At 36.6% G+C, this 163,760-nt stretch carries 143 protein-coding genes, 1 tRNA gene and 2 pseudogenes (1 of these 146 cut by a window edge); 59 read left to right on the top strand and 87 right to left on the bottom strand.

Annotation, left to right across the window (positions count from 1 at the left end):
* Nucleotides 1-619, bottom strand: a pseudogene (locus B176_RS21215) (hypothetical protein); the annotation flags it as partial.
* A gap of 218 nt (nucleotides 620-837) precedes the next feature.
* Between B176_RS21215 and B176_RS0113565 the strand changes: the two are divergent.
* Nucleotides 838-1,593 (top strand): lytic transglycosylase domain-containing protein, encoded by a 756-nt coding sequence (locus B176_RS0113565; protein WP_040540500.1) that lies wholly within the window; start codon nucleotides 838-840, stop codon nucleotides 1,591-1,593.
* Nucleotides 1,594-1,742: 149 nt separating this feature from the next.
* Here the strand turns inward: B176_RS0113565 and B176_RS0113560 are convergent, their stop codons facing one another.
* The 4 genes from B176_RS0113560 to lepA form a co-directional block, all read right to left on the bottom strand.
* Nucleotides 1,743-2,096 carry a VOC family protein gene (locus B176_RS0113560; protein WP_017259365.1) on the bottom strand — a complete coding sequence of 118 codons (354 nt, stop codon included), beginning with the start codon at nucleotides 2,094-2,096 and terminating at the stop codon, nucleotides 1,743-1,745.
* Nucleotides 2,097-2,116: 20 nt separating this feature from the next.
* Nucleotides 2,117-2,593: a YehS family protein gene (locus B176_RS0113555; protein ID WP_017259364.1), complete on the bottom strand. Its 477-nt coding sequence runs from the start codon at nucleotides 2,591-2,593 to the stop codon at nucleotides 2,117-2,119.
* Between the two features lie 73 nt (nucleotides 2,594-2,666).
* Nucleotides 2,667-3,548 (bottom strand): bifunctional 5,10-methylenetetrahydrofolate dehydrogenase/5,10-methenyltetrahydrofolate cyclohydrolase, encoded by an 882-nt coding sequence (locus B176_RS0113550; protein ID WP_017259363.1) that lies wholly within the window; start codon nucleotides 3,546-3,548, stop codon nucleotides 2,667-2,669.
* A gap of 195 nt (nucleotides 3,549-3,743) precedes the next feature.
* On the bottom strand, nucleotides 3,744-5,528 hold the full coding sequence (gene lepA, locus B176_RS0113545) for a translation elongation factor 4 (protein WP_017259362.1): 1,785 nt from the start codon (nucleotides 5,526-5,528) through the stop codon (nucleotides 3,744-3,746).
* A 400-nt stretch (nucleotides 5,529-5,928) separates the two neighbouring features.
* Between lepA and B176_RS0113540 the strand changes: the two genes are divergently transcribed.
* Genes B176_RS0113540 through fbp form a run of 3 tightly spaced genes read left to right on the top strand, consistent with a single transcriptional unit; the run spans nucleotide 5,929 to nucleotide 8,135 of the window.
* Nucleotides 5,929-6,591: a tRNA1(Val) (adenine(37)-N6)-methyltransferase gene (locus B176_RS0113540; protein ID WP_237739833.1), complete on the top strand. Its 663-nt coding sequence runs from the start codon at nucleotides 5,929-5,931 to the stop codon at nucleotides 6,589-6,591.
* Entirely contained in the window at nucleotides 6,591-7,085 is a 495-nt protein-coding gene (locus B176_RS0113535; RefSeq protein ID WP_017259360.1) for a metallophosphoesterase family protein, read from the top strand. The genes B176_RS0113540 and B176_RS0113535 overlap by 1 nt, the downstream gene beginning before the upstream one ends.
* A 21-nt stretch (nucleotides 7,086-7,106) precedes the next feature.
* On the top strand, nucleotides 7,107-8,135 hold the full coding sequence (gene fbp / locus B176_RS0113530) for a class 1 fructose-bisphosphatase (protein ID WP_017259359.1): 1,029 nt from the start codon (nucleotides 7,107-7,109) through the stop codon (nucleotides 8,133-8,135).
* A 131-nt stretch (nucleotides 8,136-8,266) separates the two neighbouring features.
* On the opposite strand, the gene rnhA is transcribed toward fbp, so the two are convergent.
* Nucleotides 8,267-8,737 carry a ribonuclease HI gene (rnhA, locus tag B176_RS0113525; protein ID WP_017259358.1) on the bottom strand — a complete coding sequence of 157 codons (471 nt, stop codon included), beginning with the start codon at nucleotides 8,735-8,737 and terminating at the stop codon, nucleotides 8,267-8,269.
* 149 nt (nucleotides 8,738-8,886) lie between these two features.
* Between rnhA and B176_RS0113520 the strand changes: the two genes are divergently transcribed.
* The 5 genes from B176_RS0113520 to B176_RS0113495 all read left to right on the top strand — a co-directional run bounded on the left by B176_RS0113520 (nucleotide 8,887) and on the right by B176_RS0113495 (nucleotide 14,444).
* Nucleotides 8,887-8,960: transfer RNA gene (locus B176_RS0113520), tRNA-His, on the top strand.
* A 290-nt stretch (nucleotides 8,961-9,250) separates the two neighbouring features.
* Nucleotides 9,251-10,750 (top strand): ankyrin repeat domain-containing protein, encoded by a 1,500-nt coding sequence (locus B176_RS0113510; protein WP_017259356.1) that lies wholly within the window; start codon nucleotides 9,251-9,253, stop codon nucleotides 10,748-10,750.
* A 4-nt stretch (nucleotides 10,751-10,754) separates the two neighbouring features.
* Nucleotides 10,755-11,237, top strand: a complete 483-nt coding sequence (locus B176_RS0113505) for a DUF2271 domain-containing protein (RefSeq protein ID WP_017259355.1) — start codon at nucleotides 10,755-10,757, stop codon at nucleotides 11,235-11,237.
* 10 nt (nucleotides 11,238-11,247) lie between these two features.
* Entirely contained in the window at nucleotides 11,248-13,443 is a 2,196-nt protein-coding gene (locus B176_RS0113500) for a PepSY domain-containing protein (RefSeq protein WP_017259354.1), read from the top strand.
* Nucleotides 13,443-14,444 carry an FAD:protein FMN transferase gene (locus B176_RS0113495; protein WP_017259353.1) on the top strand — a complete coding sequence of 334 codons (1,002 nt, stop codon included), beginning with the start codon at nucleotides 13,443-13,445 and terminating at the stop codon, nucleotides 14,442-14,444. Before B176_RS0113500 ends, B176_RS0113495 begins: the two co-directional genes overlap by 1 nt.
* 127 nt (nucleotides 14,445-14,571) lie before the next feature.
* Here the strand turns inward: B176_RS0113495 and B176_RS0113490 are convergent, their stop codons facing one another.
* On the bottom strand, nucleotides 14,572-15,312 hold the full coding sequence (locus tag B176_RS0113490; RefSeq protein ID WP_017259352.1) for a hypothetical protein: 741 nt from the start codon (nucleotides 15,310-15,312) through the stop codon (nucleotides 14,572-14,574).
* A 159-nt stretch (nucleotides 15,313-15,471) separates the two neighbouring features.
* Between B176_RS0113490 and B176_RS19610 the strand changes: the two genes are divergently transcribed.
* Complete coding sequence (locus tag B176_RS19610) at nucleotides 15,472-15,942, top strand: helix-turn-helix domain-containing protein (protein ID WP_154647985.1); 471 nt, start codon at nucleotides 15,472-15,474, stop codon at nucleotides 15,940-15,942.
* Nucleotides 15,943-15,969: 27 nt separating this feature from the next.
* Here the strand turns inward: B176_RS19610 and B176_RS20350 are convergent, their stop codons facing one another.
* From B176_RS20350 to tgt, 16 genes are all read right to left on the bottom strand, one after another.
* A complete protein-coding gene (locus B176_RS20350; RefSeq protein ID WP_017259350.1) occupies nucleotides 15,970-16,281 on the bottom strand; it encodes a LapA family protein in 312 nt (103 codons plus the stop codon).
* A 3-nt stretch (nucleotides 16,282-16,284) separates the two neighbouring features.
* Nucleotides 16,285-19,125, bottom strand: a complete 2,841-nt coding sequence (locus tag B176_RS0113475) for a TolB-like translocation protein (protein WP_017259349.1) — start codon at nucleotides 19,123-19,125, stop codon at nucleotides 16,285-16,287.
* Nucleotides 19,126-20,762: 1,637 nt separating this feature from the next.
* The gene (locus tag B176_RS0113470; protein ID WP_017259348.1) at nucleotides 20,763-21,827 is read right to left on the bottom strand and encodes an SGNH/GDSL hydrolase family protein; all 1,065 of its coding nucleotides are present in this window, start codon (nucleotides 21,825-21,827) and stop codon (nucleotides 20,763-20,765) included.
* 21 nt (nucleotides 21,828-21,848) lie between these two features.
* Nucleotides 21,849-22,721: an endonuclease/exonuclease/phosphatase family protein gene (locus B176_RS0113465; RefSeq protein WP_017259347.1), complete on the bottom strand. Its 873-nt coding sequence runs from the start codon at nucleotides 22,719-22,721 to the stop codon at nucleotides 21,849-21,851.
* Nucleotides 22,722-22,780: 59 nt separating this feature from the next.
* Nucleotides 22,781-24,775, bottom strand: coding sequence for a phosphodiester glycosidase family protein (locus tag B176_RS0113460; protein ID WP_040540497.1), 1,995 nt, complete (start codon nucleotides 24,773-24,775; stop codon nucleotides 22,781-22,783).
* Between the two features lie 141 nt (nucleotides 24,776-24,916).
* Entirely contained in the window at nucleotides 24,917-26,524 is a 1,608-nt protein-coding gene (locus tag B176_RS20345; RefSeq protein WP_017259344.1) for a hypothetical protein, read from the bottom strand.
* A 253-nt stretch (nucleotides 26,525-26,777) separates the two neighbouring features.
* Complete coding sequence (locus B176_RS20340; RefSeq protein ID WP_017259343.1) at nucleotides 26,778-27,668, bottom strand: phosphodiester glycosidase family protein; 891 nt, start codon at nucleotides 27,666-27,668, stop codon at nucleotides 26,778-26,780.
* A 5-nt stretch (nucleotides 27,669-27,673) separates the two neighbouring features.
* Nucleotides 27,674-28,831, bottom strand: a complete 1,158-nt coding sequence (locus B176_RS0113440) for a YdcF family protein (RefSeq protein WP_017259342.1) — start codon at nucleotides 28,829-28,831, stop codon at nucleotides 27,674-27,676.
* Between the two features lie 7 nt (nucleotides 28,832-28,838).
* Nucleotides 28,839-30,536 carry a right-handed parallel beta-helix repeat-containing protein gene (locus tag B176_RS0113435; RefSeq protein WP_083852720.1) on the bottom strand — a complete coding sequence of 566 codons (1,698 nt, stop codon included), beginning with the start codon at nucleotides 30,534-30,536 and terminating at the stop codon, nucleotides 28,839-28,841.
* A gap of 28 nt (nucleotides 30,537-30,564) precedes the next feature.
* On the bottom strand, nucleotides 30,565-32,331 hold the full coding sequence (locus B176_RS0113430; protein WP_017259340.1) for a RagB/SusD family nutrient uptake outer membrane protein: 1,767 nt from the start codon (nucleotides 32,329-32,331) through the stop codon (nucleotides 30,565-30,567).
* 18 nt (nucleotides 32,332-32,349) lie between these two features.
* Nucleotides 32,350-35,814: a TonB-dependent receptor gene (locus tag B176_RS0113425; protein ID WP_017259339.1), complete on the bottom strand. Its 3,465-nt coding sequence runs from the start codon at nucleotides 35,812-35,814 to the stop codon at nucleotides 32,350-32,352.
* Between the two features lie 194 nt (nucleotides 35,815-36,008).
* On the bottom strand, nucleotides 36,009-37,196 hold the full coding sequence (locus B176_RS0113420) for a FecR family protein (protein WP_017259338.1): 1,188 nt from the start codon (nucleotides 37,194-37,196) through the stop codon (nucleotides 36,009-36,011).
* 166 nt (nucleotides 37,197-37,362) lie between these two features.
* Complete coding sequence (locus tag B176_RS0113415) at nucleotides 37,363-37,923, bottom strand: RNA polymerase sigma factor (RefSeq protein ID WP_017259337.1); 561 nt, start codon at nucleotides 37,921-37,923, stop codon at nucleotides 37,363-37,365.
* Nucleotides 37,924-38,212: 289 nt separating this feature from the next.
* Complete coding sequence (locus tag B176_RS0113410; RefSeq protein WP_017259336.1) at nucleotides 38,213-39,118, bottom strand: DMT family transporter; 906 nt, start codon at nucleotides 39,116-39,118, stop codon at nucleotides 38,213-38,215.
* 1 nt (nucleotide 39,119) lies between these two features.
* Nucleotides 39,120-40,214: an LptF/LptG family permease gene (locus tag B176_RS0113405; protein WP_017259335.1), complete on the bottom strand. Its 1,095-nt coding sequence runs from the start codon at nucleotides 40,212-40,214 to the stop codon at nucleotides 39,120-39,122.
* Nucleotides 40,214-41,344, bottom strand: coding sequence for a tRNA guanosine(34) transglycosylase Tgt (gene tgt, locus B176_RS0113400; protein ID WP_017259334.1), 1,131 nt, complete (start codon nucleotides 41,342-41,344; stop codon nucleotides 40,214-40,216). The genes B176_RS0113405 and tgt overlap by 1 nt, the downstream gene beginning before the upstream one ends.
* 324 nt (nucleotides 41,345-41,668) lie before the next feature.
* Between tgt and B176_RS0113395 the strand changes: the two genes are divergently transcribed.
* Complete coding sequence (locus B176_RS0113395; protein ID WP_026063341.1) at nucleotides 41,669-44,116, top strand: TonB-dependent receptor domain-containing protein; 2,448 nt, start codon at nucleotides 41,669-41,671, stop codon at nucleotides 44,114-44,116.
* A gap of 211 nt (nucleotides 44,117-44,327) precedes the next feature.
* Here B176_RS0113395 and B176_RS20655 read toward each other — a convergent pair whose 3' ends face one another.
* From B176_RS20655 to pfkA, 6 genes are all read right to left on the bottom strand, one after another.
* Nucleotides 44,328-44,576, bottom strand: a complete 249-nt coding sequence (locus tag B176_RS20655) for an outer membrane beta-barrel protein (RefSeq protein ID WP_237739845.1) — start codon at nucleotides 44,574-44,576, stop codon at nucleotides 44,328-44,330.
* Nucleotides 44,577-44,602: 26 nt separating this feature from the next.
* The gene (locus tag B176_RS0113385; RefSeq protein WP_017259331.1) at nucleotides 44,603-44,797 is read right to left on the bottom strand and encodes a hypothetical protein; all 195 of its coding nucleotides are present in this window, start codon (nucleotides 44,795-44,797) and stop codon (nucleotides 44,603-44,605) included.
* A 475-nt stretch (nucleotides 44,798-45,272) separates the two neighbouring features.
* Nucleotides 45,273-46,100, bottom strand: a complete 828-nt coding sequence (gene purU / locus B176_RS0113380; RefSeq protein ID WP_026063340.1) for a formyltetrahydrofolate deformylase — start codon at nucleotides 46,098-46,100, stop codon at nucleotides 45,273-45,275.
* 261 nt (nucleotides 46,101-46,361) lie between these two features.
* Nucleotides 46,362-47,360, bottom strand: coding sequence for a type I glyceraldehyde-3-phosphate dehydrogenase (gene gap / locus B176_RS0113375; protein WP_017259328.1), 999 nt, complete (start codon nucleotides 47,358-47,360; stop codon nucleotides 46,362-46,364).
* A gap of 4 nt (nucleotides 47,361-47,364) precedes the next feature.
* Nucleotides 47,365-48,213: a hypothetical protein gene (locus B176_RS0113370; RefSeq protein WP_017259327.1), complete on the bottom strand. Its 849-nt coding sequence runs from the start codon at nucleotides 48,211-48,213 to the stop codon at nucleotides 47,365-47,367.
* A 3-nt stretch (nucleotides 48,214-48,216) separates the two neighbouring features.
* Nucleotides 48,217-49,197, bottom strand: coding sequence for a 6-phosphofructokinase (gene pfkA, locus B176_RS0113365; protein WP_017259326.1), 981 nt, complete (start codon nucleotides 49,195-49,197; stop codon nucleotides 48,217-48,219).
* Between the two features lie 124 nt (nucleotides 49,198-49,321).
* Between pfkA and B176_RS19590 the strand changes: the two genes are divergently transcribed.
* Complete coding sequence (locus tag B176_RS19590) at nucleotides 49,322-50,017, top strand: NUDIX hydrolase (protein WP_017259325.1); 696 nt, start codon at nucleotides 49,322-49,324, stop codon at nucleotides 50,015-50,017.
* A 56-nt stretch (nucleotides 50,018-50,073) separates the two neighbouring features.
* Here B176_RS19590 and B176_RS0113350 read toward each other — a convergent pair whose 3' ends face one another.
* The 4 genes from B176_RS0113350 to B176_RS0113335 all read right to left on the bottom strand — a co-directional run bounded on the left by B176_RS0113350 (nucleotide 50,074) and on the right by B176_RS0113335 (nucleotide 54,540).
* Nucleotides 50,074-50,496 carry a cupin domain-containing protein gene (locus B176_RS0113350; protein WP_026063339.1) on the bottom strand — a complete coding sequence of 141 codons (423 nt, stop codon included), beginning with the start codon at nucleotides 50,494-50,496 and terminating at the stop codon, nucleotides 50,074-50,076.
* 110 nt (nucleotides 50,497-50,606) lie between these two features.
* Nucleotides 50,607-52,553, bottom strand: coding sequence for a 30S ribosomal protein S1 (gene rpsA / locus B176_RS0113345; RefSeq protein ID WP_017259323.1), 1,947 nt, complete (start codon nucleotides 52,551-52,553; stop codon nucleotides 50,607-50,609).
* 226 nt (nucleotides 52,554-52,779) lie between these two features.
* On the bottom strand, nucleotides 52,780-53,925 hold the full coding sequence (gene corA / locus B176_RS0113340; RefSeq protein WP_017259322.1) for a magnesium/cobalt transporter CorA: 1,146 nt from the start codon (nucleotides 53,923-53,925) through the stop codon (nucleotides 52,780-52,782).
* A gap of 3 nt (nucleotides 53,926-53,928) precedes the next feature.
* Nucleotides 53,929-54,540, bottom strand: coding sequence for a WbqC family protein (locus B176_RS0113335; RefSeq protein ID WP_017259321.1), 612 nt, complete (start codon nucleotides 54,538-54,540; stop codon nucleotides 53,929-53,931).
* A 42-nt stretch (nucleotides 54,541-54,582) separates the two neighbouring features.
* Between B176_RS0113335 and B176_RS0113330 the strand changes: the two genes are divergently transcribed.
* From B176_RS0113330 to B176_RS21440, 4 genes are read left to right on the top strand one after another with little or no spacing between them, the layout of a single operon-like run.
* Nucleotides 54,583-55,458: a lysophospholipid acyltransferase family protein gene (locus B176_RS0113330; protein ID WP_017259320.1), complete on the top strand. Its 876-nt coding sequence runs from the start codon at nucleotides 54,583-54,585 to the stop codon at nucleotides 55,456-55,458.
* On the top strand, nucleotides 55,458-56,477 hold the full coding sequence (locus B176_RS0113325; RefSeq protein WP_017259319.1) for a glycosyltransferase family 2 protein: 1,020 nt from the start codon (nucleotides 55,458-55,460) through the stop codon (nucleotides 56,475-56,477). The genes B176_RS0113330 and B176_RS0113325 overlap by 1 nt, the downstream gene beginning before the upstream one ends.
* A gap of 3 nt (nucleotides 56,478-56,480) precedes the next feature.
* Nucleotides 56,481-57,380 carry an MFS transporter gene (locus B176_RS19585; RefSeq protein WP_237739832.1) on the top strand — a complete coding sequence of 300 codons (900 nt, stop codon included), beginning with the start codon at nucleotides 56,481-56,483 and terminating at the stop codon, nucleotides 57,378-57,380.
* A 20-nt stretch (nucleotides 57,381-57,400) separates the two neighbouring features.
* The gene (locus B176_RS21440; RefSeq protein WP_237739831.1) at nucleotides 57,401-57,652 is read left to right on the top strand and encodes a hypothetical protein; all 252 of its coding nucleotides are present in this window, start codon (nucleotides 57,401-57,403) and stop codon (nucleotides 57,650-57,652) included.
* Here the strand turns inward: B176_RS21440 and aroQ are convergent.
* A complete protein-coding gene (gene aroQ / locus B176_RS0113315) occupies nucleotides 57,622-58,035 on the bottom strand; it encodes a type II 3-dehydroquinate dehydratase (protein WP_017259318.1) in 414 nt (137 codons plus the stop codon). The genes B176_RS21440 and aroQ overlap by 31 nt on opposite strands.
* A 36-nt stretch (nucleotides 58,036-58,071) precedes the next feature.
* Between aroQ and xerD the strand changes: the two genes are divergently transcribed.
* On the top strand, nucleotides 58,072-58,971 hold the full coding sequence (gene xerD, locus B176_RS0113310; RefSeq protein WP_026063338.1) for a site-specific tyrosine recombinase XerD: 900 nt from the start codon (nucleotides 58,072-58,074) through the stop codon (nucleotides 58,969-58,971).
* A 24-nt stretch (nucleotides 58,972-58,995) separates the two neighbouring features.
* Here xerD and B176_RS21185 read toward each other — a convergent pair whose 3' ends face one another.
* The 3 genes from B176_RS21185 to prmC form a co-directional block, all read right to left on the bottom strand.
* Nucleotides 58,996-59,157 carry a hypothetical protein gene (locus tag B176_RS21185; RefSeq protein WP_017259316.1) on the bottom strand — a complete coding sequence of 54 codons (162 nt, stop codon included), beginning with the start codon at nucleotides 59,155-59,157 and terminating at the stop codon, nucleotides 58,996-58,998.
* An 18-nt stretch (nucleotides 59,158-59,175) separates the two neighbouring features.
* On the bottom strand, nucleotides 59,176-59,619 hold the full coding sequence (locus tag B176_RS0113300; RefSeq protein ID WP_026063337.1) for a DUF6934 family protein: 444 nt from the start codon (nucleotides 59,617-59,619) through the stop codon (nucleotides 59,176-59,178).
* A 103-nt stretch (nucleotides 59,620-59,722) separates the two neighbouring features.
* Complete coding sequence (gene prmC / locus B176_RS0113295; protein WP_085997935.1) at nucleotides 59,723-60,613, bottom strand: peptide chain release factor N(5)-glutamine methyltransferase; 891 nt, start codon at nucleotides 60,611-60,613, stop codon at nucleotides 59,723-59,725.
* A gap of 48 nt (nucleotides 60,614-60,661) precedes the next feature.
* Between prmC and ribD the strand changes: the two genes are divergently transcribed.
* From ribD to B176_RS0113280, 3 genes are read left to right on the top strand one after another with little or no spacing between them, the layout of a single operon-like run.
* Entirely contained in the window at nucleotides 60,662-61,708 is a 1,047-nt protein-coding gene (ribD, locus tag B176_RS0113290) for a bifunctional diaminohydroxyphosphoribosylaminopyrimidine deaminase/5-amino-6-(5-phosphoribosylamino)uracil reductase RibD (RefSeq protein ID WP_017259313.1), read from the top strand.
* Entirely contained in the window at nucleotides 61,708-62,565 is an 858-nt protein-coding gene (locus B176_RS0113285) for a DMT family transporter (RefSeq protein ID WP_017259312.1), read from the top strand. Before ribD ends, B176_RS0113285 begins: the two co-directional genes overlap by 1 nt.
* Nucleotides 62,555-63,169: an IMPACT family protein gene (locus B176_RS0113280; protein ID WP_017259311.1), complete on the top strand. Its 615-nt coding sequence runs from the start codon at nucleotides 62,555-62,557 to the stop codon at nucleotides 63,167-63,169. Before B176_RS0113285 ends, B176_RS0113280 begins: the two co-directional genes overlap by 11 nt.
* Before the next feature lie 190 nt (nucleotides 63,170-63,359).
* On the opposite strand, the gene B176_RS0113275 is transcribed toward B176_RS0113280, so the two are convergent.
* The 8 genes from B176_RS0113275 to B176_RS0113240 all read right to left on the bottom strand — a co-directional run bounded on the left by B176_RS0113275 (nucleotide 63,360) and on the right by B176_RS0113240 (nucleotide 73,796).
* Nucleotides 63,360-64,307, bottom strand: coding sequence for a hypothetical protein (locus B176_RS0113275; protein WP_017259310.1), 948 nt, complete (start codon nucleotides 64,305-64,307; stop codon nucleotides 63,360-63,362).
* A 2-nt stretch (nucleotides 64,308-64,309) separates the two neighbouring features.
* A complete protein-coding gene (locus B176_RS0113270) occupies nucleotides 64,310-65,737 on the bottom strand; it encodes an MBOAT family O-acyltransferase (protein ID WP_017259309.1) in 1,428 nt (475 codons plus the stop codon).
* Between the two features lie 3 nt (nucleotides 65,738-65,740).
* Nucleotides 65,741-66,841, bottom strand: a complete 1,101-nt coding sequence (locus B176_RS0113265; RefSeq protein WP_017259308.1) for a glycosyltransferase family 4 protein — start codon at nucleotides 66,839-66,841, stop codon at nucleotides 65,741-65,743.
* Entirely contained in the window at nucleotides 66,842-68,053 is a 1,212-nt protein-coding gene (locus B176_RS0113260) for a glycosyltransferase (RefSeq protein WP_017259307.1), read from the bottom strand.
* A 68-nt stretch (nucleotides 68,054-68,121) separates the two neighbouring features.
* Complete coding sequence (locus B176_RS0113255) at nucleotides 68,122-69,606, bottom strand: O-antigen ligase family protein (RefSeq protein WP_017259306.1); 1,485 nt, start codon at nucleotides 69,604-69,606, stop codon at nucleotides 68,122-68,124.
* Nucleotides 69,607-69,726: 120 nt separating this feature from the next.
* A complete protein-coding gene (locus B176_RS0113250; protein WP_017259305.1) occupies nucleotides 69,727-70,899 on the bottom strand; it encodes a glycosyltransferase in 1,173 nt (390 codons plus the stop codon).
* A gap of 3 nt (nucleotides 70,900-70,902) precedes the next feature.
* On the bottom strand, nucleotides 70,903-73,104 hold the full coding sequence (locus B176_RS0113245) for an exopolysaccharide transport family protein (RefSeq protein ID WP_017259304.1): 2,202 nt from the start codon (nucleotides 73,102-73,104) through the stop codon (nucleotides 70,903-70,905).
* On the bottom strand, nucleotides 73,104-73,796 hold the full coding sequence (locus tag B176_RS0113240; protein WP_017259303.1) for a TolC family protein: 693 nt from the start codon (nucleotides 73,794-73,796) through the stop codon (nucleotides 73,104-73,106). Before B176_RS0113240 ends, B176_RS0113245 begins: the two co-directional genes overlap by 1 nt.
* A gap of 406 nt (nucleotides 73,797-74,202) precedes the next feature.
* Between B176_RS0113240 and B176_RS0113235 the strand changes: the two genes are divergently transcribed.
* Genes B176_RS0113235 through B176_RS0113225 form a run of 3 tightly spaced genes read left to right on the top strand, consistent with a single transcriptional unit; the run spans nucleotide 74,203 to nucleotide 79,810 of the window.
* Entirely contained in the window at nucleotides 74,203-76,758 is a 2,556-nt protein-coding gene (locus tag B176_RS0113235) for a T9SS type B sorting domain-containing protein (RefSeq protein WP_017259302.1), read from the top strand.
* A gap of 4 nt (nucleotides 76,759-76,762) precedes the next feature.
* Nucleotides 76,763-77,683 (top strand): PorP/SprF family type IX secretion system membrane protein, encoded by a 921-nt coding sequence (locus B176_RS0113230; protein ID WP_051130030.1) that lies wholly within the window; start codon nucleotides 76,763-76,765, stop codon nucleotides 77,681-77,683.
* A gap of 12 nt (nucleotides 77,684-77,695) precedes the next feature.
* Nucleotides 77,696-79,810 carry an OmpA family protein gene (locus B176_RS0113225; RefSeq protein WP_017259300.1) on the top strand — a complete coding sequence of 705 codons (2,115 nt, stop codon included), beginning with the start codon at nucleotides 77,696-77,698 and terminating at the stop codon, nucleotides 79,808-79,810.
* A gap of 248 nt (nucleotides 79,811-80,058) precedes the next feature.
* Here the strand turns inward: B176_RS0113225 and B176_RS0113220 are convergent, their stop codons facing one another.
* The 3 genes from B176_RS0113220 to B176_RS0113210 all read right to left on the bottom strand — a co-directional run bounded on the left by B176_RS0113220 (nucleotide 80,059) and on the right by B176_RS0113210 (nucleotide 85,249).
* Entirely contained in the window at nucleotides 80,059-81,963 is a 1,905-nt protein-coding gene (locus B176_RS0113220; RefSeq protein ID WP_017259299.1) for a DUF294 nucleotidyltransferase-like domain-containing protein, read from the bottom strand.
* A complete protein-coding gene (locus tag B176_RS0113215) occupies nucleotides 81,953-82,660 on the bottom strand; it encodes a 3'-5' exonuclease (RefSeq protein ID WP_017259298.1) in 708 nt (235 codons plus the stop codon). The genes B176_RS0113220 and B176_RS0113215 overlap by 11 nt, the downstream gene beginning before the upstream one ends.
* 87 nt (nucleotides 82,661-82,747) lie before the next feature.
* The gene (locus tag B176_RS0113210) at nucleotides 82,748-85,249 is read right to left on the bottom strand and encodes a cation-translocating P-type ATPase (RefSeq protein WP_017259297.1); all 2,502 of its coding nucleotides are present in this window, start codon (nucleotides 85,247-85,249) and stop codon (nucleotides 82,748-82,750) included.
* 194 nt (nucleotides 85,250-85,443) lie between these two features.
* On the opposite strand from B176_RS0113210, the gene B176_RS0113205 reads away from it, so the two are divergent.
* The 4 genes from B176_RS0113205 to B176_RS0113190 are packed head-to-tail and all read left to right on the top strand — an operon-like array spanning nucleotide 85,444 to nucleotide 89,368.
* Nucleotides 85,444-86,355 carry a metal ABC transporter solute-binding protein, Zn/Mn family gene (locus B176_RS0113205; RefSeq protein WP_017259296.1) on the top strand — a complete coding sequence of 304 codons (912 nt, stop codon included), beginning with the start codon at nucleotides 85,444-85,446 and terminating at the stop codon, nucleotides 86,353-86,355.
* Nucleotides 86,355-87,089 carry a metal ABC transporter ATP-binding protein gene (locus tag B176_RS0113200; RefSeq protein WP_017259295.1) on the top strand — a complete coding sequence of 245 codons (735 nt, stop codon included), beginning with the start codon at nucleotides 86,355-86,357 and terminating at the stop codon, nucleotides 87,087-87,089. The genes B176_RS0113205 and B176_RS0113200 overlap by 1 nt, the downstream gene beginning before the upstream one ends.
* A gap of 1 nt (nucleotide 87,090) precedes the next feature.
* Nucleotides 87,091-88,215, top strand: a complete 1,125-nt coding sequence (locus tag B176_RS0113195; protein WP_017259294.1) for a metal ABC transporter permease — start codon at nucleotides 87,091-87,093, stop codon at nucleotides 88,213-88,215.
* Nucleotides 88,208-89,368 (top strand): metal ABC transporter permease, encoded by a 1,161-nt coding sequence (locus B176_RS0113190; RefSeq protein ID WP_017259293.1) that lies wholly within the window; start codon nucleotides 88,208-88,210, stop codon nucleotides 89,366-89,368. The genes B176_RS0113195 and B176_RS0113190 overlap by 8 nt, the downstream gene beginning before the upstream one ends.
* A 110-nt stretch (nucleotides 89,369-89,478) precedes the next feature.
* Here B176_RS0113190 and B176_RS0113180 read toward each other — a convergent pair whose 3' ends face one another.
* From B176_RS0113180 to B176_RS19580, 5 genes and pseudogenes are all read right to left on the bottom strand, one after another.
* A complete protein-coding gene (locus B176_RS0113180; protein ID WP_026063330.1) occupies nucleotides 89,479-89,859 on the bottom strand; it encodes a hypothetical protein in 381 nt (126 codons plus the stop codon).
* 166 nt (nucleotides 89,860-90,025) lie between these two features.
* The gene (locus B176_RS0113175; RefSeq protein ID WP_017259290.1) at nucleotides 90,026-90,667 is read right to left on the bottom strand and encodes an MIP/aquaporin family protein; all 642 of its coding nucleotides are present in this window, start codon (nucleotides 90,665-90,667) and stop codon (nucleotides 90,026-90,028) included.
* Between the two features lie 65 nt (nucleotides 90,668-90,732).
* Entirely contained in the window at nucleotides 90,733-91,131 is a 399-nt protein-coding gene (locus B176_RS0113170) for a GlcG/HbpS family heme-binding protein (RefSeq protein WP_017259289.1), read from the bottom strand.
* A gap of 123 nt (nucleotides 91,132-91,254) precedes the next feature.
* Nucleotides 91,255-92,097, bottom strand: a complete 843-nt coding sequence (locus tag B176_RS0113165; protein WP_017259288.1) for a helix-turn-helix domain-containing protein — start codon at nucleotides 92,095-92,097, stop codon at nucleotides 91,255-91,257.
* 183 nt (nucleotides 92,098-92,280) lie between these two features.
* Nucleotides 92,281-92,439, bottom strand: a pseudogene (locus B176_RS19580) (helix-turn-helix domain-containing protein); the annotation flags it as partial.
* An 852-nt stretch (nucleotides 92,440-93,291) separates the two neighbouring features.
* Between B176_RS19580 and ltrA (B176_RS0113155) the strand changes: the two are divergent.
* Entirely contained in the window at nucleotides 93,292-94,545 is a 1,254-nt protein-coding gene (ltrA, locus tag B176_RS0113155; protein WP_017256976.1) for a group II intron reverse transcriptase/maturase, read from the top strand.
* Between the two features lie 119 nt (nucleotides 94,546-94,664).
* On the opposite strand, the gene B176_RS0113150 is transcribed toward ltrA (B176_RS0113155), so the two are convergent.
* Entirely contained in the window at nucleotides 94,665-94,979 is a 315-nt protein-coding gene (locus B176_RS0113150) for a helix-turn-helix domain-containing protein (protein WP_017259286.1), read from the bottom strand.
* Nucleotides 94,976-95,332, bottom strand: coding sequence for a type II toxin-antitoxin system RelE/ParE family toxin (locus B176_RS0113145; RefSeq protein WP_017259285.1), 357 nt, complete (start codon nucleotides 95,330-95,332; stop codon nucleotides 94,976-94,978). The genes B176_RS0113150 and B176_RS0113145 overlap by 4 nt, the downstream gene beginning before the upstream one ends.
* 69 nt (nucleotides 95,333-95,401) lie before the next feature.
* Between B176_RS0113145 and B176_RS20995 the strand changes: the two genes are divergently transcribed.
* Both B176_RS20995 and ltrA (B176_RS0113135) read left to right on the top strand, forming a co-directional pair.
* Nucleotides 95,402-95,545: a hypothetical protein gene (locus tag B176_RS20995; protein ID WP_154647984.1), complete on the top strand. Its 144-nt coding sequence runs from the start codon at nucleotides 95,402-95,404 to the stop codon at nucleotides 95,543-95,545.
* Nucleotides 95,546-96,688: 1,143 nt separating this feature from the next.
* Nucleotides 96,689-97,942 carry a group II intron reverse transcriptase/maturase gene (gene ltrA, locus B176_RS0113135; protein WP_017256976.1) on the top strand — a complete coding sequence of 418 codons (1,254 nt, stop codon included), beginning with the start codon at nucleotides 96,689-96,691 and terminating at the stop codon, nucleotides 97,940-97,942.
* Between the two features lie 126 nt (nucleotides 97,943-98,068).
* On the opposite strand, the gene B176_RS0113130 is transcribed toward ltrA (B176_RS0113135), so the two are convergent.
* Both B176_RS0113130 and B176_RS0113125 read right to left on the bottom strand, forming a co-directional pair.
* Nucleotides 98,069-99,019 carry a hypothetical protein gene (locus tag B176_RS0113130; RefSeq protein ID WP_017259283.1) on the bottom strand — a complete coding sequence of 317 codons (951 nt, stop codon included), beginning with the start codon at nucleotides 99,017-99,019 and terminating at the stop codon, nucleotides 98,069-98,071.
* 170 nt (nucleotides 99,020-99,189) lie between these two features.
* On the bottom strand, nucleotides 99,190-99,819 hold the full coding sequence (locus B176_RS0113125) for a hypothetical protein (RefSeq protein ID WP_017259282.1): 630 nt from the start codon (nucleotides 99,817-99,819) through the stop codon (nucleotides 99,190-99,192).
* Nucleotides 99,820-100,336: 517 nt separating this feature from the next.
* On the opposite strand from B176_RS0113125, the gene ltrA (B176_RS0113120) reads away from it, so the two are divergent.
* Nucleotides 100,337-101,794: a group II intron reverse transcriptase/maturase gene (gene ltrA / locus B176_RS0113120; RefSeq protein ID WP_017259281.1), complete on the top strand. Its 1,458-nt coding sequence runs from the start codon at nucleotides 100,337-100,339 to the stop codon at nucleotides 101,792-101,794.
* Between the two features lie 229 nt (nucleotides 101,795-102,023).
* Entirely contained in the window at nucleotides 102,024-102,179 is a 156-nt protein-coding gene (locus B176_RS21435; protein ID WP_017259280.1) for a hypothetical protein, read from the top strand.
* Nucleotides 102,180-102,205: 26 nt separating this feature from the next.
* On the opposite strand, the gene B176_RS0113110 is transcribed toward B176_RS21435, so the two are convergent.
* The 6 genes from B176_RS0113110 to B176_RS0113085 form a co-directional block, all read right to left on the bottom strand.
* Nucleotides 102,206-103,075 (bottom strand): DUF5677 domain-containing protein, encoded by an 870-nt coding sequence (locus B176_RS0113110; RefSeq protein WP_161603027.1) that lies wholly within the window; start codon nucleotides 103,073-103,075, stop codon nucleotides 102,206-102,208.
* A gap of 179 nt (nucleotides 103,076-103,254) precedes the next feature.
* Nucleotides 103,255-103,665, bottom strand: coding sequence for a VOC family protein (locus B176_RS0113105; protein WP_017259278.1), 411 nt, complete (start codon nucleotides 103,663-103,665; stop codon nucleotides 103,255-103,257).
* A gap of 18 nt (nucleotides 103,666-103,683) precedes the next feature.
* Nucleotides 103,684-104,439 carry a helix-turn-helix transcriptional regulator gene (locus B176_RS0113100; RefSeq protein ID WP_026063328.1) on the bottom strand — a complete coding sequence of 252 codons (756 nt, stop codon included), beginning with the start codon at nucleotides 104,437-104,439 and terminating at the stop codon, nucleotides 103,684-103,686.
* A gap of 66 nt (nucleotides 104,440-104,505) precedes the next feature.
* Entirely contained in the window at nucleotides 104,506-105,069 is a 564-nt protein-coding gene (locus B176_RS0113095; protein ID WP_154647983.1) for an SRPBCC family protein, read from the bottom strand.
* A gap of 77 nt (nucleotides 105,070-105,146) precedes the next feature.
* Nucleotides 105,147-105,716, bottom strand: a complete 570-nt coding sequence (locus B176_RS0113090) for a Crp/Fnr family transcriptional regulator (RefSeq protein WP_017259275.1) — start codon at nucleotides 105,714-105,716, stop codon at nucleotides 105,147-105,149.
* A gap of 203 nt (nucleotides 105,717-105,919) precedes the next feature.
* Nucleotides 105,920-106,966, bottom strand: coding sequence for a tyrosine-type recombinase/integrase (locus B176_RS0113085; protein WP_017259274.1), 1,047 nt, complete (start codon nucleotides 106,964-106,966; stop codon nucleotides 105,920-105,922).
* Between the two features lie 356 nt (nucleotides 106,967-107,322).
* Between B176_RS0113085 and B176_RS0113080 the strand changes: the two genes are divergently transcribed.
* The 3 genes from B176_RS0113080 (at nucleotide 107,323) to B176_RS0113070 (ending at nucleotide 109,188) form a co-directional block, all read left to right on the top strand.
* Nucleotides 107,323-108,234 carry a DnaJ C-terminal domain-containing protein gene (locus B176_RS0113080; protein WP_017259273.1) on the top strand — a complete coding sequence of 304 codons (912 nt, stop codon included), beginning with the start codon at nucleotides 107,323-107,325 and terminating at the stop codon, nucleotides 108,232-108,234.
* A complete protein-coding gene (locus B176_RS0113075) occupies nucleotides 108,224-108,520 on the top strand; it encodes a chaperone modulator CbpM (RefSeq protein ID WP_040540486.1) in 297 nt (98 codons plus the stop codon). The genes B176_RS0113080 and B176_RS0113075 overlap by 11 nt, the downstream gene beginning before the upstream one ends.
* A gap of 167 nt (nucleotides 108,521-108,687) precedes the next feature.
* Nucleotides 108,688-109,188 carry a c-type cytochrome gene (locus tag B176_RS0113070; protein WP_040540611.1) on the top strand — a complete coding sequence of 167 codons (501 nt, stop codon included), beginning with the start codon at nucleotides 108,688-108,690 and terminating at the stop codon, nucleotides 109,186-109,188.
* Nucleotides 109,189-109,436: 248 nt separating this feature from the next.
* Here B176_RS0113070 and lysS read toward each other — a convergent pair whose 3' ends face one another.
* The 10 genes from lysS to B176_RS0113020 form a co-directional block, all read right to left on the bottom strand.
* A complete protein-coding gene (gene lysS, locus B176_RS0113065; RefSeq protein WP_017259270.1) occupies nucleotides 109,437-111,155 on the bottom strand; it encodes a lysine--tRNA ligase in 1,719 nt (572 codons plus the stop codon).
* A gap of 374 nt (nucleotides 111,156-111,529) precedes the next feature.
* Nucleotides 111,530-112,240, bottom strand: a complete 711-nt coding sequence (locus tag B176_RS0113060; RefSeq protein WP_051130029.1) for a hypothetical protein — start codon at nucleotides 112,238-112,240, stop codon at nucleotides 111,530-111,532.
* Between the two features lie 235 nt (nucleotides 112,241-112,475).
* Nucleotides 112,476-112,736, bottom strand: coding sequence for a type II toxin-antitoxin system RelE/ParE family toxin (locus B176_RS19575; protein ID WP_017259268.1), 261 nt, complete (start codon nucleotides 112,734-112,736; stop codon nucleotides 112,476-112,478).
* Entirely contained in the window at nucleotides 112,727-112,966 is a 240-nt protein-coding gene (locus B176_RS0113050) for a hypothetical protein (protein ID WP_017259267.1), read from the bottom strand. The genes B176_RS19575 and B176_RS0113050 overlap by 10 nt, the downstream gene beginning before the upstream one ends.
* An 88-nt stretch (nucleotides 112,967-113,054) precedes the next feature.
* Nucleotides 113,055-113,711 (bottom strand): YceH family protein, encoded by a 657-nt coding sequence (locus tag B176_RS0113045; RefSeq protein WP_017259266.1) that lies wholly within the window; start codon nucleotides 113,709-113,711, stop codon nucleotides 113,055-113,057.
* 30 nt (nucleotides 113,712-113,741) lie between these two features.
* Nucleotides 113,742-114,893, bottom strand: coding sequence for an MFS transporter (locus tag B176_RS0113040; protein WP_026063325.1), 1,152 nt, complete (start codon nucleotides 114,891-114,893; stop codon nucleotides 113,742-113,744).
* A 57-nt stretch (nucleotides 114,894-114,950) separates the two neighbouring features.
* The gene (locus B176_RS0113035) at nucleotides 114,951-116,864 is read right to left on the bottom strand and encodes an AMP-dependent synthetase/ligase (RefSeq protein ID WP_017259263.1); all 1,914 of its coding nucleotides are present in this window, start codon (nucleotides 116,862-116,864) and stop codon (nucleotides 114,951-114,953) included.
* 108 nt (nucleotides 116,865-116,972) lie between these two features.
* A complete protein-coding gene (locus B176_RS0113030; protein WP_017259262.1) occupies nucleotides 116,973-117,299 on the bottom strand; it encodes a HesB/IscA family protein in 327 nt (108 codons plus the stop codon).
* A 94-nt stretch (nucleotides 117,300-117,393) separates the two neighbouring features.
* The gene (iscU, locus tag B176_RS0113025) at nucleotides 117,394-117,807 is read right to left on the bottom strand and encodes a Fe-S cluster assembly scaffold IscU (protein WP_017259261.1); all 414 of its coding nucleotides are present in this window, start codon (nucleotides 117,805-117,807) and stop codon (nucleotides 117,394-117,396) included.
* 77 nt (nucleotides 117,808-117,884) lie between these two features.
* The gene (locus tag B176_RS0113020; RefSeq protein ID WP_017259260.1) at nucleotides 117,885-119,099 is read right to left on the bottom strand and encodes an IscS subfamily cysteine desulfurase; all 1,215 of its coding nucleotides are present in this window, start codon (nucleotides 119,097-119,099) and stop codon (nucleotides 117,885-117,887) included.
* Nucleotides 119,100-119,443: 344 nt separating this feature from the next.
* On the opposite strand from B176_RS0113020, the gene B176_RS0113015 reads away from it, so the two are divergent.
* From B176_RS0113015 to tpiA, 3 genes are all read left to right on the top strand, one after another.
* Complete coding sequence (locus B176_RS0113015; RefSeq protein WP_017259259.1) at nucleotides 119,444-119,692, top strand: type B 50S ribosomal protein L31; 249 nt, start codon at nucleotides 119,444-119,446, stop codon at nucleotides 119,690-119,692.
* A 70-nt stretch (nucleotides 119,693-119,762) separates the two neighbouring features.
* The gene (locus B176_RS0113010; RefSeq protein WP_017259258.1) at nucleotides 119,763-120,938 is read left to right on the top strand and encodes a GlmU family protein; all 1,176 of its coding nucleotides are present in this window, start codon (nucleotides 119,763-119,765) and stop codon (nucleotides 120,936-120,938) included.
* A 3-nt stretch (nucleotides 120,939-120,941) separates the two neighbouring features.
* Nucleotides 120,942-121,709, top strand: coding sequence for a triose-phosphate isomerase (gene tpiA, locus B176_RS0113005; RefSeq protein ID WP_017259257.1), 768 nt, complete (start codon nucleotides 120,942-120,944; stop codon nucleotides 121,707-121,709).
* A gap of 99 nt (nucleotides 121,710-121,808) precedes the next feature.
* On the opposite strand, the gene B176_RS0113000 is transcribed toward tpiA, so the two are convergent.
* Nucleotides 121,809-123,389, bottom strand: coding sequence for a phosphodiester glycosidase family protein (locus tag B176_RS0113000; RefSeq protein WP_017259256.1), 1,581 nt, complete (start codon nucleotides 123,387-123,389; stop codon nucleotides 121,809-121,811).
* Nucleotides 123,390-123,482: 93 nt separating this feature from the next.
* Nucleotides 123,483-124,187 (bottom strand): T9SS type A sorting domain-containing protein, encoded by a 705-nt coding sequence (locus B176_RS0112995; RefSeq protein WP_017259255.1) that lies wholly within the window; start codon nucleotides 124,185-124,187, stop codon nucleotides 123,483-123,485.
* Between the two features lie 781 nt (nucleotides 124,188-124,968).
* Between B176_RS0112995 and prmA the strand changes: the two genes are divergently transcribed.
* The 9 genes from prmA (at nucleotide 124,969) to B176_RS0112950 (ending at nucleotide 136,006) form a co-directional block, all read left to right on the top strand.
* Complete coding sequence (gene prmA / locus B176_RS0112990) at nucleotides 124,969-125,808, top strand: 50S ribosomal protein L11 methyltransferase (RefSeq protein WP_026063324.1); 840 nt, start codon at nucleotides 124,969-124,971, stop codon at nucleotides 125,806-125,808.
* A gap of 3 nt (nucleotides 125,809-125,811) precedes the next feature.
* On the top strand, nucleotides 125,812-127,176 hold the full coding sequence (locus tag B176_RS0112985) for a UDP-N-acetylmuramate--L-alanine ligase (protein ID WP_017259253.1): 1,365 nt from the start codon (nucleotides 125,812-125,814) through the stop codon (nucleotides 127,174-127,176).
* 70 nt (nucleotides 127,177-127,246) lie between these two features.
* Nucleotides 127,247-127,588: a helix-turn-helix domain-containing protein gene (locus tag B176_RS0112980; protein ID WP_017259252.1), complete on the top strand. Its 342-nt coding sequence runs from the start codon at nucleotides 127,247-127,249 to the stop codon at nucleotides 127,586-127,588.
* A gap of 795 nt (nucleotides 127,589-128,383) precedes the next feature.
* Nucleotides 128,384-129,904, top strand: a complete 1,521-nt coding sequence (locus B176_RS0112975) for a PQQ-dependent sugar dehydrogenase (protein ID WP_017259251.1) — start codon at nucleotides 128,384-128,386, stop codon at nucleotides 129,902-129,904.
* Nucleotides 129,905-131,143 carry an NRAMP family divalent metal transporter gene (locus B176_RS0112970; protein WP_017259250.1) on the top strand — a complete coding sequence of 413 codons (1,239 nt, stop codon included), beginning with the start codon at nucleotides 129,905-129,907 and terminating at the stop codon, nucleotides 131,141-131,143. It abuts the gene before it with no gap.
* Nucleotides 131,144-131,168: 25 nt separating this feature from the next.
* Nucleotides 131,169-132,185: an NAD-dependent epimerase/dehydratase family protein gene (locus B176_RS0112965; RefSeq protein WP_017259249.1), complete on the top strand. Its 1,017-nt coding sequence runs from the start codon at nucleotides 131,169-131,171 to the stop codon at nucleotides 132,183-132,185.
* Nucleotides 132,185-133,249, top strand: coding sequence for a dihydrodipicolinate synthase family protein (locus B176_RS0112960; protein ID WP_017259248.1), 1,065 nt, complete (start codon nucleotides 132,185-132,187; stop codon nucleotides 133,247-133,249). The genes B176_RS0112965 and B176_RS0112960 overlap by 1 nt, the downstream gene beginning before the upstream one ends.
* Before the next feature lie 163 nt (nucleotides 133,250-133,412).
* Nucleotides 133,413-134,447, top strand: coding sequence for a Gfo/Idh/MocA family protein (locus B176_RS0112955; RefSeq protein ID WP_017259247.1), 1,035 nt, complete (start codon nucleotides 133,413-133,415; stop codon nucleotides 134,445-134,447).
* A 128-nt stretch (nucleotides 134,448-134,575) separates the two neighbouring features.
* Nucleotides 134,576-136,006: an L-serine ammonia-lyase gene (locus B176_RS0112950; RefSeq protein WP_017259246.1), complete on the top strand. Its 1,431-nt coding sequence runs from the start codon at nucleotides 134,576-134,578 to the stop codon at nucleotides 136,004-136,006.
* A 4-nt stretch (nucleotides 136,007-136,010) separates the two neighbouring features.
* On the opposite strand, the gene B176_RS0112945 is transcribed toward B176_RS0112950, so the two are convergent.
* Nucleotides 136,011-137,222, bottom strand: coding sequence for an ROK family transcriptional regulator (locus B176_RS0112945; protein WP_017259245.1), 1,212 nt, complete (start codon nucleotides 137,220-137,222; stop codon nucleotides 136,011-136,013).
* A 298-nt stretch (nucleotides 137,223-137,520) separates the two neighbouring features.
* Here B176_RS0112945 and B176_RS0112940 point away from each other — a divergent pair, with 298 nt between their 5' ends.
* A complete protein-coding gene (locus B176_RS0112940) occupies nucleotides 137,521-138,957 on the top strand; it encodes a carbon starvation CstA family protein (RefSeq protein ID WP_017259244.1) in 1,437 nt (478 codons plus the stop codon).
* 80 nt (nucleotides 138,958-139,037) lie between these two features.
* Here B176_RS0112940 and B176_RS0112935 read toward each other — a convergent pair whose 3' ends face one another.
* From B176_RS0112935 to B176_RS0112925, 3 genes are all read right to left on the bottom strand, one after another.
* Nucleotides 139,038-140,429 (bottom strand): arginine decarboxylase, encoded by a 1,392-nt coding sequence (locus B176_RS0112935; RefSeq protein WP_017259243.1) that lies wholly within the window; start codon nucleotides 140,427-140,429, stop codon nucleotides 139,038-139,040.
* A gap of 286 nt (nucleotides 140,430-140,715) precedes the next feature.
* On the bottom strand, nucleotides 140,716-141,627 hold the full coding sequence (gene ctlX / locus B176_RS0112930; protein WP_017259242.1) for a citrulline utilization hydrolase CtlX: 912 nt from the start codon (nucleotides 141,625-141,627) through the stop codon (nucleotides 140,716-140,718).
* 132 nt (nucleotides 141,628-141,759) lie between these two features.
* Nucleotides 141,760-143,211, bottom strand: a complete 1,452-nt coding sequence (locus B176_RS0112925; protein WP_017259241.1) for an arginine deiminase family protein — start codon at nucleotides 143,209-143,211, stop codon at nucleotides 141,760-141,762.
* Nucleotides 143,212-143,299: 88 nt separating this feature from the next.
* On the opposite strand from B176_RS0112925, the gene argS reads away from it, so the two are divergent.
* Complete coding sequence (argS, locus tag B176_RS0112920) at nucleotides 143,300-145,066, top strand: arginine--tRNA ligase (RefSeq protein ID WP_017259240.1); 1,767 nt, start codon at nucleotides 143,300-143,302, stop codon at nucleotides 145,064-145,066.
* A gap of 213 nt (nucleotides 145,067-145,279) precedes the next feature.
* Here the strand turns inward: argS and B176_RS0112915 are convergent, their stop codons facing one another.
* The 7 genes from B176_RS0112915 to B176_RS0112885 form a co-directional block, all read right to left on the bottom strand.
* Nucleotides 145,280-146,098, bottom strand: a complete 819-nt coding sequence (locus B176_RS0112915; protein WP_017259239.1) for an enoyl-ACP reductase FabI — start codon at nucleotides 146,096-146,098, stop codon at nucleotides 145,280-145,282.
* A gap of 80 nt (nucleotides 146,099-146,178) precedes the next feature.
* The gene (gene recN / locus B176_RS0112910; RefSeq protein ID WP_017259238.1) at nucleotides 146,179-147,840 is read right to left on the bottom strand and encodes a DNA repair protein RecN; all 1,662 of its coding nucleotides are present in this window, start codon (nucleotides 147,838-147,840) and stop codon (nucleotides 146,179-146,181) included.
* 49 nt (nucleotides 147,841-147,889) lie between these two features.
* Nucleotides 147,890-148,786 carry a type IX secretion system protein PorD gene (gene porD, locus B176_RS0112905; RefSeq protein WP_017259237.1) on the bottom strand — a complete coding sequence of 299 codons (897 nt, stop codon included), beginning with the start codon at nucleotides 148,784-148,786 and terminating at the stop codon, nucleotides 147,890-147,892.
* Nucleotides 148,783-149,973: a bifunctional phosphopantothenoylcysteine decarboxylase/phosphopantothenate--cysteine ligase CoaBC gene (gene coaBC / locus B176_RS0112900; RefSeq protein ID WP_017259236.1), complete on the bottom strand. Its 1,191-nt coding sequence runs from the start codon at nucleotides 149,971-149,973 to the stop codon at nucleotides 148,783-148,785. The genes porD and coaBC overlap by 4 nt, the downstream gene beginning before the upstream one ends.
* A 26-nt stretch (nucleotides 149,974-149,999) precedes the next feature.
* Nucleotides 150,000-150,335, bottom strand: coding sequence for a DNA-directed RNA polymerase subunit omega (locus tag B176_RS0112895; protein WP_017259235.1), 336 nt, complete (start codon nucleotides 150,333-150,335; stop codon nucleotides 150,000-150,002).
* A complete protein-coding gene (locus tag B176_RS0112890; protein ID WP_017259234.1) occupies nucleotides 150,325-151,185 on the bottom strand; it encodes an outer membrane protein assembly factor BamD in 861 nt (286 codons plus the stop codon). The genes B176_RS0112895 and B176_RS0112890 overlap by 11 nt, the downstream gene beginning before the upstream one ends.
* A gap of 170 nt (nucleotides 151,186-151,355) precedes the next feature.
* Nucleotides 151,356-151,811 carry a hypothetical protein gene (locus B176_RS0112885; protein ID WP_017259233.1) on the bottom strand — a complete coding sequence of 152 codons (456 nt, stop codon included), beginning with the start codon at nucleotides 151,809-151,811 and terminating at the stop codon, nucleotides 151,356-151,358.
* Between the two features lie 369 nt (nucleotides 151,812-152,180).
* On the opposite strand from B176_RS0112885, the gene B176_RS0112880 reads away from it, so the two are divergent.
* The 3 genes from B176_RS0112880 to B176_RS0112870 all read left to right on the top strand — a co-directional run bounded on the left by B176_RS0112880 (nucleotide 152,181) and on the right by B176_RS0112870 (nucleotide 154,766).
* On the top strand, nucleotides 152,181-153,161 hold the full coding sequence (locus tag B176_RS0112880) for an acyl-ACP desaturase (protein WP_017259232.1): 981 nt from the start codon (nucleotides 152,181-152,183) through the stop codon (nucleotides 153,159-153,161).
* A 304-nt stretch (nucleotides 153,162-153,465) separates the two neighbouring features.
* A complete protein-coding gene (locus B176_RS21285) occupies nucleotides 153,466-153,900 on the top strand; it encodes a transposase (protein ID WP_017256978.1) in 435 nt (144 codons plus the stop codon).
* Complete coding sequence (locus tag B176_RS0112870; protein ID WP_202803325.1) at nucleotides 153,897-154,766, top strand: IS3 family transposase; 870 nt, start codon at nucleotides 153,897-153,899, stop codon at nucleotides 154,764-154,766. Before B176_RS21285 ends, B176_RS0112870 begins: the two co-directional genes overlap by 4 nt.
* A gap of 53 nt (nucleotides 154,767-154,819) precedes the next feature.
* Here the strand turns inward: B176_RS0112870 and B176_RS0112865 are convergent, their stop codons facing one another.
* Nucleotides 154,820-156,994 carry a glutamine synthetase III family protein gene (locus tag B176_RS0112865; protein ID WP_017259231.1) on the bottom strand — a complete coding sequence of 725 codons (2,175 nt, stop codon included), beginning with the start codon at nucleotides 156,992-156,994 and terminating at the stop codon, nucleotides 154,820-154,822.
* Between the two features lie 497 nt (nucleotides 156,995-157,491).
* Between B176_RS0112865 and B176_RS0112860 the strand changes: the two genes are divergently transcribed.
* The 7 genes from B176_RS0112860 to B176_RS0112830 form a co-directional block, all read left to right on the top strand.
* Nucleotides 157,492-158,799 (top strand): ammonium transporter, encoded by a 1,308-nt coding sequence (locus B176_RS0112860; RefSeq protein ID WP_017259230.1) that lies wholly within the window; start codon nucleotides 157,492-157,494, stop codon nucleotides 158,797-158,799.
* 119 nt (nucleotides 158,800-158,918) lie between these two features.
* Nucleotides 158,919-159,965 (top strand): porin, encoded by a 1,047-nt coding sequence (locus B176_RS0112855; RefSeq protein WP_017259229.1) that lies wholly within the window; start codon nucleotides 158,919-158,921, stop codon nucleotides 159,963-159,965.
* Between the two features lie 145 nt (nucleotides 159,966-160,110).
* Nucleotides 160,111-160,392: a hypothetical protein gene (locus tag B176_RS0112850; protein ID WP_017259228.1), complete on the top strand. Its 282-nt coding sequence runs from the start codon at nucleotides 160,111-160,113 to the stop codon at nucleotides 160,390-160,392.
* A gap of 56 nt (nucleotides 160,393-160,448) precedes the next feature.
* Entirely contained in the window at nucleotides 160,449-160,958 is a 510-nt protein-coding gene (locus B176_RS20335; RefSeq protein WP_017259227.1) for an energy transducer TonB, read from the top strand.
* Nucleotides 160,959-161,062: 104 nt separating this feature from the next.
* Entirely contained in the window at nucleotides 161,063-162,070 is a 1,008-nt protein-coding gene (locus tag B176_RS0112840; RefSeq protein ID WP_017259226.1) for a polysaccharide deacetylase family protein, read from the top strand.
* Nucleotides 162,067-162,840 (top strand): class I SAM-dependent methyltransferase, encoded by a 774-nt coding sequence (locus B176_RS0112835; RefSeq protein WP_017259225.1) that lies wholly within the window; start codon nucleotides 162,067-162,069, stop codon nucleotides 162,838-162,840. The genes B176_RS0112840 and B176_RS0112835 overlap by 4 nt, the downstream gene beginning before the upstream one ends.
* Nucleotide 162,841: 1 nt before the next feature.
* A protein-coding gene (locus B176_RS0112830; protein ID WP_017259224.1) for a hypothetical protein crosses the window boundary here: on the top strand, nucleotides 162,842-163,760 show its 5' portion. It continues 29 nt past the right edge of the window; 919 of the gene's 948 nt are visible here — the first part of the coding sequence; the start codon lies at nucleotides 162,842-162,844; its stop codon lies off the right edge, out of view.

Raw genomic sequence — 163,760 nt, 5'->3', positions numbered from 1 at the left:
TATCTCCAGAGCCTTCTCGCTTATCGCCGTAAGGTTTTCTGTCGCCGTAAGAACTTCCGCTATCGCGAGTTCCGTAAGGCTTTTTATCTCCAGAGCCTTCTCGCTTATCGCCGTAAGGTTTTCTGTCGTCGTAAGAACTTCCGCTATCGCGAGTTCCGTAAGGCTTTTTATCTCCAGAGCCTTCTCGCTTATCGCCGTAAGGTTTTCTGTCGCCGTAAGAACTTCCGCTATCGCGAGTTCCGTAAGGCTTTTTATCTCCAGAGCCTTCTCGCTTATCGCCGTAAGGTTTTCTGTCACCGTAAGAACTTCCGCTATCGCGGGTTCCATAAGGTTTTCTATCTCCAGAACCTTCTCGCTTATCGCCGTAAGGTTTTCTGTCGCCGTAAGAACTTCCGCTATCGCGGGTTCCATAAGGTTTTCTATCCCCAGAACCTTCTCGCTTATCGCTATAAGGTTTTCTGTCCTGGCTGAAGCTAGAATCGTCTTTTCTGAATTTTGAAAAAGGTGGGTTGTTACTGTCTTCGCGATTGGATCTGCCGGTAGATTCAGATCTGTCAGACTTTTTGTGGTCTCTTCCGGAGTTGTCATCGCGACTGTTCCTGTCTTTATTAAATGGCATGGTCTTATAAAATTAATACCTGTTTTAAGGGGGACAAAGGTACTAAAATGTTTAAGATTACGATAGCTTTATTTAGGAGTTTTAACAGTTGTTTATTGACTTTGCGAAAGCTTGATTTAAAGCTTGTTACGCACCGTTTTTCGTAACTATTTGATAATCTGATAAATAAAGCTTACCTTTGCCGAGCTTTTTTATTAAGTGGAAATAAAGCAAGAATTATGAAGTTAAAATACATAGTTGCTTGTACCCTAATGTTAGTTTTTTGTGTACTCACAAAAATGTTTGGTTACAGCTATTCCAGTACAATTAGTAAGGCGATTGTTCCAAGTTTAAAATCGGTAAGAACTATTGCCGAAAATGATTTCTTAAACCATTTGGAATTTGCTAATGAACTGTTGCCTTCTGGCGATAAACGCATAAACAAGAAAATGAAAACAGCGCTTAGAGCGCACTCATACCGACAAATGCAAACGCTTAAATTACACCAAAGATCTGAGGTGTGGTTTCCTGTTATCGAACCTATTTTGAAGAAATACGGTGTTCCAGATGATTTTAAATACATGCCTTTGGTAGAAACCGGAATGAAGCGAGGTTTATACTCGCCAAAAGGTGCTGCGGGAGTTTGGCAGTTTATGCCTCAAACAGCTAGAGATTATGGTTTAACAGTCAATGATCAGATTGATGAGCGCATGGACGTTCGTTTAGCTACCGTTGCAGCTGCCAAATATCTTAGAGATCTGCATAAGCAGTTTAATAGCTGGACTTTAGCTGCTGCTGCATATAATGGTGGAGAAGGCCGAATGCGTAGGCAGATTAAGAAACAAAATCAAGACGATTATTTTCAGCTGGATTTAAACCACGAAACAGGTAAGTATGTTTACAGTTTGATTTCCATGAAACAGGTTATTGAACATCCTGAGGATTATGGTTATAAAATCAGTAATCCGAGGAAGTTGATGGCTTACCAGGATTAAGGTTTTATTAAATCGTACTGATAGAGAAAACGCAAGCTAAGCAAGAACCTCCTTCATATCGACGATAGGAGACATCTCATCCATAGGTTGCAGTTTAATAATAGCAGATTTACGTATAAGATTTTTCTTAAATGTGATGAATTGAGCGATTATAAGAACTCAATCAGCTCAAATCGGTTACCAAAAGGATCTTTAAAAAACAGGCGTTCCCTTCCTTCTATTTTTGTAGAGTAGGAGATTTCGATTCCTTTTGATTCTAAAAAAGTTTTTGTGGCTTGTAGATCCGTTACTTCGAACGCGGGATGCCTTTCAGATAACCCGAGTGGGGCTTCTTCCGTAATGTGTAGTTCTATCTCGGCTATTTTAAACCAGAGCGCTTTAAAAGGTCTGTCACCTAAAACTACAGGTAGTTCTAAGGTGTTTTGATAGAATTCTCCAGCTTCCTCCAGTTTACCGATGGGTACATTTATTAAAATGTGATCTATTTTTTTAAAAGGGATCATAATCAATATTTTAACGTGGCTTAATCCTCAGCGTCTTTCTCGCCTCTAAATTTAATCTGGATACCGTGGATAAAATTTCGGAGAATTTGGTCTTTACAAGGTCGGTATTGATTCTGTGTTGGGTTTCTGAAGAAAGCGCTGAGCTCATGCTTGCTGATTCTGAAGTTTACCAAATCTAAAGCCTCCACAATATCCTCATCCGTAAATCCCAAAGCAATTCTCAGTTTTCTGAAAACAATATTATTATTTAATTTTTTTTCGGGCTTTGGTTGTTCACCTTCTTTTTTACCTCTTTTTATATTGATAAAACCGTTTAAAAATACAGCTAAATCAATATCATAAATAGGTTTATAATCCGGCTGATCGTCTTTTTTTAACCATTCGCTAATTTCTGCCCGCGTAACTTCTTTATCAGCAGAAGCAAAAATCTGAATCATTTTGTCGTCATTCAGTTCAAAAGTGTAACGCAATCGGCGTAAAATATCGTTGTTGGTCAATTTTTAAAAGTAAAAAGTTGAAAGTAAAAAGTTGAAAATCCCTCAGGACCTAAGCCTTAAAGCACAAACCTTTCTAAGAATAAAATTCTTTCTTCGCTGCTGAAAGTGTGTTTCTTAATAAACTTACAATCGTCATTAAACCTACGCCACCTGGTACTGGAGTAATATAAGAACACTTTGGAGCTACGTTTTCAAAATCAACATCTCCAAAAAGTTTATAACCAGATTTTGTTTTGTCTGATGTTTCACGATTCATCCCAACATCAACCACTACAACACCGTCTTTTACCATATCGGCAGTCAAAAAGTTCTTTTTGCCAATGGCTACAATAATAATATCAGCTTTAAGTGTTAATTCTTTGATGTTTTTGGTTCTGCTATGCGTTAAAGTGACTGTTGCGTTTCCGGGGGTTGCATTGCGAGCCATCAAAATACTCATTGGACTACCTACAATATTACTTCTACCAATTACCACACAGTTTTTGCCAGCAGTTTCAATTCCGTAAAATTCAAGCATCAGCATAATCCCGAAAGGAGTTGCAGGTAAAAAGCAAGGTAAGTTTCTTTGCATCCGTCCTAAATTAATAGGGTGGAAGCCATCAACATCTTTTTTGTAATCTATGGCTTCGGTAACTTTTTCTGGATCGATGTGCTTTGGCAAAGGTAATTGAACAATAAAGCCATCGATGGAAGTGTCCTTGTTCAGTTCTTCAATTTTAGCCAAAAGTTCAGCTTCGGTCACTGTTTCATCATATCTAACCAAAGAAGATTTAAAACCCACTTTTTCGCAGTTGCGCATTTTGCTGGCTACGTAGGTTTCGCTACCACCATCATTGCCCACCAAAACTGCAGCCAAATGTGGTTTTCTGCCTGTTTTCTCAAGCATTTCTGCTGCTTCAACCGCAATTTTTTTCTTTAATTCTTCTGATACGTATTTTCCGTCGAGTAATTTCATTTGGTATCAATATTTTTGTATCAAGTATAAAGACCTTATAAAATATCTTTTCAAACTCTTTACATGTTTATAATAGTATCAAGATTTTAGTACCAAGTATTAAGACTTTATAAATGGTCTCTTTAAACTCTCAAAAGTACTCTTCAAATATCCGTTCAGCTCTTGATGCTTGCTACTTGAGTCTTGCGACTAAATTTAGTCTAATTTCAAAACCGCCATAAACGCCGATTGTGGAATCTCTACGTTTCCAACTTGGCGCATGCGTTTTTTTCCTTTTTTCTGCTTTTCTAATAATTTACGTTTACGCGAGATATCACCACCGTAACATTTTGCGGTTACATCTTTACGTAAAGCTTTTACGTTTTCACGAGCGATAATTTTAGCACCGATAGAAGCTTGGATGGCAATGTCAAACTGCTGTCTTGGAATTAACTCTCTTAACTTCTCGCAAATGCGTTTACCAAAATCGTAAGAATTACTTCTGTGGATTAAAGAGGAGAGCGCATCAACGTGTTCGCCGTTCAACATAATATCCATTTTTACCAAATCAGATTGTTTAAAACCAATTTGATGATAATCAAACGATGCATATCCTTTAGAAATTGTTTTCAGTTTATCGTAAAAGTCAAAAACAATTTCGCCCATTGGCATTTCAAAAATCAGCTCAACCCTGTCAGCAGTTAAATAATGCTGATTGGTGATCATCCCTCTTTTTTGGATACAAAGCGACATTACGGGTCCAACAAACTCGGCCTTTGTAATGATGTTTGCTTTTATATATGGTTCTTCTACAAACTCCAGTTTTGATGGGTCTGGCAGTTCCGAAGGATTATTTACTGTAAATGGGTCTCCTTTAGTAGTATGCGCAATATACGACACGTTAGGGACAGTGGTAATTACCGTCATGTCGAACTCACGTTCCAAACGTTCTTGGATAATTTCCATGTGCAACATTCCTAAGAATCCGCATCGGAAACCGAAACCTAAAGCTGCAGAAGATTCTGGTTCAAACACCAAAGAAGCATCATTCAGTTGCAGTTTATGCATCGCTTCACGTAGCTCTTCAAATTCATCGGTATCAACTGGGTAAATGCCAGCAAAAACCATTGGCTTCACCTCTTCAAAACCTTGAATTCCTGGAGCTGGCCTGTCTCTTAATATGATAGTGTCACCAACTTTAACCTCTCTGGCTTCCTTAATTCCAGAAATAATATAACCAACATCACCTGTTTTTACACTTCCTTTCGGAGTAGGATTTAACTTTAAAACCCCAACTTCATCGGCAATATATTCTTTACCTGTAGCAACAAACTTTACGCGGTCGTTCTTTTTAATCTCTCCGTTTAACACTTTAAAGTAAGCGATAATTCCACGGAACGAATTAAAAACGGAGTCGAAAATCAAAGCCTGCAATGGAGCATCTGGGTCACCAACTGGAGCAGGAACTCGCTCAATAACCGCAGTTAAAATATCTTGAATTCCTAAACCGGTTTTACCCGATGCTGGAATAATATCTGAACGTTCACCACCAATTAAATCAACAATCTGGTCTTTTACCTCTTCGGGCATCGCCCCAGGCAAATCCATTTTGTTTAAAATCGGTATAATAACCAAATCCTGTTCTAAAGCTAGATACAGATTGGATATGGTTTGCGCCTGTATACCCTGAGAAGCATCCACAATCAGTAGCGCACCTTCGCAGGCCGCAATAGAACGCGAAACTTCGTAAGAAAAATCTACGTGTCCAGGTGTATCAATAAGATTAAGAATATATTCCTGACCTTCGTGGGTATAATTCATTTGGATGGCATGACTTTTTATGGTGATGCCTCGTTCACGCTCTAAATCCATGTTGTCCAACAATTGAGCTTGCGACTCACGCTGGGTAACAGTGGCAGTGAACTCCAATAAACGATCAGCAAGAGTACTCTTCCCGTGATCTATATGTGCAATAATGCAGAAATTACGTATATGCTTCATTTGAAACGCAAAGATAGATTTTTAAGGAGAAATATACTTAACAATTTTGTGTTGTGTAAAAAGCGCCAATTTTGTTGTTTGCATCTTGATTCCTCGATATTAACTCTCTTCTTTTTTTGTTAATTAGGGCGCTTTAACACGCCTTTGCTAAATCTTTTTTGTGTCGCCCCGAGCGGAGTCGGAGGACAAAAAAGGATGTCACTTCAATCCTTAGCAAATAATCTACATCAAGCCAATTAATCTTTAGAGCAAGCTAATCCATATGTTTTGTTCAATCGCATTCATATTTATTCTTGATACTTGCATCTTAACTCTTACGTTATCCTTTTAATTCAATAATTTTGCACCTATGTCTTTGTTCCATTTTAAGCAGTTTGTAATAAATCAGGAAGGTTGCCCAATGAAAATAAACACTGATGGTGTTTTATTAGGGGCAATGTGCGATTTGCATGGTGCGAATAAAATATTGGACATAGGAACGGGAACAGGTGTAGTTGCTTTGATGTTGGCACAAAGAAAGCCCCAAGTTTATGTTGACGGTATTGATATCGATGAAACTGCGTTTGAAAAAGCGAACGCAAATTTTGAGAATTCAATTTTCAACAATCATTTAAAAGCATATCATCACAGTTTTAAGGCATTTTTTGAGTTGCATCCAGAAAATAGGTATGATCTAATTGTTTCCAATCCGCCTTTTCATTTAAACGCCTTGCAATCTCCAAAAGAAGCTCGGAATATTTCAAAACATACTGATGAAACTTTTTTTTTGGATTTATTGATGCTTGCCAAAAATCATTTAACAGCTGATGGGACGTTAACTCTGGTTTTACCGGTAGAAATTTCTTTAATGCTACAGACTACCGCCAAAGATTTTGGTTTGTATCCTAAGCATTGCATCAAAATAAAATCGTATCCAGACAAAGCACACATTAGGCACATCATTACTTTTACTCGGAATAGCAATAATGAACTGTTATTTGACGATTTCTGTATTTACGCTTCGCAAGGAGAACATTCATTACAATATAAAGCAACTTTAAAAGACTTCTTTACGATTTTTTAATGATAAAAATAGGATTGATTTCAGATACACACAGCTATTTAGATGATGCTGTTTTTAAATACTTTGATGATCGGGATGAAATTTGGCATGCTGGCGATTTTGGGACTTTAGCATTGGCAGAGCAATTGGCTGCATTTAAACCGCTGAAAGGAGTTTATGGTAATATCGACGGAAAAGATGTTAGGGAAGTGTATCCAGAACATCTAAGATTTAATGCAGAGGATGTGGATGTTTGGATGACGCATATTGGTGGATATCCGGGCAGATATTCCTCAAATGTAAAGCCAGATATTTACACTAAGCCACCGGATTTGTTTATTTCTGGGCACTCGCATATTCTTAAAGTTATTTACGATAAGAAAATACAATGCTTGCATATTAATCCCGGTGCGGCTGGAAAACAAGGTTGGCACAAGACCAGAACTTTAATTAGATTTAGTGTTTCTGAAAATAAAATTCATACATTAGACGCCATAGAATTAGCAAACAGATAGCGTAAAAATTACACTAAGTATATGGCAAGATTAATTACATTAGGTCAGTTTATTATTGAAAGGCAAGCAGATTTTCCTTACGCAAAAGGAGAGCTTTCCAGGTTATTGAGAGATATTGGTATTGCGGCAAAAATTGTAAATCGGGAAATTAACAAGGCTGGCCTTGCAGATATTTTGGGAGAAGTTGGTACAATAAACGTACAGGGCGAAACTCAAAAGATACTGGATGTTTATGCAAACGAACAATTTATTGCTGCTTTAAGTGCTGGTGGCGAATGTGCGCTGGTGGTCTCGGAAGAAAACGAAGAAGTTGTTATACTAAACGAACATGTGTCAAAAAATGCAAAATATGTGGTTGCGATTGATCCTTTAGATGGTTCTTCAAACATCGACGTAAACGTAGCAGTTGGCACAACTTTTTCTATTTTCAGACGAATTTCTAAAGAAGGAGAAGCGGATATCAATGACATCTTGCAAAAGGGAACAGAACAGGTAGCCGCTGGCTATATTGTTTATGGCTCTTCAACCATGTTGGTTTACACTACTGGTTGTGGGGTAAACGGTTTTACTTTAGATCCTTCTATCGGAGAGTTTTGTCTTTCGCATCCACAAATGAAGATTCCAGAAACCGGAACCATTTACAGTATGAATGAAGGTAATTATGTCCACTTTCCAGAAGGTGTGAAAAAATATATTAAATATTGCCAAGTAGAAGATTCCGCTACTTCTCGTCCTTATACTTCAAGGTATATAGGCTCAATGGTCGCAGATCTTCATCGTAACTTAATTAAAGGTGGCATTTATATTTATCCAACTACGGCAAGTGCGCCAAACGGAAAGTTAAGGCTAGTTTACGAATGTAACCCGCTGGCATTTATTATCGAGCAAGCGGGAGGTAGAGCAACAAATGGTTTCCAAAGAATTTTAGATATTGAGGTTACAGAAATTCACCAGCGAGAATCAATTTTTATAGGCTCTACAGAGATGGTTCTGTTAGCAGAAGATTTTATGGCTCAATATTCGCCTCAGGAGGTTTTGAAAGTGGTTTAGTTAGTTTTTAGTTGGTTAGTTATTGGTTTCTTAGTGGAAGAACTTCGTTAGTGGTTAGTGTATATTTAGGTTCAAAGCTAAAAAGCCGGTCTTTATTCTTTTGCTCTTTACTCCCGAATCGTTTTTTAAAATCACAATAATTTAGATTTTTGATTTTCGACTTCGAAAACACTGTCAATTTTTTGATCTTTTGATTTAGATGCGATGACCGCAAGTTCATCGCATCTTTCATTTTCTGGATGCCCTGCATGTCCTTTTACCCAAGTAAACTTTACTTGATGCAATTTATATGATTGTAAAAAGCGTAACCAAAGATCTTTGTTTTTTTTGCCAGCAAAAGCTTTTTTTACCCAGCCAAAAACCCATTTCTTTTCCACGGAATCAATTACGTACTTAGAATCAGAAAAAATCATGACTTCCTGGTTTAGCGTTTTTATGGCTTCTAGTCCAACACATACGGCCATCAATTCCATGCGGTTATTGGTTGTCATTCTAAATCCGTCAGAAAGTTCTTTATAATGCTTTCCCGACCTTAAGATCACACCATATCCACCTGGACCTGGATTGCCACTTGCTGCGCCATCTGTAAAAATTTGAATCATTTGCGAAGATAAAAAATAAGCAAAACAAAGCCGATTAAAAGATTATTTCGCAATGTATCAGCAGTATAGCGTTTAGTATGCTATAAATTTCTTTAAAAATTTGATTAGTTTGATTTTTAGGTTATTTTTGCACTCCACTAAAACAAATGGCGGTCGTAGCTCAGTTGGTTAGAGCACTGGTTTGTGGTGCCGGGGGTCGTGGGTTCGAGCCCCATCGTCCGCCCTTAATGTTAAAAGCCTTTCAAGAAATTGAAAGGCTTTTTTGTTTAGGAAGTTTCTGTAAGCTTATTAAAGCTATTTTAAACAAATTTTGGTTTGGTAACCAAAACCATAATTATTTGAAAAAGATTCAGCTATAGCTATTCCCATTTCTCTCTTTATTAGATATTTTCTAAAACACACACTAAAATGAGGTGGTTAGATGAAAAAATACTTTATAGAATATTATGTAGATTTAGTCTAAATAAGTATGTTCGCACCGAGATTTACAAACAGTTATTTTTTAATAAAGAAATGAAGAAAGTTATAGTAATTGCATCATTCGTTTTTACGCTATTCTCTGCCAAGGCACAAAACAACAACACCTTGTTACAAGCCGATTTTTGGAAACAGAATCCCAATGTAGAAGCAGTAAAAGCAGAAATAGCTAAAGGAAATAACCCTGCCGAACTTGATCAGCGTTCAATGGACCCTACAACACTAGCCATTAATAACAATGCACCGTTGGAAACCATTAAGTTTTTGTTGGCCCAGGAAGGCAACCCAGTAAACAAAACCACACATGATAGCCGTATTTATTTGCATTGGGCAGCAATGAGGGGTAATGCCGTGTTGGTGGAGTATTTAATTGCTAAAGGATCTGAGTTACGCCTACAAGATAGTCATGCTACAGAACCTTTGGTTTTTTCGCTTTCAGGGGGTAAAAAGAATATACCTGTTTATGAGGCTTTTTTTAAAGCTGGTATTGATGTTAAAACAAAATACAGAAACGGTGCTAATCTCCTTTTGTTAAGTATCGCAAATGATTCTGACCTTGCAGTAGCTGATTATTTGATTAAAAAGGGATTATCGTTTAAGGATGTTGATAGTGACGGCTATACTGTTTTTGATTATGCCGCTAGAAGTGGAAATATAGATTTATTAAAAAACTTACGGAGTAAAGGCGTAAAGCCAACAGACGGCGCTTTAATCTTCGCGGCGCAAGGTAGCCGTGGATCTTCAAGTTCGGTCGACGTTTATAAATATTTGGTTGAAGAGGTGAAATTAAACCCGAGTGTTGTAAGCAAATCAGGAAACAATGTGTTACACTTTATCGCTAACAAGCCGAATCAAGAAGAAATTATCAACTATTTATTGACTAAGGGAGTTGATGTAAATAAAGTAAACGAGGACGGTAATACGCCCTTTATGAATGCATCAGCTAGTAAAAATTTGGCGCTGCTAGAGGTTTTATCAGCAAAAGTTAAAGCTATTAATGCGGTAAATCAAAAAGGAGAATCTGCTTTAACAATGGCGGTGAGTGCTAGCTCTCCAGAAGTGGTTGCTTTTTTGATCAATAAAGGAGCAAATGTTAAAGTAGAAGATAATGTAGGAAACAATTTAGCTTACTATTTGGTGCAGAGCTACCGTCCGACAGGCAGAGCGAAAGAAGGGGCAAACAAAAAAGACGAATTTACAGCGAAAATGGACTTGTTGACAACTAATGGCTTAGCATTGAATGTTTTACAGAAAGACGGGAGCAGTTTGTACCATATAGCTGTTGCAAAATCTGATCTAGTTTTGTTGCAAAAATTGGCGGACTTGAAAATAGATTTGAACGCCAGAAATAAGGAAGGCCTAACAGCTTTACACAGAGCCGCATTGATTTCTAAGAATGATGAGGTGCTTAAATACCTGATTTCTATTGGAGCTGATAAAGGCATCAAAACAGAATTTGATGAAACTGCTTATGATTTAGCGACAGAGAATGAGTTTTTAGTAAAGAACAATGTATCAGTAAACTTTTTAAAATAATAGAATGAAAACGTTTTTTAAGATTTGTGTATTTGGGATTTTGTTAAGTTTTGCTACTGATGTAAGTGCACAAACTTCAAAGTATAAATGTATGTTGCAAATGAATGCATACACAGGCGAGGAGGCTTATATCGTTGTTTCTTTGATTAATCCAAAAGGAGGATACGAGAAAACTTTATACATGATGGGCGACGATAAACAATGGTATAACAGCTTTAAAGAGTGGTTTAAGTTTTTCTCCAAAACCCAGAAAGTAAATGCTAAAACCGGCGCATCTGTTGGTGGTGGCGATAGAAGTTTAGTGAGTTTAGCTATTGACGATGCCACCATTAATAAAGGTTATAAACTACGTTTTGAAAGTGCTGTAGAAGATCAAAAGTATTATTTAACAGATGTTGAGATTCCATTAACTACTGAAGCACTTGCCGGAAAAGCAGACGGTAAAGGGTATATTAAGTATATCAGATTTAGTAAAGTTCAACCGTAAAATAGCGTAAATGACCTTATCCATTTGGCGATACGCCCATTTGGCATTGGCTATAATTTCATCTGTTTTTCTAGTAATAGCATCGATAACCGGTGTAATACTTGCTATAGATGCAATTCAAGAGAAAATGCCACCTTATCGTGTTGCTAATTTCGAAGAGATTACCTTAGCGCAGAGTCTTCCCTTATTAAAGAAAAAATACGCAGAGATTAGTGAGATCAGTATTGATCATAATGGTTTTATACTGTTGAAGGCTTTTGATGAAGAAGGGAACGATGTTGAGGGCTACGTAAACGTTTCAACAGGTGAGATTTTAGGGAAGCCGGTTGAAAAAAGTGCGTTTATACAGTGGAATATTGCCTTGCATCGTTCGCTTTTTTTGAAAGAGACAGGGCGATTGATGATTGGCATAGCAAGTTTTCTTTTAGTGCTGATTGCGATGTCTGGCTTTGCGTTAATTGTCCAAAGGCAACGTAGTATTTCCAGGTTTTTCAAAAAAATAATTAGAGAATATTTTGCCCAATATTATCATGTAATTACAGGCAGGCTGATGTTAATTCCCGTTTTGGTGATTGCGCTAACGGGAGCGTACCTTTCTATGGCTAGGTTTCAGCTTTTTCCAGCAGATACCGCGAAACATAAAGAAATTGTAGTTTCAGAAACGATTCCAGAACAAAAGAGTATTGGCGAATTTGATGTTTTTAAAGCTACAAAACTCGAATCGGTTAAAAAAGTGGAATTTCCATTTGCAGATGATCCGGAAGAATTTTACACTTTAAAGCTCGCTGATAAAGAATTAATTGTTAATCAGTTTAACGGTAAAATAGAAAGCGAAGTAAAATACCCCAAAACGCTGTTATTGGAAAACCTGAGTTTAGATTTACATACAGGGCGTACCAACGTAATTTGGGCGATTATTTTAGCCATTGCTTGCCTTAATATTTTATTCTTTATTTATTCTGGCTTTACCATTACGCTAAAAAGAAGAGCAACTAAAGTTAAAAATAAACATAAAGCAAAAGATGCAACGTATGTTTTATTGGTAGGGTCGGAAAATGGGAGTACTTTTCGTTTTGCAAATGCTATTCATGAACAATTGAACGCACAAGGAAAGGTTTCATACCTCGCTCAGCTCAATCATTATCAAGTTTTCCCTAAAGCACAGCACTTGCTGGTGTTTGCTTCAACTTATGGTTTGGGCGATCCACCTTCGAACGGAAGTAAGCTGTTACAACTGATAGATAAATATCCACAAAGGCATAAAATGGGTTTTTCTGTAATTGGTTTCGGTTCGCATGCCTATCCAGATTTTTGTGAGTTTGCCAAACAGATTCAAGAGAAGTTGAGCGTACAAGAATGGGCAGTTGCTATAACTGAATTGTTTACGGTAGATGATAAATCGGCTTTGCAGTTTACAACTTGGGTAAAAGCATGGAGTCAAAAAACAGACATAATGCTGGCAACTACTCCGGCATTGTACGCAAAAAAACCTAAGGGATTGCAAAAAATGATGATTCTGGATCGGACAGAAATTTCTGAAAGCGAACAAACTTTTATGCTCACCATTAGGGTTCCTGCCCGAACCAAATTTACATCTGGCGATCTATTGGCGATTTATCCGGCAGATGATAACCGGGAACGTCTTTATTCGATGGCTAAATGCAATGGTAATGTGCAGTTGGTAGTTAAATTTCATCCATCGGGTTTAGGTTCAGAATATCTGAACAACCTAAAGGTAGGTTCGGTATTTAAAGCAAGATTGGTAACTAATGCTTCTTTCCATCAGCCAAAGTATAAAGCTGTTGCGATGATTGCCAATGGTACCGGAATTGCACCTTTTTTAGGGATGATTGTGCAAAGTAAAAAGACGCCAGTTGATAACCTGTACGTAGGTTTTAGAAATGAAAGCGAACTGATAAAAAAACATAAAATATTTTTAGACACACAGGTTCAGCAGCAAAAATTAAGCGCTTACCAAATTGCTTTTTCGAGAGCACAGGATCATTGTTATGTGATGGATTTAATCCGTAAAGACGCACAGTATTTAGCACAGCTGCTAAGTGAGGATGGTGTGATTATGATTTGTGGTTCTTTATTGATGCAACAGGATGTAGAAAAGCTTTTGGGTGATATTTGTGAGGAATTGAATGGCAAACCACTTATGTATTATAAAGATAAAAAACAGTTGCTAGCCGATTGTTATTAATGAAACCAATAGCGATAACTCTTTTATGCTGGTGTTTTGTTTTTGCGGACCAAGCAAATGCGCAAGTAGCTAAACACCGACCGGTGACTTTAATGGGTAGCCGTTTTGACATTACGATTGTAGCCGAAACTGATTTAAAAGCCGAAAGCTATATCGACAGCGTAGTGGCGGAAATGAGTAGGATAGAGGACCTGATTTCTGATTGGAAGCCTACTTCTCAAATAGCAGCAGTGAATAGAAATGCAGGAATTAAGGCTGTTAAAATTGATAGAGAGGTTTTTGAGTTGACTAAAAGATCGCTATATTTCTCTAAACTTACCGATGGTGCTTTTGATATCAGCTACGCTGCGATGGATAAGATTTGGAAATTTGACGGATCGATGAAGGTGATGCCTTCATCAGAAGAAATTAAAAACGCTATTGCAAAAGTGGGTTACCAAAATATTGAATTAGACAGCGCTGAATGTACTATATTTCTGAAATTGAAAGGCATGAAGATTGGTTTTGGCGCCATGGGGAAAGGTTACGCTGCAGATAAGGGGCGAGAGCTGATGGAAGAAAAAGGTGTTAAAGCGGGTATTGTAAATGCAGCTGGCGATATGACTACTTGGGGAACAAAACCCAATGGTAAAACTTGGAGCGTTGGTTTAACGAATCCGTTTAACGACGAGAAATTTATAACAATATTAAATTTAAAACGAGACGCCGTTACCACTTCTGGCAGTTATGAAAAGTATGTGGAATTTGATGGCAAGCGATATTCGCATATCATTAACCCAGTTACGGGTTATCCTGCTATCGGAACCATTAGTGTTACAGTAATAGGCCCAAGTGCCGAAATGGCAAACGGTTTTAGTACTTCCATTATGGTTTTGGGAGCTACAAAAGGTTTGGCGCTTATGCACAAGTTTCCAGAATATAGTTGTGTAATCGTGACAGATAAAGGCATGGTGATTAAATCTGGCAATTTTAAAGGCAGATTAAAGAAGATGTTGAATTAGTTTTTTTTTAGCTTAAAAACTGTGTTAATAATATTAGCCAAGTAAATTAATACGTTGCTTATCTAGCTAGGTTTTATCAATATCATACATTACAAATCCTTTATTGTTTCCAAGGTATCTCCATGCTTTAATACCTGCAATCCATTAATACTTTAGATAAATCAAATAAATAAGTGTTGTCATAATCGTCCGTATTTTTATCTACACGGAGAATGTGCTGATAACCTGTGGTATTAGAGCCGGTTGCTTGATACACATGCCCGTCATCACCAATATGTTGAATCATAGTGCTATAACCATGATTACCGTATTTACTTTGTGTTGACCAAATTAATTTCGGGTTTTTAAATGTTGGGTAATCAAGAACAATAGTAACCGTACCGTCAACATTACCTACAGCAAGATTAGGCCAAGATACGACACCGGTTGTAGCATTTTGGATAGCAGCAGCATTTAAGTTGGCTTTAGTGATATTACAGCCAATATATACTTTATTCTTCGCTTGGTTTATAATTGGCACATCAATACGCCTGATAGAATAACCTGTGGCTAATTGTTCAGGGGTAAAAGGAACTATAAATGAAGTCGTATTCATAATACTTGGATTGTCAAGGTTTAAGGATGCAACTGCCGCTGTAGATTTAATAGACCCAAAAGTTACAGCAGGAAATGTACCCGTAAATGCTGTCTCTGTAGTAATACTTACCCCTACACCAACTCCTTCTGCAGATTTAACCCAACGAGGGGATGTTCCCAAAATAATGGCAGTGTTAACTTCATTACCTTCTCTTGTATATTTACCTTCTCCGTTTACTTTAAATTTTTGGAAAACACCTCCATCAGCACCAGTATACTGAATGTCATACAAATACTTTCCGTCTGCTGATTGCAGAGACTCATCAACTCTTTTCAGAAAAAAAGCGCAAATCTCTTTTCAAATTTATTATCTAACAACATAGCAATCAACCATAAATTAAGAACTGTTTTAAATGAAATCAGCAATTGCGAGTTTGATGGGCATTTAAAAATGTTATACCTCAAGGCTAAAATCATCGAACTACTTACGCTCCAGTTTTTTCAGTACGAAGAAGAAAAAACCGTGGGCCTAAAACAAGAAGACATTGAGAAGATGACGATGGTGAAAGCGCTCATCGAAAGCAATATCAATGAAGTTTATAGCTTAGCTTACTTGGCTAGAGTAGCAGGTACTAACGAGCAATATCTAAAAAAACATTTTAAAATACTATTTGGCAGTACTGTTTTTGGTTACATGTTGGCTTGTAAAATGGAAAAAGCAAAAGAGTTGCTTTCAACCGGGAAGCACAAAATTACAGAAGTTTCAGAAACGGTAGGATATAAACATGCCACGCACTTTACAACGGCCTTCAAAAAGTTTTTTGGTTATTTGCCTAGCTTGGCGAAAAGAAATTTTATGTTCGGAGGTTGTTTTTGGTTTAACGTAAAAGCTGAGATTTTTGAAGTGCTGATTATGGTTTGATACTGATTTTAAAGTGATAGATTCCGATTAGCTGATGTAATCTTTATCTTCTTCGCTCAAACTGCTTTTAGCGCCCGTATCTAAATAACCAGCATTTTCGGGCTGGTTGATCTCGAAAGGAATACTGTTTACTGCACTTTCTGCCAATTTCTTTTTGCGAGGCCTTGCCACAATTAAACCTAATATAAAGCCGAATACAGTAACAACAAGCATCATTACCAGTTTTGCCACAGTAAACTCCATCCACAGAACTTTAAACTGAACGGGGTCTAAATTCTGCATAAAAATAATAGTGATGGCAACAGACAGAAATATAATAGAGTAGGTTTTAAAGCTCATGTGTTAATAATTAAAAGTAAAACTGAACTCTAATATCGGTTTTTTTGTGATGCTTTCATTAGGGATTATGATTTTGCTACCGATTTCGAATATCGGTAGGTAATACCTTAGTAGGTTCATATCTGCACTTAATCCAGCTCCGTAACCGCGTAAACCGTTTCCGGCATTGATGTTTTCAAAATCGGTGAAAACACCACCTTTAATTCTTTTAATGTACGCAATTGGACCCAATTCCCAGTCGGGGTATGCAATTGGAAAGCGGTAGCTCAACAGCAAGGTGTTTTTTAAATCTGCGATTCCAGCCATGTTTGCCCAACCGTTTGCCCTGGGGATGTCGTTGCTGTATTGGTAAATGCCGTCACTTTTTTGAAAGTTTATGCTCGTTTTAAAGCTATGGTTTGGTAAAAAACCAGGAAAATAAAATGCCGACTTGAAATTAAAGTTAATGCCGTTTAGGTTTTTATCTAAAGGTGTATGTTCAAAGTTGAATTCTATGTTTTGACCCCATTTTGGTGCTAAATCTCTGGCGGCTTTTCTGGTGTTTATTCCGGTGGTAAAAGTATAGCTCATCGGAAATTTTATATCACTATAGAAATTTGCAGGTTTTAGTGTTTCTTGGTAACGATTGGTGTAAGAAGTGGCAACTGTAAAATCTGTATAGAAGCTTTTGTTGAGCCAGTTTTTATAAGTCGGTACATTTATACTTAACGAGGTGCGGTTTTCTCTCCAGTAAAACGGAACGAGGGTAGGGTTTTGGGCATCGCCTGTTTTTGCATAAGCAAGTTGGGCTCTGTTTTTATAACCGAGCACTATTTTGGGATAAAATTTTTGATAGGTAAAGTTTGCGTTGAACTCGCTTGTGTTTAAAGCGTTGTTGTAAAGATAGCCGACTGATGCAAATGCGGTGTTTAATTTGTTGTTGGAAATTAAGCTGAGTCCAAAATCATACTCATTATTGTAATTGCTTTCTGTTACGGTTAGCCTTGCGCTGTGGAAATAAAATAAGTGATCCAACTCCCGATATTTTTGACTCACATATTTTATCGAATCGGTTTCTTCTAAAATATTTGGCTTGTTTTCCTGCGTTATAAGAGGCGAAAAGTAATTTACGAAGGTGTTTTCTTCTAATTTATCGGAAATCGATTCTGTACTACTTAAATCAGCTGAGGTAAGATTGTATCCTTGAGCGGTGTAAGTGCTAAAATATAATTTCTGGTTTGTAACGGTGGGGTAATTTGCTCCAAATTGGACATGGGTTAATTGGTTAATTACTTTGGTTTTGGGATTTAGCTGGTAAATATTCTCGATGCCATTATAATGCGCTTTGTAAATAATTTGATCACCGTAAAATGATGGGCGAGAGATGAGCTGTGGCTGAGGATCTAGTAATTCTTCGATATGATTGCCTGAATAGCGAAGCAGTGTTTTTCCGTTTTGTGAAACCCCAGTTACCACAATTTCGCTTCCATCTACGCTGTAGGTTGGTGTTTGCAAGGTGTAGTTTTTTGGATTAGGGAAATTGCGAACAGTTTTTCCGGTTTCGGCATCAAGTTCAACTAAAGAAAAAATGCTTGCGCTGGTCACATTTACCGCGATGATTTTTTTGCCATCAGGCGATAAACTGGGAGAGAATAATCTGCTTTTTTTGCTGAGCTGTTTGTATTGTTTAATTGCCAAATTATAGGTGCAAATTACGCTGTAATTTCTTTGTTCGTAACGGCTATCGCTTCGGTATTCATCCCATGTAATAACGCCGTTTGCATAACTCAGGTTAGGTTCCGTTTGTGCGCCTATTTTTAGGATTAATTTTTCGTTTTTTTGCTCATCAATACTGATGATTTTTGTAGGTTCGGAGAGCGATGTTTTTAGACAAATTATTTGGTTGTTTTTTGCAAGATACGGAAGTAGATATGAGCTCGGATTTTTGTTGCTGATTTTGTTCAGTGGTTCGTAATTCTCGATGCTTAATTTATTAGATTGATTTTTCCAGAGACTGTCCATTTCCGTCATCGTGTTTTTGTATAATTTTTGGGTGTGGATGCCTGAGAATTTTTTTAAGGAGGAACTAAAGTTGTAAGGGCGGATCGGGAAATTTTTGATACGCTCTAAAATTTGGTCGAAAATTAAAGCACCGTTATCTCTTCTGATTTTTGTTGTCATAAAATATCCGAGGGGATAATAACCCGGTGTTAAATTTCTGTAAGATCCTAAATGATTTTTGGAGTAGCTGTATTTTTTTTCCGAAAGTTCATTGGTTCGTAAAACCATTTCAAAAGCAGGCTGTCTTCCTCGGCCGGCAGGTGTCAAAGCAGTTTCAATTCCAACGGCGTCTCCCTCAAAAAACCAAGCTGGTAAATTGATTCCGAAAAGTGCCAATTTTAATTCTTCAAAAAGTGGTGCGCCAAGGTTTGGACCTATTTTGTCAAACTGTACCACATGCCTAAGTTCGTGAACAGCCAAACTGTTTAGCCAGTCTTGAGCGTCAAACTCCTGACCAGGCATAGTGTAGAATTCTGAGTGTCGTGGTGCCATAGTAACAAAGCCATTTGAGACCACCCCTTGGTTTTGGAAGATGATGGAAATTGGCTTAGGCTGATGGCCTAATGTTTTGCTCACCTGCTTAACTAGTATCTCTAAAGTATTTGCCATCCGTTGCGCTTCGCTTTCAAATAGGGTAGGGTAGATGATTTGGAAATTGGGTGTATTGATTTGCTTAAATTTTACACTAGGCGGGTTTTGTCCGCCATCAATAAACTGCGAAAAACCATTAAGTGAAGTTGTTGTTAAGAATATAGTCGTTAATACGCTGATTATTATTAGTTTGTTTGATATAATGTGAATCATATAATTTGATTGCTAATTTTTTTAGTGATTATCAACTGGTAATATTTAGTTATTATAAACTTATTATTTATATAGAATCCTTTTTATTTTGATTATCAATTAATTAAATGAAATGTAATTGTTTGTGATTTATGTTCTTTAGGCTAATAATTAGCTTTTTTATCTGTTATTTAGTGTGTTTTATGTAATGCTATTGCTGTTGTAAAGTAAACAATTTTATGGATAATTTATACACCAAGTAAGTTGTGAATTGACGTTTTTTTTGAAGTTATTTCCAGAAATAATTAAAGTTTGTTTACAGAATTGAGGCGTCAAATATTAATAAGCTGGCGTAGATCTAAAAAGTTTCCATATATTTTATAAATAAATCAGCTAAAAGTTCTTGGTTTTTGGTCGCTGTAACTATATTTATTTTGTACGTTAAGGACGCTTTTTTGTTTTAGATTGGTTGTATTATAGATATGGCTTAGTGTGTTTTATGTTTTTAAATAAATGCGTTATTTAATCTATTATTTACGATTTTTTTGTGTTTGCTCTTCAGAAAAGAAGAAGGTTTATTGTTTGGAATTGACTTTTTTCTGGAGATTTTATGTTTGACTTTAATCCCTATTTTGGATTTTGTAGTGTATGTTTTTATTTTTTAGGCAAAAGAAAAGTAAATTTATTAATCAAAAGCACTCCCTTTTGAAGGTTGATTTGTCAATACAATAAGCGGAATTTGTACAGTTATTTCTGTTTTTTTGATACTGTGTGTTTTAGAAATAGGCAATTTTAGAACATCTTACTGTTTGTTTTTGAGCTAATCTTCTTGGTTTTTTATTCTTTAGGTTCGTTAGAGACCTCACGACACTAAGATTTTTATTTAAATTTAATGGGGAATTCCCAGTAAAAACGAAATGCACTTAAAGTTTTTTAATCGTTTTTTTGATGCTGTTTTGGAGATGCAGTTGTTTTGATTACTGGTGAAAATATAGAAAGATACACCTGTTTCTCAATTTTATTATTCCCATGTTTAAAGGTTTTTTAACTCAATTCAATAAGTGGTTTAAATTTTAACCAAAGCAAAGGCCGATGATACCACTTCGGTTAATTGTTTTATAAGTTCTTGTAGACGTAATAAAAAGGGACAAGTACGATGTGTTTTATCGGTTCTTAAACCTCCGAAATAAGCAGTTTCTGCACTGGGATTTTGCGTGTTTTTTTTGCAGGCTTTAAGTGCAATGTAAATGCTTATTTTATGTTCGCTTTTAGCTTGTGTTTTTGAGAAAAATTTAAGCGCTAGACCTAGTGTTTTCTTGGTGTTTTTTATTCTTTTTTCGTTAGGGTTTTAGATAGAAATGATAGCGGATAGGGAAGGTGTTTTCTGCTAAATAGAAAGGCATTTTTCTTCAGCTCATGGTATTCGGTTTTTGCGCTGCTGATTGGGGAGAAATCAGACGAAATCCAACGATAATTACATTATAAAAACGAAGAGGAATGCAACCGTTTTGGTTTTATCTTACTTTTAGCGTAGTGCAAAATCGGTTGTTTTTTGGCGGTTGAATAAACGTTTGAGAATGGGTTTGTAACACTCTTTTACCGTGGAAAAACCATTAGCTAAACAGTGATGTTTCCACGGTTTTTGAGTGTAGTTCTAGCTATAAAGCTTTTTTTAGGTATTTCATTACAGTCTCCGAAATCCGCATAAAGCCTAAGTCTGTTAAATGAGTGCCGTCAACGGTAGCTTCGTGATCTGTGCCCATTAGTTTAGCAGATTTGATGTAATAGATGCCCTTAGGGTTTTCTGCATGGAGCTTGTCAAAAGTATTTCTAAACTCTTGGTTTTGCTGCTCAACCATACTTTTAGTTTTGCTGTTCCAATAAGCGGTTTCCCTATAAACACTTTCTATCATTATAATGGGAGTTTGAGGCTTTTGAATACGTAAGTATTTGATAAAAACATACGATCTTTCTTTAATTTGTTGTGGACTTGGATTTGGTACGCAATCTAAAACATAAACAGCTGCGGGTATTTTTGCCAGTGTTTTTGCCATGTCAAACTCCATTTTACCACTGCCACTAAAACCGAGGTTAATAACTTCAAGGCCCATTTTTCTGGAAATAATAGATGGATACGCCATCCCCGGACGCGAGGCAGAAGCACCTTGTGTGATGCTAGACCCATAAATAACCACCTTTCTTTTGTCTGTAAAAGATTGTGTCCATGCTTTAATAGTAGAAGAATCTGGGACACCTACTTCCAATTTGTTTAATTTGGAATACAAAGGAAGGTGTAGCCGATATTTACGCGATCTGCCATCTAATTGATCAACCATTAAAACACGATTTTTTTCGCCAGTAGGACGGGCAGATGCAACGTATTGCCATTTGTTGTTCTCAAACGCATACAAATCTAAACCGTTGATAGCTACAGGAGTCATATTCCATATCGTTAGGAGTTTTTCTAATTCCCATTTTACCCGGATAGACTTTGCATTGGTTTCGAAATTAATAGTTAAACCGGAAGAGTTTTGTGCTAATTCTTGCACCCTAGCCGGCAATGGTAACCTTTGCACCGAATCAAGTCTGTTGTAGTCATCCTCGGAAGCGAAAGAACTACCCCTTAAATTTAAAAGATGACCATCTGTGTATTTAAAACCATCTTGGGCAAAAATTTGGCTACTCGTTAATAAGACAAATAAAAGAATACAATACTTATTCATGATTAGTTTGGGTTTTATGGGCTATTTTTTCAGTTGTAACTCGATCATCATTGGGTAGTGGTCTGAATGGGAGTCGGTAAACTCGTCAACCAATACTTCAGCACTTTTTACGTTCTTTTTTAGTCCTTTACTTACAAAAACAAAGTCAATTCTTGTAGGTACATCTGGCAAACCAACGGGTGCAAAATGTTTTGGATGTACTGTTTTAACAAAATCTTTATGGAATAGCTTTAACGCATCATAAAAGTTTGATTGGTTCATCCTGTTGATCACGTAATAATCAATTTTATTATCTACCAGTTTTCTTATCGGGGCGTATTTCTGTTCGTATTTTTTGAGATTGGCGATTAACTCTCCATCAGTGTAAGCTAAGGAATCTATCGCGGCGAAAGAATTAAAATCGCCCATAACTACCCAGTTTTTTATCGATGGATTATTTTTAATCGTTGCTAACACTAAATCTACCTCATTTCTTCGGGTTTGATAATCGAACGGGCTTAAATGGAGCACTATAAATGTTTGACCGAGTATATTGGCCTGGATAAAGCCTCTATCCATGTTGTCGATTACCTTTTTTACGTTTGTAATGGGATATTTAGAGGTAAATGCAACAGGATATTTTTCTCCTTCTACCAGCAATACGGCATAGGGATGTCCGTAGCTTTGTGCGAATTTTTCAAGGCTGGTTTGCGTAAATCCAGTTACTTCTTGTAAAGCTACAATGTCTGGATTTTGTTGTTTAAACCATTCAGCAAACTCTTTTTTTCCTTCCGTTTTGTCAGACGACATACCTACGTATACGTTGTAACTGATGATTTTAAGTTTTTTGTTTTGAGCAATAGCAGAAAAGCCAATAAATATGAATAAAATAAGAGTATTGAATAGAATTTTCATTTTTTGATAATTTAAGTGAATGAACAAGAAGCTTTGATAAGCTTCTTGTTCTGGTGAGATTATTGAATTAATAATTTAAAAGTTTGAGTAGTATTTTTGGACTTAAGGTGTAAAACATATACTCCTTCGTTCAATTTATTGGTAGCTATTGTTGTTTTACTTCCTATATAGGTATCTTTTAAAACTGACTCTCCCATCATATTAAATATTTCGACCTCAAATTTCTTAATGTTGGAGTCATTTAGGGCTATTGTAATATTATCTTTTGCGGGGTTTGGGTAAATACTTATACTTGAAGGTAAGATAGCAGACTTTTCAAGTGTAAGAGGTTGGTTTTTTATAGTCTGAATTTGTGTGGATTGAACACTGTTTTTATCGACCATAATATCATCTAAAAAGATAAACCATGTGTTTGAAGTGTTATTCTGTGTAAATTCAATGGCATCTAGTCGGGCTCCCGTACTGTTGAGTATACCATTTCCTCCATCTGTTGAAGAACCATTAAAATTGGATAAACTCCAAGTATATTTATGCCAGTCGCCATCGTTAATGATATTTAAAATTGGGGAAACTTCTGTGCCATCGTTATCATCTAATCTTATTCTTACTTTAGGATTGGTGCCTGCAGTAGATGTTTTTAACCAGAAACTTATAGTTCCTTGTCCGCTGAAATATCTATTATATGCGGGATTTCCGCTTCCAGAAAGTAATCTTACATACCAAGATGCAGTTGTTGTGGGATCATCATATAATTTAACAATTAAGGAGTTGTTTCCACTATGAGCAGTGAGTGCTGGTACCGCAACTGAACTGGTTGAAACTCCAACGGTAGCGGGGTCATATGTAGGTGCTCTATTAAAGTGCCCAACACCGTCTTCAAAATCATCTAAAGTTAAAGTAGTTAAGTAGGCTAATATGGAGTTAGAAATGAGTCTTTCTGAACCATCAGAAGGATTATTTTTTACTTCTCCATTCGCTACCATTGAGGAAGATCCTCCACCATCTAAATTCAGAGATTGGTAACAACCCGCAAAAATCATAAAGTCTGCCAATTCACTTAAGGTTACTCCTTCACTTACTCCTGGCGCCCGCCCATCTATAACTGCCCAATAAATTTTGTTTTTAGCCTGATTGTAGCCAATTGCAGTACGTGGTGCTGCCACAGTGCCCGCAGGGCTGCCTTCATCAGCCATTCCGGCTGTTGCGTAATTAGTTCCATTGGAAACAATTTTAGGATAACCGCCTGTTAATTGTTTGATATCGCTGATACCTTTAGAAGCTGATAAAACGTTTAGATCTAAAGAAATTATATCATTAACATTTAAATTATCTAAGAAACTCTTTGCTACACCAAGGCCAGATAAAACAGCTTCTCCGTCTAGAAAACTCATGTTCCCCGCACTTGACTTTGCTAATACTTTACATGAGACTATAGCATTGGCTTTCCAACCTTCTTTACCTGCAACTGGAATAATTTTTATTTCTGTACCCCCAGCTGAGGTTTTAGTTGTGTTTCCATAAAACCGGTTATACATTACCATTTGGTTTAAACCTCGATTTCGATTGATCTGATTAAAAGGAAACGTGGACACTCCTGCTTTTACACTGTAGTTTTCGGTAAGTTTTTCAATGAATGGAATATTTCCTTCGGTTATACCAAACACAGATTGGTTTCTTACGGTATCCCATAATATTTCGCCATCGCCTATCAACATGTGTCTGGGATTTTGATAGGTAGAAGTACTGGTAAAAAAATCTCCGTTAATTCCGGCCACAACATCGTGGTATTTAATATTATCATGTGTTGAGTACATGGTTGAGACCGTTTGGGTATCGCCATTAATTACTCCAGCAGATTTAACAACCTGTAATTTTATGGTAGGTTCTGATAGTGAGATTTCCATCAGCGATATTTTTAGCGCTGGACTTGTTGATGTATATTGTTTGTAAACTGCTCCTGGCGATATCCGTTTAGTTGAAACTAAAGTGTATTGAGCATAGGAATATAAGCATATGAAACACATGGCTATACTTAATAAATATTTTTTTTTCATAACTAATTTAGAGTTTATACACCCTGATCCGATTGGTCGTTTCAGGGTGTTTTTGAAAAAATATATGAATTTTAAAGTATCGATAAATAACACAGATACATTTTGAGCTATTTTAAAAGCAATTATTTTTTTACGCCGTCATTAATTTTTAGCAACAAATTTCAACGACTGATTACCTGACGTAGAAAGCAGTGATAAAACATATAAGCCACTTTGCAAATTTACAGGTACAGCAAATTCATTGACGCCGTTTACTAGGTTCACGTCTTGTGAAGTTATAACTTGGCCGTTTAGGTTACGAACAACAATTTGCCCATTTCCGTTAGTAAACCCTTGAGCAGTTATTGCTAGTGCACCATTATTATAATAAGCGCTTAGTTTATTGACTTGGGATAAATTAAAGTTTACGTTGATGGGTGCCGTTAAACTGCTTTTCCCGTTAAAGTCTACTTGTTTAAGCAGGTAATAATTGTTTCCGTTAAAAGGAGAAACATCTGCGTAGCTATAAATAAGTAATTGATCACTGTTTCCTTTACCTGTGATGGTTTGAAGTAAAGACCAGTTAATACCGTCGTTAGATTTTTGCAATTCGAAATAAGCATTGTTTTGTTCTGAAGCGGTAGACCAAGATAGTGTGATGCCATTTGCTTTGTCTAATTTACCTTGAAATGAAACCAGCTTTACAGGTAACGGATTTATTGTGGATAGCTTTCTGATTTTGTTGTTGCTTACATCTGCAACGTAAATTGTACCGTCTTTAGCGATACATAATCCGGCTGGATTATAGAACTTGGCGTCGCTACCTTTACCATCTAAGAAACCTAAAGTACCTCCGATTCCTGCAATAACACTTACTTTTCCATCACTTGCTATTTTCCGGATGGTATGTGCTAATTCTACGACATACATATTTCCATCAGCATCTACATCTACATAATAGGGCTCAGATAGTTGTGCTAACAACGGTGAATTATTATCTACTGTTCCTTTTGTACCAGAACCTACGATGGTAGATACATTATTTGTTGAATTTATTTTTCTGATCCTATTGTTGATTCTGTCTGCTACAAGGATGTTTCCATCTTTATCAATACCCAAACCAGATGGTGAAGCGAATTGAGCAAGTAGAGGATTACTGTCATCTTTAAAACCTGTAACGCCAGTTCCTGCAAGTGTAGTTACCTTTCCGTCTGTTGCTATCTTGCGGATCTTGTGTCCAACTCCATCTGCAACAAGTAGGTTGCCGTTGTTGTCAAAAATTACATCTAAAGGTTGTTTAAAACTTGCCAATAGAGGGTTGTCGTTATCCACCCCTGTAACAGCCGCCGAACCAGCAAGTGTAGTTACGTCTCCATTTGGTGCTATTTTACGAATTCTGAAATTATCGCGGTCAGCAACATAAATGTTTCCAGTAGCATCCACAACAGCTCCCCAAGGATTAGAAAATTGAGCGCTGGTCCCATTGTCGTCTTTATATCCTGCTGTTCCGCTACCTGCTATGGTAGTTACTAAGCCCGCAGGGGTTATTTTCCGAATAACGTGGTTTCCCCGATCTACCACAATCATATTGCTGTCATTATCATAAGTTAGTCGCTCCGGACTTCTAAATTTCACACTAGCGATAACATCATCTGTTGGGTTTCCGGCGCTAGTTCCTCCGTAAGTTGAAACATAATAAATTTGAGCCTTTGTAATGTTGCTTGCGCATATCATAATGAGCACAAATAATACACTGTAAATTTTTTTCATAATTATAATCTTAAGTTTTAATTTGAAATGGTTAGAACTGGTTAAATCCTTTCTGTCATAATTAGAATTATGACCTTGTTTATTTGAATAATATTTGAAATTATCTCACGCAATTACCCGATGCTTAATCTAAAAGACAGCACATAGTGGCTTGATGCATAATGTTTCAATACATCAATCAGGTTTCGGTTGTTTACCAGATTACCAACATATCGGCATGTAGTAAACAACCTAAATCCTAAAGTTTTGAGTTTTATTGCTTGGTTACAGTAATTGCTGTACCTAAAGGTCTTTGTCCATCATGGTCAAATTTTCCGTTATCGGTGGGGTGGTTAACAACTCCATCATCTTTAGTCCAAGCTGTTGAGGAACCGCCCCCGTCCATGTTAACAGCATATATACAGCCTAATGCCATCATTAATTCTGTTAATTGAACAGTTGTTAACCCTTGTGATTGTGAGGATCTTCCATCTATTACTACCATTAGTAAATGATTATCGTCGGTTGTTCCCAATACAGTTCGTGGGTGGCGGGTTGTATTAAAAACAGCGTTTAATTGGCCAATGGGCTTCCCTTCATAAACTAATAGCGGACCACCAGCTAAAACGTAGGATGCATTTACTTGGTCCCAACCGCCCGAAGGTTTTTTTACAATGGAAGGTTTGCCTGAAGCACTTAGCGTGAAAGCCGCATTTTCTCTAAACGAATCAAAATTTGCTACAGTTTGCGTAATTACTGTTCCATCGTGTCTAAAATAAACTGTGGAACCACCATAGTTATTTCCGAAATAACTTCCATTTATTGCAATGTCAGCGTTGTTTCTTTCTCCAGCTTGACTAGCCGTAAAAAGATCTGCGGTACTTGTGTAGGGGATTTCAAATTTTAAATTTTTGCTTAAATCGATGTCGAAAACGTTGATGTATTGGCGAGAATCGAAAATGTTTGGAAATTGATAATATTTCCAAACGATACCGTCACTAATGTTTTTACTAACCCAAGGAGTGTTGTCGATTAAATCCTTTAAGTCTTTGTCTGCATCAACGGTTCCTACAACGTACGGAAGTTGGGTTCCGTCTTCATATTTTGCACATCCTGTTAAAATATGTAGTGTAGAAATAAATAATATAAAAAATATTTTTTTCATGTCTTTTAGTTTTTAAAATCCTGCCATTTAAGCACTAGCTTTTCTGGCTTGTTTTCTGATTTTTGTTGATTGTTGATCGTTAGGGATTCACGGTTTTTATACAGATAGATAGTTTTTGTTTGTTCATCATAATCTGCAGCTGTTAAATCTCCTTTACCCCATGAATATGGCCAGTTGCTTATCCAGTTCTTCACATCATCAATATTTACCACTTTAAAACCACTGCCTGATCTGGAAGCTATAATCAGTTTGTTTTTTGTAAATAGATACAGTCGATTTTCTTTGATAAATGCAGCATCTATCCATTTAACGTCTGCAGGTAAATTGCTCACCAGCTTATTTAAGGGTGTGTTTATCGACTTCTTTTTAAGATTATCAAACTGGGTCTGACAGTTGAGGTTATTGAAAATCAACAAACATCCGTTTTTCGAATCCCTGGCAATGGCATCGATACTTTGATCTCCGTTAACCGTTAATCTTGGAAAAAGCTTTGATAATGAATCTATCTTGGCCGACTCAGGCTTTCCAGTTGTTACCGTATAAACTCTGTTTGCGAAAATATAATTGGTGCTCCCTTTAATATTGTAAACCGCATCGGGTGTAGGCCAGGTACTTCTTAGGATAAACTCATTATTGTCACGCACTTTATTGTAAATACCTACATAATCCAATAAATCTGCGGGTTTTGGAGTTAAATCCCCTTCTATAAAAAACTTTGCTTTTACACCGTCGTATTGGTTAAACCTCGCAGCCACTGAAATGGCATGCCAATGGTCAGACACAACAATCAAGCTATCATTTTTCTGAATGATTTTCTCGCCAAACTCATCTTTTAAAACTCTGCTGTAAACATAGTTCTGCGCAGTGGTTTTCGAATTTTCTTCTTTATAGATGATTTTTTTTGGTACACCACCATCTGTTAATTGTTGTTGCATTTCGCTAGCCTCACAAATAGCAGACGCATGTGCGGCGCAACCTCCAGAAACAATAATTTTATCGATATGTTGTGCGTGGTAAAGCTTTAAAGCAACTTTTACACGGTTGGTTAGGATTGGTTTTTGATCTGAACCTAATATCAACATTACGTTTTTAGGTTTTAGCTGGCTATAGCCAGCTAATCCTAAAAACAAATGGATGCTAAGAGTTAAAACAAATTTGCTCATGTGTTCCTTAGTTTGCTAATGCGCCCATAATGGTTTTTCCTTCTCTTGATACGCCATTGATATCTTTAAGAATTTCCCCACTTAATACTGGGTTATAACTTTGAGAAATTAAGTCGAGCTGAGAAGCATTTAAACCAGATTGTAAGGCTGGATTGTTATTTCCGATAGGTCTGTAACTCGTATCAAACATGGTGCTTGGGTTAAAAGTAGTTGTAAGCTCTGAACCTGAACTATTATAAGCTTTACTTCCCAAAACAGAGCTTGTTGTCACTAATGGACCTGCAGCAACTACATAACTATCTACGTCTGTACTGCTACCGGCCTGAGAATTTCCTGAAACAATACTGTTGATTAATGTAAGTGAATTACTATTCTGTCTGCGGAATATACCACCGCCTGGGCCTGGAGTGATATTTTTGCTAATTGTACTGCTGATGATATTTGCCACACAATTATCATACAGCATTACTCCAGCGCCACCATTTGCAGACGTTGTAACGTTGTTTGTAATCAAACAATTTATTAGAAATATTTTAGAGTTTTCACGAGCATACACACCAGCTCCAAATGAGGTATTATTGTTGCCTTTAACCTCAGAGTTATACATGTAAACTTCTGCATTAGGGTAGGAGTGAACACCGCCAGCAGTACCTTTTGCGTAATTATTATTGACTTGTGAGTTGTAGATATATGCTTTAGATCCGTAAACCCATAAACCACCTCCATTGTTTGCCGTGTTGCTGTTGTTATTTACTTTACAGCTTTGCATTTCTAAATTTGCATTACCAAACACATATAAGCCTGCACAAAGCCCGGCAATGCCTGATTTTGCACTTGCAACGTTTTCTATAATATCTACATCTTTTAATAATACTGTTGATCCACCAATTAGCATTCCGCCGCCCATTCCTCGGCTAAATTGATTTCCATTAAGGGTGATGTTTATTCCTCTATCCGTAGCATTTCCTTCTTTTACGATAATGCCTTCAATACTTACTTTTTCGCCGGTTGCAATGGGTGCCGAAATAGTAACTACATGGAATGATTCTGATCCATCAGCCTGTTTTCCAGAGAAAATAGTTTTGTACAGTTGTGGGTTAGCAACAGTTCCGTCAGTTGCATTTGCAGGATAACCACCAATAAGACTAATGTTTTTGTTAATCTCAAATGTTTTGTCTCCCGCGTTTGCAGATTCTCCGTTGGTTATGGTTTTTGAAGGGATGTAAGTTCCTGCTGCAATATGAATGATACTACCGCTGGTTGAATTGGTTATTGCCGTAACTAAATCAGTTGCCTGATCCCAGGAACGTCCGTTACCTGTAGCGCCATTTTTAACATAAAAGATGTTGACTAATCCAGCTTCCTGAATCACTAAGATATCTTTGGTTAACTCGTCGCTAATTTTGACCGATATGGTACCGCTTCGCTCTTCATCTTCGTTCTTTTGTGCAGTAAAACGGATAGTATGTTTTCCTTTTGCTAAAGCAGCGGTGTCAAATACAATCCAGTCTACATCGGTTGCTAGGGAAATATCTTGGTTTGATAATATTTCAAACGAGTAAGAATTACTTTTGCTAGCTACTTCTATATAATCGGTATTTACCAATAATTTTTTTTCAAATTGCTCATCAGATTTCTTGCATCCAAAGAAAATGGTTGCTAATAGCATGAGTGTGAAAAACTTTAATACATTGCGACTTTCCATAATTTATAATTTATGTGTGAAAGATTAATTATTTATCCCATTTAGGGTTTTGTTCCAGCTTTGGATTTAGTTTTAAGTCTTCTAAAGGAAGAGGGGCTAAGTAGTCTTTCAACTCATCAAAGGCACCGCCTTGAGAAAACGGATCCAGGTTTCCGGCTGAACTGTTAGGCAAGCCGTTAAGTGGATTACGTAGCGTTCTTTGTTGAATATTGATGAATGAGGTTACAGACGCAGGTGCACCAGATGTACTACCTGTACTTACAAAAACGTCGGCGTTTCCATTTCCTGTAAAATCAAATGCTCCAACACCTGAGAAATAAATTCCTACCATAGGCTGCGTAACTTTTGCACCCGCTTTCCAACGCATCAAATCATCCCATCTAAGTCCTTCATTAAACATTTCTATTCTTCGCTCTCTTCTGATTTCTAATATCACACCTTTGTTTGTTCCCTGTTCTACATTTACATACATCGCTTCCTGATAAGCATCTGGATTTGCGTTGGCTGTTACCAGATTTAGCGCAGGCATTTCTACTCTTGCTCTTAAAAGATTGATCGATTTGTTCAAATCTGCTTGGGTAAGGGTATTTAGTTCTGCCTTTGCTTCTGCAAAAATCAGTAATGCTTCTGCGTATCTAAATAGGATAAGATCAAAATAACCAGCAGTTCCCCATTGGTCGCGGGTAGGTAATGCTTTGATTACTCTATAACCCGTTGTGGTTAAATTTAAGGTAACGGGCTCATTAGCTGTTGCTCCTTTAACTCTAAACGACGGACCAGCTGTTGTTTGTACTAGCCTAGGGTCACGGTTTTGAAACTCCTCATAATAGCCCTTAGTTTTAAAATTTGCTTGATTGGTGAAAGGCGTTCCGTCCGTCATTAAGTAGCTGTTGATTACATCTTTAGTAATGCCCCAGGCTCCTGCGGTAGGAGAGGTCATCAGGTAACCTAAATTGTGCTGTTGTATAGCGGGTTCAAAATCTGCTGATAGAATCGTCTCTACATCGTCTTGATTGTTACGGGCAAACAAATCCCTATAGGCATTATCTTTACCACCTGTTTTGAAAAGCGTATATGCCCCAGTGTTCATCAAAGTTTCCGAAGCTGCTGCTGCTTCCTCTAAAAAATGCTGATAGCCAGTTATGCCGTGGTATTTTCTAAAAGTGCCTTCAAAAAGAGCGATTCTTGCTTTTAATAGTAAAGCCGTGTACTTTGTGATTTTAGAGAGCTGCTTATCTGCAGGGATGTTTGCTATTGCGTAATCTATATCAGCCATAACGGAGTCCATAACTAAAATTCTGGAATCTCTTGCTTTGTACAAGTCGGGGTCATTGGCAGTTAAAACTTTGTTGTACCAAGGAACATCGCCAAAAGTTTTTACTTTGGTATAATAGAAATAAGCTCTAAAGAATTTAGCAATCCCACTATATTTAGCCCTTGCTTGTTCATCTTTTACTTTGGTATAATTAGCTAAAAAATAATTTATACTACGTAATCGAGCCCAAGACCATCCACCGCTCCCGCTAGCGGTCGGTACAATTCTGTTGCCTCTAACGCGGTCAGCAGCAATTAGTGGAACAATGTTGTCAGATGCAGCATCATCAGAATAAACTGTTGTTGTTGCAAGCATGGTATAAAAGTCATTTGTAGCTACTTCTAAATCCTTTGGTGTATTAAAGAAAAACTCAGCTTCTACCTGATCTTCAGCAGGTCGATCTAAAAAATCCTTATTACAAGAAGTAAGTATGGTGCTAATGCTTACTGCAACGGCAAGCAATAATTTATATCGTTTCATCTCGTATCTTTTAAGTGTTTATAAATTGATATTGAGTCCAAAAGAATAAGTTTTACCCATTGGATAATCGCGAAGATCCGCTCTGCCAACAGCATTTGCTGGGTTAGAGTAACTTACCGCAGAACCAGCCTGCTCTGGATCAATATACTTGGTTAGGCCACCAAAACTCCACGTAAGAATGTTTTCGCCACTAAAGAACAGCCTCATTTTTTCGATGTTAAATTTTTTGGTGAATTTTTGGGGAACGGTAATTCCAAGACTAAGATTTTTAACCCTTAAATAAGCCACACTTTCCATGTAATAATCATTCATTTCATACAAAGACCTACCGCCGTTTAAGGAAGCATACCCTCTGTAGATTTGTGGATAAGTGTTTTGGGTATTGTTTGGAGTCCAAGCATTATCAATTAAATCTTTTCTTATAAATGATAAATATGGTCTTTGGAACGGACCCCAATAAATGTCACCAGTGGGGTACCAATCTTGTTTACCAACGCCCGCAACTGCAACTGAGAAATCAAAAATTTTCCAGTTTGCATTTAAGTTTGCACCGAAAGGAAACTGAGGCATGGCATTTCCAATTGGCACTAAGTCGCCATGGTCTGCAAGTGTGTAATCTCCTTTGTCGATTCGTCCGTCACCATCTGTGTCAAGATATTTGATGTCGCCCGCTTTTAAATGATTCCATTCACTGTTTTGCACTACGTTTAAAATGTAATTGTATACATTTCCTAAAGAATTGGAAGGTTTAGTGAACGAGTTTTGATAAGCTAAAGCGTCGGCATCAGATTGGAACTGTCCGTCAACTTTATATCCCCACATTTGACCTAAACGCTGGCCTTCCCAATACGTACTCATTAAGCCGTTAGGATTGTCATATTTGGTGATTGTACCGATAAAGTTTGAAACGTTGGCCGAAACACTGAAATTTAGGGGCGAACCCGCTACGTTAAATTTATCGCTGTAACTAAGTCCAAGTTCAAAACCTTTGTTCTCTAAAGAAGCATAATTCTCCCTAGGCTCTGCAGCACCAAATACAGCTGGTAGGGGTTTTCCTGGCAAATACATGCCATCTGTAATCTTTTTATACAGATCAAAATTAACAAAGAGCTTATTAGCTAAGAAACCGATATCTACACCAAGATCTAAACTTTTTGTTGTTTCCCAGGTTACTACTTTTGGTAATGGATTGGGTGCGCCTGCATAAATAACGGGCATTCCATTATCAAGCCAAGTAGATTGGCCAACTTTCATCAGTTGTTTAAAAGTATTTACACCAACAGTTTGGTTACCTAACTGCCCGTAAGAGCCTCTGATTTTAAGGGCAGACACATACTTTTGCATCGGTGCCCAAAAATCTTCTCTGTCAACCTGCCAACCTGTTGAAACTGAAGGAAAAAATCCCCAGCGACTGTTTTCTGGAAATCTCGAAGACCCGTCATAGCGTGAATTGATTTCTAACAGATATTTATTTTTATAATCGTAGTTAAATCTGCCAAAAAAGCCTTGTACTGCCCAGTTAGTAGCAGATCCGTTGATGCTACTGTAGGATGTTCCTAATGCTAAGTTGGATAGGTCTCTGATTAATAAACCATTTGATTCCGCAAAAATCCGATCTCTATCAAATTCTTCCTGGTTATAACCTAAAAGCAATTTTACATGATGATCTTTATTTACGTTCACACTATAAGTTCCAAATATATTTAGTGCGTTGTACTTGTCTTTCCAGCGATATTCACCCAATTGGTTAACACCCGAAGTAATATAATCTAACTTACTATTGGATAAAAACTCAAATTCGTTGGTTCTGTAAGTTGTTGATGTGTTTTCAAAACGATTACTATAATCCAAGTTTAAAACAAGGTTTTTAATTGGGGTAACTTTTACTCTAAATGTATTGGTAAACTCCTCTGTTCCAAATAATCTCCAATTGTTTCCAGCCTCCATTGCAGCGCTTCCGCCTTGTCCGCCACTTCCTCCTACGCCTACGTCTGTTGGTATACCGTTTACGAAATTTGGGTAAAAAGGAAATAAATTATACCATGTTGTGGTACTCCATAAACCTCCGTAGCCACTTCTATAACCTCCGTATTCTTTGTCTTTCTCGTTAATAAACTGGATGTTGTTACTCAGTTCTAACCATGGATTTGGATTGAATACCAAGTTAGATTTAAGATTATACCTGTCCATATTAGAGTCTTTAGGTATATTATTAATCGTTTCACGGTCGTATACACGCCCTGATAAATAGCCTCTAAGTTTATCTGTTCCGCCAGAAATAGCAATGTTATGGAAGTTTGAGGCTTGGAACTTTTTAAACATGTAATCGTACCAATTGGTATTACCAAAAAACTTATACGTACCATTATTCTGTAGCTCATTAAAAGGAGGGATTTCCCCGTTTGCCACCATTTTTAAGGCTTCATAATCTAAATCATTATAGCCAGTATAATTTGTGCCATTATAGCCGTAAAGTGCGGCATCAACGGTTTTCGCAAAAACGTAAGGATCAGATAAGAAATCTGTTCTGGTGGTTGGTTGTGTCCAGGCGAAGTTATTTGTATAATCTACCGACATTTTACCAGCTTTACCTTGTTTAGTGGTTATCAAAATAACGCCAAAAGAACCTCTTGCTCCATAAATTGCTGAAGAAGCGGCATCTTTTAAAACCGTTACACTCTCAATATCATTCGGGTTAACTCTGGCAATATTGCCTTCTATCCCATCAATTAATACCAATGGACTTCCACCATTGATGGAGTTAAACCCTCTAACATTTAGTTCTGGTGTTGCTGTTGGATCTCCGTTGTTTACCTGAATATTTAATCCGGGTAACAAACCTTGCAGGGCAGTTGCAATGTTTGCATCTGGACGAAGCGCTATGTCGGCGGTGTTAATCTGCGCAACAGCACCAGTTAGGTTGGCCCGCTTCTGGCTTCCGTAACCTACTACAACAATCTCGTTTAATAATTTTTTTTCTTCTTTTAAAATTATCGACACACCTTCGCCTACTTTGTAGGGTACTTCCATAGTTTGGTAGCCCAACATAGATATAATCAGTACACCTTCATTGCTTGGACTTAGCAGTTTAAAGTTGCCGTTTATATCAGTAAGGGTTCCCACATTAGAGTTTGCGATTTTAACAACAGCGCCTGGGATAGGACTGTTTTGATCATCATTTACTACTCCAGAAATTGGTTGTACCTGCATTTTATTCGCATTTACTTCCGATTTTTTAGTGATTAAAACAGTGTTGTTATCAATAAAAAACACCAAACCTTTTGGAGACAGAATATCCTCAAGAACTTGATTTAACTCTTTGTTCTTCACGTGATAATCCACATTTAGATTGCGGATATAGGATGAATTATAAATAAAGTCGTAATCTGTTTGGAGTTGAATTTGATTGAGAACTTGCTTTAAGCTTGCACTTTTTGCCTCGAGTGTTATTTTTTGACCAAAACCTGTTGCGTGTACTTGCATTAAAATGCCAAATAGACAGCAGGTAATTAGTTTCATAATGAGCAGAGCTTTTCTGACGATTAGGGCGTAATTGCCTAATGGATAACTACATAAATTTTTATACATTTGAATAAATTTGGTTGATTGCTATAATTGGATTGCTTAATCAAATTTGTTTAGCGGGGGTGTTAGAGCACCTTCGCTTTTTGTTTTGGTTATTTTTCTTTTACAATTAGCCTCCCTTCTTTTATAGTAAATTGTAAATTCGAAATCTTCTCTATATTGCTCAATACATCACTGAGGTTGCGTGACCGTTTGATACTTGCTGTAAATCTTTCTTTATTATCTACCTCATATTTTACCTCTTTAATGTCGTACCATTTTATTAATTCTTTTATAATCTCATGAATAGGTTGATCAACAAATTTGAAATAACCGTTCTTCCATGCAATAAACTGATCGACATCTACTTTTTTCTTGGCTAGGTCGCCGCTACTTTTATTAGAAACAGACTGCTCTCCCGGGCTAAGTAAAATTTGTTTGTTTTCGGAGTTTACTTGTACAGATCCACGTACAAGTGTGACAAAGCTGGTTTTATCTTGCGAGTATGATTTAACGTTAAAAGCGGTTCCTAAAACTTTAACAATATCATTATCTGTGTGAATTAAAAATGGTTTTGAAGCATTATGGGCCACATCAAAAAAAGCTTCCCCTTCTAAATAAACCGTTCGGTTTTTGAGGTTAAAATCTTCAGGTATTTTTATTTTGGTGGTTGTATTAAGCCAAACTTTTGAACCGTCAGGTAATTGAAAAGTAAAACCTTCTCCTCTTGGTGTAGAGAGTTCATGAAAGCCCACGGGCTGGTTGCCAATGTGTTTCTGAGCAGTTAGCTGTAAAACAACTAAGCCATCTTTGTCTTTGTCGATAGTAATGCCCTCTTTTTTGATTCTTTTGTTAAAGTTTCCCTCATCTAACTGTAAATGCGTTCCATCCGCAAGTTTAATTTCTAAGGAACTATTTTCTGAAAGTGTAATGTTACTTTTAGTGATTAGGGTAGTTGAGTCTTTAAAATTCTGCGTTTGATCATTAGAGAAATACTGATAGGCTACTAAAGAAACTGCCCCAAATACAATAAATATAGCCGCGTACCTTAAAATTGTAGGAATGAGCGATCTGGTATTTTCTTTAGCTGCATTTGAAAATTCGGTATGGCTCAATATATTTTGGAAACCGGTTTCATCGTCAAAAATTCCACCTAATTTTGTCTCATCAATTTGATCAAAATTTTCATAAAACCACTCTTCATTGGTTGCTGTTTGCTCCAAAAAATAAGACAACTCGTCTTCAACCAACTCGTTGTTTAAATATTTTTCTAATAATTTTTTATAATCTTCTTTATCCACTTTTGTAACTATATACTCTAATTACACGCAAACCTGTAAATAGGACTAGAGAAAAGTGAGATTTTTTTTCAGAATCAAAGAAATGTGCGATTCCTTGTATTGGAGCGGAATTGTTACTGCTGGAAAAGAGGAGCTGTAGCTGTGTAATTAAAGTTATTTCCTTTTTTTATGCTTTGTTTTTTATGGTTATATATTCTGCTTTACAAAAATCGGCTCGTAATAATTTCAATGCCTGTACAAGATGATTCTTTACTGTATTTAACGAGATACCTAATTGCTCAGCTATTTGTTTGTGTGTAAAACCTTCTTCTCTACTTAATCTCCAAACCAGTTTTTGTTGAGTAGTAAGTTTTTCGACCGCAGATTTTAGTAATTTTTGAATTTCACTGGACTGAAACTGGTCTTCAAGTCTATATACTTCTATATGATAACTTAATTCTTCTATTGCTTTTTTATCAGTTTTTATACTTCGCAGTTTATTAAAGCATAACCGTTTAGCTATAACATATATATAAGCTAAAAGAGGCTGGTCAATATCGATGTTATCTTTAGCTAACCATAATTTCAAAAATGTCTCCTGTACAATTTCTTCTGCCCAGCTATCGTTTTTAAGAATATACTTGGCTGTTTTAAAAATGGGATTGGCATAGGATTTATAGACTTTTTTAAAGGCCTCTTGATTGCCTTTTTTTAATTCTATAATTATTTCACAAGAAATTTCCTCCATCTAAATCAAAACTAACAAATTAACTTATTAATATCAACCATCAAATAACGCATTGTTAGTGCATCAAGCTGAGCCTCAAATGTAGGATAAGTGTGTTAAGTTGCTATTGTGGGAATGTTAATACATTATTAATAGGTTGCTATAGAGAATTAAAATCTCACTAATAAAGTTGGGAATTGTGGATTTTTGATGTAAAATGTGTGCCGGTGACCCTCACTGTCTTATTATTATGGTTTTTAAAAGTAAAGCACTTTAGAGATACACCATTGAAAAAGAAACGGTGTTTTTATTAAATAATAGGTGGTATTTTTTTGAGTTTCCGATGCTCTACTTTAGTTTTAACTATAGGAAAAAGAAATATTGTACTTAAAATAATTAGCGCACCTATATAAAATCCAGAGGTCATTTGCTCACCTTTTCCAAAGATGATTAAAGCTAAAATAATTGCGTAAATGGGTTCTAAATTTGTGATGAGTGCAACTTTAAAGGCACTTAATTCTTTCATTACGGAAACGCCCGCAACATAAGCAATTGATGTGCAAACAGTACCAAGTAATAACAGATAACTAAGGTCGGTAATGTTTAGGTACATGGTGCTGTTAAAGCCTCCGGTAGCAGCTAAGTATAAGCTAATCCAAAAGAAAGCACCTGTCAACTCGTAAAAACTGATAATTGTTGCCGGTCTATTTTTTGCTTGTTTAGCATTTATAATAGAGAACAAGCTAGCGCAAAGGGCGCTCGCCAAGCCCATGATAATACCGGTTGTATAGTCGCTTTCGAACTTAAAAATTACATAGATACCAAAGATGATAAATGCACCGGCAAGGATTTCCATTTTCGAAATTCTGCTACGGTTAAGTATAGGCTCTAATATGGCTGTAAACAATGTAAGTGATGATAAACAGACCATTGCAACTGAAACCGTAGATGCTTTAATGGAGCCAAAGAACAAGAGCCAATGCAAGCCTACGATAGCTCCTGTAAAAAACAATCTAAAGAAAGTTTGCTTAGATACTTTGATAGATGTTTTCTTCCATTTAAAATATATGAACAGGGAAACCGCTGCAATTAAAACCCGATACCAAACCAATTGGGCTTCGCCGATACTGATTAAAGCGCCTAAAACGCCGGTGAAACCCCATACCAATACAGTAAGGTGGAGGATAAAGAGATTGCTTTTTAAATTTAGTTTCATGTTATTTAGGAGCCTTTATGGCTAACACTACGCCTATCGCTCCAAAAATCAGATTAGGAATAACCACAGCAATAATTGGAGGCAAACCTCCTTTTAGGGCAAATACGGTGGAGAACTGAATCAATAAGATATAGAGAAAACTCATAGCAATGCCCACACCCAAAGGCAAACCTACACCTCCACGTACTTTTCTAGACGATAAAGCTACGCCAATTAGCGTTAAAACGTAGGTAGAGAAAGGGTAGACCCAACGCTTGTAGCTTTCCAGTTCCAAATTCACCATAATTCCCGAACCACGGATTTTTTCTTTTTCTATCTTCTCATTAAGTTCTGCGTAGTTCATTGCCGAATAGATATTATCCCTGACGTCAAAATCGATGGGTTTCATATCTAAAGTCGTGTCTTTTTCTACACCGCTCTCCATCCTTTCTTTTAAGCCATCTACGTGGCGGATGGTGTAATTATAGATTTTCCATTTATTTGCAACAGAATCCCAGCCAATCCTATCTGCCATAAGTTTTGATTTAAGCTCATATTTATCAAATTTTTCGAGCGAAAAGCGGTAACCGTTATTCGTTTTGTTGTCAAAAGACTCCATGTAAACAAAGGTCGACTTGTCTAGCTGGATATGTACGTTGCTCCGGGTTGTAAATTTGTCTTTTAAATACGTGTTTTCAAAAGTTGTCATCAACCGGTTGGTTTCTGGGATAACCAATTGGTTAAATATCATACTGATGATAAATACCAGCGTTGAAGCGATAAAATACGGACGCAAGAAACGGTTAAAGCTTGCTTTTCCGCATAGAATTGGGACAATCTCAGTTTGGTCGGCCATTTTTGCAGTAAAAAATATTACTGCTATAAAGTTGATTAAGGGGAAAAGTAGGTTGAGGTAAAAAGGAACAAAGCCACCATAATATTCAAATATGATTTGGCCCATTGTTGCACTGCTCTTCAGAAAATCATCTAGTTTTTCTGAGATATCGAACACCACAAAAATAACCGTAAAAATTGCTAAAGTAAATGCAAAAGTTCCCAGGTACTTCTTAATGATGTACCAATCGATTATTTTAATGTAGCGGTCTAAAAATTTCATTAGAGCTTTTGTCCTAAAACTTTTACCATCTTATTTTTCCAATCATAAAATTCGCCCGAAATAATTTTCTCACGAGCCTCATTTACCAACCAAAGATAGAAATGTAGGTTGTGTAAAGTAGCAATCTGCGAACCTAAAATCTCTTTTGAATGTATTAAATGCCTTAAATAAGCTTTTGAATAGTTTAAATCAGAAAACAGATCGCTATCTGGGTCAACAGGCGAAAAATCATTTTTCCACTTTTCGTTTTTGATATTGATTACGCCATGTCTGGTGAACAACATTCCGTTTCTGGCGTTTCTGGTTGGCATCACGCAATCGAACATATCTATACCTAAGGCGATGTTTTCTAACAGATTTATCGGAGTACCTACGCCCATTAAATAACGCGGCTTTTCAACCGGTAATACGTTACAAACTACCTCTGTCATCGCGTACATTTCTTCTGCCGGTTCACCAACAGAAAGTCCGCCTATGGCATTTCCTTCTCTGTTTTGTGCCGCTATAAACTCTGCGGATTTAATACGTAAATCTTTATAAACAGAACCTTGTACAATAGGGAAGAATGTTTGATTATAACCATAATGTCCTTCAGTTTCGTCGAAACGCTTGATACAACGTTTTAACCAACGGTGCGTCATATCGATTGATCGTCTGGCGTAGTTGTAATCGCAAGGGTAAGGGGTACACTCGTCAAAAGCCATAATAATATCCGCACCAATAACTCTTTGCGTATCCATTACGTTTTCTGGTGTAAACAAATGCTTTGAGCCGTCAATATGCGACCGAAAGGTTACGCCTTCCTCTTTAATCTTACGAACTTCTGTTAAAGAATAAACTTGGTAACCGCCGCTATCTGTTAAAATGGGCTTATCCCAACCAATGAATTTATGCAATCCGCCGGCAAGTTTTATAGTTTCTAAGCCCGGTCTTAAATATAAATGATAAGTATTTCCAAGGATAATCTGCGCTTCAATATCTTTATCCAGTTCGCGTTGGTGTACAGCTTTTACCGTTCCTGCAGTACCCACGGGCATAAAAATAGGCGTTTTAATAACGCCATGGTCGGTAGTGATTTCTCCTGCTCTTGCTTTACAGTTTTTATCTTGTACTGCTAATTTAAATTTCATTTACAAATAAGGTATAAGCTCGCAAAAATAGTAAAATTTGAGGCAATGTTGGTTTCTTATTAACCTATGTTTTGTAATCGTAAAAGGTTGGCTAATTTGCTTGGAGGTTGAATTTAAAGACCTTGATTAATTTTAATTTATACCTATAAATACATTAAACCTTTTCTTAAAGCGATAGTCGAACCCGCTTCGGTATAACTGATGAATAGCAGTTATACTAAAATCAAATAAATAATCAACACATAAATGGCTTCCGATAGTTTTAAATCACTCAATTTAATTGTTGGTAACCGCCGTATATTAGCAACTCCAAATATTTTTTACATGAAGATTTTTTTTACCCTATTACTTAGTTTTTTATCGTTTAACCTTTTAGCACAAAGCGCATCTATTGAAGGTATTGCTTATGATAAATCAGTTTCAGCTCCGCTAGAGTTTGCCAGCATTTCGCTGTATCGGCAAGCTGACAAAAGCTTAGTTAATGGACAAATTGCAGATAAAGATGGCAAGTTTAGGTTTACTCAACTAAAAGCAGGTTCTTATTTCCTTAAAATGCAATTTGTAGGCTACGAAACCTTACAATCTGCTGAGATAAAACTGTTAGCCAATCAAAAATTAAACGTGGGTAAGCAAGAGCTTGTTTTAAACCAACGCTTTTTAAATGAAGTGAAAGTGAGCGGGCAAGCTCTTCAAAACGTAAATAAAATAGATAAGCAGATTTATAAAGCAGACCAATTTGTGGCTGCAAAAGGAGGGACGGCAGTAGATGTGATAAAAAACATGCCTTCGGTAGCCGTTGATGGACAAGGGGAGATATCTGTGAGGGGATCCAAGGGTTTTTTAGTGCTCATTAACGGAAAGCCAGTACAAACAGATGCAAATACAATTTTGAGTCAGCTACCTGCAAATATGGTGGAAAATATTGAGTTGATTACGGCGCCTTCTGCAAAGTACGATGCTGATGGAAAAGGTGGAATCATCAATATTACCACAAAAAAAGGAGTGGATGACGGTTTAGCTCTTGTTGTGAATTTACAAGGCGGATTTCCGTCCATAGAAGATTACGGGAATAAAGAAAAGCAACAACGTTACGGTGCTGATGTTACTTTAAATTATAAAAAAGACAAGTGGGATTTATCTGCAAGTGCAAATTATTTAAGAAACGATAATGCAGGTTATAGAGAAGGAGATGTGTTTACCATTATTGGAAACAGGAAAACTACTTTCCCGTCTGTTGGTGAAAGAAGTTTTGATAAAAACAACTATGGCGGGAGGTTTAACTTAGGTTTTACACCTTCAAAAAATGATCAGTTTTCTGTCGGTTTTTTTGCAGGTCATAAGTTTCAGGATAGGCTTGCCGATATCAATTACGATAATACCAACACGCAAATTAGTACAGGGAATGTTATTGGTAGGAAGAAATACTTTAACTCCAATCTTCAAAATAAACAAGGTGATTTTATACTTGGGAACTTTGATTATATCCACAGTTTTCAGGATAAATCATCATTAAGTTTTTCTGCGATTTATGAACATGCTAATCTTTATGGATCTACTAAAAATAGAAATATAGAGGCGCAAGACACCGTACAAAATACCTTGAGCACCTACAAAAATCCATTAGACGGTTTTAGAGGGAAAATAGATTATGCCATAAATATCGGGAAAGGCAAACTAGAGACGGGTTATCAGTACCGCTTAGACAAGCAAGATGGTTTGTTTATTTACAGCGTTAAAAATTTAGGTGAATCAGATTTTACAACTTTGCCAACTTTTAGTGGCGATGTAAAAGCTACAAATCAAATCCATTCTTTGTATAGTCAATATTCTGGCAAAGTCAATCGCTTAGAATATGTTGGTGGCTTACGTTATGAGTATGCTACAAGAGATTTAACAGTAAGCTCTGGCACAACTGATGATTACAAACTCGAATTAAACAATCTTTTCCCTTCGGCAAATGTGCTTTACAGTTTAACCAACGGTTGGAAATTAAAAGCTGGACTAAGTAGGAGGGTGCAACGGACGAATAATTTTGAGCTGAACCCAATTCCAGAACGTGAGCACTCAGAAACCCTAGAACAAGGTGACGCTAACCTTTTGCCAGAATTTATATATTTAGCTGAAGCTGGTCTTACCAAAACGTTTGGCAAAGGATCTTTTATTAGCACAATTTATTATCAGGATATAAAAAATCCGATACAACGCGTAAATAGTGTTTTTGCTGACACCGTTTTAAATCGTGTGTTTACCAACGCAAACAAAGGCAAGCGTTTAGGTTTAGAGATTGGTGCAAACTACAATCCTGTAAAGTGGAACCAGTCATACCTTGGTACAAACATTTTTAAAAGCACTTTAAATGGTGTGATATTGAACTACCCAAATAGCGTCGAAAATTCTGCATGGGTATATTCTATTAATGCAAATACCAATTTTCAGGTTACACCAACTTTTAGCATTCAAGGAAACGTAAATTATTTATCTAAGAGACCAACTGTACAAGGAACAGACGGAGCGTTCTTGTCTCCGAATACTTCGCTTAAAAAAACCTTTATGAACGGCCGACTGACTGCTTTGGTGCAGTGGCAGAATATGGATTTAGGCTTGCTAAAAACTAACGAGCAAAGAATCACTACTTCTGGCCCAGATTTTTACACAACTACCAACTATATTTATGAAGTGGATGTGTTTATGTTAAACCTGAGCTTTAGCCTTAATAAATTAACCAAGAAATTGAAACTGCCTAGCAGCGAGTTTGGGGAAAAGGAATTCTAAGTATTATGCTTGCTGTTGAACAGTGATAATTTTAAACAGTTGTTTTCTATTTGAAGGCAACTGTTTTTTTTGCTTAATGGTTGTTCGCTTGTGAAACTGCAAAATTATAGTTGAATCTCTATCCGTCAGCCTCGAAAGGACGAAGAAGAGAAAAGAATGCATTGGGCGGTGTGAGAGAGGTAGACTCTGCCAGATACGCTAGCAGAGTCGTCTACTCAATTGCCTTCAAGCGTTTGTGTCTGTTTTTTTTAAATTTATGACTATAACCAAGTCTTACTACTTGGGTTTCGTAATAATCGTTACTTGTATAATTAAAACCTTGTCCGTTAATTTCTTTTTTGATAATCATGGTGTTTAGCAAATCTGTAGCGTTACAAAATAGTTCGCCTTTTCCTTTTTGAATTGCTTTTTTAAGCCCAAGGTCTAATGAAAATCTTGATTTTATTTTCCCTTGCGGAATAATGTCTGGTGCTAAATAAATAGCCGTCAGCTGTGCGTCGAAACCGTTCCAGTTACAAAAGAGTTGTCTGTTTCTGTTTTCAAAACGACATTTACGTAGGGTAAAGCTGTTTTGGTGTTTTTATCTTTTATGAGTCCATAAATTGCTACACCAGTTTGTGCATTTGAGATAGAAAGTATTAAAAATTGCAAAATTGTGGTCAGTACTATTGTCGTTCGCATATTAAATTGTGTGTAAATCTTTGACACAACAAGATAGCTAAAAAGAAACTCATTTGGCCTGTTGATTGGCATTTCGGGCAGGATTCTGACTTTGCTGGTTTAGTGTTTTTTTTGCTATTGCCCTTGCCGTAAGCTTTTTTTGAGTTTGGAATTACGTAACCTTTTAAGGTTTATGCGTTTTGCGGGCGAGCATAGGTTTAATTGAGGATTACACTTGAATTTAGCGCTAAACCCATCTCTTTGTTAAACTGTTCTGAACTGTACTTTTGTCTTATCAACATTATATACCAGCAATATGTTTTTTCAAGTCTGCTTTTAATAGCAGACTCAAATTCTGTAGTTTTGCTTTTTTTAATTCCATTATCAGCAATCGTTTTGTGGACTTAGCATCGCCATAAAATTTGCTTCTCAATAATTAATTAAACTTTACATTTTGGGGCCTTCATCCTTTTTATTAAAGAATCAACTCGCTTTATCACTCAAAAACAACCGTTTTGTTGCTATAAACAAAAACCCGATCCTCAAAAACAAGTTGCATCGCTTTCGCTAAGGCAGATGTTTCGTTCTCTCGGCCTGCCTTAATTAAATCTTGCAAACTAAAACTATGGTTTACAGGAGTAATTTTTTGGGTGATGATTGGACCTTCGTCCAAATCATTGGTGACAAAATGAGCGGTTGCACCAATAATTTTAACGCCTCTTTTATAAGCCTGTTTATACGGACTAGCACCAATGAAAGCTGGTAAAAAAGAATGATGGATATTGATAATTTGTAAAGGAAAACTACGAATGAAAGTAGGAGAGAGGATGCGCATAAACTTGGCTAAAACCAGATAATCGGGGTTATAAGGTTTAATCAGGTCCTGCAATTCTGTTTCAAATTGTTCTTTGGTTTTGTTTTCGTGAGAAACCAGTTTGAAAGGAATTTGAAAACGTTGGGTAATATTTTCTAAATCGGGATGATTACCGATTACACAGCTTACATGAGCACCTAGAGTTTTAAAATGGTTACGCGTTAAAATATCTGTTAAGCAATGGTATTCTTTGGTTACCAATACCACAATGCTTTTTTCTGGCTGTGGATTAACTTTAACCAAAGCATTTTTTGGCAATACGGAAAGTAGTTGTTTTTCGATTTCAACAGGATTTAAAATACTGTTGACTACTAATCTGGCGAAAAATTTATTTTCATCAACGTCTACATGCTCTCGCATTGAAATGATGTTATATCCTGCATTTGCTAAAACAGATGAAATTGTGGCAACTAAACCTACCTCATCTGTACAATGTATTACAATTACCAAAGCTGTTGTTTTTAATATTTTTGCTAATATATTATTTATTTAAGACTTGGAGGTTTGTTATGCTAGGGCGTAGTCCATTCTTTAACCCTAATTTACCGCATTAACGATTGGAGTGACATCCTTTTTTTGTCCTTCGATTCCGGCTCAGGATGACAAAAAAAGATATAACGGAAAAGCGTGTTAAAATGCCCAAAAAACGCTCATAAAAAAAGTTGCCTCCATATTATGAAGACAACCTTTTTATAAATTAATTACAGTTTATTACTTTACTGTTGACATGTGTTGTAATAAATCGATGATTTTGTTTGAATAACCCCACTCGTTATCGTACCAAGCTACAACTTTAACAAAGTTATCATTCAATGCGATACCAGCACCAGCATCAAAGATAGAAGTACGTGGATCTCCTAAGAAATCGTTAGAAACAACTTGATCTTCAGTATAGCCTAAAATACCTTTTAACTCACCTTCAGAAGCATCTTTCATTGCTTTTTTGATTTGCTCGTAAGTAGCTGGTTTTTCTAAACGTACGGTTAAATCAACTACAGAAACATCTGGAGTTGGTACACGGAAGGCCATACCGGTTAATTTTCCTTTAATTGCTGGGATAACCAAGCCTACCGCTTTTGCAGCACCTGTAGAAGAAGGAATGATGTTCTGAGAAGCACCACGTCCACCTCTCCAGTCTTTTGCAGACGGACCATCAACTGTTTTTTGAGTTGCAGTTGTTGCGTGTACTGTAGTCATTAAGCCTTCGATAATACCAAAGTTATCCATTAATACTTTAGTGATAGGCGCTAAGCAATTTGTAGTACAAGATGCGTTAGAAACTATATTTTGATCTGCTTTTAATGTTTTGTGGTTTACGCCCATTACAAAAGTAGGGGTGTCATCTTTAGCAGGCGCACTCATTACTACTTTTTTAGCACCAGCATCGATGTGTTTTTGAGCAGTTTCTTGTGTTAAAAATAAACCTGTAGATTCGATGATGTATTCTGCACCAACTTCATCCCATTTAAGATTTGCTGGATCTCTTTCTGCAGTTACACGGATGGTTTTACCGTTTACTACTAAATGCCCGTCTTTAACTTCTACTGTTCCGTCAAAAATACCATGTGTAGAATCGTATTTTAACATGTACGCCATATAATCTGGCTCCACTAAATCATTTATTCCTACTACTTCTATATCACTTCTTTTTACTGCAGCTCTAAAAGCTAATCTTCCGATACGGCCAAAGCCGTTAATTCCAATTTTCATTTTGTTAATTTTTATTTGCGTAATAATTTAATAAATTATAGATAGGCTCTTTAATAACGGAGCGTATCTTTATTTGTTTTTCTTCGGCAACTTCTCTTAAAAAGTCTTGAAAAAATGCAGCTACTGTTCCAACGAAATATATGGGAAGGTTGCTGTCGTGTTTTTGACGGAGTGGGATTAGATAGGTGTCTATAAAAATCCTAAATCCATCTTTTATTACATTTTGTATGTATGGTGATGTTCTGTTTTCTATTAAAAAGCTGGTAAATGAATTCAAAAATAGGTTTGGATGCTGTAGTTTATAGATTTTGTCCATAATCAAGCGCCTGTCCAAGTCGTATTTTTTATCAAATGCTGCTCTTATTTCGATTGGCATGGTTTCGCTTAGGTAAGCTTTTAGGATGGTTTTTCCCATCCATGTAGCAGAACCTTCATCTGCAATGGCATAACCTAAGCCGTAATTGTTTTCGATTATTTTTTTACCATCGAACAATGCAATGTTAGATCCGCTCCCAATTACACAAACAATACCTGGTTTATCATCGCAACTTGCTTTTGCAGCGGCATCCAAATCATGCTCTACATAAACTTTGCTGAATTTAAAGAAATCGCTTAAGCCTTTTTTAATGATCTCTTTACGTTCTTTAGATGAAGCACCTGCACCAAAAAAATAAATTTTCTTTATTGCTTCTGCATTGTTAATGAGTTTTGTGTTTTTGTTTAATAGCTGATTGATGAATTTCTCATCGTTAAAAAAGGGATTGATGCCGTTTGTACGTACCTCTATCACTTCTTTTTTATCGACTAATCTCCAATTTGAATACCTGGAACCGCTATAAACAATTGCAATCATTAACTATGCTAATACTACTGACATTTCTAATAAATCTTCTTCTAACTTAAACTCATGTCCGCATAAAGCTTCTTTGATGTCTGTTAAAACGATTTGGTTTCCTCTTAACCCTACTGTTTTTCTGGATTCGCCCGCAACCAGCGCTTTTACCGCTGCAAAACCCATTCTGCTTCCTAAAACACGATCAAAGGCACTTGGACTGCCACCTCTTTGTAGGTGACCTAAGATAGTTACTTTTGTGTCGTAAAAATTGAAAACTTCTTTCACCTTTTTTGCTACGTTGAAAGCGCCTCCGCTTTTGTCTCCTTCTGATACAATAACAATTGCAGAAGATTTGTTTTTTGCAGCACCTGCCTTTAGTGTTTCAATTAATTCTTCAATACTGGTGTCTTTTTCTGGTAACATAATGGCTTCGGCTCCGGCTGCAATTCCTGCTCTTAATGCTAAGCATCCGGCGTCTCTTCCCATTACTTCAACAAAGAACAGGCGGGCATGAGATTCTGCTGTATCTCTGATTTTATCAATTGCCTCAATAACTGTGTTTGTGGCTGTATCAAAGCCTAAAGTATAATCAGAGCCGTACAAATCATTATCAATGGTGCCGGGTACGCCGATAACTTTAACATCATATTCTCTTGAAAAAAGCTCTATACCGTTAAAAGTTCCGTCTCCACCTATTGCAACCAATCCATCGATATTGTTTTTTTGTAGATTATCGTAAGCTAATTTTCTTCCTTCTGGGGTCTTAAAGTCTAAACAACGGGCGGTTTTTAATATTGTGCCTCCTAATTGAAGAATATTACTCACAGAATGGTGGTCCATGTCAACAATATTATTGTCGATCATTCCCTGGTACCCCTGGTTTATGCCCGCAACCTCAAGACCTAAATATTTGCTTGTTCTTACTACAGCTCTAATGCAAGGGTTCATTCCTGGTGCATCTCCTCCTGAGGTAAAAACAGCTATCTTTTTTATTTTTGACATATACTAAATGTGGCTCGAAATTTGGATTTACTAATATAAGGTGTATTTATTACACTAAGGAACTTTTTGTCAATTTTTTTTTTCAACTTTGCATTAAATTGCATTTAAATTATAGCTTTATAAAGTGGAAAACTTACCAGCACATTTTGATTCGCTTTTTACCGTAGATTGTATCATATTCGGCTTTGATGAGGGCGAACTCAAGATTCTATTGATAGAAAGAAACGAAGATCCTTTTAGGGGTTGGTTTGCATTGCCAGGCTATTTTGTTGAAAAAACAGAAGCTATTGAAAGTGCGGCTCAGCGTATTTTATATGAATCAACCGGGTTAAAGGGTATTTATATGGAGCAATTTTACACCTTTGGTGCTTTAGGAAGGCACCCACAAGGGCGTGTGATTACAGTTGCATATTACGCCATGATTAGATTGACCGGGCAAAAAGATGTGAAGCCAGTTAGTGACTTTGCCAGACAAGCGGTGTGGGTTAATGTAAAGGATATCCCTGAGTTGGCGTTTGACCACAGCCGTATTTTTAGAAAAGGTTTTGAGAAAATACGCAATAAGATAAGCTATCAGCCTATTGCTTTTGAGCTTTTGCCAGAAAAGTTTACCCTAACTCAATTGCAGAATTTATACGAGGTTATTTTAAATAAGAAGTTAGATAAACGAAACTTCCGTAAAAAAATGCTATCGTATGATATTTTAAAGGAGTTGGATGAAAAGCAGAAAGGCGTATCATATCGGGCGGCAAAGCTTTATAAGTTTGATAAACGTAAATTTGCCAAAAACTTTCATAAGGAGCTTTCTTTTACTAAATAGCATTTTTTGAACCGAACATAGGTAAGGTTAGGAGAATCCATCCCTTCAGTTGAACCTTATTTCTTAACGGTGATTGCTTTCCCTTCTGTTCCCGCATAAAAAACAATAATTTCTGCAGGTTCACTGCCTTTGTTTTCTCCGTAGTGATAGGTGTTTACCAGTTCAATGATGGTGTCGCCTGCTGTAAGTTCTAAAACGTTTCCCTTATCATCGCGTACGGTAAGAACGCCCTTTGTTAATATTCCGGCATTGATTGCCAAATGTTTATGCAGATCTAATTTTGCATGTACGGGGATTGTGATCTTTAGAATGGTTACCTTAGGTTGGCCGGTTGAGTAGGGCGGAAGCTGATCTCCGTTCCAGCTCCGGGTACTTTCTGCAAGTTTAGTTACTTGTATTTTGTCAGTGTGATTATCGTCCTGTGCAAACACAGTAAGTGTACACATAAACATGAGCACAGCTATAGAAATTATCTTCATTACATTTAAGTTTTGGTGTGGGAAATATCGGGTTATTTTTAAAATATTAAGCATAAAAAAAGAGCAGGTAAATAATTACCTGCTCTTTGTATTTCTAAAATAAGTTAAACTTATTTAGCGTCTTCTTTTTTCTTAGCGGCTTTTTTAGCATCACCTTCTAACTTATCTTTAAGTTGAGATAATACGTCTAAGTCTCCTAAAGTAGATTTCTCTACAGAATCCTTCACTTTTTTCACTGATGCACTTGCAGCACTAGCATCTTTTTTCTTAGATGCTCTTTCTTCAGCAACTTCTTCCGCTTTTGCTTCTTCCCAAATACGAGCATGAGAAACTACAATACGCTTAGAGTCTTTGTTGAATTCAATGATTTTAAAGTCAGCAGTTTCTTCTGCTTTTAATACAGTACCGTCTTGCTTAGCTAAGTGTTTTGTTGGAACAAATCCTTCAACACCGTAAGGTAAAGCAATAATTGCACCTTTATCGGTTACTTTAGTAACTGTACCTTCGTGGATAGAATCCAAAGTGAAGATTGTTTCAAAAGTTTCCCATGGGTTTTCTTCTAATTGCTTGTGACCTAAGCTTAGCTTGCGGTTTTCAACGTCTAATTCTAAAACTACAACGTCTAACTCTTCGCCAACTTTAGTAAACTCGTTAGGGTGGTTTACTTTTTTAGACCAAGAAAGATCAGAAATATGGATTAAACCATCAATTCCTTCTTCAATCTCAACAAACACACCAAAGTTAGTCATGTTCTTAACAGTAGCTTTGTGCTTGCTTCCGATAGGGTAGCTTGCAGCTGCCTTCTCCCAAGGATCTGGTGTTAATTGCTTAATACCTAAAGACATCTTACGGTCGTCTCTGTCTAAAGTTAAAACTACAGCGTTAACTTCGTCGCCAGTTTTCATAAACTCTTGTGGGTTACGCAAGTTTTGAGACCATGACATTTCAGATACGTGGATCAATCCTTCTACTCCAGGGATGATTTCTAAGAAAGCACCGTAATCTGCAACAGTAACGATTTTACCTTTTACGTTAGAACCAATCGCTAAATTAGTATCTAAAGATTCCCAAGGATGAGCAGAAAGTTGTTTTAGACCTAAAGCAATACGTTTTTTCTCGTCATCAAAGTCAAGAACAACAACGTTAACTTTCTCATCTAAAGATAATACTTCTCTTGGATGCTCAATACGTCCCCAAGAAATATCAGTGATGTGTAATAAACCATCAACTCCACCTAAATCGATAAATACACCGAAATCAGTAATGTTTTTAACAGTTCCTTCTAATACTTGTCCTTTTTCTAATTTAGAAACGATTTCAACCTTTTGGCTTTCTAAATCGTCCTCGATAAGAACTTTATGTGATACTACTACGTTTTTGAATTCGTGGTTGATTTTAACAACTTTGAATTCCATTGTTTTACCAACGTAAACATCGTAATCTCTAATTGGCTTAATGTCGATTTGAGATCCTGGAAGGAAAGCTTCAACACCAATAATATCTACAATTAATCCACCTTTAGTTCTGCTCTTTACAAAACCGTTAATGATTGTGTCATTTTCTAAGGCTTCATTAATCATTTCCCATGAACGCTGTGTTTTTGCTCTTTTACGAGATAAAACCAATTGTCCATTTTCATCTTCTCTTTGTTCAACGAAAACATCAACGCTGTCACCTTTTTTAAGGTCTGGCATATCACGGAATTCGTTTACAGCTACTAAACCATCAGATTTAAATCCGATGTTTAATACTACGTCTTTACTGTTGATAGTTACAACAACACCAGAAACGATTTCTCCTTTTGTAACAGAGTTGAAAGTACCTGAGTACATTTCTTCCATTTTTTCACGTTCAGCTTTACTGTAATTACCGAACATTTTTTCGTCTGCATCCCAATCAAAATCCTCAGGGTCAGCTACTTTCGACTTTGACTTAATGTCGTCGATAGATATAGAATCAGCTTCTGATTCAAATACCTCTTTTACTTTTTTCTCAGTGTCTTGAAGTTCTGCTTGTTTAGCTTCTAACTCCTTCTCTGCTACTTGTTTTTTTGCCATTAATTAATTTGTCTCCTTTTTCCCGCTTTTGCGGATTGCAAAGGTATAAATATATATTTTGAATAAAAAGCTTTTTGTTGTGTATTAATTGGAAATGAGGTTTTTAGTTGGCATTTTTTAGTTGGGTAGGCTTTAGATGGTTAGGTGGTTAGGGATTTGCGTGGTTATTCTCACTCTTTAAATATATCTAACCCAAGAGAGCGAAAAAATAAATCTATTTTCAAGCTTAATCCCTAAACCATCCCTTTTTAGCAAAATACCAGATCTGTCCAATGGCAATTAAACCCATTAAAATCAGAACATATACATAACCGTTATGTATGTAAAGTTCGGGCATGTTATGCTGTAATATTGCACCGGTTTTCGGGTCTTGGTAGGCGAAGTTCATCCCGTAAACACCAGCTATAAAGGTGATTGGGATAAAAACCGCCGAGATAATGGTTAAAGTTTTCATCACCTCATTCATTTTATTACTGATTAACGAGAGGTAGATATCTAGCAAACTGGTAGAAGTTTCTCGCATACTTTCAATTAAGTCGATAATCTGTATGCTGTGATCGTAGGCATCTCTAAGGTAAACACGTGTCTCTTCATTAACCAAAGGATTGGGCGAGCGAATCAGATCGTTCAGCTTATCGCGTTCGGGCCATGATGCTCTTCGCATCGCAATCATTAGCTTTTTTACGCCTTGTATCCTAAACATCAGCTGTTTTCTGGGTTTTTGATAAAGATGATCTTCTACCGTTTCAAGTTCATCGCCCAGTCGGTTTACTATGGTGAAATAATGATCAATTACGGTGTCCATAATAGCGTAAAGCATATAAGATGGACCCAATTTCCGGATGTTGCCCCCTGCATTTTTCCTGAGCCGATTTCTAACCGGGTCAAGTATATCGTCATAATCTTCCTGAAAACTGATAAGTAATTTCTCAAATAATAAAAAAGAAAGTTGCTCATTGTTAAGTTGCAAACCTTTGTCGAGCTCTAGCATCCGGCTTACCACAAAATTGTAATTGCCATAATCCTCGTTTTTTGGACGTTGGTGCGTATTTACCACATCCTCCATCACCAAAGTGTTTACATTATATTTTTTTTGGATAAAATCCAATACTTCTTGCGTTCCAAGTCCTTCAATATCAATCCAATGGAGATATTCTGGGCGTTTTTCGGTAAAAGCAACCGCTTCAGCGATGTTATTGGTCTCTAACTCTTCTAAGAGCTCTTCTTTGTAAGAAAACACATAAATCTTGCTAGGTAAAGCGGTTTCTTTAATCAAAAAACTTCCTGGAACTTGCCCCGGACTACCCGTTCTTTTGCGCCTAACCACATTAATTCGTGGTAAATGGATGTTTTTTAAAGGAAGTTTAATCATTCTTTAAAAGAATTTTGACGCTTGCGGGCCTTGGTTAAATAATAAATCTACAATACTTAAATTTTTTTGATAGCCGTATTTATCTTCAAAAACTTGAAAATACGGTTTGTTTTTATAATCTGAAGCTGTTTTCCAGTTTAAAGATCGTCGTAGATCAGTCAAGTTTTCGTGTTCTTTTTTATAAACCTCAGTAAACTGATATTTTATTGGGAGTTTAATAGCTTTTAAAATTACCTCCAGAAGCTCCACGTTATAATCAAATAAAAAATTGTACTTTTTATGATAGAAAGGATGGAAAACATCTTCATAGAACTCAAAATAAGATGAGCTTCTATAGCTTGTTTCTAAACTAAGCCAGTGAATACGTTGCCAATTATCTTCATTACTGATTTTAATATCTTTAAATGCTGTATGGTTATTGCTTCCTTTTTGAACAGGTACAGTAAGACTTAACTTGCCATTTGGGCCAGCAATAACGGTGCGGTTCCTGTTTGTTTGTTTAGGGTAGTTTTCGTGTTTTTCAATGATGATGGTGTTTTCTTTATGGTTTTGTAGATTTTTAAAAAATTCTACACTTGGAAGATAAAACAAAGGAAAGACTGCGCCTTTTTCCATTTCTAATTTTTTATGTTTGCAATTAAATATTGAACGAAATTAATGATAAATAAAGGGCTTTCTAAAGTAATCGTATTTTTTTTATACGCTTTATCGCTATTGCCTTTATCTATTTTGTATTTGTTTTCCGATGTGCTTTTTTACCTTTTATATTATGTAATTAAGTATCGTAAAGGGGTTGTTCGAGAAAATTTGCAGAATTCTTTTCCAGATAAAACCCTAGCTGAAATAAAGATAATAGAGAAAAAATACTTTAGTTATTTAACCGATTTGATATTTGAGATTATTAAAATGGTTTCGGCATCTCCACAATATTTGAGAAACAGGTATACTACCTCTAATATTGAATTAATAGAAAAATACGAGGCTAAAAACCAAAGCTATTTATTTGCAGTAGGGCATTACGGAAATTGGGAATGGAGTACCGTAGTAACGCCCTTATTGGTAAAAGCGAAAACTTTAATTATTTATAAACCCTTAAGTGATGAGTTTTTTAATAGTTTTTTTACCAGAATTAGAGAAAAAAGCGGTACTAAAATGATTAAAATGAGTTTGGCCATGCGGGAGATTATCAAACACAAAAACGAACTAACGGTTACTGTTTTTGCCGCCGACCAAACCCCTGCTAAAGTTGAGGTAAAGGAATATGTGAATTTTTTAAATCAACCAACGCCTATTTTTTTAGGTTTAGAGAAAATTGCGAAAAGCACAAATTATCCTGTTGTATTTTGTGATATTTCGAGGGTTAAAAGGGGATATTACCATTGTGATTTTAAGCTGGTTTGCGATAAACCATCGGAAACCAAAGAGTTAGAAATTACACATAAGCATGTGGAGATTTTAGAGGATAGGATAAATACAGAACCTACTTTTTGGCTTTGGTCGCACAAGCGTTGGAAGTATAAACCAGAATTTTAATGAAAGGACCAAGCGTAGCAGTCGTTATTTTAAATTGGAATGGTAAAATGTTCTTAGAGCAATTTTTACCGTCTGTTTTCAATTCATCCTACTATAATCTGCAGGTCGTGGTTGGCGATAACTACTCTACCGATGATTCTATTGCCTACCTTAAAGAAAACTTTCCTTTGGTAAAAGTTATCCAAAACGATGCTAATTATGGTTTTGCAGAAGGTTATAATAAAGTTCTAGAACAAGTAGAAGCAGATTATTTTGTGCTTTTAAATTCTGATGTAGAGGTACACTATAATTGGATAAAACCGGTAATAGATTTGATGGAAAGCGATGACAATATTGCTATCGCACAGCCTAAAATAAAATCAATAATCAATAGAAAAGAATTTGAATACGCTGGAGCCGCTGGTGGTTTTTTGGATGTGTTGATGTATCCTTTTTGTAGAGGAAGAATTTTTGGTGCTGTTGAAAAAGATAACAATCAGTATAATGATGATTGCGAGATTTTTTGGGCATCTGGATGTGCGCTGTTTATTAAATCGGCAATTTGGAAAAGAGTAAATGGCTTAGATGCAAACTTTTTTGCCCATATGGAAGAAATTGATTTGTGCTGGCGGGTTAAAAATTTGGGATACAAGGTGATGTATTGCGCCAAATCAACCGTTTGGCATGTTGGCGGTGGAACCTTAGCTGTGGAAAGCCCGCATAAAACTTATCTTAACTTTCGTAACAACTACTACCTCATTCGCAAAAACCTAAAGCCTAGCAAAGCTTTTTGGGTGATACCTTTTAGGTTTTGTTTAGATTTTCTGGCGCTGATCAAGTTTTTATTTGCTGGGAAGTTTAAGAACGCAATGGCGATATCAAAAGCACACAGGAATGTAATCCTAAGCTTTTTTTCTGATAAGATATCGTTTAATAAGGATATTTCTGAAAAGCCAAACACCACTGGTTTGTATAAAAATAGCATTGTTTGGGATTACTTTGTCCTTAACAATAAAACATTCAATAGATTAAGAAAATAAGCATTGACTTTAAATAAATCCGATACACTAATTATGGCCATTGCCACGGCTTTTATCGTGGCTAATATTTATTACTGCCAGCCATTAATTGTCTTAATAGCCAAAGAATTCAACATCAGCGCTGCACAAGCGGGGCATACATCTTACCTTACACAGGCAGGTTATGCCGTTGGCCTGTTGTTTCTGGTACCTTTGGGCGATATGTTCGAGCGTAAAAAGCAGATTGTATTTACCACTGTTCTGGCGGTGCTGGCACTCCTTATGGCAGCAACAGCCAAAAGTTTTATCATTTTAGAGGTAGCCTGCTTTTTGATTGGCTTTAGTTCTTGTGTACCCCAACTTATTTTACCGCTATCTGCTCACTTAGCTGCGCCAGCGCAACGGGGAAAAGTAGTGGGAATTATTATGAGCGGTTTGCTGGTAGGCATTTTAGCATCACGTACTTTAAGTGGTTTTATTGGTGAGATTTATGGTTGGCGAGTGATGTTTTACATTGCAGCAGTAATTTGTATTGCCATTATTCTTTTAATGCAATTACGCTTCCCCCAGAGCTTTCCGAATTTTAACGGCAATTATAAAAAGCTGATGGGCTCCATTACGTCCTTAGTTAAGCAAGAACCGGTTTTAAGAGAAGCTTCTGCCATTAACTTTTTTGTATTCATGATCTTTGGAAGCTTTTGGACCAATATGGTTTTGCTATTGGCCAATAATCCGTACGATTTTAAAAGCGATCAAATTGGTTTATTTGGATTGGTAGGGGTTGCTGGAGCCTTAACAGCACCTTTGGTAGGGAAACTGGGCGATAATGGTAATCCGAGAATTGCCGTGGGCTATGGCTTAGCCTTACTTTTTATCGCACAAGTGGTATTTTACTTTTTAGTACACAGCTCGGCTTTTTTATAGCGGGAATTATCTTGTTAGAAATGGGGCAACAAGCAGTGCATGTGAGTAATCAAACCAGGGTATACGCACTAGATGCTTCCGCCCGTAATAGGTTGAATACTGTTTTGATGACCATGAGTTTTATCGGAGCTGCTATGGGTTCGGCAATTGGTTTGGCATTATGGGACAATAAAGGTTGGGGCGCAATTTGCATTGCATCTGCAATAATGGCAGCTTCGGGTTTTGTTATTTATCTTTTTACTTATAAAAAAGAACGTATCGCTAGCTCGTAAGATTTTAGTCCGAAACCAGTTATAATTCCTTTACAGTTTTTGGCCATCATACTTTTGTGACGGAATTCTTCGCGATTATAAACGTTAGAAATATGCACTTCCACAACTGGAGTTTTGATACCTGCAATGGCATCGGCAATAGCTACAGAGGTATGTGTATAAGCACCTGCGTTCATTACCACGCCATCAAATAAAAATCCAACTTCATGAAGTTTATTGATGATTTCGCCCTCAACATTACTTTGAAAATAGCTAAGTTCAACCTCTGGAAACATTGTTTTTAAACTTTCGAAAAAGCTTTCAAAACCTTCATTGCCGTAAATTCCTGGTTCACGTTTCCCAAGTAAATTCAAATTCGGACCGTTGATAATTTGTATCTTCATGCGCTCAAACTTATCATTAAATTTTTAAAACAAAAAGTGGATTGGCAAATAGCAAAAAAAGGGTTTAAAAACTACCTAAAACTCGAGCGTTCTTTAGCTAAACATTCTGTTGATGCTTATCTGCATGATATTGATAAAGTATGTCAGTATTTAGAGGCTAATGATAAGCCATTGATGCCCTTACAGGTGCAAACCAAAGATTTAAAAGATATGTTGGTTTGGATAAATAATTTGGGAATGTTAGCAACCACCCAAGCCAGATTGATTAGCGGTGTTAAGGCTTTCTATAAATATTTAGTGATGGAGGATTTTTTGAAACAAAGTCCTGCCGAGCTGATTGAAGCCCCAAAAACCATCCGTAAACTTCCAGATGTATTAACAGTTTTAGAAATTGAAGAGCTGATTGGTGCTTTAGATTTAAGTAAGCCAGAAAACACCCGCAATAAAGCAATGCTGGAAACACTGTACAGCTGTGGACTTCGCGTAAGTGAGCTTATCGGTTTAAGATTATCTAACTTTTTCCCAGAAGATGAGTTTATCAAGATCACCGGAAAGGGAAACAAGGAACGATTGGTGCCCATAGGATCTACTGCAATTAAGAATATCGAAATTTATAGAGACACGGTTAGAAACAAACTGGATATTGTTAAAGGAAATGAAGATTTTATTTTTTTAAACCGGCGAGGAACCAAGCTTAGCCGAACAAGTGTTTTTACTTTGATTAAAGATTTAGCGCTAAAAATTGGTTTGCAAAAAGACATTAGTCCGCACACTTTTAGGCATTCTTTTGCTACACATTTGATAGAGGGTGGTGCAGACTTAAGAGCAGTTCAGGAAATGTTGGGACATGAAAGTATTACCACAACAGAAATTTACACCCATTTAGATCGGGATTTTTTAAAGCAGACCATTCAAGCTTTTCATCCGCGGAGTTGAGGTTTTCAGTAGAATTAGTTCTGCTTACTTAGTAGTCCACTGTTTTGGGAGTCCAATTTTCTTAAGCATCTGATTTGCCTTTTCAAGTTTCTCTGGAAACTGAATTTTTGAATCGAGCTTGTTTAAAGACTTGTCAACTTTTACTATAGGTGTTTTACGTTCTTTTAATTCTTCCGTTATTTTCATGAGTGAGGTATAAAAATATTAAATTTTCCTTCTGACCAAAAAGCCGTCATATTCCTTGCCAATCTCGAATTCTTTCCATTCACTTGCGGTTTCACCTAAAATCTCAAAATCAGATTGTATTTCCTTCAAGTATTTTGATATGCCCATTCTGTATAATCGAGTTCTCGCTTTTGTGCTTCCTGTAGCATATATCCACGATTTAGGATACTTGTCTGTGAATGCATATACAGTTGCAACAACCGTTGCTAAAACTTTTTCGCTGTCACCGTTATTGGATATTGCTTTATCGTCAATTTCTCCCGTTTGGAAATTCTTGTCGCCGAAAGCTAAATTATATAAACCTTTAAGATTTGTTTCTTGGTATCTTACTAACTTTGGGATCACGTTTTTATTGCTTTCACTAACAAATTCAAACGTCATCATTTTATCGCTTGATGCTAATGGATACTTGGGTAATTTAATCTAGAAGCCAAATAAGATTCGAGAACTAAAGTACGATTTTTTTATTTTACTAACTGTAATTTGTACGTAAATATGGTGGATTAAAACAGCCTATTCAAGCTTTTCATCCACGGAGTTGAGCTTTAATCATCCTGAAATTATCGTTCAAATCTTTAAACAGCGCTACTTCAAAGCCTTTTTGTTCAATTAACCCTTTGGTTTCATAAGCCAGGTTTTGGTTAATCTCGAAATATAAGGTTCCCCCGGTCTTTAAATTGCTCAACGCAAAATCACTGATTTTATCATAGAAAATCAGCGCTTCATGATCTGCTACAAAAAGCGCCAGATGAGGTTCGTTATTTAAAACCAAATCTTCCATATCCGCCTTTTCTTTCAGAGCGATATATGGCGGGTTGCTTACAATTACATCATAATTGGGATAACTGCTTTCAGCCAGATTCAAAGCATCATCGTTAAAGAAAGTAATGTTGGTTTTGTGCTTTTCTGCATTCTTTTTCGCAATAGCTAAGGCATCTAAACTCAAATCCAAAGCGCTTACATCCGCCTTTGGTAAATGGTGTTTTAAACTAATTGCGATGCAACCACTCCCTGTTCCTACGTCTAAAATATTAACAGTTTTATTTTTTTGTTCTGATAGGATGAGGTGAACAAGTTCTTCGGTTTCTGGCCGAGGAATGAGTACTTGCGGACTTACCCAAAACTGTAACCCGTAAAAATCTGTTTTGCCTAAAATATGTTGGATGGGTTTTAAGGCTTTCAGCTGATTGATGGCATTGTAAAAGAGAACTTCATCATCAGCACCTAAAGCAATACCATCTGTTAAAACTTGATTGAATTCTTGTTTTTTGAGATCAGCGATTAACAGTTTAAATAGGATGTCTAGCTCTCCATCTCTGTAAAGTGTGGCTAATTCAGTTTTGAATTTCTGTTTATATTCCATCGAAATCAAAGTTATTAAATCAATCTGTATCAACACGGGTAAAATTTCCATCATTTTAACGCAGAAGCAAAGCTACGTGAGGTAGATTGTTAACTTTGTGTTGTGCAACACGAGAAATATATTAAGCGAGCTTTAGAACTGGCAAAGTTAGGTTTGGGAAGCGTAAGTCCGAACCCAATGGTTGGGGCAGTAATTGTGCATGACGGATTGATCATTGGCGAAGGTTATCATCAAAAATATGGAGAAGCCCATGCAGAAGTAAATGCCGTAAACCAAGTGCTCGCCAACTTTAGTAATGCAGAAGAATTACTACAAAAAGCCACGATATACGTAACGCTTGAGCCTTGTGCGCATTTCGGGAAAACACCTCCATGTGCAGATTTAATAATCAAACACAAAATCCCGAACGTTGTAATTGGTTGTCTAGATCCTTTTGGAAGCGTGAACGGAAAAGGAGTGGAGCGTTTAAAACAAGCAGGGATAATTGTGACAGTGGGCGTTTTAGAACGGGAATGTTTGGAACTTAATCAACGATTTTTCACCAAAGTTCAAAAACAGCGGCCTTATATTATTTTAAAGTGGGCACAAACCCAAGATGGTTTCTTTTCGCCAACAGATGGAACACAACGTTGGATAAGCAACGATTTTGCCAAACAGTTGGTACATCAATGGCGGAGTGAGGAGGATTGTGTTTTGGTAGGTAAAAGGACTGCTTTAGCAGATAATCCACAATTAAATGTGAGGTTGGTTGATGGTAGAAATCCGTTACGAGCCGTGGTTGATAAAAACCTGGAACTGCCAGCAAGCCATCATTTGTTTGATAAAAGTATTAAAACGTTTGTTTTTAATCAAAAGAAAACAGCAATTGAGGGAAATACCTATTACGTAGAAATAGAGGATTTTGACCATTTCCTTCCTCAGTATATTCTGTATCAGCTTTATTTGCAAGACGTACAATCGTTGATCATAGAAGGAGGTGCAAAAACTTTACAGACTTTTATCGACGTTAATCTGTGGGATGAAGCCCGTGTATTTACCGCTTCAGAGTTTTGGGGTGAGGGAATTAAAGCACCGCTAATTAAGGGAAAAACCGTAGAAAGCACCACAATTGGATCAAATCAATTACACATTATTAAGCCTTTAAAATAATGATTTACATAGTTATCGCGGTTATTTGTAGCGTAATCGTGAGTATTAACTTTAAGCTGTTTAAGCGTTACGATACCAATGCTTATCAAGCTATTGTTTTTAATTATCCAACCGCAGCACTGTTGTGTTATTTTGGTTTTAAGCCAGATTTAAGCATAGCTCCGACTTTAAATGAATGGGCTTTGTTTGCCATTGTTGCCGGTTTACTGCTTTCCATTTTCTACTTTATCGGAAAAAGTATAGCTACCAGCGGAATTGTTTTAACGGCTATTGCGCAACGGCTTTCTTTGGTAATTCCGGTTCTTTCGGCATTCTTAATATTCTCCGAGACTACTACAACCCTCAAATTGCTCGGTTTGGTTATTGGTTTCTTGGCTTTATATGCATCTAAACCAAATGGAAAAACGGATTTGCAGCAGTCCACAACTTGGTACCCAATAATTGTTTTTTTAGGTACTGGCGTATTGGATATTTTATTCAATTTGCTAACCAAACTTCAGTTTATAAGTTTTACAGGTTCGTTGTTTTACATCTTTGTGATTGCCACGTTCTTTGGTTTTTCATCGTTACTGTATCAGTACCAGAAAGGTATGCTAAAGTTTCAAACTAAAGCTGCTTTAGCAGGAGTAGTGTTGGGCTTTTTTAACTTCGGTTCTATTTATTTTTACATCAAAGCCCTAAATCTAGAAAGTCACCGCCCGTCCGTTGTTTTTTCTTCGCTAGATATCGGTGTTATCTTTCTAGGTTCTTTGGTCGGGATTTTATTATTCAAAGAAAAATTGACTAAATTAAATATCATCGGTTTTATATTGGCACTCGTGGCAATTATTATTTTAAACTTGGCTGATGTTGTTTAACGATACTTACCAAACCATATTAAACAAATCTCAAGGCGTTTTTAGGGAAAAAGGGAGCAAGTTTTTAGCCTATGCCTATCCCTTTAAAAACGAAATAAAGCTTAAAGAAATACTTGAACTTTTAAGGAATGAACACCCCAAAGCTAGGCACTATTGTTTCGCTTACCGATTAACGCCAGACAGAACCATTTTTAGAATAAGCGATGACGGAGAACCTTCTGGAACAGCAGGTAGACCAATCTTAAATACACTTTTATCTAAAGATGTAACCAATGTTTTGGTGATTGTGGTTCGTTATTTTGGGGGCACTTTGTTGGGTGTTCCCGGATTGATTAACGCCTATAAAATGGCAACAGAAGATGCGCTTGCTCAAGCAGAAATTATCACAAAAACTGTTCAGGACATTTATCGTATTGAATTCCAATACTTACAGATGAACGATGTGATGAAGCTGATTAAGGAAGAGGATTTAGAGGTTTTTGATCAGAAATTCGACCTTAACTGTGAGCTCAAATTAGCAGTTAACCAATCTTCAGTTAATAAAGCCATCCCAAGGCTAGCAGAAATAGAAGATGCTAAAATTCAATATCTCTATACTTCTTAGCAGAAATTACAAGTATTTATGATTTAAACCACGTCATTTCGACGAGCGATGGGAACTTGTGCGTAAGGGCAAAGGAGAAATCCCTATGTTCCTTGCACAAGACTGAGTTTACCGTCTGTGCTTTAAGAAAAGTTCACCCTCCGTAACTTGTAGATTTCTCCTATCGTCGAAATGAGGTTGGTTATCACCATTACTTAATTAACTCGGCTAATTCCTTAGAAAATTTTTCTGCCCCTTTATCGTTCAAGTGAAATTCATCAGCAAATAGCTGGTAATGGTTGTTATAAGTACTGTCAGTAGCAAAATCCAAAAACTTAACGTTGCTGTATTTCTTCGCGATACTTTCTAAAAGAGACTTTTCTTCGGTATTTGGCTCTTTAAGTACAGTTGGCGAAATTACCACGTAGGTCTTTATGTTTAAATCCTTAGTTTTCTTCAAAAACTGATGGTAATAAGCCACGGCCTGTTGGTCTATTTCAATATCTTGGGTTGCTCGTTTTTCATCGTACGTTTTCTTTTCCGTTTGATATTTATTGAACATTTTTTCACTCACCTCGCCAACCAATGGAAAGTAGCCTCTATCATCTTCTGGTTCTGTATTGGTCAATAAATGATCGTAAACAGAAATAAGCAGTGTTGAATTATATGGGTAGGTTTTACTGATGAGTTTAAGGTTTTCGAATTTGCTGATTTTGGCGGTGTAATTCCTTAAAACAGGATGTTCTGCCACGTAGGGGAGTAGTTGCGCCAGTTTCATATACTTTTGTTCGTTTGGTCCCAACTCCCAAATATTAACATCTAAAATAATGATTTTAGGTGTTTTACGTTCTAAAATGACAGCTTGTACGGCGCAATAATAAGGTAAAAACTGCCCGTCACGCCCGGCATTGTAAATGCTATAACCTAAATTTTCACTTAGTATTTTAGAAGAATAGTGGTGTTGCGCTCTCGAACTTCCAAAAACTAAAATATCTGGAGAAGCCTCATCTAAGGCATAAGTATTTTGAGCAAATTGCCCTTTTTTTAGACTGAAATAGAGTTTTTCTAGTGCCAAACCTAAAACCCAATCCACTGCAAAAATTATCACTGCGAACAGAATTAATTTTTTAAAAAAAGAGATTACGTTTCTGTTCAACATGGTTAAAACTGGAAATAAATAAACTGGCCTCCGTTAAATACACCAAAAATCAGGATTATAAACAGTAAACCTACTATAGAAGCCCAGCGAACAAAACTGTTGGGGTTACTAAATAGTTTCACCTGAGGTTTAAACGCCATAAAATATTCAATAGTAAACAACATTGCAATTGCAATTAAACAATGTCCAAATTGGTTAATACCGTTTCCTAAAAATGGTCTTTCACCAAACGAGCGGAGATTTTTAATCATTAAAAAAGCATCATGTATGGTATTTGCCCTAAAGAAAATCCATGCAAAAGTAACTAAACAAAATACACCCAAGCCTTTGATAAAAAACCAAAAATTAAGAATTAGGCTATTTAAGTGCGACTCGAATCTAGAGAATAAGGGTTTTAATACCAAACCAACAACCTGATAGACACCGTGTAAAAAGCCCCAGATAATAAAGTTCCAACTTGCGCCATGCCACAAACCACTTATCATAAAAACAATAAAGAGGTTTAAATATGTTCTTTGAATTGATACTCTACTGCCCCCCAGGGGAATGTAAAGATAATCTCTGAACCAAGTGGAAAGAGAGATGTGCCATTTGCTCCAAAACTCCGATATGGTTGTTGAAAAATAAGGAATTCTAAAGTTGGTCATTAAATTAAACCCCATAGTCCTGGCGGCGCCAATAGCGATATCCGAATAACCCGAAAAATCGCAATAAATTTGAATGGCAAAAAAGACTGCGCTAATTACTACGGTGCTGCCATTATGTAGCTCTGGATTTGGGAACACGGTATCTACATAGATAGAAAGCCGATCTGCAACTACCAGTTTTTTGAAAAAGCCCCAAGCCATCTGCTTAAATCCTTCGACCATGTTAACATAGCTGAATTCATGTTTGGCATGCATTTGAGCCAAAATATTCTGTGGTCGTTCAATTGGTCCGGCAACCAATTGTGGGTAAAACATCACATATAAACTGTAAATTCCAAAATGTCGTTCTGCTTTTTGGTTTCCCCGATAAACCTCAATGGTATAGCTCATTGCTTGGAAAGTGTGAAAAGACAAACCAATAGGCAATAGCATCTTTAAATACGGAATGTTGTTGTGCAGATTTAGGCCTTCTGCCAAAAACGTGATGTTATCGTTGATGAAATTGTAATATTTAAAAACGGCTAACACCCCAATATTGGCGATTAAGCTAATAATCAGTAATAATTTTCGCTGTTTGCCTTGTGCTTTCTCAATATAGATGCCCGCTATATAGTCGATTACAATAGTGAAGGCAAGGATAAGAATGTAGATTGGCACAAAGGCCATGTAGAAATAGCAACTGGCAGCTAATAATAAAAACCATCTGTTTTTATGCGGAAAAATATAATAGAGTAAGGTAACTATTACATAGAAAAATGCAAATGAGATGGAATTAAATAACATGCTTTATTTTAATGATTTATAAAGTTCTAGCGTTTGTTTCATCGAATTTTCTATCGGGAAATCTTTCAAACGTTCCTTACCTTTTTCAACCAAATTTTTTCTTAAACTTTCATGGCTTATCAATTCATCAATCTGTAGCATTAAATCCTCTAACGAATACCTATTGAAGAAAGCTGCAGCATCTTGCGCAATTTCTAGAAAACAATCAGTATCGCTCAACAAAATTGGGCAATTCGCTCTAAATGCTTCTAAAATAGGTAAACCAAAGCCTTCATATAATGATGGATAGATGAATAGCAAGGCATTTTTATATAAATAATTTAGTTGCGCATCGTTAACCTGGTGGTGATGGACTTTTGTATTCAGCTTTAAGCGATTGATGATTTCCACATCAGCACCAACCAGTTTTCCACCACCTGATAAGACCAAATTGAGGTTTGGATGCTTTTTGGATAAGATGGCAAAGGCATCTAACATCAAATAAAAGTTTTTATAACCGCCTCTATCACCCACAAAAAACAGGTATTCGTTCGGTAGATTTTTCACTTCCTCTAAGGCCAGCGGACTATCAATATCGATTCCGTGGTAAATAACTTCCACTTTGCGTTCATCAACTTCTAAATAAGTCAATAAATCCCTTTTGGTAGTCTCGGATATTGCAATAATTTTATCGGCTCTTTGAGCGCTTATTCTTTTTTGGGAGGTTAGTGGGTCTTGAACCCAAAAATACTCTGGTAAACGCTCGTAAGTCATATCATGGATGGTGGTAACCATGGGTTTCTTAAGCTGTTTTATAAAGTATGGATCGTAATAAGTAGGATGAAAAACATCAAAGTTGTTCTGTTTTAACAGATACTTACAGTACAGTTCGTTGGTTTTAAAGGTTCTATAACCGTATTCGGATTTTAGAAGGTAGTTTGCAAGTGAGTTATTCAAAAACTGTTTTTCGTTTTTGATATAAAAATTTTGAGAGTTGGCAACGCCTAATAAGTAATCGAAATCCTTGTGTTTTTTAATTTCTTCGATGATGTTTGCAAAGTATCGGCTGATTCCGCCAAACTTTTGGGTGCTGAATTTTTGGTGATCGAAGAATATTTTTTGCATTTATTTTTGATTTTTTGCCTTTAAATTTTCTGCCAACAAATTAGAAAACTCGTCACCTCTTTTCTCCCAAGTGTTATTTTGAGCTACAATCAATCTTTTTGCTTTTTTCTCTTCGTTATCATTGTCCAGCGCATCGTTAATAGCATCCGAAAACTCATCGGCAGTAGCGCAAAACGGTACAGTGTCTTTAGTTTGATCGTTTAAATCTGTGTTAAAGTTTGTTGAAATAACGGGTTTTCCACTTCCTAAATATTCAAAAAGCTTTAAAGGGAAAATGGTTGAGCTAAACTCATCTTTTCTAAATGGTATAATTGCAATATCAAAACCTTTAAGCACTTCTGGCATCTGTGCATACTGCACTGCACCTATTAAATGGATATTGTTTTTATTACTTATTAGTTTTGCAGCATAAACGGCTGCTATTGGTCCCACAAAAACAAAACTTTTATCCGGATTTTTTTCCGCAACTGCGGTAATCAACTCAAAGTCTGTACGACCTTCAATATTACCTAAAAAGCCAATAATTGGTTTTTTTATTTTAGATAAACCTGGTAATATCGGTGTTTGAGCTAAAGTCGCTTTTTGGCTATGTTCAAAATCTGCGGCATTGGGTACAAAACGGGTGTTCGAATGCCGTTCAGAGTTAATATCATACAGTTTTTTGCTGGTGCAGATTACCAAGTCGCTGTTTGCTACGATTGTTTGTTCAGATAGTAAACCGTGTTTAGTATCATAACCAGAAACTAAAGGATCTACACAATGGTAAACGTTAAGCTTGGGCGATAGCAATTTGCCCACATTTGGGTAATGGATATTAAAAGAGTTGATGAAAATAAAGTCATCGATACCAAAAAGTTTGATGACGCTTTTTATTCTGCGTACAATTCTATGCTCGTTATAGTTTAGTAACGTTCGGTATAAAAAACCTTCGGGCAAAAAATTGATAGAGAGCAGTAAAGAAGTAATTACAATCTTTAAATTGGGATTTTCGGTGTCTAAAATTCCATTGGAGTCTTTGCTGTAAAGCGCTTTCTTTTTGGCAAATTCTGGCGATTTTTTAAGTTGATAATAATCTTTTAATGTGGCAGGGTATTCTACATAAAAAACCTGATTGTGCTTTGCTAAATGTTTTGCAATTGTATATCCTGTTGATTCGATAGGAGCATCATATTTTGCATTACTTAATATAAATACTACCGAATTTTTCAACATATTTTATAAAAGCTTTATTATCTGAATCTAAAGTAAACAAAATGTTTACTTATTTAATCAAAATAAGATTAAACTACCCTAGCGTCAATTTTTTTAGCCTTTTCTGGTTCTACAACGGCATCATGATCTATCTGATTATCTAAGATTTTTGTAACAGTGATGATCGCAAGTACCAAGAAAAAATAGATACTTAACGGATATTGTACAATTGCCTCTTGCGGATAATTTGCAATGGCTAAGGCAAAAACAATGAGCACCATTGCCAGGCAATAGGCCTTGAGTTCGGGGTCTCGAATGGTGAAATAATTTTTTATCCCGACGTACAAACTGGTAAACATTAGGCTACAGATGAGAAATAGGCCTACCCATCCTAATTCCATAGCTACCCTTACATAACCGCTATCTGGTGGGAACTGGGCTAAAAATGAATACGGTGCAAACCTTACGCCCCAAATCCCAGAACCACCTAAACCACCACCAAAAGGGTGACTTTGAATAAACGGCTGTACTTTCTTTTGGTTCATCTTCCGAACGTTAAAAGACGCATCTTCACTAGGCTTAAACGCCGATTGAAACCTCACCAAGGTTGTGTTGCTTGTAGGGACTCTGATTAAAACTAAGAATGCAAATAGAATTGGAATGGATAAAACCAGCGCCAAGCGATTAAATTTCAACACAAATAGAATCAATAGGCCAGAAGGTATCAATACATAAGCAGCTCTTGTTGCAGAATAAGTCATTACTACCGCAAACAGCGAAGCTAAAGCCAGGAGCAGTAGTTTATATTTTATTTTGTACGGACCGGTCATCAAGCCAATACACAGGAGTGCGCTGGCGGCCATATTAAAAGAGAAAGAAACCGGGTCGGAAAAAATCGAATTTTTTCTCCAGCTTCCATCGATAAATAACAACCCGATGGTGGAGGGGTCGTAGTGGTTACGTTCTTCAAAAGCAAAAAAACCAAAATATTCTTGCTTAATCGCGTATAAAGCGGCAAGAAACGATAAACCTAACCAAACGAACAAGATAGTACGTAAAAACTTTTTTGAATCTAAATAATAGGTAAATATGTAGTAAGAAAGCATTACCGCAGCAACACTCCTAATGGTATATAGCCATGCAAGCCTTGATGCCGCAGCAGGGTTGAAAAGCTGTAAAGCGTTATAAACCACCCAAATGGCGATTATGTACGAGATTGGATTTTTTAAAATCCAGTAATTTCTGTTGTACTTTTGTTGTAAAAAGAACCCAAAAATCATCACCAGTAGCATCCCATCCATCAACGTTCCTAAGGGGAAGGTTGTATTTATTGCGGCAATCAGAAACATGATAAAATAAGCCAAGAGCATGATAGATACCACGGCGAATTTTGGCTCTTTAACCACGATGTAAATGAAGATGAGGCTGAAAGTTGCCAATAAAGGAAATACACCAATACTGGACCCATAAAAAGTAAATATTGCTGCTGTTGCAATGGACATTACCAGCAATACAATTAAAATTATATAGTTCGGTTTCCCGGAGCTTCCAGATTGGATTTCTATGTTTTCCATTAAAAAAAGACTATTTTAAATAAGAAAAAATAAACCGTAACAAGGCAAATGATAATTGCTAACCACTTTTTAAAAGTTAAAAAGTAGGATTCTTTTTTCTTGATAGCTACTATATCTGGGTTATATCTCATTACTAGGTTTTTGATGTTTTGTTGCCACAGAAATTTTATTTGCGTTTCTCACTTTACTTAATGATAACAGTTGGAAAAACATAAATTTTGGTATGTTAACCAGTGAAGCGTAAATTCTTTGGTCTGTTTTGGACGATTTTAACGATATAAAAAAGCCGATGATAAAACTAGCGAAGCCGATAAGCCAGATTTGATAATTTAAACCCAAGCTAAGGTTGATTAAAGTAGCAAATACGCTTAAAATTAAAAAAATGAATAGGGGAGGTCTTAAAAGTACTATCCCAAAAACAAACTGATTAACCGACAAATTTTTAACCCCCTTTGCTATAACCCCAAAACCGTAATTGAAGTATTTAAACCAAGTATTTATCCAGCGTGACCGTTGTTTTACCAATTGGTCTGCATGCGTTGTTTTTTGATCCAAAAGTATAGCGTCCTTGTTGAATGCAATCCTTATATCTTGCTTAACAATGTAATGTTGTAAAACCTTGTCAAACCCAGCGCCGCTCACTTTACAATGGGTTAAAAACTCGCGATATAATTCTGTTTTAAATGCCATTGCCGAACCAGCTAATGTTGCTGATGAACCAGATTTAAATAATACCTCGCCATCATAAAAGTGGTAGTAAATATCTCTTGCTGCATCTAAACAAGCATAGTTTGTATCCAAATTTTTAGCTGCTCTTAAACCCTGTACTGCTGTAAAACCGTTGTCAAATGACTTTTTTATAGCTAATAAATAATTTGGGTCAATAATGTTATCGCTATCAATAATTGTCACTACATCATGTTGCTTTTTAAAATGCTCCATGGCATAAGCATGCGAACCTGTATTGCTGCCAATTACGGTAGGCGGTAAAAGTATATTTACTCGCTCATCGTTGAAAAACAGTGTACTTGTATCGCATTTATCAGCAACTAAATAAACCGTATAGTTTTGATAGGCTTGCTTTAATATTGCGTTAACAACGTCGGGCAAATTAATGGTTTCCTCATAAGCTGTGATGATAATTGCAAAATCAATATCCTGATTATCGTTCAACGTTGGTGCTTTTTTATTGGATTTTAGCTTGCTAAGCAATAATAACAGCAAAGGAAAAAATAAATGAAAGCCAATTACAATTTGCAATATAATCCAGGCAATATGTACGGCTTTCAGCATTTTTTACTCTAATAAGTTTGCGTTAAAGTTACTAGATAATTTGTTTCCTGTATCAACAGACACCTTATTTAAAACCCAACCGATAAACTGACCGTTTAATCCTTTAAGGTAATTAATGTGCTGTTTTTTATTTTGAGACAAGGTTTGGTTGGCTTCAAAAACACCCATTACTTTGTCAGAAACCAAGTTCCACTCTTTTGCTTTACCTAAAGTTTCTAAAGATGGTGTTTCTACTAAAATAATATCAAATTCATTTCTCAATTGATCAAAACGCTGTTTTACAGTTTCTTCGTCGGCAATTTCAAATAAAGATTTGTCTTCGCCACGGTTTCCCATTACCATAATTCCGGCACTAAACTCAGACGAACCTAAATTTCCGCTTTTTAAGTAATCTTCAATATAAAAAGTAGAGTTTGAGTTTTCTGTAATACTTGGATGGTCAAAGTTGCCATCAATTAATAAAACCTTTTTGCTAATTACTACATAAGAATACGCAATACAGGCTACCAAAAGCGTTTTACCTTCAGAATCGTTCATGCTGGTAATGTTCAGCACTTGACCTTTTTTGTTGCTTGGCTGGTGTAGCATTTCTCTACTGATCTCATATCTTGCAGAACGCAATTGCTTTTTCAACTCCTGCATTTCTGGGTTAGAGTTTAAATTACTCCATATTTCTTTAAGTGCTAGACTTGCAGAATTAACACGGTTAATTTTACCTAAAACTGGTATTTCCGTAATCTGCGCAAGTTCTCTTGGTGTGCCAATTTTATTATCGAAGTAAAAGATGATGAAGAAAATCAACAAACAGAACACAAAACTGATGATACCACTAAGGATTATCAGCAACATTTTTTTCGATGGTTGCTCTATACCAGGGTTGGCTATCTGTACCTGTCTTAATCTCGATGATAAACTGGCCTCTAAGCTAGCACTGTTGTATTTCTCCAACACATCTAGGTATTCTCTACTCGCAATATCAATTTTTCTTTCTAAAGATTGGATTACTGCTTCATGAGGAACAAGTTTGTCAAACCTCGAGTTCATATCAGATAATTCTCTTTTAAGGCTTGCTAAACTATATCTGGCGATATCGTACTCAATCTGTAGGTTTAGTTTCTGCGTAATCAGATTTTGCTTTTGCACCATCGGATTATCAATGTACTTACTAGATTGAACAAGAATCTGCTTATTGATAATTTCTTTCAAAGAATCTATCCTGCTACTGTACTCTTCGTCAAAACCACTTTGAATATACTTTTCTGTAACTAAATTCAGTTCTTTTTTAGATTGAACCAGGTTTTGATTGATTTTTTCGAGTGATGACTCAAAATATCTTCTCTGATTAGGGTCAAACTGCTTGTCAATGTTTGCGATAGCACCTTTTAAAGCAATGATACTTTTTTCTGCGTCTTGTTTACGTCGCTCGTATTCTGCAGAAAGTTCATACATTTTTCTGGATTGCTCCAAAAGATTGATGATCCTATTCTTTATTTTGTATTGCTTAAGTGCGGCTACATTTTTATTAAGCGTGTCGCTTTTTTCTTTCGCTCTTTCTGATAAAAACTTAACCGCTTTGGTTTGGTTCTCTTTTAAAATAGAGGTGTAGTAGCTAACAAATTCTTTAGATTCTACGTTTACTACAAATGCAGATAGTTCTGGGTTTTCAGATACAAACCTTACCGATATAAAATCACTATTCTCTAACCTTTCCGCGTTTAAGTGCTCCGTTAAAAAATCAGAGTTATAGTCCATAGACTTCAGAATCTCGAAAAGCTCTTTATCTTCTGGGTTAAAGCTGTTTAGCGTTTCTCTATTAACGTACTTTCTTTTAAAAGTATTTAAGATTTTTCGCCTGTCAACTTCAGCCAGATCTTTAATTTTTGGACTTAGTTCTCTAAAAGGCTTTTCGGCTGTTAAATCATGAATCATCAACTGGTACGAAACCAAATTCATGATCTTTTCCAGCTTCATAATCTCAATTAAATTACTAAACTCTCTTACAACACTAGATTCCTGCTTATCTGCGCTGTTATTTAAAATTTGTGTTTCATCAACAATGCCAGTTGCAATTTGACCTTCAGAAACATATTGATCAGCCAAGTTACGAACCAAGAAGTAAGCAATAATTATTGTGACCAAAGGCACAGCTATAACGATAAATCTAAATCGGTACAGCAGGTTGTAAAATTTCTTTAATTCTTCCATTACTTAATATCTTCTAGCTTGGTAACTGTTAATTCTTCTATTGAGGCTTTTGCGATCAGAAGACCTGCTTCTGCTTCTATTTTTGATTGACTGATGGTACTGAAACTGATTAATCCTTCACTATAGTTCTGGAAGGTAACTTCACCACGTTCATACTTTATTCTCATATCGTTTAATAAACCTTGTGCGTCTTGCAAAGATTTGGTGTAGAGTTTAACGTTGTTAAGCATCTGTATGTAAGTAAAGTAGCGTTTTTTTACTTCCATCTCCAGGTTGTTGTCAAACTGTGCAGTTAACTGTTTGCTAAACTCTAAATTTTTCTTGGTAGTTTTTACATTATTTGGCTTTTGCAAAATACCGCCAATGTTTACGTTTATACCAAATTGGTAACCGCTAAAATAGCTGGGGTCAATAAAGTTTACCGTATTGTTTGGTTGTGATACGTAGGATACGTTAAAAGGAGTAAGCCAGTCTAACTGTTGGTGTTTAACCTGCAGTTCAGCAATTTCTTCTTTGATTTTGTTTTGTCTGATGATTGGGTAATTCTCTTTCGCAGTAGCTATCAACTTTTCTAAAAACAGATACGAAATATCTGGAACCATAGATTCCTGAGCTTTCACCTGCTGGCCAACTGCGCTTAAGCAGACGATTGCGAGCAACAGGTACAAAAATTTGTTAAGAGGTTGTATCATAAATTTAGTTTAGTCATTTTCCAAATGCTAAGGGTTTTTCATAGCATGAAGTGGAAACGTATGTTGCAATATGATGCCAAAATTCCAATAGGCTTTATAAATATCTTTTTTTGCACCGTTAAGCCTAAGTAGGGCAACAATATTTGTTTTTGATGGTTTTAAGTGGATTTTTTGATTTTAAAATAGTGTGGAATTATTGTGGAATTTAATGCCGAAGTGTGGAAGTTAATTCGTGGTTGTATTTTTTGTGTTACCGATATTTTTATCGACATAAAAATAAATATACCCTTGAATATGCTTGTAACTATATATCCTTAGGGTGGCGATAAGCATTTGAGGTATGTGGAGTGATATTTGGATAATGGCTGGCATTAGTTTAAGATACTAAACTAAATAACGCTCAATTATGAAATTAAAACCTATCCCAAATCTCTGTTTGTTAGCATTGCTTTTGCTGTTTACAAGCTGGGCAAGTGCACAGACCAATTTGCCCTATTTTCAAAGTTTTAAAAACGCAACGGCACCAGACATTCAATTTGGCGGAATACCGACAGCTGCGCTAACAGCGTCTCCCGCTGTAAATATCGACCCTGATGGATCTGGTTATCTTCGTTTGACGAATAACTCGCAAGATCAAAGAGGCTATATATATAGTACAGAAACTTTTGATACTGATCAAGGTCTGAATATTTCTTTTGAATATTACACTTATGGTGGTTCTGGAGCAGATGGAATCTGTTTTTTCTTGTTCGATGCAACTGCTGCAGGTAGTTTCAATATTGGTGGTTTCGGTGGTTCGTTGGGTTATGCTCAATATCTCCCTTATGGTCCTGGTCAAAGCGTTTTACCCGGTGTGAGCAAAGGTTACCTAGGTGTTGCTTTAGATGAATATGGTAACTTTCCTTATGCTCGAGAAGGTAGACAGGGAGGGCTAACGAGTCCTAGTGACCCCTATAAGGTTACCAAGAAGTCGGTGGTATTGAGAGGAAAAGGAGATGGGAACGCTACCGACCCAAATAACTATAGGTTTTTGACATCTGTTGTAGCGAGTGATAAAGGTGTTGATTTGGTAAATGACGCAAACGAAAGATTTCCTGTAAGTTCGGAATTAGGATATAGAAAAGCATTTATTGATTTAAAACCGAATCCACTTGGAGGATATAATGTTTCGGTGAGGATTCAAGTAGGCGGAAGCCCAGCTAAAACAACAACTGTTATTGATAATTATTATTATCCAGATGCGCCTCCCACTAAAGTTAGTTATGGAATTTCTTCTTCAACAGGACTTTATACCAACTTTCACGAAATCAGAAATGTAGCCATTAATGTTTTTGAAAAGCCTTTAACCAATCCAATTGCGTTAGATGATGAGTTGACAGATTGTCTCGGAAAAAAGTTAACAATAAATGTGGTTGCTAATGATGCTTCAACAAACGCTGGTGGAGTGATAGATAACAGTTCTATAGATTTAGATCCGGTGCTTGCTGGCGTTCAAAAAATAGTTGCTGTTCCAAACAAGGGTACGTTTGAGGCACTTGCTAACGGAACTGTGACCTTTACACCAATTAATCCAAACGTTACGGGGCCCGTAACCATTAAATATACAGTAGCTGATAATTTAGGAACACAATCTCTTCCTGCAACAATTACGCTTTTAGATCCTGTTACAACGATTCCATCAAATGCCGGAACAAATCAATTAATCTCTATATCTACCTCAACGGGTTCTGCAACAATTGTTGGGAACTCTCCAGCTGGGTTTAGCGGACAATGGGTTCAAACATCGGGGCCAACCATAGCAAATATTGCAAGTACAACCAGCGCTTCTACCAATGTCACTAACTTGGGTTTAGGTACTTATGTATTTAATTGGAATTTAACATTACCCGGCCAATGTTTGTCAACTGATGCGGTAAGTATACTAATTAACGCAATTCCGGTCGCGGTAGATGATACTGCTGTGGGTAAAGTTAATACGCCATCACTGATTGATGTGCTAAATAACGACACTGATAGAGATGGAAATACCACTTTAGATAAAACTACCGTAGTTATTAAAACGCAACCAACACACGGTACAGCAACCGTTAATCCAACTACGGGTGTAGTAACATATGTTCCAACCACGGGTTATGCTGGTCCAGATAGCTTCACCTATACAGTGAAAGATAATAAAGGAGCTGAATCTAACGTAGCCGTAGTAAATATCGCGGTTCCCATCCCGCCAAAAGTAGGATTGGCGAAATCGCTGATAAGTTTAGATGAGCAAGTTGATGGCTCTTATAACGCTAAGTTTTTGTTTACAATTGTGAACTATGGAAATATCTTATTGCAGAATTTATCACTAAAAGATGATTTATTAGCAACTTTCAACACTACCGCTTATAATGTTATCAGTTTATCTTCACTAGATTTAACGGTTAATACCAGCTACAATGGTAACCCAGACACCGAGCTTTTAGCTGTAAATAGTCAGTTAACAGCTAACCAAAAAGCTAAAGTTGAATTGCTTGTTAACGTGAAAGCCGATAAAGGAATTTTTAGGTTCGAGAATACTGCTTTCGTTGAAGGTATTTCTTCTATAGACGGAACAGTAACCAGAGACCAATCAACTGATGGCTTAGTGCCAGATCCCAATAATCCTGGCGACGTAACACCAAATGTGCCTACTCCAATAGTAGTGATCACAGATAAAATATTTATTCCCGAAGGTTTCTCTCCGAATGGCGATGGTGACCATGATACGTTTGTAATTACAAATGCAGGTTTAACGCCATTGGTTTTAGAAGTTTTTAACCGTTGGGGAAATGTAGTGTATAAATCAAACAATTATTTAAACAACTGGGACGGAAGGTCGAACAAAGGCCTCACAATCGGTAATGATTTACCAGTAGGTACCTATTACTATGTTGTTAATTATAACAGCAAAAAGTATGTTGGATTTATCACATTAAACAGATAAGAACATGAAGAAATATATCTATATAACGCTCTCTTTTGCAATGTTGCTTGCTTTTACACAAAGCTCTAAAGCACAACAGGATGCAATGTACACACAATACATGTTCAATGCGCTGGCATTAAACCCTGCTTACGCGGGTAGCCGTAATGTGGTATCGGCAACAGCTTTGTACCGTAACCGATGGACAGGAATAAAAGGTTCTCCAAAAACAACCACTTTTACAATTGACGCACCCATCAACGACAAAAAAATAGGTTTAGGCTTACAGGTTTTTAATGACCAACTCGGTATCACCAACACCACCGGCATTGTTGCTATTGGCGCTTATCGAATTAGAATGGACGAGGGAACATTATCTTTTGGTCTACAGGGAGGTATTTCAAGTTTTAGAGCTAACTACCAAAATGTTGCACTAGATCAAACAGGTACCAATACAGATGTCGCGTTTCAGGATAACGTAAACAAGACAAATTTCAATGTTGGTACAGGCGTTTATTATAACTCAGATAAGTTTTATATCGGTTTATCTGCACCACAATTGGTTCCTAATAAGCTCTCAACAACGAAACTTTCAAAACAAGAGATCCATTTGTTTTTAACAGCTGGTGTGGTGTTCAACTTAGGTGATGATTTTAAACTGAAACCTTCCATTATGATTAAGGAGGTTAAAGGTGCGCCAATTCAAGGGGATTTAAATGCAATGTTTTGGATAAAAGATGTTATTGGAATAGGTGCGCAATATCGTTCTAATGCAGATGTATCTGGTTTGTTGGAAATACAAGCGAGCCCACAAATTAGGATTGGTTATGCATATGATCATAGTTTGACCACCCTCCAGAGCTTTAACAGTGGAAGCCACGAAATTATGTTGCGATATGAGTTTGGCTACGAGAAAAACAAATTCATTTCACCACGTTTCTTTTAAACCAATAACAACATGAAAAAGATTAACTTAAAAATATACCTTACTTCTTTATTATTGGTTTGTACAGTTTTTGCACAGGCTCAAAAGAAGAAAGCTGATTTAGTATCAGCAAAAAACGCTTATAAAAATTTAAGATACAACGATGCTATTGCACTGTTAAAGCCAGTTTTAGCAAGTGATAAGGATAATACAAGCGCATTGGAAATGATTGCTAACAGCTATCGGTTAACCAAGCAATATCCAGAAGCTTTGAGCTATTATGAAAAATTGACCACCAAAGAAGTAAGTAAACCCGAATGGGTTTTACGCTATGCAGAAGCATTGGCGAACAATAAAGAATACGAAAAATCTGAGCTGTGGTACCGCAAGTATTTGTTAATGGTACCTAGTGATAAAAGAGGTGAATATTTCTCTGAGGTAGATTTTGATAAATTGGGGAAAGGTTTTAGTTGGGATATCTCCTACCTCAATATCAACACGCCGGCATCAGAATATAGCCCAATGATTTATAAAAACGGATTGGTTTTTACCAGCAACCGTTACGAGGCAAAGCCAGTAAAGCATGTTTTTGCTTGGAATAATACACCGTTTTCTGAACTGTATTATTTAGAGGATATCAATTCACTTACCTCAACAAAGGTAAACACTACAGATTCATCTGCCAAAGCAAGCGCAAAAACTGCACTAGGTAAGGTAAATGATGATAATACAGCGCCAACCAGTAATGATAGCAAAATTGTAGGTGTTTTTGATCGCTCGGTTTATACTGCGGTTGAAGGCGAGGGCAATGGTGAAGTAGCTGTTAAACGATTTGAAGGTAATATCAATACAAAATTCCACGAGGGCGCATCGGCTTTGATGCCAGACGGTTCAATAATCTTTACCCGTAATAATTATGCCAATGGAAAAAAGGGAAAAAGCAAAGATGGTACGGTAAAACTGAAAATGTATACCGCTAAAGGTCCTGATCATCAAAAAATTGTTCCGTTCCCGTACAACAGTGATCAGTATTCTGTCGGTCATCCAACGGTGAGTAAAGATGGCAAACTGTTGATTTTTTCATCTGATATGCCCGGTGGTTCTGGCGGTACAGATTTATACTATTCTGTGCGTTTAAACGAAAAAACTGAGTGGGGCAAACCCGTAAACATGGGGCGGAAAATCAATACAGAAGGCGATGAAGAATTTCCATATTTAGATAGCGAGGGATTGTTGTACTATTCTTCAAATGGTTTAGCAGGTTTAGGAGGCTTTGATGTTTTTACAATAAAACTTAAAGATTTACGTCCGGTTGGTACCCCATTAAACTTAGGTGCACCGTTCAACTCTTCTTACGACGACTTTGGAGTTGCAAAAACCAGTGAGCTAACCGGTTTTTTAAGCTCGAACCGAGCAGGAAACGACAATATTTACTCCTTTGTTAAAAAAGAGTTCGGTATTATTTTAAAAGGTATAGTTACGGATGCCAATACCGGTTTGCCTATTAAAAATGCCATTGTAACCTTAAGAAATGGGGATAAAGAAGAAATTTTAGCGGTAAATGATAAAGGGGAGTTTAAAAAACTTTTGTTAAAAGATACCGGCTACGAGCTTACTGGTAAACTAAAAGATTTTTTACCAGATAGAAGATATGTTGGTACAGATGGAATTACCAAAGACTCCGTAATTTTTGTTCCTCTGAAATTAAAAGGTGTAAACGACGTTCAGAAATTTGTAGTCGACCATTGCGATTCGCTTAAAAAAGTTTTTGCGCTACAGAATATCTATTACGATTTAGATAAATATTACATCAGAGAAGATGCGGTTAACGATTTAAACCACGTTGTAGACTTAATGACTAAATATCCTGGCATTGATATCATTACCAGAAGCCATTGCGATAGCAGAGCATCTGAAAGTTATAACCGAGTTTTATCTTTACGTAGGGGAGAATCAGCGAAAGCGTACTTGGTGAAAAAAGGAATTGCTGCTGAAAGAATTAAAGTACAATACTACGGAAAAAGTCGCTTAACAAACGGCTGTACAGACGGTGTAGCATGTTCTGAAGCTGAACAGCAAATGAACAGAAGAACGGAGTTTGAAGTTGTTTACAACGGTATAAACTTAGCGTTGATTGACTGTAAATAATATATTTTTTGATAACGGAGCCCTCTTGTTTGTTGCGAGAGGGCTTTTTTATTTTTGCTGATTTGCGAATGGTGATGATTTAGCTGGATGGATACCGGAAATAAAACACATCGTCATGTTGAGCGGAGTGAAACATCTCACAAATAAGTAGTCGGGTAAAATGGCGGGTTTGAGTGTGATGTTTTCAACCACAGAGAACACAGAGGTCACAGAGCCAGGCGGAAAGCGGAAGTGGAAAGATTGGCAAACTACAAACTCCCCATAAATTTCAATTTAATTCCATCTTGAAAACTTTCAATGGTTTTAAATATCTCTTTTAAGGTTGCCTGTTCAATTTTTGATAGTGAATTGAGTTCTACGTAATTTGTGGGTTCTGCGTTGTTGTCTATAATGTTTTGCGCCTGGCGTTTTAAACGCAAACCCATTAAATAATAATAGGATTGCATCAGTTCTTGAAACTGCTTGTCGTTAAAAACACCAAGCTGTTTAAGTTCTTTTAACCGTTCACCGGTATTTTCTTTTTGGAAAATCTTATTTTGCAAAGCGTAAACACGTACCAGATCTACAATGGGCGTCATGGCCCGTTTAATATCAAAAACCTCTTTTTTTTCTACTTTCAATGTCCTAATATTTTTGAAAAAAGTTAAAGGAGGTTCATACTGTAAGGCGTTTTTAGCCATGTAGAGAAAAAACGTTACTAAGGGTTTGTTTAGCTCTTCATTAACAGATTCTCGGAGTTGGTCAATAATCGTTAAATCTCCATAAATAGCCCGGCAGTCAAAAAAGGTAGAAAATTTAATGGCAGTTTCGGGTAAAGCTTCCTCAATCCATTCCTTGTAATTGCGTTTCCAATGCGATAAAGAATGTGTCCATTTAGGGTTTTTTGCCATAAAATCGCCAGTGCAATATTCAAACCCAATTTCGTTCAATTTGTCAGAAACACGGGTGGCAAAATCCAAAAAATATTTGCGTACCAATTCCCGCTGTTCGTTCGCCTTGTCTTCGTAAATAATAGCATTGTCTTGGTCGGTTTTTAAGGTTTGCTCTTTTCTGCCCTCACTTCCTAAAACAATAAAAACAAATTTTGCAGGCGCAGGACCAATCTCTGTAAATACCTCTTCTATAACTTTATTTGAGATGGTATCTGCAATGGTGGTAATTACTTGATTTACAATTTCGGCGTGTACACCACGACCTAAAAGCTGTGAAACAATACTCGGAACTTTTTTCCATTTTGCCCTAAGCTCTTTGGTATTTAATGCAGATTTTACCGATTGTATAAACACCAGTGGTGATTGGGCCTGCTCGCTGAGTAAGCGATTTCTACTCAAAAAACCTTCGTATTCTCCGTTGTTTTCTATTAATAAATAACGGCTCTTGGTACGGAACATGAGCAGAATGGCCTCATATATATAAGCATCTTTTGAAATGGAAACAGTTTTTGGATCCATAACTTCTGCTATTGCATTATTTGCATCGAATCTTTGCGCAATAACCCGATCACGAAGGGTAATATCTGTAACAAAGCCTATAATCTTGTTTTCGTTATCACTGATAAATAAACAGCTGATTTTCTGTTGCGCCATTTTTATGGCACATTCAAAAATAGGAGTGTGGCTGTTGCATATGGTTAAGGGCTGGTAATTTATGCCTTCAATTTTACGCGAATACAGTTGCTCAGAGGCAATGTAACTTTCTTCAAATAACGCAGGTTTTTTATAAAAGTGGGCAAAGTCGTCGTTTAGCATGCGTTTGCCAAAATCATCAGTAAAATACTGGAAAAAGCTTTCGTATGCATTGCACAATTCTCTAAAATATTTTCGAGGTAAAATATAAACTTGCGTTCCTTTTTTTGCAATAACAGTTTTTAACGCTTTTTTTCTGTTAAGAAGCACAGAGATCCCACCGAATAACTTACCGCTGTGTAAATGTTCTAAATCTCTTTTATCGTTGTTGCCATCATAAAAGAAAGATTCATACTCGCCATTGATGATCATATCAACACCTTTCATTTTAGTGATTTCTTGTTGATAGATGAGCTTGTCTTTAGGGTAATGTACTTCTTCCAAAACCTCTGCTACGGTAGTCAATACATCTAATGGCAAAGTGCTAAATGGTGTGGTTTGCTGTAAAAAAGCTAGTTTATTTTCCATAGTAATAGATAGCTATAGCACTAATTAAAATAACAATCAAAAGAATAAACTGTATGTCTTTTAAATAATCTACTTCGGGTTTTGCTTGCTTAATTGCTTTTGAGTGCTGTTCAATTATTTGGGTTGTAGCCTCTCCATTTTTCAATAAATAGAAAAATATTTCGGCAGTTAGTTCGGCATCAACCAAAGCGTTGTGTAAGTTTTCTGGACGCTTTTTAAACAAGGTTTTATAAAAAACATTAAGTTTTAAAAATTTGAAAGTGGGATTTTTTACGTAAGTAGCACTCGCTTTAAGTGTGCAGAATAAAGAGCTGTCTTTTAATGGATGAGGTAGATTTAAACGGTAGTATTCAGCACCGATCATACAAAAATCTAACTCCGCAAAATGAGCAATTATTAAAGGTTTGTAAGCTGATAAATCCGTTTGTAACTTTTCGAAAACAGCAAGCCTTTCTTCTCCATTTTCTTGTAAAAAATCAGCGGTTAAACTATGGATCCTTATAGAAGCTTTGGTTATTTTAAAATCTCCTGGTTTTAAATAATGGTTTTCCCTTTTTACTTCTTCACCATGCTGATTGTAGACAATCCAAGCAATTTGCAAAATATGAGGCCAATTGTTTTTGGTGCTATAAGGAGCATCCCACTTTTTGGGTAAGTCAGATGTTTCTGTATCTATAACTAAAAAATAAGCTGTCAATATGGTGGCTATAAAAAAAATTAAAGTTTAATTTAATAAATAAATACGAAGTCGAGTTCTGTTTTTTAAAATTAACGAGGTTAAAATTTAAATGCTGGTTTTTTTTCTAGCTTTTATTTTTACAAACTCGTACCAGATTACCGCCACAAAACCAATAGCTATACAAATTAGTATTTGCGAAAGATTTAGTGCTTCAAACTCAAAAAAGCGGGCAAACGCTGGAACAAAAATTAGCATACCCGTAATACCAACTGTAATGGCAATAATTAGTAACATAAGGTTGTTTTTGTAGCGTAGCGTAGTAAATATCGAATAATAAAAAGAGCGGTTTACCAAGGTTAAAAATATGTTTGAAGCTATTAAAACCGTAAAAACCATGGTCCGCGTGTGCGCTTCATTATAAGCTTGATGTACAGCGTATTGATAAACCAATAAAGTACCCGCTGTAATTGCCAAACCTTGGATAATGCTTGTTGTTAATTCATCCCAGCTAAAAAAAGAAGCCGTAAACGGACGTGGTTTTTGTAGCATACTGTTTTTTTCCATCGGTTCGTTTTCAAAAATAATGGAGCAGGTTGGGCCCATAATTAACTCTAAAAAAATGATATGTACAGGTGATAGGATATTTGGATAAAGCCAGCCGAGGGCTAAAGGGAGAAATACCGTTAAAATAATGGGGATATGAATGGAAATAATGTACTGGATTGCCTTTTTTAAATTGGCGTAAATCCGCCTGCCCATAGCAACTGCATCAACCATTTTAGATAAGTCATCGTTTAATAAAACCAATGAAGCAGCCTGTTTTGCTATTTCTGTTCCTTTTTTGCCCATCGCAATACCGATATGTGCTGCTTTTAACGCTGGACCGTCGTTTACGCCATCGCCAGTCATTGCTACAATTTGCTTGTTAGCCTTTAACGCATTGATGATTCGTAGCTTCGCATCAGGATACATCCGTGTAAAAATATTTGTTTCTGCTACTTTTTCCTGTAATTCTAGATCAGACAACTTCATTAGCTCATCGCCACTTAAACTATGTTCGTAACCTCTAAAGCCAATCTGTTTAGCAATAGCTGTTGTAGTTTCGGCGTTATCGCCAGTTACAATTTTCACCAGGATACCTGCGTTGTAAAAATGATTAAAAACGCTTTCAATATTTTCTTTAGGAGGGTCGTAAAATGCAACAAGACCAAGGAAAGTAAATTTAAACTCCTGTTGTGTGTCTGGAAAATTATTGCTTGGGAAATCGCAGTTGCCAACACCTAAAACCCGATAACCTTCTGCAGTGATGGTTTTTATTGCTTCCTTGATTTCATCCTTTTCTTCAGGTGTTAATTGCGAAACATCCATCAAAGCTTCCGGGGCTCCTTTTGCTGCTATAATCCGCTGGCCCAAATTGTTTTCAAACAGGTGCGTCATCATAGGTGGATGCCCGCTCAACGGATATTCATGAATCATTTTAAAATTCAACCGTTCATCTTTTACAGATAAAAGATCATAAGCCTGATGTAAGGCAATTTCCATGGGATCAAATGGGATAGGTTCACTCGCCCACATGGCTGTTTTTAGTAATTCTTTTTCGTTTTCATCGGCTTTCGCTGGCTCGGTTATTCTTTGTGATGCCAGCGTAAATACTTTTGCCAAAGTCATTTTGTTCTCGGTAATTGTTCCGGTTTTATCCGTACAGATTACCGTAGCAGAACCCAATGTTTCCACTGTTTTTATTTGCTTAACCACAACGCCCAATTTCATCAGTCGCCAGGCACCAATTGCCATAAAAGTGGTAAATGCCATCGGAATTTCTTCGGGCAAAATACTCATGGCAAGCGTTAGGGCTTTAAGTAAACTGTCTAATACATTGTATGATATAAAGTAGTTGATTGCCCAAACAATTAAAAAGACGATGATTCCGATAACCACCATCTTTTTTACAAAGTTGCCAATTTGCTGTTCTAATGGCGTTTTTTCTTCTTTGATATTGTCTAGGCTTTCGCCTATTTTCCCGAGTTTGGTGAGGTTGCCAACCGCTGTAACGGTAGCTATTGCCAATCCACTAGCAACGGTAGTTCCATTAAAAATAAAATGATCTTCCTTGTCTTTATCTTTAAAAGCCGGAAAGGATTCGCCTGTAAGTATGGACTCGTTTACAGAGAAATCATTGGAGTGTACAATGTTTGCATCAGCGGTAATAAATATTCCTTCTTCAACTATCAAACTGTCGCCAACAACCAGATCTTCACTTTTTATTTCGGCTGTTTTCCCATTTCTAATCACTTTACAGTTTTTTTGCGTAAAGTCCTTCAGCTTTTGTAAAGCATTTCTACTTCTCGAATCCTGAAAAAGAGAAAGTAAGGAAACGATTATGATTGCAGATAGCAGGAAGATGCCGTCGCCTGTTTCGCCGCTTATAAAGTAAATAAGCGATGCAACAATTAACAAAATAATCATTGGCTCTTTTGATAGGCTTTTTAGGGCATCAATAAAACCATTCTCCTTCTTAAAGTTTAGGCTGTTTTTCCCAAATCTCTTTCTGGAAAGAAGTACCTGGTCGTTATTTAAACCTTTAATGTCGAAGTTATTGGCTGGCATTCGTCATGTTTTAATAAACAACTAAGATAAGTGAATTGGCAGCGCTAAAAATGATTTATCCCGCTATTTGGTTATTTGGAATGAGTTTTATTATAGTGAGTTGTTATTGTTCTATCTTTTTTAGAGGTTTTTTTTAAGAAAGTAATATTTTCAAACAATTTTTTTTTGATACCTTAGCAAAAAATGTTAGACTTATGAAACAATTTGTAATTACCACGCTTTTAAGCATTTTGCTATTAGGTTGTAGCGACACAAAAATAAAAGACGGGAAATTTAGAATTGTAACTACAACCTCCATGATTACAGACCTTGTTAAAAACATAGGTGGCGATAAGGTAGTTGTGCAGGGTTTAATGGGGGCTGGTGTAGATCCGCACCTTTATAAAGCCAGTGAAGGCGATGTTTCGAAGCTTGCCAATGCCGATATGATTTTTTACGGCGGTTTGCACCTAGAAGGTAAATTGGTTGAAGTCTTTGAAAAAATGCAACAGCAAAATATCAATACGGTAGCTGTTTCTGATGCTTTAGATAAAAAAGACCTGATTGGCTCTACGCTTTTTGCATCCAATTATGATCCCCATATCTGGTTTGATGTTGCCAACTGGGAAAAAATCACCGTGTTTGTAGCAGATCAGCTTTCCGCAGCTCGTCCAGCAGATAAAGCTGTATTTAAAGCGAATGCGGAGGCTTATTTATTACAATTGAAAACCTTAAAACAGGAAATAGAAGCCGAGATAGCTACACTTCCCGTAGAAAAGCGACGCTTGGTTACCGCACATGATGCTTTTAGTTATTTTGGAAGAGCTTATCAATTTGACGTTGTAGGGCTACAGGGCTTATCAACAGCAACAGAAGCTGGTGTGCAAGATGTTCAAAAAACAGCTGTCTATATCATCGAACATAAAGTGAAAGCGGTTTTTATCGAAAGTTCTGTTCCAAAACGTACCGTGGAAGCTTTGCAATCTGCAGTAAACGCTAAAAATCATAAAGTTGTAATTGGTGGTACTTTGTTTTCTGATGCGCTGGGTAACCCCGAAACTGTAGAAGGCACCTATATCGGAATGTTTAAATTTAATGTTCACACCATAGTTAGCGCATTAAAATAATGGAAAAAATAGCAGTTAAAGTAGATGACCTTACGGTAGCATACAACTATAAACCTGTTCTTTGGGATATTGATTTACAAATTCCAGAAGGGGTATTGATGGCTATTGTGGGGCCTAATGGAGCGGGTAAATCTACATTGATTAAAGCCATTTTAGGAATTTTGAAGCCGATAGCAGGCAGTGTAACGATATTTGGCAAACCTTATGCAACACAGCGGAAACACGTGGCTTACGTTCCCCAAAAAGGAAGCGTAGATTGGGATTTCCCAACAACCGCACTTGATGTGGTGATGATGGGAACTTACGGCAGTTTGGGTTGGATAAAACGCCCAGGTCCCAACGAAAAGAAAAGAGCTTTAGAGGCACTTGAAAAAGTGGGGATGCTTTCTTTTAAAAGTCGGCAGATTAGCCAGCTTTCTGGCGGACAGCAACAGCGTATATTTTTAGCTCGGGCCTTGGTGCAAGACGCGTCAATTTACTTTATGGACGAGCCTTTCCAAGGAGTGGATGCCACTACAGAAGTAGCAATTATAAATATTTTAAAAGAACTCAGAAAGGCTAATAAAACTGTTGTAGTGGTTCACCACGATTTGCAAACAGTGCCTGAGTATTTTGATTGGGTAACGTTTTTAAACGTAAAAAAGATAGCAACGGGTCCAGTAAAAGATACTTTTAACGATGATAACCTGACAAAAACTTACGGTATTAATTATAAGGTGAGTATTCAGAAATAGCATGGAAATACTGGAATATATCCGACTTGTTTTTAGTGATTACACGCTCCGCACCATCACTTTAGGAACCGCTGTTTTAGGCGGTGTCACCGGGATGTTGGGGAGTTTTGCCGTGTTGCGGAAACAAAGCCTATTGGGCGATGCGATTTCTCATGCTGCCCTGCCCGGAATTGCGCTGGCTTTTTTGATTACCGGTTCTAAAGATACCAATGTGCTGTTAATCGGTGCTTTAATCAGTGGGCTTATCGGTACTTTTTGGATTAGCGGCATTACCTCAAAAACACATCTAAAATCCGATACTGCTTTAGGACTTATCCTTTCTGTTTTTTTTGGATTTGGAATGCTGCTATTGACTTTTATTCAGAAACAGCCCAATGCAAACCAAGCGGGGCTAGATAAGTATCTTTTCGGCCAGGCTGCCACTTTGGTAGAAAGCGATGTGTGGCTGATGAGTATTGTTACTGGACTGTGTTTATTGGTGCTTTTACTTTTTTGGAAAGAATTTAAAATATTGCTTTTTGATCAAGATTATGCGCAAACGCTGGGCTTCAATACCAAATTTATAGATATTTTGATCACAAGTTTTATTGTACTTGCGATTGTTTTAGGTTTACAAACGGTAGGAGTGGTGTTGATGAGCGCTATGCTTTTAGCTCCCGCTGCTGCTGCCAGACAATGGACCAACAGTTTAAGTGTAATGGTGTTATTGGCTGCGGTTTTAGGTGCGAGTGCTGGGGTTTTCGGAACAGCAATCAGCTCCACACAAAACAACCTGTCTACAGGACCGGTGATTGTTTTGGTTGCCTCTGTTTTTGTGCTCTTCTCTTTTATATTTTCTCCCAAACGTGGACTTTTATTCCGCCAGATCAAGTTGATTAAAAATCGGAATGATTTAGAGTTTCAGAAAACATTGACCTTTATGTACCACATCGTAGAAAATCACGAAGATGTTTACCACCCACATGCCATTAAAATTTTGAATAATTTCCAAGGATACAGCCGAAAAGGCCTGCAAAAGTTGATCAGCAAAAACTATGTAAGGGTAAATGGTGAAATGTGGAGCCTAACACCCGAAGGTATAGCGGCAGTTGCTGATATGTATAACCAAAACCTAAAGAATGACTAGCGCCCAATTAGAAATACAGTTGATAGCCAGTTTGGTTGCCATAGCTTGCGCCATTCCTGGAACTTTTCTGGTGCTGCGTAAAATGGCAATGATCAGCGATGCCATCAGTCATTCTATTTTGCCCGGTATTGTTGTTGGCTTTTTTATCACACAAGATCTGAATTCGCCGTTGCTTATTCTTTTGGCCGCGTTAACGGGCGTACTTACGGTGGTATTGGTAGAAAAAATACAGCAAACAAAATTAGTTAAAGAAGATACTGCTATTGGGTTGGTTTTTCCTGCTTTGTTTAGTATTGGCGTTATTATGATTGCCAAATACGCCAACGATGTACATCTTGATATTGATGCGGTACTTTTGGGCGAACTGGCATTTACGCCCTTTGATCGTGTTTTTTACAACGGAATTGATTTTGGACCTAAATCCCTGTGGGTAATTGCTGTTATTCTGTTGGTTACACTTACTCTTTTGTTATTGTTTTACAAAGAACTTAAAATGAGTACGTTTGATGCCGGTCTGGCTACTTCTCTGGGCTTTTCGCCAGCAATAATCCACTATGGTTTAATGAGCGTGGCTTCCATTACAACTGTTGGTGCGTTTGATGCGGTTGGTGCTATCTTGGTTGTAGCTTTAATGATTGCACCTGCTGCAACGGCTTATTTGCTAACAACCAACTTAACAAAGATGATAATTTTAGCCTGTTTCTTTGGTGTTTTTAGTGCCATTGCAGGTTATTGGTGTGCGAATTATTTGGACGCTTCTATTGCCGGAAGTATTGCTACCGTATTGGGCTTGGTGTTTTTTGCAGTTTACTTATTTGCGCCACACAAGGGTTTAATAGCTGTGCTTTATCGCGAGAAACAGCAGCGTATTGAAGTTTCGTTGATTACTTTTATTCTTCATCTTAAAAACCACAAAGAAGTGGAAGAAAGACACGTGAACCACCTCAGCGAACATATCAACTGGCAAAAAGTACGTAGCAAAACCGTTTTAGATCTGGCGCTCAAAAACAACTTTGTCAGCATTGAAAACAGTATTATTTCGCTCACCGAAAAAGGAAATGAATTTACTACTAAAGCTATTGACTATATACTTACCAACGAGGACGTTCAGATAGAAGATATGAAAAAAGATTTCTTTTTATTTCGAGGGTAAATCTTTTCTATTTCTATCATATTTAAGTGCTACCGCAAATCTTTGAATGGCATTGGGAGCAATGAGCAACACAGTAGTGCTCTTTTTTAGTTTGAGATTCGCTAACATTTTTATCTTAATATTTTAAAAAACAGATAAGGAGCCGAAATAATCCAAATAGGGATTAAAATCCAAATATGTCCTTTCATAATATTATACTCATCTAACAATTGATTCCATGAACTTCCTCTTAAAAGACCAAAACCGAATTCAAAACCAAGCGTTAAAATCAGCCAGAATAAGCCTACGAATAAAGATTGATTTTCTGATTGTGGCGGATATTTTTTAATTACCAAAAAAATATAGATCGCTAAAAATACAATTAAGAAAAAGGTGGAAATCTGTCTAGCAGTTAACTCACTAAGGTGATTTTTATACCATAAATCTCGGGCAGTGCCGTTTATGATTGCAATAACAATCATCGGGAACCAAAGTAAAAAATATTTGAACATATTTTGTGAATCTATTTATTGCGTTTCCATACTCGTTAAGTACTGTTGCGAAGTTTGGTGGGTTTAAGAAAATTGCCAAGCTAACGTAGATATTCTACAAGCAGACACTAATTTAATGAAAAGTAAAGGATTGACGGCAATTTTATCTAGCTGTTAGTTTTTCGTTTTACTCTGTTTTGTTAAATAACCTCCAAACCAACATTGCTAAAATTGCACCTAGAGTTGGCGCAGTAATGTATATCCAAAGTGCTGTGATATTCCCCGAGATAATTGCTGGTGCAAAACTTCTTGCTGGATTAAATGAAGCTCCAGAAATAGGGCCTGCAAATATAATAATCCCAGTAACTACTAATCCGATGATGAGTCCCGCTATATTTGAAAATTCCTTTTTAGACGACACGCCTAAAATGGTAAGCATTAAAAAAAACGTTAAAACAGATTCTATAATAAATGATTGCAGTAATTCGCCGGAAGGGATTGTTGCCCCCAAGGTTAAGTTTTTGGGGAACATGAATTTCAGTAAACCACTTGCTAAAATAGCTCCGAGAACTTGAGCGCAGATATAAAATAAAGCTTCTCTTTTTGTTGTCAGTTTTCCTATGACTAAGGCTAATGTGACCGATGGATTGATGTGAGCCCCAGAAATATTTCCAAAAGTGTAAATCATAGCGCTAACTATGATCCCAAATGCTAAAGCGATTCCTACTAAACCTAAACTTCCATCGGATTGCTGGTTTACAATTATTGCCCCTGTACCACAAAAGACCAACGCAAACGTCCCAATAAATTCCGCAATATATTTTTTCATATTTATCTCATAGAAAAAGAGGATAACCGTCTCCAATTATCCTCTTCATAAAAAATCAGTCTTAATTAAATAGCTAAAGCACCAGCTTCTGCAACAGCATGGTCATTTTCAACAGAGCTTCCGCTTACGCCGATGGCTCCGATGATTTCACCTGATGCATTTTTAACAGGAATCCCACCAGGGAAAGTGATCAATCCATTGTTAGAATGTTCAATGTTAAATAGAGAGCCTCCTGGCTGAGATAATTCTCCAATTACACCAGTATTCATATCAAAAAAGCGAGCTGTTTTTGCTTTTTTAATAGAGATATCAAGTGAACCCAACCAAGCGCCATCCATACGACCGAAGGCTACTAAATTTGCGCCTGCGTCTACTATTGCGATATTCATCTTCGTATCGATTGATGTTGCTTTTGCTTTTGCCACAGCAATCATTTTTTCAGCTTGTGCTAATGTAATGTTCATAATGTTCTGTTTTAATGTTGTTTACGATCATTACAAAGATAGGGGAGTCACCTTCTCGTAATTTACCAAAACAGTTCAATAACTTATGAAAAAAGGTCAGTACTGAGCGTAAGTAAGCTCAGCTTATTCTGTGGGCGTTTCCTTGGGGCTGTATCCAAATTTCTTTTTAAAAGCGATACTGAAATTGGAAAGGTCGCTATAACCGAAGTCAAAATAAATGTCTGAAGGTTTTAAACCTCCTTGTGCTAAGGTTTCTTTTGCCTTTTGCAGTCGCTTTTCTTGTAACCATTTCCCTGGCGAAACCTTATATTCTTTTATAAACTGGCGCTTAAAAGTTGATAAACTCATATTGCATAAAAAAGCGATTTCTTCTAGTTTCAAATTAGCGTGTATTTTGCTCGCCACAATTTTTTTAAAGGCAGAAGTCTCTTTAACGATTAAAGAGTAGAGGTATAGCTCAAATTTTCTCCCGTATTTCTGTAGCAGGTAAAGCATCAGTTCCTCAAACTTGACGGCCAACAGATTATCCATAAAAGCTTTTGGTGCGTTACTAATTGTTGTGAGTGAATTTAAATACGAAGTGATGTAAGCATCGTTTCTAATGGTAAAATAAGGAGATTCATCTTTTGCTGTTTGGCCTCCAGCGGTATGTTTTTCTAAAAATGCGGTAAGTACTTTTTCAGAAAAAAAGAAGAGTTTGCAGTAATAAACTGCTTCGGTGTCTAAAAGTTCTGTCCATAGCCAATTCCCTTTTTTTAGCAATAAAGATTGATCTTTGTTTACCGCTACGGTGGTTCCCGCAAAATGGACTTGCTTTTTCCCGACTTGTAAAAAGCTGAACATATTCATTCCTAAATTGACCTTACTTTTTACCACATCATTGGTCATTTTAAAGTCGTAGACAAACAAATCTGGATTTTTGTTTTCGCCTTTCAGAAAGTTTTCTGGTATGTTTTCTATTGGCATTTTAAGGTCAACTTAGTTTTTTGATCTCGCTTTTTTTTTATTCTAAGAAAGACAGCAAAATTAGTTAAAAATAATAAATGAAACGGTTTGTGAGCCCGTACTAAATTAGTGAAAGATTGTAAAGGATTGAGAGCAATCGCCCGCATTTTTTTAAACCTGTGGTTAGCCAGTACGGGTTTTCTCTTAAATTTGAACAGTCAATTTTAAGTGTCCGCCTAAACCTTTCTGAATGATTTTCATTAACGTAGAAAGTCTGATGTCAGAAGCATCATTTTCAATTCTAGAAATATAAGATTTATTGGCCCCACACTTTTCAGCAAGCTGCTCGTGTGTCATTCCAAGTTTTGTTCGAGTTTCTTCGCGCTACTGCATCTGGATAGTTTCGATAGCTATCGAAAGGAAGAAGCCCGAACGTAAACGGAAAAACCTGATACGTTTGCGGGTAGATGCCGACCACGTCTACGCATGGAACAGGACAAGAAAAGGAGGCTGGCGCATAGCGCAAAGTCCAATATTGGGTACTACGATAACGGTTAAACGGCTTAAACAGGAAGGTTACCAGTCGATGCTTGAAATCTACAAGAAAATTAACCCATTAATTTCGAACCGCCGTATACGAGACCCGTACGTACGGTGGTGTGAGAGGCGCACTCTGTCAGGTCTCTGGCAGAGCCGTCTACTCGATGTGTGCTGTGTGAGCTATGATAAAGATGGAGGTAGGTCCTCCGATGAGGGTTTTTAGGGAAACTCATCAAACCACTTTTATGACTCATCTAAGGCGACAAAGGTGTGTGAAGCGATAAAAGAAAAGGCTATTTAAAATAGTCAGGTAAGGATAGAAGAGATGAGCGAAAGCGAACCTTTCGATGAAGTGACGAAATGACCAGTTGTTGTCAAAACCCGATTCATATCGAGGAGTCAGGGATAAGTATAGAAGGCGCCTAATTACTGTCTATACGGCAACCGTCATAAAGAGGGCATGACTTCTATCCAGGCTTTATTTTTTGGAACCACAGGAAGCCTATGTGCTATGCTAAAAGGAAAACACAAGCAGGAAATACCTGTGAGTCGATTACTAATGAGCATATAGGTTGCGGATGAAGTTGTAGTAGCGTTGAAATTTCTGTAATGGGAAGGGAGCGAAGGACTTCAGTTGTACAGTTTAATATTTAAGAACAACTTAAAATTGTAAGGATGATTTTTAAAGAACAAACAAAGTCGATCCCCATAACCAAGGAGATGGTGTGGGTGGCCTACAAGAAGGTGAAAAGTAACAGAGGAAGTGCTGGGATAGACCATCAAACCCTATCGGAATTCGATAGTGTACGTTCCAAGGAACTGTACAAAGTATGGAATAGACTGGCGTCAGGAAGTTATTTTGCACCTGCGGTAAAGCGGGTCAATATTCCCAAGGCTGGGGGCAAAACCCGACCATTGGGTATTCCCACTGTAAATGATAGAATCGCTCAACAAGTGGTAAAGCAGTACCTTGAACCTAGGTTGGAATCCATATTTTCTGAAAACTCTTATGGATACCGTCCCAACAGGAGTGCACATACAGCTATTGAGATTGTACGTCAAAACGTACTGCGATATAGTTGGGTGGTAGATTTGGACATACAAGAATTCTTTGAGAATGTTGACCATCGCCTTCTGTTGAAAGCTTTGGAGCGACATGTTTCGGAGAAGTGGGTGTTGCTCTACATCAAAAGGTGGCTGGAAGCTCCAGTAATACTAGAAGATGGAACAGTTAAGATATCCACGGGCAAGGGAACACCTCAAGGAGGGGTAATCAGCCCATTGCTGTCTAATCTATATTTGCATTACTGTGTGGATAAATGGATGGAGAAATACTGTCCGGAGGTAAAAATGGTGCGTTATGCAGATGACATGATCGTTCATTGCAGAAGCCATGAGGAAGCTGTCCGTACACTTGCAGTTCTAAAAGAACGTCTGAAAGAGTGCGGTCTGACCGCACATCCTGAAAAGACTAGAATAGTGTACTGCAAGAAGGATGGTAGAGCCCTCAAAGGGCATCCTGTGCAGTTCGATTTCTTGGGTTTCAGTTTTCAGCCAATAAGGTTCAAATTGAAAAACGGCGGAAGCTTTCTTCAGTTTGACTGTAAAATGAGCCGAAAGTCGAAAGTTCGAATCACGGGAGAACTGCGTACACTTGGATTCCATAATAAAACTCAGCGTGGGATACAGGATTTAGCAAATCTGTTGAATCCTAAGATTCGAGGTTGGATTCAATATTATGGAAAGATAAGCAGAAAGAGCTTGCATCCTGTGTTTTATTATCTACATCATCGTATGATTGGTTGGATATTGAACAAGTATAAACGCTTCAAAGGAAGCAAAGTCAAAGCCGTAAAATGGCTAAGGTATATTACAAAATCATATCCGACCCTGTTCTATCATTGGGAATTGGGATACAAACTGGTCTAAATACTATTTAGATTTTATCGACTGTATAACAAGAGCCGTATGAATTGAGAGGTTCACGTACGGTTCTGTGAGAGGTTTAGGGGTGAAATCCCCCTTTGCCTACTCGACTATAAGCCGTATTATTTGCCCACATTTATATTCAGATTTGCAAGTTCTACATGCAATTTCACCTTTGCTTTCAATGCAGAAAAAACCCTCATTAGAGTATCCATTGTCACGTTGCTTGCGTTATTTTCGAGTCTGGAAATTTGTGCTTTCTGAACCCCTATTAGCTTCCCAAGTTCTTCCTGTGTCAGGTTCCGTTCTTGTCTTGTCTGTTTAATGGCTTTACCTATTAAATTCATTTGAAGTTCATATTCAAAGAAATCACGGTCAGTAGTTCCGATTTCCCCGATAATTCTGTCCTGTACTTCGTCTAATGTGTATGTTTTCATTTCTTTTTATTCTTTAGTCCTTTTTCTATTAAATATTTTTCTCTAATCTGCATTGCTTTTTGAATCTCATTGTCTGGAACTTTACTTCGCTTTTTCACAAATCCATGTGTCGATACAACAAATGTTTGATTTTCAGACGTTTTATCCCAAAAAGCTAGCAGTCTATATTGAAGTCCTTGATACAAAGTTCGGAATTCCCAAATCTCATTATTTAATTTTTTGAAGAGTTCAGAGTCTAGTTCAACTTGAGATTTTCTGATATTATATAAGATTTTCTCAGAATGTTTTTTCTGTAAGCCCTTTAAAAATTCAAGTACTTCCTCTAAGATAATAATCTCAAAAAGTTTGTCCATTCAGTCAAATATTATTTCTGAACAAATATACATAAGTTTCGTTAAAAAGAAACTTATGTGTCTAAAGTAATGAAGTTTTGTCGAGGAAATATGGCTTATAACGTTTTGCGGGTTTTGAAAGTTGCGGTATTACTTGCAAGAAATTCGTCTGCCCGCACAAACTTAATAAAAACAGATGAAGGAAGTAAAACCACTTCGCCCGCAATTTTTTAAACCTGTTGTGTGCGCCTTGAATGGTAAATATAAATCTTTTCTTCAAGAAATTGAATAAAAGACCCAGAGGGTTTAAGTCCCTTATTCGCTGGGGTAACGCCTGGAAGAATTAGCAAGTCGCAAGGTGGTTTGGCGTGAGCTTTACACTGAAGTAAGCGAGACTGCAAACGTCTGCACTGATACTTCGACTTCGCTCAGTATAAACTGAACAGAAACTGGATAAGAGGCATTATTGAGTGGATGAGGTGGTACATCACACCGAAGTCTGAAGAACACCAAAAGCTCAACTATGTAGATTCAGCAGGAGTAGACAGAAGGGTATTTACCTTACCGAGGGAGGTCTCTTAGGTTACGAGTTAGCCACAAAGAGAAGTCAGCAGAGGTCATAGTACTTGGGGCAACGAGGTGCCATCAAACGGCACAGGTCTCACAAACAAGGAAGGACTGAACATTGAGTAGTCAAAAATTCAATAAGGAATACCTCGGTATAGCCTTATTTTAAACTACGACAAAGCTGTAAGTGGTGAAAAGAGCTCTTACAGTATGCTCGATGAACCGCCGTATACGAGACCCGTACGTACGGTGGTGTGAGAGGCGCACTCTGTCAGGTTTCTGGCAGAGCCGTCTACTCGATGTGTGCTGTGTGAGCTATGATAAAGATGGAGGTAGGTCCTCCGATGAGGGTTTTTAGGGAAACTCATCAAACCACTTTTATGACTCATCTAAGGCGACAAAGGTGTGTGAAGCGATAAAAGAAAAGGCTATTTAAAATAGTCAGGTAAGGATAGAAGAGATGAGCGAAAGCGAACCTTTCGATGAAGTGACGAAATGACCAGTTGTTGTCAAAACCCGATTCATATCGAGGAGTCAGGGATAAGTATAGAAGGCGCCTAATTACTGTCTATACGGCAACCGTCATAAAGAGGGCATGACTTCTATCCAGGCTTTATTTTTTGGAACCACAGGAAGCCTATGTGCTATGCTAAAAGGAAAACACAAGCAGGAAATACCTGTGAGTCGATTACTAATGAGCATATAGGTTGCGGATGAAGTTGTAGTAGCGTTGAAATTTCTGTAATGGGAAGGGAGCGAAGGACTTCAGTTGTACAGTTTAATATTTAAGAACAACTTAAAATTGTAAGGATGATTTTTAAAGAACAAACAAAGTCGATCCCCATAACCAAGGAGATGGTGTGGGTGGCCTACAAGAAGGTGAAAAGTAACAGAGGAAGTGCTGGGATAGACCATCAAACCCTATCGGAATTCGATAGTGTACGTTCCAAGGAACTGTACAAAGTATGGAATAGACTGGCGTCAGGAAGTTATTTTGCACCTGCGGTAAAGCGGGTCAATATTCCCAAGGCTGGGGGCAAAACCCGACCATTGGGTATTCCCACTGTAAATGATAGAATCGCTCAACAAGTGGTAAAGCAGTACCTTGAACCTAGGTTGGAATCCATATTTTCTGAAAACTCTTATGGATACCGTCCCAACAGGAGTGCACATACAGCTATTGAGATTGTACGTCAAAACGTACTGCGATATAGTTGGGTGGTAGATTTGGACATACAAGAATTCTTTGAGAATGTTGACCATCGCCTTCTGTTGAAAGCTTTGGAGCGACATGTTTCGGAGAAGTGGGTGTTGCTCTACATCAAAAGGTGGCTGGAAGCTCCAGTAATACTAGAAGATGGAACAGTTAAGATATCCACGGGCAAGGGAACACCTCAAGGAGGGGTAATCAGCCCATTGCTGTCTAATCTATATTTGCATTACTGTGTGGATAAATGGATGGAGAAATACTGTCCGGAGGTAAAAATGGTGCGTTATGCAGATGACATGATCGTTCATTGCAGAAGCCATGAGGAAGCTGTCCGTACACTTGCAGTTCTAAAAGAACGTCTGAAAGAGTGCGGTCTGACCGCACATCCTGAAAAGACTAGAATAGTGTACTGCAAGAAGGATGGTAGAGCCCTCAAAGGGCATCCTGTGCAGTTCGATTTCTTGGGTTTCAGTTTTCAGCCAATAAGGTTCAAATTGAAAAACGGCGGAAGCTTTCTTCAGTTTGACTGTAAAATGAGCCGAAAGTCGAAAGTTCGAATCACGGGAGAACTGCGTACACTTGGATTCCATAATAAAACTCAGCGTGGGATACAGGATTTAGCAAATCTGTTGAATCCTAAGATTCGAGGTTGGATTCAATATTATGGAAAGATAAGCAGAAAGAGCTTGCATCCTGTGTTTTATTATCTACATCATCGTATGATTGGTTGGATATTGAACAAGTATAAACGCTTCAAAGGAAGCAAAGTCAAAGCCGTAAAATGGCTAAGGTATATTACAAAATCATATCCGACCCTGTTCTATCATTGGGAATTGGGATACAAACTGGTCTAAATACTATTTAGATTTTATCGACTGTATAACAAGAGCCGTATGAATTGAGAGGTTCACGTACGGTTCTGTGAGAGGTTTAGGGGTGAAATCCCCCTTTGCCTACTCGACTAGCGGTTGCCTTTTTTCTCATTCAGACAAGTCAACATCAAATTTATTTTTCATTTCAATTATTTTTTCTTCAGATTGGTATATTTTGTCCTTGTCCCAAAGAATTTTACCAGATGTGAAATCAAAACTTTTACAGGTCGAAAAACCTTCAAAGAAAAAGCCACCTCTGCCATTTGTCGGATCCATTACGCAAACACTATCACTGACTTCCACTAACTCGTATTTATTGTCAAACACATTAGGTTTTATAGCTAGATTTTCAAAAGATAGCTTGTCTTTTACACTTGGATAAAATATGGCTTCAATTTCTTGATTTTCGAATTCATAGAGTATTTTATTCGAGAAATAGGCGCTGAATAAATAGTCTAAATGTCTATCAGGATGAATTCTTTTCGTAAATACATCTGCAATAAACTGTACAAGCAGGTCAATTTGTTCTCTTATATTTTCTGGATATTGTTTTAATTTTTCCTGATATATCTTATTGATTTCAAATGTTCTAGGATTAATTATATTCTTATCTAATGGTTGATTTTTAAAGATTGGACAATAAGTTAATGTTTGATTTCCTTTAACTTTCCAAACGCTTTTAGTTATTAAATCGCCAACACGAGGTTGCGATTCATTCATTGCAGTAAAATTTAAAAATGAAGAATAAAGAATTGATTGTTTCGGATTATTACAACGACCGTATTTTGAAACCATTTCTTTGGGAGGATATTTTAAAAAATTTATCTCTCTTATCCTTTTATTTTTCCCAATTACTCTTTTATTGATAGTAAGTCTGTGAATTTCGGGAAATACATCAGTCATAACCAAATGAGAAAAGAATGGAATAGATTGATCTAACATAATTAATAATGGTTTTTCAATTAATGATGTAATTCCATCTTCTGAGAGTCTTTTCAGATATTCTATTAGCTTTTTAAAGTTTTCAACTTCTTCCTTTGAGATTTCCTTTGGTGTCATTAACTGTTACGTTTTTCGTTTTAAGGTTACCACTAACGTTTTGCAAGTTTTTACAGAAATGGCGTTGAAGCAATACCAAAGTCAGCTTGCATAAACTTAATTAATTTGTAGAAAGTTACATAAAGCAGGTCAGCCATTTTTGTACTTGTTATTAGCGGTTGCCTACAGCTTTAAAAGTTAATATCACAAAAATTCATTAATCTGTCGTACCGATACATGAATTTTCTCCAGTCCGTTTTTAGAAGAATTTGTCCGTTGTTTTTGTAATAACAATTTGAATTAATTATAAAGTGCACAAAGTAATATTCTTCATTTTTTTCACTTGTTATTACTATTGGAGACAATTCCTTTGCTCCCTTTATATCATAATTTCGAGCACTTAAATCATAATAATAAATATTTTTTACAAAATAGTTTTTACGTGTGCGATAAGTTGTAAGTGCTTCGTGTTCGAACTTACCAAAATAAAGATCAAATATTTCTCCAATACAAACTTTCTTTAAATCTGAAATGAAAGACTTTATAGGGTTGTAAAATGGAAAATACCATTTTCTAGGTATACGACAAGTTATAGATATATTGTTAAATTCTTTATGGAAATTATCAAAGTTTAAAATTACCTGAAACTCATTGTAAAGCAGTCGATAGTTTCCACAATAGTCTATTAGCTCTTGAGGCGAATTAATGTCAACACTAAAAAGGTTTCGGTAAACGCTCAGTATCGATTCATTTGATTCAAGTCTTAAAATGGGTAAAAAAAGACTTTTAAATTCGTGTTCACTAAGTTTATTTTCTACCATAGATTTCGAATTAGGTTACCGCTAACGGTTGGCGAATTTGTGTTGTAATGGCATAGAAAGCAAAAACTTGTCTGCCCGTATAAATTTAGTTAGTTGTGATGAAATAACGTAAAGCAGTTCAGCCATTATAATACAAATTTGTGGTGTGCGCCTTGAATGGTAAATATAAATCTTTTCTTCAAGAAATTGAATAAAAGACCCAAAGGGTGCAAGTCCCTTATTCGCTGGGGTAACGCCTGGAAGAATTAGCAAGTCGCAAGGTGGTTTGGCGTGAGCTTTACACTGAAGTAAGCGAGACTGCAAACGTCTGCACTGACGAACAGAAACTGGATAAGAGGCATAATTGAGTGGATGAGGTGGCACAGCACACCGAAGTCCTAAGCGAACCAAAAGCTCAACTATGTAGATTCAGCAGGAGTAGACAGAAGGGTATTTACCTTACCGAGGGAGGTCTCTTAGGCTACGGGTTTAGCCACAAAGAGAAATCAGCAGAGGTCATAGTACTTGAGGAAACGAGGTGCCAACAAACGGCACATGGTCTCACAAACAAGGAAGGACTGAACGTAAACTGGTTCTTAATCCACGAAGGAATTGCGTAAGCGATAGCCTCGTAGAAGCGGAACAGGAAGAAAGAAATGTAGAACAAAAAGCAGAAGAATTGATTGCACAGGTACTACGTCCACAAAACCTGCAAAAGGCACTGCAACAAGTAGTGTCGAACAAAGGTAGCGCAGGCATTGATGGCTTAAAAACCACCGAGCTGGAAGACTATGTCCGAAAGCACAAGAGTGCATTACTGGGAACAGTAGGAGGGAACAGTTACCTGCCACAATCAATCTTAGGGGTAGAAATACCCAAAGGCGGAGGAAAAGTCCGTTTACTGGGTATTCCTACAGTTGTAGACCGCTTGTTGCAACAAGCCGTATCACAGGTTTTGATGCCAAAGTTCGAGTATGAGTTCCATGAGAACAGCTATGGCTTTAGACCCTACAAAAGCGCTAGAACAGCGGTAGGGAAAGCGCTGAGCCACATTCATGAAGGCTATAGCCACGTCGTGGCTATCGACCTTGAAACATTCTTTGACGAGGTAGACCATTGCCTGCTACTGAACCTGATCTACCGCAAGGTAAAATGCCCCGTTACGCTACGGTTAATCCGTAAATGGTTGCGGGCACCGATACAGATCAAAGGCAGACTGGTAAAACGAAGAAAAGGCGTACCGCAAGGCAGTCCATTAAGCCCATTGCTTTCTAATATCCTGCTCAATGAGCTGGATAAAGAACTGGAAAGGAGAAAGCTAAGATTCGTTCGCTATGCCGATGATTTCAGTATCTACTGCAGACTTCCTTCCGATGCGAAACTGGCAGGCAAAGCCATTACCAAATACCTGGTAAACAGGCTAAAGCTGAAAGTGAACAAGGCAAAGAGCGGGATAGTAAAACCAGTGAAGTTTACAATACTGGGCTTTACGTTCGCATCCACGTACCAAAAAGGAGTAAAGGGACAGTATCAGTTAACGGTAGGAGAAAAAGCATGGGCAAAGCTGAAAGAGAAGTTAAAAGCAGTGACGCGGAAAACATTGTCCAAAAGCCTGGAAGAACGCATCGTTAAGATCAACGAGATTATCCGAGGCTGGCTCACCTATTTCAAAGGGAGCAGTATCGCAGGTAAACTGCGGGATATAGACGGCTGGTTGCGCAACCGACTGCGCTATTGCATCTGGACTGATTGGAAAAAGCCTGAACGTAAACGGAAGAACCTGCTACGTTTAGGAGTAGATGCCGACCACGCCTATGCATGGAGCAGGACAAGAAAAGGGGGCTGGCGCATAGCGCAAAGCCCGATTCTTAATACCACGATAACTATCAAACGGCTAAAGCAGAAAGGCTACATCCCAATGCTGGAGATTTACACAAAACTCAACCCATCAGTTTACGAACCGCCGTATACGAGACCCGTACGTACGGTGGTGTGAGAGGCGCACTCTGTCAGGTTTCTGGCAGAGCCGTCTACTCGATTAGCAGAAGGTTTTTTTGATTCACTTGGTAATGAGTTAAAAGAAGGTGACGTATTTGAATATACTTCAAAGAAATGGAAGTCAAGAGAAAGGATATTAAGTAAGAATGGTATATTATGCACAATGGTAACAGAAAGAGATATGCCCGATAAATTTATACCACTTGAAAAATATCTAAAAAGGCATTATGTGGTTAAGGTCAGTTAAACTTTCTGCTAACGTTTTGGCGCTTGGCGAAGAATCGGATTTAGAAGCACAAAACTGTTTGCCAGTACTGAACTTAATACGAAGAACAAAGCTTCATTTAAGCACTGAACCCGCTTTTTTGCCAAACGCTTGTTAGCGGTTCGGGCTTCTTGTTTTTTTAGTCTATTTTCTATACTTGTCATAGTCTTTATCCTGAAATAAGTCGTTATGATATTTTTCCGTCAATACTTGAATGTCCTTTAAACTTTCCTGATTTTTGAAAAAATAGTCTTTTTCCAAACCAAGTAAATTCATTGTCTCAATACCTATAAATGTACAAAAAGTAAAAACGTCACTTAACAGTCTTAAATAGTGAGTGAAATAAGCTAATTCTCTATCTTCAAAAGGTCTACTATTTCTTTCTCTAATTATTAAAATTCCTGTCTCGTCTCCGTGTGTAACGTGGCTACTCATCCTGTATCCGTGAGTTATTGTAATAAATATTTCCATCGGTTTCCCACGATAATTCCTAGATAAAGAATTCACTATTTCTGTGAAAGACCATTTTTGTTCAAGCTTCTGTCTTTCTGCCTTTATCCATTTCGTTCGTAATTCCGCTTCTATCTCTTCTGGCAATACCATCGGTGAATATGCCAAATTATGTGTTTCAAGTCCGCCAAGATGCTTTAGGTTCTTTTTTGCTTGCTCAGATTGTTTCAAAGAATTCACTTCTGCCAATAAATTCCAAAATTCATCTAATCTTATTTTTCGTTCATCTTCGTCAGCCGTAGTAATAAAAACATACTTCACAAATGTTTCAATTGCTGACCTAAGTACTATTTCAGCATCCCAAATTCTGTTGTCAACCGTTAAAGTTGCAACTGTTTCTAGCCGTTCAATGATAAATTCAAGAATTGGGAGAACTCCATCTAACTCTTTTAAATGAATTTTAATAATTCTAAAAAGTTCAAGATTATTTTTGTTAATAGCCTCAAAATACGCTTCCGTAATTTTATGTTTATCTTCTGTCCAAGGTAAATTGCTATCGTTCATTATATGATTGTTCTTTTTGTAGAGGTCTGTCATAGCCTGACCGCTAACGGTTTTCAGCTTGGCGAAGTGGCGGAATTAGAAGTACAAATGTTCAATTTATCACAAATGTTCAATTGAAAAACTGAACTTGAATTACTACTGAACCCGCCATTTTGCCAAACTGATGTTAGCGGTAGTGCTTATTTTCCATCTTTAAACCTCGCCATTGCCTCTGGTGCAATTGGTGTGAATAAGTTTACGAGATTTCCATCAGGGTCACGAAATAATAGAGATTTATTTCCCCAAGGCATTATTGTAGGTTTTTGAACTATGCTATTTTGAAGATAGTCCGTTAACCTTTCATAGTCTTTATCTACGTCATCAACTTTGAATTCTATTATAACACTATGGTTTTGGGCTGGCTTTGCCACTTCGTCTCCACCAAAAAATTGTAGCGTTTTGGTGCTTCCAATTGCTAATGTTGCAGTCGGTGTTTTTAGTTCGGCAAAGTCTGGTGTATATTGTACCAAAGACATTCCTGTTACTTGCTCATAAAATTTTACTAATCCGTTGATGTTGGCCGTAATAATGCGTACTGATTGTAAATTCATTTCGTTATAATTTTAAGATTAAGTGGCAAAAGTAATTTGCTGTTTTGACAACAGTGTGTCAGGGGTTTTAAAATTCTTTTCTTTTTCGGTTAAATATTCTTGAAGTGTCAGTTTATGAGGAATGAAATTTAATTCACTTTCTTTAATTTTCAGAATCTTATCCAAACGAAACATTCTGTAATCCTTTCTTAATTGGCAATAAGCAATGAGTGTCCAACTTTCTTGTAGACTATAATACAACGCAAAAGGCTCTATTTTCCTTTCTGTCTTTTCATTTTTATGCGCTGAATGATAAGTCAAATTCAAAACTTTAAAGTCGGTCAACGCATTTTGAATTAATGCTAATGAATTACTTGTATTTATGTCTGAAATGGCTGGACTAATAGCAATTCTTTTTGATAACAATTCAAGCTTTTGCTTGGTTGAATACAATAAAACTGCTTTTACCTTATTTATTGCTTCAGTATATTCCTTAATAAGTGAACTGTCTGTGTTTTTTAGTACCAATTGTTCAACTGTAATTAAAGCATTTGCCTCGCTTTCAGAAAACATTATCGGTGGTATTTTATATCCTTCCATTAACGAATATCCTTTTCCGTCTGCAGTAATAACAGGAACTCCAGCCTTTTCTAATGCTTTGATGTCCCCGTAAATAGTCCGAGTACTTACTCCAAATTTTTCAGCAAGACTTCTTGAAGTAATAAGCCTTTTCGTTTGCAATTGCGTTAGGATTGCAGTAAGTCTTGAAAGTCGCGTTGTATCGTTATAGTTCATTTTTTCTCTGACTTTTTCTTTTTATCCTCCTGTTACCACGCGTTACCACCATTACGCGGATTTTTTTTATCTGCTACCCTTTATTCCGTCCGCTGTTTCCAAGTCGGTTTTTAGAATTATCAATGCGTTTGTCAATAAGGCTTTAACATTTTTGAGTAAAACTAAATTAATAAGTCCACGGGCAATAAAGTTTTTCGGAACTATTTTATAAGTCCACTCAATTTTGGTCTGTCCATTACCAAGGTCGGTAAATATCCAATTACCTTCGATTCTCTTTGCTAAAAAGCGAAGTTGAGAAGTAAAATCTTCAATTCTGTATGAAAATGAAGTATGAGGAACAACTGATAAAAGTGTTTCTTTTGAGGTTGAACCATCTTCAAAGTAAACCGTTCTTGTCAATCCTGCTTTAAACCACTTTTCTTTTTCATCTGTTTTTATAATTGCAGGCAGATTTTTGTGTTTTTTAAAAATGTGTGATAACTTAACAGGAACAATGTAATTAAAAGCACTGTCAATAGGTGCGTTAATTGTCATTACGATTTTTGCCTGTGGAATTTTTTTATTGCTTTGTGCAAAGGCTATACCCGTGATGCCGATTGTGATTGCGATTGTCATTAAGAATGTTATCATTGTATTTTCAGTTTAAATTATAATGCAAAATTCGCAACATAATTTTTGACAACATTTGCCAAATGACAAAAAGTGAATCACCTAATATTTTTTCTTATTCTGCTTAATGATGATTGTGTTATTCCTAAATATGAAGCCAATAATGATAGCGGTATTCTATTAGCAAGTTGAGGAAACTTTTCAAGGAAACTGATGTAACGAGATTTAGCATCTTCTGCAAGCATTGGACTAATCCTATTTACTTTTTCAATTAATGATTTTGCCGTTATTGCGTTAATTATGCTGTTCCAGGCAACGATTGTAACTGATAAGTCTTTTAAAGCGTCTGCCGAAAAAACTAAAAGTTTGCAATCTTTAACAGCCTGCACATATTCAGAAGATGGAATTTGGTAAGAAAAACTATTTAGGTCAACAGCAAAATTATTTTCGTCTATAAAATACCTTGTAATTTCTTCGCCTTTATTATTGTAATAGCAAACTCGTAAAATTCCATCGTCAACGAATGCAACTTGTCTGGCAATTTTTCCCGCTTCTGAAAAATAATCTTCTTTTTTAAGTTCAATTTCTTTCGCCTTGCTTTTAATTAGGTCAATTTGTTGTTGATTAAGTTGTCCAAATTGAAGTAAATAATTTATCAGATTTTCCATTGTCGCAAGTTACATAGTGTCTTTTTTATAGAATTTGTCAAATGGCAAATAAGTTAGTTTTTGTCAAATGTTTCATTATTGTGTTGGTCTTGATTGGGCATTACCGCTAACTTACATATATGTGCAGCTCAGTGAGACATATACATACAAATTGTGTTGTATATGTGCAGCTCTCTTGCATATATCTTCTAAAGATATCAATTTTACAGATCATCGAACGGACTTTTTACATTTTGTAAACTTTTTGTACTTACGTGAGTATAAATTTCTGTAGTGCGACTGCTCTTATGTCCTAAAATTTCTTGAATGTATCGTAAATCTGTCCCGCTTTCCAATAAGTGTGTCGCATAGCTGTGTCTTAGCCAATGTAAAGTAACTGGTTTTTTAATTCCTGTTTTTTGTAAAGCTTGTTTTAAAACATTTCCCAAACTGCGCTCATCGTAAACAGTATCTGGATATTGTCCTTCAAATAACCAGCTTAAAGGTTTGTGCACTTTGTAATACTCCCTAAGAATTCCCAATATCGCAGGTGATAATGGCGCAATTCTGTCTTTTCTGCCTTTCGCCTGCCGAATTATCACTAGATTCCTTTTTGAGTCTATGTCGTTGGGTTTTAACCTTAATAGTTCGCTACGCCGAAGTCCGCAACTATAAATCATACACAACATAGCTTTATGTTTGATATTGGTGTGAGCATTTAAGATCTTTTTGATTTCTTCTTTGCTTAACACATTCGGCAAAAGTTTATCTCTTTTAGGACGGTATATTTTGTCAACATTAATAGCCGTCTCTCGTATTGTTCTAAAATAAAGCTTAATTGCATTTACCACTTGGTTTTGGAAAGATGACGACAGATTTTTCTCTAAAATATAATCGTTGTAAAATGAAACAACATCCTGATTATCAATATCCCGAACGTCTTTAGCATTATAATAAAATAAAAAAGTCTGCAAGGCGTCGCTATAAGTTTTAACGGTGTTAGGGCTATATCTTTTGGTGGCTAAATGTTTTTTGAACTGTTCTATTTGTGATATTTTATCCATAAAAGGTACCCCTTTTCCTTTATCGCTTGGCAACTCAAAACGCTCTCTGTTTTCGCTTGTATCTGGCAAATGCCAAACTTTTAGTGTAGAACTCCATTTAGCATCCGTTAGTTTTCTGAAACGGGCAATCAAGGCTGGGATATTCGGGTACCAAACAGCTATTCTGTTTTTGTTATTGTGTCGAATTAATTTAGCCTCAAAATCCATAGTGTCCAATTTTAATAAAAATAATAATTTTTCTTGTTGATTAAAAGGTGCAGTGCCATAATTTATTTAAGACCCTACCGCATACTTGCTTTGTGTAGAAATGCAAGGGGATAAATCTTGTCAATATTTTAAATGGAATTTTTGACTAATCTATTTTTTTTTGCGTTAGGGGGCTGGCGTAAGTTTTTTTAGCTGGGCTTGAGCGTGTAAAAAACCAAAACGGCGTACAAAAGCTACCGACCTGTTTTGTTTACAGGGAACGCCTAAACTAATATTCGAACATTTATTCTGGTATAAATATTGGGCATCAAGCTATAATGCGTTTATTTGCTTAAACATTTTTAACCAATATTTAAATGGATTTTATTGACTATTACAGTGTGTTAGGTATTGATAAAAGTGCGTCGGAAGCTGATGTTAAAAAGGCTTACCGAAAAATGGCCCGCAAATATCATCCTGATATAAACCCAAATAACAAGGAAGCAGAGAAGAAATTCAAGGAAATTAATGAGGCCAATGAAGTACTGAGCAAGCCCGAAAATCGTAAGAAATATGATAAGTACGGTAAGGATTGGAAACATGCCGAACAGTTTGAACAGGCAGAAAGGCAACAACAAAGTCAAGGACGGGCCCGGTCGCAAAGCCAGAACACGTACCAGGGTGGCGATTTTGAGGGCGGTGATTTTTCTGATTTTTTTGGTTCTATGTTTGGTGGTGCAAGACCTGCAGGTGGCAGTAGGCAATCGAGATTTAGAGGGCAGGATTTTAACGCGGAGCTGGAACTGGATTTGAAAGATGTTTACGAAACCCACAAACGAACGCTTACCGTTAACGGCAAAAATATTAGGTTAACCATACCGGCTGGCGTTGCAGACGGGCAGGTGATTAAAATAGGAGGGTACGGCGGACAAGGTGCAAATGGTGGTACAAATGGCGATTTACATATCAAATTCTCCATTAAAAATACTACGCCTTTTAAAAGAGACGGTAATAATTTATTAGCTACCGCTGATTTGGATATTTATACAGCGATGCTTGGTGGAGATATTACGGTAGATACTTTTAACGGAAAGGTGAAACTAAAAGTTGCCCCAGAAACGGAAAACGGTACAAAGGTTAAATTGAAAGGAAAAGGTTTTCCGGTTTATAAAAAGGAAGGTGTATTTGGCGATCTGGTGATTACCTACCAACTTGTTTTGCCAAAGAACCTATCCGAGGCGGAAAAAGAACTGGTTCAACAACTTGCTAAACTTAGAAATGATGGATAAAGAAAACTATATATCGCTTTTAACAATTTGCACCTATTATAAGGTTGAAATGGACTTTATCCAAGAATTGAATGAAAATGATTTATTGGAGATTGCTTACCAGGAAAAGAAACCTTATATAGATTCATCGGTTTTGGTTCGGTTAGAGAAAATATTACGTTTACACCAAGACTTGCAGATTAATTTACCGGGAATTGGGGCAATTTTTAATTTGTTGGATCAAGTCGATGATTTGCAGTCGGAAAATCAAGCGTTAAAAAATAGGCTTAAGGTTTACGAGGATTAATGTGATTTTAAATAGACTCTAAGCCAAACCAGGCCAAAAGAAAATTCACACGATAATTGTTTTGCTTTTTAGCTAAAAGCTAAAAAGAAGGCATTATATTTGTGACATGAAGATGACAATATAGATTCTTGTCAGTTTATCTAAAAATTCAATTAAAACAAAACAATATGAGAAAGATTAAAATGTTAATTGCTGTATTTAGTTTTTGTGGAGCTGTTGCTTTTTTAAGTGCCTGTGGCGGTAGCGAAAATAGCACCGAAAATACAGATGCAACTACACAATCTGCTGATGAACCTGCAGAAGAGGCTGTTGACCCTAATGCTAAAAGTGATAGTAAAGGTGTTGGTAAATTTACAAGTGTAGATGTGCCTGCAACTATTGATGATGCAATGGCGGCTAAAGGGCAGGCAATTTTTGAAACTAAATGTACGCCTTGCCATAAATTAACTGGCGAAAAATTAGTTGGTCCAGGTTTAAAAAATATCACTAACCTACGTACGCCAGAGTGGATTATGAATATGATAACCAACCCAGAAGAAATGACCAAAAAAGATCCGATTGCGAAAGCTTTATTTGAAGAGCATTTGATTCAGATGGTTGGTCAAAACGTTTCTGATGACGAAACTCGTCAGATTTTGGAGTATTTAAGAAAGAACGATAAAGGATAGTTTTCGTAAGGAAATTAGTTAATCATAAAAAAACCTGATTCATTCAATCAGGTTTTTTTGTTTTGTATTCAACCGTTTTGATTTTTAATTAGTCGTATGTTCCAGCATGATTTGTTGAAAACAATCCTGCGTTTTAAAAGAGTCAGAGACTTTAATCCATTTATGAATCCTTAAAAAGGAGTCCACTAACGCCAAGGACAGGTATGTTTCAGTGCAAGTCAAACCTAACCACCTAACAAACGAACCACCTACCCAAACCAAGCCATCACTTCCTCTTTTTGAGGCATGCTGATTTCCAGTTTCATTTTTTTACGCATTCCACCTAGATCATTAAATACTTTATTAGGGTTTGCTGTTTTTAAATCTTCTGGCGTATTTATATTCATTTTACGCAGTACTTGTACCCACTCGACCGGGATGCCCAATGCAACAAAGTCATCATCGCTGTAAACCTTCGCTTTTTTCTCCGCTCTCATCTGAGGGAAAAACAATACTTCCTGAATGCTCTGTTGGTTAGTCATCATCATCACCAATCGGTCGATACCAATCCCTAAACCAGATGTTGGAGGCATTCCGTATTCTAAAGCTCTAATAAAATCATCATCCATCGCCATAGCTTCGTCATCGCCACGGGCCGCTAATTTTAGCTGATCTTCAAAACGTCCTTTTTGGTCAATCGCATCGTTCAGCTCAGAGTAAGCATTCGCAATTTCTTTGCCGTTCACAAAAAGCTCAAAACGTTCAACCAAACCTTCTTTGTTACGGTGTTTTTTAGCTAAGGGAGTCATCTCGATAGGGTAGTCGGTAATATATGTCGGCTGAATCAGTTCATGTTCTACTTTTTCGCCAAAAATCGCATCTACCAACTTTCCTTTCCCCATACTTGCGTCAACCTGTATTTTCATGCTGGTACAAGTAGCTCTTAAGCCCTCTTCGTCCATTTCCGAAACATCAACGCCAGTATATTTCAAAATAGAATCATACATGGATAGTTTCTCGTACGGACCAGCGAAATCTATGGTATGTTCGCCTACTTTTACCGCAGTATGTCCGGTTGCAGCAATGGCAACTTTCTCCAAACATTCTTCCACCATTGCCATCATCCATATATAATCTTTATAGGCAACGTAAATTTCCATAGCTGTAAACTCCGGGTTATGGGTACGGTCCATACCTTCGTTACGGAACATTTTACCAAACTCATAAACACCATCAAACCCTGCAACAATCAGTCTTTTTAAGTAAAGCTCGTTAGCAATACGCAAAAATAAGGGCATGTCTAACGTGTTATGATGCGTGTTGAAAGGCCTTGCAGCCGCACCACCGTGTACCGCTTGTAAAATTGGTGTTTCAACTTCCATCCAACCCTGGTTATCAAAATAATTACGCATGGTGCTAATTACCTTAGAGCGGGTTTTAAAAATCTCCTTATATTCCGGATTTACCGTTAAATCTACATAGCGCATTCTATAACGCATCTCTGGGTCGGTAAAACCATCAAAAATATTGCCTTCTTCATCACGTTTAACAATAGGCAAAGGCTTTAACGATTTAGAAAGCACCTTGATTTCTGTAGCGTGTAAAGATATTTCACCGGTTTGGGTCGTAAAAACATAACCCTTAACACCAATAAAATCGCCGATATCCAATAGCTTTTTAAATACCGTGTTGTATAAAGTTTTGTCCTCATCAGGGCAAATATCATCACGTCTGATATAAACCTGCAAACGGCCTGTAGCATCCTGTATCTCCACAAAAGATGCGTTCCCCATAATTCTACGGGTCATTATACGGCCGGCAATACTAATATTTTTATAAGCAGTTTTCTCTCTTTCGTAATTGGCTAAAATATCCTTGGCGTTGGCATTAATATCGTATGTCTCTGCTGGGTAAGGGTCAATTCCTAATCTTCTTAGTTCGTTTAAAGACTCGCGTCTTTGTATTTCCTGTTCTGAAAGTGCGCTCATAAAATTTTAAATTCTGCGCAAATTTAAGCTTTTATATCTTTATTTAAATTTTTTAAGCTTTTTGCTTTTTGTGATTTTGTAAAAAGGAGGGAGGGGGGGGTAGGAAAACATCATTTGGGCGTTTTAACACGCTAACCGCTCATACTGCACAGGCCTTAGCCACAAGCCGGTATCCGCTCATATCGTTAACGCAATTTTTTTCGTCAGGTATGAAATTCAGTAAGGAGAAGGATTATCTGCAATAGTGATAAAAAACTAATAAACCCAGCTCTGTGACCTTTATGCCCTCTGTGGTTAATCTTCAGCTCCGCTCAGATTGACAAAAAAGCCCTCTCAGCCTCCGTCCTCTCTGTGAAATGCGGTTAAATATACAACTAGAAGACCTTAGTTCCACCCAAATTAACAATCACGCCCAGCGTAAAAACAGAACTGCCTGCAGTCATAAAATCTCTGTTTTTCAAACCGAAATTACTCCCAGTAGTGTATTGCAACTGAAAGTTCTCGTTTAGTTTTAAACGAGTAAAAAACACCGGTTCTATAAAAATATTATCCTCTAAAGGTTGCGCTATATTGTTTCTATCAAACTTGCTCATGCTTACATGACTAATTCTAAAGATGGTTCCGTAATTAAGCGGAAACTTTTTAGAGAACAGCGTAACAGAATTTTTTTCTTTGGTGCTGTAACTTACCTGTACAAAGGCTTTGTTGAATTTTACCTTTTGTAAATCTGTAGTGATGCTTCCATCGTCTTCAAAAGTGCGGTAAATGCGTTGTGTTGAGCCTGTTCCTAACCCACCGTAAATTTCTAAAATCCGATTATTTTCTCGCCCAAATGTGGTGTAGTAGCCCGCACCCGCTTCAACTAAATCCTGACTAAAGTCTTTCCGTCGTTTAGATTGATCAATAAAAGATCCGTTGAACAAAACGCCCACATGGTCAGAAACTGCATAAGCAGTATTGAAACTTAAATTCCCTTTTAATGAAAGGTGCCCCGCTGCATGAATCTCGTTTTTCGCACTCAACATCGGACTATTAGGTACGTTGGGCATATAAACCGATGAGCAGGACGCTAAAAGGACAGACATGATCGCTAAAAAAGAAAGGAAATTTAATCTGGATCTGAAAAGCATATAGGCTTAAACGTATAATTGGTTGAATATTGTTTTTGCGTTCGGAACCAAATTGATGCCAATTTTATTGGGTTTCATTTGTGAATACGGATGGCACTCGTTAGGATTCTGCGAGATTTAGTAGTTAATCAACCTATTTGTTTCTGGTTATTTTCTCCGGATTTTGTCTGGTGTCAAATACATCTAAGACTTAAATTCTATTTTTATCATGATTAATCCAATAGATGATTTTATAGTTTGTGTTTATAACATACCTGAAGTTTTGAGGCCTGTCATTCAAAAGCTCTTCCATTGCCCCCATTTTAGGAAAACCACTTAAACTTTCTGCTTTTCCAATGATTTTTTTGGTGATTTGCTGAGCTATTTTTAGGTTTACTTTTTCGTGGTGATAATCAAATATGTTTTTCAGCGCATTTTTAGAAAAATCTGTCCAATATACTTTTAACCCCATTTTTCGATTTCCGAAATTAGATCACTTGATGTTGTTAGTCTATTGTTTTTGGAATCGTCCATTGATTTGTCAATTCTTTCATTGAATTCATCAATAGTCATTGGTCTTAAATCAGTATTTTTGGTTGATTTATTGGCATGTAAAAGCTTTTCCAAGCGAATTAATAACTCTTCGTTCTGGATTTTAAGAAACTCTTGGATGAATTCTATTTTTCTGGTTTGAATATCCATAACATTTTTATTTTCGTTATTCAAATTTATAAAAAACTTTCTTCGTTTTGGCTTAATGTTCTTAGTAAAAGCTTTTATATACCCATAATTACCCTATCCACTCCTTCATCAATTTATCAAAATCAGTTTTTAGCTGGGCGTAGTTTTCTTCAAGCGTAGCTATTCTGGCTTCAAGTTCACCAACCGATTTTCTAGCTGGTTCAGCTACAGCCTCGTCCTCGTAATTTAAATCTGGTTCGCCAGCAAATAAATGAACGTATCGAGCTTCTTTTTGTCCCGCTCTTTTTGGTATTTGTACAATAAAAGGTGTTTCATCGCTAGATAATTGTTCTAAAACTTCCTGTACATCGTCTAAACTATCAAATTCATATAACCTACCCGAGTTGCTGTTAATTTCACCTGGTGTTAATGCTCCACGTAAAAATAGTAAAGCCATTACCGCAACTTGCGAAGGTACAACAGGGTATACAATTGCAAAATTATGTTTGTATTTGGTGGCTCGGCTACTTCCGCCCGTTGCTGTAGAAGTCAAGCCTTTCTTTTTTAAGCTATCTAAAGCCAATACCACAGTCTCCTCATCATACTCCACTACCGGTTTTCTAGAACTTTTTTGGTTACACGCTGCCGTTAAACCGTTCAATGTCATTGGGTAATAATCTGGTGTGGTCTTGCTTTTTTCCATTAAAGCACCTAACACTCTTATTTCTGTGCTACTTAATATCGGTAAGGTTTTGTTTGGTTCCATCTCGTAATGCTGTTTTGCTGGTAAAAAGTACTAATTATTTTCTTGGTTGTCGATAAATTTTTTGAAGAGCAGATGCGAAATTGGGAGAATCATAAATCCGGCTACCGCAAAAAGAAGAAAAGAGATTCGTAAACTAAATGCATGCGAGATATAACCGATGATAGGTGGACCAATTAACATCCCAGAAATGGTATAGGTTGTAATAATTGATAATGCCATTCCAGTAGAATATTTATCGGATTTCCCTGCTAAAGCATAAGTCATGGGTATAATAGACGCAGTACCCATGCCAACAAGTGCAAAGCCGATTAAGCCACACCATATATTTGGGAATGCTGTTGCTAAAAGAATACCTGTAGATATGCTAAAGGCACTCATTACATAATTTCGTCGCATTCCAATTTTGGCTATAATTGGTCCGGATAGAAAACGGAACGCGGCCATAAAAGTCATAAAAGTGAGGTAACCATAAGTGAAAATCGGTGTTTTTATCACCTCCTTAAAATAAATGCCACTCCAATCAAACATGCCACCTTCGCACACTGCCGCACAAAAAGCAATTAAACCCAACATAAAAATAAAAGGATCAGGTTTTCCGATGATAATCTTATTGCCAGACTTGGGTTTGTCATTTTTAATCAAAAACGGATAAGCACTGCCACAGGCGAGAATAACTATTACTGCAACGATGATTAAATGAAATTGGATGCTAATCTGGTAATTTAATAGCAGGGTTGTTAAGGCTGCTCCTAAAATCCCCCCTGCGCTCCATAACCCGTGAAAAGTTCCTAAAATGTTTTTCGGGAATAGCTTCTGTAAATGTACGCCTTGTGTGTTTAAAGAAAGATTTAACGTTCTGGTAGTAAAAGAAAATAAAGAAATACCAATGGATAGCACCACGATAGAGCTTGAATTTCCGATGAGCATTAAAGAACAGGCATTTAAAAAAATCGAGATAATCAGCGGTTTACGGCTGTTGAATTTTGAAACCAACCATCCAGAGAAAGGCAAGCTAATTAATGAACTGATGGGCATCAGAATCAATAATGAGCCTAATTCGGCATCGTTCAATTGGAAATTTGCTTTAATATCTGGAATGCGAGATGCCCAGCTTGCAAAACTTACCCCAATTGAAAAGAAAATTAAACCTATAAAAGCTCTTTGTTTATTTGCAGGTAACATTTTGATTTTTTTGCAAATATCCTGTTTTGAAACAAAAGAACCAGTTTAAATCGGAATTTATTCTACACTAACTTCTGCATTATACATATGGTCAATATATTCGATGTATTTTTTCTCAATTACTTTACGCTTTGGTTTCATAGTAGGCGTAATATCACCTTCCTCAATACTAAACGGATTTCTTTTTACAATAAAGTTTTTGATACGTTCGAATTTCGCCAATTCCGGTGATAGTTTTTTTAAATCTTCGGCAAACCACTTTACAATATTGTCGTCATCTATAAACAAATCGGACTGGTCGAAGAACGAATCTTCTAATTTGAATGTTTCTTGTAAAGTTTCCCTGCTTGGCGTAATAATAGCCGTAACGTATTCTCTTTTGTCGCCAATTAAAAATACACTTTCAATTTTCGGGCTCTTTAAATAAGTGCTCTCTACCGGTGTGGGGTAAATGTTTTTTCCAAAAGCGTTCACCAACATGTTTTTGATCCTATCGGTAATCTGCAAATTTCCTTTAAAAAACCTTCCAACATCTCCGGTATGGAACCAGCCATCTTCATCAATTATTTCCGCGGTTTCTTCTGGCTTATTCCAATAGCCCTTCATTACGCAATGCCCTCTAACACAAATTTCTCCTTCCTCACAAACAAACTCTTCGTTGAAAGTTTCATGCGTTTGTATGTTGATGAATTTTTTAGTCTCCACGTCTTGTATTCCAACTTCAATCCCCGGAATTACGCGACCAACTGTTCCGTAAACCTGACGATGATATTCCGTAACCGACATTACCGGAGACGTTTCTGTTAAGCCAAAACCTTCTAATATTTTAATACCTAAATCGCCGAAAAACTCGCCGACATTTTTAGGAAGGGCGGCACCTCCAGAAATCATAAACTTTAATCTTCCACCTGTTTTTTCTTTTATTTTGCTAAAAACCAGCTTTTCTGCAATACCGTGTTGGATAGATGTCAAGATACCAGGCGTTTTACCAGCTTCTTTTATTTCGCGATATTTTTTTCCGCTTTCTAAGGCCCAAATAAAGATCTTGGCTTTTGTTCCTCCTGCCGCAGTACCGCTCTTGATTGCTTTGTCGTGGATTTTTTCCAATAAACGGGGAACGCATGACATTACCGTAGGCTTTACTTCGCCCATGTTTTTTGCCAATAGTTCTAAACTTTGTGCAAATGCAATTTTACAGCCCATTGCACAGCATACGTGGTAAGTTGCGGTGCGTTCAAAAACGTGGGAGAGGGGTAAAAAAGATAAAAACGTTTCATTATTATCGATAACCGGAATCTGTTGCAAACACACTTTTACGTTTTCTACAAAGTTAGAATGGGTAAGCATTACGCCTTTTGGAGTGCCCGTAGTACCAGAGGTGTATATTAAGCCTGATATATCAGACGGTTGAATTTGCGAGCGACGTTTGTCGATTTCTGTTACGTGTTTAGGTAAAGCACTTTTACCTTCGCTAATCACATTATCCAAACTAATAATGCCCGCATTCACGTTTATTTTTTCGGTAATTTTTGCATGGTCGTTAAAAATGGGGATTATCCTAACTAACTCTGGGCAATGATTAGCGATTTTTAAGATTTTTTTTAGTAAAAATGGACTACCTACTAAAATAGTTTTAGCTCCCGAATCCAATAAAATATATTCAATTTCGGTTTCGGAAAGGGTAGGGTATATGGATGTATTTATTGCGCCAATTTGTTGTAGTCCTTGGTCGTAAAATACATATTCGGGGCAGTTTTCTATAATGAAGCCAATTCTGTCGCCTTTGTTTATTCCCATTTCTAAAAAATAGGCACTAATTGCGTCAGCCTTTTCCAGTGTGGTTTTAAATGAGATTTCTTCCCAAGTCTCTTTTTCTTTACTGATTAAAAAAGTGTCTTCTTCCGAATGGATAGTTTGGACAACGTTTCTTAATAGTTGTGGAACTGTATTTAATGTAGAAATATTATTCATCTTAAAAGAGCTTTTGGCTTTATAACGAGCAATATTAGACTATTTATATAAAAATACAAAAGGGCATCTTAAAAAGACGCCCTTTTGTTAAAAATATTTAGAATGCTTTTATACAGAAAAACTTTCGCCACACCCACAAGTACGGGATGCGTTTGGATTTACAAAGTTAAATCCTTTTCCGTTTAATCCATCAGAAAAGTCAAGCTCGGTACCTGCTAGGTAAAGAAAAGATTTCATGTCTAAAACAATCTTCATTCCTTTATCCTCGAATTCTTGGTCTCCTTTTTGGCTTTCATTATCGAAATCCATGTTATAGGATAAACCAGAACATCCACCTCCTTTTACAGAAACACGCAGGAAATAAGATTCATCCAATCCCGTGTCTCTAATCAGCTCTTCTATCTTGATTTTTGCTTTATCTGTTATTGTTACCATGTTTTAAAGTATAAAGTAAAAAGTGTAAAGTAAAAAGACTGAAACACGACAGAAATCGTCTTAAGTCTTGCTACTTACTTCTTGCTACTCTAATTTAATGATGTGATTTCTCTAACTCAATTGCTTCCATTCCGTTTTTAACGCGGTAATCATTGATTGCTGATTTAATTGCGTCTTCTGCCAAAACAGAACAGTGAATTTTTACTGGTGGCAAAGCTAGTTCTTCAACGATATCCATATTGTCGATAGTTAAAGCTTCGTCAATACTTTTTCCTTTTAACCACTCTGTAGCTAAAGAAGAAGATGCAATTGCAGAACCACAACCAAAAGTTTTAAATTTCGCATCTGTGATCATGTGGTTTTCATCAACCTCAATTTGTAAACGCATTACGTCACCACATTCTGGTGCACCAACTAAACCAGTACCAACACTTGATTTAGATTTGTCAAGCGTACCCACGTTTCTTGGGTTGCTGTAATGATCAATTACTTTATCTGAATATGCCATGTCTTTATAATTTTAATTATTATATGCCTAAATATTATTTAATTTTTACTTTAGACTTTTAACTTTTTGCTTTGATTTTAATGTGCTGCCCACTCAATAGAGTCAAGATCTATGCCTTCTTTAAACATTTCCCATAATGGAGAAAGTTCTCGTAAGTGATTAACCGCCTTTAAAGTGTTTTCTATCGCGAAATCTACTTCTTCTTCGGTTGTAAATCGGCCTAAACCAAAACGAATTGATGAATGCGCCAAATCGTCAGATAAACCTAAACTTTTTAAAACGTAAGATGGTTCTAAAGAAGCCGAAGTACAAGCTGAACCAGAAGAAACAGCCATGTCTTTCATTGCCATCATCAAACCTTCACCTTCAACATATTTAAAAGAAATATTTGCAGTATGTGGCAACCTGTACTCAACGTTTCCGTTTACGTACGACTCTTCTAAAACAGTTAAGCCACTTTCTAGTTTATCGCGTAAAGCTGATAATCTTTTAGCTTCTTCTTCCATTTCGTTATACGCAAGTTCGCAAGCTTTACCCAAACCTACAATACCCGGAACGTTTAATGTGCCAGAACGCATTCCACGCTCATGACCACCGCCATCCATTTGTGATGTAACTTTAACTCTTGGATTTTTTCTTCTCACATATAAAGCGCCAACACCTTTTGGTCCGTACATTTTATGTGCAGAAAGTGCCAACAGATCTATACCGTCTTCAATTACGTTAACCGGAATTTTACCAACCGCTTGTACAGCATCTGTAAAATATAAAGCGCCGTGTTTATGTGCTAAAGCTGCAATTTGTTTAACTGGCTGTATTACACCAATTTCATTGTTTGCATACATCATTGCAACCAAAATAGTTTGGTCGGTAAATGCTGCCTCTAGTTTGTTTAAGTCAACTAAACCGTCAGATTCTACATCTAAATAAGTGATGTTTGCACCTAGTTTTTCTAAATGTTTACAGGCATCTAAAACGGCTTTATGCTCGGTAGTTAAGGTTATGATATGGTTACCTTTTTCTTTGTACATTTCATAAACACCTTTGATAGCCAAGTTGTCAGACTCGGTAGCACCAGATGTAAAGATGATTTCTTTTTCTGATGCGCCTATTAATTTCGCTACTTGTTCGCGAGCATAATCTACACCTTCTTCTGCAGCCCAGCCAAATGGATGGTTTCTACTTGCGGCGTTTCCAAATTTTTCTGTAAAGTAAGGCAACATTGCTTCCAGCACTCTTGGGTCTAACGGAGTAGTCGCATTGTTGTCTAAATATATAGGAGTTTTTAACATCTTATTTAGATTTGATTTTAATACAAGGCAAATGTAAGAAAAAGTTTTTCAGCACTATAGTATATGTTGCGTAGAGCTTTGGGAATTGGTCATTAAAATGCAATTTTGAGATGTTTAAGGTGATGTATTACGTTGTTAGGACAAACCCTTGGCTAAACATGATTTTTTTTGGAAAACAAAACTTGAAATTAATCTGTGTTATGCATTTTAATTGCGGGGATTGTTTTTGAGTAAAGCTGGTTTTTAAGATGATTTTAATAATTTTGATTTGTTGTTTGCTAAACTCAATAAAAAATCAATATATTTGCACCTCCTAAAAATTAGGTACAGAATTAAGAAATAGCATGAAAAAAGATTTGCATCCATCGAACTATAGATTAGTTGTTTTTAAAGATATGTCTAACGAGTATTCTTTTATCACTAAATCTTGTATCAACACAAACGAAACTGTTAAATGGGAAGACGGAAATGAGTATCCTTTAGTAAAACTAGAGATATCTCATACTTCACACCCTTTTTACACTGGTAAAATGAAATTGGTAGATACAGCAGGACGTATTGATAAATTCAAAACGCGTTACGCTAAGAAATAATCTTAAAAAAAGATTAACAATATATTAAGTCCCTTCTTGAAAGTTGGGACTTTTTTTGTTTTTTTGCACTATGACAATCATTTTTTTCGATGATCAATCTCGTGAATCTTTACTTCCACTGACTTATACCCGTCCGGTTGCCGATTTACGAATTGGAATAATGAAGATTTCCGAGAAATGGCTCTTCTATTTTAAAACAGCAGGTTTCTACCAAACCCAACCTTATCTACAAAAAAAATTCCCTTTTAAAGCTACAAACAACAACCTTTTTATAAATGGTTCGGTTTGCCCGGATGCTGAATTGCTAAAAGCAATTGATGCTTTGAAAGCCGAAGAATCATTAATTGCAGACGATGTTTGTATAGCGGTAAAAACAAAAAAATCAGGAATTGATTGGGCTAATTTAAGCGAATTTAAAAGTATAGCCTATGATGAGCTTTTTCTGAAAGTAACCTTTCCGGAAGATTTGTTTAAGTATAATGCTGATGCAATGCGAGCGGATTTTGATGTTTTAACGAAAGGAAGAGTGTCTCAAAAGCTCAGCGAAACAAATACAGTAATTGGCGACGATATTTTTGTGGAAGAAGGAGTGGTAGCCGAATGCAGTACTTTTAATACCAAAAGCGGACCTATTTATTTAGGTAAAAACAGCCAGGTTTGGGAGGGGTCTCATATTAGAGGAGGACTTGCTTTATGTAACGATTCTCAGATTAAAATGGGAACCAAAATATATGGTGCAACCACCATAGGCCCAAATTCGAGAGTTGGTGGCGAGATTAACAACGCCGTGATTTGGGGTAATTCTGCAAAAGGTCACGAAGGCTACTTGGGTAATTCGGTGTTAGGAGAGTGGTGTAATATTGGTGCAGATACCAACAATTCAAACCTTAAAAACAACTATGCAGAGGTGAAACTTTGGGATTATACCAAGCAACGTTTCCGTAAAACCGGTCTGCAGTTTTGTGGGTTAATTATGGCAGATCATGCAAAGTGCGGTATAAATACGATGTTTAATACGGGTACTGTGGTAGGTGTTGGCGCAAATGTTTTTGGTGCCGGTTTCCCAAGAAATTATGTTGCTGATTTTGCTTGGGGTGGCGCACATGGGTTTGAAGTTTACAGTATCAAAAAAATGTTTGAAACCGTAACCAAAGTATTTGAACGCCGAGGAATGATGTTTAGCGAAATAGAACGAAATATCTTAATTGACATATTTAATAATACAATACAACACAGGAGATTTTAAATTATGAGAAAGAAAATTGTTGCAGGAAACTGGAAAATGAATAAGAATTACACTGACGGATTATCTCTTTTTTCTGAGGTGGTAAACATGGTAAAAGACGAAGTGAGGGGAAACCAACAAGTTGTTGTTTGCGCACCATATATTCATTTACATAGTTTAGCTGCTTTGGCAAACGGTCACCAACAGGTTAGCGTGGGTGCGCAGAATGCACATCAAGAAGAGTCAGGTGCTTATACTGGCGAAATTTCTGCTTCGATGTTAAGCTCTGTTGGTGTGGAGTATGTTATTTTAGGCCATTCGGAACGCAGACAGTATTTTGGAGAAGACAATGCTTTGCTGGCAAAGAAAACGGATATTGCTTTAGCAAACGGTTTAAAGCCGATTTTCTGTATTGGAGAAACTTTGACTGAAAGAGAAGGCGGGACTTATTTTGATGTCGTAAAATCTCAGTTAGCCGAAGGAACGTTTCATTTAAGCGAGGCAGATTTTGGTAAATTGGTAATTGCTTATGAGCCGGTTTGGGCAATAGGTACTGGTGTTACAGCAAGCTCTGCACAAGCACAAGAAATCCATGCTTTTATCCGTAAAGAAATTGCTGGTAAATACGGAGAAACCGTAGCGCAAGACACTACAATTTTGTACGGCGGTAGCTGTAACCCAAAAAATGCTGACGAACTTTTCTCCCAAGCAGATATTGATGGTGGATTAATTGGTGGTGCATCTTTAAAATCAAGAGATTTTGTTGACATCGCTAAAGCTTTTAATAGCTAATTTTTTTAAACTCGCGATCAGTATCAAAGTAAATTACAAAGCCCGAATGATTTGGTTCATTCGGGCTTTTGTTCTTATTTTATATTCTTATTGAAGATCTTAGTCCGTTTTTCTCATCACAAATAAGGCATTTGATACCGCTCGTGGAGAGCCATCTTGCGGACTGTTTTTAACGTTATATTGCCCGTCCGATTCCCTAACTACCAATGTAGTTGATCCACCACCATCTAAATTAAGTGCATCCGTGGCTCCTAAGGCTTTCATAACCTGTGCCAATTGAGACAAGGCGTATCCAGCAGATTGAACAGTTTGATAAGTGTTTTTTTCTGCAACTAATATAATGACTTTTTTGTCGTTCACTAGTCCAATTGAGGTTCTAGACGTAATTCCTCCATCGGTTATGCCGGTAATAATATTGCCATTTTGAACCAGTAAGTATTTGCCACCAATTGTTTCTTGAAGTTTTAATTTTAGTCTATCGTATTCTACCTTCTCACCTATTTTATAAGTTTTATTGTCGAGTTGCGCAAAGTAGTAATACCCGGTGCCAAGAGCGCCTTTTATACTAATCCCATCTTTAATAATAGGTCCGGTTGGTTCTCCAGTTGCAAATGTGAAGTAGTCGCCATTAATTCCCGCAACTACCTGTTTTTCAAAAGAGTTGTTGTTTTTATAAGGAACCATAGCCTTAACAGTTTGTGTTCCAAATGCTAATGCATCATCCTTATTTCCTACTTCGATAGATAGTTTTGGGTCTGTTAAGTCTATTTCTAAGATATACAAGTTAATGTTTTCATCAGCAGGATTTAAGTAGCTGATATAAGCTTCTTTGACTCCAGGATAGTTGTATCGCATAGATTCACTACTTATCGACTTTACTAATGTAGTGCCATTTTTTATTTTCTGAGCTAACGATTCACTGTTATTAGCTGGAGCTACATATATCGGCGGAGCTTTATCCTTGCTTACGCCAGTAACTGTTGCAAAATCAGTAATATCTCCATTTTCAGATTTGGCATAAGCATATGCCCCTTTGACTGGTGTTGTCGCAGTGTGTAGTTTTGGCGAAGTTACGCCAGTATAATGTGTAGAAGCGGTGACATTTCCGTACGCAAAAGCATGTACTGCGTTTGCTGAACCAACTCCCTCGCCAAAACCATCGTCCCATCTTAATAGCACAAGCTCTGTTGCGTCACTAAGCATAAAAGTTCTGTCGATATAGCCCGGAGGATCTGCAGTAGTAGGTCCAGCTAAAGTTCTCAAATAAGTAGTATTTCTAATGTTTAAATCAATTTTAAAATCAGATGCATCCGTATCCTCGGTATAAGCAGGGTCTGGTGATGGGTTGTCGCCGTAATTAATGCCAGGTTGTCTAAGTGTAATTGTAGTTCCTGATCTTAGATCCTTCCATAATGCAACATCCTTGAATCGGAATTTGCCTCCAGAGTCTCCTGTTAGGCCACTTACCACTGCGCTAGAGTAATCTTTTATAATCCAGTTCCTTATATCCACGTGGTCCTCTATAACCAACAGTTCGATGACATCGTACTTTCCTCTTGGACCACTTCCTTCTCCTTCCGTTCCTTTAAATACCCTATTAATAACCACGCTTTGAGCCTGGACGGTGAGCACTGAGATTAAACCTATAATCGTAGGTATAAATAACTTTTTTATATTCATGTTAGGATATATTGGTAAATGAATCAATTTTATTAAAAGAGTTGTTCATGTATTGTACAAGTAGAATAAGCTATGCTATTAGGTGTGTCCAGCTTATTTAATAATTTTTTTAGTGATTACCTCATCTTTTAAGCTAAAGGAGATAGTGTACACTCCTTTGTTAAAGAAAATATCATTAAATTGATAGTGGCTATCTTCTGCAATGTTTATGTTTTTTGATGCCAACACTTGGCCATTCATATTAGAAACGGTTACCTTAACAGGGTTTGCCTGTTTGGGTGCATTGATAACCATATTTAATAAGCCTTGTTCAGAGAAATAGGTGTAAACATTTTGTTCTTTAAGATTGTAACTTGTAGTTATAATCTGTGATAAGATTTTTGTTCCGTCAGCATCAACCTGCTCCAACTGATAATAATTATAACCAGTCAATGGTGAGCGATCAATGTATTGATAATGAACTATCGAAGAAGATTCTCCGCTAGCTTGGATCCGAGCGATATCTGTAAAAATTTTATCATCTCCCGATCTTTTTAAAACAAAGTGAGAACTGTTCTTTTCGCTTGCTGTTTTCCATTCTAGCTTAATCGCATAATTTGAAGCTTTAAGATCAAAATTTATCAATGAAACTGGTAAAACTGCGTTTCTCAATTGCTGTATATAAGTAGCATTGTCTCCTGCATGTCCCTTGCCAAAGTTTCGATTTATTTCATTAGGTATAACTGAAGTTACTCCAACTTTATCTCCAACGCCTGCAGTTAAAAGTGATACGGACAATAAAAATGTTAAGACACTCATAAAAAATATTTTTTATTAAAAATTTGATTTGTTATACAGCGTTTTAAATAATTAATTACATATGAACTAAACCTGATTTTTTTTCATTATTAGGTTTTTAGCCTTTATAAACTCGGGATAATTTTATCAGAGAAATCTCCCCTTATGGATATTTCTAAAACATTTATTAATCCCCGTCACGGTATAATTATTTCAAAAAACTATTTAGTGTTCAATTGGTTATTTAATTCTGATTCTTAATAGCTTAGGGTCTTATTTTTTCTTAAAATGTTAACTAAAGGTCAAAAGGAATTCCGCTATTTAATACTAAAACAAATAACTTAGCCATAAGGGTTAGTGAGAAAATGATATTTTTTTATGGATTATAAAACCTTACAATTATTCTTGTAATTCGACCAAATTTGATGGTAGAATTATTAGTTTTAGCACATGAGTATTAAGAATTTCTTAAAAAAACAGCCCGACGAAGGGATAGTTTATGAAGATTAAATCCATGGTTTTTGTATTGATGCTCCGCATCTTTACGTCCTGCAAAAGGGGTACGGTGTAACCTTTCCTATTCCAGATGTGTTCCTGTTTATTAAATGTTCTTATTTCCAAATCTGTTCATAACTACCTTTAATAAATTGACTCAATAATTTCATCAATTTATTTGTCATCAGCTAATTTCAATATTCTATAGTAGCAGTAATTACTTAATTATTTGTTTTTGAAGCGTCAAATGCTTTTCAATTACCCAAATATTTGTGGTTATTTGCACTTCAAATTTTTTAAACATAAAATGAACTATAAAGAGCTGGTTTTTACAATAAATTCCTCGGAAGATTACCATTCAGATGTTTTGATTTCAATGTTGGGGGCAATCAATTATGATACTTTCGAAGAGACTGAAGATGGCTTTAAAGCTTATATAGCGGAGGTCGAGTTTGATGAAGGTCTTTTGAAAAATACTTTAGAAGCCTATAAAGACGATTGTGATTTTACGTATTCAGTTAATCATGTAGAGCAGCAAAATTGGAACAAGGTGTGGGAGAGCAATTTTGAACCGATTGAAATTAAGGACCAAGTTTATGTTAGAGCTACTTTTCATCAGCCAAAGCCAGCTTTTAAATACGAGATAGTGATTGATCCTAAAATGTCATTCGGTACCGGTCATCACCAAACTACGGCTATGATTATGGAGTATCTATTGGAAACGGATGTGATTGATAAAACTGTTCTAGATATGGGGTGTGGAACGGCTATTTTGGCTGTTTTGGCAAGCAAAATGGGTGCGAAAACTGTAATGGCTATCGATTATGATCCGGTTTGTTATGATAGTACTTTAGAAAATGCCTCACTAAACGGTATAGCTAATTTAAGTGCATTATGTGGTTCAAAAGAGGTGATTCCGGACGGACAGTACGAAATAATTTTGGCAAATATCAACCGCAATATATTGCTTGACCAGATCGAAAGGTATGCACAAGCTTTAGTTAGCGGCGGATCTATATTTTTTAGTGGTTTTTATGAAGAGCCAGACCTACAGATGATTGCCGACGAAGCAGGCAAATATGGTATCGAATACGTAAGTCACAAGAAAAAAGATTTGTGGGTTGCGGCAAAGTTTATTAAAAATTAAGAAATGAGAGTTCACTTTATTGCAGTGGGGGGTGCAGCTATGCACAATCTGGCTATAGCTTTACACCTAAAAGGATTTAATGTCACTGGGTCTGACGATGCTTTTTACGAGCCCTCAAAAAGTAGGTTAAAGGCGCATGGTTTATTGCCCGCAACTGACGGATGGAACGTTGAGCTAATTACCGAAGAGCTTGATGCGGTGATTTTGGGGATGCATGCCCGAATTGATAATCCGGAGCTATTAAAAGCGCAGGAATTAGGTTTGTCCATTTACTCTTACCCAGAGTATATTTATCAGCAATCTATTGATAAAAAAAGGATTGTAGTTGGAGGGAGTCATGGTAAAACCACCATAACTTCTATGATTTTACATGTATTAAACTACTATAATCAATCTTTTGATTACTTGGTAGGAGCACAGATAGCAGGTTTTGATAACATGGTGAAATTATCTGATGCACCGTTGATTGTTATAGAAGGAGATGAGTATTTGGCTTCGCCAATAGATAGGCGGCCTAAATTTCACCTTTATAAAGCTCATGTGGGCATTATAAGCGGGGTAGCTTGGGATCATATCAACGTTTTTCCAACCTTTGAAAGCTATAAAGAACAGTTTAGTGTTTTTATAGATACCATAGCAGATAACGGGACGCTCATCTACTGTGAAGAAGATGAGGTTTTAAAAACTTTGGTAGAGAACCATCAGTTTAAGCAGAAAATTAAAATTATTCCTTATAAAACGCCACTTTTTAAAATTGAAGAGGGGAAAACTTTTTTAACTCTAAAAGGAGCTGATGTTGAGCTGAATGTATTCGGTCGACATAATTTGATGAATTTAACCGCGGCGAAATTGGCCTGTATAGAAGGGGGAGTTTCTGAAGATGATTTTTATAAAGCGATAGCTTCTTTTAAAGGGGCGGCTAAAAGATTAGAACGTTTGGGTGAGACCGAGCATAGCATTGTTTTTAAAGATTTCGCACACTCTCCGTCTAAATTAAAAGCCACTGTTGATGCCGTTAAAGAACAGTTTCCAGACAGGTCGCTTATTGCGTGTATAGAATTGCACACATTTAGTAGTTTGAACGAAGGTTTTTTAAATGAATATAAGGATACGATTAATGGCGCAGATTTTGCTATTGTGTACATAGATAAGAACACGTTTGTTCAAAAGAATATGAAGCCTTTTAGTGGCGAAGATGTGATAAAAGCCTTTGGAGGTAAAAAATTATACTTTTATGACAATCCAGAGGATTTGAAAAAAAGCATTGAAACGCTTAGAACGGCAGATTGTAACTTGTTAATGATGAGTTCTGGGACGTTTGGAGGTATCGATTTAGTTACGTTGGCGAATTCCTTTCTTTTTAGATAATTAAAAGTTTAGTTTTGTTCGTTCTCAATTAACGTTCACATTATTTGGGTATAAATTTAGGTTAAAAAACATGAAATTATTAGGAAAAAAAATCAGATTACTTAGACACCAAAAGGGCTGGAGCCAAGAAGATGTTGCTAAACAACTTGATATTTCTATACCAGCCTTTTCTAAGATTGAAACAGGTATTACAGATGTTAATCTGTCTAGGTTAGAGCAAGTGTCGGCACTTTTTGATATGTCTGTAGTGCAATTGTTAACATATAACGATCCCGAGCAAGAAGTTAAAAATGCTTCGGATTTAGAAGTGGCTACAAATAAATTGCGTGAAAGAGAGAGTGAAGTGATAGATTTACAAAAGAAAGTAATTGAGCTTTACGAGGAAATTCGTAATTCAAAGAGTTTTGCATAGTTCTATTAGATCTTAGTTCAATTTGACTTTGGATATTGATTTTATCTAAAGTCAATAAATAACTAATTAAAAGTTTTAAGTAAGCCATCTCGCTTTATGAGGTGGCTTATTTTATTTAATGCAATTTTTAACTTTTACATCCTTTTGTAAATTAATTTCTTTACTAAGTAATCGGTTAAAAAATGCTTGGCTTCGGTCCTGAGTGATTTTCTAATAAAGCTATGCTTACCGTAGTTGATTTTTTTGAAGTTGAGCAGTTAATAATGCGTAAGAACTAAAATCTTAAAACCACATCATTTTTTTTAATGTATCCTTGGTGGTTAACCCAAATTATTTGATTATTAAAATACTTTGCTGGAACAATGATATAGGAAACAACCAAAGTTCTTAATAAAAGAACAACCTATTAATTCTAACTTCTACTCTATAATAAGCCGATTCTTAACCCTAAGCTTAGCTTTTCTGATTTTAATTTTTTATCAAACAGATACCATCCACCTAGCTTTATTGATTTTTACAATATTAATGGGAGAATTTACCCCTTTGTGGGTCTTTAAGTATTCGATAATAATTTTGTTAAATTAAATAACAGTCACTAACCCTTATGTGCAATAGAACTGTTATATAGTGAGAAGTTAATATCGGCTCATAATATCGATTTAATTTTGGGTAACCTGAAAATTCTGATATTATTCAGTTTTTTTAGTAAAAACCAGTAACCAATTAGTTAATTCATGCTTTTAGAGTCAATTTCCAGTTCTTTTAAAGAAAAATCGGAAATAAAGAAATAATCTTATGAAGATTAGAACCATAATTATAATACTAACACTTGGCATTTTTGCTGGATGCAAAAACGTAAATCAAAAGATAGAATATCCTGTAGTTGCAAATATTAAACTAACCAAAACGTTGCTTGCAGTAACTGTGGTTGCTGATAGTTTACGCGTTCCTTGGGATATTCAGTTTTTAGATGATCACCAAATTATATACACCGAAATTGCCGGGCAAATCAGTAAGCTCAACCTTCAAACAGGAGAAAGAAAACTGTTGTACAACGTTCCGGATGTTTATCAGAAGAGAACCTTGGGCTTACTAGGGATGTGTCTGTCTCCCAATATGAAGGAAAATCCCTATGTTTTTATAAGCTATACCACTAAAACAAGCGAAGATGTTTTTTCAAAATTGGTAAGGCTAACCTTAGAGAATGATACGCTGGTTAACCCCGAAGTTTTACACACGATTCCCGGTAGCACCGGACACAATGGTGCCAGGCTCACTTTTGCAAAAGATGGAAAACTGCTTTGGGCAACTGGTGACGCACATAGTAAAACCTTTGCACAAGATAGCACATCGTTAAACGGAAAAATTTTGAGGATGAATATTGATGGCTCGGTCCCAGCTGATAATCCCATTCCCGGTAGTTTGGTTTACGCTTGGGGTTTTAGGAATATGCAGGGTTTAACTGTATCTGATAAAGGGGTTATCTATACCTCAGAACATGGCGACGCGATTGAAGACGAAGTTAATTTAATTAAACCACAACAAAATTATGGCTGGCCACAAATAGAGGGTATGCATGATTTGCCTGAAGAAATTGCAATCGCAAAAAAACATCAGCGTACAGAACCTATTAGATCTTGGACACCAGTTATTGCTCCATCTGGTCTAAAGTATTATAATTCAGCAACCATCCCGGAATGGAAGAACTCTTTATTGCTTGTTACGCTAAAAAGTCAAAGCTTAAGACAGTTAAAACTAAGTGATGACGGACAAACTATTACAGATGAGCTGGTTTTTTTGGAAAAACAGTTCGGAAGAATAAGAGCTGTTACAGTTTCGCCATCTGGTGATGTTTATTTGGCGACCAGTAATCAGGATTGGAATCCGCAACCGGGGTTTCCAAAACCGAATGACGATCGTATCTTAAAATTAAGTCCGGTTAAAAAAGCGGTACACAAGCCTTTTATAGGCGTAAAGCCTACCACAGAAAAAGGAAATGTTGTGGATGGATTAACGCTATACAATTCCTATTGTGAGTCTTGCCATAAACCAGATGGTAAAGGAGTGGCGAATGTTTTCCCACCTTTAGCAGGAGCAGAACAAGTTATTGGCGAGCCGAAAAAACTTATTGATATCGTTTTGGGCGGATTGTCGGGAGAGATTACGGTAAAAGGTAATAAATATGACCAGCAAATGCCTACTTTTAATTTTTTGAAAGATGAAGAATTGGCAAAAATATTAACTTATGTAAGGAGTAATTTTGGCAATAGAAGTTCCGAGATAAGTGCAACTGAAATTAGTAAACAAAGAAAATAGATGTTAAAAAACAAAGAATTACCTCAAAAGCAGAATGCGTTCAAGCGCTGGTTGTTTTCATTAGGTCCTGGAATTATTACAGCTGCCTTGGTTTTTGGACCCAGTAAAATGACCATAACTTCTAAAATGGGCGCCGATTTTGGTTATTCCCTATTATGGGTAGTGGTGATAGCAATTTTTTTTATGATTATTTTCACAAGAATGAGTACACGAATTGGTTCTGTAAGCTCTGTTTCGTTATTGAGTTTAATCAGACAGAAATTCGGGAATAAGGTAGCGATAGCAATTGGTGTGGGAATCTTTTTAGTGACTGCTTCTTTTCAAGCAGGTAACTCTATCGGGGTAGGTATAGCAATCGCCGAAGCATCAGATACAAATCCTTTAATATGGGTTCTTGTTTTTAATGCCTTAGGGGTAATGTTGCTCTTCTTTCGCTCGTTCTATAAATTAATGGAAAAGTTGATGATTACTTTGGTTGCACTGATGCTCTTCGCCTTTTTAACGACTTTATTCATGGTAAATCCCGATGTTACAGAAACAGCGAGGGGATTTATTCCATCTATTCCACTTAATTCTATGGGTTTAGTTATCGCGTTTACCGCTTCCTGTTTTTCATTGGTAGGTGCTTTTTATCAATCGTACCTGGTACAAGAAAGAAAAAGATCTAGAGCGGCAGATGCACCTTTAGAGAATGCACAGTCAAGTAGTACTACAGGCATTATTATTTTGGGTATTATGGGGTCTGTAGTTTTAATATGTGCGGCGGCTGTTCTAAATCCCCAAGGAATAAAAGTAACCAGTGCAGCAGAAATGGCAAAGGCACTTGAACCACTTTTTGGTAGCTATGCAGCGATGCTGTTTTTTGTTGGTCTGTTTGGTGCTTCGTTTTCTTCTTTAGTCGGTAACGCAACCGTTGGAGGTACATTATTAGGCGACGCCTTAGGTTATGGAAGCAATTTGAATACTAAAATTGTTAAGGTTTTTATTGCGTTGGTAATGATTGTTGGTGCAGGTGTAGCCTTGAAATTCGGTAAGCTACCACTCGAGTTGATTGTACTGGCACAAAGCGTTACCATTTTTTTGGTTCCGTTTATCGGGATGGCGCTATACCTTATTGCAAACGATAAGGCTATCATGGGTGATAAAGTAAATAAAACAACTACAAAGATATTTGGAGCTTTAGGTTTATTGCTAATTATTGGGTTAGCAATTAGCAACGTTATAAATATGATTAATTAGCAAAGGGTAAGAAACAAAAGTTAAAATGAAGGATTTAGAATTACTAGAAAAGCAGTTGACAGCACCGTCGGATGCATTGATTGCTGACATTGCAAAAATTGAAGGTGACATTATTTTACTGGGAATTGGCGGTAAAATGGGTCCAGGGATTGGGAAACTTGCAGTTGAGGCTGTAAAAGCCGCTGGTTTAAGTAAAAGGATTATTGGTGTTTCACGTTTCTCTGATGAAAAATCTAGATTAGAAATGGAAGCAGCCGGTATAGAAACCATCGCTTGCGATTTATTGGATGATGCGCAATTACAAGCACTTCCTGATGCGAAAAATGTGATTTTTTTAGCAGGAAATAAGTTTGGAACTACCGGAAAAGAAGGTTTTACTTGGGCCATGAATGCTTATTTACCGGGCAGAGTAGCAGAAAAATACAAGAATGCTAATATTGTTGCTTTTTCATCTGGTAACGTATTGCCCTTTGTTAAAGTTACGTCTGGCGGAGTTTCAGAAGAAACTTCACCAGAACCAATAGGAGAGTACGCTCAATCTTGTTTAGGCAGAGAAAGAGTGTTTGAGTATTTCGCACAAAAAAACAATACCCCAACCTTAATTTATCGACTTAACTACGCTGTAGACTTTAGATACGGGGTGGTAATGGAAATCGCAAAATCAGTATTAGAAGGTAAAGAAATAGATTTACGTACAGAAAATGTAAACGTAATTTGGCAAGGTGATGCAAACGAAATTGCCATAAGGTCTTTGTTGCATTGCGAAGCTCCAGCAAAAATGTTGAATGTTACCGGGCCCGAAACTTTGTCAATTAAATGGATAGCGCAACAGTTTGGTAAAACATTTGGTATCGAACCTAAATTTATTCATGAAGCAGCAGGTTCTGCTTTATTGAACAACGCTTCAGAATGCCATCGTTTATTTGGTTATCCACGTGTAACCATCAGAGAAGTGATTGATATCACAGCAACCTGGTTACAGCAAGGTGGCGAACAGTTAGGAAAGGCTACACATTTTCAAGAAAGAGGAGGGAAGTTTTAATGAATCAGTTATCAGAAGAATTAAGAAAACATTTGCATGCAGGTACTGTTATTCCTGCACATCCATTGGCACTAAATGCTGAGAGGCAACTTGATGAAAGAATGCAAAGGCAGTTGAGCCGTTACTATATGGCTAGCGGGGCAGGTGGAATTGCGGTTGGTGTACATTCAACCCAGTTCGAAATTCGCGATCCCGAGGTGAATCTTTACGAAAAAGTATTAGCATTGGCTGCTGAAGAAATATCAAATGCAGATTTAGACAGACCATTTCTTAAAGTAGCAGGAATATGCGGACCAACAGCGCAAGCCGTAAACGAATCTAAAATAGCTCTAAAACACGGCTACGATATAGGTTTGTTGAGTATGGGCGGTTTACAAGACTGGTCAGAAGCACAAATATTAGGCAGGGTAAAAGCTGTTGCTGCTGTGATTCCGGTATTCGGTTTTTACCTACAACCTTCCGTTGGTGGACGTATTTTTAGTTACGACTTTTGGTTAGCTTTTGCCGAAATAGAAAACGTGGAAGCTATTAAATGCGCATCGTTTAATCGATACCAAACTTTGGATGTAATGCGAGCGGTTGCACACTCAAAGCGTTGCAATCAAATAGCCATGTATACCGGAAACGATGATAATATAGTTGCAGATTTATTAACCACTTATCGTTTTGATATTAACGGAAAAACAGTAGAAAAGCCTTTTATCGGTGGTCTTTTAGGGCATTGGGCAGTTTGGACTACCAAAGCCGTTGAGTTATTGAATGATATAAAAGCTTACAGGTTAAACCCAACTGCAACGCAAGCAAATGAGTTATTGACTAAAGGTGTAGAAGTTACCGATACCAATGCAGCAATGTTTGATCCTTCACATGGTTTTCATGGTTGTATCCCCGGGATTCACGAAGTATTGCGACGCCAAGGTTTGTTAGAAGGCAGGTGGTGTTTAAACCCTAAAGAAGAACTCTCTAACGGACAAATGGAAGAGATTGAAAGAGTTTACAAAGCATATCCTCATTTAAATGATGATGAATTTGTTAAAACATTTTTAAAGAATCAGGGAGCGTAAAAGATTTGGGCGAAGAAAGCAATGTTTACCTTTGCTTTCTTCGTTTGAAAACTTAAAAAAATGTCGCTGTTTTACTAAATTATGAAAGTGTTTGTTAAGACTGTTGATGGCTAAATTAGCTATACCTAGCCTAAACCTTCATGTTAGATCTAATACTATTTAAATGCGTTTTAAAAAATACATCAGCCGAAGAAATTTTTTAAAGAATACAACATTAACAGGTTTGGGTATAGGACTGATGCCTTCCTTTTTATATGCCGACCAAATGCCCGCAATAAAAGGTAAGCGGATTGGAATAATTGGCTTAGATACTTCGCATAGCTTAGCGTTTACAAAAGCCATCAATACTAACCCTAGCGATTTTGATAATTATCAGGTGGTTGCGGCTTATCCCTTCGGTAGTCAAACCATAAAAAGTGCATCTGAGCGAATACCAAAGTACACCGAAGACGTTCAGAAGTATGCTGTTAAAATTGTTGCATCAATTACCGAGTTGTTGCGTCAAGTAGATGTAGTGCTGTTAGAAACAAATGACGGTAGAATGCATTTGTCTCAAGCATTACAAGTCATTAATGCCGGTAAACCACTGTTTATAGATAAGCCAATAGCTGCATCACTGTTAGATGCTGCCAAGATATTTTCGACGGCTAAACAAAAAAACGTTCCGGTTTTTTCATCATCATCGCTTCGTTATATGCCAGGAGTGCAGCGTGTGCTTTCTGGAGCCTTCGGCGAGGTAAAAGGGGTAAGCACATACAGTCCGGCAACCCTTGAAGTAACTCATCCAGACTTATACTGGTATGGGATTCACGGCGTGGAGATGCTTTTTTCTGTAATGGGTCCAAATTGTAAATCAGTTTCGCAAGTTTCAACAGAATTTACAGATGTGGTTACGGGAATTTGGGATGATGGAAGAATAGGCACTTTTACTGGTTTAAGAACTGGTAAAGCAGATTTTGGCGGAACCTGTTTTTGTGAAAAAGAGCTTGTTCAACTAGGTCCTTTCACTGGGTATAATCCACTTCTAAAAGAAGTTATTAAATTCTTTAGTACAGGGATAGCACCTGTTTCTGCATTAGAAACGATGCAGATTTTGGCTTTTATGGATGCTGCCGAAGAAAGTAAGCAACAACAAGCACAACTAATAAGTCTCCAATCCATTTACAAAAAAAACGGATTAGATATTGATAAGTTATAGAATCTAAGCATCGGATTTTATAACAATATGCAAACTCAGATAACAAACTGTTAACTTAGTAAATAGTGTACCCGTTTAGGTGCGAAAAACTCCCTTTAAACATATAATAGCGTTAATTATAACCGACAATGATTCAGTCAAAAATTTCAGTGTTTGATATACTAAAAGTGGGGATCGGTCCTTCCAGTTCTCATACCTTAGGTCCTTGGAGAGCAGCACAGCGATTTGTTGCTTCGTTAAACAAAAGATGTAACAGTTTAACAGAGGTTTTGGTAGTCAATGTTATTTTATATGGCTCTCTATCTAAAACAGGTATTGGTCACGGTACGGATAAGGCTGTTGTTTTAGGTTTGGCAGGTTTTGATCCTGTAGAGATGCCTGTGGATACGTTAGAGTCGGTAATCGAGGAAATAAAAAATAATAAATCTCTACGATTAGGTGGCGAACATGAAATTATTTTCTCTATGCAGGATAATATCATATTCTTGATGAACGAATCCTTGAATTACCACCCCAATGCACTGGCTTTTCAAGCTTTTTTACGTTCAGGAGAAGAATTTAAAGAAACATTTTTCTCTGTTGGTGGCGGAATGATTCAAAAGCAAGACGAAAAAGAGATTGAAGAGAAGAGTTTCGTTTTTCCTTATCCTTCTGATAATGCTACCGAGTTACTTAAATGGTGCAACATTACAGGGTTTCCGATAAGCACTGTTGTACTTGGAAATGAAAAGGTTAAAATGGAGGAGAAGGCGATTAGAGCTAAGATGGCTAATATTTGGGAGGTGATGCTGGCGAGTATTTATAAGGGTTGTCATACAGCCGGTACATTGCCAGGCGGCTTAAATGTTAAGCGACGAGCTGCTGAACATAACACGAGACTATTGCTGAATCACCAATACCATGATGTAGAAACGTGGATGCAAGCAATACGTAAAAGTGGAGATGGTTTTCAGTATACGCTGGCTTGGGTGAGCTGTTTTGCATTGGCTGTTAACGAAGAAAACGCTGCATTTGGAAGAATCGTTACAGCACCTACAAACGGGTCTGCTGGAGTTTTGCCAGCAGTTTTGCTTTACTATGTTGTCTTTTGTAAGGGTTTTTCCGAAGAATCTATATTTAAGTTTTTACTTAACGCAGCTGAAATTGGCAGTATTTTTAAAAACGGTGCTACAATTTCTGCCGCAATGGGCGGTTGTCAGGCAGAAATCGGCGTAAGTTCTTCAATGGCAGCATCGGCATTAACCGAATTACTGGGTGGCCGGCCAGATCAGTGTTTAATGGCTGCAGAAATTGCCATGGAACATCATTTAGGTTTAACTTGCGATCCAATTGCTGGATTGGTGCAAGTACCTTGTATCGAGCGTAACACAATGGGGGCTATAAAAGCAATAACCGCGGCGCAACTTGCCATTAACGGAGAACCAGATCTTGCAAAAGTTACGTTAGACGGTGTGGTAAAAACAATGTGGCAAACTGCATTAGATATGAACTCAAAATACAAAGAGACCTCTGAAGGTGGCTTGGCTGTAAATATTCCGATTAGCCTTTGCGATTGTTAATGCGCTAGCTAAGGCTAAGTAATCTATTTCGAACCAATAAGCAAGCGCCTATAACTCCTGCTTTGTCGCCAAGTTTTGATGTTTTTAATTGTGTATCAGCATTTAATAAGCTTAACGAGTATTTGTTGATAGAACTTTTAATAGGTAAACGTAAATATTCGCCCGTGGTGGAAAGTAGCCCACCCATAACAATCAATTCGGGGTTGAAGATGTTGATTAACAACGCAATGCCTCTGCCTAGTTTTTCGCCAATTTCGGTGATTAATTCTATTGAAAGCATGTCGTCATTATTAGCAGCCTCAATAATCGTATCTAAAGTTACATCCTCTAATTTTGTTTTTATTGATGAAGAAAAGCCAGCTTCCACGCGTTCCTTAAACATTCTCACCAAAGCCCACCCGGAAGCCTCAGTTTCTAAACAGCCTTTTTTTCCACATTTGCATATTATTTGGTTATCAAAAATTGGGATATGACCAAATTCTCCCGAAAAACCAGATTTTCCGTAATACAGTTGACTGTTTATAATCACACCTAAGCCAATTCCGAAGTCTAGGTTTAAGAACAAGACATTTTTTTCGTCTTTTACAACCCCAGAAGTAAATTCACCAAAAGCCATCGCCTTAGAATCATTTTCCAGAAAAACTTTATAACCAATTTGACGTTCCATTACCTCACTTAAAGGTTCCACGCTAAAATGATAGAAGCTGTAGCTGTAACCTGTAGAATAGTTTATTACGCTGCCAAAATTTACTCCAATACCGAGGATGTTCTCTTTTGGTACGTCAACACTATCAATAAAGTTCTTAATCAGTTTACATAGATTTTCTAAAGATTTTTCATCATTGGTTAGCCGAAAAGCTTGATGTTCCACCAATTTTACCATGTTTTTCTTTAAATCCGAAATCCCCAGCACAATGTGGTCTTGCTTAATATCAACCCCCACAAAAAAAGCAGATTCGGGTACTAAACCATAAACATTGGGTCTTCTTCCGCCTGTTGAGTCCACTTTTCCGTAATCTTTTACCAACCCATCATTAATAAGCTCATTAAAAATATTGTTGATTTTTGGAGCGCTTAAAGAAAGCTCTTTGCATAGTTCTGCGATGGTAGAATCACCTGTGTTGGCAAAGTAAGAAATCACAGATTTCTTAATATTGATATTTTTATAAGCAACGCCAGTGATGTCTTTGCTGATTAGCTCGTTGAAGAAAGTCATAAATTATCCTAATTAAGGATTTAAATGTTTTACACGTTGAATCTACAGAATTGTTTTATAAATGTTGAATTATTCATCGAATAAATAAAGTTCTTCAATAGTATTTTAAGCGTTATTATCTATAAATTTTTCATGCATAAACAATGAATTCTAAAATAACATTTTTGACAATCTATTTGATATTGAGTGTTTTGAGAAATTTTATAAATTTAAATAAGAATGCCATCTTTTTTAAATTTTTAACTAACTTTAAAGTTTAGATCTTAACGCTCTATTAAACCAAACCTAACACTATTTAATGATTTCTTTAATTGCTTCAATAATAGCGCTAATTATAGGCTATTTTGTATTATCTAAAATATCCCAAAATATTTTCGGTATTGATCCCAATCGAAAAACACCTGCAGTTAGCATGGCTGATGGTGTTGATTTTGTTCCGCTACCGGTTTGGAAAATTTTTTTAATACAGTTTTTAAATATTGCCGGCTTGGGCCCGATTTTCGGAGCAGTAGCTGGGGCAATGTGGGGGCCGGTGGCGTTTTTGTGGATTGTTTTGGGAACTTTGTTTGCCGGCGGTGTGCATGATTATTTTTCTGGAATGCTATCTGTTAAACACAATGGCGAGAGCATCACAGAAATTTCTGGTTACTACCTGGGGAATAATGTGAAGCAATTTATGCGGATATTTTCCGTAGTGTTACTGATTATGGTGGGTACCGTTTTTATAATGGGGCCAGCTAAAATTCTTGTAGGGATTAGTGGCGGTTTCGGCGGAATCACTTTTTGGGTAGCAATTATTTTTGTGTACTATATTTTGTCTACTGTACTACCTATAGATAAACTCATCGGAAAAATTTATCCCTTATTTGGAATAGCCTTACTTTTTATGGTTGTAGGTATTTTTGTGATGATGTTTAAAGCCGATATTCATGTGCCAGAAGTTACTTTAGCAAATCTTAAAAACTTCCATTCAAATCCCGATACTTTTCCAATTTTTCCTTTCGTTTTTGTAACGATTGCCTGTGGTGCTATATCGGGTTTTCATGCTACACAATCGCCTTTAATGGCTCGTTGTATGACTAACGAAAAGCAAGGTAGGTCTATATTTTTTGGTACAATGGTTACCGAAGGTATAGTGGCTTTGGTTTGGGCTGCAATTGGAATGTCCTTTTTTGGAGGGATTAAAGAGCTGAACGAAGTTATGGAGGGGCAGGGCGGAAATGCAGCCTTTGTAGTTAACGAGATTTCTTACTCTTTACTTGGAAAAATAGGAGGTATTTTAGCATTATTGGGTGTTGTAGCTGCACCAATCACTTCTGGAGATACAGCTTTTAGAAGTGCCCGTTTGATTATTGCCGATATTTTTAAAAGTAAACAGGGTCCAATTCTAAATAGATTTTTAATTAGTCTTCCGCTTTTTGTAATTGCTTATCTGTTAACACAGCTAGATTTTGCAATTGTGTGGAGATATTTTGCTTGGGCTAACCAAACATTGGCAACTGTGGTTTTATGGACCATTACAATGTTTCTGGTAAAGTCGGGTAAGAATTACTGGATTTCGTTAGTTCCAGCGGTATTTATGACAGCAGTAGTAACATCTTATCTGTTTATTGCACCAGAAGGCTTAAATCTCACAGCCACGATATCGTATATAGCTGCACTAATTGTATCTTCTGCTTCTGTGTTATGGATTATCTTTAAAATTAGAAAAGAAAAACGCGAGATTAAGTTGTAGATTTTATCAGTGTACAAAAAAGGCTTCTTAATTTTTAAAATTAAGTAGCTTTTTTGTTTTAAGGTTTAGATTCTAAATCTTTATAGATAACCTAAAATCTTCATCACCTGCTTGCTGTTCTGTTCCTCCCCAAAAACTTCGTAATTAAAAGTTTCATCGCGATTTCTACGGATGATAACCTGCTTTGGCGATGGCAGTAAGCAATGATGAATTCCACCATAACCACTTAAAACTTCCTGGTAAGCACCTGTGTTAAAGAAACCTAAGAACTGCACTTTACGTGTTTTTGGCATAAATACGTTACCTACGTGGGCTTCCTGGTTGTAATAATCCTGTCCGTCGCAAGTAATTCCACCTAAGTTTACACGCTCATATTCGCTGTCCCAATTATTGATCGGAAGCAAAACATAACGTTGGTTCATCGCCCAAACATCTGGTAGGTTGGTTATAAAAGAACCATCCAACATCAACCATTTTTCACGGTCGTTCTGCTGTTTACGACCTAAAACTTTATATAAAATTCCAGAAGCCTCCGCCACAGTATATTTTCCAAACTCGGTAATAATATCGGGTTCAATTACTTCATGTTCTGCACAAATTTCTTTAATACGTTTCACAATTTCATTGATCATGTACTCATAATCGAAATCAAAAACCAAAGAATCTTTAAACGGCATACCGCCACCAATATCTAAAGTATCTAAATGCGGATTTATTTTCTTGAACTTGCAATAAAGCGTTACGTATTTCTCTAGTTCGTTCCAGTAATATGGCGTGTCAGATATTCCAGAATTAATAAAAAAGTGTAGTAGTTTAACTCTAAAGTTTGGGTTTTTAACAATTTTATTATTGTAAAAATCTAGCACATCCTCTAATCTTATTCCCAAACGTGAGGTGTAAAATTGCGAATCTGGTTGTTCTTCGGCTGCAATTCTTATCCCTAAATTACAAGGCGTGTCCATTTCAATTTCATCATCATATAAATTGAATTCCTCTTTGTTATCTAAAACCGGAATAATATTTTTAAAACCGTCATGCAACATATCAATCAGATATTGCTTGTATTGGAAAGTTTTAAAACCGTTGCAGATTACCGTAATATCTTTTGTTAAAGTGCCTTTTTTCTCCAACGCATCAATCATCGGCATGTCAAAAGCAGAAGATGTTTCTAAGTGGATGTCGTTTTTTAAAGCTTCTTCAACGATATGTTTAAAATGCGAACTTTTGGTGCAATAACAATACTTGTAAGTTCCGCGGTAATTATTTTTAATAATCGCAGTCTGAAAAAGAATTTTCGCCTGCTGAATTTTTTTACTGATGATAGGTAAGTAGGTGAATCTTAAGGGAGTGCCGTAAGTTTCTATCATTTCCATCAAATTCAAATCATGGAAATAAAGTTCGTCATCAATAATGTCAAAACCTTCCTGTGGAAAACCAACGCTTAGGTCCAAAAATTCTTCGTAGCTCTGCATTTATTAATTTTTTTTGCAAAAATGTGATTAAATAATGAAATAATGTAAGGTTTATAAAAGTTTTACAATATCCGTTCCGCAATTTTGTTGTTTAGTGAGTCAAATGTTTTGAGCGTATCCCTCCTTTGATCGGGTCGGGCTATCCACTTCAATCTTTTTGCAAATTCTTCGACTCCGCTCAGAATAGCAAAAAGGATTTTCGTTATTATCCCTTACGCAGAACCAATTTTTCCTTTCCTATTTTTCCTTATGGTTAGTATGATCACCAATCATAGATGAAATTTTTCTAATTCCGTTTATCCAAATGAATCTCCGCCATCATACATCTTGCGCTACCGCCACCAATTTTTTCAATAGTTGGTATGGGCGAATACAAAATCTCAGCGTATTTATTGATCGTCGCAATTTGATTTGCTACTAAACTATTTTTTGCGCTCTCGCTCATCACTAAAAACGTTTGGTTTAAAGTGTTTTTAACTTCTAACATGTTGCCAGCAAAACTGTTCATCTGCTCAAAACTGATTTCGATGATTTCTTTCTCCGTCTTTTTAAAAGAATTAACCAGCTTTTCTTTTTCCAATGGGTCAGAAATGCTTTCTAAACAGATTACCACAAATTTTTCCGCAACGCACATCATCACGTTGGTATGATAAATAGGGTTCTCATGTTCATCAAAACCATGGAAAGTAATTGGTTCATAGCCACTTTCGTTGCAAAAAACTTCTAATGCTTTCGGATTTGTGCGGATTGAAAGGCAAGCATAAGCGATTTTATAATCTCGGTCTAAAACCATACTACCCGTCCCTTCTAAATATTCTCCCCGATCCTCGGTAAAAGTTAAATCATTAATTTCTGTGATATCAAACTGAGTGCTCAAAACATCCAGAATATCGTCTCTACGCTCATTTCTGCGATTTTCTGCCTGCATCGGATAAACGTAAACACTTCCGTCGTTATGAAAAGAAACCCAGTTGTTCGGGAAAATAGAATCTGGAGTATGGGGCTTTAGAGTGTCTTCAATCACGATCACGTTGATATGATTTAACCTCAGTTTAGTCACAAACTGGTTAAACTCTGCCAATGCCCTTTCTTGAACTTTACCTGCTTCTGGCTGATGTTGGAAGGTATTTCCCTCCGTTTGAGGATTAAAGCCGAATGCTACCGGTCTGATCATTAATATATTTGCAGTGCTTTGCATGGTGCTTTTATAACGTATTATTAGTCGGATGTTTTTTGTCCGCAGTCCGTAGCTTAGTTGTCCATTTCCAACTTAGACTCTTTGTAGATAAGTTCTGACTTCGGACACCCGACCAGGGACTTTACTAACCAACTAACTACCTAACTCATCCCTCAAAATCGGCATACTCATACAATGAAATCCCCCTCTAGCTCGTGATAATTCTGCTGAAGGAATAGTAATAAAAGTATTTTCTAATGTTTCTGGATTTAGTTCGCCACTCTCAAATTTCTGTAGAAGCTCTTTCACAGCGATTACCAAAAATCCCTTTTCTCTAAAAGTATTTAAAGTAACATCGTTTCTATCGTAACCAATAACAACACCTTCTTTTATCGCTAACAAATTGCAGGAATCTGTCCATTGTTCGCGGGCGTCCGATGGAAATTGTTGATTACCCGAATATATAAATTCTACTTTTTTGCTAGATTTTAGATCAATTGTGCTCACATCGGCCAATAGCTCCTCTACCGATTCATATTTCTTTGGTCTGGTGATATTCCCCTTTGTAAATTGCGTAACCTCCACTTTATCCACTGGTTTGTTCTGGATTAAATGGTCAATCGGTTCAAAACCACTTCCGCGTTTATCTGCTTTAGCAATCGATTCTAGAATTACCCACATGTTCTTTTTAACCTGAGTAAAAACAGTATCCATATGCATATAGTCACGTTTATTGGGTATTTTAATTACAGTCACTTTTTCAACTACATCCTTTTCAAACAACAATTTAATAGTTTCGCTAATAGCTAATGCCGAAGTTCGTTCGCTACAGCCTATTAATAGGTGGTTTTTAGACACCATCATCACGTCGCCACCTTCTAGGGTGTTTCTGTAGTTGTCGTTCTCTTCGGCAAGAATAACGTGTTCGAGTGTGTCGGGCAATTCGATAATGTTGTTTTTGTAGTTGGCAAAAAACGAATGGTTATAGAAAACGTATTTAGCCAACAGAGATTCCCTCGCTCTCGCCTTTTTTGCAGGTTTGTTTAATAAAATATGTTGATTAATTACTGTTCCGACATCTCGGGTGAAAATAAAATTGGGAATGGGTGCAAATACCAGCTGGTTTTCACGAATTGCTCCAGAAATAAAGGTCTCAGCAAGTTCCGTAGCAGATAATTCTCGTAATTTTAACTTTAACTGATAAGTACAATGTTCAAAAGCACAAACCGCAGAGATTAACTCCATTTTAAGGTTTTCGTCGACCAGAACCTCTGCAAGCAATTGCTGAATTTCAATCACTTTTGTTGAGCCGTGAAAATCTTTATGCGCTGGTTTATAAAAGTTCCTTTCTTTTAAGCCGTCAATTTGGGCGAGCTTTCCCCTTATTTTTTGTGGATCTAAAAAGTAAAGCAACAGTTTCAGATAATAGTCATATTCGTTTTTTCTAACTGTTTCTAAATGTACAATATCTTCAAAAAGCCAATCTTGTGCTTTAGACGGTACAATGTTTCCTAATCCGCTATCCGGACTGTGAATTAACAGACAGCGTAATCTGCCTATTTCTGAACTTACATTTACCTTAAAATTTTGTAAAGTCTCTATCATATTTTGTACCTGTCAAACACAAAGCTATCAGAATTTAAATCAAAAATTAAATAGCCCATAATGATTTTAGTTTAATTATTTTTGCCCTATGAAATTTTTACAACAAGCCATTGTTAAGGCTTTCGCCGATACTTTTGAAACAGCGCTACAAGAAAATCAAATCAATTTAGAACAAACCAAAAAGGAATTTGAAGGCCATGCAACTTTTGTAGTTTTCCCTTTTGTTAAACATACCAAAAAATCTCCAGAGCAAACTGCCAATTTATTGGGCGAGTATTTACAAACAAACTGTGAAGAGATTGAAAGTTTCAACGTAATTAAAGGTTTTTTGAACTTGGTATTGAGTGATGCTTATTGGCTTTCAGTCTTTAAAACCGAAGTTTTAGCGGATAGCTTTGGCTCGTTACCTAAAAACGGAGAAAAGGTAATGGTGGAGTATTCATCGCCCAATACAAACAAACCTTTGCATTTGGGGCATGTGCGTAATAATTTATTAGGTTTTTCTGTCTCTAATTTATTGGATGTTGCCGGTTTTGAAGTGATAAAGGTCAATTTGGTGAACGATAGGGGAATACACATCTGTAAATCGATGTTGGCTTGGCAAAAATTTGGTAATAGCGAAACGCCAGAAAGTGCTGGTTTAAAAGGCGACCATTTAGTGGGTAAATACTATGTGATCTTTGACCAACAGTATAAACAACAGATTACCGATTTAGTAGCAAAAGGTAAAACCGAAGATGACGCTAAAAAGCAGGCTCCGTTGATTTTAGAAGCACAACAAATGCTTTTAAAATGGGAGCAAGGTGATGAAAAAGTCATCTCTCTTTGGAAGACAATGAACAGTTGGGTTTACGCCGGTTTTGATGAAACTTATAAAAAACTAGGCGTAAGCTTTGATAAATACTATTACGAATCTGACACCTATTTATTAGGAAAAGATATTGTTGAAGAAGGCTTACAAAAAGGAGTTTTCTTTAAAAAAGAAGATGGTTCTGTTTGGATAGATTTGACTGCTGACGGTTTAGACGAAAAACTGGTGCGTAGAGCAGATGGTACTTCAGTGTACATTACCCAAGATTTAGGAACTGCTCAGCTAAAGTATGATGACTTTAAAGTGGACAAGTCAATTTATGTGGTGGGTAATGAACAAGATTATCACTTCAAAGTGCTTTTCTTAATTTTAGAAAAACTAGGTAAAGATTGGGCGAAAGGTCTATATCATTTGTCGTACGGAATGGTGGATTTACCGTCGGGTAAAATGAAATCGCGTGAGGGAACTGTGGTTGATGCCGATGATTTGATTGACGAGATGAAGGCTACTGCCAAAGAAAAAACAGAAGCTTTAGGTAAGGTTGATAATTTTGAAGAAATAGAGAAAGATGCTTTATACCAGATGATTGGAATGGGTGCTTTAAAGTATTTTTTGTTAAAGGTAGAACCTAAAAAACGTTTGCTGTTTGATCCAAATGAGTCGATAGATTTCCAAGGAAATACTGGTCCGTTTATTCAGTATACGCATGCTAGGATCAAGTCTGTTTTAAAGAAAGCCGATTTTAACGACGGTAATATTCAGTATCCTACAAAATTAGGAGAAACGGAAGTTGAACTGTTGCAAGCTTTAAGTAAATACCCTGAAACTATTTTACAGGCCGCTAAAGATTATAACCCTGCTGCTATCGCAAACTTTGCTTATGATTTAGCTAAAACTTACAACAAGTTTTACCAAACAGAATCCATTTTAAAAGTAGAAGATGATTTGTTGAAAGCTTTTAGGCTGCAACTTTCATTACATACAGCAAGAACGTTGAATAAGGCAATGGCGATATTGGGTATTGAAATGCCGGAGAGGATGTAAAGCGTAATTTAAAAGTTAAAAGTAAAAAGTGGAAAGTGGAAAGTGGAAAGTAGAAGGCAGAAATCTAAATTTTATTTATAACAAAACGGGCTGTCTTTTCTTGAAAGACAGCCCGTTTTGTTTTGGGAGTGGTATCCTTTTTTGTGTGTCCTTGGACTTCGCTCAGGATACAAAAAAGATTTAACGGAAAGCCCGTAAAACGCCCAAAATAGTTTACTCGTCGCCAGCAAGTTTGTCCATAACTTCTAAACTTACTCCGGTTGAAGAGTAGCCACCGTCATGAAAAAGGTTTTGCATGGTAACCATACGCGTTAAATCAGAGAATAAACTGATGCAATAATCAGCACAAGATTCAGCGCTAGCGTTTCCAAGCGGCGCAATTTTATCTGCAAAATCGAAGAAATTATCGAATCCTTTAATTCCATTGCCAGCTGTTGTACGGGTTGGAGATTGAGAAACCGTGTTTATACGGACTTTTTTCTCTAAACCGTAATGGTAACCAAAACTACGAGCAATCGATTCTAACATCGCTTTAATGTCAGCCATGTCGGTATAAAAAGGATAAGTACGTTGTGCGGCCATATAGGTTAAGGCAACAACACTTCCCCACTCGTTAATGGCATCCATTTTTTTAGCAACAGCCAACATTTTGTGTAAAGACATTGCCGAAACATCAATTCCTTTCTGGAAATAATCGTAGTTAAGCTCTGAATAGGGAACTTTTTTACGGATGTTCACACTCATACCTATTGAATGTAGTACGAAATCAATTTTTCCTCCCAAAACTTCTTGAGATTTAGAAAACAGATTTTCTAAATCTTCAACACTTGTAGCGTCTGCAGGGATAATTTGAGATCCTGTTTTTTCTGCTAAGGCATTAATTTCGCCCATACGCATAGCGATTGGAGCATTTGTTAACACAAAGGTAGCACCTTCTTCGTGTGCTTTTTCTGCAACTTTCCAAGCAATCGAATTTTCATCTAATGCACCGCTAATGATGCCTCTTTTTCCTTTTAATAAGTTATAAGCCATATATTGTTATATCTGTGTTTTGTGTCTGATTGATAAGTTGTCACGTCTTTAATTTCGGTAAAGATAAAAATAACCCTTAATTAATTCTGCAATAATTCCCTCGCATTCTGTAAAGCAGATTCTTTTGGGTTTTCGCCACTGAGCATTTTTGCGATTTCTAACACGCGTTCGTCTTTATCCAAACGTTTGATTTGGGTATAAGTTAAATCGTTTTTGATAATTTTATGTACAAAGTAATGTGCTTGACCTTTACTTGCCATTTGTGGCAGGTGAGTGATCGCGATTACCTGCATTTCCTTTGATAGCTCCTGCATAATTAAACCTACACGATTAGCTACCTCGCCAGAAACTCCTGTGTCAATCTCATCAAAAATAATGGTTGGTAAAGCTGTTTTTTGTGCTATTAAAGACTTTATACTCAACATTAACCGCGATAATTCGCCACCAGAGGCAACTTTATTCAATTCGTTTAATTGATGACCTTTGTTGGCGTTGAATAAAAACTTTACTTGGTCAATTCCATTAAGGTCAAATTTTTGGTCGGGCAGGAGGGTTTGCTCTATTTTAATTTGAGCCGTCGGCATGCCCACCTCTGCAAGGGTTTTTACAATATGCTGTTCAATAGTAGGGATTACTTTTTTCCTGCTTTCGCTGATTTGACCCGCTTGTTTTAATAGTCCTTTTTCTACAGTTTCTAGTTCTTTTTCAAGCTTAACTAAATCTTCATCGATAAATAAAATGTCATTTAATTTGTTGGATAGATCGGTTTTTAGATCTAGTAATTCTCGAACATTATTTACCCGATGTTTTTTTTGTAAGGCAAATAGCTGACTTAATCGTTCATTTATTTCTTCTGCCCTGGACTCGTCAAAAACGGTATGTTGTTCTAAAGTTTCCAGTTCGTTGGCGATATCTTTGATCTCGATATTGCAACTTTTTAGACGCTCTAGCAGTGGACTTATCGCTGTTTCATAACTCTCTATGGTCTGTAACTGCATCATCGCGTCTTTTAACTGGGGTAATACGGATTGCTCGAATCCATTAATCAAATAGCCAGAACCATAAAGGTTTTTTTTGATTTCTTCTGCGTGGGTGAGGCTGTTGAGTTCTTTTTCTAAAGTCTCTTGCTCATTTTCTTCTAAGTTTGCTGTTTCCAGCTCATCAAACAAAAATTGAAAATAATCTTGATCTGCTTTTGCTTTATCGCTTTGCGCTAATAGATCTGCGTATTTTTTCTGTGTCTTTTTGTATCGCTGATAATCTGCTTTATAAGCAGAAATTAAATGATGTTGTTCTGCAACTACATCCAAAACCAATAATTGAAAAATGTTGTCGTTTATCTGTAGCGTGGCATGTTGCGAGTGTACATCAATTAATTGTTGCCCTAATGCCTTTAGCGTGTTTAAATTAACCGGGGTGTCGTTTATAAACGCTCTTGATTTTCCATCTAAAGCAATTTCTCGGCGTAAAACTGTTTCGTTTTCGTAATCTAAATCATTTTCTGAGAAAAAATCCTGAAAATGATAGTTCTTTATATTGAAAAATCCTTCGACAATACACTTTTTCTGCTGATTGAAAAAGTACTTACTTTCGGCTCTTTGACCTAAAATTAAGCCTAAAGCACCCAGTACGATAGATTTTCCAGCGCCAGTTTCTCCAGTAATGATGTTTAAGTCTTTATCAAAAGAAATGTCGAGATTATCTATTAAAGCATAGTTTTTGATCAGTAATCTGCTAAGCATATTGTAAATAAAAATTCAAAGGTAGAATGTAAAAATAGTAGAATGTGTGCTATTTGATTTTCTTTAATTCCTCGTATTTTGAGGTATTTGTTGGATCGGCATCAACCATTAAGTTGTATATTTTAGTCCGCTCCATTGGGTTCCCTTTACTAAAAATATCAACTATTTCATCTGCTTTAGCTAGAAAGAAAACCTGGTTTAGCATAGAACTTTGCTTTTGTTTGTCAAGCTCCGCAAGCTGTGGCAATGTTTCAGCAATCACTTTTCGTCCCTTGATGATATCTTCGCTCATGATATCTAACCCTAACCTATGGTAGCTGTACAAGATATTTCTGATGGGTAAAAAGCTTTTATTGTTGATGTTTTCGACCAGCCAATACCTATTTTTCAAATTCTCAAAAGCTTTCCACCCCGGAAAAGGAGCGTTTTGTGCATTATTAACTATTGTTTGGGCTTTTGTGTAATAAGTGGCTCCTCCTAATTTTGAAAACGAGTCCGAATCGAAACCAATAATTATATAGGCATAAAATGCCAGCATAGAACTTAAATTATTTTGATAGCTCTGCTCTGAATAATCTAAAGGTTGTCCTTCTGTATAGTTAAAATCAAAGTTTTTATCATTTAGATTTAATAGGGTAGTGTTGTACGAACTGCCAAAAACTGGTCTGCTGCTCAAAACTTGGGCTTCGCCCTGAAAATTACTACCACCATCCCAGTTTTTAAGGGTTATTACCAAATTACAGTCAATTCTTTCTTGAGATTTTAATTCGAAATCGGCCCACTTCCTGTTGTTCAAAAATTCACTAATTGTAATCTGTAAATCGTCTAAAGCCTTTTTGTTGGTGTTTTGGATTTGTGGTGATAAAATTTGTACCCTGCAGTTTAAATCCTGGGCAAACGTGTGCAACGACAAAAAACAGAGTATAAAAGCAATTAGTTTCTTCATATCAACGATGCTACTTTGTTGCAAATGTCTTTAGCAACTTCTTCTTTAGATTTTAAAATAAACTCTGTTTTAACTAAGTTCTTATCAATAATTGTGATTTTGTTGGTGTTGGTTTTAAAACCTGCGCCTGAATCATTTAATGAGTTGAGTACGATGAAGTCGAGGTTTTTACGTTGTAATTTCGTGATTGCGTTTTCTTCTTCGTTGTTTGTTTCTAAGGCAAAGCCGACTAAAATCTGGTTCTTTTTTGCTTCACCTAAGGTAAAAAGAATGTCAGTGGTTTTCTTTAAATTGATAGAAAATTCGTCGGTATTTTTTTTGATTTTTTGCGATGCAACTTCTTGTGGTGTATAATCGGCAACGGCCGCACTCATTACGCAAATATCGGTAGTATTAAACGCTTTTTGGCAAGCGTAAAGCATTTCGGATGCGGAAGTAATATTTACCACTTTAATTCCGTCTGGTGCGGTTAAACTGGTTGGACCACTTATTAAAGTTACTTCGGCGCCCTGTTTTTGTAATTCTTTAGCAATGGCGTAACCCATTTTTCCGGATGAATGGTTTCCAATAAACCTCACTGGGTCAATCGCTTCAAATGTAGGTCCGGCGGTAACTAAAGCTTTTTTATTTTTTAAGGGTTGGCTTGCACCTAAATCGTTAGCAATAAAATTAAAAATTTCTTGAGGTTCAGCTAATCGTCCTTCGCCGTGTAAACCACTTGCAAGCTCTCCGTTTGATGGTGCAATGATAATGTTAGCGTAGCTTTTGAGTTTTTCGATATTGTTTTGGGTGCTTTTATGCTTCCACATATCTAAATCCATTGCTGGAGCTACATATACATTGCATTTTGCCGACAGATAAACAGCGGTTAATAGATTATCACAGATCCCGTTGGCGAATTTGGCTAAAGAATTTGCAGTAGCGGGTGCTATTAATATAAAATCTGCCCATAACGCTAATTCTACATGATTATTCCAAGTACCTGTTTCGGTATTGGCATAAGTGCTGTAAACTTGATTTTTGGATAAAGTGGAAAGGGTAAGCGGGGTGATAAAAGAAGTTGCATCTTTTGTCATTACCACCTTTACGTTTGCACCAGCTTTTACAAATAACCTAACAATTTCTGCCGATTTATAACTTGCAATGCTGCCGCAAACGCCAAGGAGTATATTTTTGTCTTTAAGCATTGTGGACATGCTCAAATATAGAACAATTACTTTTGTTCTTTTGCTGGATTTCTGTGATAAACTTTACCGTGAAGAAATTCATCGATAGCAACTAGAGATGGTTTTGGCATTCTTTCGTAATGCTTAGAAATCTCAATTTGCTCTCTGTTTTCAAAAATCTCTTCTAAATTGTCATTTGAGCTTGCAAATTCGGCTAATTTACTATGTAATTCTTCTTTTACATTTGCTGCAATTTGGTTTGCTCTTTTGCTGATTACTACTAAAGATTCGTAAACGTTGTGCGTTTCAATATCAAATTCTCTTAAATCTCTGGTAACTGTTGTATTTGAAACAGTTGGCTTATTTACATCTTTATTGTTCATCTTCTTGCTTGGTTTTATAGCCGTAGGCTGCTAAAGTTTCTTTTGTTTTTTCTATCCCTTTTAAAGAAGCTGTTTTTAGGTCTTCTGCTTCTTTTGAAAAAGTACTTTTTGGGTATCTTTCTACAAATCTACCATATTCTTCGATAGCTTCGTTATACCTATCCTCTTGTTTGGTTTCTAAACTGTTTTTTGCGTATAAATATTGCGCTTGTATGGTCAGGTATTCCATTTCTTCCGCATATTTAGTGTCGGGAAAGTCTTTTGCTGAATTCCTGAAAGCAATTACAGCCGCTTGATAATCTCCAATATCTAAGAATAGTTTTGCATTCTCAAATGATTTTCGCTCCAATTTCTCTCTTAAATCAGCAATCAGTTTGCTAGCTTCTGCAACACGTTCGCTCTTTGGGTAAAGGTTGATAAACAGTTGTAAAGATTCTATTGCCTTATAGGTATTGTCTTGATCTAGCGAATAATTAGGTGAATCTAAATAAAAGCAATAAGCTGCTAAAAAACGACATTCCTCTGCTTTGGGACTACTTGGATAAGTATCTGCAAATGTTTTGAAATGATATCTTGCTGATAAATAGTCTTTTAATTTGTAATTTGTATAAGCATAATAGTAGTAAAGGTCTTCAGATTCTGACCTTCCTCTATATCGCTGTACTAAATCGTCAAATAAAACTAATGCTTTAGAATAATCTTTCTTGTTGTATAAACGGATAGCTTCCTGGTATTTTTTCGCAACATCAGTACTTGCTCTCAGCTTCTCAAATCTGCTTTTACAGCCTGTAAAAACGACAGTAAATAATATAAATAAGCTTAATACTGCTAAGCCCTTGTTTTTAAACATGCTGCAAAGATAGGTTAATAAATAATAATGTCAATTGTAAAATATATGAAATGCTAAACTAAAATAATTCTTTCAGCTTGAGAGATAATTAACAAAATTTAACGCGATGTATAGAATGATTGAATTCGTTTACTCCATTATTCTATACGTTGTTCATCAAACCTCTGTATTTATCTGTATTTTGAGATTACCGAATCGCTTTTAAAGATAATTGATTTGATAGCACTGTCTACAGCGTTTATTTTTAGCTTCTGGTCATTTAAATAGTCCATGACTTCTTCATGAGATTTACCCGTGTAATCGGGGTTGAAGTTGTGCATCCAAGTCATCATTGCATCATCTGCGGAAGCGAGTTCTTTGATAACCTGTGTTAAGTCTGTACGTACTTTAGCGGTATCTAGGCTTGTTTTTTTTGACTTTAGGCTATCAAGCTGAGTAAGCATTTTATTTGCTGCTATCTTTTTTTCCATCAAAGCACCCATATCCATCATTACACTATCATGTACGGCAATTACAGATTGCTGCAAGTCCTCTTGCTGTTTTTTATGGTTGTTACAAGCTGTGAAAGCAAAAGTTAGGCATAACAGACCTAAAATAGTTGGTTTTAATAAATTAGTGAATTGCATAATAAAGTTGATTAAAGGTGATAAGTTAATTAAAAATGAATGCCTGGCTACCTCTTGGTTGATCTGTTTTTAACGACCGCGTATTGTTTTGGATGTGATAAAGATATCTAATCCAATTCCACTCATCAAATTCTTTATGCACTTTCAGTCCTAAGGAATTTACAATTGTGCGGTAAGTTACTCCAGTATTTATGATTCATTATTGTGGCTTTGTGTGTGTTGGCTTCTTTTTTGCGTTTAATTATAGCATAACGGATTGTTAGCTTAATATATAGCAATCAAATTTATTAAAACATTATCTATTAAAATGCGGTATTGTAAATAGAATTGTAGCAAGAATACTTATATTTGAATTTTAATTGTTTTATGATGGAATTACCTGTTGGATCGAGAAGAGAAGTAATGAGTTATTTGGAGCCTTTTATGGTGAACGAAATGGCTGATTATTTAAAGCCGGTTGAAGATATGTGGCAACCTGCAGATTTTTTGCCAGATGCCAGCAAAGATACTTTTTTTGATGAAGTTAAAGATTTGCAAGGCAATGCAAATGAACTTTCTTATGATTTAATGGCAGTTTTGGTTGGTGATACCATTACAGAAGAAGCTTTGCCAACCTACGAATCATGGTTAACTATGGTTGATGATATTTCTAGAAGCGAACAAGGTGGTTGGATGAAATGGGTGAGGGCTTGGACTGCGGAGGAGAATCGCCATGGGGATTTGTTGAATAAATACCTTTACCTATCCGGAAGGATTAACATGAGAGCGATGGAAGCATCTACTCAATACTTGATTCAGGATGGTTTTGATATTGGTACAGGTTACGACCCGTATAGAAACTTTATTTATACCTCTTTTCAAGAAATTGCAACTAATATTTCTCACAGAAGGGTTGCTCAGTTGGCTAAAAATTCTGGCGATAAGCAACTTTCGAAAATGTGCGGTGTAATTGCTGCAGATGAAGCTCGTCATGCTAAAGCTTATAAAGCGTTTATCAGTAAAGCGTTTGAGGTTGATGCTAGTGAAGTGATGATTGCTTTTGAAGATATGATGCGAAAAAAAATTGTAATGCCAGCTCATTTTTTAAGAGAGCTAGGCACTAACATTGGCCATACTTTCGGTCACTTTACAGATGCAGCCCAACGTTTAGGTGTTTATACAGCAGTAGATTATGTTGATATTCTGAAAAATTTAATTGAAGATTGGAATGTGGAAAGCATGAAAGACTTGAACGAGGCCGGAGAAAAAGCCCGCGATTACGTGGTTGCTTTACCTAATCGTTTAACAAGAATTGCCGATCGTATAAAAGTTCCAAATTTAGAATATAAGTTTAGCTGGATTATCGCTTAGACTCATTTTTAACATATACAAAAAGCTCCTTGATTATTGATTAAGGAGCTTTTTTGTTGGGGGTTAGCTTTTGCTTTTTAGAGACCCGATTTTTAGGAAGTGAAATTTACGGTTAGGGATAGCAGCGGATACAGGCTTTGTGGCTAAGGCCTTGCGCAGTATGAGCGGATAGCCCGCCCGCTTTTTTAGCGGAAACGCCGCCCTAAATATATAAACAAAAAAAAGCCGTTCCTTTAAATAGAAACGGCTTTTGCTTTTCAGTTTATGTCCCGTCCTGAAATAGCGTTACACAAAAAGTAATGTTATGAAAGAAGAAGCAGAGAATGAACATGTTAGAAGAAGTTCGAAAGATTACAGTTTTTCTTTTAAGCTGAAGGTGATTGAGGAGATCGAACGTGGGCTTTTAGGGAAAAAGGAAGCTCAACGCAAATACGGTATTCAGGGAGATGCCACAATTAGTAATTGGCTGAGAAAACATGGTAACTTTGATTGGGAAAACAGGACCCCTCAGACTATGTCAAAAAGCCCCGAACAGAAACTCCTAGAACTGGAGCAGAAAGTAAAACTGCTAGAGAAGCAGAAAGCCGAACTGGAGAAAAAGCTTGATTTCACGGATAAGAAAGCCATCTTCTTTGATATGATGATAGATATTGCGGAAGAAGAATTCAATATCCCCATCAGAAAAAAGTACTTACCCAAACAGTCCAGCGGTTCAAGTCAGAACAAAAAGAATCGTTGAGCGGCGTCTGTAGATTGCTTGGGATGAACAGACAACTTTATTACCGGGCTATAAATTCACTGAATAACAAAAGAACTGTTGCCCAAAAAGTAACAGCACTGGTGCTGGAAGTGCGCATGCGTATGCCCAGGCTAGGCACCCGGAAACTCTACCATATGCTTTGTCCAGAGTTACAGAACCTAGGAATCGGAAGGGATAAACTTTTCAGGATAATGAAAGCCAACCATCTGGACATTGTTCCCAAAAGGCAATATCACATCACTACAGATTCCCATCACAGATTCCGTAAGCATAAAAATTTGGTTGAACATCTCAGGGTGGACAGACCCGAACAGGTCTGGGTATCAGACATTACCTACATCGGGACAAGAAAGAACCCGATGTACCTGTCCCTTGTAACAGATCTCTATTCCAAGAGGATTATGGGGCATGACGTTTCAGAAAGTCTTCATGCCACCGGAGCGGTCTGTGCAATTAAACACGCCCTGAAAAACCGCAGATTCAAAGATGAAGAGCTGATACATCACTCTGACAGGGGACTGCAATATTGCTGCGATGAGTATCAGGGACTATTGGCTGACAGCCGAATTCTGTGCAGCATGACGGAAAGATACGACCCCTATCAAAATGCAGCCGCTGAACGGATCAATGGGATACTGAAACAGGAATTTATTCGTGGAATTCAGATAACTGACATACAATTGATGAAAAAACTGATTGCCCAATCAATCGATATTTACAATGGGGAAAGACCACATTGGAGTTGTTTCATGAATACTCCAGATCAGATGCACAGACAAAGAACTGTTAGAATCAGAACGTATAAAACAAAAAATAGCATCGTGGAAAACCACAATGCTATTTAAAATTATTATTCTTGTAAAAACTGTAACGCTATTTCAGGACGAGACATTATACTTTATTTGATAAACAATAGTTCTCTAAACTTTGGTAAAGGCCAAAGGTTATCATCAACCATTAACTCTAATTTGTCAACATGGTAACGGATTGGTGCAAAGTATGATTTTACTTTCTCATCGTAAGCTATTGCTTTATCGCGAGAGCTTTCCATTTTGTTAGCTATTTTACGCTCCTCAATCATCGCATGTACGTTGTCTTTAATAAAGTTTACATGTTTTGATATTTCTTTGATGATCAAGATTTGTGCGCTGTAGTTTTCCTCCTCTAAACCGATGTCTTGCAGACCTTTAACGTTTTGGATAAGCGTGTTTTGGTAAATTATTGCAGACGGGATAATTACGTTTGTTACCATTTCGCCAATTACACGACCTTCAATCTGTAACTTTTTGTAATAGTCTTCTAATAAAATTTCATGACGGGCATGTGCTTCTCTTGATGTGAAAACTCCGGTCTCATGGAATAATTTTATAGATTTTTCTGAACTTAAAGCGTCTAAGGCTTTTGGTGTGGTTTTGATGTTTGATAAACCACGTTTTTTAGCTTCTTCTGCCCACTCATCACTGTAGCCATTGCCTTCAAAGCGGATACTTTTTGATTCTTTAATATACTTTCTAAGTACGTTAACGATAGCAAGATCTTTTTTCTCGCCTTTTTTAATCAGTTTGTCAACATCAATCTTAAATTTTACCAGCTGTTCTGCCATGATGGTATTCAAAATGGTCATCGGGCTAGATGAATTGGCTGATGAGCCAACCGCTCTTAACTCGAACTTGTTGCCTGTAAAAGCGAAAGGTGAAGTTCTGTTTCTATCCGTATTGTCAAACAAAATGTTAGGTATTTTTGGAATACCAACCCACATTAAGTTTTCGTCTTTAACTTTTTTAGCAATTTTTGGACTTTCGATTTCGTCAAGAATATCATTCAGCTGGCTTCCTAAGAATATAGAAATAATTGCCGGAGGTGCTTCGTTTGCTCCCAAACGATGATCGTTATGTACAGACGCGATAGATGCTCTTAATAAATCGGCATGCTCATGAACTGCTTTAATGGTATTAACAAAGAATGTTAAAAACATCAAATTGTTTTTTGGTGTTTTGCCAGGCGCTAAAAGGTTTTTACCAGTATCTGTAATTAAAGACCAGTTATTGTGCTTTCCAGAACCGTTTACACCCGCATAAGGTTTTTCATGCAATAAAACTTTAAAGTGGTGTCTTTTTGCAACTTTATCCATCAAATCCATCAACAATTGATTGTGGTCAATGGCTAAGTTTATTTCCTCATATAAAGGAGCGCACTCAAATTGGGAAGGAGCAACTTCGTTATGGCGAGTTTTTAATGGAATACCTAATTGTAAGGCTTCAATTTCGAAATCCTGCATGTAAGCAAGTACTCTTTCTGGTATTGAACCAAAATAATGATCTTCTAGTTGTTGGTTTTTTGCAGATGAATGACCGAAAAGTGTTCTTCCTGTTAATAGTAAATCTGGTCTTGCATTAAATAAGGCTAAATCAACTAAAAAGTATTCTTGTTCAATACCTAATGAAACATTAACCTTAGTTACACCTTTGTCAAAATAACTACAAACATCAACTGCGGCTTTATCCAATACAGATAATGCTTTTAATAAAGGAGCTTTATAATCTAACGCCTCGCCGGTGTATGATACAAATACTGTTGGGATACAAAGTGTGCCTCTAAATATAAAAGCCGGAGAACTTGGGTCCCAAGCGGTATAGCCACGAGCTTCAAAAGTACTTCTTATGCCTCCGTTAGGAAAACTTGAAGCGTCTGGCTCTTGTTGTACCAAAGCATCTGCAGAAAATTTTTCTAAAGGAGAACCGTCCGGCGCAGGTTCAAAAAATGAATCGTGTTTTTCTGCAGTTGTACCAGTTAAAGGCTGGAACCAGTGTGTGTAATGTGTTACTCCTTGGCTCATTGCCCAAGATTTCATTGCGGCAGCAATGTTTTCCGCAATGTCTCTTTCAATAGGTGTTCCGTTTTCGCCTGCGTTAACGATAGCCTCAAAAGCCTCTTTAGACATATAGGCTTTCATTTTTGGTTTATTGAAAACGTTTTTACCGTAGTAGTCAGAAATTTTTGTAGATGGTGCTTTAACTTCTGGTATTGTTCTGCCCAATACCGATTGAAGTGCTTGAAATCTAATTGTTGACATTTTGAGGTGTTTTTTATGAGTTAAAAACTATTTTTTTTAAAGAATGGGATAAAAGTAATGTGATTTTGTGAGTTTTTTATATTTTTTTTCAAAAAAAATCAACTATTTCTATTTTTTATTGAAAATATTACTGAATAACTGTTGTTTGTTTGATGGTTTTGGTTAATAAGTGAGTTTTTTCTGTTGTTTTTGATGCAAAAATGGATCGTTATCTATTATTTATGATTTTTTCCACGTTATTTCTTTTAAAGAAATGTTAAATTTTTACTTTTTGTATTGTAAATAATGTAAAATTGTGTTTATTTTTAATGTTATATTTTATTTTATTATAAAAATATTGATAATACTCATTTTTATTTTTGTGTTTTTATATAAATGTTGACTTTAGTAAAAAAAAAATACGTTATTTTTTGTTTAATCAATTAGATATATAATAAACATTGATAATAGTATTTTGGTTAATATTAATTTGAACTAAAATTTTAAAACAAATGAAGATGAAAAAAATTATTCCCTTTTTAGTATTGTCAATTATTGCTGTTCTCTGTTTTATTTTCCCTAATGGAAATATCTTAGATATTAAGGACACTAAGATTGATACGGGTGATACCGCCTGGCTACTGGTTTCGACTGCATTGGTTTTATTAATGACCCCAGGACTAGCATTTTTCTACGGCGGAATGGTTAGAAAGAAGAATGTTATTTCTACCATGTTGCAAAGTTTTGTTTCTATGGGAATTGTAACCATAATTTGGGTGGTTGTGGGTTTTAGTTTAGCCTTTGGAAATGATATTGGCGGTATTATAGGAGATCCGAGGACTTTCTTTATGATGAAAGACACTTTAGGCCTTGCTTCTTGGTCTTTGATGCCCACAGTACCGCTAATTTTATTTGCGATGTTTCAGTTAAAGTTTGCGGTTATTACGCCGGCTTTAATTACAGGTGCATTTGCGGAACGTATTAAGTTTAATGCTTACCTATTATTTATTACGCTGTTTGTAATCTTTATCTATGCGCCATTAGCACATTCTACATGGCATCCACAAGGTATTCTATTTAATTACGGTGTGCTGGATTTTGCTGGCGGAACGGTAGTTCACATGTCGGCTGGTTGGGCTGCGCTTGCTGCTGCATTATTTTTTAAGAAAAGAAATTCGGCAGACCATACACCTGCTAGAATCAGCTATGTAATATTAGGAACTGGTTTACTTTGGTTTGGCTGGTTTGGTTTTAATGCAGGTTCAGCAGGTGGCGCAAATGTTTTAGCAGCTACCGCTTTAGCTACAACCACCACTGCTTCTGCTGCTGCTGCGATAACGTGGATTTTCTTCGATATTTTAAGAGGTAAAAAACCGACAGCTGTTGGAGCCTGTATCGGTGCGGTTGTAGGTTTGGTAGCAATTACTCCTGCGGCGGGGTTTGTAACAATCACAAGTTCTTTAATCATCGGATTTGTAGCTGCAATAGTAAGTAACCTGGTGGTGATCTGGAGATCAAAAACAAATATCGATGATACTTTAGACGTTTTTCCTTGCCATGGGGTAGGAGGAATGGTAGGTATGCTTTTGACCGGTGTTTTCGCAAGTCAGAATGTTAATCCGGCCAATACAACTGGTAATGGATTGTTCTACGGAGAAACCAAATTGTTTGTTGTCCACTTAGTTGCGCTAGTTGGTGTTTCTCTTTTCGCTTTTGTAGGCTCGTTTCTCTTATTAAAGATAACCGACTTAATTATACCATTGAGGGTTTCTGCTGAGGATGAACTAGCTGGATTAGATGTTTCGCAACATGACGAAGAGTTATAATGTTTCAAATTAAAAAGTAAAAATTACATAGTAAAAATTACATAGTAAAAAGTAAAAAGTACACAGTAAAAGTACACAGTACTATATCCTTAACAACGAAAACCTTAAACAAATCAAAAATGAAAAAGCAACTATTAACTTTAATCTTAGTCCTTATAGTTTCATTTGGTGCAAACGCCCAAACAGATTCTACCAGCGCACCTTTAGAAATTTCGGGTTCTATAGACGCATATTATAAATATGATTTCTCAAAGAATGCGAATATCCCTACCAGTTTTGCTACTGATCAAAACTCGATTTCTTTGGGAATGATTGATATTGCCTTAAAAAAGAAAACGGGTAAATCCTCTTTTGTAGGTGAACTTTCTTTTGGTCCGCGAGGTCAGGGACAGTCGATTTTACCCGGCGACGGCGGAACAAGCTCTTTCCATATTCAAAATTTATATGCAAGCTATGCCTTTACAGATAAATTTAGCATGACTGCAGGGTTTATGGGGACTTTTATCGGTTATGAGGTGATATCGCCAGTCGGAAATTTCAACTATTCAACATCGTATCTGTTTACAAACGGACCTTTCCAAAATGCAGGTATCAAAGCTAATTATGCAATATCTGATAAAGTTGGCGTAATGGTTGGCTTGTTTAACGATTCATGGAATTCTTATACCGCTAATCCTTCCTTTGGTGTAAACGCAATTGGTGGTCAGTTGACAATATCACCAGTTGAAGGCTGGACAGCTTATCTAAATGTTTTAACAGGGTCTGAGTGTGGAACTATTTATGATTTAACAACCGCATACCAAATCACAAGCAAATTCAAATTAGGTTTAAACGGAGCCGACTTTTCAGGAATTGGTAACGATGAGGGATATACAGGAGTTGCGTTATATCCATCATTTAATGTAAGCGATGCTTTTGCATTAGGTTTACGTGGTGAATACTTTAAAGGAAAGAAAAATTCTGCTTATGATGCTGTTCCTTCTGGTCCTGCGGCTGATGAATCTGTAACTGCATTAACCTTAACCGCTAATTTAAAAAGCGGTGGTTTAACTTTTATTCCAGAATTTAGATTGGATAACGGAAGTGCAAATATGTTTTTGAAAGAAAATGGAATGCCTACAAAATCAGCATCTCAGCTTTCTTTAGCAGTAGTTTACGCATTTTAACGAACACAGTAAATTTTAAAAATGATTCCCTTAGCTATTTTAGCTGAGGGTTTTTTGTTTTCGGAAAGTATTGTAACAAAAATATTTCAACTTAAATAATACTGTAAAATATATATCGTTATATGATAAATAAATCCTTACCGCTATGATATTTTCTAAAATTGATGTGAACAAGGTTGAGTGGCTTAATCTTGTTTTTGAAAACAGAAACCAGTCTTATGGAGCTTATGTTCTTAGAAGAGACGCTGGAAGTTATTTATTCAAATCTTTATTGATAACCGGTTTTATTTTTGGGGGAGCTGTTTTATTCTCTTCCCTTAGCAATAAAACAGAATTGGATAACTCGATAGTTGGCGTCACTCCTTCAGTTGATCCCGATGTAGTTCATGTTATCCCATTGAGATTGTTGAACCCAAACCTCAGCTAGTTGTTAAAGAATCTTCTGCACCAGCAATTAATTTGGAGAAATCAGACTTACAATCCGTGAAGTTTTCAGGAAAACTAAATCCTGTTCGAGATGAGTTGGTTGTGGCAGAAGTACCAACAAGTAAGCAGATTGCAGAAAGTATAATCGGTTCGCAAACAAGTGTAGGTTTAACCGCAGGAGCCACTGATAATGGAAGTGGTATAGGAAATGCTAACGCAACAGGCGAAGGCTCGATAGGAGGAACAGAGATTTATGGCACCGAATTTTTAGAAGCTATGCCGGAATTCCCTGGAGGAATGAGCGCTTGGGCTAAGTTTTTAACAAAAAATTTAAAATATCCGGTGATGGCTACAGAAGGAGGAGTAAGTGGCAAAGTATTGGTGTCTTTTGTTGTAGAGAAGAATGGAGAGATTTCTAATTTGAAAGTTATTAAGGGAATTGGTGGTGGATGTGATGAAGAAGCGATGCGTGTGATCAAAAAATCTCCTTTTTGGAAACCCGGTATGCAGAATGGAAGAGCGGTTAGGGTAGCGTATATGATGCCGGTTGTTTTTAGGATGGAGTGACCAGCTAAGAGATATTTAAAAGCCACAATTTTCGATAGTTGTGGCTTTTGTTTTATATTTGAATTTATAGAAAACGGTCATAACTAATATAAAAAAATATTAAAGTGTTCAATACAGCAGTTAATCCGTTTTTAAATGTATTTAGATTAGACTCTTTAATAGAAAAAGCGAATACAAAGATTATCTTTCCACTCTATCACACTGTTAGTGATAAACGCTTACCCCATATTGATAACCTCTACAAATGTAGAACAGTAAATGAGTTTGAAACGGATCTTACATTTTTTACCAAGAATTTCAAATCTGAGAGTATTGAAAGTGTTTTTAAACTTATCAACAGCAAAGAAATAATTAGCGAACCTAGATTTCATTTAACTTTTGATGATGGACTGAAACAGGTTAGGGATATTATAGCGCCAATCTTGTTAAGAAAAGGAGTTCATGCTACGTTCTTTCTAAATTCAGGATTTATTGATAATAAGGCATTGTTTTATAGATTTAAAACATCTTTGATTATTGAGGCTTTGAAAGCGAAAAATTTTTCGAAAGCTACTGTTCAAATTGTCGAAACTAAGCTTGGAGATATTGTAGGAAAGACATCTCGTGAAAAACTGCTAAATATAAAGTATTCTAATGCGAATGTTTTAGATGATATAGCCGAGTTATTAGATTTGGATTTTGATTCTTTTTTAAAATCTGAACCGTACCTTACTTCAGAAGATGTACGGTGGTTAGTTGATAAAGGCTTTACTGTTGGCGCACATAGTATAGATCATCCGAGATTTAGTGAGATTACTATCGAGGATCAATTTATTCAAACCACTGAAAGTTTAGATTTTGTAAGAAGAAATTTCAATACAAGGTTAAACCTGTTTGCTTTTCCTTTTTCAGATATTGGTGTTTCTAACCGTTTTTTTGAGACAATCTATGAAAGGAATTTTGTCGATATGTCTTTTGGAACTTTCGGGCTTAGAAAAGATAAATTCTCAAACAACTTTCAGAGAATTGCTATCGAGGAAGATAATTCATCTGCGGAAGAGATTTTAAAAAGAAACTGTTTGAAACTTTTGATTTTAAATTTGTTCAATCAAAATATAATTAAAAGATCATGAGGGTTAAGGAAAGAATCAAAAGTTATCTGTCCTTTGAAAATAGAATGGAACTACGTCTTTTTAAAAATAACTTGAGGGCGCTGTTTTTTTTTGGCAGCAATTTTTACTGTGTTTGCTGTAATCGTTCTTTTAGAAAATTTTTGCCGTACGGAAACGTATCTAGAAAGAATGCAATGTGTCCTTATTGTGCTTCTTTAGAAAGAACAAGGCTTTTAAATTTATACTTGCTGAACGAAACAGACATATTTATTAAAAAAAAGAAGACGCTCCATTTTGCACCTGAGTACATGCTAAGTAAGAAATTAAGAAACTCACTTAAGAATGATTATGTTTCGTCAGATCTTGATCCATCTGTAGCAGATATTCAACAAGATATTCAGAGCTTGACTTTTAAAGATACAGTTTTTGATTATGTGATTTGTTGCTGTGTTTTAGGACATGTTGCTGATGAAATTAAGGCGATTGATGAGATTTATAGAGTTCTGAAAATTGGAGGAACGGCAATAATAAATACGGTTATTAATTTGAAAGAGTTTGAAACTTTAGAGCTGAGCGGTGTTTCTTCAGAAGATGAAAGATTGAAATTTTATGGTGAAAAAGACCTACTTCGTCTCCATGGTCTAGATTTTAGAGAAAGACTTGCGAGAAAAAATGTTAAAATTGAGATGGTAGATTACTCGTTAAAATATAGTAAAGAGGAGAATAAAAGACAGAGTCTAGGAAATAAAGAAAGAGAGTTGTTTTTCGTTATTGAAAAATTAGATAAGTAACATGTTCAAAAAGGTTGATTTTTTGACTTTCAATAATACAGGACTAAACAACTTGAGTCTTTCTTTAACTTTTGTAGAAATTACGGCGAAATTAATTAATTGCAAAGCAGTTTTTTTTCTTTATTTCTTAGATGATAAACCAGTTTTGAAACTTTCTTCTTTTGAAAGAGATGGAAAATTAATTTTGCCGAATATCTATCCGTTCTATAGTGGTTTTTGGTTGGATAACAGTTTATCTTATTTGAAGCAGAATGAGGTTTTGGATAATACCTTACTCGAATTAAAGAAAACCTATAAATCAATCAAACTAATGTTACCGGTAGAGGTAAAGGATATTAGGTGTTTTATATGGAATGATTTTGATGTTACTGTACGTTACACTTATTTGAAGAAGCTGGATGCATTGAAATTTAAGAAAGATATGGTAAGAAACCATAAGATTGCCTTAGATAGACTAAATTTTACGTTAAAAGAAATGCATGGTTTTGATTTGTATTGGGATTTTCATAAGTGCTTACTGTCGGATATTGGATTTTCAATCAAGATTATTGGAAATTTAAGAAGCTGGATTATTGAGCTTATGGAAAAAAGAATAATTAAATTTTTTTGTGTTTTTGATGAAGGCGATAATTATATGGGCTCTACCTTTTTGGTGTTAGATCAATTTAAAAAAACAGGGAATTCGCTGTTGGAACATACCGTTGATAATAATTTAAAATCTAAATCAAATGCTTTTTTAAAAATAAGTATGCATTATTGGCTAAAGGAAAATAAATATGAATATTTCGATTACCTAGGCGCAAACACCAGGAAAGTTGCTGAAAACAAGGTTAGGAGCGAACCGGAACTTCAAAATTATTATATTGTAGATTACAAGTATAACCAATTTACTATTATTAGAAACAGACTACATAAAATTA

The sequence above is a fragment of the Pedobacter arcticus A12 genome (genome assembly GCF_000302595.1).
GTDB classification, from domain to species: Bacteria; Bacteroidota; Bacteroidia; order Sphingobacteriales; family Sphingobacteriaceae; genus Pseudopedobacter; species Pseudopedobacter arcticus.
This window is presented reverse-complemented; position numbering and strand designations above follow the sequence as displayed.

Bases quoted from the DNA above. Each gene is read 5' to 3' on its own strand.
- ltrA (WP_017256976.1), top strand. From the start codon at position 96,689: ATGATTTTTAAAGAACAAACAAAGTCGATCCCCATAACCAAGGAGATG.
- B176_RS0113495 (WP_017259353.1), top strand. From the start codon at position 13,443: ATGAAACCAATAGCGATAACTCTTTTATGCTGGTGTTTTGTTTTTGCG.
- B176_RS0113500 (WP_017259354.1), top strand. From the start codon at position 11,248: ATGACCTTATCCATTTGGCGATACGCCCATTTGGCATTGGCTATAATT.
- rpsA (WP_017259323.1), bottom strand. From the start codon at position 52,553: ATGGCAAAAAAACAAGTAGCAGAGAAGGAGTTAGAAGCTAAACAAGCA.
- B176_RS21440 (WP_237739831.1), top strand. From the start codon at position 57,401: ATGGGGCAACAAGCAGTGCATGTGAGTAATCAAACCAGGGTATACGCA.
- B176_RS0113090 (WP_017259275.1), bottom strand. From the start codon at position 105,716: ATGGAAAATCTGATAAATTATTTACTTCAATTTGGACAACTTAATCAA.
- B176_RS0113240 (WP_017259303.1), bottom strand. From the start codon at position 73,796: ATGATACAACCTCTTAACAAATTTTTGTACCTGTTGCTCGCAATCGTC.
- B176_RS0112890 (WP_017259234.1), bottom strand. From the start codon at position 151,185: ATGTTTAAAAACAAGGGCTTAGCAGTATTAAGCTTATTTATATTATTT.
- B176_RS0113175 (WP_017259290.1), bottom strand. From the start codon at position 90,667: ATGAAAAAATATATTGCGGAATTTATTGGGACGTTTGCGTTGGTCTTT.
- gap (WP_017259328.1), bottom strand. From the start codon at position 47,360: ATGAAAATTGGAATTAACGGCTTTGGCCGTATCGGAAGATTAGCTTTT.
- B176_RS0113060 (WP_051130029.1), bottom strand. From the start codon at position 112,240: ATGTCTGTCCTTTTAGCGTCCTGCTCATCGGTTTATATGCCCAACGTA.
- B176_RS0112970 (WP_017259250.1), top strand. From the start codon at position 129,905: ATGTTAAAAAACAAAGAATTACCTCAAAAGCAGAATGCGTTCAAGCGC.
- B176_RS0112835 (WP_017259225.1), top strand. From the start codon at position 162,067: ATGAGGGTTAAGGAAAGAATCAAAAGTTATCTGTCCTTTGAAAATAGA.
- B176_RS0113475 (WP_017259349.1), bottom strand. From the start codon at position 19,125: ATGATTCACATTATATCAAACAAACTAATAATAATCAGCGTATTAACG.
- B176_RS0113435 (WP_083852720.1), bottom strand. From the start codon at position 30,536: ATGGAAAGTCGCAATGTATTAAAGTTTTTCACACTCATGCTATTAGCA.
- B176_RS0113190 (WP_017259293.1), top strand. From the start codon at position 88,208: ATGACTAGCGCCCAATTAGAAATACAGTTGATAGCCAGTTTGGTTGCC.
- B176_RS0112865 (WP_017259231.1), bottom strand. From the start codon at position 156,994: ATGTCAACAATTAGATTTCAAGCACTTCAATCGGTATTGGGCAGAACA.
- B176_RS0112950 (WP_017259246.1), top strand. From the start codon at position 134,576: ATGATTCAGTCAAAAATTTCAGTGTTTGATATACTAAAAGTGGGGATC.
- B176_RS0113030 (WP_017259262.1), bottom strand. From the start codon at position 117,299: ATGGTAACAATAACAGATAAAGCAAAAATCAAGATAGAAGAGCTGATT.
- B176_RS0113560 (WP_017259365.1), bottom strand. From the start codon at position 2,096: ATGATCCCTTTTAAAAAAATAGATCACATTTTAATAAATGTACCCATC.
- tpiA (WP_017259257.1), top strand. From the start codon at position 120,942: ATGAGAAAGAAAATTGTTGCAGGAAACTGGAAAATGAATAAGAATTAC.
- B176_RS0112985 (WP_017259253.1), top strand. From the start codon at position 125,812: ATGAGAGTTCACTTTATTGCAGTGGGGGGTGCAGCTATGCACAATCTG.
- corA (WP_017259322.1), bottom strand. From the start codon at position 53,925: ATGATTAAACTTCCTTTAAAAAACATCCATTTACCACGAATTAATGTG.
- B176_RS19610 (WP_154647985.1), top strand. From the start codon at position 15,472: ATGTTATACCTCAAGGCTAAAATCATCGAACTACTTACGCTCCAGTTT.
- B176_RS0112915 (WP_017259239.1), bottom strand. From the start codon at position 146,098: ATGGCTTATAACTTATTAAAAGGAAAAAGAGGCATCATTAGCGGTGCA.
- B176_RS20340 (WP_017259343.1), bottom strand. From the start codon at position 27,668: ATGAAAAAAATATTTTTTATATTATTTATTTCTACACTACATATTTTA.
- B176_RS0113385 (WP_017259331.1), bottom strand. From the start codon at position 44,797: ATGCGAACGACAATAGTACTGACCACAATTTTGCAATTTTTAATACTT.
- B176_RS0112975 (WP_017259251.1), top strand. From the start codon at position 128,384: ATGAAGATTAGAACCATAATTATAATACTAACACTTGGCATTTTTGCT.
- B176_RS0113165 (WP_017259288.1), bottom strand. From the start codon at position 92,097: ATGCCAATAGAAAACATACCAGAAAACTTTCTGAAAGGCGAAAACAAA.
- B176_RS0113205 (WP_017259296.1), top strand. From the start codon at position 85,444: ATGAAACAATTTGTAATTACCACGCTTTTAAGCATTTTGCTATTAGGT.
- pfkA (WP_017259326.1), bottom strand. From the start codon at position 49,197: ATGTCAAAAATAAAAAAGATAGCTGTTTTTACCTCAGGAGGAGATGCA.
- B176_RS0113085 (WP_017259274.1), bottom strand. From the start codon at position 106,966: ATGGATTTTGAGGCTAAATTAATTCGACACAATAACAAAAACAGAATA.
- B176_RS0113465 (WP_017259347.1), bottom strand. From the start codon at position 22,721: ATGAAAATTCTATTCAATACTCTTATTTTATTCATATTTATTGGCTTT.
- B176_RS0113270 (WP_017259309.1), bottom strand. From the start codon at position 65,737: ATGTTATTTAATTCCATCTCATTTGCATTTTTCTATGTAATAGTTACC.
- B176_RS0113130 (WP_017259283.1), bottom strand. From the start codon at position 99,019: ATGACACCAAAGGAAATCTCAAAGGAAGAAGTTGAAAACTTTAAAAAG.
- B176_RS0113425 (WP_017259339.1), bottom strand. From the start codon at position 35,814: ATGCAAGTACACGCAACAGGTTTTGGTCAAAAAATAACACTCGAGGCA.
- B176_RS0113230 (WP_051130030.1), top strand. From the start codon at position 76,763: ATGAAGAAATATATCTATATAACGCTCTCTTTTGCAATGTTGCTTGCT.
- B176_RS0113280 (WP_017259311.1), top strand. From the start codon at position 62,555: ATGTTGTTTAACGATACTTACCAAACCATATTAAACAAATCTCAAGGC.
- B176_RS0113070 (WP_040540611.1), top strand. From the start codon at position 108,688: ATGAGAAAGATTAAAATGTTAATTGCTGTATTTAGTTTTTGTGGAGCT.
- B176_RS0113195 (WP_017259294.1), top strand. From the start codon at position 87,091: ATGGAAATACTGGAATATATCCGACTTGTTTTTAGTGATTACACGCTC.
- B176_RS0113470 (WP_017259348.1), bottom strand. From the start codon at position 21,827: ATGAATAAGTATTGTATTCTTTTATTTGTCTTATTAACGAGTAGCCAA.
- B176_RS0113210 (WP_017259297.1), bottom strand. From the start codon at position 85,249: ATGCCAGCCAATAACTTCGACATTAAAGGTTTAAATAACGACCAGGTA.
- B176_RS0113285 (WP_017259312.1), top strand. From the start codon at position 61,708: ATGATTTACATAGTTATCGCGGTTATTTGTAGCGTAATCGTGAGTATT.
- B176_RS0112965 (WP_017259249.1), top strand. From the start codon at position 131,169: ATGAAGGATTTAGAATTACTAGAAAAGCAGTTGACAGCACCGTCGGAT.
- B176_RS0113015 (WP_017259259.1), top strand. From the start codon at position 119,444: ATGAAAAAAGATTTGCATCCATCGAACTATAGATTAGTTGTTTTTAAA.
- B176_RS0113010 (WP_017259258.1), top strand. From the start codon at position 119,763: ATGACAATCATTTTTTTCGATGATCAATCTCGTGAATCTTTACTTCCA.
- B176_RS0112980 (WP_017259252.1), top strand. From the start codon at position 127,247: ATGAAATTATTAGGAAAAAAAATCAGATTACTTAGACACCAAAAGGGC.
- B176_RS0113510 (WP_017259356.1), top strand. From the start codon at position 9,251: ATGAAGAAAGTTATAGTAATTGCATCATTCGTTTTTACGCTATTCTCT.
- B176_RS0112935 (WP_017259243.1), bottom strand. From the start codon at position 140,429: ATGCAGAGCTACGAAGAATTTTTGGACCTAAGCGTTGGTTTTCCACAG.
- ctlX (WP_017259242.1), bottom strand. From the start codon at position 141,627: ATGCAAAGCACTGCAAATATATTAATGATCAGACCGGTAGCATTCGGC.
- B176_RS0112995 (WP_017259255.1), bottom strand. From the start codon at position 124,187: ATGAGTGTCTTAACATTTTTATTGTCCGTATCACTTTTAACTGCAGGC.
- aroQ (WP_017259318.1), bottom strand. From the start codon at position 58,035: ATGAAGATACAAATTATCAACGGTCCGAATTTGAATTTACTTGGGAAA.
- B176_RS0113430 (WP_017259340.1), bottom strand. From the start codon at position 32,331: ATGAAACGATATAAATTATTGCTTGCCGTTGCAGTAAGCATTAGCACC.
- argS (WP_017259240.1), top strand. From the start codon at position 143,300: ATGAAATTTTTACAACAAGCCATTGTTAAGGCTTTCGCCGATACTTTT.
- B176_RS0112895 (WP_017259235.1), bottom strand. From the start codon at position 150,335: ATGAACAATAAAGATGTAAATAAGCCAACTGTTTCAAATACAACAGTT.
- B176_RS0113350 (WP_026063339.1), bottom strand. From the start codon at position 50,496: ATGAAGATAATTTCTATAGCTGTGCTCATGTTTATGTGTACACTTACT.
- B176_RS0113250 (WP_017259305.1), bottom strand. From the start codon at position 70,899: ATGCTGAAAGCCGTACATATTGCCTGGATTATATTGCAAATTGTAATT.
- B176_RS0112955 (WP_017259247.1), top strand. From the start codon at position 133,413: ATGCGTTTTAAAAAATACATCAGCCGAAGAAATTTTTTAAAGAATACA.
- B176_RS0113505 (WP_017259355.1), top strand. From the start codon at position 10,755: ATGAAAACGTTTTTTAAGATTTGTGTATTTGGGATTTTGTTAAGTTTT.
- tgt (WP_017259334.1), bottom strand. From the start codon at position 41,344: ATGAAATTTAAATTAGCAGTACAAGATAAAAACTGTAAAGCAAGAGCA.
- B176_RS0113265 (WP_017259308.1), bottom strand. From the start codon at position 66,841: ATGCAAAAAATATTCTTCGATCACCAAAAATTCAGCACCCAAAAGTTT.
- B176_RS0112880 (WP_017259232.1), top strand. From the start codon at position 152,181: ATGGAATTACCTGTTGGATCGAGAAGAGAAGTAATGAGTTATTTGGAG.
- B176_RS0113145 (WP_017259285.1), bottom strand. From the start codon at position 95,332: ATGGACAAACTTTTTGAGATTATTATCTTAGAGGAAGTACTTGAATTT.
- B176_RS0113220 (WP_017259299.1), bottom strand. From the start codon at position 81,963: ATGGAAAATAAACTAGCTTTTTTACAGCAAACCACACCATTTAGCACT.
- B176_RS0113035 (WP_017259263.1), bottom strand. From the start codon at position 116,864: ATGAATAATATTTCTACATTAAATACAGTTCCACAACTATTAAGAAAC.
- B176_RS0112940 (WP_017259244.1), top strand. From the start codon at position 137,521: ATGATTTCTTTAATTGCTTCAATAATAGCGCTAATTATAGGCTATTTT.
- B176_RS0113200 (WP_017259295.1), top strand. From the start codon at position 86,355: ATGGAAAAAATAGCAGTTAAAGTAGATGACCTTACGGTAGCATACAAC.
- B176_RS0113105 (WP_017259278.1), bottom strand. From the start codon at position 103,665: ATGAATTTACAATCAGTACGCATTATTACGGCCAACATCAACGGATTA.
- B176_RS0113245 (WP_017259304.1), bottom strand. From the start codon at position 73,104: ATGGAAGAATTAAAGAAATTTTACAACCTGCTGTACCGATTTAGATTT.
- B176_RS0113275 (WP_017259310.1), bottom strand. From the start codon at position 64,307: ATGTTGAACAGAAACGTAATCTCTTTTTTTAAAAAATTAATTCTGTTC.
- B176_RS0112860 (WP_017259230.1), top strand. From the start codon at position 157,492: ATGAAAAAAATTATTCCCTTTTTAGTATTGTCAATTATTGCTGTTCTC.
- B176_RS0113540 (WP_237739833.1), top strand. From the start codon at position 5,929: ATGAAAATAAACACTGATGGTGTTTTATTAGGGGCAATGTGCGATTTG.
- B176_RS0113225 (WP_017259300.1), top strand. From the start codon at position 77,696: ATGAAAAAGATTAACTTAAAAATATACCTTACTTCTTTATTATTGGTT.
- B176_RS0113335 (WP_017259321.1), bottom strand. From the start codon at position 54,540: ATGGAAAAAGGCGCAGTCTTTCCTTTGTTTTATCTTCCAAGTGTAGAA.
- B176_RS0112855 (WP_017259229.1), top strand. From the start codon at position 158,919: ATGAAAAAGCAACTATTAACTTTAATCTTAGTCCTTATAGTTTCATTT.
- ltrA (WP_017256976.1), top strand. From the start codon at position 93,292: ATGATTTTTAAAGAACAAACAAAGTCGATCCCCATAACCAAGGAGATG.
- B176_RS0113075 (WP_040540486.1), top strand. From the start codon at position 108,224: ATGATGGATAAAGAAAACTATATATCGCTTTTAACAATTTGCACCTAT.
- B176_RS0113235 (WP_017259302.1), top strand. From the start codon at position 74,203: ATGAAATTAAAACCTATCCCAAATCTCTGTTTGTTAGCATTGCTTTTG.
- lysS (WP_017259270.1), bottom strand. From the start codon at position 111,155: ATGAGCGCACTTTCAGAACAGGAAATACAAAGACGCGAGTCTTTAAAC.
- B176_RS20350 (WP_017259350.1), bottom strand. From the start codon at position 16,281: ATGAGCTTTAAAACCTACTCTATTATATTTCTGTCTGTTGCCATCACT.
- fbp (WP_017259359.1), top strand. From the start codon at position 7,107: ATGGCAAGATTAATTACATTAGGTCAGTTTATTATTGAAAGGCAAGCA.
- B176_RS0112850 (WP_017259228.1), top strand. From the start codon at position 160,111: ATGATATTTTCTAAAATTGATGTGAACAAGGTTGAGTGGCTTAATCTT.
- B176_RS19575 (WP_017259268.1), bottom strand. From the start codon at position 112,736: ATGGGGTTAAAAGTATATTGGACAGATTTTTCTAAAAATGCGCTGAAA.
- B176_RS0113020 (WP_017259260.1), bottom strand. From the start codon at position 119,099: ATGTTAAAAACTCCTATATATTTAGACAACAATGCGACTACTCCGTTA.
- B176_RS0113405 (WP_017259335.1), bottom strand. From the start codon at position 40,214: ATGAAATTTTTAGACCGCTACATTAAAATAATCGATTGGTACATCATT.
- B176_RS0113080 (WP_017259273.1), top strand. From the start codon at position 107,323: ATGGATTTTATTGACTATTACAGTGTGTTAGGTATTGATAAAAGTGCG.
- B176_RS0113325 (WP_017259319.1), top strand. From the start codon at position 55,458: ATGAAAGGACCAAGCGTAGCAGTCGTTATTTTAAATTGGAATGGTAAA.
- B176_RS0113395 (WP_026063341.1), top strand. From the start codon at position 41,669: ATGAAGATTTTTTTTACCCTATTACTTAGTTTTTTATCGTTTAACCTT.
- B176_RS0113180 (WP_026063330.1), bottom strand. From the start codon at position 89,859: ATGTTCAAATATTTTTTACTTTGGTTCCCGATGATTGTTATTGCAATC.
- B176_RS0113045 (WP_017259266.1), bottom strand. From the start codon at position 113,711: ATGGAACCAAACAAAACCTTACCGATATTAAGTAGCACAGAAATAAGA.
- rnhA (WP_017259358.1), bottom strand. From the start codon at position 8,737: ATGATTCAAATTTTTACAGATGGCGCAGCAAGTGGCAATCCAGGTCCA.
- B176_RS0113125 (WP_017259282.1), bottom strand. From the start codon at position 99,819: ATGGTAGAAAATAAACTTAGTGAACACGAATTTAAAAGTCTTTTTTTA.
- B176_RS0112960 (WP_017259248.1), top strand. From the start codon at position 132,185: ATGAATCAGTTATCAGAAGAATTAAGAAAACATTTGCATGCAGGTACT.
- lepA (WP_017259362.1), bottom strand. From the start codon at position 5,528: ATGAAGCATATACGTAATTTCTGCATTATTGCACATATAGATCACGGG.
- B176_RS0113000 (WP_017259256.1), bottom strand. From the start codon at position 123,389: ATGAATATAAAAAAGTTATTTATACCTACGATTATAGGTTTAATCTCA.
- B176_RS21285 (WP_017256978.1), top strand. From the start codon at position 153,466: ATGAAAGAAGAAGCAGAGAATGAACATGTTAGAAGAAGTTCGAAAGAT.
- porD (WP_017259237.1), bottom strand. From the start codon at position 148,786: ATGAAGAAACTAATTGCTTTTATACTCTGTTTTTTGTCGTTGCACACG.
- B176_RS0113370 (WP_017259327.1), bottom strand. From the start codon at position 48,213: ATGATTGCAATTGTTTATAGCGGTTCCAGGTATTCAAATTGGAGATTA.
- B176_RS0113260 (WP_017259307.1), bottom strand. From the start codon at position 68,053: ATGTTGAAAAATTCGGTAGTATTTATATTAAGTAATGCAAAATATGAT.
- prmC (WP_085997935.1), bottom strand. From the start codon at position 60,613: ATGATGGAAATTTTACCCGTGTTGATACAGATTGATTTAATAACTTTG.
- B176_RS0112885 (WP_017259233.1), bottom strand. From the start codon at position 151,811: ATGCAATTCACTAATTTATTAAAACCAACTATTTTAGGTCTGTTATGC.
- B176_RS0112925 (WP_017259241.1), bottom strand. From the start codon at position 143,211: ATGATAGAGACTTTACAAAATTTTAAGGTAAATGTAAGTTCAGAAATA.
- B176_RS0113535 (WP_017259360.1), top strand. From the start codon at position 6,591: ATGATAAAAATAGGATTGATTTCAGATACACACAGCTATTTAGATGAT.
- B176_RS20995 (WP_154647984.1), top strand. From the start codon at position 95,402: ATGAAGTTTTGTCGAGGAAATATGGCTTATAACGTTTTGCGGGTTTTG.
- B176_RS0113040 (WP_026063325.1), bottom strand. From the start codon at position 114,893: ATGTTACCTGCAAATAAACAAAGAGCTTTTATAGGTTTAATTTTCTTT.
- iscU (WP_017259261.1), bottom strand. From the start codon at position 117,807: ATGGCATATTCAGATAAAGTAATTGATCATTACAGCAACCCAAGAAAC.
- coaBC (WP_017259236.1), bottom strand. From the start codon at position 149,973: ATGCTTAAAGACAAAAATATACTCCTTGGCGTTTGCGGCAGCATTGCA.
- B176_RS0113440 (WP_017259342.1), bottom strand. From the start codon at position 28,831: ATGAGCAAATTTGTTTTAACTCTTAGCATCCATTTGTTTTTAGGATTA.
- B176_RS0113330 (WP_017259320.1), top strand. From the start codon at position 54,583: ATGATAAATAAAGGGCTTTCTAAAGTAATCGTATTTTTTTTATACGCT.
- B176_RS0113550 (WP_017259363.1), bottom strand. From the start codon at position 3,548: ATGAAATTACTCGACGGAAAATACGTATCAGAAGAATTAAAGAAAAAA.
- B176_RS0113565 (WP_040540500.1), top strand. From the start codon at position 838: ATGAAGTTAAAATACATAGTTGCTTGTACCCTAATGTTAGTTTTTTGT.
- recN (WP_017259238.1), bottom strand. From the start codon at position 147,840: ATGCTTAGCAGATTACTGATCAAAAACTATGCTTTAATAGATAATCTC.
- B176_RS0113170 (WP_017259289.1), bottom strand. From the start codon at position 91,131: ATGAACATTACATTAGCACAAGCTGAAAAAATGATTGCTGTGGCAAAA.
- B176_RS0113415 (WP_017259337.1), bottom strand. From the start codon at position 37,923: ATGGAGGAAATTTCTTGTGAAATAATTATAGAATTAAAAAAAGGCAAT.
- B176_RS21185 (WP_017259316.1), bottom strand. From the start codon at position 59,157: ATGAAAATAACGGAAGAATTAAAAGAACGTAAAACACCTATAGTAAAA.
- B176_RS0113110 (WP_161603027.1), bottom strand. From the start codon at position 103,075: ATGAACGATAGCAATTTACCTTGGACAGAAGATAAACATAAAATTACG.
- B176_RS0113150 (WP_017259286.1), bottom strand. From the start codon at position 94,979: ATGAAAACATACACATTAGACGAAGTACAGGACAGAATTATCGGGGAA.
- B176_RS21435 (WP_017259280.1), top strand. From the start codon at position 102,024: ATGTGGTTAAGGTCAGTTAAACTTTCTGCTAACGTTTTGGCGCTTGGC.
- prmA (WP_026063324.1), top strand. From the start codon at position 124,969: ATGAACTATAAAGAGCTGGTTTTTACAATAAATTCCTCGGAAGATTAC.
- B176_RS0113100 (WP_026063328.1), bottom strand. From the start codon at position 104,439: ATGAACTATAACGATACAACGCGACTTTCAAGACTTACTGCAATCCTA.
- B176_RS0113050 (WP_017259267.1), bottom strand. From the start codon at position 112,966: ATGGATATTCAAACCAGAAAAATAGAATTCATCCAAGAGTTTCTTAAA.
- B176_RS0113095 (WP_154647983.1), bottom strand. From the start codon at position 105,069: ATGATAACATTCTTAATGACAATCGCAATCACAATCGGCATCACGGGT.
- B176_RS0113410 (WP_017259336.1), bottom strand. From the start codon at position 39,118: ATGAAACTAAATTTAAAAAGCAATCTCTTTATCCTCCACCTTACTGTA.
- B176_RS20345 (WP_017259344.1), bottom strand. From the start codon at position 26,524: ATGAAAAAAATTTACAGTGTATTATTTGTGCTCATTATGATATGCGCA.
- B176_RS0113460 (WP_040540497.1), bottom strand. From the start codon at position 24,775: ATGAAAAAAAAATATTTATTAAGTATAGCCATGTGTTTCATATGCTTA.
- B176_RS0112945 (WP_017259245.1), bottom strand. From the start codon at position 137,222: ATGACTTTCTTCAACGAGCTAATCAGCAAAGACATCACTGGCGTTGCT.
- B176_RS0113255 (WP_017259306.1), bottom strand. From the start codon at position 69,606: ATGGAAAACATAGAAATCCAATCTGGAAGCTCCGGGAAACCGAACTAT.